Annotated in this window: 220 protein-coding genes and 1 tRNA gene (2 of these 221 only partly in view); 115 read left to right on the top strand and 106 right to left on the bottom strand. The window is 67.4% G+C overall.

The window, feature by feature from the left end:
• Positions 1–455 carry the 5' portion of an ABC transporter substrate-binding protein gene (locus ACZ0AA_RS10465; RefSeq protein WP_463499085.1) on the bottom strand. Its footprint begins 643 nt before the window's first position, so 455 of the gene's 1,098 nt are visible here — the first part of the coding sequence; it begins with the start codon at positions 453–455; the stop codon falls past the left edge of the window.
• 225 nt (positions 456–680) lie between these two features.
• On the opposite strand from ACZ0AA_RS10465, the gene ACZ0AA_RS10460 reads away from it, so the two are divergent.
• From ACZ0AA_RS10460 to ACZ0AA_RS10430, 7 genes are all read left to right on the top strand, one after another.
• Positions 681–2,162 carry a DHA2 family efflux MFS transporter permease subunit gene (locus ACZ0AA_RS10460; protein WP_463499087.1) on the top strand — a complete coding sequence of 494 codons (1,482 nt, stop codon included), beginning with the start codon at positions 681–683 and terminating at the stop codon, positions 2,160–2,162.
• A gap of 80 nt (positions 2,163–2,242) precedes the next feature.
• The gene (locus ACZ0AA_RS10455) at positions 2,243–3,226 is read left to right on the top strand and encodes a FecCD family ABC transporter permease (RefSeq protein WP_463499090.1); all 984 of its coding nucleotides are present in this window, start codon (positions 2,243–2,245) and stop codon (positions 3,224–3,226) included.
• A complete protein-coding gene (locus ACZ0AA_RS10450; RefSeq protein ID WP_463499093.1) occupies positions 3,223–3,990 on the top strand; it encodes an ABC transporter ATP-binding protein in 768 nt (255 codons plus the stop codon). Before ACZ0AA_RS10455 ends, ACZ0AA_RS10450 begins: the two co-directional genes overlap by 4 nt.
• A gap of 572 nt (positions 3,991–4,562) precedes the next feature.
• On the top strand, positions 4,563–5,591 hold the full coding sequence (locus ACZ0AA_RS10445; protein WP_463499096.1) for an ABC transporter substrate-binding protein: 1,029 nt from the start codon (positions 4,563–4,565) through the stop codon (positions 5,589–5,591).
• Entirely contained in the window at positions 5,588–6,655 is a 1,068-nt protein-coding gene (locus ACZ0AA_RS10440; protein WP_463499099.1) for a FecCD family ABC transporter permease, read from the top strand. The genes ACZ0AA_RS10445 and ACZ0AA_RS10440 overlap by 4 nt, the downstream gene beginning before the upstream one ends.
• Entirely contained in the window at positions 6,652–7,449 is a 798-nt protein-coding gene (locus ACZ0AA_RS10435; RefSeq protein ID WP_463499102.1) for an ABC transporter ATP-binding protein, read from the top strand. The genes ACZ0AA_RS10440 and ACZ0AA_RS10435 overlap by 4 nt, the downstream gene beginning before the upstream one ends.
• Before the next feature lie 65 nt (positions 7,450–7,514).
• Entirely contained in the window at positions 7,515–8,360 is an 846-nt protein-coding gene (locus tag ACZ0AA_RS10430; protein WP_463499105.1) for a DJ-1/PfpI family protein, read from the top strand.
• A gap of 162 nt (positions 8,361–8,522) precedes the next feature.
• Here the strand turns inward: ACZ0AA_RS10430 and ACZ0AA_RS10425 are convergent, their stop codons facing one another.
• Together ACZ0AA_RS10425 and ACZ0AA_RS10420 are read right to left on the bottom strand one after the other, a co-directional pair.
• Positions 8,523–9,863, bottom strand: coding sequence for an aspartate aminotransferase family protein (locus ACZ0AA_RS10425; protein WP_463499107.1), 1,341 nt, complete (start codon positions 9,861–9,863; stop codon positions 8,523–8,525).
• A gap of 225 nt (positions 9,864–10,088) precedes the next feature.
• Positions 10,089–11,000: a LysR family transcriptional regulator gene (locus ACZ0AA_RS10420; protein WP_463499110.1), complete on the bottom strand. Its 912-nt coding sequence runs from the start codon at positions 10,998–11,000 to the stop codon at positions 10,089–10,091.
• A 231-nt stretch (positions 11,001–11,231) separates the two neighbouring features.
• Here ACZ0AA_RS10420 and ACZ0AA_RS10415 point away from each other — a divergent pair, with 231 nt between their 5' ends.
• From ACZ0AA_RS10415 to ACZ0AA_RS10405, 3 genes are all read left to right on the top strand, one after another.
• A complete protein-coding gene (locus tag ACZ0AA_RS10415) occupies positions 11,232–12,512 on the top strand; it encodes an MFS transporter (protein ID WP_463507502.1) in 1,281 nt (426 codons plus the stop codon).
• Positions 12,513–12,516: 4 nt separating this feature from the next.
• Positions 12,517–14,949, top strand: a complete 2,433-nt coding sequence (locus tag ACZ0AA_RS10410; protein WP_463512866.1) for a glycoside hydrolase family 3 protein — start codon at positions 12,517–12,519, stop codon at positions 14,947–14,949.
• A gap of 100 nt (positions 14,950–15,049) precedes the next feature.
• Positions 15,050–15,649, top strand: a complete 600-nt coding sequence (locus ACZ0AA_RS10405; protein WP_463499118.1) for a TetR/AcrR family transcriptional regulator — start codon at positions 15,050–15,052, stop codon at positions 15,647–15,649.
• Between the two features lie 25 nt (positions 15,650–15,674).
• Here ACZ0AA_RS10405 and ACZ0AA_RS10400 read toward each other — a convergent pair whose 3' ends face one another.
• Positions 15,675–16,421, bottom strand: a complete 747-nt coding sequence (locus ACZ0AA_RS10400; RefSeq protein ID WP_463499121.1) for a sulfite exporter TauE/SafE family protein — start codon at positions 16,419–16,421, stop codon at positions 15,675–15,677.
• A gap of 312 nt (positions 16,422–16,733) precedes the next feature.
• Between ACZ0AA_RS10400 and ACZ0AA_RS10395 the strand changes: the two genes are divergently transcribed.
• Positions 16,734–17,762 carry a PDR/VanB family oxidoreductase gene (locus ACZ0AA_RS10395; RefSeq protein ID WP_463507504.1) on the top strand — a complete coding sequence of 343 codons (1,029 nt, stop codon included), beginning with the start codon at positions 16,734–16,736 and terminating at the stop codon, positions 17,760–17,762.
• A 71-nt stretch (positions 17,763–17,833) separates the two neighbouring features.
• Entirely contained in the window at positions 17,834–18,676 is an 843-nt protein-coding gene (locus tag ACZ0AA_RS10390; RefSeq protein ID WP_311258510.1) for an SDR family oxidoreductase, read from the top strand.
• 55 nt (positions 18,677–18,731) lie between these two features.
• Here ACZ0AA_RS10390 and ACZ0AA_RS10385 read toward each other — a convergent pair whose 3' ends face one another.
• Positions 18,732–20,156, bottom strand: a complete 1,425-nt coding sequence (locus tag ACZ0AA_RS10385; protein WP_463499127.1) for a PepSY-associated TM helix domain-containing protein — start codon at positions 20,154–20,156, stop codon at positions 18,732–18,734.
• Between the two features lie 60 nt (positions 20,157–20,216).
• On the opposite strand from ACZ0AA_RS10385, the gene ACZ0AA_RS10380 reads away from it, so the two are divergent.
• Positions 20,217–20,819 (top strand): DUF5134 domain-containing protein, encoded by a 603-nt coding sequence (locus ACZ0AA_RS10380; RefSeq protein WP_463507505.1) that lies wholly within the window; start codon positions 20,217–20,219, stop codon positions 20,817–20,819.
• A gap of 67 nt (positions 20,820–20,886) precedes the next feature.
• On the opposite strand, the gene ACZ0AA_RS10375 is transcribed toward ACZ0AA_RS10380, so the two are convergent.
• Complete coding sequence (locus tag ACZ0AA_RS10375; RefSeq protein WP_463499133.1) at positions 20,887–21,288, bottom strand: nuclear transport factor 2 family protein; 402 nt, start codon at positions 21,286–21,288, stop codon at positions 20,887–20,889.
• 87 nt (positions 21,289–21,375) lie between these two features.
• On the opposite strand from ACZ0AA_RS10375, the gene ACZ0AA_RS10370 reads away from it, so the two are divergent.
• On the top strand, positions 21,376–21,738 hold the full coding sequence (locus tag ACZ0AA_RS10370) for a winged helix-turn-helix transcriptional regulator (RefSeq protein ID WP_311258514.1): 363 nt from the start codon (positions 21,376–21,378) through the stop codon (positions 21,736–21,738).
• 9 nt (positions 21,739–21,747) lie between these two features.
• Here the strand turns inward: ACZ0AA_RS10370 and ACZ0AA_RS10365 are convergent, their stop codons facing one another.
• The 3 genes from ACZ0AA_RS10365 to ACZ0AA_RS10355 are packed head-to-tail and all read right to left on the bottom strand — an operon-like array spanning position 21,748 to position 26,271.
• Positions 21,748–23,997, bottom strand: coding sequence for a heavy metal translocating P-type ATPase (locus ACZ0AA_RS10365; RefSeq protein ID WP_463499136.1), 2,250 nt, complete (start codon positions 23,995–23,997; stop codon positions 21,748–21,750).
• A complete protein-coding gene (locus ACZ0AA_RS10360) occupies positions 23,994–26,051 on the bottom strand; it encodes a cytochrome c oxidase assembly protein (protein WP_463499138.1) in 2,058 nt (685 codons plus the stop codon). The genes ACZ0AA_RS10365 and ACZ0AA_RS10360 overlap by 4 nt, the downstream gene beginning before the upstream one ends.
• Positions 26,044–26,271, bottom strand: coding sequence for a heavy-metal-associated domain-containing protein (locus ACZ0AA_RS10355; protein WP_463499141.1), 228 nt, complete (start codon positions 26,269–26,271; stop codon positions 26,044–26,046). Before ACZ0AA_RS10355 ends, ACZ0AA_RS10360 begins: the two co-directional genes overlap by 8 nt.
• Before the next feature lie 189 nt (positions 26,272–26,460).
• Here ACZ0AA_RS10355 and ACZ0AA_RS10350 point away from each other — a divergent pair, with 189 nt between their 5' ends.
• Entirely contained in the window at positions 26,461–26,670 is a 210-nt protein-coding gene (locus ACZ0AA_RS10350) for a hypothetical protein (RefSeq protein WP_463512865.1), read from the top strand.
• 39 nt (positions 26,671–26,709) lie between these two features.
• Here the strand turns inward: ACZ0AA_RS10350 and ACZ0AA_RS10345 are convergent, their stop codons facing one another.
• The 3 genes from ACZ0AA_RS10345 to ACZ0AA_RS10335 form a co-directional block, all read right to left on the bottom strand.
• A complete protein-coding gene (locus tag ACZ0AA_RS10345; RefSeq protein ID WP_463499147.1) occupies positions 26,710–27,534 on the bottom strand; it encodes a M56 family metallopeptidase in 825 nt (274 codons plus the stop codon).
• Between the two features lie 3 nt (positions 27,535–27,537).
• Positions 27,538–27,915: a BlaI/MecI/CopY family transcriptional regulator gene (locus ACZ0AA_RS10340; RefSeq protein ID WP_463499150.1), complete on the bottom strand. Its 378-nt coding sequence runs from the start codon at positions 27,913–27,915 to the stop codon at positions 27,538–27,540.
• 67 nt (positions 27,916–27,982) lie between these two features.
• Entirely contained in the window at positions 27,983–29,209 is a 1,227-nt protein-coding gene (locus ACZ0AA_RS10335; RefSeq protein WP_463499153.1) for a TetR/AcrR family transcriptional regulator, read from the bottom strand.
• Positions 29,210–29,329: 120 nt separating this feature from the next.
• Between ACZ0AA_RS10335 and ACZ0AA_RS10330 the strand changes: the two genes are divergently transcribed.
• On the top strand, positions 29,330–30,607 hold the full coding sequence (locus ACZ0AA_RS10330) for an MFS transporter (RefSeq protein ID WP_463499156.1): 1,278 nt from the start codon (positions 29,330–29,332) through the stop codon (positions 30,605–30,607).
• Between the two features lie 9 nt (positions 30,608–30,616).
• Entirely contained in the window at positions 30,617–32,407 is a 1,791-nt protein-coding gene (locus ACZ0AA_RS10325; protein ID WP_311258519.1) for a glycoside hydrolase family 3 protein, read from the top strand.
• 40 nt (positions 32,408–32,447) lie between these two features.
• Here ACZ0AA_RS10325 and ACZ0AA_RS10320 read toward each other — a convergent pair whose 3' ends face one another.
• Positions 32,448–33,377, bottom strand: a complete 930-nt coding sequence (locus ACZ0AA_RS10320) for an AEC family transporter (protein WP_463507507.1) — start codon at positions 33,375–33,377, stop codon at positions 32,448–32,450.
• Between the two features lie 46 nt (positions 33,378–33,423).
• Here ACZ0AA_RS10320 and ACZ0AA_RS10315 point away from each other — a divergent pair, with 46 nt between their 5' ends.
• Positions 33,424–33,930 (top strand): CGNR zinc finger domain-containing protein, encoded by a 507-nt coding sequence (locus ACZ0AA_RS10315; RefSeq protein ID WP_463512864.1) that lies wholly within the window; start codon positions 33,424–33,426, stop codon positions 33,928–33,930.
• On the opposite strand, the gene ACZ0AA_RS10310 is transcribed toward ACZ0AA_RS10315, so the two are convergent.
• The 4 genes from ACZ0AA_RS10310 to ACZ0AA_RS10295 form a co-directional block, all read right to left on the bottom strand.
• Positions 33,917–34,285, bottom strand: a complete 369-nt coding sequence (locus ACZ0AA_RS10310) for a winged helix-turn-helix transcriptional regulator (protein WP_285362845.1) — start codon at positions 34,283–34,285, stop codon at positions 33,917–33,919. The two genes, ACZ0AA_RS10315 and ACZ0AA_RS10310, sit on opposite strands and share 14 nt — an antisense overlap.
• 63 nt (positions 34,286–34,348) lie before the next feature.
• Positions 34,349–36,901 carry an excinuclease ABC subunit UvrA gene (locus ACZ0AA_RS10305; protein ID WP_311258520.1) on the bottom strand — a complete coding sequence of 851 codons (2,553 nt, stop codon included), beginning with the start codon at positions 36,899–36,901 and terminating at the stop codon, positions 34,349–34,351.
• Positions 36,902–36,918: 17 nt separating this feature from the next.
• On the bottom strand, positions 36,919–38,748 hold the full coding sequence (locus ACZ0AA_RS10300; RefSeq protein WP_311258521.1) for a glycoside hydrolase family 3 protein: 1,830 nt from the start codon (positions 38,746–38,748) through the stop codon (positions 36,919–36,921).
• Positions 38,748–40,064 carry an MFS transporter gene (locus ACZ0AA_RS10295; protein ID WP_311258522.1) on the bottom strand — a complete coding sequence of 439 codons (1,317 nt, stop codon included), beginning with the start codon at positions 40,062–40,064 and terminating at the stop codon, positions 38,748–38,750. The genes ACZ0AA_RS10300 and ACZ0AA_RS10295 overlap by 1 nt, the downstream gene beginning before the upstream one ends.
• Positions 40,065–40,194: 130 nt before the next feature.
• On the opposite strand from ACZ0AA_RS10295, the gene ACZ0AA_RS10290 reads away from it, so the two are divergent.
• The 7 genes from ACZ0AA_RS10290 to ACZ0AA_RS10260 all read left to right on the top strand — a co-directional run bounded on the left by ACZ0AA_RS10290 (position 40,195) and on the right by ACZ0AA_RS10260 (position 44,515).
• The gene (locus tag ACZ0AA_RS10290) at positions 40,195–40,815 is read left to right on the top strand and encodes a TetR/AcrR family transcriptional regulator (protein ID WP_311258523.1); all 621 of its coding nucleotides are present in this window, start codon (positions 40,195–40,197) and stop codon (positions 40,813–40,815) included.
• A 74-nt stretch (positions 40,816–40,889) separates the two neighbouring features.
• Positions 40,890–41,315 (top strand): MarR family winged helix-turn-helix transcriptional regulator, encoded by a 426-nt coding sequence (locus tag ACZ0AA_RS10285; RefSeq protein ID WP_311258524.1) that lies wholly within the window; start codon positions 40,890–40,892, stop codon positions 41,313–41,315.
• A gap of 13 nt (positions 41,316–41,328) precedes the next feature.
• Positions 41,329–41,781, top strand: coding sequence for a hypothetical protein (locus tag ACZ0AA_RS10280; RefSeq protein WP_311258525.1), 453 nt, complete (start codon positions 41,329–41,331; stop codon positions 41,779–41,781).
• Entirely contained in the window at positions 41,778–42,041 is a 264-nt protein-coding gene (locus tag ACZ0AA_RS10275) for a hypothetical protein (RefSeq protein WP_311258526.1), read from the top strand. The genes ACZ0AA_RS10280 and ACZ0AA_RS10275 overlap by 4 nt, the downstream gene beginning before the upstream one ends.
• Positions 42,038–42,376 carry a rhodanese-like domain-containing protein gene (locus ACZ0AA_RS10270; RefSeq protein WP_311258527.1) on the top strand — a complete coding sequence of 113 codons (339 nt, stop codon included), beginning with the start codon at positions 42,038–42,040 and terminating at the stop codon, positions 42,374–42,376. Before ACZ0AA_RS10275 ends, ACZ0AA_RS10270 begins: the two co-directional genes overlap by 4 nt.
• A 367-nt stretch (positions 42,377–42,743) precedes the next feature.
• A complete protein-coding gene (locus ACZ0AA_RS10265) occupies positions 42,744–43,868 on the top strand; it encodes a hypothetical protein (RefSeq protein ID WP_311258528.1) in 1,125 nt (374 codons plus the stop codon).
• A gap of 23 nt (positions 43,869–43,891) precedes the next feature.
• The gene (locus tag ACZ0AA_RS10260; RefSeq protein WP_311258529.1) at positions 43,892–44,515 is read left to right on the top strand and encodes a uracil-DNA glycosylase; all 624 of its coding nucleotides are present in this window, start codon (positions 43,892–43,894) and stop codon (positions 44,513–44,515) included.
• A gap of 14 nt (positions 44,516–44,529) precedes the next feature.
• Here ACZ0AA_RS10260 and ACZ0AA_RS10255 read toward each other — a convergent pair whose 3' ends face one another.
• The 6 genes from ACZ0AA_RS10255 to ACZ0AA_RS10230 all read right to left on the bottom strand — a co-directional run bounded on the left by ACZ0AA_RS10255 (position 44,530) and on the right by ACZ0AA_RS10230 (position 49,193).
• The gene (locus tag ACZ0AA_RS10255) at positions 44,530–45,078 is read right to left on the bottom strand and encodes an HNH endonuclease (RefSeq protein WP_311258530.1); all 549 of its coding nucleotides are present in this window, start codon (positions 45,076–45,078) and stop codon (positions 44,530–44,532) included.
• A gap of 138 nt (positions 45,079–45,216) precedes the next feature.
• Positions 45,217–46,320: a hypothetical protein gene (locus ACZ0AA_RS10250; RefSeq protein WP_311258531.1), complete on the bottom strand. Its 1,104-nt coding sequence runs from the start codon at positions 46,318–46,320 to the stop codon at positions 45,217–45,219.
• Positions 46,320–47,129, bottom strand: a complete 810-nt coding sequence (locus ACZ0AA_RS10245; RefSeq protein WP_311258532.1) for a hypothetical protein — start codon at positions 47,127–47,129, stop codon at positions 46,320–46,322. Before ACZ0AA_RS10245 ends, ACZ0AA_RS10250 begins: the two co-directional genes overlap by 1 nt.
• Positions 47,110–47,505 (bottom strand): hypothetical protein, encoded by a 396-nt coding sequence (locus tag ACZ0AA_RS10240; protein ID WP_311258533.1) that lies wholly within the window; start codon positions 47,503–47,505, stop codon positions 47,110–47,112. The genes ACZ0AA_RS10245 and ACZ0AA_RS10240 overlap by 20 nt, the downstream gene beginning before the upstream one ends.
• A 118-nt stretch (positions 47,506–47,623) precedes the next feature.
• Positions 47,624–48,004, bottom strand: coding sequence for a hypothetical protein (locus tag ACZ0AA_RS10235; protein ID WP_311258534.1), 381 nt, complete (start codon positions 48,002–48,004; stop codon positions 47,624–47,626).
• A gap of 982 nt (positions 48,005–48,986) precedes the next feature.
• Positions 48,987–49,193 (bottom strand): hypothetical protein, encoded by a 207-nt coding sequence (locus ACZ0AA_RS10230; protein WP_150115111.1) that lies wholly within the window; start codon positions 49,191–49,193, stop codon positions 48,987–48,989.
• 474 nt (positions 49,194–49,667) lie between these two features.
• On the opposite strand from ACZ0AA_RS10230, the gene ACZ0AA_RS10225 reads away from it, so the two are divergent.
• The 4 genes from ACZ0AA_RS10225 (at position 49,668) to ACZ0AA_RS10210 (ending at position 55,812) form a co-directional block, all read left to right on the top strand.
• Positions 49,668–50,168 carry a hypothetical protein gene (locus ACZ0AA_RS10225; protein ID WP_311258535.1) on the top strand — a complete coding sequence of 167 codons (501 nt, stop codon included), beginning with the start codon at positions 49,668–49,670 and terminating at the stop codon, positions 50,166–50,168.
• A gap of 1,746 nt (positions 50,169–51,914) precedes the next feature.
• Complete coding sequence (locus ACZ0AA_RS10220; protein WP_267415933.1) at positions 51,915–52,142, top strand: helix-turn-helix transcriptional regulator; 228 nt, start codon at positions 51,915–51,917, stop codon at positions 52,140–52,142.
• Positions 52,142–53,305 carry a tyrosine-type recombinase/integrase gene (locus ACZ0AA_RS10215; protein WP_396653579.1) on the top strand — a complete coding sequence of 388 codons (1,164 nt, stop codon included), beginning with the start codon at positions 52,142–52,144 and terminating at the stop codon, positions 53,303–53,305. The genes ACZ0AA_RS10220 and ACZ0AA_RS10215 overlap by 1 nt, the downstream gene beginning before the upstream one ends.
• A 218-nt stretch (positions 53,306–53,523) precedes the next feature.
• Positions 53,524–55,812 (top strand): AAA family ATPase, encoded by a 2,289-nt coding sequence (locus ACZ0AA_RS10210; protein ID WP_267415931.1) that lies wholly within the window; start codon positions 53,524–53,526, stop codon positions 55,810–55,812.
• 367 nt (positions 55,813–56,179) lie between these two features.
• Here ACZ0AA_RS10210 and ACZ0AA_RS10205 read toward each other — a convergent pair whose 3' ends face one another.
• The 4 genes from ACZ0AA_RS10205 to ACZ0AA_RS10190 form a co-directional block, all read right to left on the bottom strand.
• Positions 56,180–59,704 (bottom strand): PIN domain-containing protein, encoded by a 3,525-nt coding sequence (locus tag ACZ0AA_RS10205; protein ID WP_311258537.1) that lies wholly within the window; start codon positions 59,702–59,704, stop codon positions 56,180–56,182.
• A gap of 403 nt (positions 59,705–60,107) precedes the next feature.
• The gene (locus ACZ0AA_RS10200) at positions 60,108–60,278 is read right to left on the bottom strand and encodes a hypothetical protein (protein ID WP_400866692.1); all 171 of its coding nucleotides are present in this window, start codon (positions 60,276–60,278) and stop codon (positions 60,108–60,110) included.
• Between the two features lie 95 nt (positions 60,279–60,373).
• Positions 60,374–61,027 carry a hypothetical protein gene (locus ACZ0AA_RS10195; protein WP_463512863.1) on the bottom strand — a complete coding sequence of 218 codons (654 nt, stop codon included), beginning with the start codon at positions 61,025–61,027 and terminating at the stop codon, positions 60,374–60,376.
• A gap of 119 nt (positions 61,028–61,146) precedes the next feature.
• Positions 61,147–62,514 carry a D-alanyl-D-alanine carboxypeptidase family protein gene (locus ACZ0AA_RS10190; RefSeq protein WP_463512862.1) on the bottom strand — a complete coding sequence of 456 codons (1,368 nt, stop codon included), beginning with the start codon at positions 62,512–62,514 and terminating at the stop codon, positions 61,147–61,149.
• 449 nt (positions 62,515–62,963) lie between these two features.
• Between ACZ0AA_RS10190 and ACZ0AA_RS10185 the strand changes: the two genes are divergently transcribed.
• Complete coding sequence (locus tag ACZ0AA_RS10185) at positions 62,964–63,959, top strand: NADP-dependent oxidoreductase (protein WP_463512861.1); 996 nt, start codon at positions 62,964–62,966, stop codon at positions 63,957–63,959.
• Between the two features lie 106 nt (positions 63,960–64,065).
• Here ACZ0AA_RS10185 and ACZ0AA_RS10180 read toward each other — a convergent pair whose 3' ends face one another.
• The gene (locus tag ACZ0AA_RS10180) at positions 64,066–64,782 is read right to left on the bottom strand and encodes an SDR family oxidoreductase (RefSeq protein WP_463512860.1); all 717 of its coding nucleotides are present in this window, start codon (positions 64,780–64,782) and stop codon (positions 64,066–64,068) included.
• A 120-nt stretch (positions 64,783–64,902) separates the two neighbouring features.
• On the opposite strand from ACZ0AA_RS10180, the gene ACZ0AA_RS10175 reads away from it, so the two are divergent.
• The 4 genes from ACZ0AA_RS10175 to ACZ0AA_RS10160 all read left to right on the top strand — a co-directional run bounded on the left by ACZ0AA_RS10175 (position 64,903) and on the right by ACZ0AA_RS10160 (position 68,219).
• On the top strand, positions 64,903–65,505 hold the full coding sequence (locus tag ACZ0AA_RS10175; protein WP_463512859.1) for a TetR/AcrR family transcriptional regulator: 603 nt from the start codon (positions 64,903–64,905) through the stop codon (positions 65,503–65,505).
• A gap of 90 nt (positions 65,506–65,595) precedes the next feature.
• On the top strand, positions 65,596–66,852 hold the full coding sequence (locus tag ACZ0AA_RS10170) for a multidrug effflux MFS transporter (RefSeq protein WP_463512858.1): 1,257 nt from the start codon (positions 65,596–65,598) through the stop codon (positions 66,850–66,852).
• An 18-nt stretch (positions 66,853–66,870) separates the two neighbouring features.
• Entirely contained in the window at positions 66,871–67,416 is a 546-nt protein-coding gene (locus ACZ0AA_RS10165; protein WP_463512857.1) for a cyclophilin-like fold protein, read from the top strand.
• 71 nt (positions 67,417–67,487) lie between these two features.
• Positions 67,488–68,219, top strand: coding sequence for an SDR family NAD(P)-dependent oxidoreductase (locus ACZ0AA_RS10160; protein WP_463512856.1), 732 nt, complete (start codon positions 67,488–67,490; stop codon positions 68,217–68,219).
• A 23-nt stretch (positions 68,220–68,242) separates the two neighbouring features.
• Here the strand turns inward: ACZ0AA_RS10160 and ACZ0AA_RS10155 are convergent, their stop codons facing one another.
• Entirely contained in the window at positions 68,243–68,560 is a 318-nt protein-coding gene (locus tag ACZ0AA_RS10155) for an NIPSNAP family protein (protein WP_463512855.1), read from the bottom strand.
• Positions 68,561–68,691: 131 nt separating this feature from the next.
• Between ACZ0AA_RS10155 and ACZ0AA_RS10150 the strand changes: the two genes are divergently transcribed.
• The 5 genes from ACZ0AA_RS10150 (at position 68,692) to ACZ0AA_RS10130 (ending at position 75,941) form a co-directional block, all read left to right on the top strand.
• Positions 68,692–71,043 (top strand): arylsulfatase, encoded by a 2,352-nt coding sequence (locus tag ACZ0AA_RS10150; protein WP_463512854.1) that lies wholly within the window; start codon positions 68,692–68,694, stop codon positions 71,041–71,043.
• Between the two features lie 71 nt (positions 71,044–71,114).
• On the top strand, positions 71,115–71,372 hold the full coding sequence (locus ACZ0AA_RS10145) for a hypothetical protein (RefSeq protein WP_463512853.1): 258 nt from the start codon (positions 71,115–71,117) through the stop codon (positions 71,370–71,372).
• Positions 71,369–71,809, top strand: coding sequence for a BLUF domain-containing protein (locus ACZ0AA_RS10140; RefSeq protein ID WP_463512852.1), 441 nt, complete (start codon positions 71,369–71,371; stop codon positions 71,807–71,809). The genes ACZ0AA_RS10145 and ACZ0AA_RS10140 overlap by 4 nt, the downstream gene beginning before the upstream one ends.
• Positions 71,810–72,046: 237 nt before the next feature.
• Complete coding sequence (locus tag ACZ0AA_RS10135) at positions 72,047–73,450, top strand: DUF1254 domain-containing protein (RefSeq protein WP_400866653.1); 1,404 nt, start codon at positions 72,047–72,049, stop codon at positions 73,448–73,450.
• Positions 73,451–73,577: 127 nt separating this feature from the next.
• On the top strand, positions 73,578–75,941 hold the full coding sequence (locus ACZ0AA_RS10130) for an arylsulfatase (protein WP_463512851.1): 2,364 nt from the start codon (positions 73,578–73,580) through the stop codon (positions 75,939–75,941).
• Positions 75,942–76,001: 60 nt separating this feature from the next.
• Here ACZ0AA_RS10130 and ACZ0AA_RS10125 read toward each other — a convergent pair whose 3' ends face one another.
• A complete protein-coding gene (locus ACZ0AA_RS10125) occupies positions 76,002–76,367 on the bottom strand; it encodes a cupin domain-containing protein (RefSeq protein WP_400866647.1) in 366 nt (121 codons plus the stop codon).
• Between the two features lie 157 nt (positions 76,368–76,524).
• On the opposite strand from ACZ0AA_RS10125, the gene ACZ0AA_RS10120 reads away from it, so the two are divergent.
• The 5 genes from ACZ0AA_RS10120 to ACZ0AA_RS10100 all read left to right on the top strand — a co-directional run bounded on the left by ACZ0AA_RS10120 (position 76,525) and on the right by ACZ0AA_RS10100 (position 90,347).
• Positions 76,525–85,500 carry a DUF5979 domain-containing protein gene (locus tag ACZ0AA_RS10120; RefSeq protein ID WP_463512850.1) on the top strand — a complete coding sequence of 2,992 codons (8,976 nt, stop codon included), beginning with the start codon at positions 76,525–76,527 and terminating at the stop codon, positions 85,498–85,500.
• A gap of 60 nt (positions 85,501–85,560) precedes the next feature.
• A complete protein-coding gene (locus tag ACZ0AA_RS10115) occupies positions 85,561–86,544 on the top strand; it encodes a DUF389 domain-containing protein (RefSeq protein ID WP_463512849.1) in 984 nt (327 codons plus the stop codon).
• A 282-nt stretch (positions 86,545–86,826) separates the two neighbouring features.
• Positions 86,827–88,701: an alkyl/aryl-sulfatase gene (locus ACZ0AA_RS10110; protein WP_400866638.1), complete on the top strand. Its 1,875-nt coding sequence runs from the start codon at positions 86,827–86,829 to the stop codon at positions 88,699–88,701.
• A gap of 96 nt (positions 88,702–88,797) precedes the next feature.
• Positions 88,798–89,409 (top strand): dihydrofolate reductase family protein, encoded by a 612-nt coding sequence (locus ACZ0AA_RS10105; RefSeq protein WP_400866635.1) that lies wholly within the window; start codon positions 88,798–88,800, stop codon positions 89,407–89,409.
• Positions 89,406–90,347, top strand: a complete 942-nt coding sequence (locus ACZ0AA_RS10100) for a GNAT family N-acetyltransferase (RefSeq protein WP_400866632.1) — start codon at positions 89,406–89,408, stop codon at positions 90,345–90,347. Before ACZ0AA_RS10105 ends, ACZ0AA_RS10100 begins: the two co-directional genes overlap by 4 nt.
• A 94-nt stretch (positions 90,348–90,441) precedes the next feature.
• On the opposite strand, the gene ACZ0AA_RS10095 is transcribed toward ACZ0AA_RS10100, so the two are convergent.
• Positions 90,442–90,933: a DUF1269 domain-containing protein gene (locus ACZ0AA_RS10095; RefSeq protein ID WP_400866629.1), complete on the bottom strand. Its 492-nt coding sequence runs from the start codon at positions 90,931–90,933 to the stop codon at positions 90,442–90,444.
• A 210-nt stretch (positions 90,934–91,143) separates the two neighbouring features.
• Here ACZ0AA_RS10095 and ACZ0AA_RS10090 point away from each other — a divergent pair, with 210 nt between their 5' ends.
• Positions 91,144–92,109 (top strand): TIGR03885 family FMN-dependent LLM class oxidoreductase, encoded by a 966-nt coding sequence (locus tag ACZ0AA_RS10090; RefSeq protein WP_400866626.1) that lies wholly within the window; start codon positions 91,144–91,146, stop codon positions 92,107–92,109.
• A complete protein-coding gene (locus ACZ0AA_RS10085) occupies positions 92,106–93,770 on the top strand; it encodes an alpha-amylase family protein (protein WP_400866623.1) in 1,665 nt (554 codons plus the stop codon). The genes ACZ0AA_RS10090 and ACZ0AA_RS10085 overlap by 4 nt, the downstream gene beginning before the upstream one ends.
• 42 nt (positions 93,771–93,812) lie before the next feature.
• Here ACZ0AA_RS10085 and ACZ0AA_RS10080 read toward each other — a convergent pair whose 3' ends face one another.
• The 3 genes from ACZ0AA_RS10080 to ACZ0AA_RS10070 are packed head-to-tail and all read right to left on the bottom strand — an operon-like array spanning position 93,813 to position 95,629.
• Positions 93,813–94,673, bottom strand: coding sequence for an ADP-dependent NAD(P)H-hydrate dehydratase (locus ACZ0AA_RS10080; RefSeq protein WP_400866620.1), 861 nt, complete (start codon positions 94,671–94,673; stop codon positions 93,813–93,815).
• Positions 94,657–95,376 carry a histidine phosphatase family protein gene (locus ACZ0AA_RS10075; protein ID WP_400866617.1) on the bottom strand — a complete coding sequence of 240 codons (720 nt, stop codon included), beginning with the start codon at positions 95,374–95,376 and terminating at the stop codon, positions 94,657–94,659. The genes ACZ0AA_RS10080 and ACZ0AA_RS10075 overlap by 17 nt, the downstream gene beginning before the upstream one ends.
• Before the next feature lies 1 nt (position 95,377).
• Positions 95,378–95,629 (bottom strand): hypothetical protein, encoded by a 252-nt coding sequence (locus tag ACZ0AA_RS10070; RefSeq protein WP_400866614.1) that lies wholly within the window; start codon positions 95,627–95,629, stop codon positions 95,378–95,380.
• 113 nt (positions 95,630–95,742) lie between these two features.
• Between ACZ0AA_RS10070 and ACZ0AA_RS10065 the strand changes: the two genes are divergently transcribed.
• Together ACZ0AA_RS10065 and ACZ0AA_RS10060 are read left to right on the top strand one after the other, a co-directional pair.
• Positions 95,743–96,135: a hypothetical protein gene (locus tag ACZ0AA_RS10065; RefSeq protein ID WP_400866611.1), complete on the top strand. Its 393-nt coding sequence runs from the start codon at positions 95,743–95,745 to the stop codon at positions 96,133–96,135.
• Positions 96,136–96,153: 18 nt separating this feature from the next.
• Entirely contained in the window at positions 96,154–96,774 is a 621-nt protein-coding gene (locus ACZ0AA_RS10060) for a cyclodeaminase/cyclohydrolase family protein (protein ID WP_463512848.1), read from the top strand.
• Between the two features lie 36 nt (positions 96,775–96,810).
• Here ACZ0AA_RS10060 and ACZ0AA_RS10055 read toward each other — a convergent pair whose 3' ends face one another.
• Positions 96,811–97,446: an isochorismatase family protein gene (locus ACZ0AA_RS10055; RefSeq protein WP_463512847.1), complete on the bottom strand. Its 636-nt coding sequence runs from the start codon at positions 97,444–97,446 to the stop codon at positions 96,811–96,813.
• A 116-nt stretch (positions 97,447–97,562) separates the two neighbouring features.
• Between ACZ0AA_RS10055 and ACZ0AA_RS10050 the strand changes: the two genes are divergently transcribed.
• A complete protein-coding gene (locus ACZ0AA_RS10050; protein WP_400866602.1) occupies positions 97,563–98,510 on the top strand; it encodes a GlxA family transcriptional regulator in 948 nt (315 codons plus the stop codon).
• Between the two features lie 6 nt (positions 98,511–98,516).
• Here ACZ0AA_RS10050 and ACZ0AA_RS10045 read toward each other — a convergent pair whose 3' ends face one another.
• A complete protein-coding gene (locus tag ACZ0AA_RS10045; RefSeq protein ID WP_463512846.1) occupies positions 98,517–98,921 on the bottom strand; it encodes a nuclear transport factor 2 family protein in 405 nt (134 codons plus the stop codon).
• Between the two features lie 83 nt (positions 98,922–99,004).
• On the opposite strand from ACZ0AA_RS10045, the gene ACZ0AA_RS10040 reads away from it, so the two are divergent.
• Positions 99,005–99,367, top strand: a complete 363-nt coding sequence (locus ACZ0AA_RS10040) for a winged helix-turn-helix transcriptional regulator (RefSeq protein ID WP_463512845.1) — start codon at positions 99,005–99,007, stop codon at positions 99,365–99,367.
• Here ACZ0AA_RS10040 and ACZ0AA_RS10035 read toward each other — a convergent pair.
• The 4 genes from ACZ0AA_RS10035 to ACZ0AA_RS10020 are packed head-to-tail and all read right to left on the bottom strand — an operon-like array spanning position 99,319 to position 103,422.
• Positions 99,319–100,170, bottom strand: a complete 852-nt coding sequence (locus ACZ0AA_RS10035) for a galactosyltransferase-related protein (RefSeq protein WP_463512844.1) — start codon at positions 100,168–100,170, stop codon at positions 99,319–99,321. The two genes, ACZ0AA_RS10040 and ACZ0AA_RS10035, sit on opposite strands and share 49 nt — an antisense overlap.
• On the bottom strand, positions 100,167–101,177 hold the full coding sequence (locus ACZ0AA_RS10030) for a glycosyltransferase (protein ID WP_463512843.1): 1,011 nt from the start codon (positions 101,175–101,177) through the stop codon (positions 100,167–100,169). The genes ACZ0AA_RS10035 and ACZ0AA_RS10030 overlap by 4 nt, the downstream gene beginning before the upstream one ends.
• Positions 101,174–102,343, bottom strand: a complete 1,170-nt coding sequence (locus ACZ0AA_RS10025) for a glycosyltransferase (protein WP_463512842.1) — start codon at positions 102,341–102,343, stop codon at positions 101,174–101,176. The genes ACZ0AA_RS10030 and ACZ0AA_RS10025 overlap by 4 nt, the downstream gene beginning before the upstream one ends.
• On the bottom strand, positions 102,310–103,422 hold the full coding sequence (locus ACZ0AA_RS10020) for a glycosyltransferase family 4 protein (protein ID WP_463512841.1): 1,113 nt from the start codon (positions 103,420–103,422) through the stop codon (positions 102,310–102,312). The genes ACZ0AA_RS10025 and ACZ0AA_RS10020 overlap by 34 nt, the downstream gene beginning before the upstream one ends.
• Positions 103,423–103,506: 84 nt before the next feature.
• On the opposite strand from ACZ0AA_RS10020, the gene ACZ0AA_RS10015 reads away from it, so the two are divergent.
• From ACZ0AA_RS10015 to ACZ0AA_RS10000, 4 genes are read left to right on the top strand one after another with little or no spacing between them, the layout of a single operon-like run.
• Positions 103,507–104,436, top strand: coding sequence for a WcbI family polysaccharide biosynthesis putative acetyltransferase (locus ACZ0AA_RS10015; protein WP_463512840.1), 930 nt, complete (start codon positions 103,507–103,509; stop codon positions 104,434–104,436).
• Positions 104,433–105,407: a hypothetical protein gene (locus ACZ0AA_RS10010; protein ID WP_463512839.1), complete on the top strand. Its 975-nt coding sequence runs from the start codon at positions 104,433–104,435 to the stop codon at positions 105,405–105,407. The genes ACZ0AA_RS10015 and ACZ0AA_RS10010 overlap by 4 nt, the downstream gene beginning before the upstream one ends.
• The gene (locus tag ACZ0AA_RS10005; protein WP_463512838.1) at positions 105,404–106,705 is read left to right on the top strand and encodes a glycosyltransferase family 2 protein; all 1,302 of its coding nucleotides are present in this window, start codon (positions 105,404–105,406) and stop codon (positions 106,703–106,705) included. The genes ACZ0AA_RS10010 and ACZ0AA_RS10005 overlap by 4 nt, the downstream gene beginning before the upstream one ends.
• Before the next feature lie 15 nt (positions 106,706–106,720).
• Positions 106,721–107,014 carry a DUF7882 family protein gene (locus ACZ0AA_RS10000; protein ID WP_400866573.1) on the top strand — a complete coding sequence of 98 codons (294 nt, stop codon included), beginning with the start codon at positions 106,721–106,723 and terminating at the stop codon, positions 107,012–107,014.
• A gap of 26 nt (positions 107,015–107,040) precedes the next feature.
• Here ACZ0AA_RS10000 and ACZ0AA_RS09995 read toward each other — a convergent pair whose 3' ends face one another.
• Entirely contained in the window at positions 107,041–107,322 is a 282-nt protein-coding gene (locus ACZ0AA_RS09995; RefSeq protein ID WP_463512837.1) for a hypothetical protein, read from the bottom strand.
• Positions 107,323–107,430: 108 nt separating this feature from the next.
• Between ACZ0AA_RS09995 and ACZ0AA_RS09990 the strand changes: the two genes are divergently transcribed.
• Positions 107,431–107,757, top strand: a complete 327-nt coding sequence (locus tag ACZ0AA_RS09990) for a hypothetical protein (RefSeq protein ID WP_463512836.1) — start codon at positions 107,431–107,433, stop codon at positions 107,755–107,757.
• Positions 107,758–107,801: 44 nt separating this feature from the next.
• On the opposite strand, the gene dinB is transcribed toward ACZ0AA_RS09990, so the two are convergent.
• Together dinB and ACZ0AA_RS09980 are read right to left on the bottom strand one after the other, a co-directional pair.
• Complete coding sequence (gene dinB / locus ACZ0AA_RS09985; protein WP_463512835.1) at positions 107,802–108,998, bottom strand: DNA polymerase IV; 1,197 nt, start codon at positions 108,996–108,998, stop codon at positions 107,802–107,804.
• 80 nt (positions 108,999–109,078) lie between these two features.
• Complete coding sequence (locus ACZ0AA_RS09980; protein WP_463512834.1) at positions 109,079–109,783, bottom strand: hypothetical protein; 705 nt, start codon at positions 109,781–109,783, stop codon at positions 109,079–109,081.
• Positions 109,784–109,986: 203 nt separating this feature from the next.
• On the opposite strand from ACZ0AA_RS09980, the gene ACZ0AA_RS09975 reads away from it, so the two are divergent.
• The 4 genes from ACZ0AA_RS09975 to ACZ0AA_RS09960 all read left to right on the top strand — a co-directional run bounded on the left by ACZ0AA_RS09975 (position 109,987) and on the right by ACZ0AA_RS09960 (position 112,771).
• Positions 109,987–110,706 (top strand): hypothetical protein, encoded by a 720-nt coding sequence (locus ACZ0AA_RS09975; RefSeq protein ID WP_463512833.1) that lies wholly within the window; start codon positions 109,987–109,989, stop codon positions 110,704–110,706.
• A complete protein-coding gene (locus ACZ0AA_RS09970) occupies positions 110,684–111,097 on the top strand; it encodes a phage holin family protein (RefSeq protein ID WP_463512832.1) in 414 nt (137 codons plus the stop codon). The genes ACZ0AA_RS09975 and ACZ0AA_RS09970 overlap by 23 nt, the downstream gene beginning before the upstream one ends.
• Positions 111,094–111,657, top strand: a complete 564-nt coding sequence (locus ACZ0AA_RS09965) for a DUF3618 domain-containing protein (protein WP_400866552.1) — start codon at positions 111,094–111,096, stop codon at positions 111,655–111,657. Before ACZ0AA_RS09970 ends, ACZ0AA_RS09965 begins: the two co-directional genes overlap by 4 nt.
• Positions 111,658–111,718: 61 nt before the next feature.
• The gene (locus ACZ0AA_RS09960) at positions 111,719–112,771 is read left to right on the top strand and encodes a YihY/virulence factor BrkB family protein (protein WP_463512831.1); all 1,053 of its coding nucleotides are present in this window, start codon (positions 111,719–111,721) and stop codon (positions 112,769–112,771) included.
• Between the two features lie 10 nt (positions 112,772–112,781).
• On the opposite strand, the gene ACZ0AA_RS09955 is transcribed toward ACZ0AA_RS09960, so the two are convergent.
• Both ACZ0AA_RS09955 and ACZ0AA_RS09950 read right to left on the bottom strand, forming a co-directional pair.
• The gene (locus tag ACZ0AA_RS09955) at positions 112,782–113,498 is read right to left on the bottom strand and encodes a TetR/AcrR family transcriptional regulator (protein ID WP_400866546.1); all 717 of its coding nucleotides are present in this window, start codon (positions 113,496–113,498) and stop codon (positions 112,782–112,784) included.
• 18 nt (positions 113,499–113,516) lie between these two features.
• Positions 113,517–114,179 (bottom strand): arsenate reductase/protein-tyrosine-phosphatase family protein, encoded by a 663-nt coding sequence (locus ACZ0AA_RS09950; protein WP_463512830.1) that lies wholly within the window; start codon positions 114,177–114,179, stop codon positions 113,517–113,519.
• A gap of 116 nt (positions 114,180–114,295) precedes the next feature.
• Between ACZ0AA_RS09950 and ACZ0AA_RS09945 the strand changes: the two genes are divergently transcribed.
• Genes ACZ0AA_RS09945 through ACZ0AA_RS09935 form a run of 3 tightly spaced genes read left to right on the top strand, consistent with a single transcriptional unit; the run spans position 114,296 to position 116,047 of the window.
• Positions 114,296–114,556: a DUF6458 family protein gene (locus ACZ0AA_RS09945; RefSeq protein WP_042540012.1), complete on the top strand. Its 261-nt coding sequence runs from the start codon at positions 114,296–114,298 to the stop codon at positions 114,554–114,556.
• Between the two features lie 7 nt (positions 114,557–114,563).
• Positions 114,564–115,238 carry a phosphatase PAP2 family protein gene (locus tag ACZ0AA_RS09940; protein ID WP_463512829.1) on the top strand — a complete coding sequence of 225 codons (675 nt, stop codon included), beginning with the start codon at positions 114,564–114,566 and terminating at the stop codon, positions 115,236–115,238.
• Positions 115,235–116,047 (top strand): DUF1206 domain-containing protein, encoded by an 813-nt coding sequence (locus ACZ0AA_RS09935; RefSeq protein ID WP_463512828.1) that lies wholly within the window; start codon positions 115,235–115,237, stop codon positions 116,045–116,047. The genes ACZ0AA_RS09940 and ACZ0AA_RS09935 overlap by 4 nt, the downstream gene beginning before the upstream one ends.
• Here the strand turns inward: ACZ0AA_RS09935 and ACZ0AA_RS09930 are convergent.
• Both ACZ0AA_RS09930 and ACZ0AA_RS09925 read right to left on the bottom strand, forming a co-directional pair.
• A complete protein-coding gene (locus ACZ0AA_RS09930) occupies positions 116,032–116,454 on the bottom strand; it encodes a (R)-mandelonitrile lyase (RefSeq protein ID WP_400866533.1) in 423 nt (140 codons plus the stop codon). The genes ACZ0AA_RS09935 and ACZ0AA_RS09930 overlap by 16 nt on opposite strands.
• 81 nt (positions 116,455–116,535) lie before the next feature.
• Positions 116,536–117,561: a zinc-dependent alcohol dehydrogenase family protein gene (locus tag ACZ0AA_RS09925; RefSeq protein WP_463513836.1), complete on the bottom strand. Its 1,026-nt coding sequence runs from the start codon at positions 117,559–117,561 to the stop codon at positions 116,536–116,538.
• Positions 117,562–117,678: 117 nt separating this feature from the next.
• Between ACZ0AA_RS09925 and ACZ0AA_RS09920 the strand changes: the two genes are divergently transcribed.
• The 8 genes from ACZ0AA_RS09920 (at position 117,679) to ACZ0AA_RS09885 (ending at position 124,362) form a co-directional block, all read left to right on the top strand.
• The gene (locus ACZ0AA_RS09920) at positions 117,679–118,569 is read left to right on the top strand and encodes a helix-turn-helix transcriptional regulator (protein ID WP_463512827.1); all 891 of its coding nucleotides are present in this window, start codon (positions 117,679–117,681) and stop codon (positions 118,567–118,569) included.
• Between the two features lie 106 nt (positions 118,570–118,675).
• Positions 118,676–120,394 carry an MFS transporter gene (locus ACZ0AA_RS09915; RefSeq protein ID WP_400866527.1) on the top strand — a complete coding sequence of 573 codons (1,719 nt, stop codon included), beginning with the start codon at positions 118,676–118,678 and terminating at the stop codon, positions 120,392–120,394.
• A 1-nt stretch (position 120,395) separates the two neighbouring features.
• Positions 120,396–120,851 carry a MarR family winged helix-turn-helix transcriptional regulator gene (locus ACZ0AA_RS09910; protein ID WP_400866524.1) on the top strand — a complete coding sequence of 152 codons (456 nt, stop codon included), beginning with the start codon at positions 120,396–120,398 and terminating at the stop codon, positions 120,849–120,851.
• 76 nt (positions 120,852–120,927) lie between these two features.
• Positions 120,928–121,431, top strand: a complete 504-nt coding sequence (locus ACZ0AA_RS09905) for a MarR family winged helix-turn-helix transcriptional regulator (protein ID WP_463512826.1) — start codon at positions 120,928–120,930, stop codon at positions 121,429–121,431.
• Positions 121,432–121,525: 94 nt separating this feature from the next.
• Positions 121,526–122,101, top strand: a complete 576-nt coding sequence (locus tag ACZ0AA_RS09900; RefSeq protein ID WP_400866518.1) for an NADPH-dependent FMN reductase — start codon at positions 121,526–121,528, stop codon at positions 122,099–122,101.
• 61 nt (positions 122,102–122,162) lie between these two features.
• The gene (locus ACZ0AA_RS09895) at positions 122,163–122,798 is read left to right on the top strand and encodes a DUF1684 domain-containing protein (RefSeq protein WP_463512825.1); all 636 of its coding nucleotides are present in this window, start codon (positions 122,163–122,165) and stop codon (positions 122,796–122,798) included.
• Between the two features lie 62 nt (positions 122,799–122,860).
• The gene (locus ACZ0AA_RS09890) at positions 122,861–123,949 is read left to right on the top strand and encodes an alkene reductase (protein ID WP_463512824.1); all 1,089 of its coding nucleotides are present in this window, start codon (positions 122,861–122,863) and stop codon (positions 123,947–123,949) included.
• Between the two features lie 68 nt (positions 123,950–124,017).
• Entirely contained in the window at positions 124,018–124,362 is a 345-nt protein-coding gene (locus tag ACZ0AA_RS09885) for a cupin domain-containing protein (RefSeq protein WP_463512823.1), read from the top strand.
• A 24-nt stretch (positions 124,363–124,386) separates the two neighbouring features.
• On the opposite strand, the gene ACZ0AA_RS09880 is transcribed toward ACZ0AA_RS09885, so the two are convergent.
• The 3 genes from ACZ0AA_RS09880 to ACZ0AA_RS09870 form a co-directional block, all read right to left on the bottom strand.
• Positions 124,387–125,790 (bottom strand): threonine/serine exporter family protein, encoded by a 1,404-nt coding sequence (locus ACZ0AA_RS09880; RefSeq protein WP_400866506.1) that lies wholly within the window; start codon positions 125,788–125,790, stop codon positions 124,387–124,389.
• A gap of 19 nt (positions 125,791–125,809) precedes the next feature.
• A complete protein-coding gene (locus ACZ0AA_RS09875) occupies positions 125,810–126,154 on the bottom strand; it encodes a DUF7882 family protein (protein WP_400866503.1) in 345 nt (114 codons plus the stop codon).
• A 134-nt stretch (positions 126,155–126,288) separates the two neighbouring features.
• Positions 126,289–127,239, bottom strand: coding sequence for a manganese catalase family protein (locus ACZ0AA_RS09870; protein ID WP_042540031.1), 951 nt, complete (start codon positions 127,237–127,239; stop codon positions 126,289–126,291).
• Between the two features lie 246 nt (positions 127,240–127,485).
• Here ACZ0AA_RS09870 and ACZ0AA_RS09865 point away from each other — a divergent pair, with 246 nt between their 5' ends.
• Positions 127,486–128,670: a zinc-dependent alcohol dehydrogenase gene (locus ACZ0AA_RS09865; RefSeq protein WP_463512822.1), complete on the top strand. Its 1,185-nt coding sequence runs from the start codon at positions 127,486–127,488 to the stop codon at positions 128,668–128,670.
• Between the two features lie 19 nt (positions 128,671–128,689).
• On the opposite strand, the gene ACZ0AA_RS09860 is transcribed toward ACZ0AA_RS09865, so the two are convergent.
• Together ACZ0AA_RS09860 and ACZ0AA_RS09855 are read right to left on the bottom strand one after the other, a co-directional pair.
• Entirely contained in the window at positions 128,690–129,511 is an 822-nt protein-coding gene (locus ACZ0AA_RS09860; RefSeq protein WP_463512821.1) for a lysostaphin resistance A-like protein, read from the bottom strand.
• A 61-nt stretch (positions 129,512–129,572) separates the two neighbouring features.
• Positions 129,573–130,010, bottom strand: coding sequence for an SRPBCC family protein (locus ACZ0AA_RS09855; RefSeq protein ID WP_463512820.1), 438 nt, complete (start codon positions 130,008–130,010; stop codon positions 129,573–129,575).
• 151 nt (positions 130,011–130,161) lie between these two features.
• Here ACZ0AA_RS09855 and ACZ0AA_RS09850 point away from each other — a divergent pair, with 151 nt between their 5' ends.
• Positions 130,162–131,502, top strand: a complete 1,341-nt coding sequence (locus ACZ0AA_RS09850) for a cytochrome P450 (protein WP_463512819.1) — start codon at positions 130,162–130,164, stop codon at positions 131,500–131,502.
• A gap of 6 nt (positions 131,503–131,508) precedes the next feature.
• Here the strand turns inward: ACZ0AA_RS09850 and ACZ0AA_RS09845 are convergent, their stop codons facing one another.
• Together ACZ0AA_RS09845 and ACZ0AA_RS09840 are read right to left on the bottom strand one after the other, a co-directional pair.
• Complete coding sequence (locus tag ACZ0AA_RS09845; RefSeq protein WP_463512818.1) at positions 131,509–132,492, bottom strand: cation efflux transmembrane domain-containing protein; 984 nt, start codon at positions 132,490–132,492, stop codon at positions 131,509–131,511.
• Entirely contained in the window at positions 132,489–132,977 is a 489-nt protein-coding gene (locus ACZ0AA_RS09840; protein WP_463512817.1) for a hypothetical protein, read from the bottom strand. The genes ACZ0AA_RS09845 and ACZ0AA_RS09840 overlap by 4 nt, the downstream gene beginning before the upstream one ends.
• A gap of 116 nt (positions 132,978–133,093) precedes the next feature.
• Between ACZ0AA_RS09840 and ACZ0AA_RS09835 the strand changes: the two genes are divergently transcribed.
• Entirely contained in the window at positions 133,094–134,377 is a 1,284-nt protein-coding gene (locus ACZ0AA_RS09835; protein WP_463512816.1) for a hypothetical protein, read from the top strand.
• Between the two features lie 350 nt (positions 134,378–134,727).
• On the opposite strand, the gene ACZ0AA_RS09830 is transcribed toward ACZ0AA_RS09835, so the two are convergent.
• From ACZ0AA_RS09830 to ACZ0AA_RS09800, 7 genes are all read right to left on the bottom strand, one after another.
• The gene (locus tag ACZ0AA_RS09830; RefSeq protein WP_463512815.1) at positions 134,728–135,291 is read right to left on the bottom strand and encodes a hypothetical protein; all 564 of its coding nucleotides are present in this window, start codon (positions 135,289–135,291) and stop codon (positions 134,728–134,730) included.
• Complete coding sequence (locus tag ACZ0AA_RS09825; protein ID WP_463512814.1) at positions 135,288–135,998, bottom strand: hypothetical protein; 711 nt, start codon at positions 135,996–135,998, stop codon at positions 135,288–135,290. The genes ACZ0AA_RS09830 and ACZ0AA_RS09825 overlap by 4 nt, the downstream gene beginning before the upstream one ends.
• 35 nt (positions 135,999–136,033) lie before the next feature.
• Positions 136,034–136,753, bottom strand: coding sequence for an endo alpha-1,4 polygalactosaminidase (locus tag ACZ0AA_RS09820; protein ID WP_463512813.1), 720 nt, complete (start codon positions 136,751–136,753; stop codon positions 136,034–136,036).
• Positions 136,754–136,845: 92 nt separating this feature from the next.
• A complete protein-coding gene (locus tag ACZ0AA_RS09815; protein ID WP_463512812.1) occupies positions 136,846–137,541 on the bottom strand; it encodes a DUF899 family protein in 696 nt (231 codons plus the stop codon).
• A 61-nt stretch (positions 137,542–137,602) separates the two neighbouring features.
• Positions 137,603–139,009: an MFS transporter gene (locus ACZ0AA_RS09810; RefSeq protein WP_463512811.1), complete on the bottom strand. Its 1,407-nt coding sequence runs from the start codon at positions 139,007–139,009 to the stop codon at positions 137,603–137,605.
• A 37-nt stretch (positions 139,010–139,046) separates the two neighbouring features.
• A complete protein-coding gene (locus ACZ0AA_RS09805) occupies positions 139,047–140,117 on the bottom strand; it encodes a carboxylate-amine ligase (protein ID WP_463512810.1) in 1,071 nt (356 codons plus the stop codon).
• A 12-nt stretch (positions 140,118–140,129) separates the two neighbouring features.
• Positions 140,130–140,396, bottom strand: coding sequence for a DUF7218 family protein (locus ACZ0AA_RS09800; protein ID WP_463512809.1), 267 nt, complete (start codon positions 140,394–140,396; stop codon positions 140,130–140,132).
• Positions 140,397–140,519: 123 nt separating this feature from the next.
• On the opposite strand from ACZ0AA_RS09800, the gene ACZ0AA_RS09795 reads away from it, so the two are divergent.
• Entirely contained in the window at positions 140,520–140,684 is a 165-nt protein-coding gene (locus tag ACZ0AA_RS09795) for a hypothetical protein (RefSeq protein ID WP_164481676.1), read from the top strand.
• A 45-nt stretch (positions 140,685–140,729) separates the two neighbouring features.
• Here the strand turns inward: ACZ0AA_RS09795 and ACZ0AA_RS09790 are convergent, their stop codons facing one another.
• The gene (locus ACZ0AA_RS09790) at positions 140,730–140,936 is read right to left on the bottom strand and encodes a CsbD family protein (RefSeq protein WP_079113471.1); all 207 of its coding nucleotides are present in this window, start codon (positions 140,934–140,936) and stop codon (positions 140,730–140,732) included.
• A 213-nt stretch (positions 140,937–141,149) separates the two neighbouring features.
• Here ACZ0AA_RS09790 and ACZ0AA_RS09785 point away from each other — a divergent pair, with 213 nt between their 5' ends.
• Positions 141,150–141,542: a hypothetical protein gene (locus ACZ0AA_RS09785; RefSeq protein ID WP_400866456.1), complete on the top strand. Its 393-nt coding sequence runs from the start codon at positions 141,150–141,152 to the stop codon at positions 141,540–141,542.
• A gap of 20 nt (positions 141,543–141,562) precedes the next feature.
• Here the strand turns inward: ACZ0AA_RS09785 and ACZ0AA_RS09780 are convergent, their stop codons facing one another.
• On the bottom strand, positions 141,563–141,910 hold the full coding sequence (locus ACZ0AA_RS09780; RefSeq protein ID WP_463512808.1) for a hypothetical protein: 348 nt from the start codon (positions 141,908–141,910) through the stop codon (positions 141,563–141,565).
• Between the two features lie 311 nt (positions 141,911–142,221).
• On the opposite strand from ACZ0AA_RS09780, the gene ACZ0AA_RS09775 reads away from it, so the two are divergent.
• Both ACZ0AA_RS09775 and ACZ0AA_RS09770 read left to right on the top strand, forming a co-directional pair.
• Positions 142,222–142,707: an FBP domain-containing protein gene (locus ACZ0AA_RS09775; RefSeq protein ID WP_463512807.1), complete on the top strand. Its 486-nt coding sequence runs from the start codon at positions 142,222–142,224 to the stop codon at positions 142,705–142,707.
• Positions 142,708–142,797: 90 nt separating this feature from the next.
• Positions 142,798–143,448, top strand: coding sequence for a Type 1 glutamine amidotransferase-like domain-containing protein (locus ACZ0AA_RS09770; protein WP_463512806.1), 651 nt, complete (start codon positions 142,798–142,800; stop codon positions 143,446–143,448).
• A 4-nt stretch (positions 143,449–143,452) separates the two neighbouring features.
• Here ACZ0AA_RS09770 and ACZ0AA_RS09765 read toward each other — a convergent pair whose 3' ends face one another.
• Genes ACZ0AA_RS09765 through ACZ0AA_RS09750 form a run of 4 tightly spaced genes read right to left on the bottom strand, consistent with a single transcriptional unit; the run spans position 143,453 to position 148,991 of the window.
• Positions 143,453–145,756 carry a beta-xylosidase/alpha-l-arabinosidase gene (locus ACZ0AA_RS09765; protein ID WP_463512805.1) on the bottom strand — a complete coding sequence of 768 codons (2,304 nt, stop codon included), beginning with the start codon at positions 145,754–145,756 and terminating at the stop codon, positions 143,453–143,455.
• 49 nt (positions 145,757–145,805) lie between these two features.
• Complete coding sequence (locus tag ACZ0AA_RS09760) at positions 145,806–146,696, bottom strand: carbohydrate ABC transporter permease (RefSeq protein ID WP_295103432.1); 891 nt, start codon at positions 146,694–146,696, stop codon at positions 145,806–145,808.
• Complete coding sequence (locus ACZ0AA_RS09755) at positions 146,693–147,715, bottom strand: carbohydrate ABC transporter permease (protein WP_463512804.1); 1,023 nt, start codon at positions 147,713–147,715, stop codon at positions 146,693–146,695. Before ACZ0AA_RS09755 ends, ACZ0AA_RS09760 begins: the two co-directional genes overlap by 4 nt.
• Positions 147,696–148,991, bottom strand: coding sequence for an ABC transporter substrate-binding protein (locus ACZ0AA_RS09750; protein WP_463512803.1), 1,296 nt, complete (start codon positions 148,989–148,991; stop codon positions 147,696–147,698). Before ACZ0AA_RS09750 ends, ACZ0AA_RS09755 begins: the two co-directional genes overlap by 20 nt.
• A gap of 163 nt (positions 148,992–149,154) precedes the next feature.
• Between ACZ0AA_RS09750 and ACZ0AA_RS09745 the strand changes: the two genes are divergently transcribed.
• Positions 149,155–150,153, top strand: a complete 999-nt coding sequence (locus tag ACZ0AA_RS09745; RefSeq protein WP_400866437.1) for a LacI family DNA-binding transcriptional regulator — start codon at positions 149,155–149,157, stop codon at positions 150,151–150,153.
• On the opposite strand, the gene ACZ0AA_RS09740 is transcribed toward ACZ0AA_RS09745, so the two are convergent.
• From ACZ0AA_RS09740 to ACZ0AA_RS09715, 6 genes are all read right to left on the bottom strand, one after another.
• Positions 150,131–151,006 carry a PaaX family transcriptional regulator gene (locus tag ACZ0AA_RS09740; protein ID WP_463512802.1) on the bottom strand — a complete coding sequence of 292 codons (876 nt, stop codon included), beginning with the start codon at positions 151,004–151,006 and terminating at the stop codon, positions 150,131–150,133. The genes ACZ0AA_RS09745 and ACZ0AA_RS09740 overlap by 23 nt on opposite strands.
• Positions 150,996–152,249: a kynureninase gene (locus ACZ0AA_RS09735; protein ID WP_463512801.1), complete on the bottom strand. Its 1,254-nt coding sequence runs from the start codon at positions 152,247–152,249 to the stop codon at positions 150,996–150,998. Before ACZ0AA_RS09735 ends, ACZ0AA_RS09740 begins: the two co-directional genes overlap by 11 nt.
• A gap of 1 nt (position 152,250) precedes the next feature.
• Entirely contained in the window at positions 152,251–153,435 is a 1,185-nt protein-coding gene (locus tag ACZ0AA_RS09730) for an amidohydrolase family protein (protein ID WP_463512800.1), read from the bottom strand.
• Positions 153,435–154,289, bottom strand: coding sequence for a tryptophan 2,3-dioxygenase (locus tag ACZ0AA_RS09725; RefSeq protein ID WP_400866425.1), 855 nt, complete (start codon positions 154,287–154,289; stop codon positions 153,435–153,437). Before ACZ0AA_RS09725 ends, ACZ0AA_RS09730 begins: the two co-directional genes overlap by 1 nt.
• Before the next feature lie 92 nt (positions 154,290–154,381).
• Positions 154,382–156,097, bottom strand: coding sequence for an amidase (locus ACZ0AA_RS09720; protein WP_463512799.1), 1,716 nt, complete (start codon positions 156,095–156,097; stop codon positions 154,382–154,384).
• On the bottom strand, positions 156,094–157,134 hold the full coding sequence (locus ACZ0AA_RS09715) for an agmatine deiminase family protein (RefSeq protein ID WP_463512798.1): 1,041 nt from the start codon (positions 157,132–157,134) through the stop codon (positions 156,094–156,096). Before ACZ0AA_RS09715 ends, ACZ0AA_RS09720 begins: the two co-directional genes overlap by 4 nt.
• A 92-nt stretch (positions 157,135–157,226) precedes the next feature.
• Between ACZ0AA_RS09715 and ACZ0AA_RS09710 the strand changes: the two genes are divergently transcribed.
• Positions 157,227–157,973 (top strand): TetR/AcrR family transcriptional regulator, encoded by a 747-nt coding sequence (locus ACZ0AA_RS09710; protein ID WP_463512797.1) that lies wholly within the window; start codon positions 157,227–157,229, stop codon positions 157,971–157,973.
• A 9-nt stretch (positions 157,974–157,982) separates the two neighbouring features.
• Complete coding sequence (locus ACZ0AA_RS09705; RefSeq protein ID WP_463512796.1) at positions 157,983–159,356, top strand: pyridoxal phosphate-dependent decarboxylase family protein; 1,374 nt, start codon at positions 157,983–157,985, stop codon at positions 159,354–159,356.
• A gap of 99 nt (positions 159,357–159,455) precedes the next feature.
• On the opposite strand, the gene ACZ0AA_RS09700 is transcribed toward ACZ0AA_RS09705, so the two are convergent.
• Positions 159,456–160,511 (bottom strand): alpha/beta hydrolase, encoded by a 1,056-nt coding sequence (locus ACZ0AA_RS09700; RefSeq protein WP_463512795.1) that lies wholly within the window; start codon positions 160,509–160,511, stop codon positions 159,456–159,458.
• A gap of 130 nt (positions 160,512–160,641) precedes the next feature.
• Positions 160,642–161,169: a TetR/AcrR family transcriptional regulator gene (locus ACZ0AA_RS09695; RefSeq protein ID WP_463512794.1), complete on the bottom strand. Its 528-nt coding sequence runs from the start codon at positions 161,167–161,169 to the stop codon at positions 160,642–160,644.
• An 81-nt stretch (positions 161,170–161,250) separates the two neighbouring features.
• On the opposite strand from ACZ0AA_RS09695, the gene ACZ0AA_RS09690 reads away from it, so the two are divergent.
• The gene (locus ACZ0AA_RS09690) at positions 161,251–161,961 is read left to right on the top strand and encodes an MBL fold metallo-hydrolase (protein WP_463512793.1); all 711 of its coding nucleotides are present in this window, start codon (positions 161,251–161,253) and stop codon (positions 161,959–161,961) included.
• Here the strand turns inward: ACZ0AA_RS09690 and ACZ0AA_RS09685 are convergent.
• Genes ACZ0AA_RS09685 through ACZ0AA_RS09675 form a run of 3 tightly spaced genes read right to left on the bottom strand, consistent with a single transcriptional unit; the run spans position 161,958 to position 165,281 of the window.
• Positions 161,958–162,509 (bottom strand): cysteine hydrolase family protein, encoded by a 552-nt coding sequence (locus tag ACZ0AA_RS09685; RefSeq protein ID WP_400866401.1) that lies wholly within the window; start codon positions 162,507–162,509, stop codon positions 161,958–161,960. The genes ACZ0AA_RS09690 and ACZ0AA_RS09685 overlap by 4 nt on opposite strands.
• Positions 162,506–163,951: a purine-cytosine permease family protein gene (locus ACZ0AA_RS09680; protein ID WP_463512792.1), complete on the bottom strand. Its 1,446-nt coding sequence runs from the start codon at positions 163,949–163,951 to the stop codon at positions 162,506–162,508. Before ACZ0AA_RS09680 ends, ACZ0AA_RS09685 begins: the two co-directional genes overlap by 4 nt.
• Positions 163,952–163,997: 46 nt before the next feature.
• On the bottom strand, positions 163,998–165,281 hold the full coding sequence (locus tag ACZ0AA_RS09675) for a M18 family aminopeptidase (protein ID WP_463512791.1): 1,284 nt from the start codon (positions 165,279–165,281) through the stop codon (positions 163,998–164,000).
• A gap of 264 nt (positions 165,282–165,545) precedes the next feature.
• On the opposite strand from ACZ0AA_RS09675, the gene ACZ0AA_RS09670 reads away from it, so the two are divergent.
• From ACZ0AA_RS09670 to ACZ0AA_RS09655, 4 genes are all read left to right on the top strand, one after another.
• The gene (locus ACZ0AA_RS09670) at positions 165,546–166,409 is read left to right on the top strand and encodes an EamA family transporter (protein ID WP_463512790.1); all 864 of its coding nucleotides are present in this window, start codon (positions 165,546–165,548) and stop codon (positions 166,407–166,409) included.
• Positions 166,410–166,576: 167 nt separating this feature from the next.
• Entirely contained in the window at positions 166,577–166,972 is a 396-nt protein-coding gene (locus tag ACZ0AA_RS09665) for a GNAT family N-acetyltransferase (protein ID WP_463512789.1), read from the top strand.
• Positions 166,973–167,184: 212 nt separating this feature from the next.
• Entirely contained in the window at positions 167,185–168,285 is a 1,101-nt protein-coding gene (locus tag ACZ0AA_RS09660) for a DUF222 domain-containing protein (RefSeq protein ID WP_463512788.1), read from the top strand.
• Positions 168,234–168,806, top strand: a complete 573-nt coding sequence (locus tag ACZ0AA_RS09655) for an HNH endonuclease signature motif containing protein (RefSeq protein ID WP_463512787.1) — start codon at positions 168,234–168,236, stop codon at positions 168,804–168,806. The genes ACZ0AA_RS09660 and ACZ0AA_RS09655 overlap by 52 nt, the downstream gene beginning before the upstream one ends.
• Positions 168,807–168,930: 124 nt before the next feature.
• Here the strand turns inward: ACZ0AA_RS09655 and ACZ0AA_RS09650 are convergent, their stop codons facing one another.
• Entirely contained in the window at positions 168,931–169,584 is a 654-nt protein-coding gene (locus ACZ0AA_RS09650; RefSeq protein ID WP_235558852.1) for a response regulator, read from the bottom strand.
• A 226-nt stretch (positions 169,585–169,810) separates the two neighbouring features.
• Between ACZ0AA_RS09650 and ACZ0AA_RS09645 the strand changes: the two genes are divergently transcribed.
• On the top strand, positions 169,811–170,953 hold the full coding sequence (locus tag ACZ0AA_RS09645; RefSeq protein ID WP_400866383.1) for a sensor histidine kinase: 1,143 nt from the start codon (positions 169,811–169,813) through the stop codon (positions 170,951–170,953).
• A 303-nt stretch (positions 170,954–171,256) separates the two neighbouring features.
• Here the strand turns inward: ACZ0AA_RS09645 and ACZ0AA_RS09640 are convergent, their stop codons facing one another.
• Positions 171,257–172,000 carry a GntR family transcriptional regulator gene (locus ACZ0AA_RS09640; RefSeq protein ID WP_400866380.1) on the bottom strand — a complete coding sequence of 248 codons (744 nt, stop codon included), beginning with the start codon at positions 171,998–172,000 and terminating at the stop codon, positions 171,257–171,259.
• A gap of 169 nt (positions 172,001–172,169) precedes the next feature.
• On the opposite strand from ACZ0AA_RS09640, the gene ACZ0AA_RS09635 reads away from it, so the two are divergent.
• The 6 genes from ACZ0AA_RS09635 (at position 172,170) to ACZ0AA_RS09610 (ending at position 178,840) form a co-directional block, all read left to right on the top strand.
• Positions 172,170–173,099: a phosphate/phosphite/phosphonate ABC transporter substrate-binding protein gene (locus tag ACZ0AA_RS09635; protein ID WP_463512786.1), complete on the top strand. Its 930-nt coding sequence runs from the start codon at positions 172,170–172,172 to the stop codon at positions 173,097–173,099.
• A 191-nt stretch (positions 173,100–173,290) separates the two neighbouring features.
• A complete protein-coding gene (gene phnC, locus ACZ0AA_RS09630) occupies positions 173,291–174,136 on the top strand; it encodes a phosphonate ABC transporter ATP-binding protein (RefSeq protein WP_463512785.1) in 846 nt (281 codons plus the stop codon).
• Positions 174,133–175,860, top strand: a complete 1,728-nt coding sequence (phnE, locus tag ACZ0AA_RS09625; protein WP_463512784.1) for a phosphonate ABC transporter, permease protein PhnE — start codon at positions 174,133–174,135, stop codon at positions 175,858–175,860. The genes phnC and phnE overlap by 4 nt, the downstream gene beginning before the upstream one ends.
• Positions 175,857–177,011, top strand: a complete 1,155-nt coding sequence (locus tag ACZ0AA_RS09620) for a TIGR03364 family FAD-dependent oxidoreductase (protein ID WP_463512783.1) — start codon at positions 175,857–175,859, stop codon at positions 177,009–177,011. The genes phnE and ACZ0AA_RS09620 overlap by 4 nt, the downstream gene beginning before the upstream one ends.
• Positions 177,008–177,742: an HAD family hydrolase gene (locus ACZ0AA_RS09615; protein ID WP_400866367.1), complete on the top strand. Its 735-nt coding sequence runs from the start codon at positions 177,008–177,010 to the stop codon at positions 177,740–177,742. Before ACZ0AA_RS09620 ends, ACZ0AA_RS09615 begins: the two co-directional genes overlap by 4 nt.
• Positions 177,743–177,751: 9 nt before the next feature.
• Complete coding sequence (locus ACZ0AA_RS09610; protein WP_463512782.1) at positions 177,752–178,840, top strand: alcohol dehydrogenase catalytic domain-containing protein; 1,089 nt, start codon at positions 177,752–177,754, stop codon at positions 178,838–178,840.
• An 82-nt stretch (positions 178,841–178,922) separates the two neighbouring features.
• On the opposite strand, the gene ACZ0AA_RS09605 is transcribed toward ACZ0AA_RS09610, so the two are convergent.
• Together ACZ0AA_RS09605 and ACZ0AA_RS09600 are read right to left on the bottom strand one after the other, a co-directional pair.
• Complete coding sequence (locus ACZ0AA_RS09605; protein WP_463512781.1) at positions 178,923–179,453, bottom strand: CinA family protein; 531 nt, start codon at positions 179,451–179,453, stop codon at positions 178,923–178,925.
• Complete coding sequence (locus tag ACZ0AA_RS09600) at positions 179,450–179,971, bottom strand: FHA domain-containing protein (RefSeq protein ID WP_400866359.1); 522 nt, start codon at positions 179,969–179,971, stop codon at positions 179,450–179,452. Before ACZ0AA_RS09600 ends, ACZ0AA_RS09605 begins: the two co-directional genes overlap by 4 nt.
• Positions 179,972–180,188: 217 nt before the next feature.
• On the opposite strand from ACZ0AA_RS09600, the gene ACZ0AA_RS09595 reads away from it, so the two are divergent.
• The 3 genes from ACZ0AA_RS09595 (at position 180,189) to ACZ0AA_RS09585 (ending at position 182,590) form a co-directional block, all read left to right on the top strand.
• Positions 180,189–180,533, top strand: a complete 345-nt coding sequence (locus ACZ0AA_RS09595; protein WP_463512780.1) for a DUF7882 family protein — start codon at positions 180,189–180,191, stop codon at positions 180,531–180,533.
• 159 nt (positions 180,534–180,692) lie between these two features.
• Complete coding sequence (locus tag ACZ0AA_RS09590) at positions 180,693–181,577, top strand: SDR family oxidoreductase (protein WP_463512779.1); 885 nt, start codon at positions 180,693–180,695, stop codon at positions 181,575–181,577.
• A gap of 44 nt (positions 181,578–181,621) precedes the next feature.
• A complete protein-coding gene (locus ACZ0AA_RS09585) occupies positions 181,622–182,590 on the top strand; it encodes an EamA family transporter (protein ID WP_463512778.1) in 969 nt (322 codons plus the stop codon).
• Positions 182,591–182,600: 10 nt separating this feature from the next.
• On the opposite strand, the gene ACZ0AA_RS09580 is transcribed toward ACZ0AA_RS09585, so the two are convergent.
• Positions 182,601–183,362 carry a YidC/Oxa1 family membrane protein insertase gene (locus ACZ0AA_RS09580; protein ID WP_463512777.1) on the bottom strand — a complete coding sequence of 254 codons (762 nt, stop codon included), beginning with the start codon at positions 183,360–183,362 and terminating at the stop codon, positions 182,601–182,603.
• 62 nt (positions 183,363–183,424) lie between these two features.
• Positions 183,425–183,697 carry a DUF6412 domain-containing protein gene (locus ACZ0AA_RS09575; protein WP_463512776.1) on the bottom strand — a complete coding sequence of 91 codons (273 nt, stop codon included), beginning with the start codon at positions 183,695–183,697 and terminating at the stop codon, positions 183,425–183,427.
• 103 nt (positions 183,698–183,800) lie between these two features.
• On the opposite strand from ACZ0AA_RS09575, the gene ACZ0AA_RS09570 reads away from it, so the two are divergent.
• Positions 183,801–184,847, top strand: coding sequence for an NAD(P)H-dependent flavin oxidoreductase (locus ACZ0AA_RS09570; protein ID WP_463512775.1), 1,047 nt, complete (start codon positions 183,801–183,803; stop codon positions 184,845–184,847).
• Between the two features lies 1 nt (position 184,848).
• On the opposite strand, the gene purU is transcribed toward ACZ0AA_RS09570, so the two are convergent.
• The gene (gene purU / locus ACZ0AA_RS09565) at positions 184,849–185,700 is read right to left on the bottom strand and encodes a formyltetrahydrofolate deformylase (RefSeq protein WP_463512774.1); all 852 of its coding nucleotides are present in this window, start codon (positions 185,698–185,700) and stop codon (positions 184,849–184,851) included.
• A gap of 85 nt (positions 185,701–185,785) precedes the next feature.
• Here purU and ACZ0AA_RS09560 point away from each other — a divergent pair, with 85 nt between their 5' ends.
• Positions 185,786–187,000 carry a cation:proton antiporter gene (locus ACZ0AA_RS09560; protein WP_463512773.1) on the top strand — a complete coding sequence of 405 codons (1,215 nt, stop codon included), beginning with the start codon at positions 185,786–185,788 and terminating at the stop codon, positions 186,998–187,000.
• Positions 186,997–187,455 (top strand): glutaminase, encoded by a 459-nt coding sequence (locus ACZ0AA_RS09555; RefSeq protein WP_400866339.1) that lies wholly within the window; start codon positions 186,997–186,999, stop codon positions 187,453–187,455. The genes ACZ0AA_RS09560 and ACZ0AA_RS09555 overlap by 4 nt, the downstream gene beginning before the upstream one ends.
• Positions 187,456–187,505: 50 nt before the next feature.
• On the opposite strand, the gene ACZ0AA_RS09550 is transcribed toward ACZ0AA_RS09555, so the two are convergent.
• The 6 genes from ACZ0AA_RS09550 to ACZ0AA_RS09525 form a co-directional block, all read right to left on the bottom strand.
• Entirely contained in the window at positions 187,506–188,228 is a 723-nt protein-coding gene (locus ACZ0AA_RS09550) for a glutamine amidotransferase-related protein (protein WP_463512772.1), read from the bottom strand.
• A 66-nt stretch (positions 188,229–188,294) separates the two neighbouring features.
• The gene (locus ACZ0AA_RS09545; RefSeq protein WP_463512771.1) at positions 188,295–189,035 is read right to left on the bottom strand and encodes a LysR substrate-binding domain-containing protein; all 741 of its coding nucleotides are present in this window, start codon (positions 189,033–189,035) and stop codon (positions 188,295–188,297) included.
• 54 nt (positions 189,036–189,089) lie between these two features.
• On the bottom strand, positions 189,090–189,497 hold the full coding sequence (locus ACZ0AA_RS09540) for a DapH/DapD/GlmU-related protein (RefSeq protein ID WP_053097570.1): 408 nt from the start codon (positions 189,495–189,497) through the stop codon (positions 189,090–189,092).
• Positions 189,498–189,579: 82 nt separating this feature from the next.
• Complete coding sequence (locus tag ACZ0AA_RS09535; RefSeq protein ID WP_463512770.1) at positions 189,580–190,353, bottom strand: DNA-formamidopyrimidine glycosylase family protein; 774 nt, start codon at positions 190,351–190,353, stop codon at positions 189,580–189,582.
• Positions 190,353–191,201 (bottom strand): EI24 domain-containing protein, encoded by an 849-nt coding sequence (locus ACZ0AA_RS09530; RefSeq protein ID WP_463512769.1) that lies wholly within the window; start codon positions 191,199–191,201, stop codon positions 190,353–190,355. Before ACZ0AA_RS09530 ends, ACZ0AA_RS09535 begins: the two co-directional genes overlap by 1 nt.
• A gap of 34 nt (positions 191,202–191,235) precedes the next feature.
• Positions 191,236–195,828, bottom strand: a complete 4,593-nt coding sequence (locus tag ACZ0AA_RS09525) for an ATP-dependent helicase (protein ID WP_463512768.1) — start codon at positions 195,826–195,828, stop codon at positions 191,236–191,238.
• 69 nt (positions 195,829–195,897) lie between these two features.
• Here ACZ0AA_RS09525 and ACZ0AA_RS09520 point away from each other — a divergent pair, with 69 nt between their 5' ends.
• Positions 195,898–196,308 (top strand): DUF6157 family protein, encoded by a 411-nt coding sequence (locus ACZ0AA_RS09520; RefSeq protein WP_463512767.1) that lies wholly within the window; start codon positions 195,898–195,900, stop codon positions 196,306–196,308.
• A gap of 29 nt (positions 196,309–196,337) precedes the next feature.
• Here the strand turns inward: ACZ0AA_RS09520 and ACZ0AA_RS09515 are convergent, their stop codons facing one another.
• Entirely contained in the window at positions 196,338–198,023 is a 1,686-nt protein-coding gene (locus ACZ0AA_RS09515; protein ID WP_463512766.1) for an ABC-F family ATP-binding cassette domain-containing protein, read from the bottom strand.
• Positions 198,024–198,280: 257 nt separating this feature from the next.
• Entirely contained in the window at positions 198,281–198,937 is a 657-nt protein-coding gene (locus ACZ0AA_RS09510; RefSeq protein ID WP_400866316.1) for an alpha/beta hydrolase, read from the bottom strand.
• A 113-nt stretch (positions 198,938–199,050) separates the two neighbouring features.
• Between ACZ0AA_RS09510 and ACZ0AA_RS09505 the strand changes: the two genes are divergently transcribed.
• A complete protein-coding gene (locus ACZ0AA_RS09505) occupies positions 199,051–199,650 on the top strand; it encodes an NUDIX hydrolase family protein (RefSeq protein WP_400866314.1) in 600 nt (199 codons plus the stop codon).
• Between the two features lie 90 nt (positions 199,651–199,740).
• Here the strand turns inward: ACZ0AA_RS09505 and ACZ0AA_RS09500 are convergent, their stop codons facing one another.
• Entirely contained in the window at positions 199,741–200,808 is a 1,068-nt protein-coding gene (locus ACZ0AA_RS09500; protein ID WP_463512765.1) for a threonine aldolase family protein, read from the bottom strand.
• A gap of 90 nt (positions 200,809–200,898) precedes the next feature.
• Here ACZ0AA_RS09500 and ACZ0AA_RS09495 point away from each other — a divergent pair, with 90 nt between their 5' ends.
• A complete protein-coding gene (locus tag ACZ0AA_RS09495; protein WP_463512764.1) occupies positions 200,899–202,311 on the top strand; it encodes an MFS transporter in 1,413 nt (470 codons plus the stop codon).
• A 19-nt stretch (positions 202,312–202,330) separates the two neighbouring features.
• On the opposite strand, the gene ACZ0AA_RS09490 is transcribed toward ACZ0AA_RS09495, so the two are convergent.
• On the bottom strand, positions 202,331–202,972 hold the full coding sequence (locus ACZ0AA_RS09490) for an SDR family NAD(P)-dependent oxidoreductase (RefSeq protein ID WP_463512763.1): 642 nt from the start codon (positions 202,970–202,972) through the stop codon (positions 202,331–202,333).
• A 111-nt stretch (positions 202,973–203,083) separates the two neighbouring features.
• Complete coding sequence (locus ACZ0AA_RS09485) at positions 203,084–204,523, bottom strand: DUF6421 family protein (RefSeq protein WP_463512762.1); 1,440 nt, start codon at positions 204,521–204,523, stop codon at positions 203,084–203,086.
• 72 nt (positions 204,524–204,595) lie between these two features.
• Here ACZ0AA_RS09485 and ACZ0AA_RS09480 point away from each other — a divergent pair, with 72 nt between their 5' ends.
• The gene (locus ACZ0AA_RS09480; protein ID WP_400866297.1) at positions 204,596–205,057 is read left to right on the top strand and encodes an Lrp/AsnC family transcriptional regulator; all 462 of its coding nucleotides are present in this window, start codon (positions 204,596–204,598) and stop codon (positions 205,055–205,057) included.
• A 15-nt stretch (positions 205,058–205,072) separates the two neighbouring features.
• Here ACZ0AA_RS09480 and ACZ0AA_RS09475 read toward each other — a convergent pair whose 3' ends face one another.
• Positions 205,073–206,116 (bottom strand): ArsR/SmtB family transcription factor, encoded by a 1,044-nt coding sequence (locus ACZ0AA_RS09475; RefSeq protein WP_463512761.1) that lies wholly within the window; start codon positions 206,114–206,116, stop codon positions 205,073–205,075.
• Between the two features lie 45 nt (positions 206,117–206,161).
• Here ACZ0AA_RS09475 and ACZ0AA_RS09470 point away from each other — a divergent pair, with 45 nt between their 5' ends.
• From ACZ0AA_RS09470 to ACZ0AA_RS09455, 4 genes are read left to right on the top strand one after another with little or no spacing between them, the layout of a single operon-like run.
• Positions 206,162–206,524 (top strand): cupin domain-containing protein, encoded by a 363-nt coding sequence (locus ACZ0AA_RS09470; protein ID WP_463512760.1) that lies wholly within the window; start codon positions 206,162–206,164, stop codon positions 206,522–206,524.
• 22 nt (positions 206,525–206,546) lie between these two features.
• A complete protein-coding gene (locus tag ACZ0AA_RS09465) occupies positions 206,547–206,837 on the top strand; it encodes a DUF4287 domain-containing protein (RefSeq protein WP_463512759.1) in 291 nt (96 codons plus the stop codon).
• A gap of 32 nt (positions 206,838–206,869) precedes the next feature.
• A complete protein-coding gene (locus ACZ0AA_RS09460) occupies positions 206,870–207,517 on the top strand; it encodes a dihydrofolate reductase family protein (RefSeq protein ID WP_400867007.1) in 648 nt (215 codons plus the stop codon).
• A 48-nt stretch (positions 207,518–207,565) separates the two neighbouring features.
• A complete protein-coding gene (locus tag ACZ0AA_RS09455; protein WP_463512758.1) occupies positions 207,566–208,543 on the top strand; it encodes a 1,4-dihydroxy-2-naphthoate polyprenyltransferase in 978 nt (325 codons plus the stop codon).
• A 36-nt stretch (positions 208,544–208,579) separates the two neighbouring features.
• Here ACZ0AA_RS09455 and ACZ0AA_RS09450 read toward each other — a convergent pair whose 3' ends face one another.
• Both ACZ0AA_RS09450 and ACZ0AA_RS09445 read right to left on the bottom strand, forming a co-directional pair.
• The gene (locus ACZ0AA_RS09450; protein WP_400866286.1) at positions 208,580–208,885 is read right to left on the bottom strand and encodes a DUF4229 domain-containing protein; all 306 of its coding nucleotides are present in this window, start codon (positions 208,883–208,885) and stop codon (positions 208,580–208,582) included.
• A 37-nt stretch (positions 208,886–208,922) separates the two neighbouring features.
• Complete coding sequence (locus tag ACZ0AA_RS09445) at positions 208,923–209,816, bottom strand: hypothetical protein (protein WP_463512757.1); 894 nt, start codon at positions 209,814–209,816, stop codon at positions 208,923–208,925.
• 153 nt (positions 209,817–209,969) lie between these two features.
• Between ACZ0AA_RS09445 and ACZ0AA_RS09440 the strand changes: the two genes are divergently transcribed.
• The 5 genes from ACZ0AA_RS09440 (at position 209,970) to ACZ0AA_RS09420 (ending at position 215,897) form a co-directional block, all read left to right on the top strand.
• Positions 209,970–210,950 carry a glycosyltransferase gene (locus ACZ0AA_RS09440; protein WP_463512756.1) on the top strand — a complete coding sequence of 327 codons (981 nt, stop codon included), beginning with the start codon at positions 209,970–209,972 and terminating at the stop codon, positions 210,948–210,950.
• A complete protein-coding gene (locus ACZ0AA_RS09435) occupies positions 210,947–212,305 on the top strand; it encodes a polysialyltransferase family glycosyltransferase (protein ID WP_463512755.1) in 1,359 nt (452 codons plus the stop codon). Before ACZ0AA_RS09440 ends, ACZ0AA_RS09435 begins: the two co-directional genes overlap by 4 nt.
• A 37-nt stretch (positions 212,306–212,342) precedes the next feature.
• Entirely contained in the window at positions 212,343–213,551 is a 1,209-nt protein-coding gene (locus ACZ0AA_RS09430; protein ID WP_463512754.1) for a cytidylyltransferase domain-containing protein, read from the top strand.
• 85 nt (positions 213,552–213,636) lie between these two features.
• A complete protein-coding gene (locus ACZ0AA_RS09425; protein ID WP_400866275.1) occupies positions 213,637–214,509 on the top strand; it encodes an N-acetylneuraminate synthase family protein in 873 nt (290 codons plus the stop codon).
• Positions 214,506–215,897: a DUF6716 putative glycosyltransferase gene (locus tag ACZ0AA_RS09420; RefSeq protein WP_463512753.1), complete on the top strand. Its 1,392-nt coding sequence runs from the start codon at positions 214,506–214,508 to the stop codon at positions 215,895–215,897. The genes ACZ0AA_RS09425 and ACZ0AA_RS09420 overlap by 4 nt, the downstream gene beginning before the upstream one ends.
• 26 nt (positions 215,898–215,923) lie before the next feature.
• Here ACZ0AA_RS09420 and ACZ0AA_RS09415 read toward each other — a convergent pair whose 3' ends face one another.
• Both ACZ0AA_RS09415 and ACZ0AA_RS09410 read right to left on the bottom strand, forming a co-directional pair.
• Entirely contained in the window at positions 215,924–216,706 is a 783-nt protein-coding gene (locus ACZ0AA_RS09415) for an ABC transporter permease (protein WP_400866269.1), read from the bottom strand.
• Positions 216,703–217,740: an ABC transporter ATP-binding protein gene (locus ACZ0AA_RS09410; protein ID WP_463512752.1), complete on the bottom strand. Its 1,038-nt coding sequence runs from the start codon at positions 217,738–217,740 to the stop codon at positions 216,703–216,705. Before ACZ0AA_RS09410 ends, ACZ0AA_RS09415 begins: the two co-directional genes overlap by 4 nt.
• Before the next feature lie 61 nt (positions 217,741–217,801).
• Here ACZ0AA_RS09410 and ACZ0AA_RS09405 point away from each other — a divergent pair, with 61 nt between their 5' ends.
• Positions 217,802–218,788, top strand: a complete 987-nt coding sequence (locus ACZ0AA_RS09405) for a helix-turn-helix transcriptional regulator (protein ID WP_463512751.1) — start codon at positions 217,802–217,804, stop codon at positions 218,786–218,788.
• Here ACZ0AA_RS09405 and ACZ0AA_RS09400 read toward each other — a convergent pair.
• Positions 218,785–219,711, bottom strand: a complete 927-nt coding sequence (locus ACZ0AA_RS09400; protein WP_463512750.1) for a hypothetical protein — start codon at positions 219,709–219,711, stop codon at positions 218,785–218,787. The genes ACZ0AA_RS09405 and ACZ0AA_RS09400 overlap by 4 nt on opposite strands.
• A 136-nt stretch (positions 219,712–219,847) precedes the next feature.
• Between ACZ0AA_RS09400 and ACZ0AA_RS09395 the strand changes: the two genes are divergently transcribed.
• Together ACZ0AA_RS09395 and ACZ0AA_RS09390 are read left to right on the top strand one after the other, a co-directional pair.
• A tRNA-Met gene (locus ACZ0AA_RS09395) sits at positions 219,848–219,923 on the top strand.
• 222 nt (positions 219,924–220,145) lie between these two features.
• The gene (locus tag ACZ0AA_RS09390) at positions 220,146–220,286 is read left to right on the top strand and encodes a hypothetical protein (RefSeq protein ID WP_463512749.1); all 141 of its coding nucleotides are present in this window, start codon (positions 220,146–220,148) and stop codon (positions 220,284–220,286) included.
• Between the two features lie 311 nt (positions 220,287–220,597).
• Here ACZ0AA_RS09390 and ACZ0AA_RS09385 read toward each other — a convergent pair whose 3' ends face one another.
• On the bottom strand, positions 220,598–220,765 hold the full coding sequence (locus ACZ0AA_RS09385; protein ID WP_463512748.1) for a hypothetical protein: 168 nt from the start codon (positions 220,763–220,765) through the stop codon (positions 220,598–220,600).
• Between the two features lie 237 nt (positions 220,766–221,002).
• On the opposite strand from ACZ0AA_RS09385, the gene ACZ0AA_RS09380 reads away from it, so the two are divergent.
• On the top strand, positions 221,003–221,869 hold the full coding sequence (locus ACZ0AA_RS09380; protein ID WP_463512747.1) for an Abi family protein: 867 nt from the start codon (positions 221,003–221,005) through the stop codon (positions 221,867–221,869).
• A 26-nt stretch (positions 221,870–221,895) separates the two neighbouring features.
• On the opposite strand, the gene ACZ0AA_RS09375 is transcribed toward ACZ0AA_RS09380, so the two are convergent.
• From ACZ0AA_RS09375 to ACZ0AA_RS09365, 3 genes are all read right to left on the bottom strand, one after another.
• Positions 221,896–222,099 carry a WhiB family transcriptional regulator gene (locus tag ACZ0AA_RS09375; protein WP_463512746.1) on the bottom strand — a complete coding sequence of 68 codons (204 nt, stop codon included), beginning with the start codon at positions 222,097–222,099 and terminating at the stop codon, positions 221,896–221,898.
• 264 nt (positions 222,100–222,363) lie between these two features.
• On the bottom strand, positions 222,364–222,672 hold the full coding sequence (locus tag ACZ0AA_RS09370; protein ID WP_463512745.1) for a helix-turn-helix domain-containing protein: 309 nt from the start codon (positions 222,670–222,672) through the stop codon (positions 222,364–222,366).
• Between the two features lie 57 nt (positions 222,673–222,729).
• A protein-coding gene (locus tag ACZ0AA_RS09365) for an ABC transporter ATP-binding protein (RefSeq protein ID WP_463512744.1) crosses the window boundary here: on the bottom strand, positions 222,730–224,065 show its 3' portion. Its footprint extends 440 nt past the window's final position; the window shows 1,336 of its 1,776 coding nt (coding positions 441–1,776); its start codon lies off the right edge, out of view; its stop codon occupies positions 222,730–222,732.

The raw sequence follows: 224,065 nt of genomic DNA, 5'->3' as shown, positions 1-224,065 counted from the left end.
GAGTCGAAACCGCCTGACGTTGTCGCGATCACCAGGTCGGGCTTGAGGGCGAGCAACTGCTCGGCCGGGATCTCGAAGCTCCCGGCCATGTCCAGGTCGCCCGTGGGCAGCGCGTCGATCTGCGCGACCAGTTCCGGCTGATCGGACATCCCGTAGTTCTGCATGTTCGCGAGGATGGTGTCGTCGAGCCCGAGCAGAAGGAGGGATTCGACCTCGGCGACGGAGGCGCCGTTCATGAGCACCACGCGCTCGGGCTTTTCCGTGAACGTCTGCTCGAAGCCGCAGTTGCCGATCGTGAGGGGGTATTCCGTGCTCCCGCCCGTCAGGGTGGTTCCATCGACGGTCGGCGCTTCGGTCTTGGTTGCATCGGACGGGCTGACGGAGCACCCAGCCAGGACGCTGAGAACGACGAGAGACGTGAGCGCGGTCGCAGCTCGGGATTTCGTGATGTGCATCGGACGAACCTTCCTAGGGGTCAAGTGGCTTAACTCTACAATAGGTAGTGTTAAAGATCCGCCCTGCAGGCGCGAATGCCGCAGTTAACTCTACGTACCGTAGAATAAGACCGAGCCGTGCATCCCGATCCCGTCCTCCGGTCGGCAGGCGTGGGCCGCTCGTCCTTGCCCTGACGGTCCGGTCTCCCGTTCGCCGCCTCATTCTCTCCAGGCCCAGGAGGCCGTATGTCTGCCGTCGATACTGGTCCGATCAAGATTCCGGCTGCCACGTCAGGGATGATCCCGCGCTCTGACATGCGTGTGATTTGGCTGCTGCTGGTGGCAGCGTTCGTCTCGATCCTCAACGAGACCACGATGGGGATCGCGATCCCGGACCTCAACACCGACCTCGGCATCCCACCCGAGCTCGGCCAGTGGCTCACCAGCGCTTTCATGCTGACCATGGCCGTTGTCATCCCGACGACCGGATTCATCCTGCAGCGGTTCACGACTCGCCAGGTCTTCATCGCCGCGATGATCGCCTTCTCGCTGGGCACCCTGGTGGCACTCGTCGCTCCCGGCTTCACGATGCTTCTCGTCGGACGCGTGATCCAGGCGGCCGGCACCGGCGTCATGATCCCGTTGCTGATGACGACCATCATGAACGTCGTGCCGCCGCAGTCGCGCGGACGAATGATGGGCCGTGTCGGCCTGGTGATCTCTCTCGCTCCCGCGATCGGCCCGACGCTCGCCGGCGCGGTACTCGAGCTGGCCAACTGGCGTGCGCTGTTCGCGATCATCCTGCCGATCGCGCTGATCGCCCTGATCATGGGGGCGAAGTGGATGACGAACCTCGGCGAGACCCGCAAGGTCCCGCTCGACGTGCTCTCGATCCCGCTCGCCGCGCTTGGCTTCGGCGGCATCGTGTTCGGTCTCAGCCAGTTCGGCGGCGAGGGCGGATCCGGCGAGACGGCCGGCATCCTCTCGCTCGTCGTCGGTGGCGTGTCGCTCGGCCTGTTCGTCTGGCGTCAGCTCCTGCTGCAGCGCAAGGACGACGCGCTGCTCGACCTGCGCGTGTTCCGCTCGGGGAACTTCACCGTCTCGGTGATCATCATGACGATCCTCGCGCTGTCGATGTTCGGCACGCTGACCCTGCTACCGCAGTATCTGCAGAACGTGGCCGGCCTCAATCCGCTCCAGTCCGGTCTGATCCTCTTGCCCGGTTCCCTGTTGATGGGCCTGCTCGGACCGCTGACTGGACGCATCTATGATGCACGCGGCACCCGCATACTGCTGATCCCCGGCACGATCCTCGTGACGGCCGCGCTGTTCTATTACTCGACCGTCGGTGAGCACACGGTGTGGTGGGTGCTCATCATCGTGCAGGCGGTGATGTCGGTAGGACTCGCGATGTCGTTCACCCCACTGTTCTCCGCCTCGCTGGGGTCTCTCCCCCGCCCGCTGTATTCGCACGGCACTGCGGTGCTGAACACGCTGCAGCAGGTCGGCGGTGCGGCCGGAGTCGCAGTGATGCTGGTGACATACTCGTCGATCCTGCACGCAGGTGAGAGCGACGGTCTCACGGCCGCCACGGCAGGAGCGCCGGGAGCACGCGCGGCGTTCCTGATCGCCGCGCTCATCGCCCTCGCTACCGTCGCGCTCAGCCCCTTCGTGCGCAGACCCGCGGACGACGCCGGCGGAGATTTCGTCCTGCCTTCGCACTCGTGACGCTCTCGGAGACGGCACCCGTTCGCGGCCGCCGACCTCGCATCGCCGCAGTGGTGCCCTTGTCGCTGTGGGTGATCGTGATGGCCACAATGATCCTGGTCAGTGCAGTGGTCGCCGTCTGCTTCGGGAGCGTCAACGTCAGTATCGATCGCGTGATCGGGGTGGTGTGGGCGAACGTGACCGGCGACTCCGGCGCTGTCGATTCGATCGATCAGAAGATCGTCTGGGAGCTGCGCGTCCCGCGGGTGCTGATGGCGGGCGTCGTCGGGGCGGCGCTTGCATTGGCCGGCGCAGCCCTGCAGGGTCTGCTTCGGAATCCGCTGGCGGATCCGTACATCGTCGGTGTCTCGTCAGGAGCGTCGCTCGGTGCGGTGCTGGTGATGACCTTCGGTTCGAGTGTGCTCTTCGGACTCACCACTCCGGCGGCGGCGTTCGTCGGCGCACTGGTCATCCTCGTGCTCGTCTTCGCGTTCGCCCAGCGATCGGGCTCCTTCACCGATATGCGACTCGTGCTCTCGGGTGTCGCGCTGGGATACGTCGCCATGGCGGGAACCAGCTTCGCTCAGCTGCAGGCCGAGCCAGGGCAGGTGCGCGGGATCCTCTTCTGGATGATGGGGAGCGTCGCGGGAGCAAGATGGGATGGCCTCCTGCTGCCCACTGTCGTCATGGTCATCGCCGGCGCCTGGCTGCTGAGCCAGGCGCGAGGGTTGAACGCGCTGGCGCTGGGCGACGACGACGCGGTGGCGGTCGGCGTGAATCTGCGCCGCTTCCGACTCGGACTCCTCATCGTCGCCGCACTCCTCACGGCCGTGACCGTCGCGGTCGCGGGCGGCGTCGGCTTCGTCGGTCTGATCATTCCGCATGCCGTGCGCATGATCGTCGGGGCGGACTATCGGCGATTGCTCCCGGTCGCCGCGCTCGCGGGGGCGATCTTCCTGATCGCCGTCGACCTGGTGGCCCGTACCGTGGGAAGCCCGAACGAGTATCCGCTGACGATCTTCACCGCGCTCGTGGGAGGACCCTTCTTCCTCTGGCTGATGAGATCACCGGAGGGCCGCACATGAAGATCGCGATCACGGACCTCGACCTCAGTGTCGGCGGCGCGCGCCTCATCGAGGAACTCTCGCTCGAGGTCGCTTCGGGTGAATTCGTCGCGATCGTCGGTCCGAATGGTTCAGGAAAGTCCACGCTCCTGCGTGCGATGTATCGAGCGCTCAAGCCGGATGCCGGCTGCATCCTCATCGGGAGCGTGGATGTCTGGGACGTCGCACCACGGCGAGCGGCGCAGTTGCGCGCCGTGGTGACGCAGCATCAGACCAGCAACGACAGCATGCTGGTTCGCGACATCGTCGCGACCGGGCGTCATGCCCACCAGCCGTGGTACCGAGGCGAGACCAAGGCTGATCGCGATCATGCTGACGCCGCACTGGTGAGATGCGGGGCCGCGCACATGGCCGACCGCAAGTACGCCACGCTCTCCGGGGGTGAGCGGCAGAGGGTGCTCCTCGCGCGTGCGCTCACTCAGGATGCCCCGGTTCTCATGCTCGATGAGCCGACGAACCACCTCGACATCACGGCGCAGCACGACCTCTTGAATCTTCTGGAGTCCGTCGATCTCACGCGTGTGGTCGTTCTGCATGACCTCAATCACGCGGTCGCCCATGCCGATCAGATCGTCGTGATGAATGAAGGCAGGATTCGGGCTGTCGGCATCCCTGTCGAGACGCTCACATCAGAACTGACGCGAGAGGTCTTCGCCGTCGATTCGCGACTCATCGAGCATCCGATCACGGGCCGACCGCATCTGCTCACGGCGCCGATGCGTTGATGGGCGACATGTCACTTCCAAAGCTACTCCGGACTACTGACCTGTTCTTGCCCTGCTTCCCGGACTGAAGGTTCCGTCGATCTCCGAGAGTCCGCCGGACGTGCATTTCACAGCTGCTCCAGACAAGCTGTGAGTACCAAAGTCCTGATCAAGGAAACTTTTACAGCCCCGATGGCGCCTCGATCGCCGCCGTCCACCCGCCCAAGCAGGATCGTGGACGTATCCGGCACGGTGGTTTCGCTGTCGATAGAGAAGGAAGAGCGGCGTCAGGCCGTCTCAACCAGATCCTTCCGCGAGTGCCGCGCTGTAGGTGCTCGCAGTGGGGTGGCCGAGCGGCGTGGGGCTGACATGTGTCCTCCTGAAGACGGAAGTGGTGTGAGCTTCCAGCATCCTCGAGGAGGAAGCCAATGACCATTGGCGTGAATGCGTTTTAACGATGAGTTCGGGCCATCCGAATGGTCTCCTCGGCGCTCGTTCCGCAGGAATGCGCCAAGAGGCTCTCGTGGTGCCGTGATTCCGAACCGGTATGCTTCTACAAGAAGTAGAGCTGTCCCGTTCCCCGAAGGAGTTCCATGCGACCCACCGTCCGACGATCCGTATTCAGCACCGCAGCGGTGGCAGCTCTTCTGCTCCTGACCACCGCGTGTGCGGGAAGCGACACCCCGGCATCGACGGCACCCACGCCGGGCGAAGCAGGGGCGGGCTACCCGGTGACGCTGGAGAACTGTGGCCGGGAGATCACTGTCGACTCCGAGCCTGAGCGTGTGGTGAGCCTGTGGCAGTCGAACACCGAGGCGCTCCTCGCGCTCGGCCTCCGAGACAAGATCGTCGCTGTCCAGGAGAACTACTCGCCATACCCGGAATCCGTGGCGGAGGCGGCGGAAGGGCTCAAGACCATCGGCAGCATGATGGGGTTCCCCTCGAAAGAGGTCTTGCTGAGCGAAGCACCCGACCTCGTGACCGGCCAGGTGCTGGAGGGGTACGCGTTCGATACTTCGCAGGGGTACGCATCGGTCGAGCAGCTGGAGGAGGCGGGGGTGACCGTCTACGGTGCCAGCCTCTGCGGGGCGACGGACTATCTCAGCTCGGACATCTGGAACGTCGACTCCGTCTCGAAGGTACTGCGCGATTACGGGACGATCTTCGGTGTCTCGGAGAAAGCTGACGAGGTCATCGCGGAGCTGGAGAGCGCGAAGGAGAAGGTAGTCACGGCAGTGAAAGATGAACCGACCGTGAAGACCGCATACTTCAACGGTGGAACCGGTCCGGTGATCGTCCTGGCCGGCGGCATCTACGACGATCTGATCGAGACCGCGGGTGGCGAGAACGTCTTCCCCTCGGACTCCGTCTACATCAGCAAAGAAGAGTTCGCCGCGTCGGACCCCGACGTGATCCTGGTGGGCACGTTCGTTGGTCAGGACTTCGCGTCGCAGAAGGCGTTCCTCGAGGAGAACTTCCCCGACCTCCCCGCGGTGAAGAACGGCCGGATCAGTGAGGTCCCGACGCAGGAGACCGATTCGTCGATCTCCGTCATGGTGGGGCTGACCAAGATCGCGAACGCGCTTCACGCCGACCTCGATCTCGCGGTTCCCACCTCGTGACGAAGGCGGCCGTGCGGGCTCGGTCGGCTGCGCGCACGGGGCGGCGTACGCAATCGGTGATCGGTGTCCTCGTGGTCGCGTGCATCGTCGCAGTCGTGCTCTCTGTGGCCGTCGGGAGCGTGAACATCGCACCGAGCCGTGTCATCGAGGTCATCGGTGCACACCTGCTGCCCTGGGGCGCTGGCGGCGTCGACGGGCTCGACGACCAGATCGTGTGGGAATTCCGTTTGCCGCGCGCGCTGCTCGGCTTCGTCGTGGGGGCAGCGCTCGCGGTCGCCGGCGCGGTGCTGCAGGCCGTCGTGCGAAATCCGCTGGCGGACCCGTTCGTGTTCGGCGTCTCCTCCGGCGCATCCGTGGCCGCGGTCGCCGCGCTCACGCTCACGAGCGGGCTGTTCGCCTCGGTGTCGACGCCGATCGCTGCTTTCATCGGAGCTTTCCTCGCGACGGTGCTCGTCTTCGCGCTCGCCCAGCAGGGCGGGCGGGTCGCACCGAACCGGTTGGTGTTGGCCGGGGTCGCGATGTCGTACCTGCTCAGTTCGATCACGAGCTACCTCGTCCTGCGATCCAGCAGCGCCAACCAGGGCATCGGACAGGTGTTGTCGTGGCTCGCCGGCAGCCTGGCGGCGGCGACGTGGCAGGACCTCGGTGTGCCCATGCTCGTCCTGGTCGCGGCGACGATTGTCTTGGTGCTCCTCGCTCCCGTCTTGAACGCCTTCCTCACCGGCGACGAGACGGCAGCGAGCCTCGGCGTCGACGTCGGACGGATGCGGCTGATGCTGTTCATCATCACCTCGCTGCTCGTCGGTGTCGCAGTCGCGGTGAGCGGGTCCATCGGATTCGTCGGGCTGGTGGTCCCGCATGCAGTTCGCATGATGATCGGTTCCGATCACCGATGGGTGCTCCCCGCGTCCGCACTCGCCGGCGGGTTTCTCCTGGTGGTCGTGGACATAGGGGCACGGCTGCTCCTCGCGCCGACAGAAGTGCCGGTCGGTCTCCTCACCGCGGTCGTCGGGGCCCCGTTCTTCCTATGGTTGCTACGACGCTCCGGTCGGAGCGAGAGATGAGTGAAGGGCAGGGGGCGCCGCTCGAAGTTCAGGGCGTCGATGTCGACATCGCCGGTCGACGGATCATCGACGATGTGGTGTTGCGCGCGCAGGGGAACATCGTCGGGCTCGTCGGGCCCAACGGCAGCGGCAAGTCAACGCTCCTGCGAACGGTTTATCGGATGCTGCGTCCCGCCGCAGGACAGGTGCTCACCGATGGTCGCGATGTCTGGTCGATGCGGGCCCGGGATGCCGCCCGCATCACTGCCGCTGTCGTGCAGGACAGTCCCGCGGACCTCGAACTCACCGTCGCCGAATGCGTCGCAACCGGACGTCTCCCGCACGGCCGACTCATTGGAGCGGACCGCGGGGAAGATCGGCGAGCCGTGGATCGGGCTATGGCGACCGCGGGCGTCGCGGAGTTCGCCGACCGCGATGTCAGCACGCTCTCAGGAGGTGAACGTCAACGGGTGCAGCTCGCACGCGCCCTCGCTCAGGAGCCGCAGATCCTCGTGCTCGATGAGCCGACCAACCACCTCGACATTCGCCATCAACTCCAGTTACTCACGCTGATCCGGGACCTCGAGATCACCACTCTGATCACCCTGCATGATCTGAGCCTGGCGGCGTCCTACTGCGACGAGATCGTCATGCTCGAGCAAGGTCGCGTCGTCGCATCGGGTGGCCCTGACGAGGTCTTCACCCCAGAGCTATTGCTGCGCGTGTTCGGCGTGCGCGCCGGCACCCTCATCAACCCGCTCACCGGACGACTGCAGCTCGTCTTCGCAGACAGTGGTCCCGCAAACGTGACGTGAGCGCCCACATGACCGAACCCCGCGCCGACATTTCGTCGGTCCTGAGAAATGAGGAGTAACCCCGCATGCACGAAGACCGTGATGTCGTCCCTGAGGTGATGGATCTGCCAGGGCACCCGACCGGGTTCGACACGTCAGTCAGCACGCTGTTCTCGGTGATCGGAGACGACCCCGCCAAGCAGCAGGCCGTCGATCGGTCCATCGCCGCACACCACACCTTGGCCGCACTGCCCGGAGTGCGGTTCGCGACGGACAAGACGATTCTGATCGTCCTGCACCCCGGATTCGAGCTCCTCGACGTGGTGGGGCCGTTCCACTTCCTCGCAGGGACGGGTGCGACGGTGCAGTTCGTGACCACCGGCCCCGCGGGCGAGCCTGTCGTCAGCGGGGCCGGTGTGGCACTCGAGCCTGCGCTGACACTCGACGAGGTGACGACTTCGCCGTCCGTGATCCTCGTGCCCGGCGGCGACACCGGGATCCTCCTGCGGGATGCCCGTGCCATGGAGCACCTGCGTCGGATCGGTCAGGATGCCGAGTACGTGACCAGTGTGTGCTCCGGCTCCATCGCTCTCGCTCATGCAGGGTTGCTCGACGGTCGACGGGCCACCTCGCACTGGGCCGTACGGCACCTGCTCGGCGACTATGGCGCGATCGAGGTCGACGAACGCCTGGTCGAAGACGGCAACCGTCTGACGGCGGCCGGTGTGACCGCAGGAATGGACCTCGGCATCCGGCTCCTCGCGTACCTCTCCGGTGAGGAGATGGCGCGGTTCGCAGTCTTGGGTGCCGAGTACGCTCCCGAGCCGCCGTTCCACACCGGAACCCCCGAGCTGGCGGGCGCAGCGCTGACGGAGTTGTCTCGGGACTTCCTCGCTCCGTTGGAGGAGGAGCTTCGAGCGCCCACGAACTGAAGAACCGGTATATCTACATCACGTAGAGTAAACGCATGCATTCGACATTTCTTCTCCAGCGGTGGGCGTGGGCATTCATGTCCTCGCCCACCGCTGACGTCCCTCGGCAGGGTCATCGCTCTCGCGACGTGACCGCGCCGGAGACGGAAGGCTCCGGTGCGGTCAGCTCTCCATCTCGATGACGATCTCCTTGACGGCCTCGATGAACGAGGTGATGTCGTCATCGGTCATCGCCAGGGAGAGGGAGATCTCGCCGCGCGCGACAGGGAAGAAGCCGCGGTTCGCGAGCTCGAGTGAGAAGGTCTGGGTCTTGTCCGCATCGACGTTGCGCCACAGGTCGCGCTGGGTCTCCACTGTCAGACCCGGCTCGGTGCGGTAGGCGTACGCGAGCGAGGAGTATCCACCGCCGTAGATCGTGAACGGGCTCTTGCGCGCCGCTGTCCATTCGCCGACCTCCGACAGAATGCGCGCCGCCATCGTGTTCAGTCGGTTGTAGGCATCCTCGTCCAGCGCGCGCATGCACGCGATTCCCGCGACCAGTGCCAGACGGTGGCCGTGGTGCGTGCCGGAGATCGGTACGGTGCCGTCGGCCATGACCTGCATGATCTCGGCCTTCCCGCCCACGGCTCCGAGGGGGAGTCCGCCACCGATGATCTTGCCCATGACGGTGAGATCGCCAGCGACTTCGTAGAGGCTCTGCATGCCGTTGTATGCGCCGCGAAGGTTCATGGTCTCGTCGAGCACGAACAGGATGCCCAGTTCCGCTGTCACCCGGCGGATCATCTGCACGAACTCCTTGCGCAGGACCACGTGGCCGCCGGCGCCGCTCTCCAACTCGAGGATGACGCATGCGAGGTCGGACCCGTGCTCCCGCAGGATCCGCTCGGTACCGACCATGTCGTTCTGAGTGAGGATGACGACCTGCTCGACGACTGCTGCCGGGATGCCCGCGCTGTCGGCCACCGGAAGCGGGCTGTCATCGGACCCGTACTCCGCCGCGTCGTGCGGGTGACCGGAGATGCTCACCGGGTCGGTGAAGCCGTGGTACCCGCCCTCGAACTTCGCGATCTTGGTGCGGCCGGTGTATGCCCGGGCGACGCGCACCGCGCTCAGGATCGACTCCGATGCCGAGCAGGAGAACTGCACCATGTCGATCGACGCGATGCGGTCGATCAGGATCTGGGCGAGCTCTGCTTCCTCGGTGACGGGGTTGCCGAATGAGGCGCCGGACGGAATCGCGGCGATCAGCGCATCACTGATCACGGAGTCACCGTGGCCGAGGATGTTGACCGTGAAGTTGTTGTTCAGGTCGAGGAGGCGGTGTCCGTCCACAGTGTCGATGTAGGCGCCGTCGCCGCCGGTGACGAAGACGGCATGCGGGCCGAAGTTGAACGACGTACGGCTGTAGCCGCCGGGAATCACACCCCGTCCGGCGACGGTGAGTTGTGCGGACTCCGAGAACTTCTCGGTGAATCGACGGGTGGCGGTTTCGAGGGTGAGCATCATCTTCTCCTGGGTGGGCCGGCAAGGTTGGCGGCCATGGGACAGCGGGATCGGGGTGTCACGACCCGAGAGGGCTGCGTGGTCCTTCCAGGGTGCGGGCCGCTTTGCCGCCGATCAATGGCCGGAATGCGAACAATCGTTCCGTGGAAGCGAATGATTGCGAGGGCTTCCGAATCGCTGGATGGCGCGACCAGCGGGTGCCGACACGGGGCGGAGCGTGTTGTGTCAGCCGACGAGTGAGACGGCCCCGGGGACGGCGTCGAGCTCGCTGCTGACCACATCGGCCACGACTTCGCGGAAAGCCTGTACCAGTGGCTCCCGCGAGTTCGCTGCGGAGATCAGGGCGAGGCTCGTGGGGCGGGCGTCGGGGAGTGGCAGGAAACGGACGCCGGGATGACTCCACAGTGCGGCCGAGTTCGTGGACATGGTGTCCACGGTTCCGCTGTAGGCCACCGCGGCGAGGGACTCGCGTGCCGAACTCACTTCGATCGAGCGGAGCGGTGGACCGCCGCGGTAGGCGTCGAGCGACCAATGGGCCCGCCATTCGGGCGGGGTCCCTGCGGCGGCGAGGGCGAACGAGTCGCCGAGCAGGTCGTCGACGTGCACCCGCGCCTCATTCGCGAGGCGATGGGTGGAGGAGAGAGCCGCGACCGGCATCTCGGAGTAGAGCGTATCGACCGTGACGCGCGGGTCGTCGACCGGGAGCCAGACGAAGGCGAGGTCGACGTCGCCCTCGATCACGCTGGAGACCTGGTGCGAGATGGAGAGTTCGACATAGCTCAGCGGCACCCGGGGATAGCGGCTGCGGAAAGTGGAGAGGAACCGATGCGTCAGGGGGTCATCAGCGAAGGATCCCACCCGCAGGCGCTGCATCTCCACGATGTTTCTGCGTGCGGCCGCAGTTCCGGCGTCGAGGGATGCGAGCGCATTCTCGGCATGCTCGCGAAAGCTGTCGCCGGCGAGGGTGAGGGTCACGCGCCGACTCGTTCGTCGGAACAGGTCCACGCCGAGCTCGCGCTCGAGTCGAGATATCTGTGTGCTCACCACGGAGGCGGCGATGTTCTCTTGCTCGGCGGCTCGTCCGAAATGAAGGGTCTCCGCAACGCGGAGGAAGTAGCGGAGTTGGCGAAGTTCCATCCGCCCCACCTCCGTTCGTCGGACCCGGCACGGGAATCATGCCGGGTGAGCCACACCGTACGCGCGGAGCGTTTCCCGGCCGATTCCTCCGCATGACGGATGTGTTACATATTGTTCGGTTTTCTCTTCCTCGCTGGTGTGATCACCCGGGCGTTGCGCCTTGCCCGGCAGTGCGCTACAGTCATACCGACCGAGTGCTCGGTCTGTACATAGAACTCAATGAGGAGCGCCATGATCGACGACACCGCTGTCGGTGACTCACCCCAGCCCCCTACTTTCGCCGCACCCACGGTGCGCGCCCGGCCCGCCGTGGTCACCACCATGGTGCTCGCACGCCTGGGCCTCATGCTTCCCCTGTCGACAGTCATCTCCGCCGCACTCGTGCTGAAGCTGCAATCTCTGATGCCGCAGGAAGAGGTGATCGGCACTCTCGGACTGATCACGTCCATCGGCGCGCTCTCCGCACTGTTCTTCGACCCGGTGTTCGGACGCATCAGCGACCGGACGATGAGCCGGTTCGGCCGACGTCGGCCCTGGATGATCGTCGGCATGGCGGGTCTCCTGGTCGCATTGCTGATCATGGCCATCGCGCCTACGGCTCTGGTCGTCGGCGCGGGGTGGATCCTCGCGCAGATCACGGCGAATGCGGCAATCGCCGCGCACACCGCATCCATCGCCGATCAGCTCCCCTCTTCGCAGCGCGGCAAGGTCGCCGGAGCCATCGGCATCGCCCAGCAGGCCGCGACCCTCGGCGCCGCATACGCCGCACAGTTCTTCGCCACGCAACTGCTGCTGCTCTTCCTGATCCCCGGAGTGGTCGGGTTCATCCTGGTGCTCATCTACGCGATCATGCTGCCCGACAAGCCGCGCCCCTTCCCCGCCCGTTCCGGCGGAGGCATCCGCACCGTGCTGAAGACGTTCTGGGTGAACCCGATCAAGAACCCCGACTTCGGACTCGCCTGGTGGTCGCGCTTCCTGGTCGTGCTGGCGAACTTCATGTTCATCACCTTCCGACTGCTCTGGATCCAGCACGAGATGAACCTCGAGCCTGCCGAAGCAGTGCGCATCATGGCGACGGGCGTCCTGGTCTTCACGATCGCCCTGATCGTCAGCGGCCAGATCGCCGGATGGCTCTCGGACAAGCTCGGACGACGCAAGGTCTTCATCGTCGTCGCAGCGCTCATCTTCGCCGCCGGCACGATCCTTCTCACGCAGACGACGGAGCCCACGATGTTCTTCGTGGCCGAGGCCATCATCGGGGTCGGGTTCGGGGCCTACGTGGCCGTCGACCTCGCGCTCGTGCTGGATGTGCTGCCCGACCCCGAAGAGACGGCGAAAGACCTCGGTGTCTTCAACATCGCGATGGCCGGCCCCCAGGTGGTGGCGCCTGCGCTCGCCGCCTGGATCGTCGGCTTGAGCAGCGGAACCAACTACGACATCATGCTCATCATCGCCGGCGTGATAGCCGTTGTCGGTGCCGTGCTGATCATTCCCGTCCGAAGCGTGAGGTGACCCGATGACGATCCATGAGGAGGACGCCGCAGGAGTCGCCGCACTGGAGCCGGTCATCGACGATCTCGTTCGACGGCTGACGCTGGAAGCGAAGGTGCGGCTGCTCTCCGGAGCCGACAACTTCTCGCTGCACGCCGATGCGTCGATCGGCCTCGAAGGTCTCGTGCTGTCCGATGGGCCCACAGGCGTCCGCGGTGAGATCGTCGTCGGCGGTCGTGAGAGCTGTCTGCTGCCGAATGCGAGCCTGCTCGCGCAGACGTGGAATCCCGAAGCGCTCGCCGAAGCCGGGGGGATCCTGGCTGAGGAAGCAGAGGCGCAACGGACGCACGTCGTGCTGGGACCCACCATCAACCTCCATAGGTCGCCCCTGGGTGGCAGGCTCTTCGAGGCGTTCAGCGAGGACCCGCTGCTCACCGGCCGCCTTGCGAGCGCGTACATCAACGCACTTCAGGAGAGGGGCGTCGGTGCCAGCGCCAAGCACTTCCTCGGCAATGAGTCCGAGACCGAGCGGACGACGGTGGACGTGCGGATGACGGCGAAGACGCTCAGGGAGGTGTACCTGACACCCTTCGAGATCGCGATCGACGATGCGAATCCTTGGACCGTGATGGCGGCGTACAACAGCGTCAACGGGGTTCCCTCCACGGAGCACCACGAGCTCATCGCCCAGGTACTGAAAGAGGAGTGGGGCTACGACGGACTCGTCCTGTCGGACTGGTACGCCACCAAGACGGCCGCCGAGAGCGCTGCCGCGGGGCTCGACCTCGTGATGCCCGGTCCCGCGACACCCTGGACTGAATCGCTGGAGGAGGAGGTGCGTGCGGGCGCCGTCTCTGAAGACGCCATCGACGACCACGTGCGACGCCTGCTCCGGCTCGCCCATCGTGTGGGCGGCCTCACCGACCCTCGCGGATGGCCCGACTCCGTCGAGGCGCCAGCCGGCGAACTGCGGCGCGCGCAACTCCGGCGGCTCGCAGCGGGCGGCATGGTCGTCATCAAGAACGTCAACGACACGCTTCCCCTCCGTGAGGATGCCACGTACGCCCTCATCGGTCGCCATGCCACGGACACGATCGGACAGGGGGGCGGATCCGCTCAGGTTCGCGCTCCGCACGTCATCTCAATCGTCGAAGGGATGACGGCGCGCCTCGGCGCCGACCACGTCATCTTCACAGACGGCGTGGAGACGCGTAAGACACTGCCCACCGTGAAGCCCACGCGCGTGCGTGATCCCGAAACGGGGGAGCACGGCATCCGTGTGCGGGTCTTCGACGACGCCGGCGATCTCGTGCACAGCCGCCATCTCGAAGTGGCGGAGCTCGAGGACAGCCAGATCGGATGGCTCGAGGGTGCCGCTCGCATCGAGCTGAGCGCGACTCTGGACATCCGGGAGGGCCGGATGGTGCAGCTCGGAACCCGGGGCCCCGGGAACTGGCATCTGGTCACGGAGGGGCATGAGAGCAGCTACCGGATCGACTATCACCCCGGTCCTGGCGGTGGCTTCTTCCGCCCCAAGAGCCATGCCGCAGCCGTGCGGGTGGAGCCGGGGCAGCTCGTCACCGCGACCGTGGAGAAGGATACCCTGCCGCGCATCCTCGGCCTGGTCGTCAGCGAGGCGGTGCGATCGTCGGCCTCCGCGATCGCCGCCGCCTCTGCAGCGGCTCGAACCGCCGATGTGGCTGTCGTCGTCGTGGGCTTCACTCCCGACCAGGAGACGGAAGGCGAGGACAAGAACACGCTGTCGCTGCCCGGCGATCAGGATGCTCTCGTCGCGGCGGTCGCGAACGTCGCGGCGCGCACCGTGGTCGTCATCAACGCCGCCACACCTGTGCTCATGCCCTGGATTGCTGATGTCGATGCTGTGCTGTTCACCGGTCTCCCCGGTCAGGAAGCGGGGGATGCGGTCGCGGCTGCGCTCCTGGGTGACGTGCTTCCGGAGGGTCGTCTGGTCACCACATTCCCCGTGGGCAATCACCGCGGACCGGCGTGGAGCACCACGCCTCGACGGGGTGTCCTGGAGTATGCCGAGGGAACGTCGATCGGCCATCGCGGCTGGTTCGGGAGTGGGGACGTGCCGGCCTTCTGGTTCGGGCACGGGCTGGGGCTCACCACGTGGGAGTACTCGGAGGCGCAGATCGTGCGGTCGTCCGATGGGCGGATCGATGCTGTCGACGTCACGGTGCGCAACTCCGGTCGACTCGAGGGTCGTGAGACCGTGCAGATCTACTTCGACCCGGAGAGCGATGACGAGCCGATCCGCCTGATCGGCTGGGGGCAGTCTGAGGTGCATCCCGCTCAGGAAGTCAGGATTCGAGCCACATGCGACCTCCGGCTCCAGCGTCGCTGGGACCAGGACGCGCAGCGGTGGGTACCGCTTCGAGTGGGATCTGTGCTCATAGGTCGAGGCTTGGGAGACGTCCGCGTTACGATTCCTTGAGGCCGGCTGACAGCGCATCGTCAGTCGGTTTCGATCCCCGTCGAGAGAGGCATCCTTGTCCTTCCCCCCGAGATACGCGCCTGACACCCGCAAGCGTCGTGTGAGACGATCTGCCGCGGAGACGCAGCAGCAGATCGTCGGCACCGCTGTGGAACAGATCGCCGAGGTCGGTTTTCATAAGATGTCGATCGCGGATGTCGCGGCCGCCAGCGGAATCTCCCAGTCGGGTCTGCTGCATCACTTCCCCTCGAAGGTCGCATTGCTGGCAGCGATTCTGGAGCAGCGGGAGCGGGACGACAATGCATTCCTGTTCGGCGACGGCACGGTTCCGCTCGGGTGGGACGCGTTCGAGGCTCTCGTGCCTCTGACGGCCCGCAACTCGACCCGCCCGGAGTGGGTGGGGGTGTTCGTCCGCGTTTCGGCGGAGGCCACCGAGCCCGACCATCCGGCAAATGAATGGCTGCGAGATCACTACGCCAGTGCACGAGCGTGGTTGGGTGACGCCGTGGAACAGGGGAAGGAATCGGGTGTGATCCGCGCGGATGCCCCGACGGAGCTGCTGGTCGGAAACACGATCGCGGTGCTCGACGGCATCCAACAGCAATGGTTGGTCGACCGGCGCATCGACATGGTGAGTCAGGTATCCGCTCACATCGCCGGTCTCCGAGTGTGCTGGGAGACCGGTCCTTCGCCTTCTTGACGGCGCTGAACTGCGCATTCGCCGGTTAGGGCAGAAGCACCTGCGCCACCGTGATGGCGGCGACTGTCAGGACCATGATCGCGAAGGCCTTCTGCAGGAACACGTTGCTCATGCGCTTCGCGAGCAGCGCTGTCCCGAACGATGCCACCATCGAGGGTACGACGAAGGCGATGATCAGCCCCCAGTCAAGGTTCGACACCCCCGCGTGCGCCGCGATGCCGGCCAATGAGTTGATCATGGCGACGACCAGTGAGGTGCCGATCGCCAGCCTCATGGACATTCCGAGCAGGAAGACCAGAGCGGGGACGGTGATGAAGCCGCCGCCGATGCCGAGCAGTCCGGTCAGGAACCCCACGAGCAGCCCGACAGCGATTCCCCGCAGGGCCCAGAGCTTCGGTCGGCGGTCGTTGCCTGTGGCGCGAGGCCGCCCGCGGAGCATCTGTACGCCGGAGGCTACCATCAGAAGGGCGAAGATCAGCAGGAGCATCTCCTCCGAGATGAGCCGGCCGACGAGCGTGCCGCCGAATGCCGCCACCACGCCCGCGCCGGCGACAGGTAGCACCATCTTCCAGTCCACGCCGCCGCGCAGGCGCGGGACCAATGCGGCCAGAGGGCCGATCGCTCCCACGACGAGAGAGGTCGATATCGCTGAGGAGACGGGCAGCCCCACGAGGTAGACCAGGGCGGGGACGGTCAGAATTCCGCCACCAGCCCCCAGCAATCCGGTGAGTGCCCCGATGACCACTCCGAGAGCGATGATCACGATGAGCACTGGGGTCTCCTTCTGTCAGGCGTCTCGACAGCCGAGGTGACAGCGTCGCGGCGTCGCGTGGAAGCCACTGTAACATACAGACCGTGCGCACGGTCTGTATCGGGGTCACTTATCGCCGCCGATACATGGCGCGGAGTCGCGCCGATCGCGTGTGCGAATGTAAAGCTACATGTTGTAGAGTTAAGATGCACGAAAACTGAACAGACTACGGCGGGCCATGGTCGTCACCAGGGCTCGCCGTCGTCGTCTGTTCGTGCAGAGCGCGGACCGCGGGCACCCCGCACGTGGCCGCTCACATGAGAGGAGCGGAAGATGGGGCTTCTGGGCGCGGTGCGCAGGCGGAATCGGCAGGATGCGGTGGCGGGGAGCCGATCGCGGTCCTCGCGCCTCGAAGTGGTCGTGTCCCAGCGGACGGTCGTCTCCGACCGTGCAGTGCTGCTTCACCTTCGGTTCATGCGGACCGATGCCATGATCACGATCGAGCCGGGCTCTCATGTCGACCTCCACCTGACGGGAACGCTGATCCGTCAATACTCTCTCGTCGACGCGTCGCCTGAAGAGGGAGTCATCTCGGTGTGCGTGCAGAAGGAGGATCTAGGGCGCGGCGCATCACGTCACGTGCATGACAATGTGGGCGTCGGCGATCGGCTGCACATCTCTCCGCCGCGCAACACCTTCGCATTGAAGTCCGGAGCGTCGAGATCACTTCTGCTCGCGGGCGGAGTCGGAATCACTCCGCTTGTGTCGATGGCCGAGTCGCTGCATCGCAGCGCGAGTGCCTTCGAGCTGCACGCGTACGCCCCACGTGCTGCTTCCCTCCCGCTGCTCGAGCAGCTGCGGTCGGGCTCGTTCGCAGCATCGGTTTTCCCGCACTTCAGTGATGAGGGTGACTCCTTCCGTGAGAGTGGGCCGCGCGGCCTCCTCGAGCCGACGGCCGACGGCATGATCTACGCGTGCGGGCCGGAGGGGTTCATCGCGCTCGCGCGAGAGCGGGCACTGGAGTATGGGTGGCGCGACGACCAGTTCGTCACGGAGCGCTTCTCCTCGGCAGCGCCGCCTCGCTCTTCTGCGGATGGGGCGTTCACCGTGGTCGCCGCATCGACCGGACAAGCAATGAGGGTGGAGGCCACCGAGTCGATCGCTTCCGTGCTCGAGCGCCACGGGTATGAGACGTACCGCAGCTGTGGGCAGGGGGTCTGCGGATCATGCATCGTGCCGGTGCTGGCGGGTGTGCCCGATCACCGGGACCACGTGCAGAGCGAGCGGGAACACGCCACGCACTCTCAGATCAACGTGTGCTGTTCGCGTTCACTCACCGCCGAGCTGACGCTCGACATCTAAGTGATCAGGGTCGGTCCAAACTCCATTAATGCAGTTGACATAACCGATGCATCGTATGCACTAATGGGAACATGACAATCATCGTTCACGGCGCCACCGGCGCTCAAGGTTCCCCTGTTCTTGCTGCTCTGCTCGCGGCGGGACACACCCCGACGGCTGCAGTGCGCGACAGTGCCAAGGCGACCGCACCTGCAATCTCCATTGACAACACCTCTGTGGAGTCGCTGGTGCAGGCCTACACCGGTGCGGACGCGGTCTTCGTTCACCTGCCGCTCGCCAGCCCCGACCAGCAACTCGCTTACGCCCAGGCGATCGGTGAGGCTGTCTCTCAGGCGCGTCCTGGTCGAGTGGTGTTCTCGACCAGCGGCTATCCCACCGAGCTTCCCGACGGAACGCTGACGGCGCACGGCGTGCTCGCGGCGGCCCTGGCGGAGTCGGGTGTCTCGTACGCGGTCATCGCTCCCCGTATCTTCCTGGAGAACCTCCTGCTGCCGGTCACGCTGGGCCCGGCTCGGGAAGACGGAGCGCTGCACTACCCGATTCGCGATGACTACCCCGTCTCTTGGGTGTCGCACCTCGATATGGCCGACATCGCCGTCGCACTGCTGACGGACGACTCGGTCACGGGTGTTGTCACTGCCGGCGCGCTTCCTCCTCAGCTCGGAGCAGATCTCGCCGAGGGCTTTGCTCGGTACTTCGACAAGCCCGTCGTGTTCGAGGCACAGGAGCCCGAGGCTTACGGCGAACTGATCATCCCGATGTTCGGGGCGGATGCTGCGCGCCCCGTGGTCGACTCGTACCACTTCCGGTGGACCCAGCCCGGAGAGGTGATCGACGAAGAGCGCTCCGCGCAGAAGCTTCTCGGCATCACTCCGCGGACCGTCGAGGCCTGGTTGCGAGACCTCGCCGTCTGATCGCTGTGACTGCACGGATGGTCTCGGTCGCTGTGGCAACCGAGACCATCCCCGTTCACACGGCGTTGAAGAACTTCCGCCAGGCGGGGATACGCCGGATCAGCAGCTGATCTACGGCCAGGATCACCAGCACGGACAGCCCGAACATGGGCAGGAAGACCCCCAGGGCGACCACGCTGACGAGCAGTGCGATGTTCCCGAACAGGGGCAGACGCGCGCGCGGCGCTGCCATGCCGCTCGCGGTGCCGCGGCGACGCCACCACATGATGGGTGCGGAGATGCACATGAAGATCACGGCAAGGCAGAAGAGCGTCGTCAGGATCGTGTTGATGGGGCCGAAATGCCGCCCTTCGTGGATCGCGATTCCGTGCGAGACGACCTGGGCGAGCGGGCTGTAGTCGTCGTAGCCGTATTGCGCGACGACCTCGCCGGAGTACTGATCGACGTGCACCGTCTGCTCGAGGGTGACATCGGACTCCGCGGGGTTGCCCTGCTGGTACCACTGGCTGCTCATCACGCTGAACACCCCAGTCTCGTCCACGGGGTAGATCACGTAGTAGGGGCTCGGCGCGCCCTCGGCCTCGGCGGCAGCGATGGCGGCGTCGATCGAGACGCCTGCACCCTCTCCGTCGCTTTGCCCGGTCGGCCCCATGCCCACCGCCCAGCCGGCGGGGGCGTTGGATCCGTCGGTCTGTTCGATCAGGTCCTTCATCGTCGACTCAGCCCCGGGGTCGGCGCCCCACAGCGAGGACCCGCCGGTTGCTGCGACCTTTTCGGACACGCTGCCCCACAGGCCGGTCCAGGGGAGTCCGGAGATGACGAGCATCAGGATTCCGAGGCCGACCGGAAGGCCGACGAGCGCATGCGCACTGCGCAGCCTCGCACCCTTCAGCTTCTTCTGCGCGGCCAGCTTTCGCGGCTTGCGCCCCAGGAAGAAGATCAGGAATCCGGTGATCGTCAGCACGATGGCCCAGCTGGCACCGAGCTCCATCAGCCGATCGCCGAAGTCTCCTGCAAGGAGATTCCCGTGGATTCGGATGAAGACGTCCGAGATGAGTTGATCGTCAGTCAGCGACCCGGTGACCACGGCCCGGTACGGGTCGACGTAGACATTCTGGGTGGTACCGTCGGGGAGCTCGGTGACGAAGACCGTCGAGCGGTCACCGAGACTGTCGAACAGTGAGACGACCGATCGGTCGGGGAACTCCTGCGCAACCGCCTCCTGCTGGGCGGACAGAGGCAGTCGTTCCGCGCCGTCCGGAACGGCGACCGTGATGACGCCCGGGTGCATCGCCGCGTCGATCTGCGCGCGGAACAGGTACGTCATGCCCGTCACGGCGAGCACGAAGAGGACGGGGATGACCAGGAGTGCTCCGTAGAAGTGCCAGCGCCAGAATGCGCCGAACCAGTTGATCCTTCTGGGGCGAGCACGCCCTGTCTTCTCTGGTGCACCGGTCGACTCGAAGTCGATCGTGGTCATCGTCGGGCCTTTCACTGGGCGGAATCAGATATCTACATAATGTAGTACTAAACTGAAGCCGTGATCGCCGCACCCTGGAACATCCTCCTCACTCTGCTCTTCGTGATGACCGCCATCATCTGTTTCTGGGGACTCGCCGCACGCTCGCGCACGCGGTCGGAGGGTTCCGCACTGACGGACACGGACCTGATCGACATCACGCACGGCATCATGAGCGTCGCGATGATCGTCATGACCTGGTGGACAGTATGGGATGCAGTAACCTGGGCGCAGGTGGCCATCTTCGCCATCCTGGCGTTGGCCCTGGTGCCCTCTTTCCGTGGGGCGAACGGAGCGCAGGCGGTCGACCTCGTCGGCCACATCGTGCTCGACGCTGCGATGATCTGGATGCTCGCCGCGATGCCCCTGCTCATGGCCGGGATGGACATGTCTGACGATGCCGGTGGGGCTCATGCGGAGCACCACGGCGGTGGCGGATTCGCCCTTGAGTCGACGCCTGTGTGGGCGGACGCTGTCAATGGGATGTTCATCGCCTTGTGCGTCGCCGCCACGGTGTGGTGGGTCTGGCGCCTGTTTCGGTCGTCGCATCATCGCATTCACTCTGTCTGTCACATCGCGATGGCGGCGGGCATGGGGTGGATGCTGGTGCTGATGAACGGCTGACTGCGCGGCGAAGTCACGCGTGCGGGTGAGGCGGGAGTCCGGCCTCACCCGCACGCGTGACTGTCGATCAGCTCTGGCCCCAGAAGGCGTCTTCGCTGGTGCCGTCTTCGGAGAACAGGTGGACTGCGACGATCTTGCCGTCGCGAACCGTGAGCAGGTCGACGCCGGCCATGTCCATCGAGGTGCCCGTGCGGGTGCCCGAGAATCGCACGGGAAGCGCGACCATCTCGCCGTTGACCATCGCCGGACCGGTGACGACGAGGGCGAAGCTTCCTTCGCTCGCCTCCATCATGCCGCCGAGGAGGGCGCCGACGCCGTCGATGCCCGTGTGCTGGCCGGAGAACTGGTGGCCGCCGGGCTGGTACCAGACGACGTCGGGGCTGAACTGCGCCATCACGGTGGGAATGTCACCCTTGGCGAGCGCGTCGAAGTACGTGGTGGCGATGCCGGCGGGGGTGGTGTCAGTCATGATTCTCTCCTTGGATGAGTGGTACGTCACCATGGTTACATATGGTAACCTGTTACCTCAACGTAACTAAGGGAGTGGGTTTCCGAAATGGCTGATCCTGTCTGGAACGTGATGCTGGCGACGTGTCCATCGCGCACATCGTTGGCACGGGTGGCCAACAAGTGGACAGCCATGATCGTGATCGCTCTGAGTGACGGGCCGGCGCGGTTCGGAACGATCCGAGATCGCGTCGGCGGCATCAGCGCGAAGGTGCTCGCGGAGACGCTTCGCGATCTGGAGCGCGATGGTCTTCTGACGCGCACGGCCTACGACGAGATGCCGCCCCGTGTCGAGTACGCGCTGACGCCGCTCGGGCTCACGCTGCGCGAGCCGTTGACCGCGCTGGGATTGTGGGCGGAGAGTCACATCGAAGAGGTGCTCGTGGCGCGAGAGGCGTACGACCTGCGTTAGTCAGGGGAGTCAGCGCGAGCCGCGCACCTTCTGGATACGGAGGCTGTTGTAGACGACGAACACCGAGGACAGCGACATCGCGGCGGCGGCGATCAGAGGGTTGAGCAGGCCCGCGGCGGCGATAGGAATCGCCGCGACGTTGTAACCGAACGCCCAGACGAGGTTCATCTTGATCGTCCGCAGCGTTTTGCGCGAGATCGCGATCGCGTCGGGAATGACGAGCAGGTCATCCCGGACCAGGATGATGTCGGCCGCTTTGAGGGCGATGTCCGTGCCGGTGACGATCGCGAGGCCGAGGTCGGCGGTGGCCAGTGCGACCGCGTCGTTGACGCCGTCGCCGACCATCGCGACGCGCTTGCCCTGAGCCTGCAGTGTCGAGATCACGTCCGCCTTCTGCGCCGGAAGCACCCCGGCGTGGACCCCATCAACGCCGAGCTCGGCAGCGATGCGCGCCGCAGCCGCCGGAGAGTCGCCGGTGAGCAGCAGGATCTCCAGCCCCTGCTCGCGGAGAGCCTTGACAGCGTCAGCCGCGCGAGGCTTGAGGGAATCCGACAGCGCGAGCACGCCGATCACGACATCGTCAGCGGCGACGAGCACGGTCGTGTGGCCATCGTTCTCGAAACGTTCGACGGCCGCGCGGGCCTCGGCCGGGAAGCGCACCGCCTCGCTTTCGATCAGTGAGACGTTGCCGATGACGACACGGGTGCCGTCGATCGTGGCGACAGCGCCGAGTCCTGGCTTCGCCGTGAATTCGCTGAGCGGGCGCAGATCGGTCGAGAACGGTGCGGCCGCACGCTCGATGGCGCGTGCGATCGCGTGCTCCGAGCCGCGTTCGGCGGAGGCGGCGAGCCTCCACATCTCGTGCGGCTCCACGTCGAACACCGCCGTGTCCTGCACCGTCATCGTGCCGGTGGTGAGTGTGCCCGTCTTGTCGAGAACCACGGTCGTGACCGCGCCTGATGCCTCCAGAGCGTCGTGCCCCTTGATCAGGATGCCGAGCGTCGCAGCGCGCCCGATGCCGACCATCAGCGCGGTGGGGGTAGCGAGTCCGAGCGCACAGGGGCAGGCGATGATCAGCACGCTGATCCCGACGCCGATTGCCTTGTCGTCGGGGGCGCCGCTCAGTGCCCACGCGATCCCGACGACGATGGCGAGTCCGATCACTACGGGAACGAACCAGGTCACCACGCGGTCGACCAGCTTCTGCACATCGGCCTTGCGGGCCTGCGCCTGCTCGGTGAGCGCAGCCATCTGGGCGAGCTGGGTGTGCGCGCCGACTGAGGTCGCCTGCACCTCGAGCCGGCCGTCGGTGCTGATGGTGCCGCCGGTGATGGTGTCTCCGCTGGTGACCGAGATCGGCATCGGCTCGCCCGTCATCATGCTCGCGTCGACGGCTGCGCTGCCGCTCAGGACGACACCATCAGCGGGGACGGTCTCGCCAGGCAGGAGCACGAACACGTCACCGGAGCGCAGCTGGCCGGCCGGCTCCACCGTCTCGACCCCGTCGCGCAGCACTCGCACATGCGTGGCAGCGAGTGCGCTCAGTGCGCCGAGCACGTCTCCGGCCTTCCGGCGGGAGCGTGTCTCGAAGTATCTGCCTGCGAGCTGGAAGGTGGTCATGCCCGCGGCCACATCGAGGTAGATCGAGTCGGCGCCCTCGGGGGTCGAGCCGAAGCCGAGCCAATAGCCCTCCGACCCGGCACCCACGCCGAAGAGCAGTGTCGCCACCGCCCAGCCGAACGACGCCGCGATGCCCAGAGACACCAGGGTGTCCATGCTGACCATGCCGTGACGCAGATTGCGGAAGGTCGCGCGGTGGAACGGCCACGCGGCCCAGGTGACGATCGGCAGTGCGAGCAGCACGCAGACCCACTCCCAGCCGGGGAACCGCCATCCGGGGACGAGGGCCAGGACCAGGGTGATGTCCATCAGCGGGACGGTCAGGAGTGCGGCCACCGCCAGTCGTCGCCGGAGCGAGGAGATCCGGAACTCAGTGGCACGCTGCGACCAGGCATCATCTGATCCGTCTCGCAGATGGGCGCCATAGCCCGCGCTCTCGATCTGCGCGATCGCGCGTGCCGACTCCTCGGTCGAGATGCCGGTCAGCACGGCCCGCTCCGTCGCGTAGTTGACGGTTGCGGTGACGCCGTCGAGCTTGTTCAGAGCGCGTTCGACACGACCGGCGCACGCCGCGCAGGTCATGCCGGAGACGTCGAGCTCGAAGGGGGTTTCGAGTTCTCGCGTAGTCGGGGGGGTCATCTCTGTGGCTCCTTCTCGGGCTGCGGGCCCGGGCGTAGTTCATCGCTCGCTGCGGAGCGGGCGGAGAGCTGGCGCAGCATCTCGTTGTAGGCGTCGAACTCCACATCCCTCCCCGTGTCGAGGTGCCGGTCCTTGCGCCGTGCTTCCTTCGAGTCCTGGCGACCCCATTGGATCAGAAGCACGATGATGACGATCAGGAGCGGGATCTCTCCTCCCGCCCAGGCGACACCGCCCGCGAGATACTGCTGCGCGGGAAGGTCAGCCCACGGGAGCCTGAGGTAGAGGTAGAAATTCTCGGCGATCAGGGTCGTGCTCGTCATCAGGATGATGCCGAAGAACGCGTGGAAGGGCATCGCGGCCAGCGCGTACCCCAGCTTTCCCACATGGGGGAGCGGGCGGGGCGGGCGATCGACCCCGATGATGAGGCTGTAGTACAGATAGCCGACGATCAGGAAGTGGAGATTCATCAACTGATGCGCCCAGTGGAAGCGCATGTAGTCGCCGAAGATCCCCGTGAGGTACAGCCCGTAGTACGAGCCGATGAACACCACAAACACGATCAGGGGGTTGTAGAGGAACTGGAGCACTCGCCAGTGCAGCACCCAAGTGATCCAGTCGTGCGGCCCCACGGGTGATTCGGGCACCGAGCGCGTTGCACGCAGGAGCAGCGTGACGATCCCGCCGAGCACGAGCATGCCGGGTGCCAGCATGTTGAGGCTCATATGGACGATCATGTGGATGCCGAAGTCCGGCGCCGAGTACTTGCCGAAGCCTGAGCTGGTCGCGAAGATGATGATCGCCCAGCCAAGCAGCCACGCGACGGTTCGCCCGGGCGGCCAGTGGTCGCCACGGCGGTGCAGCGCACGTACGGCGAGCAGGTACACGACGATCCCGACCGTCGCGATCGCCAGGAACAGCACGTTCGGTCGCCAATGCCCGAACAGCACCTCGATACTCGGCGCATCTGCGACCTCGAAACCCATGAAGGTCTGCGAGATGGTCGTCGGCACGAAGTACTGCGGCGGGGGTTGCCGGGTCATTGCGGCTGTGGTGCCTACCCAGGCGATGACGCCGAAGGACGCGACGGAGAGGCATGCGACGATATGTTCCGCGCGGACGCGTGCGCGGCGCCAGAGAGCGCGAAGCGCGATCAGAGGGATCGCGACGATGAGAAATGCGGCCCATCGCCCGACGATCAGCCAGCCGGTCAGAGCCCCGAGGAGGGGTGTCCCGGCGAGCTTGAACAAGGTGATGACGACGTCGGACGCGGCGATGACCGGCAGCAGGATCGCCGCCAGGAGAAAGAGGCGCCGAAGGGACTCGGGGTCGATGAACCGACCGGAGCACACCCGAAGCCAGTAGACCGCGACGACGCCGAAGAGCAGATTGACCGCGAGCGATTGGAAGACGGCAGCATCGCCGCCGAAATCGTGATCGGGGCCGACGAGGACCTGCCCCGACACGACCGGAGCGAGCGTGGCGAGGAAAGATGCCCACAGCGGGATCAGCATTCCCGTCCAGCGATCGACGAAGAACGACGCGAACAGGACGATGAGTGCCCCTCCGAGGCTGATCGTCCACGCGATGGGGGCAGTGCTCGCCTCGAACAGGAACGCGAGTGCTCCCGGCTCGAGGATGCGCTCGAGCTGCGCACCACTAGCATCGAAGGACTCGAACACGGCCAGGCCCGCGGCGCTCGCCGCCCAGATCGATGCAGTGACTCGGAGAGCGCGGAGTTCGAAGCCGTACTCGAAGCGCATCGCGCGTTTCGCGGGCGTGGCGCGCAAGAACAGCAGGTAGGCGAGGATGCCCATGCTCAGCAGAATCCCGGCGTCCGCCGCCACTAAGAGCGCGGTGGTCACTACCCCGACATCAAGGCCGGGGAACGACTGGAAGAGCTTCTTGTAGGGCGCCTCCCCGAGTGCGACAGTGATGCCGACGGGCAGACCTATCCCGAAGATGGCAGCGACGATGCCGCCCCCGATCAGGAGGCGACGGGACGGGCGCAGTAGAGCGGGATCGCTGGGGGCCTTCGAGGCAGAATCTTCACGCATCGTGGCGTACAGGCCACGAACCCACTTTGTACCCGGCCTCACCGACCGCGGCTTCCCAGGAACTCCGGTCCACCGGGAGATCGTGGGTGACACTCACGCGTCCGGTCGTCGCATCCGCGACGACGTTCTGGACACCGGGAAGTTGGGACAGTTCTGATCCCACCGCGTGCTCGCAGTGCTCGCACGTCATTCCGGTGACCTCGAATGTGAACTCCGACATTTCCACTCCACTCTTTACTGCATTCAAGTCTACATCCTGTAGTTTTATCAGCGCGCCGCGATGGCGGGGATAACTACCGGATGTAGCGTTAACACTACCTGCTTCGGATCTCGATGAGGCCCGTATCGCCGATCTCCTGAGAGGCGGAATCGAAGAGGTGAGTCAGATGACGGAGTCGCGAAAGTGAGCATGATCTCCGCCGTCATGCTGCTGGTGGCGCTCCTGGTGCTGATCCTGGTCATCGGACTCACTGCGCCCCCGAGGGATGAGGATGACCGCCCGTCCACTCTCGCTGAGGAATGGGATGCGACGAGATTTCTCTTCCATCGGATCCGTCGACGGGCGCGCGCGGCGTGGTCATGGGTGATCCGTGCGTGCGGCTGGAAGCCTCGGGCCTGAACAGCCACGATGCGAGAGCAGGTGCGATCCAGAGCCGCCTCACGCCGAGGAATCGCTGGCGAAGGCAGCGGGGGGCCGTCGACGCTTGACGGCGCCCGGCCATCGTTTGTCCACGAGCCTCTCGGCGCGAAGCTCCAGACCGACATCGTTCGATGCTGCAGCGAGCGTTGAGAGAGCGTTCGCCAGATGCGCGGGTCCGGCGAGGCGCGCTGCCTGGTCGTCCGCAGCCAGTTCGACGAGAAGCGTGGTGGCTCTTCGCAGCGCGCGCGCGGAGTGTGTTCGCGGGAGGCAGAGAGCGTTGATCCGAGCGATTCGCGTGGCCCACGCATGGTGTTGCCTCAGGTGCGCGTACTCATGAGCGAGGACGGCTTGCAACTGAGCGGAGGGGAGCAGCGACTCCATGCCCGTCGACAGCAGGATCTCGGACGGTCTGCCTGATGCGGCGAAGGCGATCGGCTGATCCGATTCGAACCGGACCAGGGTGAACCCGCGTCGCTGTTCGCGGCTGATGGCGATCGGTGCCAGCGAATGCAGCGCCCCTGTCTCGGAGGAGAGGACCGGCTCGGCGGACACGGCGACGAAAGCGGCGATCGCGCCGAAGGCGCCCAAGCCGGCCCAGCCGAGGATCGTCATCAACAGCGTTTCTGAACCGGTCGGGGTATGCGAGGCGACGACGGCGCCGGCGACGCCGATGATCAGCCCGGCGAGGGCCAGTGCGATGCCGGTGAAGAACGCCCCGAACCACACCGAGAGCGCGGTACGCGGGTGTAGAAGTTGCCAGCGTCCCACGGTGAGCAGAAGGGGTGCGAGGAGGGCGACCGTGATCGATGCGATGCCGCAGGCCAGCACAACCCAGAAGAGCATCTGCTAGCGCTTCGAGGACTTCCGACCGAACGCGGATTTCAGCAGCGCGACGTCGTCGTCGTCAAGCGTTCCGGCGAAGGCGAGCAGTGCCGCGTGGCGGTCTCCTGCCCGATCCAAGGCGGAGAGCATCGAATCGCTCGTGAACTCTTCTCCCGAGCGCGCGGCCTGAAAGCGCACCTTCCGGGGGGAGTCTCCCGAGCGGACGACCTGCCCCTTCTTCTCCAAGCGGGTGAGCGCCGTGAGAAGGGTCGTGTACGCGGGCACCTGTCCGGTGAAAAGCTCCTGCAGGTCGCGCGCGCTCATGGGATCCACGTGCTGCCAGAGCAGCCGCATGACCTCGCCCTCGAGCTCGCCTCGCTCTCGAGTTCTCTCTCCGGCCATGGCTCCTCCGTGCGACTGGGGTATGAGGTCCGAATCGGATTACTCTACAAACCTGGTAGCTACTGTATTACACCTTGGAGGATGTGCGCTCATCCGGCGCGTGAGGTTCGTCAGGGGTTGAGCTCTTCGTGGCCGGAGCGATTCCCAGGGATGTCTGGATGTGATGATCCAGCTGTGTGGGGAGATCCATATCGTCAGGACTCAGGATCAGTTGATACTGCAGTCCGTCCCACAGCGCGACGAGCCACACGGCATCGAGCCGTGGATCCGGAGACCCGGAGTCGCTGTTCGCGATGAGGCCCTCGAAGTAGTCGATCGTGCGGGAGTAGCGATCGGTGAAGTAGGCGTGCGCTGGATGGTCGGGGTGAATGGCCTCGGTGGAGAGCACGGCGTACATGTCTACGAGCCCTCGCTCCACGTCCAGATCCCGGCGCGCCTCATCGCCGAGCTCTGCGAGCTCCGTGCGCGCATCCATGTCCCGCTGACCGCGCCGATGAACGAGCTGCTCGTCTCGGTGGCGAAGCACCTCCGCAAGCAGGCCCGCCTTGTGTCCGAAGTGGTGGAGAAGTGTGGACGCGGAGATGCCCACCTCGGATGCGAGCTGCCGGATGGTGGTTCCGTGGTATCCGTTGCGGGCGAAGAGCATGGTGGCGTCTTCGACGATTTCCCGCCGACGGGAGCGACCACGCGCATAGCCGAACTGGTCGGGGATCAGCGATTCCGGGGATGCGGGGGCCGTGCGGGAGGAGGGTGTTGACGGCCGGGCGTGCGATGGATCGAGGCGCGCCTGGACGATTCGAGCGGGATCGAGCGACGGGAAGTATGCCTGCAGTACGAGCAGCCCCTCCCACGCGGCGACGAGCCCTTGAGGGGTCAGCGAGGTCGAGGCGGAACGCTGGATGAGGAGGCTCTCGGTTGACTCGAGGAGCTGCCTGTGGTGGCAGGCCGCGGACGGTGATGGTGAATCGGTCGTCAATGCGAGGCTCAAGAACTGTACGGACATCGAGCGATAGTCCGGGATCTCCAACAGGTTTGCCCAGGAATGGACACCAGTCGACATCTGCAGTCCGGTTTCCGCGCAGAACTCGGCTTCCACCGCTGTCATCAGCGCATCCATCGAGCGGAAGTGGCCGAGGAGCCCGGGGCGCGTGATCTCAGATGCAGCCGCGATGTCCTCGAGTGAGACCTGTGCGCCGCCTCGCGAGCCGATCAGCGCTCTGGCTGAAGCGAGAATCCGCTGTCGCGTCAGCGCGGTCGATGCGGTGCGGGACGAAGCGTGCTCGGAAGATCTCACCGTCTCATGATCGCACGCGCGTTTCATCTACGAATAGATCGGCATTGACTTACAATTTGTTCGAATTTGCGTTACTCTGGTCCGAGCCCACCCCCTTCGGGCGCGACCAAGGAGTCGACGATGACTGAACCCTCCACCACCACGCCTCTCACCCGGTCCCTGCCGGCCGGCCCCGTCTCTCCGGCGTATCTGCCGACGCTGGGTCTCGCCAACTTCGGCGTGTACCTGGCGCTGCTCACACCCGTGTTCGTCTCACTGGCCTTCAAGCTCGAGCACATCACCGCGAACCGCGGCGAGTCGGTCGCCGCGCTCAGCCTCGTCATGGGCGTCGGCACGCTCTTCGCGATCATCTTCAATCCGCTCGTCGGGCGCCTGTCGGACCGCACCATGTCGCGCTTCGGTATGCGACGGCCTTGGCTGATCCTCGGTGCCGTGGTCGGATTCGCGGCTCTCGTGACGATCGGTCTGGCGAGCGAGGTGTGGATGGTGCTCGTGGGATGGTGCGTCGCGCAGGCCGCCCTCAATGGCACGCTGGCAGCGTTGAACGCCACCATCGCGGATCGCATGCCGGTATGGAAGCGCGGCCTCGCGTCAGGAATCATCGGGATCACCACGTCGCTCGGCATCCTGGGCGGAACGTTCGCGGTCAACTTCCTCGACTCGGATCTCTCGCGATTCGCGGTACCCGCGCTCATCGGTCTGGTGTTGACGGTGCTGTTCGCGATGCTGCTGAAGGATGGGGTGCGTCTCACGCCGCCGTCGACGAGCTACGGCTGGAAGGACTTCGCCGGATCCTTCGTCTTCAACCCTCGCAAGAACCCCGACTTCGGTTGGACCTGGCTCACGACATTCCTGGTGATGTTCGGTTACGCCGGTATCGCCACCTATCTGCCGCTCTATCTGACCGACAAGTTCCTCCTGACGGAAGCAGAGGCCATCACGGCCGTCCTGATCTGCAACCTCGCGGCAGTCGGCGCGCAGGCGATCTCCGGGCCGCTCGCGGGTTACCTCTCCGACAAGCTCGGGCGCCGGAAGCCGTTCGTCCTCGCCGCCGGCATCATCATGGTGGCCGGGCTCGTCGTGCTCGCCTTCGCGCCGACCGTCGAGATGGTGATCGTCGGTCAGGGACTGATCGGACTCGGCATCGGGTCCTTCCTCTCGGTCTCGCTCGCCCTGGCGACGCAGGTGCTCCCCGATGTCGAAGACACGGCCAAGGACCTCGGCGTCATCAACATCGCCAATGCGCTGCCGCAGTCCATCGCTCCGGCCATCGCACCGGGAGTCATCGCGCTGGGCGCGGCGACCGCGATCGGCGGCTACTCGTTGTTCTACCTGGTCGGCGCGGCTGCCGCATTGGCGGGCGCAGTTCTCATCTTCCGAGTCAAGGGCACGAAGTAAGGCGCACTCATGGATTCCGACAATCAGAGCATCGACGTACGCTTCCGCGACAGCAGTCTTCCGGTCGAGGAGCGGGTGGAGATCCTCCTCGCCCAGATGACGCTGGAGGAGAAGGCCGGCCTGTTCTTCCACGCCATGATCTCGATGGGGGAGGACGGTGCACTCTCCGATGGTGATGAAGAGTTCGACCTCCCATCGAACGCGGAGTATGTGTCACATCGGCACATGAGTCACTTCAACCTCCTCACCGGAGGGTCGCCGGAGGCGATGGCGCGCTGGAACAATCACATACAAGACCTAGCGCTCACCACGCGGCTCGGGATTCCGGTGACGGTGTCGACCGACCCTCGGAATTCCTACAGCGACAATCCGCTCGCCGGACTTCTCGCCGGGGCGTTCTCCGTGTGGCCGGAAGCCCTGGGGCTCGCCGCGATCCGAGACGAGGGCGTCGTTCGGCAGTTCGCTGACATCGCTCGCCAGGAGTATCTCGCCGTCGGCATCCGTGTTGCTCTGCACCCGCAGATCGATCTCGCCACCGAGCCGCGCTGGGCGCGCCAGCTCGATACTTTCGGTGAAGACGTCGAACTGACGAGTCGGCTCGGTGTCGCGTACATCCAGGGCTTCCAGGGCGAGGCGCTCGGACGGGACTCGGTCGCGACGATGGCCAAGCACTTCCCGGGCGGCGGGCCGCAGAAGGATGGCGAGGACCCGCACTTCGCCTACGGACGCGAGCAGGTGTATCCCGGCGGTCGGTTCGATCTGCACTTGGAGCCGTTCCGTGCGGCGATCGCCGCAGGTGCGTCGCAGATGATGCCGTACTACGGCATGCCGGTCGGCACGGAGTACGAAGAAGTGGGCTTCGGGTTCAACCGCTCGATCATCACGGAACTTCTTCGCGAACAGCTGGGCTTCGACGGAATCGTCTGCACAGATTGGGGTCTGATCAACGACGCGACGGTCGAGGGAGAACCATTCCCCGCGCGGGCCTGGGGTGTGGAAGACCTCACCCCGCGGCAGCGGATGCGCAAGGCCGTCGATGCGGGCGTGGATCAGTTCGGCGGAGAAGCATGTCCCGAGATGCTCGTCGAGTTGGTTGAGGCGGGTGAAATCTCGGAATCTCGGCTCGATGTCTCGGCGCGCAGGCTCCTCGCCGAGAAATTCGTGCTCGGTCTCTTCGACGACCCGTACGTCGATCCGGTGGAGGCGTCTCGTGTGGTCGGTGCGCCCGCGTTCATCGCCGCGGGCCTCGCGGCTCAGCGTGCGTCGTTGACGCTGCTCACGAACCGTTCCGAGGGTGGGCGCTCCGCTTTGCCCGCCGCGGAGGGACGGCGCCTGTACGTCGAGGGCATCCCCGAGGATGTCGCTGCGGAGTACGGCACTGTCGTCACCGATCCGCTCGAGGCGGACCTCGCCATCGTGCGCATCCATGCACCGTATGAGAAGCGCTCCACGGCCTTCGAGAACTACTTCCATGCGGGCTCGCTCGCGATGGATGACGAGACCGTGTCGCACATCGCTCAGCTGAGCGCGTCGACAACCACGGTCGTCGATGTCTTCCTCGATCGTCCGGCGATCCTCACCCCGATCCTGGAATCGGCGCATGCGGTCGTCGCCAACTACGGTGCCCACCCGCGCGCGGTGCTCGACGTGCTGTTCGGTCACGATGCGCCGAGGGGTCGCCTCCCCTTCGATCTGCCGTCCAGCATGGCGGCGGTCGAAGCATCGCGCTCAGATGTTCCGTTCGACACTGCTGACCCGCTGCTGCGCTTCGGACACGGATTGGGGTACGGGGTGCGCTGACCCGCCCGCCCGCACGAACGACCCTGTCCGCGTGATCTCCTCACGCGGACAGGGTGCCAGCAAGAATGAGCAGCATGGGGATCGTGGCGACGGCGAGCACGGTCTGAATGCCGGTGATGGCCGCCACGAGCCGAGTGTCGCCCCCCATCCGCGATGCAAGGACGGTGGCGCTGGGCGCAGTCGGGACCGCCGTGATGAGAATGATGCTCGTGAGGGTCGCGCCGGTGATTCCGAACGCCAGCGCGATGGACATCGCCGCGAGCGGCAGCGCGAGTAGTTTGAGGAGAACAGCGGTACCGACATCGACCAGGTCTCGCGGGCGGAACGTGAATCGCAGTGCGGCGCCGGCGACCATGGTGCCGACGACGAGGGCGGGGGCCGCGATCATCTCGATCGTCGTCTGCAGGACCGCAGGCATCTCGATGTCGCCCAGATTGAGCGCGACTCCGGCCAGGCAGGAGAGGATGAGGGGATTCGATGCGAGATCTCTCCACAGCGCGAGGCGCCGCCGTCCTGTGTCCCTTTTGCCGAAGAGCGAGAGCGTCGTGACGCAGATCACGTTCACCAGCGGTACGACGATGGCGCTGGCGAGTGCGAACGTCGCCACTCCTTCTTGCCCATGCAGCGCTGATGCGAAGACCAGCCCGACGTAGGTGTTGATGCGGATGGAGCCCTGCATCAGGGAGGTGAGCTGGGGGCCATTCGCTCGGGTGAGGAGCGCCACACCGACCGACAGTGCGGCTACCAGCAGCGTGGGAATGCCGACGCTGAGCGCAAGCGGCCCCGCGGGCACGGCCGCGAGATCTGCGCCGCTGATGGAGGTGAGAAAGAGCGCGGGAGTGAAGACCCAGTAGCTCACCCACGACAGTCCCGTCCAGAACCCGGCGTCTGTCAGCACGCGCCACCGAAGGATCAGACCGCCCCCGAGGAGCAGGATGATCGGGGCGATCCCCGTGGTGATGACGTCCATCTCCTCACTGTGATGCAATGGGTCAATGCAGTTCAACCATGACAACATGACCGGCCCGCTGCTCGCCGCGGATCTCGTGACCCTCGCACGGCGGGGCTGGGACGTCGGCGCTGCGGCCACCGTTCTTGCGGACCATGAGATCCGGCGGGCAGAGCTGGACAAGCGCGACGGCGAGCAGCTACGGGAATGGGCGGATCAGATCGTCCCGGTGTTCCTCGCTGCAACAGCAGACGAGCGTTGCGACACCATCAATCGCCTCCTCCTGGCCGGCGCAACGAGTCCGTATCTCACGACCCACGACGGGCTCCGTCCGCACCTGCACTTCGCCCCTGATGCCCAGGATGTCGTCGCACGTGTGCGTGCTGTCACCGCCGGTGGGCTCGCGCTCTTCGTCGTCGAGTCGGAGGGGTCTCGTCTGGGCGTCTGCCTGCGGGATCGCTGCCCTGTCGTGTACGTGGACACCAGTCGTAATGGACGGCGCTCTTACTGTTCGGCGAAGTGCGGCAACTACGATGCCGTTCGCCGCCACCGGGCCCCGGTCAGTCAGCGGTGAGCGTAGGCGTCGGTTCCTCATCGAGGCCGAAGAGGTGGGGCGGGACGGTCATCGCCCAGGCATTCATCGCGTCGAGCACCGGGCGCAGCTGCATCCCCACCGGCGTCAGCTCGTAGACGACGCGAGGAGGGATCTCGGCGTAGGCGGTGCGGGTCACCAGCTCGTGCGCTTCGAACTTGCGCAGTCGGCTCGAGAGCGTGTGGGCACTGATTCCCGGCAGTGCCGAGAGGAGCTCGTTGAACCGGTGCGGCTTCTTCAGAAGCTCGCGCACGATGAGCGTCGCCCAGGGGCCGTCGAGCAGGCTGAGGAACCGCGCGACGCCGCACTCCTGCAGTGCGCAATGATCGAATCTCATGGGCTCAGGATACGGCCTTCAGCGCATGAGATGTACTCGTTGCGTTCGGTGCAGCAATGGCCTCTACGCTTCTGAGCTGCCGGTGGGATGACGCGTGAACGCGGCCGCGAGATAGCGACCGGTCGCGCTTTCCGTCGCAGCGGCGATCTGCTCGGGAGTGCCAGTCGCAACGATTCGTCCCCCGGCGACTCCGCCGCCAGGCCCCATGTCGATGACGTAATCGGCGTTCGCAATCACGTCGAGGTCGTGCTCGATCACGATCACCGTTGCTCCGCGTTCGAGCAGTCGATCGAGCACCCGCAGGAGCACGCGCGTGTCCGACGGATGAAGACCGACACTGGGTTCATCCAGAACGAAGAGCGAATCGGACTGATCGCGCCCGAGTTCTGTGGAGAGTTTCAGCCGCTGCGCCTCTCCACCGGACAGCGCGGGGGTGTCTTCGCCGAGCGTGAGATATCCGAGCCCGAGATCCATCAACGTCTGCAGCTTCTTCCGCACCTTCGCAAGGTCCGTCACGTGCGGCAATGCCTGTGCGACGGTGAGCCCGAGAAGTGCGGGAAGCGAGATCGGCGGAGCATCGGATCCGGCTCGCCGGATCGCGTGGCCCTCAGCGCCGTACCTGCTACCGGCGCAGTCGGGGCACGAGATGTCGACATCAGGAAGGAACTGCACATCCAGGACGACTTGGCCGGTGCCCTCGCAACGTGGACAGCGCAGAGACCCGGTGTTGTAGGAGAAGTCGGCGGCCTTGAGTCCGTGCGCCCGAGCATCGGGTGACGCCGCATAGGCCTTGCGGAGATCGTCCAGGGCTCCGCTGTACGTGGCGATGGTGGAGCGCACGTTCGTGCCGATCGGCGCGGCATCCACGATGTGTACGTGCGCGATGCCAGGCGCGGTGAGATCGAGGACATGTGCAGGGCGGCTCGTATCGCCGATGAGCGATTGCAGCGCCGGGACCAGGCTCTCCAAAACCAGGGTGGTCTTCCCCGAGCCTGACATCCCCGTCACTGCGGTCAGGCGACCGCGAGGTATCGCGCTGTCGAGGGGGTGCACGGTGTGCAAAGCCCGCGTGCGCAGTTCCATGCGGCCATGAGCGAAGACATCTCCCTCTTCGGCGCGGTCGCGCACCAGCAGCGGCTCACGATCGGCGAGGAATCCGCCGATCAGCGATTCGGGCAGTGTGCCGAGGTCTGCCACAGTGCCGGCGGCGAGGATAGTGCCGCCGGCAGCCCCTGACCCCGGGCCGATCTCGATCATCCAATCCGCCTCGCGGAGCACCTGCACGTCGTGGTCGACGAGTACCACCGAGTTGCCGTTCGACAGCAGATCGCGCATCACTCCGATCAGGCCGTCGACGTTCGCCGGATGGAGTCCCACGGACGGCTCGTCGAGGACGTAGAGGACCCCCGTGGTCTCATTGCGCACGGCTCTGGCCAGTTGCACTCGCTGCCGTTCCCCTGTCGAGAGGCTCGAGCTGGAGCGATTGAGGCTCAGGTAACCCAGACCGAGTTCGATCAGTCGCGTCGCCATCTGCGCGAACTGGCCGATGATCGACATGGTCATCGTCTGCATCTCCTGCGGGAGAGTCGCGGGGATGCTCTGCAGCCACGGCGTGACGTCGTCGAGAGACATCGCGGTCACCTCGGCCAGATTCCTGCCGGCGACGCGGGGGAGTCTCGCCGCGTCGCTCAGGCGCGTGCCCTGGCAGGCCGTGCACGTCTGCGACGTGATGAACCTGTTGACTCGGGCCAGCCCCTTCTCGCTCTCCGCATTGTTGAGCGCCTCCTGAACCGCGAGTCGCGCGTTGCGGTAGGTGAAGTCCAGCTCGAAGAGCTTGCCGTTCTTGGAGCGCACGGCGATGTGCTTCTTTTCTTCCGGACCGTGCAGAACGATCTCCCGCTCAGCGTCGGAGAGCTCTGCATAGGGAACATCGGTGCGCACGCCGAACTCGGCGACGACCTGCGGCATCACGGTGAGGCCGAACATTCCCCACGGGGCCACGGCGCCCGCGGCGATGGTCAACGACGGGTCGGGTACGAGGGAGCGATCGTCGACGGCCCGGACGATGCCCGTCCCGGTGCACATCGGACACGCACCTTCGGAGTTGAACGCGAGCGTCTCTGCACCGGGCGGGGTGAAAACCGCCCCGCATTCGGGGCACACCAGGTCGAGGTTGGCGGCGACGTCGATCGTCGGCTCGAGTCGGTGCCCCTTCGGGCACACATGCGAGCCGAGCCGGGAGAACAGCACCCGGATGACGTTCAGCAGTTCAGTCGACGTGCCGAAGGTCGACCGCACACCCGGAACTCCCGGACGCTGTCGGAGTGCCAGAGCGGCCGGGACGTGGCGCACGGAGTCGACATCCGCCCGCGTCGCCTGCGACATCCGTCGCCGCGTGTAGGTGGAGAGCGCTTCGATGTAGCGCCGGGAGCCCTCCGCGTAGAGCACTCCCATCGCGAGCGACGATTTGCCGGAACCGGATACCCCGGCGATCGCCACCAGGCCGCGCAACGGGACATCGACGTCGATGTTCTTGAGGTTGTGGACGCGTGCCCCGCGGACCTCGACGACATTGGGGGACCCTGGCTGATGTGTTCCGTCATCGGCGAATCGCATCCGTGGCCTCCTCGGGATCAGTGCCGGGTCGACGCGGCTTCCTCGTGAACTTTACCGTCGGCGACGTGGGTGGCGGATTCGGCGTAGTCAAGACCATGCCCGCACCGGAAGAGCGGCTCCTCGGTATCGAAGGGCACATCCTCCCGGCTCTGCTCGACCGCTTCCATGGAGGAAGGGAGATCGAACGGCAGGCGCCCCTTCGGGGTGACTACTCCCGTCAGAACATCGATCACGGCCGCATCCGACGCCCCGTAGTTGACGACGATGGCAGCTGCGTGATCCGCCAGCGGTCCGAGCACGGTCGCGCGATCGAGGGTGATCGCGACGATGGTCGGTGCTGCCTCGCACACAGCGACGAGCCTGTCCATCTCCGCCGTGGGGAACTCGAGAGAGCCCGCGTGGAAGAAAGCCTCGAATCCCACCCCTCGCGATTCGAACGGTGAGCTCAGGCGGAGGATGCACAGATCGGCGGCAGCAGGATCATCGACGATGTCCCAATCGAGTCCCGGCGGAACAGTGAGGTTCTCCGCGTAGACGCGGCGCCGTCCTTCGGTGACGGGCAAGGTGGGTGTGCCGCCGGGATCGCGTCGATTGGTGAGAACTGTCATGGCTTCGCGTTGAGCCTTCTCGCCCTCCTGCCGGAAGTCTGCGGAGCCGGCGATCTGAATCGCTTGCTTCGGGTCGGCGTAGGGGGATTCGAAGAGCCCCAGACGCAGCTTGAGAGTCATGAGGCGCACAACGGATTCGTCCACACGAGTTTCGGAGACCAGCCCCTTGCGCACGGCCGCGACCAATTCTTCCGTGCACATCTCTCCACCGAACTGGTCGACGCCGGCATCGATCAGGCGGGCGATCCGTTCCTGGCGGGTGGTGCTTTCGAGCCCCCACGCCCGAGCGGGCATGTCGCTGCCGAGGATCTCGACATCGGTGAGCAGCCCGAAGTCTGTGCACACAGTCCCGGTGAAGCCGAGTTCCTGTCGGAGGAGACCCGTGACGATCGCCTTCTCGAACGCGAACCCCACTTCGTCGAACTTCGTGCCTACCGGCATGCCGTAGTAAGGCATGATCTCCGCGACGCCTTCATCGATCGCTGCTCGGAACGGCTTCAGATGGTACTCGAACCGACCACCCGGATACACCTGTTCCTTGCCGTAGACGAAGTGTGGATCCTCGCCGTCTTTCTGAGGGCCGCCACCGGGGAAGTGCTTGGCCATGGCAGCGACGGAGTGCGACCCGAGCTCGCCTCCCCGGAGCCCGCGGATGTACGCGGCGCCGAGTGCCGACGTGAGCTCGGCATCTTCACCGAACGTGGCTCCCGCGCGAGCCCACCGCGGCTCGGTGGCGACGTCGATCTGTGGGTGCAGTGCGCCGCGGAGTCCCACCGCCACATACTCCTGTCGAACGATGTCGGCGAAGCGTTCGACGAGTTCCGGTGAACGCAATGCCGCGAGACCCAAGCTCTCGGGCCACTGGGAGAACATGCTCGAGAGCGCAGCGGTGCCGGGATTCTCGATGAACCCGTGTCGGGGATCGCTGGAGAATGTGATCGGAATCGGCAGGGTCGATCCCAACGCGAGCTCCTGAGCCTCGTTGACCCATTTCACGAATCCCGCGGCATCGTCTGCGTCGCCGACGACATAGAGATCGGTGATGCGGTGATTGATGACGAGCGAGGTCAGCGAGGGGAAACTGAATGCCGACGAGGGACGGCCCACGGGACCGACCGCGACGATCGCTCGGAACATGGCTCCGGCCTTGTCCTCGAGGGTCATCCGCGAGACCAGATCCCTTGCGCGTTGCTCGGGGCTGAGGGTCGGATCCTGGTAAGGATGGCGAAGGGTGGGCATCAACGAACTCCTCTGACTCGGAAGACCAGTACGCCGCCGGCGATGGCGACAAGCCCCGCGACGACGAACCACAGTGTGTAGCCGGCGCCGAACAGCGTCTGTCCCAGGGGGATGAAGATGACGCCGGCGATGAGCGGTGCGACCATCGCGGGCAACGTGTTGGCGATGTTCAGGATGCCGAGGTACTTCGCGGTGTTCCCATCGTCCGGAAGCACGTCGATGCACAGGGCGGCATCCACCGCGAAGAACAGACCCATGCCGGCGCCGATAAGGGCTTCGGCGACAAGGATCACCGTGAGACCGCCTGTACCGAAATTCGGAGAGACGGCGAGAAGCAGGATGCCGGCGCCTGCGAGGACGCCGCCGATCGAGACGAACACGCGACGCCGTCCCGCGACATCCGACAGCTTCCCGCCGATGATGCTCACCGCGATCATGAACGCGACCGAGACGAAGGTGGCTGAGAGGTTGAACTGCAGCTGCTCAGGGATGTCCATGTCGTAGCTGGTCGCGAGGAAGAGAGTCAGGTAGGTGCCGACCGCCCCGTACCCGAGCATGATCATCGCCTTGGTCAACCACGCCCATCCCAGATCCGGCATGCGTCGAGGGTTGAAGAGGAACGTGCTGATGAAGTTGAAGAACGTCATCGGTGCGTTGGGGCGCTTGGAGCGCACCTTGTCCTTGAGGGTGAGTGCGAACAACAGCCCGAAGATGAGCCCCACCGCTCCCGGGGCCGCGGCTCGCCAGAAGTCGTTTGGGAGGAAGTTCAGGCTGGTCGCTCCGGCGAGGATCGCGATCGGAACCGCTGCTCCAGCGAGTCCCGAGACGTATCCGCGTCGTCGCACGGGAACCTGATCGGCGAGCGACGCCGCCTCGGCGGCCTGAGCGAAGTTGGTGAAGGTCTGAGCGGCGCACCAGGCGACCGTGAGCACCACGACATTCGGAGCGAGTCCGACGCCGACGAGGCTCAGGAAGGTACCGACCACGCCGATCACGATCCACGGTCGGCGCATGCCCCAGCGCGAGATCGTCGCATCGGAGAGTCGCCCGGCGATCGGCTGCGCCACAAGCGCGAACAGAGCGCCGATTCCCGTGACGAGGCCGAGCTGGAGAGGAGCGTCCTCGAGGCCGACCAGCGACTGCAGCTTCACCGAGAGGCCGCCCAGGATCGGCGTGAGTATCGCGAAGAAAAGGCCGGTGTACGCCAGGGAGAAGGTGATGGCATAGCCGCGGGGTTCCCGTGGGCCACGGGGCCCTGAGGTGGAGTGGGCCTCGGGGGCCGAGGGGGCCGGAGGCGCAGCGGATTCGGTGGACACGGAGACTCCTTCGTCAAAGTGAACTGCGGGCGCCGGACGGGTCATCGGCGAGAACGCCACGCTAGCACAAAACCTACACTAGTGTTGGTTTTATGATCCCGATTAATGTTTACCCTGCAGAAGGAGAGTGGTGACACTGAGTACGGGCACGTATCCGAAGGGTGTGGCGCGGCGCGCAGAGATCGTGGAGGCCGCAACCCGCAGCTTTTCGCGCGCAGGCTTCGACGGCACCTCCATCCTCGAGATCGCCGGGGACGTCGGAATCTCGCGCGCGGGCCTGTTGCATCACTTTCGATCGAAGGAGGATCTGCTTCTTGCCGTTCTGGCTGAACGCGAGCGGATCGACAGGGCCGTGTTCGTCGAGAGCGGATCGCAAGAGCCTGGAGGTCTGGGTGTTCTTCGGGGGATGGTCAGGTTGGCTCGGCTGAATGAGGGCAGGCCGGCGATGGTTAGACTCTTCGTCGTGCTCAGTGCTGAGGCCACCGAGATGTCCCACCCTTCACACGAATACTTCCGCGAACACTTCTCCCGGATCATCGCCGGCACCTCGCGCGCGCTCACTCAGGTGCGAGGCGTCGGACTGCTTCGCCCTGGCATCGATCCCGAGAGCTTCGCTCGGGACCTCATCGCGTTGCAGGAGGGTCTGCAGTTGCAATGGCTCATGCATCCCGAGCGTGTGTCGATCGCGCGGCCGCTGGAAGAGTGGATCCAATCGGTCTTGCTCTGTCCGTTGTGGGGTGATGGGGGCTGAACCACCGTCACGCGGGTGTGACTGCGCCCTCGCGCCCGAGACTCGACGACCGTCGCGGCAGGTAGCCTGAGCGGGTGTCAGAGACTCCGCCTTTCAGTCCCACGATCGCGCTGCTCACCGTAGCTGCGGGTTGGCAGGAATCTTTCGCTGATGTCCTGAAGCCACTCGGGCTCACATCGCGCAAATACGCGTTGCTCGGACACATCCGTGCCACCCCGGGTATCTCGTTCAGCGAGCTGGCGCGCCGGTCGCGAATCACGGCGCCGAGCGCCCATATCGCGGTCGCCGCGTTGAAGGATGCCGGATTGGTCGACGATGCCACGGCACGTGCCGGTGCAGCGTCTCACCTGGAGGTCACCGGTCGAGGTGGGCGGCTCCTGTCGGATGCTGCTGCGAGGATCGCCGTGCTCGACGAGGAATTCGCCGCGAAGTATCCGCAACTCTCCGATGCCTTGCACGCCCATCTGATCGCGACGTTTGCGGGAGACCAGAACCTTTAGGTAATCTAAAGGTGTGGAAAACGTACTCCTGTCCGTGCACGTCGTCGCCGGCATCCTCTTCATCGGCCCCGTCGCCGTCACCACGAGTCTCTTCCCGCGATTCGCTCCCTCCGCGTCGAGCACTGCATCGGCCGCTGACGCTCCGGTCGGTGGAGTCGAACCGGCCAAGCTGCTGCATCGAATCACTCGTACCTACGGCATAATGGCGCTGACTGTTCCTCTCGTCGGCCTTGTTCTCGCCGCCGTGCAGGGGAGGCTCGGCGAGATCTGGATCACCATCGCCATGGTGCTCACCGCCGTCGCCGGAGCCCTGCTCGTGTTGAGGATCGTGCCCGCGCAGCGTGATGCGCTGGGCTCCGCGTCTGATCCCCGGCGACTCGCGAACCTGCGTGCACTGACGGGAGTCTTCAACTTGATGTGGGTCGCTGTCGTCGTGATCATGATCGTTCGGCCGGGTGCGGAATGAGACCCTTGCTGCGTACCCTCGAGGTGCTTTCCGGGCTCGAACTGCTGAGCATCGTTGTTCTGCTCGTCAATCTGTTCCTCGTACATGCTGACGGGGTGGCGCCTGCGATCGGCCCGGTTCACGGCGCACTCTACGTCGCCGTGGCGGTGACGGCGCTGTTCGGGCGCGATCTGATGCTGCGGACGCGCCTAATGGCTCTCGTTCCCGTGCTCGGCGGCATCCTTACGCTCATCAACGTGCGCGCGGAGAATCGCCGGTGACGTCGGCCCGACACTTCTTCCGCCGACCGTGCGCGGTGAGCGCCGCAGAGGCGCGGGTGCTCGTGACGGCCGGCGCCCTCATCGTCGACGTCCGGCGAATACAGGAGTGGCGGCGGCATCACATCCCGGGGGCGGTGCTGATCCCGCTGGCGCAGCTCGAGGAACGCGCGGGTGAGCTGCCAGAGGACCGGTTACTCATCACGTTCTGCACAGGCGGTTTGCTGTCGAGCGGAGCGGCGAACCTGCTTGGGGAGTTCGGGTACGACGCGGTGAACATGGCGCGTGGCCTGGTCGACTGGCGCGCCACGGGAGGCGAACTCGTTGCTGGGGATTGACCGTGATCCTCCTGCTGGCATCGGGGTGTGTGGCTAAGAAAGTGCGACTCAGGGAGATAACCGGGTTCTGAGCCACGTAGGTATGCGCCGAATAGTTGCGATAAGTGGTCTTATCGTCGGGAAAGGGCCAGACAGGGGAGTGGGATGGGACTGCGCCGATAGTCGGGATAACTGGTCTTATCGTGGCCAATGGGCCAGACGTTGAAGTGAGATGGGGCTGAGTAGGTATCTGGCGTCTGAGCAGTGCTCGAGCGGGATCGCGGGGGTGCGAGCGTCTGCAAAGAGGATCAGAGGTCCTGACGCCGCGATTAGGCTCACGACATGGGACAGGCTCAGCACTCAGGTGGCCCGCGACCGGTTGACGCGAATGAGTGACAGCTGGCTGCCGGAGCATCAAGAGCATGCGCTGTACACCGCTGCGCACGTAGATGCGCAGATTCTGCGGCTCGGGCAGATTCTGCATCCATACTTGGCTGCCGACCCCCTCAAACTGGCTCAGAGGCTGACGCCGACCACCGAGGAGGTCGTGCTCGCTTCGATCGCACCGCTGCCGCAAGCAGTGCCCCGGCTGTTCGCGGACGCTCTCAATCAGACCCGCAACCTCATGGAACACTGCCTGTTCGCGGAGGTCGAGTCGCAACTGGGGCGCGATCTGGATCGCAAAGAGGCTGCCCTGATCGAGGTACCGGCGAAGCTCTCAGCGGAAGCGTTCGATGCCTGGGCCTCCGATAAGCGACGCAGACCGTTAGGCGTCTTCGTCCGCGGGAGCGAGCTGTACGAACGCCTTCACCGGCTCCAGCCTTTTCACCGCCGAGACGTGGACATGCACCCCCTGAGACGTCTCGCAGAGCACACGAACTTCGCGAAGCACCGAGAGCCGAGCGTCACGCTGACCCGAGTCGGTCGGGTCGACCTCGAGGATGGGTCACACACCGCCTTGCTCGCCGGCGAGCAACAGGTCGCTGAGGTTGGCAGCGTTCTTGCTTCCGTTCCTCGAGGTACGAAGATGGGCGTCTCCATCTGGCCGGAGGTGGTTGTCCGGAGACCTCACACCGGTACGGTGTACACCCTCATGCACGAGGTGGGGCAGTTGGAAGAATGGGTCCGAGAGCAGGCCGTTCCAATCCTGGTGAGAGGACGCACAGACCTGCCGAAGATCCCGCCGAACCTCGACCTTTCACGCGGGTACGCGTCGTTCTCCGACGCGTGGAACGCCGCCAGCCGGGACGTAGCCCACACGCGCCTCACCCGACGTATGGCTGGTGAAGGCGTTAGACGCGATCTCCTCGAAATGCTCGCCGAATCCTACGGCGATGACAAGCGAACCGCCTTCGCGGGCTGGCTCAGCACCCTCGACGAATCGGAGGTGCTGGTTCTTTTCTCACCCGGCAGCGAAGCCGCGCTTCGGGGAGATCATGCAACCATCGAGCATCACCTGCAGCTCTGGCGTGAGCGAGCTGGCGTCGCGATTGACGCTGACTCCGCCCGGTAGCAGCGCACTGCTACCGTCAAGCCATGCCGAAGCAGATGGCCATCGAGGCGTTCCGTGAGCAGCAGTGGGCTGATCGCTACGCGGCTCACGTCGCGCCTGTGAACGAGTACGTCGACGAACTACGCGAGGTGGGTCGAGGCTGGGCGCCGTACGTCGCTCCCCTCCATGGTGGAGTCGAGGCCCGGGTGCTGAGCATCCTGCGCGACCCAGGCCCGGCCACGCAGGACGAGGTCGGCAGTGGGTTCATCTGCGTCGAGAACAACGACGGCAGCGCCGAGCTGCAGGCGGTCTTGCTCGAGGAGGCCGGGGTCTCGCCCTTCGAGTTGCTCCCGTGGAACGCCTACCCCTGGTACATCAACCGCGCTCCGAAGGCGTCAGAGCTGGATGCCGGAGTCGAGACGATCCTGCATCTGCTGGAGCTCGCGCCGAAGGTGAAGATCGTCCTGCTTCAGGGCGGTGACGCAGACCACGCCTGGCGGCGACTCTTGCACATCGCCCCGACTATCGAGCGGGATCGTGGGCTCACGGTCGTGCGCACGTTCCATCCGTCGCCGCAGGCGTTGTTCGTGCGCGATCTCGAGGAGCGGGCAGCCCGCGTGGCGCGGCGACGCGAGGCATTCCACGAGGTGGCGGCGCTGCTCGCCTGATCATCGCGAGGGCGTCAGCGCGAAATCGAGGCCTCACGTACTCTCGCGGCGTCCGCCTGGCGGTCGAAGCGCTGCAGCCACTGGAGGTGGTAGCCGGAGGCTGAGTGACGGCGACCGCGGTGGTTGCCCGCGATGACGAGGTCGGCGTATCGCGAGAGGAGCCCGTCCCAAGAGGTCGCGATGGCCGGCGGGACGAGCTGCACCTGGGGGAGTGACTCGGCAGCGAAGCTGGACTTCCGGGTGTTGCACATCGCGTGCAGGGTGGTGAGGTTGTCGACGTCGCTTGAGCCGCCGCTGGCGTGGGCGAGCTTGTGGTCGGCTTCGGGGGCGAGGGCCCAGTATGCCGGGTGCACAGTTCCTCGGCGGTAGTGGGCGTAGTAGGGGAGCGCTTCGGGGAAGACGTCGCTGATCGCGACGAGGACGCAGCGGGGGATCGTCTGGCCGCCGCAGTAGGTGCAGAGGAATCCGTCTCGGAGGAACACCCGCGCTCTTGTGCGGTCGGAGACGCGGCGCGACGAGCGATCGGTGATTCCGGCGGCGGTCGTGCCGTGGAGGGTCAGCATACCCGTCCACACTTCGCCGGCGATGGGGGGCAAGGCGCTGCTCAGCCAATTCGAGCGACGGCAGAGCCTCGGCGACGCCGGCGAGAGTCTCGCTGTACAGGGCGACGGCGTCGTCAGGCAGAGCATCAACCGCGACCGTCACGCGGGATCCAGCTCTGTCGTCGAGGGGTCATCCGTCGCGAACTCCCGAGATCGCATGACGGCACCGACTCCGAGGAAGCCCGCAAGGCGGACGGCGTCGTTGCCGCCTCGGAGCCTGTTCAGGGTGAACTTCGCGGGGAACTGCTCGAGCAGATCGTTCTCGTCAGCGAACGAGCTCTCGGTTTTGAGGGCGAAGATGCGGGTGGTGTCGAGCGCGCGGAAGCTGTCGATCGAGATGATCGACTTGTCGACGTCGCCGAAGATGAGGCGATCGAACTGCTTCTGGGTGGTCCAGTGCTGACGGACGCGCTTGGCGATGCCGGTCCAGCTGTTCGTTGCGCCGACATAGACCTGTGCGTACTCGTCGAGCACCATCACGTAGAGCCCGGCGACGCCGTCCCACTTCGTCAAGTCCTTCACCTCGACCATGCCGCGCTGGCTGGCGACGGCCGATCGCAGAGCTCGCTCAAACTCGTCGCGGTCGAAGGATGCGAAGTGGGCCATGTTCAGGTCGAAGTTCTGAAGGGCGCGCTCTCGGTGCTCCTCGCACCACTCGTCAGTGAGGATGCGGTGCTCGGCGTCTTCATAGACGCTGTCGAGGGCGTCCCAGAGTTCCGGGTTGTCGTCGCGGTGCCAGCGAGGTGACGACGAGCGCTTGTTGATCGTCGCGTAGACATCGCGGGAGATGCGCAGACCGAGGCCGCGGGTGCTGCGCACCGTGGTGCCGAAGTGCGTCGCGGTCTCGGTGCCGCCGGCGCGCGGTCGGCCTCGGCGGGGGATCGCCACCGGGACTCCCCAGACCTTCCGAGAGAGCCGCGTCTGCCAGCGATGCCAGATCAGCGTGTGTCCGGAGTCGACCAGCGCATGCAGGGTCGCGTTCGCGTCAGCGCCGATGCCGACGTCGAAGATGCGCGCGGGGTCGAACTCTAGGTGCTCGCCGTCAGGGATGAGACCTGCGGTGTCCAGACCCCACGGGTCAGCGTCACGGACGAGGTAGCCGGCGTCGGTGAGTTCCCGGCGCAGCTCTTGAGCCGCTTGGGTTCGCGGCGCCCACACGTGGGTCTCGCGCGGGGTGACGGTGACCTCGAGTTCTATCACCATCACCGCGATTTGATCTTGCAGAGCACCTGAGCGGCCTTGAAAGCCGCGTCGTCCTCGAGGATCGGCTCGGTGCGGATCACCTTCGCCGGCTCGTCCAGTCCGCTGTCGACCTGACGCATCCAGTACGCCCAGCACAGACCAGAACCGTCGGCCGGGCGGCCGTGCTTGGAGAGGAACTGGATGCCGAGCGGCAGCGTGCCATCGTCGAGCTGGACGTGCTCTCGAATCGCGGCGGCGATCGCGGTGGTGAGCACACGGTCATCACCGGTGAGGTCGGACAGCGTGAGAGGCCTCTCTGACTCGCCGTCCTTCGTGGGCCAGGGGCCGGCGAAGAGGTCATGGATGGCAGCGATCGTCTCCGTTGCCGAGGCGTCGATCCACCAACCATCCGGATACTCGATCGTGTACAGCGCACGTCCGTCGCGGAAGGCGCGGGGGAGCCATGAGGCCTTCATGTGATCAGACTCGTCCCACTCGGTGACGATCTCGTTCCAGTAGTCGTCGAGGCTCTTCCCCATCGCATCTGCGGCCGGCTGCAGCGCGCGGCGTTCGGCGTTGATGTCGGTGCGATAGGTCGCCAGCAGCTCCATGAACGCGGTGACGCGGTCGGCGCTGCTGTAGATGGTTCGTCCGATGGTGTCGTAGCGACTCCAGTTGCCGGGGTCATCGCTGGCTTCTCGCGGCTTCGGCGCCAGGGCCCCGTACGACTCTCGGGCGATCCGGAACGAGGACACCGGACCCGCAACGAGTGCGAGTCCGGTGTCCTGGCAGATCCGCCGTGTGCCCGGTTCAGCCACTGAAGCTGTCATCGATCAGGGCCTGAGCGGCGTTGCCCACGTCCTTGAAGCGGCCCTCGCGGATCGCCATGATCGGGGTTTCGTACTCGATCCAGGGGTTCGCGCCGATGAACCAGACTCGAGCGACGTGCTCGCCCTCAGCCTCAGCGACCTTCTGCCACTGCTCGTACGCGAACACGAGGCGCTTCACGACCTCGGGACCAGGCTGGGAGCCGGTCTCTTTCGCCCACTTGTAGGAGGCCTTCGTGTCCTTGGAGCCGGCGAGGGTCGAGACGAGCGTGCCACCCAGCGCCGCGTTCAGGCGACGGGTGACCTCGCGAACGTCGAGCTTGATCACTCTCTTGTGCGCGCCGTGCTTCGTGGCCGTTGCGATCGTCTTGCCGCTCATCAGCGTGCCTCCTGTCCCTTGACTCGTAGTCACACTCTACTCCCGTGACACTGGGAAAGCTATGAACGTGCCACTAAAAAACCACTACATCGACACGAGGCTACGCGGCGCGCACACGTCACGCGTCAGCGGTCCCGGCGATGAATGACTCGACGGCGTCGGCGACCTCACCATGACGGCCCTCGCGGATCGCCGTGATCGGGGTGTCCTCGCGCAGGTGCGGGTTCCCGCCGATGAACCACTGCCGGGCAACGTGATCGCCGTCTGATGCAGACAGGAGAGTCCACTGACGGTGAGCGAACGTCAGACGGTTCGAGGCGTCCGAGCGCGGCTCGGGGCCGTCGGCCCTTGCCCAGCGGATCGGGAGCTTGCGGTCCTTGGATCCAGCGAGGCCTGCCACAAGCGTCGGGCCGAGGGCTGCGTTGAGCTCGCGCACGATGTCGTGGATGTCCATACGCATGGTGCGGCCGTGTGCTGTCGTCGGGGTCAGGGTTTCCATATCGCCAGTTTACCGCCGTACTACCCTATAAGCCACCCTAGTTACACCCATGTGGTGGGGTCGACGGCGGAGCCGTTCATGCGACCGGCTCCGGCGGCGTTGGGTCATTGGGCTCGGCGGTGCGGGAGTTGCAGTTGCTCAGTAGGAAGAGTGAAAGTCCTTCCCTTTGCGGCTGTACTCGTTCTGTTTCTCCGAACACATTCTGGGCGATGTACCGTCGTTGAAAATCCATCGGCGGTACACGCCACCTACGGATAATTACCAGTTCAGAGATTAAATACGAGTTCGAACGTGGGAGAAGTGTGTACCGGCGATTGAAGGCGAGAGTCCATCGGCGGTACACGCAGGGGGCGTGTTTTGGCCTGATCTTTCAAGGGTTTGAGAGGAAGAGAGGAAGGTATGTGACCGATGTACCGCGAGATCCGAGAAAGTCCACACATGCGCGCATGCGCACACGTACGCATATAGTTCCGCCGAAACTGCGGTACATACGGTGCATAGCGCATTTTTCGCAGGTCAGCGTTCAGATCGGCCACAGTGGCGCTGGTACAGAAGTGGTTACACGGCGGCGCTGCACACCCCCGGCGAGCAAATCGTTAGTATCGCTGAACAGGGGTTCTTGTGGCCTCAAGAGGTTGCTCTCCGCGTACCAAATCGGCGGTACACGCCCCGAGACAGAGAAGAAACCCGCGAGGAGCAGATGTTCCCCGGGGCTTCATGGGCCGTCCTGGCGCTGCGCGTTCAGCTCGGAGTGAGCGCGTGAAGATCCGACTGCCTCGGAATCTCCATCTACCGCCGGTAGACGAGATATGGGATGGTCTAGCGATCCCGTAACGGCACGCCACCGCGCCTCATATGCGGCGCGGTGGCGTGCGGTCTCCTCCTCGGCGGTTGCCTCATCTCTGCCGCCGCGGCCAGACGTGCGGCGTCGATCTCAGCAATGATGTGAGCGGCTTCCATGGCCTGGCGGCGAACCCATCGGCTAGCTCGATTCGTCTATCTCGTGCTTGACGATCTCCTGGAGTGCTTCGTTCATCTCCACTCGCGCGTCCTCAGGGCTAAGCTCGCCGGTCAACACGCGTCGGGCGAGTTCCATCGCGCTCGGTTCGGGATAATTCCCTCCGAGCTGCGCGCCCTTTTCGATCAGAGCAAGCGCTCGTTTGACTTCATCAGGGGTCAGTGGAGGCACCGCTCTATTCTCGCTCCAGACACCGCTGCGAGGGAAGCGGGATCACGGGTGATCTCTTTGCATGCGCGTTCTGGACGCCGCGCACTTTCACGACGGCCAGTCGGCGGAAGCACCTCATAACGAGCCTTTTGTGCGACACCGCGACACGGACGAGCTATTGACTGCGATCGTTCGCCGAAGAGGCGAGCGGATGCCTTTGCTTCCCCGAAAGACTTTTCGGGAAGGAAAGACTTTCGGGAAGGAAAGGCTTTCGGGAAGGAAAGGCTTTCGGGAAGGAAAGGCTTTCGGGAAGGAAAGGCTTTCGGGAAGGAAAGACTTTCGGGAAGGAAAGACTTTCGGGAAGGAAAGGCTTTCGGGAAGGAAAGACTTTCGGGAAAGAAAGGGTTCCCGGGATGGAAAGGTTTTCAGGCGTCGCGTCCGCGAAGCCCCGCTGACCGATTCATTTTCTCCCCGGCGAACCGCTATACAGAGAGGATGCTTCGCACTCGTCTTCTCGCCGCATCGGGCGCTCTCATTCTCGCGGTCGCCGTCGCCGGCTGCTCCGCCCCCGACGCTGACTCGGCGGCTGATTCCTCGCCCTCGGCCTCGGCGAGCACCGTACGCGAAGTCACGCCTTCGCCCTCGGACACCACGGTCGAGCCCGTGCCGTCCGAGTTCCCTCCGGCGCTGCAGCTCGTGAATTATTTCCAAACCCAAGGCCTCGTCGTCGAGGATCCTCGCGACAACACCGCCAAGGGGTGGTGTGACGCCGACGTCTGGGACTGCTCGGAGTTCTTGACCTCCGAGCAGGTGTCGATCGTCATCCTGCCGAGCGCGGATGGCGCCGAGCGGCTGATGGCCACCGGCAGCGCCTACGTCTCCAGCGACGGTCGAGTCGGACTCTCCTTCGCCGCGCAGCGCACACCCGTCGAGCAGCAGGACCAGTTCACCCGCGCGCTCGAGGACTACCTCCTCACGGTGCCCGCTCAGGACTGAGCTTCACTCACCTCACACTTCTACTAACCGCCCGTTGCCCTCCGGTATCGGGGGTTCTTCTTTCGCCGGTGTCCGGCGCTCGTCGCGCGCCTGAGTGGCCGCCGGCAGTGGGGACCGCTCCTGGCCTCGTGGTGGCCTTGACGTGGACTCGCGGCGGTCACTTCGCGCCCACGGAGGGGCGCTCGATGGGGTCACGAGACATGGTTCGGTGCAGATGACCAGCGGGAGGCCACCTGGCGACCAGGGGGAGGCCCGCAGATGGTCACTGCGTGGCCACCCTTGCGTCTCGGGGTCAAGTGTCCTCAAACGGCGCCTCGACTGCGCTCCCGACGGTCGCGCGGTGGACTCGGATTGGTCACTAGACGGTCACAAGGGGGCGTCTAGTGGGCGGGAAGTGACCATCAGTTCCCGACGCTGCCGCGCCGGATTCAGTCAAGAGTCCGACCGATACGCCCCCATCGATGGTGTGACAGCCGTCAGCAGAGAGGCCGCAGCAAGCTGCAGCCTGCGCTGCGCGAGTGGCTAAGGCACCCGCCTCCGGGCGGCCGCGTCGAGGTTGAGTCAGGCTCGCTACGCTCCCCTGGCGTCGCTTCGCTTGAGCTTGTCAACACGGTGCCACTTCGTTCTAAACCGTGTTAACAAGCAAGCCCCGGCTTTCCGGGGACAGAGGATGACCCTGTTGACAGGCTGCCTCCGTCGTTCCTCCTGAGTCAACCTGCCAACAATGAGTTTGAGTCATTCTCTTTACCCCGATCACGCAGCAAATTTGACTCCGATTCCTCGCTGAAGCTCGGCCTCGGGGCCAAAAGAGGAAAAGAGCATAAGAGGAGGTGGCACCGGGCTGCGTTTCTCACCTCGCTTCGCTCGGCGGAAACTTGACCGGTGGTCGGCGTAGCCGACACCTCCCAGGGCGCTTGGCTGTCGCTTCGCTCGGCCCGCTGACGCTGTAGATCTCTCGACCCGGTCTTCTTCTGACTTGTCGAAGGCTCACAGACAGAAGCCCCGCAAGCTGCGTCCAACGTCATCTCGCTGCGGGGAGTGGTTCGTCGTGACTTCCGTGCCGATCGCTGCAGGTTCTGGTGGCAGGTGACTTTGCAAGAACCGCGGGATTCGATATGCGGGTCCTCGGCAGACAGGTTGACCGCTGGTGAGCGCGTGTACCTGCACATGTTCCTGCAACGCCAGGTACGTGGCCGAGGGGCAGAAATCCCAGTTCGTGGGAGGTTTTCGGGCCGTCGGGACGAGGTGATGCAGGCTTTGCACTATTTGCGTCTGATCTGCGATTTTCACAAATGTACCTGGTGTACCTGCCCTCGAACGCAAACCTCTATATAGGAGGCCTACTGGCTCAGGCGAGATGGAGATGTGGACAACGACAATGTCTTTCTCCTTTTCTAGTTAGACCAGGTACACCAGGTACACACCGGGGGAGAGGAGCTTTGAGGTGCAGAATGACGCCGATCTTGATGTAACTGGTGGTGTAACTGGAAGCTCTGATTCCGCAGGTACGTACCAGGTACACACCGCGTGCCGCGCTAGCGGAGGGGCGACGCGAGTGGCAACGCATCGACGGTTGGCATCGGTGTACACGTCGAAGTGTCTGCGGTGCTGTGTACAGTCGTGAGCAAGCCTGAATGACAGTAAAAGGGCAGGGCCAAAGCAGGTCCGACCGGTGGATACGCCAAGCAACCGCTAACGGGTTCGGCTACGAGGTCCTCTTGGAAGTTTGACTTCTAAGGGAGATCCATGTCTTTTTCCACCCCTGTGAGCACGAGCCTGCTGGACTCGTTGATCACGCCGGCAACACTAGCCGAACGACTCGGCACGACCGAGCGCAGCCTGAGCGAATGGCGTATCACTGGCCGCGGACCGAAGTTCATCCGAATCGGTCGCAGCCCCCGCTATCGTCCCGAGGCTGTCGACGAATGGTTGCTCGCGCAAGAGTATGCAAGTACGTCGGAGGAAGCCGCCTGATGGGCAGCGCATACTCGTACGACACAAAGAACGGTAAACGCTGGGAAGCGCGATATCGCAAGCCAGACGGAAAGACCGCTCGCAAAGGCGGATTCACGCGTAAGCGGGACGCTGAGGCGTACATCACCTCGGTGGAGTCCGCAAAGCTGCAAGGCGCGTATATCGCCCCGGGGGAGTCTCGAGTCACGGTCGGTGAACTCGGTGCTGCCTGGCTGACCGCGCATGCCGTCGCGGTGAAGCCGTCCACGTTCCACAGTGACGAGAGTGCGTGGCGCGTGCACGTCGAGCCAGCGTGGGGAACCCGCCGTGTCGGAACGATTCGGCACACCGAGGTTGCTGCTTGGATCGCCGAGCTGAGCGTTGACCGTTCAGCCACGACCGTGAAGCGGTGCCATGGGGTCCTCGCATCGATCCTTGATGGAGCGGTTCGCGACCGCCGGCTCCAGTCCAATCCGGCGCGGGAGGTGAAGACCCCGCGGAAGGTTCGGAAGCAGAGGGCATACCTTACGCATCAGCAGGTCGAACGGCTCGCAACGGCGTCGCTCTATCCCGACGTGGTGCGCTTCCTCGCCTACACAGGTCTCCGTTGGGGTGAAGCGACGGGACTCACGGTTACAGATGTCGATGTGGCGCGACGCCGATTGAACATCTCGTCGAACGCAGTCATCGTCAACGGACATGTGGTCGTCGGGACGCCGAAGACGCACGAACGTCGTACTGTTGTCTATCCGGCCTTCCTGGATGCGGCGATGGCTCAAGCGGTCACGCTCAAGCGACCGGACGAACTGATCTTCCCTGCGGAGACCGGTGGCTACCTTCGGCCGGGCAACTCGAAGTCCGGGTGGTTCGCAGGGGCATGCAAGCGCGCTCGGCTGGAGGACGCGTCTGCTGCTAGGGCGAGCGAGCGCGGAGGGGCGCTTCGTGCGGTCATGCCGCGCGTGACACCCCACGATCTTCGGCACACCGCGGCGTCGCTCGCGATCAGCGCCGGCGCCAACGTCAAAGCGGTCCAGCGCATGCTCGGGCATGCGAGCGCAGCGATGACCCTCGACACGTACGCCGATCTGTTTGACGACGACCTCGACGACGTCGCATCAGCACTCGACAGCGCGCGGGCAGAAGCGTTCGGAGGGGGGCTTCACTACTCGTCTGACGCTAACTGATTCGCGCAGCCTGCATATCGTGGTCGTGCTACTCGCCCAATGTCCCCGCGTCATGCAGGGCTCCGAGAGTGACGAACGGCGGCTGCGCGCCAAGCAGAGGCGTTGACTTGGAGCTCGTGTGAGAGTGACCGCGTGAGAAGTCGCCGCACGCACGGCGCATCTGAATACTCGGGCTGTACTGCGCGTGGACGAGCGATTGTGACCAGTACGGTGAGAGCATGCTCCGCAGACTCGAGATGAAAGAACAATGGCGATTGTTCGAGAAGGGCATGTGGCCCGAAGATCGCCCGCTGGGTCACGCGACCGTCGTGTACGGCCATAACGGCAGCGGCAAGTCCACGCTCGCCGAGCTGCTCTTGAGCCTGGGCGCAGGAAAGGCCGCCACCGGAGTTGTATGGGAGACGAGCGATCAGGTGAAGGTCGCAGTCCCCGCTGGCGGCAGTAGTCCCTCGCCGGCGATGGCTGTCTTCACCCGGGCGTGGGTTCAAGCAAATCTCTCAGAGTTCCTGGCTGGCGAGAATGCCGAGGCCATCGTCACCCTGGGGCAGGAAGCCATCGACTCGAAGGAGACGCAGAAGAGTCTCGAAGAGGAGATCGCCGGCTTGCGCGACAGCGCAGTCGAAGCTGAAGATCTCCGAACCAAGCTCGAGAAGCGCGCAGCCAAGCTTGTGCGCGACGCGCAAGACCGCATTGTCAGCGAGCTTCAGCGATTCGACTACAGCCACTACAGCCGAAACCGCTACTCGGTGGTCAGGGTCGGAGAGATGTTACGAGCTCCGAGGACTGACTTCCCAGACGACGGCGCCCACGCGGACGCTCTCGTGCAACTTGGCGAGGAACCGCCCGTTGCCATTAGTCCAGTACTGGTTGCGCCCCTCGCGCTGAGGGGCGAGCTGAGTGAGCTGGGGTTCATATTGAATCGTACGCCGACACGGGTTGCGCTCGGCGCTCTTGAAGCAGCGCCACACGCACAGACATGGGTTGAGCGGGGCCTAGCGCTCCATGAAGAGCGGGACAACTGCCTTTTCTGCGACGGAGAGATAACGAGTGCGCGGCGACAGCAACTCGCTCAGCACTTCGATAAGAGCTGGCTGGAGATCCGAAGCGCGGCGCAGCAGTTGCTTCGAGTTGTGACCGGACGCAAGCAAGACCTGGAGGCTTGGCTCGACTCGTTGCCGGCTCCGTCGGAACTTGTGAGGGACTTGCAGGTTGTCTATGAACAAGCGGTCGAGCGAGCGCGCGGCGACGTCGACGCACGAGTTAGGAGTCTCGAGCTTGTTGAGGCCGCTCTCGCAGCCAAGGTCGCTGATCCAAGTGCGGTCCCTGACGAACCCGACTGGTCTGTTCTCGGCGACGCAGTCTCCGCAACCGTTCTGTCAGAGGCCGTACACGACCACAACGAACAAGCGAAAGGCCACCGAGAGCTTACCGAACAGCGCAAGTCGGTTGTTCTGGACCACATCGTCGGATCCCACGGCCAGGCCTTTCGCGATTTGGAGAAGCAAGTAGCAGATGCGAAGAGCGCCAGCGATACTGCTGCCAAGTCGGTCGAACTAGCCAGCCGCAATCTGGATCGCGTGCGGCAGGAGCAGTTCACGACGAAGGATATGGCCGACAAGCTCACGCGCGATCTGGCACGTGTCTATGGGAAGGCACATCTCAGCATCGCCGTGACCGATGATGGCAAGTCCTACACCTGTCGACGGGGTGAAAAGGCGGGCACCAATTTGAGCGAGGGAGAACGCACCACGTTGTCGCTGCTCTACTTTCTCCGGAACCTTGAAGATCAGCAGACACACGGTATCGACCCGCGGGAACGCATCGTTGTGATTGACGACCCTTCCAGTTCGCTTGACCGCGAAGCATTGTTTGCCACCCATCAGTGGCTTTTTAGCACTCTTCAGAACTTCGGTCAGTACGTCGTTCTGACTCATGACTTCAATTTGCTACGCCTCTTCATCACATCGCATAGGAGCAGGTGGAGCGCATCTGCCAAGGCTCTGCGCGACGGCGATACCAATGAGGCGAGATTCCCGAGGGTCGCGTTCCTGGAAATGTTCGCAGCCACGAAGGAAGGGAAGCGGGCGACGAAGGTCGGCCCGTTGCCGGATCTCCTGCGGAACAGCACATCCGAGTATGCGTATCTCTTCTCGATGGTGATGAAGGGGGTCCACGACGGCGAGGATCATGAGCGCCTGTTCTTGCTCCCCAATGCCGCCAGGCGGGTACTCGAGTCATTCGCTAGCTATAAGGCACCGCATCTGCCGAACTTCCTCCAGCAGCTGGAAGCACTAGTGCTGGCTGACCCCGATGAGCCATATCGTGACGTGTACGACTTCTGCAATCGCTTTTCCCATGGCGAGGGTAACGAAACAGTCGAAGTGCTCGATGCGAGGGTTGTGCATGGCCAAGTCCGCCGTTGTATGGAGTTCCTGCGGGCGGTTGACAGAGAGCACTTCGACAACATGTGTAAGGCCGTGAAGGTGGACCCCGAAGCGCTCTCGTAGTCGCTTCGATATGTAAGGTGCTCGGCCCGGCGAACAGCTCCAGACCTTGGCGACGCTCGTCCATGTCAGCCCCGCGACCCCAGCGGCCGATGGACGTCGTGACCTGCAACGAGACTGGCCACAGGGGTGCAGCTCTACGTCACGGGCAGATTCACGAGGTGCATACTCAGGCCCCCGTCACCGCTCCCGAGCAGCATTTACGTTTGATGATGGGTGGGGCGACCAAGGTCGCCCCACCCATCATGTTGGCTGCAGGCTTATGGGCCTATCCGACAACGTCGCCGTCCACGTTCTCCTGTGTTTTCAGCAGTAGCGAAGCTCGCACGAGAGTGCTTCTCAGCCCTCGGGCCGCGACCGCGAGCTCTCCCTAGTCGTCGTCGCGGAAGATGACTTCCAGCACGAGTTGCCGATCAGGATCCGGTAGAAGCTTTACCTTCCCGAGGAGCAGGGTCGCTGCAAGATCGGTAGGGAGGATTGATCGCAAACTTCCCCAGTGTGCGGTCACTGCTTGGCGAAACGCAGGGTACCAACGATCCGTCGCTGCCTCCCGCAACCCCTTGAAGATGAACTGAAGAACGTGCGCCGCAGTCCACGACATCGTTAGGGCCGCTCGGATGAAGAGCGCGAGGTTGTCGACTGCTTCTTCTTCTGTGCCCGCGATCCCCGTGACATATCTGGCGCCTACGGCTGCCCAATCCTGCATCGCATCCGGTTCGGCTACGCATCTTTCCATGCCACGAACGATGATCTCGATTTTGCTGGCCGCGGACGTCGGACCGCCGTGCAAGATTGCCTGCCCCAGCCCGGCGGGTGCGAGGCCAATAGCAGCCGCCAGTTCCCAAGGGTTTTTCCTGTAGCGAATCCCAACGAGATGTTCACGAATAAGAGCCGCGTCGATGACGTCAGCTTGCTCTTCGGTGAGCTGCCCGGCGGCACGCATGTACTCCACAACTGTCGGCGTCCCGAAGGATGATATTCCGAAGGCACCAGCTATCTGTCTAGTCGCAGCATCATCGCACCAGAGGGGAACGTCCGCTTCGGCAGCCCGGAGGATCGCCTCGGACCACGCTCCTAAGAGGTCTTCGAATTGTTCGGTCGGAGGCGCCAGCTGTGGCGGATCCGATCGTTCGGCGAGCCGGAGGAGAACGATCAGCTTTTCTGTTAGGCGACGGCGCTCCGCGACCTCCTCCTCGGGAATGAACATGACGGTCGGACCCTGATCGACGGTGCTCGGGACGAAGACATCGCCGGCCCGCTCAAAATCGATCCCCGCATCATTCGCGTCGCGAAGTTGACCATATGTGCCGAACAGTCGTTTGGGAACACGGCTGAGCACTTCCGCGAGGTCGTCATCAAGAGTTGCGAGGGTTAGGGCTGCCGTTGTGTCCAGGGCGGCGCCCCGCAAGCTGGCTACTTCGACGGCCGTGTAGTCCACGGGTCTCTCATCCGAACCACCCGCGAAGCGAGGCGAATGGCGGCTCTTGACGAGTATCTCGGCAAGGCCCCGCCGCGAGAAGTGGGCGATCAACCCGACGGGCAACGACCCATCGCGCAGGTGGGCATCAAGGTCATTGGTAGGGCGGGGACCACCGGCAGCTCGATCGATCGCAGCAAGCAGCTCCTTCGGATCATCTCCCTCCATCGTCACGGCCCAAACCAGACGGGGGCGATCGGGGAAGTCCGTGTGATATTCGTCAGCTAGGGCGAGTAGCTGCACTTCGGTGTCTCGATACTCGATGGGGGCGATTAACAATGCGCCCACTGCTAGCCGTCGAACCTGCTCGTGAGAAGAGAATCTATGGCTCAGACTGAGAACTTCGCTCACCTGCGCCATCTCTGTGCCGAAGCGCTGGAAAAGATGCAGCCACATAGACGCCTGACCGGCGTCATGAGGGACACGGCACACCGGGTGTGCTTTCCATTCCTTGAACGCCTGGAGGTCGTCGGCAGCGTGATTGTAGGCAAAGACCAATGACCAGGCTGCGTCGGCTGCATCGGGTTCGATGCGCAGCAGAGCTCGCGCTGGCAGGATGAGCTCTTCCCACTGCCTGTCCTGATACATCGCCTGGATTTGTAGTCGAAGGGCACGCGCACGTGCCCCCCAGGCTTGTCCGCCCGCAACGATAGCCCGTTGTGCCCGATCGACGGCCTTCTCATGGTCGCCGCGATCGAGGTGATACCGCGCTGCCCGGAACCATTCGTCAGGATCGCCCCACCGACGCGCTGATTGTTCGGCGAGGCGGAGAGCGTCATCGGGTCGTTCGTGTTCGGCGTAATACTGGCCCAGGGCGCGGGCGAGCCTCGGGTTATCTAGCGCCGCGGATGCCGCGCGCGACTCAGCGCCGGGCTGCTCTCGAAACAGGGCCGCAATACTGTCAATCTCGTCGCACAACTGGGCGTTGAGCGGGCGCATGATCTCGACGAAGGGATGCACGATGCCGCGATGAGCAAGAACAGAGCAGATCGCTGCTTTCTCGTTCCAGTCCTCGGTGGCATCTACCGCTTCGGACCATAGTCGGACGGCCTTGTCACCCTCCACTTCGAGTTCAGCCTCACGTGCTGCGAGTTGCAGTCGCATCGAGGCTGATGCGGTTTCGCCCATTAGTGTGTGCGCGCCTGACAGCTGTCCCGTGTGGAGAAGCGCGAGCGCCGCGGCGTTGCGAACACTAGCGTGAGCGGCTTCGGCAGCGGTCGCCTCTCCTTCTGGGGTAGCAGTGAAAAGCGCCTTCGCGCGGTCATAGTCTTGAAGCAGCATGGAGGCTTCGATGGCAAGCACGACTGCCTCAGAGTTGGGAACTCCGGTCCGTCGCTGGCTGTTTCTGATATCGATCGCGAGGCGCCGCGCCGCCGACAGATCTTCGGTTTGAGTGTGAAACTCACCCACCAGGGACCGCGCGATGAGAGCACGAACGCCGATTACGCCTGCGGCTCCAAACCCGTCGGCTTCGAACGCATCTACCGAGAACTCGATAGCCTCGTCGAGTCGTCGCGCCTCGATTAGCTGCTGCGCGCGAATGGAGGCCGCGAGAGCTCGTTGCATCGCTGTCTGCGGAGTCCAGTCCAGCAGGTGCTGCTCTCGCTCGGAGAGCTCGTTGTCCGTTAAGATCGCCTCGATCAACGGGTGCCCGCGATCGTGGGCGAGGAGGTCAAGTGCGTCCGACTCCGAACGATTGATCCCCACGATCTGCACAAGCCAGTACGCGCGTGGAGTGGCTCCGCCTTCGAGCGCACGCTCGATCCAGGCGCGCGCGTTAGTGTGGTTCCCGCAGGTGATCGCTAGGAGACCGAGCCACCCGTCCACAGCTTCGCTCTCTTCGAGCCACGACGGCCGGGCACGAAGCCAATCCTTGAGAGTCTCGCCACGCTCCTGCGGCTTGGCAAGCGTTCGAAGCATCCGGAGCAAGGCCCGCTCGCCGATCGCACCCTCCAGCGCTCGCGCATCCTCCGCGAGCGCCGCGGGAAAGTGGGCAAGAGCGGACTCCATCGTGTCCTTGCCAAGCTCCGCCATCTCTGTGATCGGAACGATAACTTGCTCGTACACCAGCGCTTGGGAGTCACCAGCGCTTAGTTGTCGTGCGGTCGCAGTCCGCAGAAGAGGGAGCAGAAACCCGCTTGGAGGCCCCTCGAGGCCGTCGCATCTAATCGTGTCGAGGAGTTCTCTGGCAGCCGTACCAGCAGGACCATTTGTTTTGCAGGCGGTCATCAAATCAGAGTTCATGAGCGCAGCGCGGAGGGGCTTTAGTGGCACTTTCACGCCTAGCTCTTGCGCCGCGGATGCAGCGCTCCTCGCGATGCGCCATTCAAGCGTCAGCTTCTTCCCGAGACCGACGGCAGCAGAAGTAGCCACCTTGCCGCCGGCAGAGATCGCCGCCCCAGTTATCGGATCAATCACGTTGGCCTCCTTGAGGCGAGCATACGATGGGCAACCGACATGAATAGCGAAAGGCCGAACTGAGCGATCGGGTGCTCCGGTACCACGCCGAGTCGGTCGCTGAGGGTACGGGTCGCGACGTGCGCGACTCACGTCACTCTCGTAACCCGGCGTGTTGAGTCGTCTTCACGCTCACGTTCGTAACCGACTTCTGCCCTGAGCGTTAGCGGTAACGCAGCAGTAACGGAACTCGTGCGGGACTAGGTGAGCTGGTGTGAGCAGATGTGGGTCGCTTCCTTGTTTTTCCGCTGTTCCGCAAGAGCTGGACCCAGGGTCTGGACTGCAGAATGGGTTCAAATCCCACCGTCACCGCCATGGAAACCCCCGAGAAATCGGGGGTTTTTCCGTATCCGGGGCGAGGGTGCTACTTCACCTGTCGCCTGGTCATCCACGCGATCGTCGCCATGAGGATGCCGAGGAACAGCCCGCCGCTGATGCCGAAGCCGACCCCGATGGGTGCGACGAACATCGCGACCACCGCCCCGACGAGCATTCCGACCACATCGATCGTCGGTGTAACACGCCATGCCCGCATTCGTCGCCCCTGGCTAGCTCATGCCCCCAAGTGCGCGCGGCCATTCCTCAGCGCACCAGGGTGCGGGAGGGGCCGCGGACGATGAAGTCCCGCGCTCAGCCGCAGGATTCGTACGGCGGTTCGTCGAGGGTCGTCGCCGTCACTGCCCAGATGATGTCGGTTCCGGCCGTGTAGGTCAGGAAGACGGATCCGGTGCCGGGTTCGGATTCGACCGCGAGATACCGGCGATCGCCGACGCTCTCGATCTCGGCCGCGTCCGGGTATGCGGCCAGCGCCTCGTCCACGCGGGAACCGAGACCGATCCCCTCGGCTGTCACCGGGCCGACAGCCGGCCTGCCTTCGAGGTCGACGGGCGAGGCGGACACCTGCACGAGATCGACCACCGCGGGGTCCTGCTCCGACACGTCGGGGCGCTGGACGGTGAGCATGTGTCCGTCGGCCTCAGCGGAGGCGAGCCATGGGCAGGCTTCCACCGGAGTCGCACCCGCAGCCGCCACGGCTTCGTCGAAGGGCGCGCCCAGTTCGACGTCTCCGATGCCCGTCGGGCTGGCGTCCGCCGCCGGGGCGGACGCGCTGGGCGATGGGCTCGGCGCGGGATCGGCGGGTGCTGTCACCGTCTGCGTGACCGTGGGGGTCGGGGAGGCGGGGGCGGCGCACCCGGCCAGAAAAGCGCCTGTGACGGCGATCCCGACCAGGGGAGAGAGGATGCGTGCACGGCGAGCCCGGGGTCGTCTGGTGTCGATATCCATGCTTCGACGCTAACGGCGCGGCCGAGCGGTGCCCGTCGATTCTCACGCGATTCCCAGATGCCCCGGGAGTGCAGCGTGGAGCGACGAGAACTCGCAATCGAGACAGCTCGAGAGCAGCCTCAGCGCCCGGCATCCCATAAGGGGCCGAGCTCGGACGGATGGGTGAGCCGCCACCACTCCGTGGGCTGAGCGATGCTTCCCGAGATCATCACGGGAACGGTGACCGCGTTCGGGCCGGCCGTCCAGGTGACGCTTCCCACGACCGTGCCGTCGCGGTACGTGGGCGGGCTGTCGATGTCCATCGTCTGCTCGATCGGCGTGTCCGACCAGGTGAAGATCGACGCGCTCTCGGCGATGACCAGCGTGGCGGTGGATCCCCAGGGCGTCGAGATCGATCCGACTTCCTGGCCATCGGTCGCGACGGGCACCTCGTGGAAACCGGCGCGGATGCTTTCGAGCGCGGCGATCACCGTGGCGTTCACCGCCGCGTGCGAGGACCCCCCGAGGACGACGCCGGTGACCGCGAGCGGATCGGCCGCGCCCACGTCGAGTGTGGCCGTGTACAGCAGATTGTGCGTGCCCTCGCCCAGGTTCCCGGTCTTCAGCCCCGTGATCCCCGCGGTGCCGAGGAGGTCATTCGTGTTGTGGAGCGGGCCGGCGCCGGGGATCGAGATCGACGAGGTCGCGACGATGCGAGCGATCGCCGGGTGCGCGGCGGCGAGCTTGGCGATGGCGAGCAGGTCGGCGGGCGTGCTCGTGTTCCGTGGACTGAGGCCGGTGGGCTCCGCGATCGTCGTTCCAGTGAGCCCATGGGATGCGAGCCAGTCGCGTGTCGCGCCGAGGAACGCGCTCTGCGATCCGAAGATCCGCGATGACAGCGCCTCGGCGTAGTTGCTCGCGGAGGGGATGAGCATGACGGCCAGGGCATCGTGCAGCGACATCGAGGTGCCGGTGGGCATCGGAGCGATGGTCGCGCCCTGCACGTAGTACACGTCGTAGAGATCGTGGTCGGCCTTGCCGAACGTGATGGTCGGCCCGGGGTCATCTGCAGACGCGAGCGGCGACGCGTCGAGGATGACGAGGGCGGTGATGAGCTTGGTGATGCTCGCGATCGGGAGCGGTTCGGCCGTCCCTGTCGCCGACCATGTCCCGCTCGCCGCCTCCCCGAGATAGGCATCGGCGCCGGCGACGCTGATCGCTGATGCCGCAGCCGTCGGGGTGACAGCGGCGAAGACATCGCCGACCGGGACCGGCGGTGTCCGAGTGGTCACCGCGGGCGGATTCACCGGCGCGGTGAGAGCCCACCCGACGTAACCTCCGCTCACGGCCAGCAGCAGGACGATGCAGACGGCCGTGATGAGGAGCCCTCGTCGCCTGCGTCTTCTGCGCACCGCGGGATCGATCAGATCACCGCTGAACTCCTGCTCGTGCGCCATGAGCTCCGCGAAATCAGACAGCCCATCCACCGGCTGATTGGGCACCGTCATCGATAGCCCCTCATCGCGCGCCACCTGTCGTCAGAAATCCTCAGAAAAGGCCATCCTCGCGTATGTCCGCAGCGTTGGGTATCGGCCGTTCGGGGGACAAGCGCGCGGCACGGGGATCGCGAGGCGACCGGGGCGTCGTCGCGCGCTGGCCGCAATGCTGCCGGAATTGGCGATGCCCAGCCGAAGGACGGAAGTCGCAACGCCGGGCATCTGCTCTCAGCTCTTTCACGATCGACGCGCACACCGTTGTGCACGCCGTACTTGAGAGGTGACCCCCACGATACGGCGGGCAGGGCTCCTCGTGAACCGGGGTGACTTTCGTCTCGCGGGCCCGTATGCTCCGCCCGTTGCACGAGAGACGCGCATCTGCCCACTCTTGACAATAAAACTGAGGCCACTCATAATAGAGTGCACTCGTTATGAGTGCGACGACCGAAGGAGCAAGATCGATGAGAGCGTTCGTCCTCTCGAAGTACAAGACCGTCGTGCATGAAGCGGAGGTCCCCGAGCCGACCGTGGGAGAGCACGACGTGCTCGTGCGAGTGCAGGCGGCCGGGCTCAACCAGCTCGACGAGAAGATCCGGGCGGGCGAGTTCGCACTCATCCTCCCGTACACGCTGCCGGTCATCCTCGGTCACGACGTCGCGGGCACCGTGATCCGTGTCGGAGCCGGAGTGCGGGACTTCGTGCCTGGCGATGAGGTGTTCGCACGGCCGCGGGATCATCGCATCGGCACGTTCGCCGAGCGGATCGCGATCCATGAGAGCGACGTCGCCCGCAGGCCGTCGTCGATCACGATGGAGGAGGCGGGGGCGCTTCCGCTCGTGGCATTGACGGCGTGGCAGGCGCTGGTCGAGCTCGGAAACGTGGGCCCCGGGCAGAAGGTGCTCATTCACGCAGGTGCGGGCGGTGTCGGTTCGGTCGCCATACAACTCGCGAAGCATCTCGGCGCCGAGGTCGCGACGACGGCCAGCGCGGGCAACGCCGAGTTCGTGCGGATGCTCGGCGCCGATCACGTCATCGACTACCGGACCCAGGACTTCGAACAGCTTCTCAGCGGATACGACCTCGTGCTCGACAGCCTCGGCGGCGAGAACCTCGAGAAGTCGTTGCGTGTTCTGCGACCCGGCGGCACCGCGATCGGCATCTCCGGTCCTCCGACTCCCGAGTTCGCCCGCGAAGCGGGCCTCAACCCGATCGTTCGACTGGCCGTCACGGCGTTGAGTCGCAAGATCCGCTCGCAGGTGAAGCGGCTCGGAGTCGACTACCGGTTCCTGTTCATGCGCGCCAGCGGCGAGCAGCTCCGCGAGATCGCACAGCTGGTGGATGCCGGCGCGCTGCGTCCCATCGTCGGTCGGGTCTTCCCGTTCGACGAGACCGCAGCGGGCATCGAGGCGCTCGCGAAGGGCGGGATCCGAGGGAAGTCCGTGGTCAGCAACCCCTGACGCCTGCTGTGCGCGCGGCTGCTCTGTGCGCAGATCGCGGTGCGTGCAGAGAAAGGCCCCGTCGACCGATCGCAGAGATCGATCCACGGGGCCTTTCTCTTCTCGCTCAGTCCTCGGTGGTGCGAGCGAGCTGAGGGTAGAGCGCCTCGAGGGGTGCACTGAGTGCCGATTTGAGCTGCACCGAGATGTCGTCTGCCAGCACCTCGTACTCGCCGGCCTCGGTCGCATCGAGAGCCTGGGTCACCAGGTCGGCCGGGTCGAGCTTGGGGTCGGTGACGTTCGCTGCCATCGCGGTGTCGACGTAGCCGACGTGCACACCGACGACGTGCACGCCCGCCGGGGCGAGCTCGATTCGCAGCGAGTTCGTCGCCGACCAGAGGGCCGCCTTCGTCGCGCTGTAGATGCCGGCGACGGCGTACCAGCTGAGCGCGGAGTGGATGTCGATGATCGCGGATCCGGGGGTCGCCGAGAGGATCGGAGCGAAGGCTCGCGCGAGGAACAGCGGGCCGAGGAAGTTCGTCTCGACGTTCGCGCGGATCTCGTCATCACTGTGCGAGAGGATGCCCGGCGTCGGCACCGAGGCGCCCGCGTTGTTGATGAGCACCGTCACATCGGGTGCCGCCGCAACGGCAGCGGCGATCGAGGCGGAATCGGTCACGTCGAGCGCGAGCGGCACGATCCGCTCGTCATCCCACGTGCGGGGAGTGCGCGCGGTCGCATAGACCTTGGCGGCGCCGCGCGCGAGCGCTTCGTGCACGAAATGCGTGCCGATGCCGCCGTTCGCGCCGGTGATGAGGACGACTGCTCCAGTGAGGGAGGGCATATTCGAGGACTTTCTGTTGTGGAGGGGGTCACGTGGGAGGATGAGGGCACCTTTCAGAGCCCGCAAACTAGTGACTATGATCACAACTGAGCACAATCACTATTTGTTCCCGGAGGCACCATGACCGTCGACACCCGGCCCCTCGGTCGTCGCGAACGCAACAAGCTCGACAAGCTCGCGCGCATCACATCCGCCGCCGGTGAGCTCTTCGCCGAGCGGGGAGTCGACGACGTCACCACGCAGGAGATCGCCGATCGCGCCGATATCGGCACGGGCACCCTCTTCCTGTACGCCAAGACGAAGGGCGAGCTGCTTCTGCTCGTGCAGAACTCGATGTACGCGGAGGCGCTCGAGCGCAGCCGTGCGGCCGCCGCCGAGGCCGAAGCGGCGCACGACGGGGTGCTGGCCGTCATCCGGCCCGTCGTGGAGTGCAACCGCAAACAGATCGACAACGGCCGCACCTATCTGCGAGAGATCGTGTTCGGAGACCCTGAGGAGCCGCACCACCGCGAGGCGCTCGGTCTCACCGGACAGACCGAGCAGCTCGTCGCCGAGGTGCTCGCTCGAGTCGATGGCCTTTCGACCGATCGTGCGGCGGCGCTCGCTCGAGTCGTCTCGGCGGTGATGTTCCTCACGATGTCCGCCACCGTGAACGCAGAGAAGTCGATCGACGAGATCGTCGACGAGATCGCGACGCAGCTCCGGGCGATCCTGCCTGCCTGAGCGAGGCGCCGGTGTGTCTGACAGGCACCCTGTCAGTACACCCCTCGTCAGGGACTCCCACGTGCACCTGCCGAAGCGCACGATGGAACCATGCCCCCGATCTCGTCGACCTCCCCGAGTATCACCCGCCGGCTGCTGCCGTCAGTGCTCCTGCTGCTGACGGTGTTCGGCCCGATCTCGATGGACCTCTACCTGCCCGCACTGCCTGCGCTGACCGCAGAACTCGGAGCGGTCACCTCGGTCGCGCAGCTGACGGTGACCGCCTGCCTGATCGGACTCGCTGCGGGCCAGCTGATCGCGGGCCCGCTGTCTGACAGGTTCGGGCGCCGGGGAATCCTCCTGGTCGGGATCGTGGCGTACATCCTCACCTCGGTGCTGTGCGCGCTCAGTCCGTCGATCGAGCTGCTGATCCTCGCACGCCTCGTGCAGGGCCTCGCCGGCGGCGCCGGGATCGTGATCGCCACCGCGGCCGGCCGTGACGTCTTCGAGGGCAAGGCCCTCATCCGCTTCTACGGGCGCCTCACCGTCATCGGCGGGTTCGCGGCCATCGTCGGACCGCTCCTCGGCGGTCTGCTGAACACCGTCACCGACTGGCGTGGCCTCTTCGTATTCCTCGCCGTCATCGGAGTGGTGATCCTCGTGATCACCCTCCTGGTGTTCGGAGAGACGCTTCCGGCCGAGCAGCGAACGCGCGGCGGGTTCGGGGAAACCCTGCACGCCTACCGCACCCTTCTGGGCGACCGGGTGTTCCTCGGCGCGGTGCTGAACCAGGGCTTCCTCTACGCGGCGCTGTTCGCCTACCTCGCGGGCTCGACCTTCGTGCTGCAGGACATCTACGGGCTCACGCCACAGTGGTACGCGGCCGCCTTCGGACTCAACTCCGCAGGCCACATGGTCTGCGGCTACATCGCCGGGCGCACCGCAGAGCGCTGGAGCATCTCCGGCACGCTCGCGGTCGGCGTCGTCGTCACCGGGCTGGGAGCAATCGGGCTCCTCATCGCCGGGTTGACTCCGCTGCCGCTGTGGATCGTCATCGTCTCGCTGTTCGCGCTGTCGAGCGGTGTCGCGATCACCGCACCACCGGCCACCACGCTCGCTCTCTCCGACTACCCGCAGATGGCCGGAACCGCGTCGTCCCTGCTGGGCATGGTCCGATTCGGGTTCGGTGGGGTCGCGGCCCCGCTCGTCGGGGTCGCCGGTGCGCTCAGCATCCTCCCTCTCGGGATCGTCACCGTAGTGAGTGTGCTGCTCGCCGCGGCCGCCTGCCTCCTCCTGGTGCGCAGGCACCGCCTCCCTGCGTCGGCGGCGCATGTGCATGCGACGCCGGAATCCACCCCCGTCGCCTGAGCGGAACGGAAGAGACTCATGGCATACAGACTCCCTGCGCTCGCCGCAGTCGTGCTGCTGGTATCGATGACCACCGCCTGTGCACCGGCATCAGACGCCTCGCCGGACGGCATACGCGCTTCCGCCGCCGCGAGCCCGACACCGCTCGCCACGACGCCCTCTCCGAGTGAGGCGTCGGAGGATGCCGAGACGGAGCAGGTCGTCGGCACGATCGTCCGGTTCACCTCTGACCGCACCGACGTCGACGTCACCATCGGTGAAGACAGCCCGGGGGTGCGCGATTTCCTCTCCCTGCTGCCGATGGAGCTGGTCGTCGAAGAGTTCGCCGGTGCGGAGAAGATCGCCTACCTGCCCCGCGAGCTGAACTACTCGGGCTCGCCGGGCTCGGACCCGGAAGACGGCGACCTCATCTACTTCACGCCATGGGGCAACCTCGGCTTCTACTACGACGCGACCGGCATCGGCTACTCCGATGCCACCCTGCACATCGGCACCTACACTGCGACCGAAGAGCAGTTGTCTCTTCTCGAAGGCGGCCCGGTGACGATCACGATCGTCAACTGACCCCCCCGCGAGGGAGACGATCGCCTCCTTCGCATGCCCCTCACGAACGGAAACCGACAAGGAGAACACGCATGAGCCGCATCCTCATCACCGGATCCGCCGACGGACTCGGACGTCTCACCGCAGAGACTCTGCAGAGCCAAGGGCATGACGTCATCGTCCACGCGCGCAATGCCGAGCGCGCGGCGCACCTGCGGCCGTTGACCGACCACGGCGCGGGGCTGATCGTCGGAGACTTCGCCGACCGCGACGCCGTGCGACGCATCGCCTCCGAGCTGCTCGAGCAGGCGCCGCTGGATGCCGTCGTGCACAACGCCGGGGTCTGGAGCGGCAAGCACGTCATGCCCGTCAACATCATCGCGCCGTACCTGCTGACAGCACTTCTGCCGCTGCCGTCGCGACTGATCTATCTCAGCAGCGGGTCCCACTTCGGCGGCGAGCCCCGCCTCGACGGCGTCGACTGGCTCGGGCGGAACGCGGGGTCGTACAGCGAAAGCAAGCTGTACGTCAGCACCCTCGCCGCGGCGATCGCGCGTCTGCACCCCCGCGTCCTGTCGAACTCCGTCGACCCGGGCTGGGTCCCCACTCGGATGGGCGGTGCCGGAGCCCCCGACAGCCTCGAGCTGGGCCACCGGACGCAGGAGTGGCTCGCGGTCAGCGATGACTCTGAAGCCCGAACCAGCGGGTCGTACTGGCACCATCAGCAGAGACAGGAGCCTCACGCCTCGGTGAACGACACGGCGTTCCAAGATGCGCTCCTGGCTGCGCTCGCCGAGGAGACGGGCGTGCGCATCGCCCGGTGACCCACTCGTCGCGCGTCGGCCACTCAGTCGGCGTCGGCGGAGAAGACCGGGCTGAGGAATCGTCGTTCGTAGCGGCGGATGCACTGCGTTCTGCGCGCCAGCTCGAACGCCGCGATGCACTCGGGGTCGGTCTTCGAGGCCGTCCGGTAGATCTCGTACTCAGCCAGGGAGGGGAAGGTGAACAGCGCGAACGCTTCATCGCTGTCGCCCTCGCTCGGCATGAAGTAGCCGTGGTGGGTTCCTCCGTGCTTCGCCACCAGCCGGATCCACGCGCGGCCGTACTCCGTGAAGTCGTCGAGCTTGTCCGGATCGATCTCGTAGCGCAGGTGAACGGTGATCATGTCGTTCATCCTCGCAGAGCCCGGGCGTGGGGTCGCCCGCTGGGGGTGAGCTCCAGGCTCCGCGACATCGGGTCCCACCTACGCTCGACCGCACAGGGCGAGAACGGCTCGCCGTACCGCAGGGAGTGGCGATGTCCGACGTACAGCGTTCTGTTCTTCCGATCCCCGATCTGGCATACACGGGAACGGTCACCTACGACGCGACCGACCCTGACACGTCCTTTCCGCCGATCACCCCGGTACGCCCGCCAGAGGGGGCTCCGAATGTTCTCGTGGTGCTCATCGATGACACCGGGTTCGGTGCATCCAGCGCATTCGGCGGGCCGGTGCAGACGCCGAACTTCGAGCGCGTCGCGGCAGCCGGCTTGAAGTACACCCGGTTTCACACGACGGCGCTGTGCTCGCCGACCAGGGCGGCACTGCTGAGCGGCCGCAACCACCACACGGTCGGCATGGGCGGAATCACCGAGATCGCCACCTCCGCCCCGGGTTACAGTTCGCTGCGGCCCAACAGCTGTGCCCCGTTGGCTGAGACGTTGAAACTCAACGGCTACAACACGTCGCAGTTCGGCAAATGCCACGAGGTGCCGGTGTGGCAGGCGAGCGCGATCGGTCCGTTCAGCGGGTGGCCGACCCCCGGCAACGGCTTCGAGTACTTCTACGGCTTCATCGGCGGTGAGACCAACCAGTGGTACCCCGCCCTCTACGAGAACACCACGCCGGTCGAGCCCTGGGGCACGCCCGAAGACGGCTACCACTTCATGGGCGACATGACCGACAAGGCGATCGCCTGGGTGCGCGAGCAGAAGTCGCTCGTCCCCGATGTGCCGTTCTTCACGTATTTCGCTCCGGGTGCGACGCACGCGCCGCATCACGTCCCTGCCGAATGGGCGGATCGGTACAAGGGGAAGTTCGACCAGGGCTGGGACGAGGTGCGCAAGGAGACCTTCGCGCGTCAGCGCGAGCTGGGCGTCATCCCTGCGGATGCGGTTCTCACCGAGCGAAGCCCCGGGATTCCCGCGTGGGACGAGATGAGCGAACTGATCAAGCCGGCTCTTGCGCGCCAGATGGAGGTGTATGCAGGATTTCTCGCCTATGCCGACCACCACGTCGGCCGTCTGCTCGACGCCTACGAAGAGCTCGGCATCCTCGACGACACCCTCGTCTACGTGATCATCGGCGACAACGGCGCGAGCGCCGAGGGATCGATGCACGGCACCACGAACGAAGGCTTCACGATCAATCACATGAACGAGATCGAGACCGAGCAGTACGTCGCCGATCACATCGATGACATCGGCACCCCGAGCTCGTACAACCACTACGCCGTCGGCTGGGCGCATGCGATGGACACCCCGTACCAGTGGACCAAGCAGGTGGCGAGCCACTGGGGCGGCACCCGCAACGGCACGATCGTCAGCTGGCCGAACGGCGGGGTGCAGATGGGCGGGATCCGCAACCAGTTCAGTCATGTGATCGATGTCGCGCCCACCGTGCTCGCCGCCGCCGGCATCCCTGAGCCGAGCGTCGTGAACGGAGTGACTCAGCGCCCGTATGAGGGGACGGCCATGAACTACACCTTCACGGATGCCGATGCCCCCGAGCAGCACGAGACGCAGTACTTCGAGATGCTCGGCAACCGCGCGATCTATCACAAGGGCTGGACGGCCGTCGCGAAGCACAAGGACCCCTGGGCCGGGTCGTCGCACGGCCTCGACGATGACGTCTGGGAGCTGTACAACGTCGACGAGGATTGGACGCAGTCGAACGACCTCGCGGCAGCCGAGCCCGAACGCCTGGCGCATCTGCAGCGGCTGTTCCTCATCCAGGCCGCGCGGTTCAACGTGCTGCCCCTCGACATCCGCTCCGCCGAGCGGATGAATCCCGACATCGCCGGACGCCCGCAGCTCATCACCAGCGACTCGCAGAAGTTCTATCCCGGCATGAAGCGGCTGAGTGAGAACTCGACGATCAACATCAAGAACAAGTCGTGGACCGTCACCGCTCAGGTCTCGGTGCCGGATACCGGCGCCGACGGCGTGCTCATCGCGCAGGGCGGTGCGTACGGCGGCTGGTCGTTCTATGCCAAGAGCGGAGTGCTCTCGTTCGCCTACAACCTGCTCGGCATCGACGTCGACATCGTCCGCTCAGACGGGCCCGTCGCGGCCGGTGATCAGGAGTTGCGAGCGCACTTCGCCTACGACGGGGGAGGAGTCGCCAAGGGTGGCACTGTGACCCTCTACGCCGGTGAGGAGAAGGTCGGTGAGGGGCGCGTCGAGAAGACGCTGCCCTTCCAGTTCACCTTCGACGAGACCGTTGACGTGGGCTGCGATCTGGCGTCGCCGGTGTCACACGAGTACGGCTCGGTCGGCAACGCGTTCTCGGGGAGGATCGACTGGGTGCGCATCGACCTCGGAGACGACGACCACTCGCATCTGATCGACGACGAGCACAAGCTCGCCGTCGCCATGCTCAAGCAGTGATCGAGCAGGGACTGCCTTTTCGACGATCACGGTGCCGCGCTCGGCCGTAACCGCGAAGGTACGCTGAGGCCATGGGTGATCAATCGCCGTTTTCCTCCCGCCCGCTCTGGGCGAGCGTGGCCGACGGCTTCTACGTGGGCAGCCGGGACGGCTCCTTCCTCGGCTACGTCGACCGTCAAGCCGACGGCGCCTGGCGGGCATTCGACGCTGCCTCACGCGCCATCGGCGACTTCGCCGACCACCATCGGGCGATGGCGGCTGTCACGACCACGGTGACCGTCGGGGCGCACTCCGACGAGATCGAGAGTCGGGGAGGGGATGCCGGATGACTGTGATCGACCCGCTCGTCTCGCTCGTCTACTGCAGCAGCGCCACGCATCCGTTCAGCGAAGAGGAGCTCGCCGAGCTGCTCGCAGTGAGCCGCGCGCGGAACAGCACCCACGACATCACCGGCATGCTGCTCTACCGCGGCGGCGAGTTCGTGCAGATCCTGGAGGGCTCAAGGTCCGACGTCGAAGCGCTGATGGAGAAGATCGGCCGAGACCCACGACACAGGGACGTCCGGGTGCTGCTCGAAGAGCCGCTGCATGAGCGGAGGTTCGACGAGTGGACGATGGGATATCAGTCCCTCGTCGCTGCGGAGCAGGGGATGCAGTCGGGCTATCGCGATTCTTTCGACGACCTCCGTATGGGTGACCACGACATGATCGGCCGCGCGATCATGGAGCTCACCCTGTGGTTCCGCGTTCGGGAGTCCGCCGTCTGAGAGCCGGTCGGACAGCGGGAACGCGACAGCGGGTCGAGACCGAGGGAAGTAGCCGATTCCCCCGACACCGGTTCGACCCCCCGACCCCGACTCGCGTTCGACCTCCCCCCGATCGGGTGAGGCGGTCGTTGTCGGGGCGGGTGCACCGTGAGTAGCGTCAGACTGCTCGCGCCCGTGCTGGTGTTCAGAGCGTCCGGGCGGTCCGCTCGGACTTCGGCTGCAGCGGAGGGATGGACCGTGGGGATCGATGTGACGAAGCTGACCGGGCGCCTGGCAGCGGTCGAGATGGACGGGGAGCTGCCGACACGGTCTTCGATTCCGACGATCTTCGACGAGCTCGACTACCAGATGGCATGTCAGGCGTACCTCTGGGCGCTGCCGTTGGTCTCGTTCGCAGAGTGGCAGAGTCAGAGCCGCGAGGTCTTCGGCGCGACGCCCAACGACCTGGTCCGGTACCTCTCATACCGGGACCGGCTGGGCATCATCACGGCCAACGCGACGACCCCGTACATCCTGAGCTTCATCGATCTCAGCGAGACAGGTCCGCTGGTGATCGACTATCCGGCGGGACCCACGGCGGGCGGCATCGGCGACTTCTGGCAGCGCGAGATCGCAGCGTTCGGCGAGATGGGGCCTGACGAAGGAGCCGGTGGTACGTACCTCGTGCTCCCGCCCGGCTCGTCGGTCCCCGAGGACGTGCCGGAGGACTGGCGCACGGTGCAGTCCACCGGAGTCAACATCATGCTGGGCTTCCGCACGCTCGACCCTGACCCCGAGCGCGCCGCAGCGCTGGTGGCGGAAGTGCGGGTGCATCCGTTCAGCGAGCACGCCGCACCCCCGTCGACCCGAGTCATCTCGCCCGGTGGGAAGGCGTGGTCAGGCGATCAGCCTCGGGGCCTCGCGTACTGGAAGCGGCTGCACGCGATCTATCAGTCCGAACTCGTCGAGGAACGGGATCGCTTCTACCTGGCGATGCTGAAGCAGCTCGGCATCGAGAGGGGCAAGCCGTTCGAGCCGGATGCGCGACTGGTCGAGATCCTCGAGCAGGGTGCGGCCGCCGGAGAGTTGATGGCCCAGGCCAACACGTTCGCCAAGCGGTTCGACCAGGCCGGCTACTGGCCGGATCGCAAGTGGGAGATCGCCATCGTCCTGGACAATCCCACGCAGCGCGGCGACGATTACGACGAATTGCTGGAGCGCGCATCCTGGTTCTATGAGGCCGTCACCTTCTCTCTCGCCATGAAGAGCCAGACCCCGGGTGTGGGGCAGGCGTACCTCGGCTCCTACGTCGGCAGCGACGGGCAGTGGCTCGACGGGAGCCGGCACTACACCCTCCACGTTCCCGCTGACGTTCCCGCGAAGCTGTTCTGGTCTGCGACCGTGTACGACGTCGACACGCGCTGCCTGATCGACAACGATCAACAGCGCGGTGACCGCGGGTCTCGCGACTCCGAGCTGAGGGTGAACGACGACGGTTCCGTCGATCTGCATTTCGGGCCGACCGCTCCTGACATGGGCGAATCGAACTGGGTGCAGACCATCCCCGGGCGACACTGGTTCTCGTACTTCCGCTTCTACGGCCCGCTCGAGCGGTACTTCGACCGCAGCTGGAAGCTCGGCGACATCACGCCGGTCGACTGAAGGGGACAGTCCGCGGCGTGCGTTCGAGGGGGGTTCACCCGATCGGGGTGATGGTGCGGTGCGCCTCGTTCGGTGCGCGCTCACACTGACTGGAGATCATCTCCGACCTCAGAGCGCGAAGGGTGACATGAGCACGTCCATCCAGCGGCAGGTGCTGCCGATTCCCCACCGAAGCAGCGACTATCCGGCCACGTACGACGCGAAGGACCCCGACACGGCGTTTCCGCCGATCGAACCGCTGCTCCCTCCCGAGGGCGCGCCGAACGTGCTGATCGTGCTGATCGACGATTGCGGGTTCGGAGCGTCGAGCGCGTTCGGTGGCCCGGCGAACACACCGACGTTCGAGAAGCTCGCGGCACATGGCCTCAGGTACACGCGCTTCCACAACACCTCGTTGTGTTCCCCGTCGCGGGCGGCCCTGCTGTCAGGACGAAATCACCACACGGTCGGCATGGGCGGCATCACAGAGATCGCCACATCCGCGCCGGGATACAGCTCGGTTCGGCCCAACGACTGCGCTCCTCTAGCAGAGACTCTGAAGCTCAACGGGTATTCGACAGCACAGTTCGGCAAGTGCCATGAGGTGCCGGTGTGGCAGACGAGTCCGATGGGCCCCTTCGAAAGTTGGCCGTCGGGTGGCGGCGGGTTCGAGCACTTCTTCGGATTCATCGGCGGGGAGACCAATCAGTACGCGCCGGCGCTCTATCACAACACCACGCCTGTCGAGCCGTGGGGAACACCGGAGCAGGGGTACCACCTCACCGAGGACATCACGGATCGAGCGATCGACTGGGTGCGACAGCAGAAGGCGCTGATGCCCGAGAAGCCCTTCTTCACGTACTTCGCGCCAGGTGCCACTCACGCACCTCACCATGTGCCGACGGAGTGGTCGGACAAGTACAAAGGCGCGTTCGACGACGGATGGGATGTCGTGCGCGAGCAGACGTTCGCGCGGCAGAAGCAGCTCGGCGTGATCCCGGAGTCCGCTGAACTCACCGCCCGACACGAGCAGATCCCGGCGTGGGACGACATGCCTGAGGATCTCAAGCCGGTCCTCCGGCGGCAGATGGAGGTCTACGCCGGATTCCTCGAGCACACCGACCACCATGTCGGCCGTCTCCTCGATGCGCTGGACGATCTCGGGATACTCGACGACACACTCGTGTACGTCATCATCGGCGACAACGGTGCCTCAGCTGAGGGCGACGTGAACGGCTGTTTCAACGAGCTCATCAACCTCAACGGCGCCGGTGCGATGCAGACCCCGGAGTTCATGGCTGAGCGGATCGACGACTTCGGGACTCCGGCGGCATACAACCACTACGCCGTCGGCTGGGCGCACGCGATGAACACCCCGTATCAGTGGACGAAGCAGGTCGCCTCCCACTGGGGCGGCACGCGCACCGGGACGATCGTGCACTGGCCGAGCGGCATCCGCTCTGCGGGTGAGACCCGCGACCAGTTCCACCATGTGATCGACGTCGCCCCGACGGTGCTCGACGTGGCCGGCATCCCCGAACCCACGTTCGTGCACGGCGTGCAGCAGCATCCGTATGAGGGCGTGAGCATGACGTACACGTTCGACGACGAGCAGGCCGCGGACCGACGGCGGACGCAGTACTTCGAGATGTTCGTCAACAGGGGCATCTATCACCAGGGCTGGACGGCGGTCACCAGGCATTCGCTCCCCTGGGATCAGGGGAAGCCGTTGCCGCCGATCGACACGGATGTATGGGAGCTCTATGGTCCCGACGACTGGACGCAGGCCCACGACGTCGCGGCAGAGGACCCCGAGAAGCTGGCTCACCTGCAGCAGAAGTTCCTGCTCGAGGCGTCGAAATACAACGTCTTCCCGCTCGACGACCGGCGCATCGAGCGATTCAACTCCGACCTGGCTGGGCGTCCGACGTTGATTCGCGGCGATCAACAGGTGCTGTTCGGCGGCATGGGTCGGCTCACGGAGAACGTCGTCCTCAACGTCAAGAACAAGTCCCACGCGGTCACCGCCGATCTCACCGTGAGCGGCGAGGCGGCGTCCGGTGTGGTGATCGCCCAGGGCGGCGCTTTCGGAGGGTGGGCGCTGTACCTCCACGAGGGGCGTCCGACATACTGCTACAACCTGTTCGGGATGCGGCGCACCTATGTCCGCGCGGAAGACCCTCTGTCGAGTGGAGATCACCAGGTGCGGCTCGAGTTCGAGTACGACGGCGGCGGCCTGGGCAAGGGAGCCACCGCAGACCTCTATGTCGACGGCGAGCAGGTGGCGACCGGACGCATCGACGCGACCGTGCCGCTGGCTTTCTCCGGCGACGAGACCATGGACGTCGGCTCCGACACCGGCACACCCGTCAGTGACGACTACGACACCCGCAGCAGTACCTTCGGCGGCCGGGTGCACCGGGTGCAGATCGACCTCGGCGAGGATGCAGGGGCGCACGACCACCTCATCCGCCCGGAGGACCGCATGCGCATCATCACCACGCGACAGTGAGACGAGGGCTCGCTCACGCCGGCCGGCACGTTGCGGGAGCGCCTCTCACCCGGCATCGCGTCAGTCGAGCTCCTGCAGTTCGGCGGTCATGTCGCCCCCGGTGTCGCCGGTGTTCACGGTGCCTTTCGGCTCGAACAGAATCGCCTGGACCTCGTCCGTCGCCTTCGGGCAGTGCTCGACGCCCCGCGGAACGACGAACACGTCGTTCGGGTTCAGGATGACGTCGCGATCGCGGAGCTGGATCGTCAGCTGACCGCTCACGACCATGAACAGCTCGTCGGTGTCGGGGTGGGTGTGCCACACGAACTCGCCCTGCAGCTTGACCACTTTGACGTCGTAGTCATTGACGCTGGTCAGTCGATGGGGCTGCCAATGCTCGTCGATCGCCGAGAGAGCTTCGAGCACGTTGCGAACGTCGTCTGCCATACGAACGAGGGTAGTGGGGTCGGGCGGAGAAGCGCGCTTGCGGCGGGCCTTCGCGCCACCACCCGGTGTCACCCCGTCAGGGTGAGGGCGTCCTGTCGGTCTCTTCGGGACCTTCCTACGCTGGCCTGATCCACGCAGGCTCAGGGGGGTCATCGACATGGAACGGCGACGACGGTTTCTCGCAGGACTCACCGTGCTCGCGCTCGCCGCGGCATCCTTGGTCTTCGGAGCGGCGCCGGCCTTCGCGGTCGCTGCGTTCTCGATTCAGAAGACCGCGGTCGAGGCGGGCCCGTTCGGGCCCGGCGACACGGTGACCTATCAGATCACCGTCAACTGCTCGTCGGTGAACGACCCCGGCTGCCTCAACACCGTCATCAGCGACGAGCTCCCGGATCCGCTCCTGTTCAACCCGGCGATCGCGAATCCGGTCACGGTGCAGATCAACCCGCCAGCCGGACAGCCGACCGGCGATTACGACCTCGACGTGGACACCGCGGGGAACAGCTTCGCCATCACCCCTGGGCTGGATCTCACCGCAGACCCGGTCATCTGGCCCGCGGGATACAGCATGACCGTGACCGTCAACGCGATCGTGGATCCGGCGACCGACGGCACCTGGGACGGCGCGACCGTGACGAACACGGCCACGGCGGTCGCCGACAACGCTCCTGCCACGCCGGCGACCGCGGACGTCGTGCTCGCCGTGGACACGACGCTCGAGTCGAGCATCGACAAGACGGTCGCGCCGACGAGCACCCTTCCGGCGGTCCCCGGTGAGGTGGTCGACTGGACGGTCACTCCCGGGAACGCCTCGAACCAGAACGTCGACACGATCGTCGTTCAAGACCCGATCGTTCCTCCCGGGGACTTCGGTGGGTACCTCGATGTGACGGGCTACGACGTCACACCGCCGGAGGGAACGGAGTCGACGACGACGGAGTACTTCGTCGGCGGAGCCTGGACGACGACAGCTCCCGACCCCATCAGCGATTCCGCCGGTATCCGGGTGACCTTCACAGGCACGTTCGCGCCGGGGGCGACCGGAGAGGTCGTCGTCCACACGGTCACGAACGATGCCGTCACGGCGATTCCGGATGACACCGACGTGACCGTCTCGAACGACGCGTCGTCGACCGTCGCGCGCGGCGGAGAGACCAGCGACCCCACGACGGACTCTGCAGCCGTCGTGATCGCACAGCGTCTGCCCGATGTGACGATCGAGAAGTCGTTCAGCGACAGCACCCTCGTCAGCGGTCAGAGCGCGACGGCCAGCATCACCGCCACCGTCGGATCGCAGAACGTCCAGACGCTCACCGTCACCGAGCCGACCGAGGGCACCGCGACCTTCTCCGAGCAGGGACTGCAGTTCGACGGTTTCGGCGATGTGGAATGGCCCGTCGCCGCGACCGCTGCCGAGATCACCTATCAGTACAGCGACTGCGCTGCCAGCACGGAGTCGACGACCACGCCCGATACGCTGCCCGAGCCCACCGACGGCTGCACGGTCGAGGGATTCACGATCGTGTACTCGGCCGAGGGCGATGAGATCGTCGCCGGATCGTATGCGGCGATTCCCATCGACATCACGGCGCTGTCGACCGACGAACAGGTCGCGAGCACGAACGCGGTCGACACCGCTGCCGAGAACAGCGCCGGCCAGATCGGCATCGATGACGCGTCGGCCCCGTTCACGATCGACCCTCTCACGCTCGACACCTCCGTGACCAAGTCCATCGCTCCGGACACGATCTGGGGAGTGCCGGGAACCGACGCGGATGTCACTCTGACGGGCAACGTCACACCCGACTCCACGACGGGGTCCGAGCGGCTCGTCATCTCGGACCCGGCGTTGCCGCAGGTCGACACGGCGTTCTGGGATGCCTTCACCGCCACCGAGATCACGAACACCGACATCCCGGCGTGCACGACCCTCACCGTCCGCTACTGGCAGGAACCGGACGGGCCGTGGACCGACTTCCCGGACGCGACGGAGGTGCCGGGGCCGGAGTCGCTGTGGTCGTACGAGATCCCCGCCGAGCTCCAGGACGACATCGGCGGCATCCAGCTCGAGTACCTGCCGATGGACATGGAGGGCTGCCCTGAACTGCTCCCGCCCGGGTTCACGGTGGCCACCCACATCGGTGTCGAGGTGACCGATGCGCAAGACGACGAGGCGACATTCAACAACACCGCGCAGTCGCTCGTCGACAACCCGGATGCCGGTGGAGAGAAGACCGCGGACGCATCCGACCAGGTCGACGTGCTGCCCATCGACGGCGGGGTCGGCCCGGACTTCCTCGACAAGCAGTGGCTGGAGGACGACGTCCCCGCACTGTCGGGCGAACGCCGCACCGCCCGGCTCCTCTGGTCGACCGAGGGGCTGAACGTCAGCAGCATGACCCTCACCGACATCTCCGAGACGGCGGACCCGGCCGCTACGGCGGGATCGGTCTACGACGCGTGGAACCTCGTCGCCATCGATCCGATCACGGCGACGACGGACCCGCTGATCGCGGGCGACGTCATCACCGAGGTCTCCCTGTACCTGGAGGGTGCGGGATGGACCGACATCACGGCGGAGGCATGCGCGGAGGGGTGCGACGGAGAGTTCGGCGGCTACACGCTGAGTGAGACCGAGAGCGCCGCTGCTCTCGCGGTCAGGATCGTGATCTCCGAGGGGAGCGACGGCGAAGGCGTCGGGTCATCGTATGAACGACGTCCCGTGGATCTGCAGTTCCAGGTGCGCGACACCCTGCGCAGCGTCCCCTCTCAATCGGTGCTGGGCAACTTCCACGAGTACACCTACAACACGGACGACGCCGGGCTCGTCGACAACACCGCCAGCGCCCGCGGTGTCAACGAGGCGACCGGGGTCGACAGCGTCGACGAGGCGAACGACACGATCCTGATCGTCGATCAGCCGATCAACGCCACCCTGACCAAGACCTTCGATCAAGACCAGCTGGGCCTCCCCGCCGTGGACCCGCCCGCGGACCCCTCCGACTACCCGCTGATCAGCGCGACGCTCGTGGCGACGAACATCTCTGCTGCTCGCGTGTCCGGCATGGTCATCGACGACCCGACCGCGGGGGATGCGCTGCCTGACACCGCGTTCGACACCCTCGATCTTCACGACATCGATGCGATCGAGGTTCCCGCGGGCATCACCGAAGCCCAGACCACGGTCACTCTCACGCGTGGCGCGATCGCCACGGAGTACTCCTATGCCGACGCCCTCGAGCTCGACGCCACCGACCTCGCCGACGTGACGGGACTGTCCGTCGCGTTCCGCTCGGACGACGGGACCCCGGCGATTCCGACCGGCGCGTCAGGCCGAGTCCTGCTGACCTGGCAGCTGCGCGACGTGCTGAGGTCGAATCCTGCCCAGCAGGTCGCCGTGACCCCGGCCGGCGAATCGATCGTCAACGACGCCCACGTGCAGCTCGAAAGCCCTGTGCTCGACGGCTGCGCCGACAACCAGTGCGGCACGGGCATCGCGGATGCCGCCGACGAGTTCGCGATCGTCGCAGCGAGCTATGCGATCGAGACCACCAAGACGATCAGTCCCGAATCCGTCTATGAAGACGAATCGACCACGTACGTCACCGAGCTCGGCGGACGCCCGAACGGAACCGCACGCACCACCTCGTTCGAGCTGACGGACACCACGCCGACCTTCTGGAACACGATGGACTTCGCGGGTGCGCAGATCGCCGTCCCCGCCCCGGTGAACGAGGTGGCCATGGACGTGCTCGTCGACGACGACGCGGCACGTGACGTCGAGTACGCCGAGGTCGCGGGCACTCTGATCGCGACCTGCAACGGTGCACCGGTGACGGACGCCTCGCCGTGCTGGGTGAGCGGAGACTGGGTCGCATCGCCGACCCCCTCGACGGTTCAGCTCGACCCGCCGACGGGTGTCGACGCGGACACGATCGTGGGCGTGCGCTTCAGCGCCCGTCAGGTCGACGCCGACGGCGACGTCCTGCAGTGGGAGCGTCCCTTCAACCCGCAGCTCACGTTCTCGCTCACCACCGAGCGACGCGAGTTCCTGCGCAGCGATCCCGACGTCTTCGTCTCGACCACGCGACCCGATCTGCAGCCCAACCCGGGCGAGGCCGAGCGGGGCGTCATCAGCGACGATGTGCAGTCGTACAGCACGGCGCAGTTCGGTCCGGATCAGGTCTTCGAGCAGGAGGGAGAGGCATCCGATTCCACCGTGGTGCTGCATCGACCGAACACGGTCGAGGTCACGAAGACCCGCGGCTCGTCTGCACTCGTCAGCGCCTCCGGCACGATTCCCTACGTCATCACCGTCGCCAACACCGGGCAGTGGGACATGACCGGTTTCGAGGTGGTCGATCAGATCGAGACGGATGCCGAGGGCTCACTGCTCGTCGAACCCACCCCGCCGGCGTACACCTTCGCGCTCAGCGGCTCCGGTGCCCCGACCGGGGACCCCGGCTTCAGCGCCGAGCTGGATGAGAGCACCGGTCTGCTCACCATCTCTGCTCCCGACGACTTCGTGTTCGAGGCCGGTTGGACGCTGACGGTGACCGCGCCGTTGCGGTTCCGCGACGACCTCACCCCGGACACGACCGTCGGCAACACGGTCACCGTGACCTCCGACCGCCTCTTCGAGACCTGCCAGGGCACGACGGTGATCGACGGCGCCGATCTCGCGCCGAAGACCCCCGAGTCGGGGGTCGCGACCTGCTCGGCCGACACCGAGGTCACTCCGCTGGCGAGTGCGGCGATCTCGGCGAAGAAGTACGTCAAGGGAACGGCGGCCGGCGACCCGGCCACAGTCGACGACGATCTCGGGGTGCTCAACGTCGAAGGCGACGCAGCGGCATGCGATCCGACGCTGCCTGGCGTAGTGGACGACGGCTATTACTCCTTCCCCTGCGCCCCTGTCACCCGCCCCGGAGGTGAGGAGTCCTGGCGCATCGACTTCACCAACAACGGCAACACCAGTGCGCGGGTGGTGGCGGCGGTCGACACCCTGCCCACCGTCGGCGATCAGGGGGTCATCGTCGCCGCGGATCGAGGATCCCAGTTCCCGGTGACGCTGTCGGGAACTCTCGCCGCCAACTTCGCATCCCTCCAGGACAGCGCGTATGCCACCTACGGCATCTACCTCTCGCCGGCTCAGCTCAGTCAGTCCTGCAACGACAACGCGATCAAGGTGTTCACGGAAGACGCCGCAGCAGACCCCGCCTGCGGCTTCGACTGGACCCTGGCGGATGACACGACACCGGCCGAGACGCTTGCTGCCGCTCGCAGCGTGCTTCTCGTGCTGGAGTACGACAACCCGGACGCCGTCTCGCCGGCTCCCGGCCTTCGTCCGGGAGAGACACTGCGCCTCACCTACGAGACCCAGACGCCCCTCGTGCTGCCCGCAGCGTCGGCCGTGCCCTCGGGTCTTCCCGTCGCCTACAACTCGTTCGCCACCGCGTCCCGCTCGAATGCCACGGTCTCGCAGCCCGAGCGGCCGTCGCTCGTCGTCGAACCGCAGAAGGTGGGCGTCGCCGCGGCCACCGGCCAGCTGCTCCTGGCCAAGGATGTCCAGGCGCCCGAGTTCGCCACCGATATCGACCTGCCCGCGAGCTATCCGCTTCTCGTCACCTGCACCTCGGGTGGCGAGGACGTCACCCTGCTGCGAGCCGACGGCAGCGATGCGAGCCGGCCGTCGGTCGATGCCGACGGCACCGTGCTCCAGTACAACAGCGAGACCGGGCCCGTGAATCTGCCCCTCTTCTCGACCTGCACCGTCGCCGAGGACCCCCTGATCCCGGGTGTGACCGTGACAGTGGATCCGGCAGACGGAGTGACCGCCGATCGCGACTGGAGCGAGGAGCCGTCGATCTGGGATCCCTACAGCGGCGACCCCGAGCAGTCGGCGATCACCGTCGTCAACGAGTACGCGGCCGGAGGTTTCTCGGTCGTGAAGGACGTCGACAACGGCGGCGCGTCCGACGAGAACGGCGATCCCGTCACCTACACGCGCTCGTACTCGTTCGAGGCGAGCTGCATCTACCTCGGGCAGGAGACGATCCCCGAAGCCGATCGCGAGTTCACCCTTCAAGACGGAGACACCCGGACCTTCTCCGATCTCCCCGCAGGGTCCGAATGCTCGGTCTCCGAGACCGACGCGGGTGGTGCGCCGCAGACCACCATCGTCATCACGGAAGACGGTGAAGCGGGCGACGAGGTCGTCGCCGACGAGACGTCGTTCACGGTTCTTCCCTATGACGAAGGGTCTTCAGCGGCGCTGACGGTCATCGCGGTCGAGAACGCGTTCACGACCGGCGCGGTCGAGGTCACGAAATTCATCGCAGGAGCCGGAGGAGACGAGTGGGGCGGCGCGACCTTCACCGTCGAGATGGTGTGCACCCTCGAGGGGGCGAGCCCGGATCCTGTGTACGCGGGTTCTGCGACCCTCAGTCGGGACGACCCCACGTGGCTGGTAGAGGATCTTCCGACCGGGGCCGAGTGCACGGTGACCGAGACCGGCAACGGCGGCGCCAACTCGAACACGGGTCCGGTGGTGGTGGTCGTCGGGGACGACCCGTCGACCCCCGTCGACGCCGATGTCACGAACACGTTCACCGTCGGCGCGCTCGAAGTGCAGAAGGAACTGACCGGGATGCCGGCTGCGGAACTGGATCCCGCGACCCAGGACGACTACCAGGTCAGCCTCGCCTGCACGCGCGAGATCAACGGCGTGACGACCGATGTCGAGATCCCCGGCGGGCCGACTCGGACGATCGTCGGTGCCGGAAGCGCCCTCTACCAGGGGCTTCCGACGGGAGCCGCGTGCACGGTCTCGGAGCCAGACGCGGGTCACGCGACAGACACCACGATCAGCCCCGCACAGCCCGTGATCATCGGCGAAGGGATCACGCCCATCGAGGTGTCTGTCACGAACGAGTTCGACAACGGCTCGGTGTCGATCGAGAAGACCGTGGACGCCCCCGACGGGTTCCCTGTGCCGGCCGAGTACACGGCGACGGTGTCGTGCGACTGGTTCGGCGCCGAGGTGCCTCTGGCCGACGACGGGGTCGTCACGCTCGTTCCGGGAGCTGCCCCGGTCGTCATCCCCGACGTCCCGGTCGGCTCGGTGTGCACCGTCGTGGAAGACGACGCGGGCCAGACATCGACTGCGGTGACGCCCGACTCGATCACGGTGTCGCAGGCAGACGAGGTGTTCGCGCTCGCCGTCGAGAACTCGTACGAGTGGGCGGCGCTCGAGGTGGGCAAGATCGTCGAGTCGGACAGCCCGTTCGTGCCCACAGGTTTCGAGTTCGAGGTCGTGTGCACGTTCCGAGGAGAGACCGTCGTGGACGACACGTTCACGCTCGACGCCGGGCAGAGCGAAGTGATCTCGCCCATCCCCGCGCGATCGGAGTGCACGGTCACCGAGACCGACGACAGGGGAGCCGACGACACGATCACCTCGGCCGAGGTCACCGGCGCAGAGGGCGAGCTGGCGCCGCAGATCGATCAGGAGAGCCGGACGGTGGTGATCCCCGAGCTGCAGCCGGGCGCCGACACCACGGTCAACACCGTCACGTACACCAACCTCTACGACGCCACGGCGCTGCTTCTCGTGAAGGAGTTCGAGGGCGGCGGAGCCGAGCAGTTCGGCCTCGATCAGACCTTCGCATTCGACGTCGTCTGTCTGCTCGCCGGCGAGACGGTGCTGTCGACCTCGGTCGAGCTGAATGCGGCGAACGGATGGTCGACGCCGCTCACGGATGTGGTCCCCGGGTCCGAGTGCACCGTCACGGAGGACGATCTCAACGGGGCGGATGCCGTGGTGATCGAGCCCAACGACGGCGCGGACACCTCGGTCGGCATCGGTGTCGTCCCCGTGACCGGCGGCCTCGTCACGGTCACCGCGACGAATTGGTACCTCACCGGTTCGCTCGAGGTCACGAAGACCTTCGCGGGCGACGGGGCGAGCAAGTTCGGCACGGGGGAGTACGAGCTGCGACTCACGTGCGTCCGCGACGGCGAGAGCGTCGACATTCCCGGCGGTGACGTGCGCACGGTCAGCGCCGACTCGCCGACGGCGCTGTGGGAGGCGCTCCCGACCGCATCCGAATGCCGTCTGACCGAGGTCGACGACGGAGGGGCCAGCTCGACGGAGATCCTGAACGACGCAGGAGAAGTGGTCGCAGGCGATGGCGAGAGCTACGTCTTCACCGTGCAGACGGATCCGGCGATCCTGAGCGTCGATGATCAACCGCAACCCGGACTCGATGTGAGGAACACCTTCGACCTCGCGCAGGTCTCGGTCTCGAAGACGGTCGACGACGGCGGCGCGGTCGACGCAGACGGCGAACCGGTCGCCTACGGACCCTTCGAGGTCGCGCTCGAATGCGTGTGGGAGGAGCAGCAGGTGCAGGCACTGGAGCCCATGACCCGGACGATAGCCGACGGCGAGACGCTCATCTGGACCGAGCTCCCGCAGGGCGCCGAGTGCGCGGTCACGGAGACGGAGTCGGCCGACGCCGAGTACACGACCCTCGTCGTCACGGAGGGCGGGCAGGCGGGGGAGCCCACCACGGGCACGACCGCGGAGCTCGGACCGCTCCCGGCCACGGATTCGCCGGACCAGACGTCGGTGGCGATCACCAACGTGTTCACCACCGGGGTTCTCAGCATCGCGAAGATCGTCGACGGGTCGGGCGCAGACGGGGTCTCCCGGCTCTTCCCGGTGCGGGTGACCTGCGTGCTCGTCGACTCCTCGCATCCGGAACCGGGAGTCGTCGTCGTCGATGCGACGTACGAGATCGGCGGACCGAACCGATCGACGGCGCGGATCGAGGGCCTGCCGTCGGGCAGCGAATGCGTGGTCACCGAGACGGACACCGGCGGCGCGACGGCGACCACGGTGACGGTCGACGGCCAGGAGGCGCCCGGAGCCTCCGCCACGGTCGCGATCGCGGATCAGACGACCGGCATCGTCTTCACGAACACGTTCATCGCCCCTCTTCCCTCGACCGGAATCGACGCCCGCGGGGCGTGGCTCGCGGTCGGCGTCGGCATCGTCGTGCTCGGAGGAGGACTTCTGCTGCTCATTTGGGCCAGACGGCGCCGGCGCGGACTCCAGCTGGCCGGGTAGCAGTATCGGGACGCCGTACTCCCTAGTCCTGTCCACTGTCACTGACGATCGGGGCCCCACATGGTGGCTGAACTGCCGTCGACGCGCACTGATGAAGCGGCGATGCGGTACGCTGTGCTCTTCGACGGACCCGATCGAAGGCAGAGACTGAATCGCTTCTGGATTCTGCTCGTGTTGTCGGCACTGATCGCATCAGCAGGCGTGGCCGCAGATTCGACGGCCACGGTGATCGGAGCGATGATCGTCGCCCCGATGATGCTTCCGATCCAGGGCGCCATGCTCTCGACCGTCCTCGGCGATCGCACCAATCTTCTTCGCTCGGTGGCGCTGATCGTGTCGGGCGCCGCGGCCGCGATCGCGATCGGCTTCCTCGTAGGTTTCTGCATCCCGCTCGATGTGGTGGCGGCGAGCAACACGCAGGTGGCAAGCCGTGTGTCCCCGGGACTGCTCGACCTGCTGGCGGCGCTTGCGACAGGGGTGGTCGGGTCGATCGCGCTCGCACGGCGTGATATCTCCGACACTCTCCCCGGGGTCGCGATAGCGATCTCGCTGGTTCCGCCCCTGGCAGTGGCGGGACTCACGCTGGAGGCAGGAGCTTATGGGCAGGCGGTCGGCGCATTGTTGCTGTTCACCACCAATGTCGCTGCGATCTTGGCCACGGGGGTCGTGGTCATGGGCGTCTATCGGGTTACCAAGCCGGCCGTCGGGCCGGATGGGGCACCCGTACGGCGAGGGCGCGCAGTGGTCGTGATCGTTGTGATGCTCGTCATAGTGGGCATACCGCTCACGGCGTCCTCATGGACGTCGACGATGGCGGCAGTCGAAGAGAACACGATCTCGACCGTGGTCACCCAGTGGGCGAACGGACAGGGTTGGGAGTCGCTGGGGGTTACGTCGACGGGAGGCGAGTATGTCATCCGTCTATCGGGGCCCATGCCGGTTCCAGAGACCTCCGAGCTTGAGGCGGAGCTGCGCGCGGCGGGTGTCGATACATCGACGGTGACGGTGGAGTTCGTCCCCTCGTACTCGGTGCAGCTCGACTGAGGAAACCAGGCATGCCAGCCGAGGAGTGACGGGATGCCTCGCCCGAGGTGAATGACGCCGAAGCGAGGCATCCCGGGGGCTCCGGTGCCCGCCGGTGCCTCCGATCGCCAGACGACGCCCCCCGGCGTCGTGTGGCTCACCCAGGATCCACCCGAAGCCCGCACTGCGCCGGAAGAACTCACCTCCGAAGGGTGAGCCGCTGCTTGCCGTCATGACAATCGAGCCTGAGGCTGAGACACACGACCCCGCGCCATGACGCGGATGAGATATCAGGAGGCGACGATGGTGCAGAACGATGCGACGGCGGCGATCACGAAGCAGCAGGAGGCGCTGAAGGCGGCACTGCCGTTCGACGACACCCGTGACTTCGATGCGGCGGACCGCGGCTTCCTGGGCACCATCAGCCCTGCCGTGGTGCACGATGACGAGGGCAACGTGGTGTGGGATGCCGACAGCTACGACTTCATCACCGGCGACGCCCCCGACACCGTCAACCCGAGCCTGTGGCGTCAGTCGCGGCTCGTCTCGAAGCATGGCCTGTTCGAGGTCGTGGAGGGCCTCTATCAGGTGCGGGGGTTCGACCTGTCGAACGTGAGCTTCATCGAATCCGACACCGGGGTGATCGTGGTCGACCCATTGATCTCGAAGGAGACCGCGCAGGCGGCTCTGGCGTTGTACCGCGAGCATCGCGGTGAGCGGCCGGTCGTCGCGGTCATCTTCACGCACAGCCACATCGACCACTTCGGCGGGATCTTCGGCATCGTGTCGAATGACGACGTCGAGTCCGGCCGCGTGCAGATCATCGCGCCCGAGGGCACTGTCGCCGAAGCAGTCGCCGAGAACGTCTACGCGGGCACGGCGATGGGCCGACGGGCCGGGTACATGTACGGCGCTGCGCTCGAACGGAGTGCCAAGGGCGCGCTCGGCGCGGGCCTCGGGCAGACGACCTCCACCGGCCACGCCGGCATCATCCCGCCCACGATCGAGATCTCCCAGACCGGCGAGACGCACACGGTCGACGGCTTGGTCATCGAGTTCCAGATGGCGCCCGGCACCGAAGCTCCCGCGGAGATGCACTTCCTGTTCCCGAAGTACCGGGCGCTGTGCATGGCGGAGAACGCGACGCACACCCTCCACAACCTGCTGACCCTTCGAGGGGCGCTCGTTCGCGATCCTCACGTCTGGTCGCGCTATCTGACCGAGGCGATCGAACGCTACGGAGATCAGGCCGACGTCGTCTTCACCTCGCACCACTGGCCGACCTGGGGCAACGACGAGATCCTGGAGTTCCTCGGTCTGCAGCGCGACCTCTACTCCTACCTGCACGACCAGACCCTGCGCATGACGAATCAGGGCATGACGGGCACCGAGATCGCGGAAGAGATCCAGCTGCCTCCGATCCTGGAGAACTCCTGGCATGCCCGTGGTTACTACGGCAGCGTCAGCCACAACGTGAAGGCGATCTACCAGCGCTACATGGGCTGGTTCGACGGCAATCCCGCGCGCCTCTGGCCGCACCCGCCGAAGGCGCTCGGAGAGCGGTACGTCGCTCTGGCCGGCGGCATCGACCGCATCGTCGATGCGGCGCAGGCAGCGTACGACGAGGGCGATTTCCGGTGGGCGGCTACGCTGCTCGATCACGCGATCTTCACCGAACCGGAGAACCCCTCGGTCAGAGAGCTCTATGCGGCCACCCTCGAGCAGCTCGCCTACGGGGCCGAGAACGGCACCTGGCGGAACTTCTACATGTCGGGGGCGACGGAGCTGCGCACCGGCAACTTCGGCACTCCGACGACCACGAACGCCCCCGAGATCGTCGCCCAGCTCACCGCCGAGCAGCTGTTCGACTCGGTCGCCATCTCGGTCGACGGACCGCGTGCGTGGGACCTCGACGTCGTGCTCGACTTCACCCTCACCGACGAAGGGCGCAACTTCAGAGTCACGCTCCGCAACGGTGTGCTGGTCTACGTCGAGAAGGCCGCAGATGCCGCGACCGCACAGGCGACGCTGGCCCTGACGAAACCGCGGCTGCTGGCGCTCGTGGGTGGAGACACCGAGAACCCCGGCGTGGAGATCACCGGTGATCGCTCGGCTCTCGAGACCCTCACGTCCGTCCTCACCGCGGGCGACCCCTCGTTCAACATCGTCACTCCATGAGTCGAGTCCGCGCTCGCCGCGTCGCAGCGGGTGGGTGATGCCGGCGGGATGAACCACTATGGGTATAGTGGTTTGCACCATCTACCCGAAGGACCCATGCGAAACCTCACGTACTACATCTCGCTCTCGATCGACGGCTTCATCGCCGGCCCCGACGACGAAGTCGACTTCTTTCCCGGCTCTGACGATTACATGGCCTGGATGGTCGGCGACTACGGTGACGCCCTGCCCACTCACGCGCGAGCGCACCTCGGCATCGCGGACGCCCCGCTCACGCGCTTCGACACCATCGTGATGGGGCGCCGCACCTACGAACCGGGGTTGCAGCTCGGCATCCCCTCGCCGTACGCGCACCTGCGCCAGTTCGTGGTCTCGGCGACGCTGGAACAGCTCGACCCCGCCGTCACCATGATCGCCGGAGATCCCGTCGCCGCGGTGCGTGCGCTGAAGCAGGAGGACTCACCGCTCGACATCTACCTCGCCGGCGGCGGCGTCTTGGCGGGTCAGCTGCTCGATGAGATCGACCGGCTCGTCATCAAGCGCTACCCGGTGGTCGCTGGTGCTGGGAGAACCGCCTTCGGTCCCGAGTTCAGCCCGTCGGTGTTCGCGCTCGACGAGGTGCGGTCGTTCGAGGGCGGGAACGTCGTCGAGTGGTACTCCCGAAGCCGGACGGACGCCGCACCGGCTGCGGCAGAGACCGACGCATGAGCATCGCCGTCGAGATCCGCCACCTCGTCGGCCCGCACGAGGTCGAGCTGTTCAACAGCCTCCCGTATGCGCTGAACGACGAGATCGCCGATGATCTCGCCCAGGGGCGCCGACGTGTCGAGTGGACCTGGCTCGCTCTCGACGAGAGGCGGGTGCTCGGTCGACTCGCGCTCTGGAGCCCCGCCGGGGCGACGGATGCCACTCAGCTCGATGTGTTCGACCTCGACGACGCGCTCTCCGACGACGAACAGCAGGCGATCGGAGCGGCTCTCCTCGACGCCGCGCAGCGCCAGGTGATCGCAGATCAGGCGACCCCGCCCGAGTTCGCCCGCTACCTGCCGGCTGACTGGCGCGAGCGGCCGGCCGAGCGTCGCGCGACCGAGACGGTCATGGCGGTGCTCGACGCGTCGGGTGCCCGATTCGTGGTCGAGCGGCTGCGCCTCGAGTGGCAGCCCGAGGCGGGAGTCCCCACGCAGGACCCACGCCTGACCTTCCGCGCCTTCGAGGGCGATGAGGAGGTGCTCGAACTGACGACACGTGCTCTCGGCGGGACGCTCGATGCGCACAGCCGTGGCGAACTCGCGCACGCGTCACCGAGCGAGGTCGCTCGCGCCCAGTTCGCCGAGGAGTTCGCGCAATACACGACGCCGCAGGAGTGGTGGCGGGTGGCCGTCAACGAGGAAGATGAGGCCGTCGGCTTCGTCTTCCCCGCTCGCAACTCGTACCACCACATCGTCGCGTACCTCGGCGTGGTGCCCGAGCATCGAGGGAACGGCTACATCGACGGCATCCTCGCTGAGGGCACACGCGTTCTCGCGGCCGCGGGAGCACCGCGCATCCGTGCCTCGACCGACGTCGGAAACGTCCCCATGGCGAATGCGTTCGAACGTAAGGGATACCGGACGTTCCAGCGGCTCATCAATATGGCCTGGGACTGACCGCGACACCGGATCGCTGAGCGAGCGGGCCCGCCGTCGGCATGCCGACCGGACGGACCCGCTCGCCTCGCGATCCCGGCGGGGGAGCTTCAGATCAGTGCGTGCCCAGGTCGTGGATGAGCTCCTTCTCGTCCTCCTCCGACAGGGACGTCTGGACGACAGTGCCGTTGTACGGTGCGAGTGCTGCGGCGAACTTGTCTTCTGTGAGCTTGGTCGCGTAGATGACGACCGCGGACTTGCCTGCCGTGACGGTGGACTTGACGCGGTCGCGGAACTCGGCATCGAGCCCGGTCTTGTCCAAGCCTGCGAACAGTGCGCCGAACAGCCCGCCGAAGACCAGGCCGGCGAAGGGCACGAAGAAGAGGATCCCGATCAGAGCGCCGAACAGAGCGCCCCCTGCTGCCCCTGCACCGATCTTGCCGGTGGTCCCGGGGTACTCGACCTTGGTCTTGCCGTCTCCGTCGACCTTGACGAGAGCGAGTCCTGAGAGCTCGACGACGAGGTCGCTCTGAAGCTCCTGCACTCGGTTGTAGGCGGCTTCGGCATCCGCTTCGGAGTCGTACGCGATGACGATGAGATCAGCCATGGGAATCCTTCTTTCGGTCAGCCGTCGACGAGGTGCGAACCTCGACGCGGCACGGAAGTGAGTGATTCCAGTGTCATCGGCACGCGAGTCGGGGCCGACGACCTGTCACCCCGAACGGGTGACCCGGTGGCGAGGGTCGCCCATCTTCCCAGACTCGTTCCGGGGTGTCCACCACTGCCGCCGCGCGCTGTTCGTTGCAAGACTCGGCGCATGGTGTTCATCGGTTTTCATGCGTCGCACGAGCAGATCGCACCGAGCGCACTGCTCGACGCGGTGATCGCAGCGGAGCGCGCGGGGTTCGACGGGGCGATGTGCTCCGATCATCTCGCGCCGTGGACCAGGGCCCAGGGCGAGTCGGGTTTCGCGCTGAGCTGGATCGCGGCCGCGCTCGCCCGAACGCGCTTCTCGATCGGCATGGTCAACGCCCCCGGCCAGCGCTATCACCCGGTGATGATCGCCCAGGCTTTCGCGACTCTCGAGGAGATGTTCCCCGGCCGCTTCTGGGCCGCGATGGGCAGCGGCGAAGCGGTCAACGAGCATGTAACGGGCGAAGGATGGCCCGACAAGAGCATCCGCAACGAGCGACTGCGCGAGAGCGTCGACGTGATCCGTCGACTGATCGAGGGCGAAGAGGTCGACCACGATGGCCTGGTGCGCGTCCACCGAGCGCGCGTGTGGAGCAGGCCGGCCGAACCGCCGCCGCTGTTCGCGACCGCGGTGAGCGCCGAGACTGCGGAGTGGGCAGCCTCATGGGCGCAGGGTCTGGCGACGGTAGCCCAGGAGCCGGCCGCGCTGCGGCGGGTCGTCGACGCCTACCGCGGTGCAGGAGGCACGGGCCCCTGCATCCTGCAGGTGCATCTCAGCCTCGCGGAGAGCGACGACGCGGCATTCGCGATCGCCCGCGAGCAGTGGACCAACGGTCTGCTCTCGCCTCCGGTCACGTGGGATCTCGAGCAGCCGGAGGATTTCGAGGCGGCGGTGGCAGAGCTCGACGAGAACGAGCTGCGGAAGGCCGTGCTGGTGGACCACGACGCCACGGCGCTGGCCGGCCGCATCGCCGAACTCGTGGACATCGGATTCGATCGCGTCTACCTGCACCATGTCGGCACCGAGCAATCGCGATACCTCGACGCCGCAGCATCCGAACTGATCCCCGCACTGAAGGAGCGACTGTGAAGATCACCGATACGAGCGACCTGTGGTGGAAGACCGCGGTGATCTACTGCCTCGATGTCGAGACGTTCCTCGACTCGAACGGCGACGGGGTCGGTGACCTGCAGGGTCTCGCCCAGCGGATCGACTACCTGTCGCAGCTCGGGGTCACCTGCCTGTGGCTGATGCCCTTCTATCCCACGCCCGACCGAGACGACGGCTACGACGTCAGCGACTTCTACGGCATCGACTCGAGACTCGGCACTCATGGCGACTTCGTCGAAGTGATCCGCACGGCGCGGGACCGGGGGATGCGGGTGATCGTCGACCTGGTCATCAACCACACGTCCGATCGGCATCCGTGGTTCCTCGCCGCCAAGCGCAGCATCGACTCGCCCTACCGGGACTACTACGTCTGGCGCGACGACGCGCCTCCGAAGGGGCAGAAGAACGCCGTCTTCCCCGGTCAGGCGAACGGCATCTGGGGCAAGGACGAGAAATCGGGGCAGTGGTACCAGCACAGCTTCTACGAGCACCAGCCCGACCTGAACATCGCCAATCCTCGCGTGCGCGACGAGATCGCGAAGGTCATCGGATTCTGGCTGCAGCTCGGCATCTCGGGTTTCCGTGTCGACGCGGTGCCGTTCCTTCTCGAGATCCCCGAGGGCGCCGGCATCCCCGAGCCGCACGATCTGCTGCGCGACATCCGTCGATTCCTGCAACGGCGTTCGAACGAGGCGATCCTGCTCGGCGAGGTCAACCTGCCCTACGAAGAGCAGGTGCAGTATTTCGGGGGCGAGAACGGCGACGAGCTCACGATGCAGTTCGATTTCGTCGGGATGCAGTCGCTCTACCTGTCGTTCGCGCGCAAAGATCCTGCTCCGCTGATCGAGGCGCTGCAGGCGCGCCCGGTGCTGGGCAGCGAGGTGCAGTGGGCGAACTTCCTGCGCAACCACGACGAGCTGACCCTCGACAAGCTCAGCGACAGCGAACGGAACGAGGTGTTCGAGGCGTTCGCCCCCGACGAGCGCCAGCGCGTGTTCGGGCGAGGCATCACCCGTCGCCTCCCGACGATGCTCGAGGGCGACCCGCGCCGCATCCGCATGGCCTACAGCCTGCTCTTCACGCTGCCCGGCACTCCGGTGCTGTTCTACGGCGAGGAGATCGGCATGGGGGAGAATATCGAGATTCCCGGAAGGGAAGCCGTGCGGACGCCGATGCAGTGGTCTGCCGATCGCAACGGAGGATTCTCGGACGCCATGCCCAGCAGGCTCGTCGCTCGTCCGCCGTCCGACGGCTACGCGCCCGACCACGTGAACGTCGCCGCCCAGCTCGGCGACCGCGACTCCCTGCTGTACTTCATCCGTGCTCTGACCTCGTGCTACCGCATCTCCCCGGAACTCGGATGGGGAACGTTCGAGGTGATCGACCAGCCCGCCGAATCGCTTCTCGTGCACTCGCTCACCGCGGACGTCGGCCGCATGATCGCCCTCCACAACTTCGCCGAGGTGCCGGTGACCACCTCTTTCCGGCTGGCTGAAGAGCCGGAGGGGACCACGCTGGTCGACCTGCTCGAAGCGTCGCGCCTGGAACTCGACCCGAAGGGCGGGGTCGAGTTGGAGGTGCCGGCCTACGGCTACCGCTGGCTCAGGGTCTCGCGACCCGGCGACGGCCGAGTGACCTGAGTCTCGATCGCCCGCGGGCGGGTGGCGCGGTAGATCGCCGCGTCAACCCCCGGCGGCCCGATCGCGTTGCGCGTCGAGTACCGCGGCGGGAAGCTCGGCGGCGAGTTCCCGAGCGAGAAAACCGAGACCCATGCGCTCGGACAGACGGTCTCCCGCTCGGGCGTGAACCCAGGCTCCCCAGACGGCGGCGCGCTCCGGCGCGAGTCCTCGGGCTGCGAGGCCGGTGATCGCGCCGGCGGCCACGTCACCAGAACCCGCGGTTCCGAGTCCGGCTCCGCCGACATCGAGCGTCCACACCGCACCCGAGGGCGAGGCGACGACGGAGTAGCAGTGGATCACGGCGTCGAGTTCCCGTGCGAGCCCCGGCAGGTCGGCGCTGAGATCATCCACGGGCCTGCCGAGCAGCAGCGCAGCCTCATCGAGGTTGGCGTTGACGATCAGGGAGCCGGGCAGCTCGTCGCGCGGTAAGTCTCGGAGCACTCCCACGGCGAAGGCGTCGACCACGAGGCAGGCGACGTCGAGGCCCGCCAAGCGGCGGAGCCACTCGCGCGCATTCTCGGGGTCGTCGAGGCCGGGTCCGACGAGCACGGCATCCGAACTCTCGCAGGAGGCGGTCCAGGCGTCGGTCGCGGCTTCGCCGGCGCGCGGCGATTCATACAACCCGGCTTCGGGAAGGGCGATGCGCACGACATCGGCGACACCCGCATCAGTGGTCACCCCGACCTTCCCCGCGCCGACGCGCAGCGCCGCCTCGCCTGCCAGTACGACGGCCCCGGGTGACAGGCCGGAGCCGCCGATGATCATCGCCGTGCCCCGGGAGTTCTTGGAATCACCCGGCTCGGGGAGTCCCCACTCTCGCAGCAGCTGAGGGGTGACGGTCGTCGGCTCACTCGGGGCGGACATCGGGACTCCCGGGGTGCACGGTGATCTCGGCACCCAGCTGCTCGAGGTGGCGCACGTCCGAGAAGTCGAGGAGGTGCCACTGCTGACCGTCGAACCGCAGCCGCGTGACGGACGCGTTGAGGACCGTGTTCGTGGACGCGAACTGCATGAGACGCCTCTCATCCATCCCGGTCAGCACCGCCATCAGCAGCATGACGACGGCATCGTGCGCGACCACCAATCCCACACGAGCATCCGCATCGAGGGCATCGTGCAGGAACGATCGCAGACGCAGGGCCACATCCGCCCACGACTCACCACCGGGTGGCCGGTGGTAGTACTTGCCCAGGCGTGCCCGCCGGTCGGCCTCTTCGGGATGCCGCGCCGCGACGCCCCATCGTGTCAGCAGGTCGAGGATGCCGAGTTCCCGGTCGCGCAGTCGCTCGTCGGTGAGCACCCGCTCGATGACCGGGGAGTTCTCCATGCTGAGCGCGAATGTCTGCTGGGCGCGCACATACGGCGAGACCCAGGCGACCTGCGGTGCGACGGCACCTCCATGCAGCACGGCTGACAGCGCTCTCGCCTGTTCTGCGCCAGTCTCGGACAGCGGCACATCGGCGTCCCGTGTCGCGAGCGTGATCATCTCGGCGCCTTCTGCCTCCGCCGCGGTCGCGGCGACGTTGCCCACGCTCTCCCCGTGCCTGACGAGCCACAGCTCCTGCACGTCACAGCTCCCATTCGTCGAACGGGAGCTCCCACGGTCTCTGGTCCGGCTCCACGTGCTCGGCCTTCTCGACCGAGATCACCACCCGAGTGGTCGAGCGGATCAGCACGTTGACGCTCTGCCCCACCGCCGACAGGGTGACGAAAGTAGGCGACGAGGATGCGGCCGCTTCGATCTCGGACATGATCTGGTCCACCGGCTGATCGTCCTGCAGCGCGAACCCTCTGCCGTCGATCTCAATGTGAGTCCCCACGGTTCTCCCCTTCCGGTCGTGGGCGACGTTAGGCGAGACGGCCGAGTGCGCAGAGGGCCTTGCGCCGGAGGCCCGCAATGGTTAGCGGTCGCCGCACTCTCTACGATGGGGTGATGCAGGTTGTGGACACTCTCGCTCTGGTCGGTGAGGTGCTTTCCTGGGTGGGGCTCGGCGTCGGTCTTCCTCTGCTCCTGCTGGGTCTCCTCATCCGCACGGTCGAGGGGGCGTGGCTGCCCATCGAGATCGCGGTCATCGAGCGCGACGGTTCGCTGATCGGACGCTGGTTCGCGGGTGGCGACTTCCACGAGAGACCGCTGAAAGGCCACGAGACAGCCACTGCCGAGGACGGCTGGGCCGACGGAGTGGTCAGCGCGAACAACCCCGCCCATGCACGGGTGGGCGAACCGCCTCACACGCGGCGCGTCATCATGACTCTCGGGATCGTGTTCGCCGGCGTCGGGTTCGTGGGCCTCGTGGTGTCGCTGCTTCCGCTGCTGCTGTCTTAGCTCGATAGTGTGACGCTCATGCAGGACTCCGCCGAGATCCCCGCATCCACACCGATGGACGACTGGTTCGACGCATTGAGTCGTCCGACGGGCTCTCCCGGAGGAGGTGCCGCGTCTGGTGTGATGCTGGCGATCGCCGCCTCGCTGATGAGCATGGTCGGCGGGTACTCCGATGGCGACGCGCGAGCGTCGGAGTGCGTCGACCGGCTCGCGCGCACGCGGGCGGAGGCGCTCCAGGCCGTCGAGGCGGATGGCATCGTGTCAGCGAGTTTCGGTGCGGCCCTGGCGCTGGCGACCGACGACCCCTCCCGCGATGAGCGCGTGCGTGACGCCGCCGTCGAGGCGGCCCGGTCGGCGGCGCGGGTCGGGCTGATCGGTGTGGGGATGCTGCAGGAGGTGCGCGTGCTCGTCGAGGCGGGCAACCCCCACATCGTGGTCGATCTCGCGGTGGCGACGGAGGCGCTGCTCGCCGGACTGTCAGGGGCGTCTCTGAACGTGCGCGCGAACCTGCAGATCGCACGTCGTCACGGATCGCCGACAGCGGAGGTCGCTGACCTCGAAGCCGTGATCGACCGCGTGACGGTCGCCAGGCGAGAGGTCGGTCAGATCATCGACGAGCTCTCCTCGCGGATCGACTGACGTCGCGTCAGTCAATCCGGGAGAGCTTCTCCAGCCCTACGCCCGAAACCGGGCGGCTCCGGCCTGTGCGGAGGCAGGCAGATTGTCCTTCGCAAGAGATCGGGCGTCGGTGAGGGCGCTCATCCAGGTCTGGGTCGACGCCACAGCGGCGAAGTTCGAGTGCAGCACGGCCATCAAGGTCTCATGCACGGTTCGTGCGTCGACCTCGCCCGCGCCGTTCGAGATGCTGATGGCGCCGGTGGCGTCCGAGAGGACCTCGACGGCGATGCCGTGCGTCTCAGCCTCAGCTGCAGACGCGATGACGCAGTTGTTGGTCATGTAGCCGACGAGCGTGACGGTGTCGACGCCACGAGTGTGCAGGTGCTCTGCCAGGCCGGTGTCGGCGAAGACCGATCCGAAGCGCTTCGTCACCGAAGTCCAATCGCTCGAGCGGCGGGACTCGATATCCGGATGCAACGCGAATCCGCGGGTGGTGGGATTGAAGATGGGCGCCTGATCTCCCGCCGTGTGCTGCACGACGATGACGGGAATCCCTGCTGAAGTCGCCGCATCGACCGCCGCGGTGATCTGCCCCAACGACGTGCGGACCGGCGGATGCTGGACCTTCAACGGTCCGTCGAAGTACTCCTGCTGGACGTCGATGAGTACCAGGGCGCGATTCGGAGAGGTCAAGGGTGCTCCTTCTGTGGGGGGTGAGGGTCGTGTCCTCAGTCTCGGGGTCTCCCGCCACTCTCACCATTGGCACGAGTGCATCTATACGATGGATTCAGGCCAACGAGGGGAGCGTCGTGAAGATAGCGATCTATGCGTTCGATGGCGTAACCCTGTTCCACCTGTCCGTGCCGCAGATGGTCTTCGATGAGGTGGCTCGACAGAATCTGGGCGACTGGAAGGCAGTTCTCTTCTCCGACCGTGCCGGCGCGGTGCAGACCGCCGAGGGCTACGAGATCGGTGGCGTGAGCGGACTCTCTGCCAGTGCGGATGCCGATCTCATCGTCCTGCCGTCTTGGACAGAGGGCGGCAGGGAGCTCGGTCCCGGTCTGCGCCAGGCGCTCGGGCGTGCCCACGCCCGAGGTGCGGTCATCGCCGGTCTCTGTCTGGGGGCCATCGCGGTGGCAGATCTCGGGTTGCTCCGGGGCCGAAGCGCCGCGACGCACTGGAACGCGGTCGAGGCGCTGGAGCGCAGGCATCCCGATGTCGTTGTCGATTCGACGGTGCTCTACATCGATCATGGCGATGTGCTGACCTCCGCGGGCACGGCGTCCGGACTCGACGCGTGCCTTCATGTCGTGCGATCGCGGCTGGGCGCGGAGGCCGCCAACCAGGTCGCGCGCAGCCTGGTCGTCGCACCGCACCGCGAGGGTGGACAAGCGCAGTACATTCAGCGCCCTGTTCCCCGCCAAGCCGCGCATGACGGGGTGGGAGCGGCAGCGGACTGGGCGCTGCAGAACCTGGGGGAGGACCTCGGTGTCGATCGGCTCGCGCGGGCAGCGCACATGAGTCGTCGTTCCTTCGTGCGTTCGTTTCGCGATTCGATGGGATCGACCCCCGCAGCATGGGTCAGATCCCGCCGCCTCGACGAGGCTCGTCGTCTGCTCGAGACGACGAGCCTTTCAGTCGATCAGGTCGCTGCGGCATGCGGCTTCGGCACTCCCGTCACGCTCCGCCAGAATTTCCGCGCTGCGTTCGGAAGCACTCCCTCGAGTTATCGACGGAGATTCGATGCCCGACCCTGAGCACGCTCAGGCGGGCTGGCCCCAGAATGCGTCCTCGCTCGCGGCATCCTCCGAGAAGAGGTGCACCTCGACGATCTTCCCGTCACGAACCGTGAGGAGGTCGACGCCGTCCATGTCCATCGAGCGGTCGGAGCGGCGGCCGGAGAACCGGACGGGGAGGGCGACCATGTCGCCGTTCGACATGGCGGGCCCTGTGACGGCGAGCACGAAGGTGCCCTCGGACCTCTCCATCATTCCGCCGAGCAGCGCGCCGACGCTGTCGATTCCGGAATGGAGTCCTGAGAACCGGTGCGACCCCGGCTGGTGCCAGACCACGTCGGGATCGAACTGCGCCATGACGGCGGGGATGTCGCCGCGCTCCAGCGCGTCGAAGTACGTTGCGGCAACGGTGGCGGGGCTGAGTTCGGTCATGATCTCTCCTGTGATTCGATGATGTGCCCCCATGGTTACATTCGGTAACCTGTTACCTCAACGTAACCAAAGAAGAGGTTTTGATGAGCGACCCGGTGTGGAACGTCATGCTTCCCACGTGTCCGTCCCGCACCTCGCTGGCGCGGGTGGCGAACAAATGGACTGCGATGATCGTGATCACCCTCAGCGACGGACCGGCGCGTTTCGGAGCGATCAGGGAGCGGGTCGGGGGTATCAGCGGAAAGGTGCTCTCGGAGACGCTTCGCGACCTGGAGCGCGACGGGCTGGTCACGCGCACCGCCTATGACGAGATGCCCCCCAGGGTCGAGTACGACCTCACACCGCTGGGGCGCACGCTTCGAGAGCCGTTAACCGCCCTCGGCCGCTGGGCGGAGGGTCATATCGAAGAGGTCCTCGTGGCGCGCGAGGAATACGACCGTCGATAGCCGTCGCCGTGGGGTTCGACCGCCCCGCCTTCGATGAAGCTGTCTATCCAGCCTCGCATCGGCCACTCGCCCCAGCGCTCGGCGAACAGGGCGCCGTTGCGCAGGATGTCGTCGAGGTGGCGCCACGGCGGAGAACCGGCCGGATGCCACTGGTGGTAGGCATGCGCGCCGCCGACCCATTGCACTCGCATGCCGAGCGACCGAGCCCGTCGGCTGAGGTCCGTGTCTTCGGCGCCGTACCCCTCGTACGCCTCGTCGAAGCCGCCGAGGCGCGTCCACGTCTCCGCGGTCACCGCGAACGACAGCGACCAGAACAGGTCGAACTCGTCGTCCGTCGCCGCCACGATGCTCCCTTCGGCGGGCAGGGGGCGAGCCGGATGCGGTCGGGTCAGGGCGCTGAGTTCGAGCATCGTCGAGGGGCGCTGCACGCTGTGCAGGTAGGTCACCGGTCCGCAGAGCAGGTCGTGCGGGTGCGCCCGCGCGGCGCTGACGTATCTCTCGAGCAGGTCCGGCCCTGGCAGGCAGTCCACATCGAGGAACACCAGCAGGTCGGCACCGTGAGCGAGCGCGAGAGCGGCCGCGGCGTTGCGCGCCGCACCCACGCGCATGCCGTCGCGGCCGGGCGGCACATGGACGAAGAGGGGTGACGACCCTGCGGGGGGTGCGTCGATGTCGAGGCACGCCTCGACGCGCACGACGTCGATCCCCGGCGTGCGCACCTCGTCGAGGAATCGGCGCTGGCGCTGCAGATGGTCGAGACGGTTCACCGATGCCGGAGTGATGACGGCGACGCGGATGGTCATCGGGCCAGCTCCTCGATCGCGGCCGCTGCGCGGGCGGCGGCGCCAGACACCTGCCACACATCCCAGCGAGGTTCGGCGTCGGCCGCGCGTCGGATGCCGTCGAACACGTCGGCAGGCGACGTGTCGGCCGAGACGATCTGGGCCAGGCCGCGCGCGCTGAGCGTCCGGGCCATGTCCTCCTGTTCGCCGAAGGGTCGCTCCTGGGCGATGACGACCGCTCGGGCATCTGCTGCCGCGAGGTCGGCGATGCTGTTCTGACCCGCGGCGCTCACGACGACGGTGGCGCGGCACAGCTGCGGCCACACGTCGTCGACGCGATCGTCTTCGCTCGTTCCCGCCTTCTCGACTGCCCAGCCGGCTTCGGTGAGCAGCTCGATCGTCTGCGCGAGTGTCAGCGGGTCGAGAGCGTGGCCGAGGAACAGCACGCGACGCACGTCGTCGTCCGCGGTGGGGTGGGCTCTGTCGTCATAGCGCGAGATCGCGCCCACCGCTCGCACGCGATCCTCGCGACCGACGAGGGCCTTCGCGGGGATCGTGTCCGGAGCCCAGGGAGCCAGGATGCGGTCCGCGAGGTCGTATCCGAGACGGTGCGGCGCGTCGGTGCGATCGCCGGGCTGTGCGACGGCGATCGTCGGCAGCCCCAGCAGACGAACGAGGGTGGTGACCTCGACGCTGACGTCGACGACGAACACGGAGGTCGGGTGGATGGCCACCCAGTCGGCGATGGCGGCGAGACGAGCCTGGTGCCCGGGGTGCCCCAGCGGCGCCCAGTGCAGGGTGCCCCGGGCGGTGACATCGCCGAGCTCCCGCGCCTCGCGGCGCACTCCGTCGGCACCGGTGACCGCGTCGGAGTCGGAGGGCAGCTGCACCCAGGTCGTCCTCGGGGCCAACGACTCGGGTTCGGGAAGGCTCGAGAACACGGTCACGTCGTCTGCGAGGTGCGGGCGGATCGCCTGCATCCGGGTCACGTGGCCCCACCCATGATGGTGCACGTACCAGCCGATCATGCCCCGACCGCCTCTACGAGATCGTGGGCCGGCACCGCACTCTGAGCGGCGACCGAGAGAACCCGCTCGATCTCGCGATGCTTGTGGTCGAGCGAGTGGCGCGCGGAGGCGGCGTCGCGCACGACCTGGCGAGACAATCCGAGCCGTGACTGCTCGACGAGCGCCGTCGCGGCGTGGGCGAGGGCGTCGGTGTCGGCGGAGGGCACGATGGCGGTGCCGGGGATGCCGGCCAGCACCTCGCTGGTCCCACCGGAGTCGAATGCGGCGACGGGCGTGCCGGTCATGAGCGCTTCGGCCATCACCAGCCCGAAGGGCTCTGACCACACCGGGGTCACGAGAGCGACCGATGCAGCCCCGACGAGGGCCGAGAGCTCGGGCTGTCGCAGTGCTCCGACATAGTCGATGCCGCCCCCGAGGAGCGGTCGGACCTCCCGGTCGAAGTACGCGGCGTCACCCACGCGCCCTGCGAGCTTCAGGCGCGCGCCCGCGCGTCGGGCGGCGATGATGGCGAGGTGCGGTGCCTTCTCGGGAACGATCCGTCCGAACCACACCCAGTCGCCTCGGCCCATCCCCAGGCTCCACTGAGCCGCATCGACGCCGTTGGTGAAGACGAACGCCTCCACGCCCTCAGCCGACCACGCGCGCGCGGTGTACTGGCTGACCGCGAGGAACCTGTGCGGCGACGAGCCGGTGAGCGCGTTCGAGGCGATCACCATGTCGGCGAGGGGCGGTGTGTGCAGCGTCGTGACGACCGGCACGCCGATGTCACGGCTCCAGAGGATCGGATCCCCGTGGAGGCTGTGGTTGTCGATGACGTCGACGCTCGTCGCGGGGGAGTCGAGCCGATCCCGCACCCGCGCGAAGGCGTCGGTCATGAGACGGCGGTGCCCCTCGGGGAAGTCGGTGTCGGACGCATCCCGTGTCTGATGCCACCGAGGGCTCGGCAGATGCAGGTCGGTGTCGTCACCGAGGAAGTCCGACCCCTCCGCCGCGCAGAGCTGCACGTCGTGACCGCGGCTGCGCAGCCAGCGCACGCGGTTCCACACCACGGCCTCGAGGCCGCCGGCGTGCGGCTGGCGAAGGGCGTGACGCTCGGGGGCGACGACCAGCACCCGCAACCGCTCGCGGACGATCACGCGCGTGCCCCCGTCGAGATCTCGGCGCATGCGGTGGCGTAGAGCGCGGCGTGCGCGTCGCGCACAGCCTCCCGTTCGACCACTCTCTCGGATCGTCGTCGATCGACCACCGCCGCTCGGGGCGATGAGGCGCGTGCGTCGGAGGCTCGCGCCACCGCCTCGACCAGCGTCTGCGGGTCGTCGAGATCGATGAGGAAGAAATCGTCCGGATGCTGCGACCCGATGTGCCCGATGTTCGTCCCGGCCACGGGGACCCCCAGGTCGTAGCAGAGTTCGACCCACCCCGAGTGCGTGCCGTGCAGGTAGGGCAGCACGAAGAGGTCGAGTCCGCCGATCCAGGCATCGATGCCCGCGTCGCTCAGCCGCGGAGTGCGGCGCACGCGCACCGCAGAGTGCTCGTCAGCGGCCGCGGTCACGAGGCCGGCGGCCGCGTCGTCCCGGACGCGCTCGTGCATCAGCACCTCGAACTCGACGGTCCGTCCGGTCTGCGCGAGCAGCGCGGCAGCGTCGACGGCCGCGCGGACCACGCGCTCTGCCGCGATGTTGGGACGCAGGTCTCGCAGGTGGATTCCGATCCTCAACGTCTCGTCGACCGTGCGCTCTGCCGCCGCGGCGCCGTCGAGCAGCGTGGGGTGAGCCAGCACCCGACTGCTGCGGTGCCAGCGCCGTTCGATCTCCTTCGCGGCCGTGGAGGTGAGCGTGATGAGGTGATCGGCCGACGGGATGATCACGTCGAGCAGGTCGCGATACGGCCGCTGATCGACCAGCTGCGGGTTCTCCAGGTCGTGCACGGTGTAGACGACCGGGCGGCCGAGCCGATGCGCGGTCTCGAGAGCCCCGCGCAGTTCGTCTGGCGAGAACGACTCGAGGCCGAAGTGCACGTGCAGCACGTCGAAGTCCGCGCCGTGTGATTCCAGCCACTGCGAGGTGAGCGCGACCGGCGGCCACCACACGTCGGCGGGCGCGCCCGGAACAGCGGGGTCGGGCAGCACACGCACACGGTTGGTGTCGGTGATGGCACGCACATAGGGGTGGGCGGCCGGAATCGAGGCGACGCGAATGAGGGCGGGTTCGGTGACGATGTGGTTCTCCGTTGGCGGGCTGAGCACCCGACGTGCGTGTATCGCGATGACGGACGACCGCGGAGCAATGGGGACGCAAGACTGATGAGATCGAGGGGGTACGTTCGAATCATGAGCCATGATCCCGAACTACGCACGGCCGTTGCGCCGGCTGGCTCCCTGGTGCTAGCGCGTCGCCAACACTACTCGGAGTTCTACGGGCTGGCCCCGCTTCCCGAGAGATTCGGCGTCGTGCTCGGCAATTGCCAGGCCGAATCGCTGCGCATGGTGATCGATGCTGCTGAGCATCGCTTCGTGCGCGTTCCCGCCGTGCACGAGATGACCGCCGCCGATGCCGCGCGGCTGCATGAGATCGTGCGCACGGCCGACACCGTCGTGAGCCAGCCCATCCGCGACGACTATCGCGATCTGCCGTTGGGTACGCGCCAGATCGCCGCGGCGACGGACGCCCGGGTGCTGACCGTGCCCCCGGTGCGCTTCGCAGGCCTGCACCCCTTCCAGGCCGCGATCCGCGTGCCCGGAGTCGAGGGCGACCCGCCTGTCGTGGCCTATCACGACATCCGCACGCTCGCGGCCGCCGCCGGCATCCCGGTCGTCGCCGCGCTGACACCCGACCAGGTGCGCGGCGTGGGGCGGTCCTCGATCGACACGCTGCGCGCACGCGAGCAGACAGCGGATGTGCCCGTCTCCGACCTGTTCGACTCGGTCACGGCCGATCACGCGCGCACCGTCAATCACCCGGGTGACGCGGTGTGGATGCCGCTGGGGGCTCGGCTGCTCGAGTCGCTCGGCCACTCGGGCGGGCCGACCGACCCCGGCCGGCCGCTCCTGAATTCAGTGCGGGCGCCGCTGCACCCCGAGGTCATCGAGGCCTGGGCGCTGCCCGACGAACCGCGCGCGCACTGGATCGTCGACGGCGCACCGATCGACGACGCCGAGGTGCGGGCCGCCCACCTCGAGTGGTACGCCGCCCATCCCGAGTTCGTCGACGCCGCCCTGACTCGTCTCTCTGCACTGCTCGACGTGTGGCGGGCTCGGTGAACGCCGCCCCGCTGCTGCTCGTGCACCCGGGCAGCCACGGCGTCGCGATGTACGGGCGGGAGATGGCCTCGGCCGTGCGGGCGCTGGACCCGTCGATCCTGACGATCGACGCAGCGGATCTGGATGCGGCATCGACCGATGACGCGCTGCACGTGCACTTCACCGATCGGCTGTGGGGTGATTCTCCCGAGCAGGCGTCGCTGGCGTTCGGCGCGCTCGCCGCTCGTCGCGCGGTCAGCGTCACGCTGCACGATGTGCCGCAGGCGTCGGACGGCGAGAGGAATCTGCCCCGCCGGCGAGCGGCGTACGCGGCGGTGGCCGCGGCGGCGCGAGGGGTGGCGGTCAACAGCGAGCACGAGCACGAGCTGCTGCGCGAGGAGCGAGTATGGACCGGCCCCGCGGTGAGCATCCCGCTTCCGGTCGCGCTCGATGCCGACGTGCAGCGGATGCCGTCTGACGGGTCCGTCGGTGTGCTCGGCTACTTCTACCCGGGAAAGGGGCATGATGAGGCGGCCCGCGCGGCGGCGCGTGCGGGCATCGGCAGGATGACGGTCCTCGGACGCGCCTCGGAGGGCCACGCGGCCGAACTCGACGACTTCGTCCGCCGAGCCGGTGCCCTCGGGGTCGAGGTCGAGGTGACGGGCTGGCTCGACGACGCGGAGATCGCGAGACGGGGCCGCGCCGTGGCGGTGCCGGTCATCGCACATCGACATGTGTCGGCATCCGGCTCCCTCGCGTCCTGGATCGGCTGGGGACGGCGGCCCGTCGCGGTGCGCAACCGCTACATGGACGAGATGGCGACGCTGCGCCCGGGAACGCTGCAGACGGTCGACGAACCCGATCTCGCGGTCGCGGTGCGGCGGGCCTTCGAGCACCGGGAATCGACCTGGCACGGCCTGACGACGCTGCCGATGTCGTGGCCGGAGGCCGCAGAGGCATACGTGCGCTGGTGGCGAGGGCTGGCGCGGTGACTCGGCGGCCGTGGGTCGTCGGAAACAGGTGGGACACGCTCGACGGTGTGAACCCCGAGACCCTGCCGACGGTGTCGGTGATCGTCGCCCACTACGAGCAGCCGGCTGAGCTCGCCAGGACGCTGTTCGCCCTGTCGATGCAGGACTATCCCCCCGAGCTTCTCGAGATCGTCGTCACCGACGACGGCTCCGTCGGCGACGTCCGTGTGCCGGACGGGGTGATCCTCGTGCGGCAGGAGGACCGGGGCTTCCGCCTGGCGGCCGCACGCAATCTCGGTGTGCGGGCGAGCAGCGGCGAGGTGCTCTGCTTCCTCGATGCCGACACGGTCCCTGAGCCCGGGTACGTGCGTGCTCTCACCCGTCTGCCGGCTCTGCTTCCCGAGGCTGTCACCGTAGGGCGTCGTCGGCACGCGGATTTCTCGGGCATCGCCGCCCAGGTGCCCGTGCTCGAGGCGGTGACCGGTCGTGACCTCCCCGAGCCGGCGTGGCTCGCGCAGGAGTACGCCCGAAGCCGTGATCTGCTCGACGCCGACGATCGGTCGTACCGGTTCGTCATCGGCGCGGTGATCGCCTGCTCGCGGCGCATGTTCGACGAGACCGGCGGTTTCGACGAGTCCTTCTCGACATACGGCGGGGAGGACTGGGAGTGGGCGCACCGGATGTGGCAGGCGGGCGCGGTGCTGGCTCACGTGTCGGCAGCCGTCGCATGGCACGACGGACCGGAATGGGCTGAGCGCAGCGGTTCGGGGCTCGAGCGTGCGAACGCGCAGTCCATGAGACTCGTCTCGTCGATCCCGGTGAGCGGTTCCGCCCCGCGAGGTCTGCTGTCGGACGTGCCCGACCTCGTGGTCAGGCTGCGCGGAACGCACACCGCGGAAGCGCTGTTCATCGCGGTGGATTCGATGCTCGCCGCGTTCCCCCTGGCGCGGGTCGTGATCGATTCGGCGATCACTCCGTTCGAGGGAGATCCGCGCGTCGTGGTCGGCGGCGACGGGTTCGACGCCCGGGCGGTCTGGGAACTCGATCGACCCGTCGTGATCCTCGACCCCTCCTGGATCGCGGAGCGCGTCGCGGGCCTCGGCGTCGGCGACGTCGGCACCGTCGATCTCCTCGATGCCGAGGGTTCGCCGCTGGGAGCGCTGCGCTCGCGGCGAGCGATGCGCCGAGCCGTGCGGTGGGGCACGACAGAGACCTTCGAGTCCCACCGGGCCGCCGCGGACGGCGTCTTCCTGCTGCGCTCGGACCCGCGAGTGGAGGCGTGGGTCGGCGGATGGGGCGCGCGCGATCAGTTCTGCTGAGCGTACAGTTCTCGTATGGGGAAACTTGAGTACAACAGCTCCCGGCCCGCGATCGAGATCGAGGACGCGACCTTGGCGCACGTCAAGATCGTGATCGGCACGAAGCTGCGCCGCAACGAGAGCTTCATGATGACCTGGCTGTCGAAGCCCGAGGGCGCGGCGGGTCGTCTGACCATCTGGGTGCACCCTGCCATTCCGCTCGTGTTCGAGTTCGATCTTCCGACCGTGCAGGCGATCGACCCCGCGCGGGTCGCTCACATGATGGATCAGCTGAACTCGCGGGGCGAACTCGTGCTCGACCAGCTCTGAGCCGTCACGGCCCGTCAGCGTTCGGGTCAGAGCAGGTCGTAGTGCCCGCCAAAGGGGAAGTCGACGTCTCCTGTGTCGCGGGCGTCGAAGAGCACCGTCGACACGTTGACGGACACCTGTGAGCGGGGAGTGATCAGAAGACTCACCTCGCGGTTGCCGACGACGACGAACTCGACGAACGTGCCGGCCGTGGTGACCGCCTCTTCGATGCGCCGTTTGAGTTCGCCGGGGTCCTGGTCCTGAGCGAGTCGGTAGGTGATCCCGTCGGCCAGGATCTCCGTCTGCACCATCGTCTGCTGTTCTGCCATGCACTCCACATTACGAGGCATGCGGCCTGTTTCGGCAAATCGCTATCAGGCGTACCAGGTCGGGGCAAGGGGCGCGGTGAACCGCGGGAACTGCTCTAGAACAGAACCATGCAGACGATCATCTACGGCGGCGACGCCTATCTGACGGGGAATGAGATCGCGGATGCGCTGCTGGCATACGGACGTGCGCTGGGCCAAGAGGAACGCGCCGAGCTCGTCGAGATCCCGGTGCGCGAGCCCGACGGCGGAGTGGTCACGGCGAAGTTTCTGATCGGTCCTGCCAGCCAGATCGTGGCTAAGGAAGTGCCCGGGAAGGGGCCCGAACTCGAAGACCCCGAGCTGGTCGAACGCCTGCGCACACTCACCCGCGGAGTCGAATCGCCCACGGCCGCTCCGGTGGACATGTCCGACGACGACGCCTACGACCTCGGCTAGAGCCACGGCCGTCGCGGCGGGAGCGCTGCTCGGAACCCGAGCGGTCACTGATGTTCGGGGAGGATCGGGCTGGACCACCCGGGGTCGCGGCCCATCTGCGCCGCACGCGAGACCGACGTCGTGCCGAAACGGTCGCGCAGCGTGTCGAGCACCGCGTCGAGCCGCTCTTCGTCGCCCCAGTCGATCGGCAGCTCGGGCTGCACCCGGTCGGCCTGATCGAGGTGAGACAGCGACAGCCCGATCAGGGTGATGCCGCGCTCGGCGATCTCGGGACGCGCTGCGGCGAGGAGCGTTCGGGCGACAGTGAGCAGAATCGCCGTGCGGTCGGTGGCCGAGCCGAGCGTGCGCGATCGGGTCGCCTTCGCGAAATCACCGAAGCGCAGCCGCAGCACCACCGCCCGGCAGACGCGGTCCCCGTCGCGCAGCCGCCGCGCGAGCCGGTCGACGATCTGCGTCAGGATCAGGTCGAGTTCCTCGGCCGAGCGCGGGTGGCTGCCCAGTGCGCGCTGCGATCCGATCGATCCGCGGCGCTGGGTCGTGTCGACCGGGCGCGGATCCCGCAGCCGGGCAAGGGCGTGCAGATGCGCGCCGACTGCCCTGCCCAGCATCCGCTCGGCGGTGGCGGCCTCGAGTTCAGCCAGCTGACCGACGGTGCGGATGCCGTAGCGCTGCAGCTTCTCGGCGGTGACCGCGCCCACACCCCACAGCCGCTCGACCGGCAGCGGACGCAGGAACTCCTCTTCGCGTTCGGGCTCGATCACGAGCAGTCCGTCGGGCTTGCTGACGGCGCTCGCGACCTTGGCGAGGAACTTCGTGCGCGCGACCCCGACGGAGATCGCCAGTCCGACCTCGGTGCGCACTCGCTCGCGCAGCCGCATCGCGACCTCTTCGGGGGTGCCGACGATGCGGCGCAGTCCGCCGACCTCGAGGAACGCCTCGTCGATCGAGAGTCCTTCGACGAGCGGCGTCGTGTCGCGGAAGATCGCGAAGACGTCTCTGCTGGCCGCTGAGTAGGCGTCCATGCGCGGCGGCACGACCACGGCATCCGGGCAGAGTCGCAGTGCCTGTCGTCCGCCCATCGCGGTGCGCACCCCTCGGGCCTTGGCCTCGTAGCTCGCAGCCAGAACGACGCCGCCGCCCACGATGACCGGCCTGCCGCGCAGCGCCGGCGCGTCACGCTGTTCGACCGAGGCGTAGAACGCGTCGAGGTCGGCGTGCAGCACGGTGGCTTCGCCCCGCATCCCGTCCTCCCGTCGACGTGCAGATCGTCGCACGGGCCGGGGACATCGGCGCGGGTCGGGGCGCGACCTCTCGGCAGGGCCTAGGTCCCGAGGCCCACGCGATCGACCTTGCGGTGGTACCGCATACCGGTGATGCCGCCGAGCACAGCACCCACGAGGGTCACGACGGCGGCGCCGACTGCCGTGAGGATGCCGGTGATGGTCGCCGTCTCGGCGGTGACCGGAATGCGGGGGAAGCCCTGCAGGTTGCCGAGGATGTCCCACTGCGAGCCGGCGATCGCGGCGAAGACGGCAATGACGATCGCGATCGCGATCGCCCAGATCCAGACCGCGACGCCCTGTTTGGCTCCACTGAAACGAGCCATGCGGCCGGCGACGTATCCGCCGGCGAAGTAGGCGACGAGCAGCACCGCGCCGATGACGATCGCGGCGATGATGGCACCGCCGCCTACCGCGGCCTCCGCCGCCTCATCGGCAGTGACATCGCCGCCGAGGCCGAGGGCTGCGCCGATCGCCGAGACGAGAGCGGTCAGCAGCACCGTGGCTCCCATCGCGGTCAGCCAGCCGAAGAACGCCGATCCGAACTTGAAGCCGCCGAACTCGGCCTTCTCGCGATCATGGACCTCGTTGCGGTTGATGACATCGCGATCGGCGGGTGCGACGCGATCGACGGGCACGACGTCGCGATCCGCGGGCACGACGACGTGCTCGGAGCCCGGGGCGGTGACCGGGGTGCCGGCCTCGCGGGGCGGACGGGAATCTGGCGTGCTGTCGGATGCGCTCATGCTGCGACAGTAGGGATCCGTCGCCCGTCGAAGAAGGCGCTTGTTCGCAGGGCGACATGCGCGTATAAGGGCGCGACTTACGGCGTAAGCCCACGCGGTTTACACCGTAAGTCTGATGTGCGCAAGGGACGTGGTGAGATGCGATGAGGAGGTTTAGAAAGGGCCGACCGATCGCATCCGATCGGACCGCGAAAGGAGCCACCATGTCGGACAACCCTGAGACGACGAGCCCCCGAGGCTCGGGCATGCAACCCACGAATCCGTCAGGAAAGGTCGATGCTGCCAAGCACGAGGCCGCTGACCTGAAGGACACCGCTTCGACCCAGGCGCAGGACGTCCTCGGCACGGCCAAGGACGGAGCAGCCAGCGTCATCGGCGAGGCGAAGACCCAAGCCAAAGACCTCTACGCGCAGACCCAGCGCGAGCTGACGGAACAGGCGAACACCCAGCAGCAGCGTCTGGCCGGCGGTCTCCGCTCGGTCAGTGACGAGCTCGGGTCGATGGCCTCGAACTCGACCGGCGGCGGAATCGCCGGCGATCTGGTGCAGCAGGTCTCGGGTCGCCTGTCGGCCTTCTCGACGTGGCTCGGCGACCGCGACCCGAGCTCGGTCCTCACCGAGGTCAAGGGCTACGCCCGCCGCAAGCCGGGAACCTTCATCCTGGCTGCAGCGATCGTCGGCGTCGTCGCGGGTCGGTTGACTCGAGCACTCGCCGCGAACGTCTCGGACGACAAGGGCGCCTCCCCGACATCCACGTCGGTGCCTGCGCCCGCACCGGTGCAGGTGCACCCGGATCCGTCCGTCCCTGTCCCGGTCGCGACGACCGCTGAAGCGCCTGGCGCGACCCCGCTCTACGCGCAGACCGCGTCAGAACGACCGGACATCCTCGGGGAGGCCGGTCATGACCGAACCCACGCCCTCTGAAGCCAAAGCCGCGTCGACCTCGCTCGGGGATCTGCTCGGCGAGGTGACCCGTGACATCTCGACGCTCATGCGCCAGGAGGTCACGCTCGCCAAGGCCGAGCTGAAGGACTCCGCTGCCAAGTCCGCCAAGGGAGCAGGGCTCATGGGTGCTGCTGGCTACGGCGCGCTGATGGCCGTGTTCTTCCTGTCCGTCGCCCTGTGGTGGGCGCTGGGCACGCTCATCGGCGGTGGTTGGTCAGGCGTCGTGGTCGCAGTGGTCTGGGCGATCATCGCCGCGATCCTGTTCTTCGTTGGCCGCGGCCAGTTCTCGCAGGTCGAGGGCGCCCCCCAGACGGTGGACACCCTGAAAGAGATACCCGAAACGTTGAGAAGGAATGAGGAGAACCGATGAGTGATTCACCCGATGCTATCCGCGCCGACATCGAGCGCACCCGTGAAGACCTTGGCCTGGACGTCGACGCCCTCGCCGACAAGGTCTCGCCGTCGAAGATGGTCGACCGCCAGATGGACCGTGTTCGCGGCGTCTTCGGATCCGTCCGCGAGCGCGTGATGGGTGCCGCAGACGACGCCGGCTCTTCGCTCACCGGTGCGGGGTCGCACATGGGAGATGTGAAGGACCGCGCGGTCGCCAAGGCCGAGGGCAACCCGATGGCGGTCGGCCTGATCGCCTTCGGGGCCGGCCTGCTGCTCGCCTCACTGTTCCCCGCGTCGTCGAAGGAGAAGGACCTCGCCGCCGACGTCAAGGATCGGACGCAGCCCCTGGTCGACGAAGTCACGGATGCCGCGAAGGAGGTCGGCGAGCACCTCAAGGAGCCCGTCAAGACGTCGGTCGCCTCGGTGCAGGAGTCGGCGCAGGATTCGGTCGCCGCCGTCAAAGATGAGGCTCAGACCGCCGCACACGAAGTGAAGGACCAGGCGCAGCACTCCCGCGAGAACCTCGCGAACAGCTGACCCGCACGGACCAGGCGGACCCGCCTCGCGGCGGGTCCGCCGTCACGATGGAGGATCCTCGATGAACAGCACCACGCGCCGTCACGACCGCACTGCCCCGGACCCTGAGGTGGCGGACAAGCCCGACTCTCCCGACGATCTGCACAAGCGCTCATGGAAGTACGTCCTGCAGAAGACGATCCGCGAGTTCTCCTCCGATCAGTGCACCGACATCGCCGCGGCACTGACGTACTTCGCGGTGCTCTCGATCTTCCCCGGCCTCATCGCGGTCTTCTCGCTGCTCGGGGTGTTCGGGCAGGGACAGGCCGCCAGCGACGCAGTGCTCGAGATCGTCGAACAGGTCGCTCCGGGTGACACGGCAGACGCGATCCGCGGACCCATCGAGCAGATCGCGGGTTCCGCGGCCGCCGGATTCGCTCTGGTGACCGGCATCCTGTTGGCGATCTGGTCTGCCTCCGGGTATATCGGGGCGTTCAGCCGGGCCATGAACCGCATCTATGAGATCGAAGAGGGTCGGCCCTTCTGGAAGCTCAAGCCGACCCAGCTGCTCGTCACGATCATCACGATCGTGCTTCTCGTGGTCGCTGCGGTGATTCTCGTCGTCTCAGGCCCCGTCACCGATGCGGTGGGAGACGCGCTGGGCCTCGGCGACGTGCCGAAGACGATCTGGTCCATCGTCAAGTGGCCGGTGCTCGCCCTTCTCGTCGTGCTGATCGTCGCGATCCTCTACTACGCCACCCCGAACGCCAAGCAGCCGAAGTTCCGCTGGATCAGCATCGGTGCTCTCCTGGCGATCATCGTCCTGGGCCTGGCCACCCTCGGCTTCGGGTTCTATGTGGCGAACTTCTCCAACTACGACCGCACCTACGGCTCTCTCGCCGGGATCATCGTCTTCCTGCTCTGGCTGTGGATCGCCAACCTCGCTCTGCTGTTCGGTGCGGAGTTCGACGCCGAGCTCGAGCGCGGGCGCCAACTGCAGGCCGGGATCGCGGCCGAAGAGGACATCCAGCTCCCTCCCCGCGATACGCGCAAAAGCGACAAAGCAGCCGAGAAGGAGCAGAAGGACATCGACGAGGGGCGGAGGATCCGCACGGAAGCCGGCGCGGACGACTGATCCGAGCGCGCTACTGCGTGAGCCGGAGATTCAGGCGATCGAGGAGGGCTTCGAGCGAGATGTCGAATTCCTCGTCGCTCCGCTCCTCACTCAGCAGCGGACGGAGACGCACGACCTCGGGCGCATTGGCCAGATCCTTCTGCCCGTCGTGCTCGGGGATGTCCGCTCCGCCCTCGTCCAGCGGCTCGGATGCGGGCCCGGTGTCTGCTCCGCGCACGGCGGACTCCAGAAGCAGGTGGCCCAGGAGCAGACTGGTGAACGAGCGATACGCGTCGACGGCCTGCTCGTCCGTGAACCCGTAGCCGATCAGCGCGCTCAGGAAGGTGTCGACCACCTCGACGCTCCGCAGGGGTGGTCGCAGCCACGGTGCCGCGGGGTGGCGCGTGGCTACGAGCGGGAACGCTCTCGGGTGGGCGATCGCGATGCTGCGGACCTCATGCGCGACGGCCTGAAGAAAACCCTGCCAGTGCTCGGTGAGGGTCGGATCGAGGTTCGCGTTCAGGTTGCCCATGAGCCGGGCGACGACGCCCTCGAGCAGATCTTCGCGCCCGTTGACGTACCGGTAGAGCGACATCGCCTCGACACCGAGCTGCTGCGCCAGCGATCGCATCGACAGGGCCTGTGGGCCGATGGTGTCGATCTGCGCCAGAGCGGTGCCGATGATCAGCTCTCGGCTCAGACCCGGAGGTGCGGGGCGAGCCGGCTTCGGCTGCGAACGTTTCGGCATGCCCCCACGGTACTCGGCTCAGGCGGCGACGAGGCGAGAAGAGAAGGTGCGGATGCGGTGGACGAGCGCGTCGAACGTGGCGTCGAAGGCGGCGGCTGTGCCGATCCTGGCGGGGTCGCGGACCGACCAGTGCAGGTCGTCGCTGTCGCGAAGTCGTTCGTGGGCGTCGTCGCACACTGTGATCACCAGGTCGCCGTCGGTGCGCACGTCGTCGAGGTGGCGGGGATGATGATCGCTGTCTATGGCGAGCCCGTGGCGGGCGGCCGCCGCGGTAGCCTCGGGGTTCACCGCCTCGGCTGGTCTGGTGCCTGCCGAGGCGACGGCCACCGGGCTCACGCCGCGCCAGATGACCTCGGCGAGCTGCGATCGCGCGGAGTTCGCCGTGCAGACGAACAGCACCCGCCGCGGGGGAGTGAAGCTGGGCGGCGCGAGCGTGTCGAAGACCTCGGGGCGCAGGCCGATGTAGCTGCGTCTGCGGTCGAACTCGGAGCGGGCGCGGGTGATGATCTGCGCCGACTCGAGCACGCCGAGATGGTGGGCGATCAGGTTCGAGCGCAGATCGAGCGTCGTCCCGATCTCGGAGGAGGAGAGGTCGCCCAGGGTGAGCAGGTCGACGATGCGCAGGCGCGTCTGATCGGCGAGTGCGGCGAAGATGCCGGCGCGGCGTTCGAGATCGGTCATCGTCTCCATCCATATCACGCGGCGGAGGGTGTGTCCATGGCCATTGACTCAATCTGCATTGACCCTATTCTGGTCGTCGCGAGTCCGCGAACGCGGGCCCGGAGAGGAATGGACATATGGGTATCGGAAGCGGAATCGCGCTCTTCGTCATCGGAGCGATCCTCGTCTTCGCACTCAACATCGACACCGGCGGTTACGTCGATCTCGACCTGATCGGCTACATCCTCATGGGCGCAGGAGTCGTCGTGTTCCTGATCAGCCTCATCCTCGTGATGCGCAGTCGGCGCACCGAGACCGTCGACCGCACCGCCGTCGACCCCGCGACCGGCGAGCGTGTCACCCGCCGCAGCATCCGCGACAACGAGCCCCTCGCCTGATCCCGGCATGACCGAGGCGCAGCGCGGCACCGGCGCGATCGTCGTCGGTGCCGCAGCGACTCTCGCGTTCGTCGTGCTTCGGGCCGCAGTGGCCCTCGGCGGTCATCAGCCGCTCGCCATCGACATCTGGTGGCACGACCTCATGGTGGCGTTGAGCAGCGACGCCTGGCTCGTCGTCGCCTGGGTGCCTGCCGTCATCGGCGGCACGATCGGCATGATCGTGGTCGGCGCGCTGCTGATCGCCGCCTTCCTCTGGCGCGGTCGGCGGTGGGATGCGGCGACGCTGGCGATCGCGATGGTCACCGTGGTCGCGATCGGCGCGACCATGGCTGCGGTGATCGGCCGCACGCGTCCGATCGACTCGCTGGCAGAGAGCGTGGCGACCTCGTTCCCGTCCGGGCACACCGCTGTCGCCACGACGGTCGTGGTGATCCTCGGACTCGTGCTGCGTCGCGGATGGGTCTGGGGCGTCGGTGTCGCGTGGGTCGCGCTCATGATGTGGAGCCGCACCTACCTCCACGCCCATTGGCTCAGCGATGTGGTCGCGGGAATGCTCGAGGGCGTCGCCGTCGCCACGTTCGTCTGGGCCTGTGTCTCGGCGATGCGCGCGCGCCGCCTCGCTCGGGACCGCAGCATGTCAGACATCTCCGAAGAACCGATCGAAAGCACAGTGAACCCATGAACACTCGCGACTCGGCCGCCTCCACCGCGAGGGCCGCTCAGGACTCGACCGCCTTCCGCGTCCTCGCCCGCGTCGGCTATGTCGTGCTCGGCATCCTGCACATCCTCATCGGCGGGATCGCGATCTCGATCGCCACGGGCGGCGGCGGCGAGAACGCCGACCAGGGCGGCGCCATGCAGCAGATCCAGGAGTCGCCCGCTGGCGTGTTCCTGCTCTGGCTGATCGTGCTCGGACTGCTCGCACTCGCGATCTGGCAGATCGCCGAGGCCGTCGTCGAGCGTGACCCCGATGCGAAGAAGATGTGGGCGCACCGGGCGAAGTTCGTGGGCACTGCCGTCGCCTACCTGGCGATCGGTGCGACGGCTCTGGTCTATGCGCTCGGCGGCCAGTCGCAGTCGTCCGAGTCGTCGCAGTCGTTCAGCGCGAAGCTGCTGGCGGTGCCCGCGGGCGTCGTGCTGCTCGTGCTGGTGGGACTCGGAGTGGCCGCCGTCGGGATTGCCTTCATCGTGCGGGGATTCACCCGCGCCTTCATGAAGCACCTCACCGTGCCCTCAGGGAAGGCGCGATCGGGCATCACCGCCTTCGGCATCGCCGGCTACGTCGCCAAGGGCATCGCGGTCGCCGTGGCCGGCGTGCTCTTCGTGATCGCGGCGCTCACCCACGACCCGGAGACCGCGGGCGGCCTGGACTCGGCGCTGCGCACCCTCGCCGGACTGCCGTTCGGTGCCGTCATCCTGTGGGTCGTCGGCGCCGGTCTCGCCCTCTACGGCCTGTTCTGCTTCGCCCGCGCGCGCTACGCCCGGATGTGAGTCGAGGGCCGCCCGTCGTACTCCGCGTCGGTGATGTGCTCTTTCCAGATGGTCGTCGTCGCGGGGTCGTCGCCGCTCTCGAGCATCGCGATGTGCTCCATGAACGTGCCCTCCGCCGACGCGTGCCAGTGATCCTGGCCCGGTGGGGTGTAGAGCGTCTGCCCCGGGTGCACTTCGATGATCTCGCCGTCGCGGGTGCCGAAGCGGGCGATTCCCTGGGTCACACGCAGGTACTGTCCTCGCGCATGCGAGTGCCAGGCCGTGCGGGCACCCGGTGCGAACTTCACGATCGCGACCGACATGCGCTGGTCGCTCTCATGCGGCACGGCGATCATGTCGACCCAGACGTCACCGGCGAACTGCTCCGGCGGGTTCTTGGCGGTCGGCTGGACGGGTTCGAGGTTCATTGCTCCACTCCTTCTCTGTGCGGCGGGCGGTGTCTGCGACGGGAGGGCCGTGGTCGACGACCCTCCCGTCGCAGGACGGGTTCAGTCGGTGGTGAGCAGCACCTTGGTGGCGCGACGCTCGTCCATGGCCTCGTATCCCTCGGCCGCCTGCTCGATGGGCAGCGTCAGGTCGAAGACGATGCCCGGATCGATCTGGTCGGTCATGATGAGGTCGATCAACTCGGGGAGGAAGCGGCGCACGGGCGCAGGGCCGCCCAGCAGGCTGACGGTCGAGAAGAACAGGTCGAGTCCGTCGAGCTCGACGCCGTGGCTGACGCCGACGTAGCCGACGTGACCGCCCGGACGCGTGGCGTGGATCGCCTGCATCATCGACTCCTGCGTGCCGACGGCCTCGACCGTGGAGTGCGCGCCGTAGCCGCCGGTGAGCTCCTTGATCTTCGCGACGCCGGCATCGCCGCGCTCCTCGACGATGTCGGTTGCCCCGAACTTCGTCGCGAGAGCCTGGCGATCGGCGTGACGTGACATCGCGATGATGCGCTCGGCACCGAGCTGCTTGGCGGCGAGGATGGCGAGCAGTCCGACGGCCCCGTCTCCGACGACCGCCACGGTCTTGCCCGGCCCCGCCTCGGCGGCGACGGCGGCGAACCAGCCCGTGCCGAGAACATCGGATGCCGCCAGCAGGCTGCGGGTCTGCGCCGGGGTCGGATCGCCCTCGACCGCGACGAGCGTGCCGTCGGCGAGGGGGATGCGCGCGTAGTCGGACTGCGTGCCGACGCCGCCCATCATGACCTGGTGGATGCACCGCGACTGGAAGCCGGCCTGGCAGATCTCGCACGTGTTGTCGGAGGCGACGAACGACCCCACGACGAAGTCGCCGACCTTGATGTCGTGGACCTCGTCGCCGATCTGCTCGACGACCCCGATGTACTCGTGGCCCATGGGCGTGGGGCTGTTCACCGGCTCGATGCCGCGGTACGGCCAGAGGTCCGATCCGCAGATGCAGGCGGCACTGACCCGGATGATCGCATCCGTGGGCTCGACGATGGTGGGCCTGGCGATCCGGTCGACGCGGACGTCTCCGGGGGCGTGCATGATGACGGCGCGCATGGTGTCTGTGCTCATGGTGTCCAGCCTGCACCTCCCGCGGCGCGAGAGGGAGTCCCTGTCGAGGGGTGTACTGCGAGTGCCTCCCTCAACGCGTCGGTGCGGGGTAGCGTCCTGAGCATGGACAACAGATCCGAGGTCCGCGAGTTCCTCATGACCCGCCGCGCGCGCGTCACGCCGGAGTCGGTCGGCATCGCGCCCGGCACGAACCGACGAGTCGAGGGATTGCGACGCAGCGAGGCGGCGGCTCTCGCCGGCGTCAGCGTGGAGTACTACGCCAAGCTCGAGCGGGGCGCGATCGCGGGAGCCTCGGCGGCCGTGCTCGACTCCCTAGCGTCGGCTCTTCAGCTCGATGAGGCCGAACGGGCGCACCTTCTCGATCTCGCCCGTGCGGCCGACGGCATCCCTTCGAGTGGCCGCTCTCGGCGGCGCACGTCGAAGCCCGGTGCCACCCGCCCCAGCCTGGAGTGGGCGCTGGCGTCGATCACCGACGCGATCGCGTTCGTCCGCGACCCCCGTCAGAACCTGGTCGCCACGAACGACCTCGCCCGCGCGTTCTACTCGCCGGTGATCGGCGACGGCGGGCGCACCCCGAATCTCGCCCGCTTCCAGTTCCTCGACCCGGCGGCGCGGGAGTTCTATCCGGATTGGGATCTCTTCGCCGAGATGTGCGTCGCGATCATGCGCGCCGAAGCCGGGCGCGATCCCCACGACAAGGGCCTGCAGGATCTCGTGGGCGAGCTGTCGACCCGCAGCGCGACGTTCCGGCGGCTGTGGGCGGCGCACGATGTGCGTATCCACGGCGCCGGCACGAAGCGGTTCCACCATCCGCTCGTCGGAGAGCTGACGCTCGCGTACGAAGAGCTCGCCATCACGGCCGAACCGGGCAACGTGCTGCTGGTCTATTCGGCCGAACCGGGCTCGCCCTCGGCCGAGCGCCTCGCGCTGCTCGCCTCATGGTCGACGCGGCAGCGCAGCGCCGAGCCCGCGAGCGACGCGACCCGAGGCTGACGTCCCCTCCCGTCCCAGATGGTTGCTTCCGGTCTACAGTTGCACTTTCGCAACCAATAGGCGTATAGTTGACTCTTATCAACTTTCTACACAGGAGCTCTCCACTGTGACCAACATCTCTCACACCTCTTCAGCCGAGGCGCCACGCTCGCCTCGCGAGGTCTTCACCGCGATCTCCGGCCTCGTCGTCGGCATGTTCGTCGCCGTGCTCTCGGGCACCGTGGTGTCGACCTCGATGCCCGTCATCATCGCCGACCTCGGCGGCACCCAGTCGCAGTACACCTGGGTCATCACGGCCAGCCTTCTGGCGACCGCCGTCTCGACGCCCATCTGGGGCAAGCTCGCCGACCTCGTTGATCGCAAGATCCTCGTGCAGCTGTCTCTCATCATCTTCACCGTCGGCACCGTGATCGCCGGCTTCTCGACCGACACGAACATGCTCATCGCCGTGCGCGTGATCCAGGGCATCGGCGTGGGCGGACTGATGTCGCTCGTCATGATCGCGGTCGCCCTCATCATCTCGCCGCGCGAGCGCGGCAAGTACATGGGTGTCGTCGGCGGCATCATGGCCCTCGGCACGATCGGCGGCCCGCTGCTCGGCGGGCTCCTCACCGACGTGTGGGGCTGGCGCTCCAACTTCTTCGTCGGCGTGCCCTTCGCGATCCTGGCCCTCGTGCTCCTGCAGTTCACGCTGCACCTGCCCAAGCCTCAGCGCGACCGCAAGGTCTCGATCGACTACTTCGGCATCGTCCTGCTCGCCGTCGGCGTCTCGACCCTGCTCATCTGGGTCTCGATGGGGGGCAGCGAGTTCGATTGGGACTCGTCGACCAGCATCATCCTCGCCGTCATCGCCGGTGTCGCGATCGCCGGCTTCATCGCCGTCGAGTTCTTCGTCAAGGAACCGATCGTGCCGATGTCGCTGTTCCGCAACCGCACCTTCACGCTGTCGGTCATCGCCTCCATCGCCATCGGCGTCTCGATGTTCGCGACCTCGGTGTTCCTCGCCCAGTACTTCCAGCTCGCGCGCGGTGCCACACCCACCGAGTCGGGACTCATGACGATCCCGATGATCATCGGCCAGATGGGTGCGTCGATCATCATCGGCCAGCTCGTCAGCCGGTTCGGCAAGTGGAAGGGCTGGATGCTCACGGGCTCCGTGCTGACCACGGTCGGCGTCAGCCTGATGTCGACGCTGCGCTACGACACGCCGTTCCCGCTGGTCGCGGTCTACATGTTCGTGCTCGGCGCAGGCCTCGGCATGGTCATGCAGAACCTCACCCTCATCGTGCAGAACGACACCGCTCCGCAGCAGCTGGGTGCGGCCTCGTCGAACGTCAACTTCTTCCGCACGATCGCGGGCACCATCGGCGTGACCGTCATGGGCGCGACCCTCTCGACGAGCGTCGCGAACTACATCACCGATGCGCTCGACGGCTTCGCGCCGACGACGCCCGAAGAGGTCGACGCGCTGAAGCACCTCGCCTCGGGTGACGTGCCGAAGGTCACGCAGCTCCCCGACACGATCCGCACGATCGTCGAGGGCGCCTACGGCCACGGCATCGCCGACGCGTTCATCATCGCCATCCCGCTCGCGGTGATCGCCATCCTCGCGATCGCGTTCATCAAGAACAAGCCGCTGTCGACGAAGAACGCCGCCGAGCAGCTGCGCGAGCAGGCGGAGGAGTCCGTTCTCGAGGTCTCCGAAGCCGAGGTCGGCGCCACGATGTCGACCGGAGCGATCCGACTCTCGGGCGTCGACTCCGCGTCGCCGTCCACCGGATCGGTGACCGTGCTCGAGCGAGACGACCAGGAGCCGAGGCGCTGACATGGCCACCCCCGTGGCGGTCGAGTCCGCCGACGTCGACACCGCGCTCGGCGACCTTCAGACGCATCTGAACCTCATCTTCGCGAGGACCAGGACGCTCTGGAAGGAGTCGGCGGCGCGCATCGACCCCGAGCTGCAGGTGGGCGGGTACAAGCTGCTGACCTTCATCGAACGGGCCGAGTCGGCGAACGCGCACGAGCTGGCCGAACGCTTCGAGATGGACAAGTCGGTCATCAGCCGCCAGGTGCGGATGCTCGAGGAGCTCGGACTGATCGAGTCCCGGCCCGACCAGCGAGACGGCCGTCTGCGCGTGCTGACGCCGACACCGGCCGCCTGCGCCGCGCTGGTCGAGCTGCGGCGAGACCACGCCTCGCGGCTGCGGACCGTCGTGGCCGAGCTCACACCGGACGAGATCCAGGCGGCATCCAAGGTCTTCCGTCTGCTGGCCGAGGTCTGATCCGGGCCCGAGAGTGCGCATCGATCGAAGCCCCGCCGTCTCTGAGACGGCGGGGCTTCGCCGTAAGCTGGCGACCATGAGTGCCTCGCCCGACGAACCCGCCCGAGAGGGCGCGCCCGCCGCTGATCCCGCAGGTGCCGAGCCCCTCGATCCGGTCGAGCTCGACCACGCGATCTCGAGGGTCGAGCACGAGCTGGGGAGGCTCTTCGCCCGCATCCGAGTGAGCTGGCGCGAGGCGGCGACGACCGTGCACCCCGACCTTCAACCCCTCGGATACCAGGTGCTGACCTCGATCGCGACGGGCAAGGCGACTTCTGCCGGTGCCATCATCGAGCGCCTGCAGACCGACAAGTCGGCCGTGAGCCGGCACGTGCGGCAGCTCGAGCAGCTCGGTCTGGTCGAGAGCGTCCCGGATCCTGACGATCGCCGGGCGCGGGTGCTCGTCGCGACCGAGCTCGCGCAGGAACGGGTCGCCCTGGCTCGCTCGCGCTATGAGGAACGGCTCGGGGAGCGGCTGCGCCGCTGGTCGGCCGAGGACCTCGATCACTTCGCCGAGCTGCTCGCCGCGTTCGGCGACTGACCGACGTCGAGGGCGCTCTCCCCGCGGAAGGGCTGGACTCGGCGACCACACCCGGACGAGACTGATTCCACCACTACGGGAATGAGGAACAGTCATGGCATACAGGGTCGGATACTTCGTCGGAAGCCTCTCGTCCACCTCGATCAACCGCATCCTCGCGACGGCGCTGATCAAGCTCGCTCCGTCTGATCTCGAGTTCTTCGAGATCCCGATCCGAGACCTCCCTCTCTACAGTCAGGACTACGACTCCGACTACCCCGCGGTGGCGGTGGATCTCAAGGAGTCGATCGCCTCGGCGGATGCCGTGCTCTTCGTCACCCCGGAGTACAACCGCTCGATCCCCGGCGGCCTCAAGAACGCGATCGACTGGGCCTCTCGGCCATGGGGGCAGAACTCTTTCGACCACATCCCCGCCGCGGTGATCGGAGCATCGGTCGGTGCGATCGGCACGGCGGTCGCGCAGCAGAGCCTGCGTGGCGTCCTCAGCTTCTGCAACGCCCGCCAGATGACCGCCCCCGAGGCCTACATCCAGTTCTCGCCCGACACCTTCTCGGATGACGGCACGGTCACGAACGAGGGCACGGCGAAGTTCCTTCGCGACTACCTGGTCGAGTTCCGCGACCACATAGAGCGCGTGCTCACCGTGCTGCCGCGCGACACGGATTCGTGAATCGGCCGCGTCGCAGGTCGTCGCGGCCGCTGCGCCACCGTATCCGCGTAGCCTGAAGGACATGACGCTCACGAAAGCCCGCACCGCCGTCGAGGTCGTCGACTGGAGGCGCCGGGTCTTCGCCCTCTACGACGCGGTGCGACGCGCGGACTCCGCCGAAGAGGCGCACGAGCTGTGGCGCATCGAGCGCGACGACCTGATGCTGCATCACGCGGCGACCCCGCTGCTGGCTGACGACCGCCCGCTCTTCGAGGGGCTGCCGATCGCCTCCTACGACCCGCAGTGGCGCTTCGAGCTGCCCATCCTGCCCGCGGAGCCCGGCGGCTTCGACTTCGCGACCGGCACCGACGGCGTGGTGCCGTTCGAGCGCATCGGAAGGGTCGAGATCCCCGACACCGGATCGCTCGACGTCTGGCGGCTGACGACCTACGGCGGTGGGATCTTCGTCCCGGTGCGCGACGCGCTCGCAGGCCGTCCGGGCGGCACGTACGGGGGAGGCCGCTACCTGATCGACACGATCAAGGGTGCGGACCTCGGATCGGATGCCGAGCGCGGCACGATCGTGCTCGACTTCAACTTCGCCTACAACCCGTCCTGCGCGTACGACCCCGCGTGGGCGTGCCCCCTCGCGCAGCCGGGCAACGTGCTGCCGGTGGCGGTTCCGGTGGGCGAGATGTACGGCGGCGCAGCAGGCTGAGCATCCGGCCTGCATATCGCGGCGGGGGAATACCGCACCCCTCGCGCGCCTTACCCCTGAGCGTGACTCTCTTCGAACCGGCCGTCTTCGGCGCCCTCCAGTTGTCCAACCGCGTCGTCATGGCGCCTCTCACCCGCACGCGTGCAGATGATGACGGCGTGCCGACCGAGACGATGGTCGAGTACTACCGCCAGCGGGCGGGTCAGGGCCTCATCATCTCGGAGGGGACGTGGCCGGCGGCCGAGGGCAGGTCGTACTCCGGACAGCCCGGCATCGTCACGACCGAGCAGATCGCCGGCTGGCGGCCCGTCGCCGACGCCGTGCACGAAGCGGGCGGCACCATCGTCATGCAGCTGATGCACGGCGGGCGCGTCTCGCATCCTGCGATCTCGGGTGAGCCGCGCGTCGTGGCCCCGAGCGCACTCGCCGCTCCCGGCCAGACCCACACTCCTGAGGGCAAGGTCGACATGCCAGTCGCCCACGCTCTGACCCTCGACGAGATCCCCGAGGTCGTCGAGCAGTTCGCTCAGGCGGCGCGCAACGCGATCGCCGCGGGCTTCGACGGCGTCGAGGTGCACGGAGCCAACGGCTACCTCGTGCAGGAGTTCCTCTCGCCGGTGTCGAACATCCGCGACGACCAGTACGGCGGATCACCCGAGAACCGCGCCCGCTTCGCGATCGAGGTCACCACTGCGGTCGTCGAGGCCGTCGGCGCCGACCGCACCGGCATCCGTCTGTCGCCGCAGCACAACATCCAGGGCGTCCTCGAAGAGGACGACGACGATGCACTCGCCACCTACCTCGCCGTCGCCGAAGGGCTCGCGCCCCTCGGTCTCGCCTTCGTCGACATCCTCAACGCCGCTCCGACGAGCGAACTCGTGCAGCGCATCCGCCGCACCCTCGGCGCGCCCCTCATCATCAACTCCGGTTTCGCTTCGGTGACGACCCGTGACGAGGCCGAGACCCTCGTCGCAGAAGAGTGGGCGGATGCCGTGGCGGTCGGCCGCCCCGCCATCGCCAACCCCGACCTGGTCGAGCGGTGGCGTCAGGATGTCGAGCTCAACGAGCCGCGCCCCGCGCTGTTCTACGGCCGCACCGCCGAGGGATACACCGACTATCCGTCGCTGGAGTCCGTGCGCACCGACGCCTGAGTTCGGGTGCTTCTCGGGCGCATGATGTGCCCCTGTCGGGGTGGGATCACGGAGCGTACAGTGACCGCATGATCACCGACGATCCCACCCTGACCAATCCCGACCATTACCGGACGCTCTGGGAGAACGAGTTCGTCCGCGTGCTCGAGTACACCGACGAGCCGGGCGACCGGACCACGCCCCATGATCACCCCAACAGCGTCATGGTCACTCTGAGCGACTTCTCGCGTCGGCTCTCAGCCGGAGACCGTGTGTTCGACACATCGCTGTCCGCGGGGCAGGCCGTGTGGCTCCCGGCGCAGAGGCATTTCGGGGAGAACATCGGAAGCACGCCGACTCACACGATCCTCGTCGAGTTGAAGGGCGATGCCGCCGGGGAGATGAATCCGGCCGCGCTCGGACCGCGCACCTGAGGGGCCGACCCGTCGGTCAGCGACTCAGCGCCGAACGACCCGCGCCCGCGTCTTCGCGACGCTGCTGAGGGTCGCGCGCACCGGCGTGCCCAGATACAGACCCAGCGATGCTCCCGAGGCCAGCGCGATGCCGATGACGACGGCGTCGACGAGGGACCCTCCGATGCCCACCACGCCTGATGCCGACCCGGCCGAGTGGATCATCTCGAGGAGCCCCTGGAACACCGCGACACCGGGCACGAGCGGCACGATGGCAGCCGTCGTGACCGCGACGGACGGCACGTGCAGCTTCACCGCGATCAGCATCCCGATGAAGCTCGCGAGCAGTGCGCCGATCGCGCTCGCCGCGGCCGGATGCAGGTTCAGCCCGACCATGGTGGAGTATCCGGCGATGGTCACGGCGCTGAGCAGCGCGCTCACGAGGATGATGCGGACGCCGGCGCCGTTGAAGACGGCGACGGCGATGGCGATGATGATCGCCCCGAGGAACTGGTTCAGCAGCGGACCGAACGGGGCGGGGTCGTCGGGCAGGCCCATCGTGAATCCGAGCACGCTGCCGACCTCGAGGCCGACGAGGATGCCGATCACGACGCCCAGCGTCTGCATCGTCAGGTCGAGGATGCGCCCGCCCGCGGTGAGCGCGAAGCCGTCGATCGCGTCCTGCGCGGCGCCGACGACGGTGAGCCCGGCGAGCATCAGCACGATGCCCGAGGCCACGATGATCGACGGGCGGATGCCGACGAACGGCTCGATCCCCGCGGAGCCCAGCGCCGAGACGGCGACAGCGACCACCGTGGTGACGAAGCCTCCGGCGATCTGGCTGAAGAACAGCGGGACCCTGGCGCGGGCGAGACCCGCTTGGGTCAGCGCCGCGCACAGCGCCGCGACGAAGGTGAGTCCGACGATGAGAGCCGAGGCTCCGAGCATGATGCTGACGCCGACCGCCAGCAGTGCCCGTGCCACGATGACGACCGGCTGCTGGTAGCGGAACGGCACGCGGCGCAGCACGCGGAAGGCGGTGCGGGCCGATTCGAGGTCGAGGCCGTCGTCGATGTCGGCGACCAGGGCCTGCACGCGCTGCAGCTTGGCGTGGTCGGGCGCCGCCACCCGCACGACCCGCACGAGCGTCTCCGGCCAGACCTCACCGCTCAGGTGGAATGAGACGGTGATCGAGTTGTAGGTCACATCGACCTGCACATCTCGCATGCCGTACGCAGCGCAGACCCGGGTGATGGCCAGCGTCACCTCGTGAGCGGAGGCACCGACACCGAACATCGATTCGCCGATGCGGGTCGCGAGATCGAGGACCCTCGGCACGGTGCGTTCGTCGATGACGGGCATCGCCTCGGTGTGGGCGACGGTGGAGGGATCGGTGTGCAGGATGCGCTGCACGGAGGCGAGCAGTCGCCGCGGGGGGTTCGGGGACACCTCCCCATTCTCCCCTTCGTCAGGCGTGCGCGGGAACGTCGAGACGCTCAGCCGGCGGTGCGGCGCCCTCTGCGGGCTCGGGCACGAGGTAGAGGCCGCTCGGCGCACTGGCCGTGAACGCGAGCGCTTCGATCCAGGCGCGGTTGATCGAGGGCTGACGGCTGCCGCTGTATTTGAAGACGAGCGAGCTTCCGGCATGCACCCAGACGGTCGTGCGGCCGCCGCCGACGCTCATGTCCTCGCGCCAGGTGAAGCTGAAGGGCTCCCCTCGACGCAGCTTGGCCGTGATGACGAGCTGCAGGTGGGTGAGCGCGCGGTCTTCGATATCGGCCTTGACGCTGCCCTCATAGATGAGCTTTCCCACGAAGACCTCCTCAGTTGGCCACGAACCCGTGTGATCGGGCGCGATCGGATGATCGACGGTGGTGCCACAAGCATCCCATATATCGTGGGCCGGCGGCCGCGCATCCGCGCATCCGCCGGCCCACAGGCGGTCTCTCAGGACATACGCCCGAAGGTGGCGTCGATGTCGGCCATCTCCATCGCGGCGGTCGCCTCGATCAGTGCGCGCAGCTCCTTGTCGGCACCCGGAGAGAACTCCTCGAGCCGCTCGGGAGAGATCGTCATCGGCACGCCGACGGGCGCCTGCTCGCTGGCGTCCAGGGTGGTGCCGTCATTCGACGGCGAGGCGCCCTGGAAGATCTTGCCCGCTTCGGACTGCGCGGTCAGATCGAACGAGTAGTTCTTGCTCTGCAGACCGAGGTCGAGCAGCTTCTTGACCTCGGGGAACTGCTCGGCGTTGGTCTTGGGGATCGGCAGCGACGTGCGCCAGTTGACGCCGAGGGTCTCGAGCGCCTTCGCATAGGCGTTCTCATGCGCCTGATCGCGGACGATCAGGTACGAGATCGTGCTGCGGGCGGTCTTGTTGTCGGTCATCTCGTACAGTCGGCACTTCTGCAGGCGGCCCGTCGACTCGAGCATGAGGTTGTAGAGCAGGTCGAGCACGAGATTGCCCGAGTTGTAGACGTAGCTTCCCGACCACGGGTTGCCGACGGCATCGACAGGGAGAGCGCCCTGAGCCCCGACCAGGTAGTGGTGGATGTTGCTCGTGTCGAGCGCGATGTTCAGGGGCGTCGCGCCGCCCGCCCCGGGCTTGTCGACGGGATCGGTCGGCTTTCCCTGATACTGCGGCGATCCGTCGAGCAGGCGCGAGATCGTCGTGCCGATGAGCTCGACGTGGCTGATCTCCTCGGTGCCGATCCCCTGGATGAGGTCCTTGTACGGCTTGCCGTCGGGTCCCCTGAAGTTGATGCTCTGGAACAGGTACTGCATCATTGTGCGCATCTCGCCGAACTGTCCGCCGAGGCCTTCCTGCAGCGCGTTCGCCGCCGCGGGATCCGGCTCGTCCTGAGCGATCTCGTTGATGAACTCCTGAACGTGGAAATACATGTCGGCCTCCGTCGGTCGGTGCTGGGGTGTGGGGCCACTGTGCGCCTCCGCAGCGGATCGACCCCCTCCCTCGACGTGGCGGCCCGATGGACGTACCATGCGTCGCCGCGGAGGTGGACGGGATCCATGCCGCCTGGGTTCCCGCTCGGCGTGCCGTCCGCCTGACGCGCCCGTCTGTCAACCCTCTGTCGGATCGCCTCTCACGGGTGGAGGGTGGCCGTTCGACACGCAACGAGGAGGATGACGATGAAGGCACTCACCTGGCAGGGCACGCGCAACGTGACGGTCGAGGAGGTGCCCGACCCGGTCATCGAACACGCGACGGATGCGATCGTCCGGATCACCTCCTCGGCGATCTGCGGCTCCGACCTGCACCTGTACGAACTGCTCGGCCCCTTCCTCGACAAGGGCGACATCCTCGGCCACGAACCGATGGGCGTCGTCGTCGAGGTGGGCGATGCGGTGCGAGATCTGGCGGTCGGCGATCGGGTCGTCGTGCCGTTCAACATCTCGTGCGGCCATTGCTTCTTCTGTCTGCGGGGCCTGCAGTCCCAGTGCGAGACGACGCAGGTGAAGGAGTACGGCAGCGGCGCCTCGCTGTTCGGCTACACGAAGCTCTACGGGCAGGTCCCCGGCGGTCAGGCCGAGTACCTCCGGGTTCCGCTGGCGGACTACAACCACATCAAGGTCGCCTCCGATCTCCCCGACGAGCGCTATCTCTTCTTGAGCGACATCCTGCCGACCGCCTGGCAGGGCGTCGAGTATGCGAACGTGCCAGACGGCGGAACGCTCGCCGTGATGGGACTGGGGCCGGTCGGCCAGTTCGTCGCCCGCGTGGGCGCCCACCGCGGTTACCGGGTGCTCGCGGTGGACCCTGTCGCCGAGCGACGCGAGATGGCAGCCCGACACGGTGCGGAGGTCTTCGACCTGACCGACGACGTCGTCGCGGAGCTGCGCGACCTCACGGACGGACGAGGGGCGGATGCCGTCGTCGACGCGGTCGGCATGGAGGCGCACGGCAACCCCGGGATCAAGCTGGTGCAGCGCGCTGTCGGCCTGCTGCCCGACCCCGCCGCCAGACAGGTCTTCGACAAGGCGGGCATCGACCGCCTCGCCGCGCTGTACGCCTCGATCGACGTCGTGCGCCGTGGCGGCACGGTGTCGCTCAGCGGCGTCTATGCGGGCGACGCCGACATCCTGCCCATGAAGACGCTGTTCGACAAGCAGGTCAGCATCCGCATGGGCCAGTGCAACGTCAAGCGCTGGATCGACGACCTGATGCCTCTGGTCGAGGACCTCAGCGACCCGCTGGGCGTGATGGATCTCACGACCCATACCGCACCGCTCGAAGACGCCCCGGGGCTCTACGAGACCTTCCAGCGCAAGGAGGACGGCTGCATCAAGGTCGTGCTGCAACCTTCCGCGGTGTGAGGGGAAAGGCGTGTGAGCGTCAGCGCGTCGCGTCGAACTGTGCGGTGGGCGCGCTCGGCTGAACTCGACCGCGGATGAAGAACAGCAGGACGATGCCCACGATGATCACGGCGGGGTTGCCGAGACCCGCAAGAGCGCCGAGTCCGCCGTCGACCGGGTACGCGGTGTACAGGAAGATGCTCGGGTCGGTGCTGGCGTGCAGCAGGATCGGGGCGATGATCGTGCCGGTCACCCGCATCGCGAGGTACATGCAGACGCCGAACCCGAACGTGTAGACCAGCTGGATGGCCGTGGCGAACAGCGACTGCCCGGTGAGCAGGTTGCCCGCATGCAGGAGGGCGAACAGCGCGGAGGAGATCGCGGCGACGGCGATCTCGCGCTGCCCCGCCTTGCGGAGCAGGTTGACCACGAGACCTCGGGTCAGCACCTCCTCGGCGAATCCGATGAACACGCCGGCCAGCAGCCATGTCGCCACGACCTCGAACCCGGCAGCGCCGTAGTCGACCGAGAGGAAGTGGAGCACGTTGAACAGAAGCACGACGACGATGGCGATCCACATCCAGCCACGACCACGGATCGGCTGCGGGGCGAAGACCTCTTTCAGCCAGCCGACGGATGCCGCGAACGCGACCAGCAGCAGGCTTCCGACCAGGATCGGGATGACGTAGAACACGAGGAGGCCCTCGGCGCTCTGCGGGTCTTCGATCTGCGAGGCGATCGGGGCCAACAGCAGCGACAGGCCGTTGTACAGGACGAAGTACACGACGACGAGGACGAGTGCACGCCACCAGCCGCCCTGCTCCCAGAACCGTCGCCAGCCGGACTGCGTCACATCGGTCATCGCGCTTCCCTCCGCACCCGCGAGGGTCGCGGCTCATGACCAATATATGAGTGGGTCTACGTCAACGAGCGCGCCCCTCCGCGAGGTACGCCAGTCGGTGCAGCGTCTCGGAGTTGCGCCAGCGCAGCAGGGGAGTGGTCAGCACGCTGGGCACGAGGGTGGCCGGCCCGCGGACCGGTTCTTCGTCGATGCGCACCATCGTGCCCCCGTCATACGAGCGGACCCGCAGGGTGACGCGGGCTTCGCCGATCGGCCAGCCCTTCGCACGCATGACCATGCGATGCGGCGGATCCCATTCCTCGACTACGGTCGTGTCGTCGAGCAGTGCGGGCCAGACGCCCACCGAGTGGTGCAGTTCGGCCCCGGGCTGCGGCCAGGACTCGTCGACGTCGCGCATGCGCGAGGCGCCGACGACCCATGCCGGGTAGAGCCAGCCGTCGGCCAGCACCCGGAACACGTCGTCGGGGTGGCAGTTCATCGTGCGGACATTCTTCGCCATGGCGGCTCCTTCTTCTCGCGTCTCTGCATGATCGTTCCATCGTCGCCGTCTCCCCAGGGGGTTGACGGGGCGGGAAGCCGAGGTGCTAGCACACGCCTGGCATCCGCGCCTCCCCCTGGAACGGAACGCTCGTCTCTGCGAACGTCGAGTCATGGCACTCATCGACCTCCCCGTTCGCGCCGCCCGCCGACTCGGCGCTCTGGCGCACGACGACGCACCCGCCCTGCTCACCCGCGGCTACGGCTTCGGCCCCCGGATCTGGCGCAGAGTGCGACCTGGCGCGCGGTCGGCCCCGATGCGTCTGCTGGGCGATGACACCGTGTTCGTGCGCGGAGTCGAGGGTGTCGAGCTCTTCTACGACGAGACCCGCATCGCGCGCTCCGGGGCCATGCCGGCCATCGTGCAGGAGAGCCTGTTCGGCCACGGCTCCGTGCACAGCCTCGACGGCGCGGCGCACAGGCATCGCAAGGCCACCTTCGTGGAGGTCGCGTATGAAGACGAGCAGGTCGAGCGACTGACGCCCTGGCTCGAGCGCGAGTGGCAGAGCGAGCGTCAGGCGTGGCTCGACGGTGGCACCCGCAGCGCCTACGACGCGGCGGTCGGCGCGCTGGGGCGGGCGATCATGGGCTGGGCCGGTGTGCCAGGCACGCCCGCGGCCAAGACGCGGTGGGCGGCGAGACTGGCACAGATCGTCGATGGATTCGGGTCGCCTTACTCGCCGGAGTACCTCACCGCCCTGGCGAATCGGTGGTGGTCCGACCGCCATTCGGCCCGCCTCATCGAGGCCGTGCGCCACGGCGCGCTCAGCGCCGAACCGGGCACGGCGCTCGAGCAGTGGGCGCATCACCGGGACCAGGACGGCGAGCTGCTGCCCGCCCGCGTCGCGGGGGTCGAGCTGCAGAACAGCATCCGCCCGATGATCGCTGTGGCGCGCTTCGTCGCGTTCGCCGCAAAAGAGCTGCAGGAGCGCCCGGACTGGCGCGAGCGCATCGCCGCCGAGGCTGCCGAGCGGGGTTCTCTCGTCGGCGGCCCGCTGTCGATCATGTTCGCGCAGGAGATCAGGCGCACGTCCCCGTTCGTGCCGATGCTCCCCGGCTGGGCCATCGCAGACATCGAGATCGACGGACAGCGGGTGGATGCCGGAGGACGCGTCGTGCTCGACATCCTCGGCACCGACAACGACGACCGCTTCTGGGCCCGGCCGCAGAAGTTCGACCCGGAGCGCTTCCGCGACGTCGACGACTACGAGGCGCTCGCCGCATTCATCCCGCACGGAGGGGCGGACGTCGCGACCGGTCATCGATGCCCCGGCGAGAAGCTCGCCATCGCCGGCCTCGCCGCAGCCATCGCGGTGCTCAGCGATCCCGGTCTGCGAATCCTCGACGACGGCCTGGATGTCAACCGGCGTCGGCTGCCCACCAAGCCCCGCTCGGGCGGCAAGGTGCGGTCGGCGACAGCACCGGAGTCGAGTGGGTGCCCCTTCCACCGATAGAGGTCGTCATTCCCGTCCGGAGGTGTCGGCCCCGTCCGGGATGCGGTCGCAGGGGACGATCACGATCTCCTGCACCTTCCAGTCGAGGTCGGTGATGCGCTCCGACAGATCGGTCGTCTGCCGCAGCGACACCTTCCCCTTGTGGGGCACGACGAAGGCCTCGATGTGGAAGACCTGGCCCTGATCCCGCATCCGGACCCCCGCCTCCTTCACCCACGGACGCGAGCGCATGGTCGAGAGCACATCCCCGGCGAGCGGATGCGGGTGCTTGCTGTCATAGGTCCTGGCACGCTGGTCCATCAGGTCGATCACCGCGGTCTTGGTGTTGCGCCATCCGTCCCAGATGATGCCGAGCGAGATCACCAGAGCGGCTGCACCGTCGAGCCACCACACGCCCAGGCCGACGCCGAGCACTCCGACGATCGAGGCGACCGTCGTCTGCCAGTCGGCTTTCGCCATGTCGGCGTCGGCGTAGAGCAGCTTGTTGTGCAGGACGGGCGCCAGCTTCGACTTGGCAGGTCCGTAGAAGAACACCGGCCCGACGATGACGACGGCCATGACGGCGACCATGAGCCAGCCGAGCCAGATCGTCTGCCCGAAGAGCTGCACGGTGCCGATGGTCGGATGCTCACCGGCGATCAGCCCGGTGACGGCTTCGATCGCCAGGTTGAGCCCGACGGCCAGGAGCGCGACCCCTGCCACGAGGTGTCCGATGCCCATCACCCGATGCAGCCCGTAGGGGTGCTTCACGGTCGGACGCCGACGCACGAACAACAGGGCGAGGAGGAACGCGAACTGAGGGATCAGCGACAGCATGTCCTCGATCCACGCCGTGCGCATCGCCTGCGAGTTGCCGACGACGAGCGCGATCACGGCGATCGTGACCGACGTGTAGGCGATCGTGAACCACTCCCACCGGATGGCTCGACGAAGAGCATCACGCTGCTCGTCGGGGAGTTCCGTCCGTCCGATCCTCGTCGGTGTCGTCACGACCCCACCTCCTCGTCGAGGTACCGCTCGAGTTCGCTCAGGAACTCGTTCTCGCCCAGGGGAACGAGCATCACGATCTCGCGGCCGTCCGCCCCGTCGATCCCGGGGTAGCCGCGGGTGACTCCCGCCTTGTCGACCCACGGGGTGTCTGCCGTGAAACCTCCGATCACGAGGTCGAGGTCACCGCGCTCGAGCATCCCGACCAGTGTCTCCTCCGAGCCCTGGGTCCAGTCGATGCTCGCGTCGGTGCTGTCGGCGAAGCCGCTCGCGAGATCGGGGAGACTGCCGGTCGGGGTCTCGCGGTCGGTGTCTGCGAGGCCGGGGTCGGCCGACACACCGACCCGCAGCTCGGATCCGGTCACGGATTCCAGAGTGCCGTCGGGGTCGGCGGGGATCGTCAGGCCGCAGCCCGACAGGCCGATCGCGAGCAGGAGCGCGGCCGCCGATGCGATGGCCCGACGAAGTGCCGGTGTCGATGCGTTCACGACGACATGATGCACTTCGCGCCGACGGCGCAGAATGCGGTTGACGCTCGCGTCAGCGGAGAGTATGCGGCTGTCAGGCGGTTCGTCGCCCGCCGCCGACCGGTACGGTAGGGCACATGTCACAGGCCCTCCGGACCTTCGGGCGCATCCTCGCGCGGCACTGGCCCGCGCTCATGGCCTGGTATCTCGGGGGTGAGGCTCTGCATCGCGTGCTCATCGAGTTCGCAGGTTTCGTCGGCGGTCACACCACGCTCGGCGGCCTGCTGCTGCTGCCGCTGGCGGTCGCCGCTCGTCTCGTCTCGTACGTCGCGATGTATCTCACGGTGCGGTCATCGCTGCCGCACAGCCGGAGGGAGGATGCGGGTGGCATCCGCGAATTCGGCTCAGCCACGCTCGCGGCGATCCTGCCGTTCTTCGCCTTCTACACCGCATGGGGTCTGCTCGACGCCGACCAGATCGAGTTCTTCCAGATCGCATTCGCCGTCGCGCTGTCCGAATCCGGGAACGATGCCACGCAGATCGGCGACCGCGGTGGAGTGATCTCGATCGGCGTGCTCCCCGTGACGGTGCTCGTGATCGCCCTCGCCGCTCGTGTGCTCCTCACCCGCTTCGCCGCCCGATTGCCGCGCTGGACCATCATCCTCGCCACCTATGCCGAGGTGCTGTGGACCTTCATGCTCTTCACGCTCGTCGCGCGCTGGTGGACGAGCGTGCTCGACTGGTTCGCCGATCGCCAGGCGGTCAGCTGGCTGCGGGGCTTCGGCGACTGGTTCGCCGTGAACCTCGAGCCCATCGCCGCGGTCTGGGAGGGAACGACCTGGCTCGTCGGCATCCTCGTCGCCGCGCTCATCGTCCCCGCCGCCTGGATCACGGTCGCCGGCGTGATCTACGGCACGACCTTCGACTCGACGCCGGCGTTCTCGCGCTTGGGTGGGGGAGCGGCCCGCGGCGCCGTGATGAGTGTCGCGCGCACGCTCGTGATGCGACTCGAGGGTCTCTGGGCGGCCGTCACGGTGATCTGGCGGGGCGGGCCGCTGCTCTTCGGCGCATACGCCCTGGCCTACGCGGCATGGGCCTTCGCCGAGCAGGCGGGAACCCGCGGGGTGCTGCTGCTCGTCGGCGGCCATGAACGGTGGTTCTGGGCAGGGGTCTTCCCGCTCATCACCGTCGCGATCGCGGCAGTGGCCGAGCCGCTGAGGGTGGCGATCGTCGCGACGGCGTATGACGGCGTCATCGGTCGCCCCCGCTCAGGTCTCGACACCCGGCCCTCAGGGGTCGAGGCGGAACCGGGCGAGGTCGTTGTCGCTCCCCTCGATGTCGAGGAGGAAGGGGCCGTCGGCGTCATCGGGAAGCAGGAAGGTCAGCAGGATGCGGTACGACGACGGCTCGGCCACGCATGAGCTCTCGCCCTCGTCGTAGGACACGTCGAGGTCGTCGCGAGAGCTGACCCAGGTCCGAGCCGAATCGATCTCGGTGAGCGTGGTCTGCCCGCACCGGTCGGCGGTGGACCCACCGGTCGACGCCAGCCGGACGCTGAGCGTCTGGGAGCCCTCCGGTGTCTCGAACTCATCCCACTCGGTGGAGCCGAGCGTGAGCGTCTGCCCCGCGAGGTCGACCGTCTCCTCGGCCTCTATCACGCGATCGGTGGGCCGGATGCTGGGCAGGATGTCGAGCCACACGGTGGCACCGAGCATGGCCACGGCGGCGATCGCCAAAGCGATCAGCGCCCGCCGCTGCCTCCTCCACCACTTCACGGCGCGCTCAGTTCAGGGTCGTCGAGCTCGACGCTCGGCGTGCGGGGAAGATCATGGAGGTCGATCTTGATCGCGATCCGATCGTCGAGCTCGGGAGTGAGATAAGAGGAGGTGAGCCGCAGCTCCGCCTGACCGGACGTGACATCGGGGGGCAGCTCGAAGGCCAGCGTGCCGACCGTGTCGATTCCAGCCCGCAGCGACTGCGTCCGCAACGACCCGCCCGGTCGTTCGCTCGCCTGGAACACGCGGTCGCCGACGGCCAGCGTCGCCAGATTTATGGCGGCGTCGACCTCGGTGCGTGCGGCCGAGGCGGTGACCGTCACGACGAGCCAATTGCCGTCCGCGCTCCAGTCGGAGTCCGCACCCGGCACGACGACCTCATCAGCGAAGGTCGCATCGGTCGCCGCGGCGATCAGAGTGCGTGACTCGACGGAATCGCCGAAGGATCCGCTCATCTCGATCGGTCCGATCACGTCTTCGTCGGTGGGGGTGATGGCGGTCACGGCACCGGCGGCTAGCACCAGCACGGCACCGAGCAGCCAGGGCGTCGCGCGTCTCATGGTGCCTCCTGCGCGGTGACGGTGATGCGTGCGCTGAGCGAGGCAGGGTTCCAGGTGATGACGCGCGATGAGATGAAGACCCTTCCGCGCGTCACCTCCACCTCGTGGACGTCGAGCGACACCGCACCGTCGGGGAACGCATCCTCGGGAACCGTCCAGGCGAAGGTGACCTGGCTGGGGACTCCCGGTTGCAAGATCACGACACCAGACGAGCCGTCGGCGCGCCACACGTCGACCGAGTCGGTCGCGGTGACGCCCTTCAGCTCGAGGAGGGGAGTGTCGGTGTTGACGAGTCCGGCGCTGACCCGGTCCGCGCCGGTGGTGCCCACCGGGATCGGCACATCCGAGAGGTTCTCCATCCGGGTGCTCATCACGAGGAACTTCTCGCCGGGCTCCGCCTCGAGCCCCTCCGACTCGACCTCGGTGGTGAACTCGGCGTCGAGCACGGTGATCGCATACATCGAGGTGCGCGCCTCGTCGTCGGGGCCGAGCTCGGTCGGCGACGCCTCAGCGCGCGAGAGCCCGCCCACCGCGGCGGCGACGATGACCATGGCGACCAGCGCTGCAGCCGCAAGCCAGATCCAGCGGGGGAGCTCGGCGACGGCGTGCGCCCAGCGCGAGAGGGCTGCGCGAACGACGGTTCGGGCACGCACTGCGGCAGGCACGGCGGATGGCGCCGCGCCGTCGTGATCCCCCGTCTCGCTCACGAGGTCAGCCTACCCAGGGGGTCGCCCGGAGGGGATCAGGAGCATGTCTCGAACACGTACTCCTGGTGCCCCGGCGTGACCAGGTCGCGATCCCGCAGCACCATCGATGCGGGCGCCTCGTCGTCGGCGCACATCTCGGCGAACGGCCGGGGCAGCTCGTCGGCATACTCGATGTCGATCACGGCGTCGCCATAGACGTCGGCGAAGGCTCCGCACTCCTCGTAGACGGAGCACTCCTCGACGACGGCGAAATCGAACCCGGCGCGCTCGCGCAGCAGGGGTGCATCCTCGGCGGCGTTCTTCTGCCCGGCGGCGAGCCCGGAGTCGTGCGCGACATCGACGAGCAACGTCGCAAGGGCGAGATTGTCGTCGAGTGCGAGCGCACCGTCGGAGCGGGTGTACGAGTCGAGGTTGTCGAACTCCACCGCATCGAATCCCGATTCGGCGCACCCCTCGATCCACGGACCGACGATCTCGGTGATGCGCTCGCGGCGGCCGTCGGTCGAGGTGTCGAGCAGCGCCTCATCCGGCCAGTCGGGGTCGAACACAGGCTCGCCGTCGCTCTGCAGCACGAGATCGTCGGGCCAGGTGCCGAGCTCGCCCGGCTGGGTCTGGAATCCGTTCACGTAGCAGATCGAGTACAGCCCCTCGGCGGGGTCGTCGGAGCGGTCGCGACCGACGACGCCGACACCGTCGGCGGGGTCGTACGCCCCGCCGAGCTGGTAATCGGGCGTTGCCCCCGCTGGTGGAGGCATGAAGGGCGCAGGCGGGTCGGAGATGGTCGTGACGCAGCCCGAGAGGGCGAGGACCAGCGCGGCGATGGCGGTGACCGCGACCGTCGCGCGCCTCAGTTGCCGGCTCCGTACAGTGCGGCGATCTCTTTCGAACCCATCCCTTGATCGTAAGTGCCGTGCTGGGGCCAGCCGGACGGGGAGTCCTCCCACTCCTCCTGCCGACCGTAGGGGAGGAGATCGACGAGACCCTGCAGCTGGCTCATGCGCTCGGTGCCGCGTCCGTTCGTGTGCCAGGTGCGGTACACGGTGTCGCCGTCGCGGAGGAACACGTTCACGCCGAAGCCCTCGTTCGGACCGGCGTCCATGTCGGTGCCGAACGTGCTGTCGGAGCTCGAGAACCAGGTCATGCGATTGCCCACCCGCTCGCGGTAGGCCAGCGCCTCGTCGATCGGGCCGTTCGTGACGATCACGAAGCGCGCGCCGTAGTACCGCTCGAGAAAGTCGAGCCGCGTGAACTGCGAGGTGAAGCCCGTGCACCCTGGGCACTGCCAGTCGTTGCCGTCGGTCCACATGTGGTTGTAGACGATGAGCTGGGGGTGCTCGCCGAAGATCTCGGCAAGCCGCACCGGTCCGTCGGCGCCGCCGAGCGTGTACTCGGGCAGTTCGACCATCGGCAGTCGCCTTCGCTGCGCCGCGATCGCATCGAGCTCTCGCGTCGCCGCCTTCTCCCGCACGAGCAGCGCATCGAGCTCGTCGCGCCACGTGTCGGCGTCGACGACGGGCGGAAGGGGCCTCTGGGTCGTGCTCACGGTGGACCTCCGGATGCTCGGGACGACGGTGCACCCAGTGTGCGCCCGCCCACCGACATCGTCAACCGATCGGCGAAGGGGTGCCGTCGACCGCCGGCGTCTCGACCTCATCGGCGGGATTGCGCCGGATGCCGATCCACGACACGACCCCACCGAGCACGAGCAGCACGGCCGTGAACCAGGCCGCGTTGTGGAAGCCGGCGAGATCGAGCGTGCCGCCGATGATGGTCGACAGCATCGCGACGACGAGCAGTCCGGCGACGCGCGAGACGGCGTTGTTGACGGCCGAGGCGATGCCCGAGCGCGACTCGTCGATGGCGCCGAGGATCGCCGAGGTGAGCGGCGCCACGGTGAGCGAGAGGCCGAGGCCGAGCACGATCATCGCCGGCAGCACCTGCCACCAGTAGTCGAAGTCCTCGCCGACGAGCAGCAGCATGAGGGCGCCGACGGCCATGATGAGCGGGCCCACGGTCATGAAGATGCGGGGACCGAACCGTCCGGCCCATGAGCCTGCCCGCGAGCTGACCAGGATCATCAGGATCGTCATCGGCAGGCTCGCGAGACCGGCCGCCGTGGCGGTGAGACCGGCGCCCTGCTGCAGGTAGACGCCCACGACGAAGCCGTTCAGCGACAGGGCGGCGTAGACGAAGAGGGTGGCGAGGTTGCCCCACGCGAAGTCGCGCACGCGGAAGAGCGAGAGCGGCATGAGCGGCGATGCCGAGCGCTGCTGGCGCACGAGGAACCAGGCGAAGAGCCCCGCCCCGATGATGCCGGGCATCCAGATGGCGGGGGACTGCCAGCCGAGGTTCGGCTGCTCGATCAGCGCGAACACGACTGCGCCGAGACCGATCGCGCACAGAGCGCCGCTGAGCCAGTCGACGCGCACTCCGCTCGGATGCTCCTGCAGCTTCAGGCGCGAGAGCAGCACGAGGGTGACGGCGATGGGCACGACGTTGATGAGGAAGACGAATCGCCACGAGAGGAAGTCGACGAAGAGTCCGCCGAGCAGCGGGCCGACGAGCTGTGCCGCGGTGGTGAACGCGGTCCAGACGCCGATCGCCCGCGACTGCACATCGGCGCGCATGGTGGCCGTGATCAGCGCGAGCGAGCTCGGCACGAGGAGAGCACCGGCCGCGCCCTGCGCCGCTCGCGCGATGATCAGGATGAGGGGATCGGGCGCGGCGGCGACCGCGACCGATGCCACGCCGAAGGCGATGAGCCCGATGCGCATCACGAGCACCCGCCCGTAGGCGTCCGACAGCGACCCCGCGAGCAGGATGAGCGCGCTGAGGGTGATGAGGTACGCGTCGACCACCCACTGCTGAGTGGTGATGCCGCCGCCGAGTTCCTCACTGATCGCAGGAAGGGCGACGGTCACCACGGTGCCGTCGAGGAAGGTCACGAACGACGCGAGGACGGCGACGGAGATCACGAGCCGCTGCAGCGGCGCGAAGCGAGAGGATGCCACAGGCCGACACTACTGCCGCCCGGGGACGTGCGGGCGATCAGGTGATCGTCGTGCTCGCGCGATACAGCTCGCGCAGACCCGCCGTGCAGCGCTCGGCATACGCCCTGCGCTGTCGCTCGGCCCCTGTGCCGTCGGCGCGGAGGCGGGCGATTCCCTCCGTGACGAAGTCCTCGTCGCCGAGCTGGCCGAGTGTCGGACGCAGCCGTTCGAGGAGTCCCTCGGCGATCGTCCATGCCGACTCGACCGCTCCGGTCACCGGGTCGACCAGCCGTGCATCCGTCCCATACCTCGCGGCGGTCCAGAGGGACGCATCGATCGCATCGGCACCGACGCCGTGGCAGTCGTCGAGGGCGTCGCTCACGAGCAGGGCACGGGTGAGGGCCACCGCGAGCAGCGTGTCGTCGACGGTCAGCTGCGCGTCGAAGACGCGAACCTCGACGGTGGGGAACCTCTCAGAGAGACGAACGGTCCACGACAGCGAGCTGGCCTCGGCGATCGCGCCCATCGAGACGAGCTGCTCGACGTGCGAGCGATAGTCGGTGAGATCGCGGAAGAGCGGGGGGCTCCATGAGGCGGGCAGGCGACGGATCAGGATGCTGCGCCAGCTCGCGAACCCCGAGTCCCGCCCATGGGCGAACGGGGCGTTGCCGGTGATGGCGAGCAGCGGAGGCAACCACGCGCGCACCCGGTTGACGACGCGGACGCGCTCTTCCTCCTCCGGCACCTCGACGTGGATGTGCAGTCCGTTGACCTCGTGCTCGCGGGTGATCTCGACCAGTTGGGCCGACACCGCGTCGTAGTGCGCCGAAGATGAGACCACGAGGCGGTTGGGTGAGATGAACGGGGTCCCCGTCGCGGCGACGATCGAACCCTGATCCGCGGCGACGTCGCCCAGCAGCCCTCTCGTATGACGCAGCTGCGACTCGGCATCCGCTCGCGTGAGGCACGGCTCGGTGGCCGACTCGAGCTGGCAGGTCAGATACTCCGGGGTGACCCCGGCGCCGGCCTCGCTCAGGATCCGCTCTCGCGTCTCGGTGCTCATGGCCGAGGGGACGAGTGTCTGCTCGTCGAGGAGGACGAACTCCTCCTCGACGCCGAACCGGGCCATCTACGCGGAGCCCTAATGCTCGCGCAGTGCCGAGATGAGCTCGGCCTTGCGCTTGCGGCTGTAACCGGTGAGGCCGATCTCCTTCGCGCGCGTGCGCAGCTCTTCGACGGTCCAGTCCTCGTAGTCGCCGTGTTCGCCGCCCCGTCGCCCGACCGTGCTGCGTCCGTCGCGCGCGGCGGCATTCGAGATGCGGGCGGCCTTCTCCTTCGAGGCACCGTCGTCGCGGAGCTCTTCGTAGAGATCCGGATCCTTCAGTGAGTTGTTCCTGCGTCCTGGCATGTCGTCTGCTCCTCTCGCACGGCGGGAAGGCCCGAGTCAAGGCCCTCGGGGCATGAGAATTAGCGGTCTAGGTTGGGTGACCGTAGATGGGCGCCTCCCCCGCGCCCCGAGAAGGGAAGACCGATGAACATCCTGCTGATCATCATCATCGTCGTCGCCATCATTCTGGCGATCACCGGCGGGCTCGTGCAGTCCCTGCAGTTCCTCCTGTGGGTCGGCCTGGTGCTGCTGGCCATCGCGGTCATCGCCTGGTTGATCCGAGCGATCTCCGGCAACCGCACCCGCTGATCCGCGCAGTGAGGCCCGCCCAGGCGGGCCTCACTCCGTCCGCGATCAGTCCCTGGAGCTGTCGCGCAGGTTGTCGCCGACGTTCTTGGCGGCGTCCTTCACGTTCTCGCCGGCCTGCTTGGCGGAGGCCTTCGCCTGGTCGCCGCGGCCCTCGGCTTCGAGCTTCTCGTTGTCGGTCGCCTTTCCGACGCCCTCCTTGATCTTTCCGCCAGCCTTCTCCGCTGCGTTCTTGATGTCGTCTGCTCCACTCATGGGGCTCTTCCTTTCATCAGTCGATCAATGTCCCTCCACCGTCGCACGGGCGGAGAATCCTGCACACGGGATTGACAACGACGAACACTCGTGACAGCGTCCGCGAGGCATCGACGTGGATGCCGCACACGACTAACCTGGCCCCAGGCGGGTGGTCCTGCCCGCTCTCACCTCGGCTGCGGTCGACGAAGGAAGCGGTAGAACATGGACTCGATGATGATGGGCGCCATGCGCTCGAACATGATGTCGATGCCCGACATGGCGATGATGGACATGTCCGTCATGCAGGCCTGTATGGATGCGTGTTCGGCCTGCGAGCAGGCGTGCACGGTGTGCTCGACGCAGATGATGGACTGCTCGCCCGCCTGCATGAACTGCGCCGACATGTGCAACACCATGATGCGGTCGATGATGCGGATGCAGGGCATGACCCCCGCGTCGATGATGGCGATGCTCGACGCCTGCATCGCGATGTGCCAGACCTGCATGGACGAGTGCATGCAGCATGCCGACAGCAGCGAGGTCTGCAAGATGTGCGCTCAGGCCTGCAAGGACTGCATGGACGCGTGCATGGCCGTCAAGGACATGATGATGGCGACCGCCTGAGCGCTCACCATCAGGGGCGCTCAGGCGAGCGCGACGTTGAACTGCGTGCGGCCGACGGCCAGCACGCCGTAACGCACGTGCAGGGCGACCGGCGTGCCCTCCGGGGCCTCGAGTGCGGCACCCGAGGCGTTCCACAGCGTGTGCGCGGTGCCGTCGAGGGCGCGCACGGTGAGTTCGCCCGTGGTCTCGTCGGCGTGCTCGACGATCGCGTCGGCCCATTCGCTCGGCGTGGCCGAGGCGATGCGCGCCTGGATCAGGTGCAGCGCGTGGCCGGCTGCGAACGAGGAGCAGGCGAAGCCGTGCCGGCACATGCACGCAGAACGCTCACGCACCGAGAGGGGCGAAAGGTGGTTCAGCGGCGTGGACACGGTGGTCTCCTTCATGAGCGGTCGTTCCGGCAAGAGTAGGTCGGCCTCGCGAGAGACGGAACCCGCGCCGACACGGTGTGAAACAAACGGGCGTAGACTCGCCGGGTGCTGTTGTCGAAAAGTGCTCTCCGGATCCCGGATAGAGCGCAGATGGGAGCCGTGGGCGCGCTCAGCGCCACGGACAGAGGCTGACGATCGGCCGGAGGCGGAACATCCCGTCCCCGGAACCGCGTCGTACCCGGCATCCGTCGTGATGCCGCCCTTCATTCCTCTTCCGCCGCCCTCTGCGGCCCACACGAAAGCACCGACCCATGCGTCCCATCGACGAGCGCACCCTGCGCGCCTCCTTCATCAACGCCTCCCGCAAGGAGGTCTCTGACATCTCTCTGCCGGCGGGCTTCGCCGACCTCGATTTCGAGAAGCTCGACTACTTCGGCTGGGTCGACCCCAAGCTCCCTCGGCGCTCGTACGTCGTCGCGTGGGTCGATGACGTGATCACCGGGGTGATCCTGCAGCGCGCCGAGCAGCGCGTGATCTCGCGGGCCCAGTGCTCGTGGTGCGAGGACGTCACCCTGCGCAACGACGTGCAGCTGTATGTCGCCCGCAAGGCGGGCGCTGCCGGTCGCAAGGGTGACACCATCGGCACCCTCGTGTGCACGGAGTTCGGCTGCTCGACGAACGTCCGGGTGCTGCCGCCCCTGGCCTACGACGGGTACGACCGCGAGCTCGCGCGCGAGCTGCGCATCCTCAAGCTGCAGGATCACGTCGCCGCGTTCATCACCTCCGTGAAGGGCTGACGCCCAGGGGCGGGTGACTGCAGGGCGCTCCGTGCAGGCACCCGCCCATGAGCATCGCCTGATGTCGCATGCCGTCCATACGATGAGCGGGTGAAGCTCCTTCTCCTCTCGCTCAATCCCGGCGCGCTGCGCTCGTTCCTCGACCCAGCGTCGTCGGCTGCGGCGCTCCGGATCGCCTATATCCGCGATGCCCAGGTCGCATATGCGGACGCGCCCTTCGTTCAAGCCGAACGCCGCGCCATCGAGGTCCTCGGTCACGAGCTCGTCGACATCACGGCCCGGCACACGACGCCATCCGACTTCGAATCGATGCTCGACGGCGTCGACGCGGTCTACGTGGCAGGCGGAAGCACCTTCGCCCTGCTCGAATCGCTCAGAGTCACGGGCAACGACGAGGTGCTCGTCAGACGCGTGCGCGACGGGCTGCCGTACATCGGCCTGAGCGCAGGCGCGATCATCGCAGGCCCCGACATCGCGCCGGCCTCTCTCATGGATGATCCTGCAGACGGTCCGTCCCTGACCGAGTTCACGGGCCTGGGCCTGATGGGCCGCACGGTGATCCCGCACGCTGACGGGATGCTGGCGCCCTACCCGCCCGCGCTCATCACCGAGACGGTCGCCAAGTACGGCTCGACCCACCAGCTGCTGCTGCTCCGGGACGATCAGGCGCTGCTGATCGAGGGTGATCGCGAAATGATGATCGACTCAGCGCCGGCGGCGGACGAGTCGGCAGAGGGCTGACGCTTCACACGATCTCGAGCCGTGCCACCGTCTCCTCGTCGTCGCAGGAGCCTCCGACCCACAGGCGGATGACGCCGGGCTCGACGCGCTTCACACCGTCGAGACCCGTGAAGGCGAGCCGGTCGATCGGCACGTCGAATTCGACGAGAGCCTCGGCACCGGGCGCGAGGGCGACCCGTCGGAAGTCCAGGAGCTGCGCGAGCGGGCGGGTCACACTCGCGACCTCGTCGTGCGCATACAGCTGCACGACATCCGTCGCAGCGACTTCGCCGGTGTTGCGCACGCGCACCGCCGCCCGGAAGGACTCGCCGGGTGCGACCGACGCGGGGGCGACGAGCTCGTCATGGGCGAAGGTCGTGTAGCTCAGGCCGAAGCCGAAGGGCCGCACCGGGGTGGAGTCGGCGCTGGTGACATCGGTGCGTCCGCCGAGCACAGGGTGCAGGTACGAATACGGCTGCGCCCCGGCCGACCGCGGCAGCGACACCGGCAGTCGCCCGGACGGTGCGACGCGACCGCTGAGCAGCCGGGCGAGTGCGGGGCCGCCCTCCTCGCCGGGGAAGAACGTCTGCAGCACCGCCGCGGGGATCCCCGCGGACGCCGCGTTCGTGGAAGCCGAGGCATCGACCGCTCCGAGCCCGGTCATGGTCCCGGCGGCGCCCGCGCGAGCCGGCAGAGCCCAGTCGAGCACGTAGGGCCGGCCGGTCATCGCGATCAGGATCACCGGAGTGCCGGTGGCGACGACGGCCTCGACCAGCTCACGTTGCACGCCGGGGAGTTCGAGATCGTCGACGTCGTTGCCCTCGCCGACCGTGCCTCGTCCGAAGAGTCCGGCGCGGTCACCCACGACGACGATCGCGACATCGGCGGCTGAGGCGGCCTCGACGGCGGCGGGGATGCCGGAGCGGTCGGAGCCCTCGACCTCGCATCCGATGGTCGAGGTGATCTCGGCTGCCGGGAACTCGTCGCGCAGCGATCCGGTGACTGTCGGCAGGTCGATGCCCGCCGGAGTCCCGGGGTGATGAGCGAGCACGTGGTTGACGAACGAGTAGCAGCCCATCAGTGCTTCGGCGCTGTCGGCATTGGGGCCGATCACCGCGATCCGCGAAGTCGTCGTCGGCGTGAGGGGGAGCGCACCGTCATTGCTGAGCAGCACGATCGACTCCTCGGCGAGGCGCCGAGCGAGCGTTCGATGCGCGGCCGGGTCGAGGTCGATCGCGGTCGGAGGGGTGTCGAAGTCGGCATCCAGAAGTCCGAGTTCCTCCTTCTGCGCGAGCACGCGGCCCACGGCCCTGTCGAGGATCTCCGAAGAGAGTCGGCCGTCGCGCACCTGCTCGGCGAGCGTGACGAAGGCGTCGGGCGACGGCAGCTCCACGTCGATTCCCGCGGTGAGCGCGACCCTGGCCGCATCGGCAGAATCGGCAGCCGCCCGGTGCATGCTGTGCAGGAAGTCGACCGCGAAGTAGTCAGACACGACCACTCCGTCGAAGCCCCAGCGATCGCGCAGGATGCCGGTGAGATAGCGCGCGTCTGCGGTGACGGGCACGCCGTCGATGTCGACGTAGGAGTTCATCACACTGCGGGCGCCACCCTCGTGGATCGCCATCTCGAACGGCGGGAGCAGCACGTCCTCGATCTCGCGCAGACCGGCGCTCACGGGAGCGTGATTGCGTCCGGCCTTCGAGGCGGAGTATCCGATGAAGTGCTTCAGCGTCGCGTGCACTCCCTCGGACTGCAGGCCGCGGACATACGCCGTGCCCACCCGGCCGACGACGAGCGGATCCTCGGCGATGCACTCGTCGACCCGGCCCCAGCGGGGGTCGCGGATGACGTCGAGCACCGGAGCGAGGCCCTGATGGATCCCGAGCGAACGCATCGATGAGCCGACCGCCCGGCCGACCTCTTCGACGAGCTCGGGGTCGAAGGACGCGCCCCACGCGAGCGGTGTCGGGAAGGTCGCCGCCTTCCACGCGGCGAGCCCCGTCAGGCACTCCTCGTGAACGATGGCCGGGATGCCGAGTCTGGTCTCCTTCTGCAGTCGGCGCTGCTCGGCCCACAGCCACCCAGCCCGTTCGACCGGGTCGACGGGGCGGGTTCCGTACACGCGGGTGAGGTGGCCGATCCCGTGTGCGGAGGCATCCTCGTAGCGCGTCGAGCTCTTCTTCTCGCCCGACATCGGGGCGACCACTTCGACGCCCTGGTCGACCCAGAAGCCGACGAGCTGCGCCTGCTTCTCGTCGAGCGTCATGCGAGCCAGGAGGGCCTCGACGCGGGGCGAATGAGCGGCTGAGCCGGGGGACTGCGACATCATGTTCTCTTTCTCGTTCTCGTCGGCGTGGGGTGTCGCGACGGCGACCGCATCAGCCCTTGACAGCACCGGTCAGCCCTCCCACGATGCGCCGCTCGAACAGGCTGAAGAAGATCAGCGCCGGGATCATCGACAGCGAGGTGAAGGCCAGCACTTTCGCGGTGTCGACCGAGTACTGCGAGGCGAAGGACTGCACCCCGAGTGGCAGCGTGAACGCGGAGGCATCGTTGAGGATGAACAGCGGCAGCAGGTATCCGTTCCAGCTGCCGATGAACGCCAGGATGCCGGTCGTGATCACTCCCGGCAGGGAGAGCGGCAGCACCATCCGCCAGAAGAATCCGATGCGACTGCATCCGTCGATGAATGCGGCCTCTTCGATCTCGTCGGGAATCGCCCGGAGGAACGGCACGAGGATGATGATGGTCGTCGGCAGCGCGAAGGCGATCTGCGGCAGGATCACTCCGCCGAGGGAGTTCATCAGACCGAGACTGCGCACCACGATGTACAGCGGGGTGATCGCGACGGTCAGCGGGAACATCAGGCCCGCGGCGAAGAAGGCGTACAGCACGCCGCGGCCTGCGAAGCGGTATCGAGCGAGGACGTATGCCGCCATCAGCGCGAGAGCGACGGTGCCCACGGTGGTCGCGAGGGCGACGATCGTCGAGTTGCCCACGAGCCGCCAGAACACGTCTCCGGTGAGGACATCGAGGTAGTTCGACACCACCCAGGGAGAAGGGAACCCCGACGGGTCCGTCGTGATCTGCGCGTTCGTCCGGAACCCGCCGGTGATGATGTATGCGATGGGCGCGAGCATCAGTCCGACGGCGATCAGCGCGACGAAGTACACGGTCGGATGCGCCCACGGGAGCTTCGGCTTGGCGGTTCGACCCGGGCGTCCGAGACGTGCGGGTCGCTGGGTGACGAGCACCGAGGTGGCGGTCATCGGACGTACTCCTTCTGTGTGGCGTCTGCACCGGAGCCGGCGTCTGCGCCGGGATCCTGCGGGACGGCCTCCTGCGACGCGCGCGACCGGGAGCCGCGCTTGCGACCCGAGGCGCCGGTGAGGGCGCCGTCGGTGTCCTTGCGCAGCACCGCACGCTGATAGATGAGGGCGACGACGAGCGAGATGAGGAACAGGACGACCGCGACCGCGTTGCCGTAGCCGTAGTTGCCGGCGTTGCGGCCCTCGGAGACCATGTAGGTCGCCATGGTCGACGTGCCCGCGGTGGACGCGATGTACTGGCCCCAGATGATGTAGACGAGGTCGAACAGCTGCAGTGAGCCGATGATCGACAGGAACGCCCAGATGCGCAGGGTCGGCGCCAGGAGCGGCAGAGTGATGCGCCACTGGATCTGCCAGTAGGACGCGCCATCGATCGCCGCCGCCTCGTGCAGCTCCTCCGGGATTCCCTGGAGGCCCGCGAGGAACAGGATGACCGCGAAGCCGATGTACTTCCACGTGATGATGGCCATCAGCGTCCAGATCGCGATGCCGGGATCCGACAGCCAGTCGGTGGCGAGGAACCCGAGGCCCATGTTCGTCAGCATCGCGTTGATCGCGCCGTTGGTCTGCAGCATCAGGCTCCACCCCGTGCCCACGACGACCTCGGAGATCACGTACGGGACGAAGATCAGCACGCGGATCAGCGACTGGCCGCGCATCTTGCGGTTGAGCAGCAGCGCCAGCACGATGGCGATCGGGCCCTGGAGCACGAGAGAGAACACCAGGATGAAGCCGTTGTGCGCGAGCGCATCATGGAACAGCGGATCCTGGAGGATCGTGAGGTAGTTCTTCAGCCCGACGAAGTCGGTGGGAGGACCGTAGCCCTGCCAGCTGAAGAACCCGTAGTACGCCGCCATCAGCACCGGGAAGATGACGAAGGCGAGGAACACGAGCAGGGCGGGCCCGGCCAGAAGGATCACTTCCAGCCGGGCACGCATGTCACGCTTTCGCTGCGGCATCCTGCACAGCCTTGACGAGGTCTTCCGCGCTGCTGTTGCCGGCGAGCAGGTCGACCACGGCGACGTTCAGCGCGTTGCCCACGTTCTGGCCGTAGACCGTGTCGAGCCACTGCGTCGCATACGGAGCGGCGTTGTACGCCTCGAGGATCGTCTGCAGGTAGGGCTCGGTGACGGCCTCCTGTGCGACGGTGTTGACCGGCGGCGCGTTGAAGGCCTTGTAGTACGCGGTCTGCACATCCGAGGTCCCGATGTAGTTCAGGAAGTCGACGCAGGCGTCCGGTGCATCCACCGAGCACGAGTAGCCGTCGACGCCGCCCATCATCGAGCCGGGTTCTCCGTCTCCGCCCTCGACTTCGGGGAACGGGAACCAGCTCAGGTCGGCCAGCGGCTTCTGGTCAGGGGTGAGCGAGCCGATGACTCCGGGGTTCCATGCGCCCATGAGCTCCATGGCGGCCTGGTGGTTCGCGATGAGCCCGGCGGAGCTGCCCGCGCCCTGCTGTGCGGGAGTCGTGAGGAAGCCCGAGTTGAAGGGCTCGGTCTCGGCGAACGACTTCAGGTCCTCGCCGGCGCGCACCCAGCACTCGTCGCTGAAGTCCATCTCGTCCGCGGCCTTGGCGAGCGTGTCCGAGCTGCACTCGCGCAGAGCCAGCCAGTAGTACCAGTGCGCTGCAGGCCAGGCGTCCTTGGCGCCGAGGGCGATCGGATCGATCCCTTCCGCCTTCAGCGCCTCGGTGGCGACTTCGAGCTCCTCGAGGGTCGTCGGGTTCTCGGTGATGCCGGCCTGGTCGAAGAGGTCCTGGCTGTAGAAGAGGCCGCCGGGGAGCACGGCGACGGGCATGGCGTAGATCTTGCCGTCGAGGCTGTTCGCCTTGTACGAGGCATCGGGGATCTCTTCTGCGGCGGGGCCCGAGACCGCGTCGGTGAGGTCCTTCAGCTGGCCGGCCTTGACCATGGCGGCCATCTTGCCGCCACCGCGCTGCAGGAAGATGTCGGGGGCGTCTCCTGAGTTGAGGGCGGTCTGCAGCTTGCCGTCGAGATCCTCGTTCTGGATCGATTGGATGTCGATCGTGACGCCCGGATTGTCCTTCTCGAAATCTGCGACCGTCTGTTCCCAGAAATCCACTCCCGGGCCGGTGGTGGAGTTGTGCCAGAGGGTCATGCTGGTGTCGCCGCCATCGCCGGTGCCGGACGAGTCTGCCGTGCAGCCCGAGAGCGCGAGCGCTCCGACGGCCATCGCTGCGACCGCGGAGGCGAGGGGGAGCCTTCTGCTGTTCATGTGATCGTTCTCCTCATCGAGTTGCGCGCCGCGTCACTGCGGGGCGCCTGCGGACGCTCAGGTGAGACCGCAGTGGCATGAGTCTCCGGCGGGCGGGCCCAATCGTCAAACGTTTTCGAAAACAGTTTCCATCGCATTCCTCGGGCGGCTACGCTGGCGTCTCATGGGGGCACGCACGACGATCCATGACGTCGCGAAAGCGGCGGGGGTATCTGTGTCGACCGTCTCGAAGGCGGTGAACGGCCGGTACGGGATCGCGGATGCCACGGTGCAGCGGGTGCTCGACGCGGTGAAGGAGCTCGGCTACGAGTCGAGCCTCGTGGCGAGCAGCATGCGCGCGCGGCGCACCGGTGTGATCGGCGTGCTGCTGGCGGACTTCGAGCCCTTCAGCGCCGAGATCCTGAAAGGCGTCGGCTCTGCCGTGCACGACACGGCGTTCGATCTGCTCGCGTACAGCGGCTCCAACCTCGGCGCGGGCGACGGATGGGAGCGCCGATCCCTGAGCAGGCTCTCCGGCACGTTGATCGATGCGGCGATCATGGTCACCCCCACGGTCGTCAGCGCCGGCACCGAGATCCCCGTCGTCGCGATCGATCCCCACACGGGTCGGGCTGATCTGCCCACAGTCGAATCCGACAGCTTCGGGGGCGCGCTCGCCGCGACCAGGCATCTGATCGAACTCGGCCACCGCCGCATCGGGTTCCTCGCGGGCCGCCCCGACCTCAGATCCGCCGGGCTCCGAGATGCCGGCTACCGCAGGGCCCTGTGCGACGCGGGCATCCCGGTCGATCCCTCACTCGTCGGCGTAGGCCGTTACGAGCTCGACGCGACGAGGGAGTCCGCCCGGATCATGTTGAGCGGTGAATCCCGGCCGACGGCGATCTTCGCCGCGAACGACCTCTCGGCGATCGCGGTGATCGACGTCGCGCACGAGCTCGGTCTGCGCGTGCCCGACGATCTCTCGGTGATCGGGTTCGACGACGTGCCGGAGGCCACGAGAAGGGCGCTCCCGCTCACGACGATCCAGCAGCCGATGCGCAGGCTCGGGGCTGTCGCGGCCGACATGGTGTTCACCCTGCTCTCGGGGCAGGAGATCGACGAGATGCACGTGATCCTGCCGACGCGGCTCGTGGTGCGGGCTACGACCGCGCCGCCGCGGTGACCTGGGTCGAGGCGGTGTGCGTCGAGGTGACGTCGCGCACGCGCTGCCACGCGGCATCCGATACCTCTGTCGACAGCCTCAGGAACTCCGCGACGCTGCGCCTGCCCGGCCAGTCCGCCGGCAGCATCGAGGGCGGCAGACCCGGATCGATGTAGGGCAGCACGCGCCAGCGGTCGATCAGCTGCACGTAGGCGGCGAACGGCGCGGAGGGAAGCGTCGCGAGCGAGGACTGGAACTCGAGGTGTTCGGTGCGCAAGGTGTCGAGGTCCCACCAGTCGGCGGCCGCCTGCGGCAGTGTGCGCGCGGTCGTCGGGGCGCCGGCCTGGAACAGCGTGACCCACTCGCTGGCGTCGAGGTCGTCGACGATCTCGAGAACCTCGTCCTGCAGATGCCCGGGGCAGATCCACAGCGCGGGAGACACGACGCCCGCCCCGATCCACTGCAGGCGGCGGCGAAGCTGGTGCCTCGTGGCGCGGGCGGTCTCGGGCATCGAGAACGAGATGAGGCACCAGCTGTCGGCATCCGTCATCTCGCGCATCTCGAAGATGCGCCGATCGCCCCGCTCCAGCATCGTGACGGCATCGGGATTCAGTCGATAGCCGACCGCGTGCCTGCGTTCGGCGAGCAGCAGGCCCTTCTGCTTGAGGCGGGTGACGCCGGTGCGTGCCTGCGCCGGAGGAATTTCGAGATCGCCCGCGAGCGCGACCAGGTCGGCCGCCGAGATCCAGCCGCCGAGCGGTCGCAGATACAACCCCACCAGAGTGCGCAGCATCGATGCCGTGCTGCCCGGTCGCGCATCGATGTCGTCGAGCACGGGGCCTGCGGGCGCCTGCTCAGCGGGGTCAGCGGTCATGCGACTCCAGGGCGTCGCGCACGGCGAGGACGCCGGTGAGCGTCTCGACGTACGAGGTGCTCAGCGGTGAGAGCCCCAGGCGGATGCCATCGGGAAAGCGGAAGTCGGGGATGATGCCGTCGGCCCACAGGCGCTGCGTCACGGCCCGGAAGTCAGGGTGGCCGATCGTCACGTGGCTGCCGCGCAGTGCAGCATCTCGCGTGCTCAGCAGCCGCACGCCGAGGGGCGCCAGCACCTCGTCATACGCACGCACGGCGAAGTCGGTGAGTGCCAGTGACTTCTCGCGGACGGCCTCGATCGACGCCTGCTCGATGAGGTCGAGCATCCCCTGCATCGCGAGCATCGAGGTCACGGGCGGGGTTCCGCTCAGCAGCTGCCGGATGTCGCCGGCCGGCACGTACTGCGGTCCCATCGCGAAGATGTCCGCGGCGCTCCACCAGCCCTGGATCGGCTGGCGCAGCACGCCCTGGTGCTCGCGCCGCAGGTAGGCGAACGCGGGGGAGCCGGGGCCGCCGTTGAGGTACTTGTAGGTGCACCCGACCGCCATGTCGACGCCCCAGGCGTCGAGCTGCATCGGGATCACTCCGGCCGAGTGGCAGAGGTCCCACATCATCAGCGCGCTGACCTCGTGCACGGCGTCGGTGATGCCGGGCATGTCTGCGAGGGCACCGGAGCGGTAGTCGACGTGGCTGAGCGAGACGAGGGCCGTGCGTTCGGAGATGGCGGCGACGACATCGGCGATCTGCACCCCGAGCACCGGGTCGGGCTCGATCCAGTGCACCGTCATGCCGGTCTCGGCGGCGACGCCCTCGGCCATGAACCGGTCGGTGGGGAAGTTGCCCGCCTCGATCACGAGCTCGGTGCGCGAGGCGTCGGCGGTCGCGGCGGCGCGCATCAGCTTGTAGATCAGCACGCTCGTCGAGTCGGCCACGACCGTCTGTCCAGGCTCGGCGCCGAGAGTGAGGCTGCCGATGCGGTCGCCGAGCTCCATGGGCAGCGCCATCCACTGCTCGTCCCACGAGCGGATCAGTCGGGTGCCCCAGTCGTCGCGCACGAATGCGGCGAGCTTCTCGGGCGTCTCCTTCAGCGGGCGTCCGAGCGAGTTGCCGTCGAGGTAGGCGCCGACCCCCGGAGCCTCGGCGAACGCGTCGAGGTGGGCGTGCAGCGGATCGGCGGCGTCGAGGGCGCCGGCGAGGTCGAGGAGCGAGCGTTCGATGGTCGCGGCGTCGCGGATGTCGGTCATGTCAAGCCTTCAGATCGGCGCTGGTCAGCGGTCGGGCGAGTGTCGGGTCGGCGTCGATGCCGGGTAGTGCGAGGAGCAGTGCAGCGGTATCGAGGGGGTTCTGCGGGGCGAGCGTGCGGAGCAGGTCGATGCCTTCGAGGCCGGCGTCGCGCAGCGAGGTGAGCTCGGCGGGGTTCAGACCGACGGGCGTCGGGCCGTTGCCCATGTCGGTGCCGTAGAGCACGGTGCCGCCGGCGGCGTGGAAGCGACGGACGTTGTCGACTGCGGTGACTCGCTCCGCGCTGTCGGCGTCGTGGATCGCGAGAGTCGAGACCCAGGCGACGGATGCGGCCTGTGCGACGACCTCGTCATCGTCGAGCCGCTCGGTGAACGGGGCGTGTGCGAGGCGGGTGGCGCCGAGCCGAGCGGCGCGCTGCGCTTCTCCGGTGCCTTCGGCATGCGCGACGACCGGGAGCCCGCGTGCGGCGGCGGCCCCGACGATCGCGCGGAACAGCTGGTCGCTGAAAACAGGGCCGGCGGTGGCGTTGCTCGCGACCTTGATGCAGGATGCGCCGGCATCCGCCAGCTCGGCCACAGCGCGTTCGGCGGCTGCGGTGTCTGCGATCTCGCGGAAGGACCCCTCCGGCGCCCAGTCCCGGTCGCTCGGGTAGCCGCCAACCGGAGTGAGGAATGCGCCGGCGAACTCGACCGAGACGGGGTGCGTGGTCGGGTGCGGGGCCGTCCCGTGCGGGGTAGTTGACCCGTGCGGGGCCGTCGACCCGTGCGGGGTCGTCGACCGGTGCGGGGCCGTTATCTCGTACGGGGTCAATAATGCACCGGAGAACGTCGATTCGGATGCGTTTTTGGCCCCGCTGGGATCAGCAGATGCGTTTCTGGCCCCGCCCGAGTTCGCGCACGGGTTCTCGGCCACGCGCATCGTCGCCGAGAGGGCGGCGAGGACGGCCGGGTTCGCGCCCAGATCTGTGACGCGACTCAGCGCCGACGCGTGCAGCAGCGTGTGGTCCACGAGCTGCAGGTGCACGTGGTGGTCGGTGAAGCCGCCGACGATCACGCCGTCGAGCCTCGGCAGACCGGAAGAGCGCAGATCGGATGCCGGCGACTCGTCGCGCAGCAGCATCCGTCCGTCGATGATCTCGATGATGCCGTCGCGCCATTCCTCGCCATCGAAGAAGGTCGCTGCGTTCATCAGCTGCCGATCTCGGTGCGCACGGTGTAGAGCTCGGGGAAGAACGTCAGGTCGAGGGCGCGCTGCAGGAAGCCGACTCCGCTCGAGCCGCCGGTGCCGACCTTCATGCCGATCGTGCGCGCGACGGTCTTCAGGTGGCGGAAGCGCCAGAACTGGAAGTTGTCTTCGAGGTCGACCAGGTCTTCGCACGCTTCGTAGAGGTCCCAGTGCTGCTGGTGGTTCTGGTAGATCTCACGGATCGCAGGCACCAGTTCGGGGGTCTCGCGGTAGGGGAGGCGCACGTCCCGGTCGAGGATCTCGGCAGGGATCGGCAGGCCACGCCGCGAGGCGTAGCGGAGGAACTCGTCGTAGAGCGTGGGCTTGTGCCACTCGGCGGTGAGCAGCGCGAGGTTGGCGGGGTGGTCGCTGAAGACGCTGAGCATCTTCTCGTTCTTGTTGCCGAGGGCGAACTCAACCGCGCGGTACTGCACCGACTGGAAGCCCGAGGAGTTGCCGAGCGCTCCGCGGAACTGCGCATACTCGGTGGGGGTGAGGGTCGCGAGGATCGCCCACTGCTGCGTCATCACGTCTTGGATGCGCTTGACCCGGGCCACCCGCTTCAGTGCCTCGCGCAGGTCATCGCTCGCGAGCAGTTCGCGGGCGGATGACAGCTCATGCAGCAGCTGCTTCAGCCAGAGCTCGGTGGTCTGGTGCTGGATGATGAACAGCAGCTCATCGTGGTGCTCTGGAACGCTGACCGGATTCTGCGCGGTGAGCAGCTGGTCGAGCGAGAGGTAGGACCCGTAGGTCATCCGCCCGGACAGATCGGTGACGATGCCGGCCTCGAGCTCGCGCTCGTTGTTCTCGGAGGTCATGGGTCGCTTCCTGTCGTGACGGACAGGGCAAACATATAACAATCGTGTCGAGCGTCACAATAGTGAAATGTCTTGCGTGCGGCGATGCGCAGTCAGAGCCTCGGCGTCCTCGGTGGTGGCGTGCGGCGATCACCCGGTGCGCCGATCGCCTCGAACGCGGCGGCGAGACGCAGCAGGGCCGCGTCGTCATAAGCGCGTCCGGCGAACGTCAGGCCGATCGGCATGTCGATGTCGGCCATGAGTCCCATCGGCACTGTCACGGTCGGGATGCCGAGGTGGCGCACGGTCAGGTTGCCGTTGGCGATCCAGGTGCCGTTGCGCCATCCGAGGTCGGCGGAGGCCTCATTCACGTCCATGTCGGCGGGGCCCACATCGGCGACGGCCGGGAAGACGACGGCATCGAGTTCCTGCTCGTCCATCCATTCCTCGAGGTCGATGCGACGCGTATCCTCCAGGCCGCGCAGGCCGTCTGCGAGCTCGGGCATGTCCTCGAACCCGATGCCCTGGTTTGCGCGCACCCAGTCGGGGTACTCGGCGATGTCGTCGTCGAAGCCCGTGTAGCGGTCGGGGAGTGCGCCCTTCGGGTGCGGGAAGATCGTCGCGCCGTCGACCTCCGCGAGCGAATGCAGCCGCGGATCCCCGTTCGCCTGCAGGAAGTCCTCCCACCCCCACGCCGACAGGTCGATGATCTCGCGGCGCAGATACTCGGGCGTCACCAGACCGCGCGACAAGATGGTCGGTGCGCCCGGCCGGTCGCCCTCATAGTTCGACACCACGGGGAAGTCGACCTCGACGACGGTCGCGCCGGCACCCTCGAGATCGCGTCGTGCGGATTCCCAGCGCGCGATCACCGAGGCGCGCGTCTCGATGCGCTGCCCCGTGGGGCCGCCGATGCCGGGGTCAGCGGCGGTGCCGGCAGCCGGGTCCGCGTTGATGTACATGCGGGGGGTACCGATGCGGATACCGCGCAGAGCCGTCGCCGCCTCGGCGGCCAAGGCGCCATACGACTCCGGTCGCACCTCGGAAGACAGCGGCAGCGTCACCCAGGGCTGCGCGCGCCAGAAGTCGCCGCGCGTCTCCGCATCGTCGGCGACGATCACGTCGAGCACCTCCAGCAGGTCGGCCATCGAGCGAGCGTGCGGCACGACGACGTCCATGGTCGGCACGAGCGGCCAGTTGCCGCGCGTCGAGATCACGCCGCGCGAGGGCGTGTAGGCGCAGAGCGCGTTGTTCGTGGCCGGCCCGCGGCCGCTCGACCACGTCTCCTCACCCAGGCCGAAGGCTCCGAAGCTCGCCGCCGTCGCGGTGCCGGAGCCGTTGGAAGACCCTGAGGCGAAGGGTGCGGTGAGGAAGTCGGCGTTGTACGGACTCTCAGCCCGGCCGTAGACGCCTCGCTGCATGCCGCCGTTCGCCATCGGCGGCATGTTCGTGAGTCCGAGGCAGATAGCGCCACCCGCGCGCAGACGTTCGATCGTGAACGCATCGCGCTGCGCGACCAGATCGGCGAAGGCGGGGCTGCCGGCGGCGGCGGTCAGCCCGCGCACCAGGTAGCTGTCCTTCGCCGTGTACGGGATGCCGTCGAGCGGGCCGAGCGCCTCGCCGCGTGCCCGTCGAGCATCGGATGCGGCTGCCTCTGCACGGGCATCGGGGTTGCGGACCACGACCGCGTTCAGGGCCGTGTCGGTCTCGGGGCCGTCGTAGGCATCGATGCGGGCGAGATAGGCGTCGACCAGCTCGACGGCGGTAGCCTCGCCGGCCTCGAGCGCTCGCCGCAGTCGGGCGATGGAGGCCTCGACCACGTCGATCATGCGGGCACCCCCACCCTCGGCTGCTGCTGGGTGATGCAGTGGATGCCGCCGCCGCGGTCGAACAGCGGGCGCGCATCGACGGTGACGACCCGGCGCCCGGGGTAGACGTCGGCGAGGATCGCCCGTGCCGCGGCATCCGCCTGGTCATCGCCGAAACCGCACGCCACCACCCCGTCGTTCGTGACCAGGTGGTTGACGTAGCTCCAGTCGACGAACCCCTCGTGGTCGCGCAGGGTCGCAGGCGCCGGCAGGTCGACGATCTCGAACCGGCGACCGGCGGCATCCGTCTGCTGAGCGAGGTGCGCGCGCAGCTCGCGGGTCACCTCGTGGTCGGGATGCCCGGGGTTCTGCTGCTCGTGCAGCAGCAGTCGGCCGGGGGAGACGATCGTCGCGACGATGTCGACGTGCCCGTTCGTGCCGAAGTCGTCGTAGTCGCGGGTGAGGCCGCGAGGCAACCACACGGCCTTCGTGGCGCCGAGTGTGCGTGCCATCTCGGCCTCGACGCGTGCCTTGTCTGCGTACGGGTTGCGCCGGGGGTCGAGCTGCACGGTGTCGGTGAGCAGCACCGTGCCCTCGCCGTCGACGTGGATTCCACCGCCCTCGTTCACGAGGGTCGAGCTCACGAGCTCGGCGCCGACGGCCCCCGCGATGATGCGCGCGTGCTGCGCAGCCTTCTGCCACTGCGCCCATGCCGGCGCGCCCCAGCCGTTGAAGATCCAGTCGACCGCGCCGAGCACGCCCGGCCGCTCGGGGTCGATCACGAAGGTCGGGCCGGAGTCGCGCATCCAGAACTCGTCGACCGGCGCCTCGACGATGTCGATGCCCCCGCTGAGCATCCGTCGTGCTCGAGCGACTTCAGCAGGGTCGACGATCATCGTGACCGGCTCGAACTCGGCGACCGCGTGGGCGACGGCGGTCCATGTCGCGTAGCCCTCGTCACGCTCGGCAGAGGTCTCGCCCAGCGTGGGTCCCTCGGCGGGGAACGCCATCCAGGTGCGGTCGTGCGGTGCGGTCTCGGCGGGCATGTGCCAGGCCATGATTGTCTCCCTCGCTGCTGATCGCGACCTCGGGCATGAGGAGCCGTGACGCCTATTGAACACGTGATCAACGAGTGATACGGTATCCCGTGATGAAGACCACGTCAAGAGCCGACGCGCCTCGCCGTCTGCCGCCTGAGGAGCGCGAACGCTCGATCGTCGACGGTGCCGTGGCCTTGGCGGCGGAGAGCGGACTCGAGGCCCTCACCGTGCGTGCCGTCGCCGCCAGGGTGGGCGTCACACCGGCCCTCGTCGCGCACTACCGGCCGGTGATGGAGTCGTTCGTAGCCGAGGTGTTCACCACGATCGTCGCGGCCGAACGGGACGAGGTCATCGCCTCGTACGACCCGAGCGTCGACCTGCGCACCAACCTGCTGCGGCTCATCGAGACGCTGCTCGACGACTCGCGCGACGACGTCGCGATGGTGTGGGTGCAGTCGTGGGCACTCGGTGCCCGCAACGAGGCGCTCGGCACCAGGGTGCGCGCTGAGATGGACCTCTGGCACAGCGCCCTCGAAGACCTCATCGCCCGCGCGATCGTCGAAGACCCGGTGCTGAGAGAAGACCCGGTGCTGAGAGAAAACCCGGTGCTGAGAGATAACCCGGTGCTGAGAGAAAAGCCGGGGCAAGTCGACCCCGCCTCGTCTGCATGGATGCTGCTCGCCATGGTCGACGGCATGAGCGCCCACTCGCTCGTGCATTGGGCGCCCCGCGATCGAGCCGATCTCGCTCGCCGCACCCTCTCCGCGGTGCTCGATGTTCCGGCGGCCGATCTACCGGTACGCATCCGCGAACACCCCGCAGCACACCCCGCACAGCCCGCAGAAACCCTCAGGTAAGGACAGCTCATGGGAGCAGAACGCATGCACGCGGCCTCGGCCGAATCGACGGCGATCGTCGACGCGGTGCTCGACTACTCGCGCCGGCGGATGCTCGCGGCCGATGTGCCTCTCGACAAGCCCCAGTCGCCGGCCGAGCTCGATCGTCTGGTCGGCACGACGATCACCGATGCCGGGCTCGGCTCGCAGCGAGCGCTCAGCGTGTTCGAGCACATCCTCGCTCCGGCCTGTCTGACGACGAGCCACCCGTCGTATCTGTCGTTCATCCCGACCGCGCCCACGATCGCATCGATCGCCTTCGACCTCGTGGTCTCGGCATCCGGCCTCTACGGAGGCAGCTGGCTCGAAGGCGCGGGAGCCGTGCACGCCGAGAACGAGGTGCTGTCGTTCCTGGCCTCCGAGTTCGGCCTCCCCGACACCGCCGGTGGCGTGTTCGTGCAGGGCGGCACGATCGGCAACCTGTCGGCTCTCGTCGCCGCACGCGAGGCGGCGAAGGCGACGCTGCTCGAGGCGGGCAAGGAGCTCCCTCGTCGCTGGAAGATCGTGTGCAGCGTCGAGGCGCACTCCTCGAACAAGTCGGCTGCGAAGGTCATGGATGCCGACGTGCTGCTCGTGCCCGCGGGCGACGACGGCAAGCTGAGAGCGGATGCCGTGCGTGAGGCGCTCGCGGAACACGGGGACGAGATCTGCGCGGTGGTCGCCACCGGCGGCTCGACCAACTTCGGCATCGTCGACGACATCGCCGGCATCGCTGCGCTGAAGGACGAGTTCGACTTCTGGCTGCACATCGACGGCGCCTACGGGCTCACCGCGATGCTGGCTCCCGAGGCTCGTGGCGTCTTCGCGGGAGTGGAGCGCGCCGACTCGGTGATCGTCGATCCGCACAAGTGGCTGTTCGCTCCGTTCGACTGCTGCGCGCTGCTCTACCGCGACCCCGACGCGGGACGCCGAGCGCACACGCAGCACGCCGAGTACCTCGACACCCTCACCGACGCCGGCGACTTCAGCCCGTCGGACTACTCGATCCAGCTCACTCGCCGCCCTCGGGGGCTGCCACTGTGGTTCTCGCTCGCGACCTACGGCGTGACCGCCTATCGCGAGGCTGTGAGCGCGACGCTCGCTCTGACACAGAGGGTCGCCGCCGAGATCGCCGCCCGCCCCGAGCTCAGACTCGTGCGCGACCCGCAGCTCTCGGTCGTCGTGTTCGAACGCGAGGGCTGGGAGCGTGCGGACTACGACCGCTGGTCGGACGAGCTCCTCGACTCGCAGCGCGCGTTCGTGGTGCCCAGCTCGCACGCGGGGCGCCCGAACACCCGGTTCGCGATCCTCAACCCGCTCACGACGTTCGACGACCTCGTCGGCATCCTCGACACGATGAAGTAGTGCGGCGCCCGATCTGCACACGATGTCCCGATTCGCGGACCCATCTCGGGATATCTGTTGCGGAACGGGGCACCCTGTGCGGAACGGGGCAAGGCTTCCTCACCGCGTGGTGTGGGCGTCGAGGAAATCGATCGTCTGCTGCAGCGCCGTGCGCGCGTCGGGCATGTCGAGGTGGAACTGATACTCGTGCGGCAGTGCAGGCTCGTGTGACGCCGGCCAGAACAGGGTCGTCACGTCGACGCCGAGCGCTTCCAGCCGCTTCGCCATCGGGATCGACTGCAGCCAGGTGAGCCCGTCGCCGTTCCCGCCCGAGATGTAGGTCGTCGGGAAGTCCTCGGTCACCCAGTCGATCGTCGACATCGTGGAGCCGGTCGGGCCCTCTGCCCAGGTCTTGGTTCCGGCATACGCCCACATCGACGTCTTGAGGCCCCAGCCGACGACGCCGTCGAGGGCCGCGAGTGCCGCGAGGTCGTACACGCCGCAGTTCAGCACGGTCGCCACGACCTGCTCGGCCTTCAGCGCCGGGGTGATGTCCATGATCTCGGCGTATTCGGGGCTCGTGATCAGCGTCGCCATCTGACTGGCCAGCTGACCTCCGGCGGAGTCGCCGGCGAGCACGATCTGGTTCGGATCGACGTTCAGCTCTTCGGCGTGCTCGTCGATGTAGGCGAGCGCGTCGTTGAGCTGGTGCACCGCGAGCGGATACTCGCCTTCGGGTCCGATCGTGTAGTTCACCGCGATGGTGGTGTAACCCTCGGCCGCGAGGATGCGCATATACGGATCCACGTTCTCCTTCGACCCCGAGATCCAAGCACCGCCGTGGATCCAGACGACCGCAGGCAGCGGCGCGGTGGCGGATTCCGGCGTGAAGACGTCCATCGTGGTGTCCGCACCGCCGTCGGCGTACGCGACGTCGAGCTGCTCGGTGAGCTTCGTGTCGGGCACGTACTTGTCCATCTCGGCGGCGGTCTCATCGCCGCCCTTCGTGAACACCGAGCGGATGAGCATGGCGGAGGGCCAGGGCGTGAGTGCGCCGATGATCGCCACCACAGCGGCGACGAGGAGGACCAGTCCCACCGCCACCTTCGTGCGGTGCCACGGGCGTCGAGCCCTCTTCGGGCGGACGGATTCGTCTTCGTGCGCGCTCGTGGTCATGGAAACCCCTCTCCGCGCATCATCTTGGCAGTATTCCGGTCGATCTCGGCGCACCCGCACCCGCAGCGGCAGCGGCACCGGCAACGCCACCAGTGTCGGCGTATCGGCTTCCGCTCACCGGCGCGCGTGCTCAGTCGGCGGTCAGCCCGGCGATGATCCGCCCCATCGCATAGTCGAATGCCGCGTCGACGTCGCCTCCCAGACGAAACATGCCGGCGAGTTCCATCTGCAGGAACCCGGTCGCCCAGGCGGTGAAGAGCCGGGCGGCGTCGAGTGCATGTTCCGTCCCCACGAGGTCGGCGCACGAGCGCAGCACCGGAGCGGACGTCCGGTGGAGGGCGTCTTCGGGCGCGGACGCGGTGAACAGCAGGCGGAACGCCTCGGGGTGCTCGTGCGCGAAGGCGCGGTAGGCGGCGGCGAGGAGGGGGAGTTCGTCGCCCGCGGTGTCGAGGCGGTTCGTCAGCGCATCGGCGGAGGCCTCCGCCACCGCGGACATCAGCGCGTCACGATCTCGGATCCGCTTGTAGAGCGATGGTGCCCGCACACCCACGCGCTCGGCGACCGCCTGCATCGTGAGGCCGGCGGGTCCGGCGGATTCGAGGATGTCGCGGCCGGCGTCGACGATGGCCGCCAACGAGGTGCGTTCGGGGGTCGGCATCCGGGCTCCTTCATGGCTATTGACAATAGCTATGATAGCTACGTACTGTAGCCATCATAGACCACCGCGAAAGGGACGACCATGAAGCTCGCACCGCACCTGCATCGACTCGGCAATGACGTCGTCGCCTCATATCTGGTCGACCTGCCCGAGGGGATCACGCTCGTCGACGCGGGGCTGCCCGGTCACTGGAACGACCTGCAGCGAGAGCTGAACGAGATCGGCCGCCCGCTCTCCGACATCCGCGGTCTCGTCCTCACTCACGGTGATGGCGACCACATCGGCTTCGCCGAGCGACTGCGCAGTGAAGAGGGCGTGCCGGTCTTCGTGCACAGCGCCGATGCGCATCGAGTGCGCACGGGGGAGAAGCCGAAAACCCCGATGGGGCCCGCGCGTATCGGTCCTACCCTCGGCTTCTTCGCTTACAGCGTGCGCAAGAACGCACTGCGTACGCGGCATGTGTCCGAGCTCGTGACCGTCGCCGACGGCCAGGTGCTCGATCTTCCGGGAGCGCCGGTGGTCATCGGGTTGCCGGGTCACTCGCCCGGCAGCATCGCGGTGCATATTCCCGGTGCGGACGCGGTCTTCGTGGGCGATGCGCTGACCACGCGCCACGTGCTGACGGGGCGCGTGGGTCCGCAGCCCGCCCCGTTCACCGACGAGCCCGAAGAGGCCGCCGCGTCTCTCGACCGACTGGCCGCCGTGTCCGCGTCCTGGGTGCTTCCCGGGCACGGGGCACCATGGCGGGGGTCGCCCGCCGAGATCGCCGCGGCCGTGCGCGCTGCGGGCTAGCGCTCCGCCAGCACTGCCGCCGTGTCGCTGACCGTGATCTGCGGCGGATACAGACCCATGATCCGGATCGCGGCGGCGTGGTTCTCGGCCGTCGATCCGGCGCAGGCGTCGGCGGCGATCGTGACGTGCGCCCCGGCATCCGCTGCGGCCAGCGCCGTCGAGATGACGCAGCAGTCTGTCGAGACTCCCGCCAGCACCACGTGCGCGCCACGGCCGACGATCTCCTCGATCACAGAGCCCCACTTGCCGAACGTCGGCAGATCGAGGGTCGGATGCGGCGACAGGCCGACCGCATCGGGAACCAGGTCGAACAGCGGATCGCCGGACGGCTGATCTGCGAACGGCCACGCGGCGAAGTAGGCGCCCCACGACGTCGAGCGGTCGGCGGTCGGCATCCAGCGCGTCACGATCACACGGTCGCCGAACGACTCGGCGAGTTCGCGGATGCGGGGCATCACGTCGCCGAAGAACGGTGACGCCCAGGCCGAGTCGGGCGAGGCGAAGATCGCCTGCGGGTCGATCACGACCAGCCAGGAATCCCTGCTCACGCAGCTGCTTCCTGGGCGCGGATCCGTCCGGCGCGAGCGAACCAGGTGAAGACGAACGACAGCACGAGGGCGAAGAACACCCCGAGGTTCGCGTAGGCCCAGTCGCCGTCGACTCCGCCGACCAGGCCCAGCAGATAGCCCTGCCAGTTGTTCCACGGCGCGGCATCGGCGAAGCCGTTGAGCACGAAGCCCCAGCCGATGACGCTGGCGACGACCATGGTGCCGATCGAGATCCAGTCCCAGGCGCCGTATCGGCCGCGGCTGTCGAACAACGCCTCGTCGTCGTAATCCTTCTTGCGCCGGAGGATGTCGGCGATCAGGATGCCGGCCCAGGAGGCGAGCGGCACGCCGAGCGTGATGAGGAAGCTCTGGAACGGGCCGAGGAAATCGGTGGCGAAGAACACCACATAGATGGTGCCGAGGGTGAGGATCACGCCGTCGATCGCCGCGGCCGACGGGCGGGGGATGCGGATGCCGAGGCTCAGCAGAGTCAGCCCGGAGGAGTAGATGCCCAGCACGGCGCCCGAGACGAGCGCGAGCACGGCGGTGAGCAGGAACGGCACGAGCACCCAGAGCGGCAGGAGCGTGGCGAGGGCGCCCATCGGGTCGGCGGCGATCGCGGCGCTGAGGTCGTCGTCGGATCCCGCGAGCAGCAGCCCGAAGACGACGAGGATCACGGGCGCGACCGAGCCGCCGATCGTGTTCCAGGCGACGATCGCCCCATCGGATGCCGTGCGCTTCTGATACCGCGACCAGTCGGCTGCGATGTTGATCCAGCCGAGACCGAAGCCGGTCATCACCATCACGAGCGCGCCGATGACCTGGCCGAGTCCGCCGTCCGGGCGGGCCAGCACGGCGGCGAGGTCGATGCTGGGCGCGGCGAGGACGACGTAGAGGATCGTCACGGCGCCGGTGACCCAGGTGAGCACCGACTGCAGCTTCATGATCGTGTGATATCCGAGCACGGAGGCCACGACGATCAGAGCGGCGACGATGACGGTGGCGGTGATCTTCAGCGCGACGCTGTCGCCGTCACCGCCGAGCTGCGTGATGACGGTGGCCGTGGCGAGCACGGCCATGATCGCGAGGAAGGTCTCCCAGCCGATGGAGGTCAGCCACGAGACGATCCCGGGCACCTTCTGTCCCTGCACGCCGAAGGCGGCGCGCGAGAGCACCATGGTCGGCGCCGAACCGCGTTTGCCGGCGATCGCGATGAGTCCGCACAGCAGGAACGACACCACGATGCCGATGACCGACACGAGAGTCGCCTGCCAGAACGAGATCCCGAAGCCCAGCACGAACGATCCGTACGACATGCCGAACACCGACACGTTGGCCGCGAACCACGGCCAGAACAGGTCGCGAGGCTTGGCTGTGCGCTCGGATTCGGGGATGATCTCGATGCCCGCGCGCTCGATGAGAGCAGGCTTGATGTCCGTCATGCCATCATCCTGGCACTGCGCAGGCCCCGCGAGGGCGCTGCACGGCTCAGCCGGTGAAGAACGCTCCCGCGACGCGCGTGAGGTCGTGTAGATCCGAGACCCCGGCGAGCTCGCGAGCCGAGTGCATCGACAGGATCGGGATGCCGACGTCGACCGTGCGGATGCCGAGGCGGGTCGCCGTGATCGGGCCGATCGTCGACCCGCAGCGCACGTTGTTGTTCGACACGAACTCCTGCGTGATCACGTCGGCGGTGTCGCACCAGTCGCGCCAGGCGGCGGAGCCGATGGCATCCGTCGCGTACCGCTGGTTGGCATTGATCTTGAGGATCGGACCGGAGCCGAGCACCGGCTGCACCACCGGGTCGTGCTTGTGCACGTAGTTGGGGTGCACCGAGTGGCCCACGTCGCTCGACAGGCACCACGACGAGGAGAAGGCGCGGCGGCGCTCGGAGGCGTCGGCGCCGAGCGCGTCGTACACGCGTCCGAGGATGTCCTCGAGGAAGGGGCCAGCCGCGCCGGAGCGCGAGTTCGAGCCGAGCTCCTCATGGTCGAACGCCGCCAGGATCGCGATCGGTCCGGACGCCGCGGTGTCGATCGACTCGAGTGCGACCACGCCGGCATGCACCGAGGCGAGGTCGTCGAGACGACCTGACGCGAAGAACGCGCGATCCTTGCCGAACACCGCTCCGCGTGCCGTGTCGGCGATCACGACGTCGTAGCCCCGGATGTCGGATGCCGAGACTCCGGCGGACTCGGCGAGCTCGGCCAGGATGTCCTCCTGCGTCGGGTCGCCGAGACCCCACACGGGCTGCGTCTGGAACTGCTTGTCGAGTGCGAGGCTCGAGTTCGCCTCGCGGTCGAGGTGGATCGCGAGCTGGGGGAGGCGCAGCAGCGCGCCTGTGTCGGCGAGCACGACGCGTCCGTCGGCGAGGGCGAGTCGGCCTGCGAGACGCAGTTCGCGGTCGAGCCAGGAGGTCAGCAGCGGTCCGCCGTAGACCTCGACGGCGACCTGCAGCCAGCCCTTCGAACCGGTGGTCGGCTGCGGCTTGAGCTTGAAGCCGGGGGAGTCGGTGTGGGCGCCGAGAACATGCGCAGGTGTGGTCGTGGTGGCATCCGCCGGCACCGTCCATGCGATGGCGGCGCCGTCCCGGACGACGACGTAGCGACCGCCGGGGGTCACCTCCCAGGCCTGGTCCTCTTCGAGGCGCGCGAACCCGGCATCCTCGAGTCGCCTCGCCACCTCGGCGGCGGCGTGATAGCTCGAGGGCGAGGCGGCGACGAAGTCGGCGAGATCCTCGGCGTGGGCGAGAGCGTCCGGGGTGACGGGCATGGGAGACCTTCCTGCAGGGGCGGTCCTTCGATCGTAATCGCCGGGCGCACCGCGACGATTCCGTCCGCTGGAAGGACGAGGTCGTTCACCCGCCGGACACCTGCGTCTCTTATCGTCGCTCTCGATAGCGCCTAGGGTTCCGGGGTTCGTCCCGTCTGGTCCGAGCGGCGCCACGGTGCTCCTCCGCAGGGGTGCCGTCATCTGACAGGACAAAAGCCCGGAGGACCCTGTTCGTCGCGCCCGCGATGAACGGAAGGGTCTCTGTTGTCCGCTCTCGCCTTCGCTCTCGTCATCGCCGCAGCCATCACGCACGCCGCGTGGAACATCGTCGCCCATGGCGTGAGTCGGGCGGGGATGCCGTTCCTGTGGTGGGGCGCCGTCGGAGGCACCGTCGTCTGGATCGGCGTCATCCCCTTCACCGGCGGGCTCGGCACTGACGATGTGCTCGCGTTCCTGTGGGGCGTCGGAGTCTCCGGGGTGCTTCACGTCGTCTACATGGCCGTGCTGCAGCGCGGATACCGCGAGGGCAATCTCTCCACCGTCTACGCGACGGCGAGGGGCACCGGGCCGTTCCTCTCGGTGATCATCGCGGTGCTGGTTCTCGGAGAGCGGCCGTCGGCCCTGGCTCTCGTGGGCGTCGCGGCGATCATCATCGGAGTCGTCGCGATCGGTCTCGTCGACCGCGGAGGCGCCGATCGATCACGACGTCTCGACCCGGGGCTCGTGTTCGGTCTGCTCACCGGTGTCGCGATCGCCGTCTACACGATCTGGGATGCCAACGCGGTGCGCACCTGGAACCTCTCGCCCGTCGCCTTCATGGTCGGAACGATGCTGCTCGAGATCCCGTTCTACTCCCTCGGCGTGCGCGGCAGATGGGCGGCGGTCCGCATGCTCGGACGCACGCAATGGCGACGTATCGTGGCGTTCAGCATCCTGTCGCCGCTGTCGTACATCCTGGTGCTCACAGCCATCCAGATCGCTCCGGTCGCCCTGGTCGCACCACTGCGGGAAGTCAGCGTCGTGCTGGTGAGTCTCTTCGGAGTCTTCGCACTCAAGGAGAGCAGGCCGGGATGGCGCCTGGGTGCGGCAGCGGTCGTCGCGGGGGGAATCGTGCTGCTCGCTCTGTAGCTGTGCGGTCTGTGGCTGCGGAGGGGGCATGGATGCTGCGCGGTGCTCGTGGTGCGGATGCTGTGCGCGGTGGGTGCCGGTCTGCGAGTGCTGCTCCTGATGGTTGTATGGATGCTGTGTCAGCGGGATGGAGTCTTCGAGCGAGCAGCCCTTCGGATGCCGTCTGGATGGCGGAGCTGAGAGCGGTCGTGATGCGACCTGATCTCGAGCGACTCGGGCGATATGACCCGGTGCGCGTGCGGCAGCGCTTCCTCGACGCGTTCGTTCCCGAGAACACGTGCGTGATCGTCGTCGACGGCGAAGACGTCGGCCTCGTGGCGGTAAGGCGTGAACCGGATGCCCGCTGGATCGAGCATTTCTATCTCGCGCCGCGATCGCAGGGCCGCGGGATCGGGGCAGCCGTGCTGGCCCATCTGCTCGCAGACACCGATGGAGAGCGGCCTTTCCGGCTCAACGTGCTGCAGGCCAGCGCGGCACGTCGGCTTTACGAGCGCCACGGCTTCGTTCTCGAGAGTGAGGACGCTGTCGATGTGTTCATGAAGGCAGAGCCCTCCCTCGGGTGATGCCTCCCGCGGGCGATGCTCCCGCGTTCTCGTCGTCTCGTTCTCTCGTTGTCCTTCTCCGTGCCCCGTCCTCTTGCTCTCTCGTCGTTTTCGCGACCGTGGTTCATCCGCAGTGATGCGCTGTATCGGGAGATTGGAATACGGCTTTGAACTGGGGTAAATGCGGGTGATTTCGGGCGTCGAATGTCGGTGGTGGCGGGTTGACTGGGGGTATGAACAGCACCGCAGAGCTTCTGGATCGGGTCATCGCCGACCTCGATTCGGTGCTGTCCGATGACGCGCTGGCGGGGTTGTGTGACACGGAACGTGTCACTGTTCTGGTGGCCGCGGGGGCGGCGTTTCGGCGGGTGGAGGCAGTGGTCGTCGAGACCGTCGCGACGGGCGAGATGGGTGGCTTCTCCCATGCCGCAGGCTGTCGCGGTGAGAACGAGCTGCTGCAGCGGACGGTGCTCGTCGATGCGCGAGGTGCAGCGCGGGTGGGGAAGGTCATCGACCGTGTCCGGCGCGATGTGAGTCTCGTGTCGGGGGAGCGGCTTCCTGCCCGGTGGCCGGAGTTGCGGACGGCTTTGCTGGACGGGGTTGTCGGGGTGGATGGGTTTCTTGCCGCGACCGGTCCGATCGAGCGGGTGTGGGAGCGCCTCACGGTCGATCAGCGGTTGGCAGCGGATGTCGCGTTGGCCGGGTGCGCACGCGGGCACGGCCTCGAGATCGATCTCGACCCGGACACGGACCCGGCCCTTGACCCGGACGTGCCTGGTCCGTCGCCGACGACGGAGGATCTGCGAGCTCTCGCTGAGGATCTCGCGTCGATGTTCGACCCCGACGGGGAAGAACCCAAAGACGACGACGCGAAACGGCGTCGGGGCATCACTATCGGCCGGCTCAAGGACGGTGTGCATGCGATCCGCGGGTATCTGACCCCGGATGTCGCGGCGCAGTTCCAGCTCATCATGGACGCGCTCCTCAACCCCAAAGGCGACGGTCCACCCGTGCCCGGGAGGTTCTTCACCCCCAGCGGTGGCACGGACTCTGGTGCTGACGCGGGCGCGCACGGCTTCGCTGAGGCTTTCGGCGCGGATGCCGAGTCGGATGATGGCGCGGACGCGGGCGCGGACGCTGACACGGATGCTCGTACAGGCGGGGATGCGGGAGAGGATCCGTTCAACTCGGATGAGCGGAGCGTGCTCGATGACCGCACCGCGGCGCAGAAGGTCATGATGCTCTCGCGGCGGCGCTGGCGAGCGCGGCCCGACATAAGGACATGCCCACGTTGGGTGGCGCCTCACCGGTCCTCGTCGTCACCGTCGACGTGAAGGATCTCGCGCACGGGACAGTCTTCCGCGTCGGCGTCGGCGCAGGTGGCGCCGCCGGCAACGGCGGGTGGGCGACGATCGCCGGTTCCGGTGCACACGTCCCCGTCTCGGTCGCGGCGCAGGCCGCGTGCAGTGGGGTGATCCAACGGGTTCTGTTCGACGAGGGCAGGATCATCGGGATCACGACCACCGACAGGGTGTTCACCGTGCACCAGCGACGGGCGATCATCGCCCGCGACAAGGAATGCCTGATCCCCGGATGCCATGTGCCGGCGTCCTGGTGTGAGATCCACCACGTCACCGAACACGCACAGGGCGGGCCGACCCACACGGACAACGGTGTGCCGTTGTGCTGGTGGCATCACCGATCCCTCGGCATGTCCGGGTGGGAGATCCGCATGAACGAGGGCCTCCCGCAGGTGCGCGGACCGGAGTGGTGGGACCCCGCCCAACACTGGCGCACCCCAAAACTCAGCCTCCCCGCCGACCTGCGCCCTACATCCTTCGCCCGAACGGGTTGAAGCGCTGTCTGGTCGTCGGCCGTCGCGTGCCCTCGCGTCCGGTCGGACTTCAGTGACGCCCGATCTCAGCGCAGCCCGACCAGCGAAGCTCGACCAGTGACGCCGATCTCAGCGAAACCTGATCTCAGCGGAAGTCGACGAGGCCGGCGTGCGCTGCCGTCACCAGGATCTGCACGCGATCGCGCACGTGCCACTTCGACATGATGCGGCCGAGGTGCGCTTTCACGGTTCCCTCCGACACGATCAGCGTGCGAGCGATTTCAGCATTCGACATCCCCTGGGCGAGACGCTGCAGCACCTCCTGCTCGCGATCGGTGAGCGCCTCGAGCGAATCGTCCCCGCCCACCGGCTCCGTGTCGCGCACGTGCTTGATCAGCAGCGAGGCGATGCGCGGTGACAGTGAGCTGGCTCCGCTGTACACCTCTCGCACGCCCTCGAGAATGCTCGCCGCGCTGGAGTCCTTCAGCAGATATCCCGAAGCGCCGGCACTCAGCATCGGAAGCACGGTGTCGCTGCCGTCGAGTGTCGTGACCGCCAAGATCTTGACCTCGGGCCACCGTTCGCTGATGACGGCGGTCGCTTCGATGCCATTCATCTCGGGCATCTGCACGTCCATCATCACGACATCAGGATGCTCGCGTTCGACTGCTTCGATGCCCTCCAACCCCGTCTCTGCCTCGGCGACGACGTTGATTTCGGGGTCGCGCGAGACGAAGTGCGACAGTGCTGAGCGCACCAGTGGGTCGTCATCGACGATGAGAACGCGGATTTCCGGCATGTGGGAAGCCTAACGGGGGTGGATGTACGGTGTGCGGGCCTAGACCTTTGGCTAGAGAGGTCTAGCCCTGAGACAGATGTGCGAGCTGCAGATCACCGAGAAGATGTAGTCATCACTAAACAAAAGACCAACTCAGGAGGTGAATTGATATGACTTTTTGGCAGGGTGTCAGCAAGTTCTTTGGCTTTACTCGCTAATCTACCTGGCGAATAGGAGATACTGAAGCATGGCTTTAGGTCTGAGAAGCGATCTCGAATCCCACGTGACGCGTCTCGGCAAAGGCGAACGACTGGTCGCGATCGAGCGGATCTTCGTTCTCGTGATCATCGGAACGATCCTGGTGGTCGACGTCGTCGGTCTCTTCTTCCCCTCAGATGTGAGTCTGTTCGCCGCCGTGATCGGTATCGCATCCACGGCCGTGATCGCCCTCTATCTCTGGTCGCCGCTCTACGCGACATGCGCCCTCGCGCTCGTGTTCGCACTTTCATTCCTCGCAGGTACCGAGGCTTACGTCCTGACCGCCGCCGCTTTCGCGGCCGGTCTGATCGTGCGGTTGGGGTGGAATGCCCTGATCCTCTCGTATGCCGGTGGGTTCCTCCTCGCGACTGCTCTCGTCGCATGGCTGGACACGCAGGCACCGATCAACATCGCCATCTATCTCGTCACAGCCGCGGTCTCCGGGGCGGTCGGCTTCGCACTGCGCTTGGCCTTCGCCCGAGGGAGCAGGCTCGAGAAGCAGCTGGCCGAGAAGGCCGAGCAGGAACGCCAGGCCGTACTCGCTGAGCGACGTTGGATCGCCGGCGAGTTGCACGACAGCATCGCGCACCACCTCACCGTGGTGGCGCTGCACGTGCAGATGCTCGACGACGATCGCACCAGCAGTGAATCGCAGGAGGCGATCCGCATCGCCGCACGCAAGGCGATGACCGACCTCCGCTTCGTGATCGATCTCGCAGACGACGGGCCCCGATCCGCGGGCATGCCCTCGGGCGATCTGGCGGCCTCCGTCGACGAAGCCCAGCAGGAGTTCGAATCCGCAGGCCATGCCGTGATCGTCGACGGCGACCCCGCCGACGAGCGCATCCCCCGCGCAGCCGAGATCATCCTGGCGCGCATCCTGCGCGAGTCTGCCACCAACGTCCTCAAATACGCGGGCAAGGGCGAGGTCGCGATCCGATTCGACATCGACGACGACGCCGCGAAGCTGACGGTGAGCAGCCCCCTGTCGACGACGCCGCGTCGCGAGCTCTCGTCGAGCCGCACCGGAGTCGGGCGCATGGCGGAGCGCGTCCTCGGTGCCAGTGGCGAGTTCAGCGCCGGGGAAGTGGACGGACGCTGGGTCGTGTCCGCGCTTCTGCCGATCGTCTGATCGAACCAATATTCCAGCATCTCGGCGACGAGATCCGGCCCAAATCGTCAACCGGCATTCCGGTACTTTAGAAGCAAAACCGCGGAATTCCGCGGGTTTTGGCCCAAGGAGTAGACGAAAGTCCAGGGTATGTCTCGACTATAGACCGTGTTCCATGGTGTAGCCGGGAGCATACATTGGGCATACCCCAGAAATAGCGCATCCCCAGCGCTGTGATCGCGAGCGCGGTCTTTGGAATCTGATCCCCAACGCGCTCGCGATCGGCTTCTTCTCAAGGATCGACCGGCGTCGACCGGCAGGCTCCTAGCCGCCCACTGCACGCATGTAGTGTCCGTCCGTCGATATCCCGGACGCCGCGACCGTGAATCGCACAACCTCGCTGAGGTAGCGGTCCTCGGATGCCTCGAAGATCCGCCCGCTCGCATCGCGGGAGATGCGGCTGAGTCGAAGGATCGGCGTTCCCATCGGCACGCGCAGCAGAGCAGCATCCTGTTCATCTGCCGCGACCGCGTCGATCTGGTGTTCGAGCCCGACGATGGGGTGTCCGACCGAACCCAGGTACTCGGTGATCGAGATCGCATCGGTGTCGACGTCGAGCAGTCGTCGTCCGACAGCCTCGGTATAGAAGAGGCGCTCGAGCATCGTCGGCCGGCCGTCGAGCAGCCGGAGTCGCACGACGCTGACGATCGTGTCATCGGGGGAGACTCCGAGGAGCTCGGCGCGATCGCCGGCCCTTCGGAGGCTCAGCTCCTGCGTCTGCGCACCGGGAGTCACACCGAGATCTCGGGCCCAGCGCGTGAAAGGCACCGACACATCGACGGCCTGGCTCGCCTTGCGGGAGACGACCCGTGCGGGACGGCCCCGGCCCGTCTCGATCAGGCCCTCGCTGCGCAGAGCGGCCAGGGCATTTCGGATCGGGCCGCGAGACGTGTGCCAGCGCTCGGCGAGCTCAGACTCGGTGGGCACATCATCGCCGGGGCGCAGGGTGCCTGTCGCGATCTGCGCGCGCAGGTCGTCCGCGATCTGGGTGTATACAGCTTCAGCCACATAGGCATACTACTTGGCGGCACGCGGAAAGGGGTCGGCGTTCTGTCGACGTTGATCCGGGGAAAATCGGGGTGAACGAACCTTGAACTCTTCCGAGTTAGGTATATATCTCGACCGCAGCCCTGTCACAGTTGCTCATGGATCACCCCTCCCACTCTGAAAGGTCCTCATGAAGCTCCGCGCTCTCCCCGTACTCGCCGGTGCCGCGATCCTCGCGCTCGGCCTCGCCGCCTGCTCCGGCTCCGCAGAGGCCACCGGCGCGTCCGGTGCCGACGCATCGTCGGCCGCCGGCGGCTTCGCGGTCGACGAGAACACGCTCGTCTTCGGCGTCGTGCCCGACTCGGTCGACACCGAGACGAACTACCAGCCGCTCATGGACTACATCGCCGAGATCACCGGCAAGTCGGTCGAGTATCACGAGTCCACCGACTACGCCGCCCTCATCGAGGCCGCGGTCGCGGGCAAGGTCGACGTCGCCTCGTTCTCGGGCTTCACCTACGTCACCGCGACCAACAACGGCGCCAAGCTCACCCCGATCTCATCGATCGTCACGGAAGAGGGCCAGGAGCCTGGCTACTTCTCGCAGGCGATCGTGCCGGTCGACAGCGACATCTCGAGCATCGAGGACTTCAAGGGCAAGAAGGTCTGCTTCGTCGACCCGTCCTCCACATCCGGATACCTGTTCCCCTCGTACAACCTGATCGAGGCGGGCATCGACCCCAAGACCGACATCACCCCCGTCTTCGCGGGCAAGCATGACGTGAGCGTGCAGAAGACCGGTGAAGGCGTCGAGTGCGAGGTCGGCTTCGCCGAGGACTCCGAGGTGGAGAAGTCGGATGCCGTGAAGGTCATCGACGAGACCATGGTGCCCGGTGCCCCGCTCGTCTACTCGTCGACCCTGCCCGACGACGTCGCCCAGAAGCTCATCGACGGCCTCTCGGAGATCACGATCGACGACATCATCGCCGCCGGCATCGACAGCGCCGACACCGACTCGTTCCGCAGCGTCTTCTTCGCCACGAAGCCGGTCGACGACGCGTACTACGACCTGATCCGCGACATCTGCAAGGAGACCGAAGCGGAGCAGTGCCAGGGCTGACACCCCGTCTCTGACCCCGGTCAGCCGAGCGCCCTTCGTCTCGTCGCCTCGCTCCAGGCGAGAACCGAGACGAGGGGCGCTCACCCGCAGACAGCGCACCGGACAAACACCGAGCACGACACATCCCCGAGCACGACCAGCCCCGAGCACGACCAGCCCCGAGCACGACGCGAAGACACTGGAGAACTGACATGAACACGGCATCCGATGCCCTCATCCGCCTGAACGGTGTGACGAAGACCTTCGGCTCGACGACGGCGCTGAAGAACGCGTCGCTGCAGGTGTCTCGCGGCGAGATCGTCGTGCTGCTGGGGCTCTCGGGCTCGGGCAAGTCGACGCTTCTGCGCCACCTCGACGGACTCGAAGTGCCGACGTCCGGCGACATCGAAGTGCTCGGATCCCCGGTGCCGACCCTCAAGGGCAAGGCGCTGCGCAGGCTCCGCAGTCGCGTGGGGTTCATCTTCCAGCAGTTCGAGCTCGTGCCCTCGCTCACGGTGCTCGAGAACGTGCTCACCGGATCGCTGTCGGAGGTCCGCGGACCCAGACTCGGCCTCTGGGGGTATTCGAAGGCCGCGAAGCTGCGCGCCCTCGAGCACCTCGACCGGGTCGGACTCCTCGACCACGCCTACCAGCGCAGCGACACCCTCTCCGGCGGCCAGCAGCAGCGCGTCGCCATCGCCCGCGCTCTGATGCAGAAGCCCGACATCCTGCTCGCCGATGAGCCAGTCGCCTCGCTCGATCCCGAGTCGAGCGACCAGGTCATGGCGCTGATCCGTGAGATCGCCGCCGACGAGGGACTCACCGTCGTCTGCAGCCTGCACCAGGTCGACCTCGCGATCTCATGGGCCGACCGCATCGTCGGTCTGCGCCACGGCGAGATCGTGCTCGACACCCCGACCGGCGACCTCACCAAGGCCGAGGTCATGGAGATCTACGGGCGCGTCGCCACGACCACTGCAGAGATCCGCGCCGTCCGTGATGAGCTCGTCGAGATCACGGTCGATGTCGCCGACATCGAGAAGGCCCGGGTCTCATGACCGTGCTCTCGGACGCGCCCGCTGCACCCGGACGCTCCACCGTCTCCGATCGCGCACCCCGGCGCCCGATCTCGGCCGAGCGCATCGCTGCCGGGCTCACCCTGGTCTCGCTCCTGGTGCTCGGAGCCCTCGCGGTCGACGAGGTCGGCATCTCGATCCCGGCGATGGTGCAGAGCTGGGGAAACGCCGAGAACTTCATGGCCCGCGTCGGCGGACTCTCGTTCCCCGAGCCCGCCGACCTCGCCTGGTTGATCGCCCTCACCGTGGGGCTCGTGCTCGTCGGCACGCTCCTCGCCGCCGTGCTCTCGGTGCCGATCGCCTACCTCGCCGCCTCCAACACGACTCCGGGCAACGGGTGGCGGGCCGCGGCCCGATTCTTGGGTGTCCTGACGCGCGCGCTGCCCGATGTCGTGCTCGCCATGGCGTTCGTGCTGATGTTCTCGCTCGGCACCCTGCCCGGAATTCTCGCGATCGGCATCCATTCGATCGGCATGATCTCGAAGATGTTCGCCGACGCGATCGAGCAGATCGACGAAGGCCCCAGGCTCGCGATCCGCGCCGCCGGCGGATCGAAGATGCAGGAGTTCGCCTCCGGCATCCTTCCCCAGGTGCTGCCGAGCTGGGTCGCGACGGTGCTGCACCGCAACGACATCAACCTGCGGGGCAGCGTCGTGCTCGGCTACGTCGGCGTGGCGGGCCTCGGACTCGAGATGTCGTATGCCTTCAAGTCGTTGAACTACGGCAAGGGTCTCGGCATCGCGCTGGTCATCTTCATCCTGTGCGTCGTGATGGAGATCGTGTCGAGTCTGGTGCGCGGGGCGATGCTCGGCCAGCAGAGGCAGACCCGCTCGTGGATCGACCGCATCATCCACCCGCGGCTGCGTGACGCGACGACAACGGCGGTCGCGGGTCCGCCCGCGTGGGCGGCCAGCCCTCAGACCGCGGTGCGTCGCCCGTGGACGGCAGAACGTGTGCGCAACACGAGCGGCATCATCGTCGCCGTGCTCGTGGTGATCGGCAGCGTCGTGGTCAGTCAGATCAACTGGCTCGACTTCTTCACCTTCTGGGCCAAGCTCCCCGAGGTCGCGGCCAGGTTCTGGCCGCCGTCGTTCGGCAGCTACGAGGCCTCCGCGATGATCGCCGCCATGCGCGACACGGTCGCGATCGCACTCGCCGCGACCGTGCTCACCCTGCTGCCGTCGCTCATCCTCGGCTCACTCGCGGCGAGCAACGTCGCACCCGGGGCGGGCGCGCGCGGCGTAGCCCGGTTCCTGCTCGTCGGCATCCGCGGCATCCCCGAGCTGATCCTCGCGATCGTGCTCGTCGTGATCACCGGCCTCGGCGCGCAGGCCGGAGTCATCGCGCTCGCCATCGGCGGCATCGGGCTGCTCGGCAAGCTGATCGCCGACTCTCTCGAGGAGGTCGACCGCGGCCCCGAGCGTGCGCTCCGCGCGGTCGGCGCCACGCGTCTGCAGACCTACGCGTCAGCGACCGTGCCGCAGGGGATGCAGGCGCTCATCGGGCACAGCTTCTACATGCTCGACACGAACATCCGCGCGGCGACCATCCTCGGCATCGTCGGCGGTGGCGGGGTCGGCTACTACCTGCTCAATGCCAGCCAGGGCTCGCGCTACGAGACCGTCACTGCGATCGTGCTGATGATCCTCGTCACGGTGCTCGTCGTCGAAGGACTCGCGATGTGGATGCGGAAGGTGTTCCGATGAGCGGCACGCAGTGCGGCGGAGACCGTGAACACGCAGATGTCGTCGTCGTGGGCTCCGGCATCATCGGCCTCGGTGCCGCCTACGCGGCAGTCAGACGCGGTCTGACGGTGATCGTGATCGACAGAGCGGATGCGCCGGTCGGGGCGACCATCCGCAACTTCGGCCATCTCTGCATCGGTGCGCAGACCGGCGAGGCGCGCCGGTACGCCGATGTCTCCCGGGACCTCTGGCTGCGTCTCGCGCACGATGCGGGCTTCTGGATCCGCGAGTCAGGCACGCTGGTCGCCGCGCGCCACGCAGATGAGATCGCCGTGCTCGAGCAGGCAGCGGCAGACGGCGGCATCCGGATGCTGGAGACTGACGAGCTGCTGCGGCTCGCGCCTCTCCGTGCGGAGGCGCTCGTCGGCGGAGCGCACATCGAGACCGACCTGCAGACCGATCCACGCACCGCCGCGGCGGCGATCGTCCGGCACCTCGCCGTGCACGGGGTCGACTTCCGCTTCCGCACAGCGGTGACCTCGGTCGCCGGACGACGCGTCGAGACGACGAGGGGTGCCATCACGGCCGGCGCCGTGGTCGTCGCGGCCAATCATGACATCGACCAGCTGCTTCCGGAGGTGGCCGAGCGCGCCGGTGTCGAGCGGTGCGCGCTCGACATGATGCGAGCGGCGGTCACGGTGCAGCATCCGCTCGCGGCTCCGCTGCTCACCGGCTGGTCGCTCGTGCGCTACGGACGCTTCGCCGGCGGTGCGGCCGCCGCCGCTCTCCGCGAACGCCTGCACGCCGAGCGCCCCGACCTCGCGGCACTCGATCTCAACCAGATGTACACGCAGCTGCCCGACGGCACGCTGATCATCGGCGACTCGCACGCCACCTCGACGGCGCCCGCGCCGTTCCAGCCGGAGGCGGCCTTCGCCGCATTCCTCGCCGAGGCGGAGGCGCTGTTCGACATGCCGGCGCCGCGAGTGCTGGAGCGCTGGCAGGGCGTCTACGCCAAGGCGCGGCACGACTTCCTCATCGACCGAGTCGAGGAGGGGGTGCTGGTGCTCGCCGCGACCACCGGCATCGGAATGACCACGGGTCTGGGGCTCGCAGAAGAGAATCTCACCGCCGCCTTCGGGTGGGCACCCGCAATGGAAGGAACCTCATGACCACTCAACTCCCCACAGGTCCGGCGAGTCCCGCACTCGAGCTCGTCGTGCTCGACATGGCCGGCACCACGGTGCTCGATGACGGGGTCGTCGAGACGGCATTCCAGCGCGCCGCGGAGCGCACCGGAGTCGCAGATCGGATGCCGTGGGACGACGCGCTCGCCCACGTGCGCGCGACCATGGGGCAGTCCAAGATCGACGTCTTCACTCATCTCGCCGGTGGCGACCGGGCTGCGGCCGAGCGGGCGACGGCGGCGTTCGAGGGCGCCTACGCCGAGATCGTGGCCGAGCAGGGGGTCACGGAGATCCCCGGGGCCGCGGATGCGATCCAGGGCCTGAAGGATGCCGGTCTGACGGTCGTGCTCACGACCGGGTTCGCGCCGGTCACCCGCGAGGCGCTGATCGACGGCCTCGGGTGGCACGGCCTCGTCGACCTGGCGCTCTCGCCGGTCGACGCGGGGCGGGGCCGCCCGGCACCCGACCTCGTGCTCACGGCGCTGATCCGCACGCACGCATCGTCGGTCGCGGCGGTCGCCGTCGCGGGAGACACCGTCAGCGACGTCGAGTCGGGTCGCCGCGCCGGCGCCGGCTTCGTGGCCGGTGTGCTCACGGGCGCACACGACTCGAGCGCCCTCGAGCTCGCCGGCGCCGACGTCGTGCTCTCGGACGTCACACGTCTTCGCGGTGCGTTCGCCGAGCGCGGGCTGCTCCCGCTCGTCCGCAGCGCCTGAGGGGCTGACATGGGAACTCTGCTGATCCGACCTCCCGGCCATCGCCGCGACGTCGCCCTGCGTCCCGCTGCCACAGCCATGGTCTGGATCGGCGAGGGCCACCCGCACGAGACGATCGCGGTGCCGGGTGTCGCTCTCGGCGACAACGACGTGCTGGTCGCGGTCGAGATGTCGACCGTCTGCGGGTCCGACGTGCACACCGTGCAGGGGCGACGATCGGCTCCGGTGCCCCTGGTGCTCGGCCACGAGAGCGTCGGACGCGTGATCGCCATGGGCGACGCCGGAGCGGTCGCGGTCGACGGCACCCCGGTGCGCATCGGCGACCGGGTGGTCTGGTCGGTCACCATCTCATGCGGCACCTGCGACCGGTGCACTCGGGGCGTGCCGCAGAAGTGCCGCACGCTGGGCAAGTACGGCCACGACCGGATAGGCGTGCACGGCGATCTCTCCGGCGCCTTCGGCACGCACGTCCAGGTGCGATCCGGCACCGCGATCGTGCGGGTGCCCGAGTCGCTGCAGGCGTCCGTGCTCGCGCCGGCATCGTGCGCGACCGCGACCGCCTGGGCCGCTGTCGCCAGAGCAGCACGCGACCACGACCTCGAGGGCGCGGCCGTGCGCATCCACGGAGCGGGACTCGTCGGGCTCTCGGCAGCCGCGATCGCCGCGGAGCAGGGGGCGACGGTCGAGGTGCTCGACCCCGTACCGGGACGAGTCGCGCTGGCCGCGCGTTTCGGCGCCGGTCGGCTCGATCGCGATCCGGACATCGTGATCGAGGCGTCGGGTCATGCCGTGTCCGAAGCGATCGCCGGCGTCGGCATCGGCGGGACGGTCGTGCTCGTCGGAAGCGTCTTCCCCGCCGACCCGGTGCCGCTCGATGCCGAGAGCATCGTGCGTCGGCTGGTGACCGTGACCGGAGTGCACAACTACACCGGGGCCGAACTGGACGAAGCAGTCGGATTCCTCGCCGGACGAGGACGCGCCTACCCGTTCGCGGAGGCGGTGGGAGAGGTGCGGCAGCTCTCGGCCATCGATGAGGCGATCGCCGCGGCATCCGCTCCGGGTGCGCCCCTGCGCATCGGACTCGTGCCGGGGCGCTGAACTCGGAGGGACCCAGCGGAGCCGGGATCCAGCGGGGAGAGGTCTTGGCTGAGAGAGGTGGAAGGCTGGGAGCGGAGTGCTCTCAGCCCGCTGGCTCGTCCGGCGCGGTCGACGCGGATCCCGAGCGCCTGGGGCCGACAGGCCGGATCCCCTCGGCGTGGAAGGCGAGCAGTCGCAGCGCGGTGTCGACCGTCTCGTCGAGGACCTCCTGCGGATCGCCGGTGAGCGCCAGCATCCGATGACCGACTCCGTCGCCGGTGGCCCATCCGACGAAGACGGTGCCCGGGTCATGTCCGCCCTCGGGCTCAGGGCCTCCGACGCCCGTGGTCGAGATGCAGACGTCGGCGTCGAAGAGCTGACGGGCGCTCTCCGCGAGATGCTCGGCGCACTCGGCTGAGCACGGATCGGTTCCCGGCGTAAGACCGAGCAGGGTCTCCTTGACGTCGGTGAGGTACGCCACGATGCAGCCGGCGAACCAGTCGCCCGCGCTCTCGCCTGCGCCAATCGTGCTCGCCAGACGGCCCGACGTCAGGGACTCGACGACGCAGATTCGCAACCCGCGCTCAGTCGCGACCTCGCTCAACCGATCCAACGACAGCTGCTCTGCTGTCACTTCTCCTCAGCGGAGTCGGCGTGGGTCGGAGCATCCGATTCGATGCTCGCCTCGTCGGAGTAGTCGGGGCGCTCCGGCTGCAGCGGCTGATCGGAGTACTCGCCACCGAGACGCCCGCCATAGGGGCGACCGTGGTCGGCGAACTCGTCGCGGGCGTAGACCAGCTCCCACTCTCCGACGGTGAATCGCGCACCCGTCCGCAGCGTCTGCGACCTGTCGCCGGGGTGGGTCGCGGTGGCCTCGGGGTTGCTGTTCATCTCGCCCGCGCCGTGCAGCTCCAGCACGTACTCGTCGCGGTCGTCGTGCGTGATCGTCGCATGCACGGGGTCGGCGCCGTCGAGCCGCAGCTCGTTGTCGGCGGCCGAGCCGATGCGAACCACGTCGACCTCGAGGGCGAACTCCGCTCGCTCGCCGTCGCGGGTGACCCGCAGGCGGGGGTTGCCCTCGCCGAACTCGGCGTGAGTGGTCGTGGGGGTGTAGCCCTCGTCGGAACGGTCGTCGATGTGTCGTGCGTTCATGGTGGGTCTCCTCGCAGTCCCTGACAGGATATGCGGCGAAGGAATCCGAGCGCAGGGGGTTGACTTCGGTCAGGTGCGCACCCGTCAGGGCGGCGGGTCCATCGCGGACCGCAGGGCACCGCACATCGGCGGTTTCGCGCCGCTTCGGTCGACGTGGCGACGGCTCGGAGTCCCATAAACTTCAAGGCGAAGACCCGTACACCTGAGGAGACGCCGCATGGGCAAGTTCATCTACGAGGGCAGCGTGAAGACCGAGATCGAGGATCGCGCCCTCACCCACCTGCAGCTCGTGATGACCGCCAAGCTGCGCCGCGCCGAGCCGTTCCCGTTCAGCTGGCGCGAGGACACGAGCGTCGGCGGCGGCCGCACGACGGTGTGGGTGCAGCCGGGCAGCTCCCTCGTCTTCAAGTACTTCGGCAGTCGACAGCCGTCGATCAACCGCGCCTGGGTCGAAGCCCTCGCATTCACGGCCAACGCTCCGAGCGGTCTGTATCTGGTGCCCGAGCCGCAGGAGGCTTCCGGTCCCGTCGGCGACGACGGGCCGGCCGCGCCCACGTCCTGAGTCGGGTCCAGACCCTCGCTTCGCGCTCGGCGCCCCGCTCCTCGACCGGGGTGCCGATTGTCAACCCCCTGCCGAGGGCGTCGAGAGGCCGCGAGTCTCGATTGACGCCCGACCTGCGCCACGAACGGTGGTCGCGAGTCGCGAGGAAGAGGAGACACCATGGCAGACAGCACGCCCGACCCCCGCAGCCAGCACCGCCAGGAGGAGTTCCCCGGTCAGCAGCAGGACCAGCCGGGGCTGACCGACCAGATGCGTCCGGTTCCCGATCACGGCGAGAAGTCGTATGTCGGGCACGCGCGTCTCGAGGGTCGTCGAGCCCTGATCACCGGCGGCGACTCCGGAATCGGCCGGGCCGTCGCGATCGCCTTCGCCCGTGAGGGAGCCGACGTGGCGATCGTGCACATGCCGGAGGAGCAGTCGGATGCCGACGAGACGATCGAGCTCATCCGTGCAGAGGGGAGGCAGGGGCTCAGTCTCGCCGGAGATCTGCGAGATGAGGCCTTCGCGACCGAGGTCGTCTCCGAGACGAGGAGCGCGCTCGGCGGCCTGGACATCCTGGTGCTGAACGCCGCCTACCAGCATGACATCGACGGCTTCGAGACCCTCGAGACAGACCGTCTTCGCCGCGTGTTCGAGACCAATCTCTACGGACTGCTCTACTCGGCCAGGGCCGCCTACCCGCATCTCGAGCCGGGGTCGAGCATCATCGTGACCTCGTCGGTGCAGGCCTTCGAGCCGTCGCCGAACCTCATCGACTACGCGATGACCAAGGCGGCGCAGGTCGCATTCGTCAAGGCGCTCGCCGAAGAGGCGGGAGAGCGAGGCATCCGCGTGAACGCGGTCGCCCCCGGACCCATCTGGACGCCACTCATCCCGGCCACCGGATGGAGCGACGAGCGGGTGAAGACCTTCGGCTCCGACACGCCTCTCGGCAGGGCAGGACAGCCGGCCGAACTCGCCGGCGCATACGTGTACCTCGCCTCCGCCGAGTCGTCGTACACCTCGGGCGCCGTGCTCGCGGTCACCGGAGGCAAGCACCTCTGACCGCCCGAGTTCGTCGGCGCCTCCCTGCGCCGTAGGCTTGCGGGGTGAAGCAGTCCGCGTCGTCCCGTCCGCTCGTGGGAGTCGCACTCGTCGTCTGCTCCTGCCTGTCGCTGCCGTTCGGGGCCGCGGTCGCGGCGCAGCTGTTCCCGGTGCTCGGCCCCTGGGGCGTGACCTCGCTGCGGGTGGCGATCGCCGCGCTGCTGCTGGTCGTCATCGTGCGCCCACAGCCACTGCGTTGGACGAGGGCGCAGTGGCTCGCGGCCGTGCTGTTCGGAGTGTCGCTCGCGGCGATGAACGGCTTCTTCTACGCGGCGATCGACCTCATCCCGCTCGGTCCCGCTGTCGCCATCGAGTTCCTCGGGCCGCTCGTGCTGGCGGCCGTGCTGACCCGGCGCCTCGCCGACGCCGCCTGGGTGGGAGTCGCGCTGGTCGGCATGGTGCTGCTCGGCGTCGACGGCCTGATCGGTGCCGAGCCGCTCGATCCGCTGGGCGTCGTGTTCATCCTGATCGCAGCGGCTTTCTGGGCGATGTACATCCGGATGAGCGCTCGAGTCGGCGCGATCATCCCCGGCACCAGCGGGCTCGCGGTCGGACTCGTCGTGGCTGCGGTGCTGCTGATTCCGGTGGGAGTACCCGCGGCGATCACCGTCGCCGGTGACATGCAGCTGTTGCTGCTCGCCGCAGTCACCGCCGTGCTCTCGTCGGTGATCCCCTACAGCTTCGAGCTCGCGGCGCTCCGTCGGCTGCCGCAACGGGTTTTCGGCGTGCTGCTGAGTCTCGAACCCGCCTTCGCGACCCTTGCGGGGTGGCTGATCCTCGGTCAGTCCGCGACTCCGCTCAGGATGCTCGCGATCGCGCTGGTCGTCGCCGCGAGCGTCGGCACCACGCTCGGCGTGCGGCGTCAGCGCCGCCGCGCCGATGCCGCTGCGCGAGACGACGACGCCGGCGCGGACGACGCAGACCGCGGCGACGAGACCGGGCCGTTCACGGCGCCGATCCCGCTTCCCGAGTGACCGCCGAGACTCAGGCGCTGACCCCGGAAGGCACGGGCAGGGGGTAGCGACGACGCAGCAGCATGCGCTGCACCAGCGTCCAGACGACGGTCACGGTGAGATAGAGCGCGGCCGCGAGCGGCACGAACACCGCGAACACGGCCGTCAGATAGTGCAGCGCGCTCGTCACCCTCAGCATCGTCGGCGAATTCAGAGGCGAATCGCCCTCGACCGGCGTCGGCCGGAAGACCCGCCGCGTGATCTCGGCCACCACGATCATCACCACGATCAGCGCGCCGAACACGAGCAGCGTCGCAGGCGTCGCGGTGCCGCCGAAGACCGCCGAGACGAGGCTCGTTCCCAGCGGAGCGCCGAACAGGTCGTGCGTGAGCAGGTCATTCGGGTGCCCGGCGATCTCGGGGCGGATGAACAGCGTGTACAGGATGCCGACGACCGGCGCCTGGGCGAGGACCGGCAGCATGCCGGCGAACGGGGACGTGTTCTCGGAGCGGTAGAGCTCGAGCATCTCCTTCTGGAGGCGTTCCGGGTTCTTCTTGTGTCGGCGCTGCAGCTCGCGCAGCCGGGGCGCGAGGCGCGCCCTGGTCTGCTCGGCTTTCGCCTGCGAGATGCCGACGGGAATCAGCAGGGCTCGCACGAGAAGCGTGACGAGCACCACGGCGAGGGCTGCCGCAGATGCTCCGGCGAGGGGCTCGAGCAGAGCGGAGAGCCCGGCGAGTGCGCCGTACGCCGCATCGAGCAGGAAGGTCAGGGGTGGGAAGGCGAAGATGTCCATGGAAGTCCGTTCGTGTGTCGGGAAGGGTCGGCGAAAGCCGCGCAGTCCCGTACGAGGACGGACTACGCGGGAACGGCGACTCCCGGCGCACGAGGGCGCGGGTGACCGGCGGCGTCAGGATCGCTCTGGGCGAGCAGAGTCGAGACGTCGATCGCCCGGATCGGGTGCACAGCGGTGCTCGGCGAGGGCGGTGCGAGGCTCAGCGCGACGACGATCGTGAGCGTCGTGAGGGCGATCACGGCGATCGCGAGACCGAGCGCTGCGGCATCAGGCACCGCGATGATCCCGAGCGCGGACGCGATGAAGCCGAGTATCTGCCCGAACCACTCGCTCATGCGCGCCTCCTGATCCCTCCCGCCGAGGTTATCACCGGCATCCGAGCGCGGGATCGGTCGCGCGGCTCGCCGCGAGGCGGGGGAGCGGAGATAGCCTCGAGACATGACTGATCTGCGTGCGCTGCTCGGCATCGAACACCCCATCCTCCTAGGTCCGTTCGGCGGACTCTCGTCGGTCGCGCTCACCGCGGCCGTCAGCGACGCGGGGGGACTGGGCGGCTACGGGCTGTACGGCTACGACGGGGACCGCATCCGTGCGACGGTCGCGTCGCTGCGGGAGGCGACCTCGCGACCGTTCGCCGTGAACATCTGGCTGCCGACCGGCGACGAGGTCGAGCCGAACCCGCAGCACACCGTGTTCGCGCAGGCGCTGCAGCCGTTCTACGACGCCGTCGGCCTCGAGGTGCCTGCGCGCCCCGAGCGGTACCTGCCACCGCTCGACGAGCAGCTCGACGCGATCTGGGAGGCCGCGCCACCCGTGCTCAGCACGGTCTTCGGGGTTCCGTCCGGGGCCGTCCTCGACGAGGCGCACCGCCGCGGCATCCGTGTCGTGGGAACCGCGACGACCGTGGCCGAAGCCGTCGCGCTCGCGGACGCAGGGGCCGATGCCGTCGTCGCGACCGGCTTCGAGGCCGGCGGCCACCGGGTGTCGTTCCTCCGTCCGGCCGAGGACTCGCTCGTCGGGACCTTCTCCCTCGTGCCGCAGGTCGTCGATGCCGTGGATGTCCCGGTCATCGCGGCCGGCGGCATCGCCGACAGACGCGGGGTCGCCGCCGCGTTCGCGCTCGGGGCGTCAGCCGTGCAGGTCGGCACGGCCTTCCTCGCGACAGCCGAGTCCGCCGCCAACCAGGCGCATCGAGACGCCATCCGCGCCACTCCTGCCGACGGCACCGTTCTCACGAAGGCGATGAGCGGGCGCCTCGCCAGGGGTGCCCGAAACCGGGTCGTCCGTGCGATCGAGGCCGGCGGCATGATCGCCCCGTTCCCGATGCAGAACTGGCTCACCGGCCGATTCCGCGCGGCAGCGGGCGAGCAGAACCTCGGCGAGCTGCAGTCGCTGTGGATGGGCCAGGGGGCACCGCTCGCCGACTATCCGACGGCGGCCGAGGCCTTCGCCGAGATGCTCGCCGGGGCGCCGCAGAAGCTCTGACTCAGAGGATGACGGTCGAGCGGCCGTGCACGATCACGCGGTCCTCGGCATGCCACTGCACGGCCCGCGCGAGCACCAGGCGCTCGACGTCGGCGCCGCGGCTCTGCAGATCGGCCGCCGACTCGGAGTGCGTGACGCGGGTCACGTCCTGCTCGATGATCGGACCCTCGTCGAGGTCGGCCGTCGCATAGTGCGCGGTCGCGCCGATCAGCTTCACGCCGCGGTCCTTCGCGCGGGCATACGGGTTGGCCCCGATGAACGCCGGCAGGAAGGAGTGGTGGATGTTGATCACCGGAGCGTCGAGGCCGGTGATGAAGTCATCGGTCAGGATCTGCATGTAACGGGCGAGCACGACGAGATCGACGTTCCCGCGGAGGAGCTCGAGCTGACGCTGCTCCATCGCCTGCTTGTCCCCCGAGGGGATGTGCACGAACGGCACGCCGAACGAGCGCACCGACTCCGCCAGATCCGGATGATTCGAGACGACCATCGTGATGTCGATGTCGAGCTGGCCGCGCTGGGTGCGCCACAGCAGCTCCATCAGGCAGTGGTCGTACTTCGACACGAAGATCGCGACACGCTTGCGTCGTGCGGTGTCGTGCAGCGACCACTCCATGCCGAACCGGTCGCCGACCTGCGCGAGATCGGCTTCGAGAGCGATGCGGGCGGCCGACAGGCCGGGCAGGTGGATCACGGTGCGCTGGAAGAACCGACCGCCCTCGGAGTCGGTCGAATGCTGGTCGAGCGAGATGATGTTCGCGCCGTGCGCTGCGAGCACTCCGGCGACCGCGGCGACGATGCCGGGCTGGTCGTCGCAGGCGATGAGCAGGCGGGCGGTGTCGGGCTGAGACATGGGGGCTCCTCGGGGGTGTGCATCGATTCTGCCGTGGATGCGACCACCGGGCGAATCGCGGGCGCACTCTCGCTACTCTGAGACTGTGAACGCGGGCGATCTCGGACTGGTGCTCATCCCGCTGCTCGCCGTGGCAGCGCCGCTGCTGGCGCGCGGCATCCGCCCCGTCATCCGCGTGCCGATCATCGTGTTCGAGCTCGTGCTCGGGATTCTCGCAGGGCCGGCCGTGCTCGGCTGGGTCGAGCCGACGCCCATTCTCGAGAAGCTCAGCGACTTCGGTCTCGCGATGCTCTTCTTCATCGCGGGGTCCGAGATCGACTTCCGGGCCGTCTCGGGGCGACCGCTCGTGCGGGCCTCGATCGGCTGGGGCATCAGCGTCGTGCTCGGGATCGCGATCGGGTTCTTCCTCGCACCGGGTGAGGGGATGGTCGTGATCGCCATCGCACTCAGCTCCACCGCGCTCGGCACGCTGATGCCGATCCTCAGGGATGCGAAAGAGACGGACACCCCGTTCGGCCGCGCTGTCACCGTGATCGGAGCCGTCGGCGAGTTCCTCCCGCTGATCGCGATCTCGCTCTTCCTCAGCACGCGCACGACGCCGATCGCCGCGGCGGTGCTGCTCACGTTCGTGGTGCTCGCCGGCCTCGCCGTGCTGATGGCTCATCGGATGCCGCACGGGCGGCTGCACTCGTTCGTACGCGCGACGCTGCACACCTCTGACCAGTTCGGCGTGCGCTTCGTGCTGCTGCTCATCGCGGCGCTGGTCGGTCTCAGCGTGATGCTCGATCTCGACATGCTCCTCGGCGCATTCGTCGCGGGAGCCGTGTGGCGGATCATCATGGCCCGTGCGCCGAAGAAGGACGCCGAGGCGATGGAGACCAAGCTCGAGGCCATCGCGTTCGGCCTGCTCGTGCCGATCTTCTTCCTCTACACGGGCGTGAACTTCGACCTGCAGGCGCTCACCGGCTCGTCGTCGGCGATGCTGATGCTGCCCCTGTTCCTCGTCGCGCTGCTGGTGCTCCGCGGCACCACCGCGCAGCTCTCGGCTCCTGCCGGTGCGAGCGTCAGGGACCGCACGGCGCTGGGGCTGCTGGCCGCCACGGGCCTGCCGATCATCGTCGCCGTGACGGCGATCGGTGTGGACCAGAAGATGATCGACACCGGCACGGCCGCTGCGCTCGTCGGCGCCGGGATGCTGTCGGTGCTGCTCTTCCCGCTGATCGGCATGCTGATCCGCGGAGATGCGGCGCGTCTGGTCGATCCCCGGCTGGTTCGCGCGACACCCCAGGGAGAGCTGTGACGACGGCAACCGCGCTCGTCGCCGACACCGTGCGCGCGCTCTCAGGCCAGCCCCGGGAGGGACTCGGCGAAGAGCGGGACTCACGGTGGCGCGGGCGCCGCATCGTGCGGGTGGGCGAGGCATGGCACCTCGGAGTGCTGCTGCTCACCGAGACGCATGCTCTGGCGACTGCCGAGGTGCTGCGCGCTGCCGACCCCGGCCGCCGCGGCTACACGGCCGAGTCCGCGCGCGAGCGCGCCGAGCGACGGGCGCTGGCGCTGCGGGGCGGATTCGACGAGGGCGACGTCGTGCACGTCGGGTGGTCGGTGATCGACCTCGCCGCCGTGGATTCGGGTGGCGCATCAGGCCCGCTCGCGACGATCGACTCCGTGCCGTCGGTCCGGTGGAGCAGCGCCGGCGGATGGATGCCGCTCGAGGCATACCTTCGTGAACGCGTGGACCTGCTGCGCGGCTGATGCCCGACGGCACGCCGGCGCGCGTGAGGCCGCGGTGTCAGGCCGCGGTGTCAGGCTGCGGCGAACGTCTGCGCGAAGCGGCGCAGCAGGGCCGCGCCCTCCGTCACCGATGCCGACAGCACCTGCCCCTGCACGACGTCGAACTCGTCGGGGTCGAAGTATCCCGTCGTGCGGTAGAACGTCATCCGGTCGGCGAAGTCCCTGGGCGTGGGCTCGGGGTGGAACTGCGCCGTGTAGAGATGCGTGCCGACCCGGTAGGCCTGCACCGGGCAGGTGTCGTTCGTGGCGAGCAGCACCGCACCCTGCGGCAGAGCTGCGGCGCTCTCCTTGTGGGCGGTGAACACCGTGAGGGCGGGGGAGCTCGGACCGAACACCGGATCCGCCGCGCCGGCCTCGGTCGTCTCGATCACGGTGGCGCTGGCCGACTCCGGGGTGTCCGACGTGACCTCGCCGCCCAGCATCCGCGTCACCACGCCGATGCTGAAGCAGGTGAAGAACGCCGCGATCCTGCGTTCGATCGCCAGTCGAGCGAGGTGCTCGAGATCGGCTTCGACCCGGAGCTGCACCGAAGACTTCTCGGCGTCGCTCACGTTGAAGGGCGAGCCCCCCACGACGACGCCGCTGTATCGCGCGAGGCGGGCGGGGTCGAGGGGTTCGGTGAGCAGGTCGAGGCGGTCGACGACGTCGACGCCGAGCGCCCGTCGGAATGAGGCGTGCTCGGCGTCGGCCGCCCCGAGCTCGGGGCGCACACAGACATAGAGAAGCGAGACCACCACGAGAGTCTAACGACGACAGGAGGGGGTCGCCGTCACCGCCGTCATCGAGAGGTCACGCTCGAGTCATCGTGACGAGTTGGATGTGCGACCGCGCACGATTCCGATGAACGTCTCGACATCGGGGGTCGTGTGGTCGCGGCGCCAGGCCAGGGCCACCGTCGACGTCGGTCCGTCGACCAGACGGCGGTGGTCGACGTCCTTGCGGTGGTGCAGACGCGCGAGAGACATGGGGACGACCATGATCCCGGTTCCGGCGGCAGCAGTCGCGATCGCCTCCGAGACCGGCATCGGTGCGAAGGCGGGGACGAGGGCACCGGGGATGTCGATCGGACCCAGAGGATCGTCGGTGGGGGTCATCACGATCTCGCCGGCGAGGTCTGCGATGCTCAGCTCGTCCGCGACGAGCAGGTGCGAGTCGATGGAGGCGACCACGACGGGCACTTCGTCATAGAGCGTGATGACGTGCAGGTTCTCGTCGGTCAGCGGCAGGCGCACCAGCGCGGCGTCGAGATCATCGAGCGCCGCGTTCTGATCGGCGACCTGCACCGGCACGAGTTCGACGGGCACGTGCGGCATCCGCTGCTTCCAGGCGTCGATCCACCTGCCGGGCGTGGCTCCGGGCACGACGCCCAGCCGGAACGTGCGCGGTTCCTCGGACTCGGCCTCCGGCGCATCGAACACGACCTTGGCGGTCTTCTTCGGGGGCTTCGGTGCAGGGAAACGCTGCGCCGGTGCCGCCCTGTTGCGTCGCACGGGCGAGCCTTTGCCGGCACGCCCTGCCGGTCGTCGTCCCTGAGTCGCCATGTGCTCCAGGGTACCCGGAGGATGCGGTGAGGCGGCCGGAGGCCGCGTCGCTGATCAGGCCGCGAGCCACAGCCCCTTGGGGTCGGTGGCGACCGTCAGCCCGGCGGCGACCGTCTCGTCGTCGCCGATGCGAGCACCGCGCACGATGCGAGCACCTGCCCCGACTTCGGTGCGGACCCCGATGTGCGCGCCGTCGCCGACGGCCGCGCCCTGGCCGATGTGCGCGTGCGCGTCGACGTGCGCTCCCTCGCCGATCACGGCATCCGGTTCGATCCATGCGCCGCGGGCGATGGTCGCGCCGGCGCCGATGCGCGCACCGGGTTCGATGTAGGCGCCCGCTTCGATGTGCGCCTTCGGATGGACCTTCGCGCCGTGCGCGACGAGACCGCGACCGTTGGCGTGCTTGCGGTATCGCAGCGTGGCGCCCTGGTCGTTCTCGATGTCGACGTAGTTCTTACCCACGATTCCTCCCCGTGCTCCGGAGTTCTCCGGATATATCAATAACCACGGGGGTGCGTGATTCATTCCCGAGCATGGATGCGGGTCATCGCTGACACGCCGGGCACCAGAAGGTGATGCGCTCGCGGGTCGGATCCGCGCCCAGCTCGCCGCGTTCTATGAGCGTTCCACAGCGGCGGCAGGGCTTGCCGGAGCGGCCGTAGACCCAGGTTCCCTGACCGGGCCGATCGACTCCGGTGAAGGTGCGGTGGCGGCGATCGCGGTTGGTTCGGATCGTGCGCACACCGAGGTCCAGCAGCGCAGGCACGTCGACCTCCGGCGCGGGGGTGGTCGGCAGGATCCCGCGCAGGAACAGGAGTTCGGCGGCGTACTCGTTGCCGAACCCCGCGACGTTGCGCTGATCGAGCAGGGCGACGTGGATGCTGCGGACGTCGGCGCCGACGCGTCTGGCGGCCTCTGCGGCGTCCCAATCGGGGCCGAGGGGATCCGGCCCGAGGTATCCGACGAGCTCGTCTTCATCGCGGGTCGGCACCACCTCGATCTCGGCCAGGTCGATGCCCACCGCCTCGCGGTGTGCGGTGCCGACGATCGCGCGCACCTTGAACGCCGGATGCCGCCATCTCTCACCTGCCCGATAGACCAGCCAGGCGCCGTCCATGCGCAGATGGGAATGCAGTGTGCTGTCGCCGATGCGCAGCAGCAGGTGCTTGCCTCGGGCGATCGAGGCGATGATCGGCTGACCCGTGAGATCAAGGGTCGCGAAGCGCGGCACACGGAGGTCGAAGCGCGTCACCTCGGCGCCGACCAGCGCCTCGTCGAGACGTCTGGCCGTGCGGAAGACGGTGTCGCCCTCGGGCATCAGACGCGCCCGGATCCGGCGGGTGGTGGCAGGGGCGCGGAGACGCTGCCGGGAGCGGGCGGCGCGGGATGTGCGGGAGGCAGCAGAGCCGGCTGCACGGGCGTGTGCTGCGGCAGCGGCGTGCGCTCCAGCATGGTGCGGGCGAGAGTCGTGGCGCCGGCGACGGCGGCGGGCATCACGGCGACGGCACCACCGGGGATCAGGAAGCACAGCTGCGTCGCCACGCCGAATCCGAGCACTCGTGCCCGACTGCCGCGGAACAGAACGGCACGGTCTGCGGGGGTGAGATCGCGGGCGTCGAAGGCCCGCGCCGTGAGCTCGCGTGCGAGCATCCGCCCCGACAGCACGACGCCGCCGACGGCCGCGAGGACTCCGCCTATGAGGGGGATGAGGCCGAGCAGCAGCACGAGGATCGCGATCAGGATGCCGAGGAGAACCAGCCGCAGGCCCTCCCCGACCGCCATCCAAAATCCACCGCCGTCGGATGGCGGTGCATCGCCGAGGTCGGCCTCGACGGCCCGCCAGATGCGCTGGTAGAACGGGTCGCCGATCGCCAGGGCGAGTGCGCTGAACACCGCGCTCGCGAGAGCGAGGGCGGCGACGAAGATCACGATGCCGACAGCAGCTCTGAAGGCGGATCGCCAGGCGGGGATCCAACCGTCGGCGAAGGGCGTCACGGCGTCGGAGATCGGCGCGAGCGACAGTGCGAGCGGAACGAGACCGGCGAGCAGCACGAGCGCCGCGATGACGCCGGGCAGGAGTCCGAGGGCCATCAGGCCGGGGCGGCGTCGCCAGGTGCCGAAGCCGCGCAGCAGAGTGCGGATGCCGTAGACGAATTCCCCGATCATGGATCCAGCCTAGGAGGAGAGATCATGGCGTCGCTCAGATCGCCTTGCGCAGGGTGTAGCCGCGGGGCGTCGCGACGAACCCGGCGTCTTGCAGGGCCAGGGCGAGCTCGGTGCCGTAGACGCCTTCGCCGTTGACCTTCTCGACCGTGAGGGTGTCGAGTCGGCGCGCACGGGCCGTCGCGGCGAGGTCGGATGCCGCGGCTCGCAGCACCTCGGAGTCGTCGGTGAAACACAGCACCGTGCGTCCACCCCGTTCGAGGTAGAGCACGAGCGAACCGTCGACGATCACCACCAGGCCGCCGGCCTTGCGTCCAGGGCGATGCGAGACCTCATCGCGCTTGGGCCAGCCGAGAGCCGCGCCATAGGGGTTGGCGGGGTCGGTCGCGGCGAGCGTGACGGCCTTGCGCGGAGGCGGATCGGCGAGGCCGGCGAACGTGCGCAGGCGATCGACGGTGGCGGATGCCGCGAACTGCGCCGCTCCGAGTCGTTCGATCACGTAGCCGCGGCGGCAGTGCCCCGCCTCTTCGAATCCGGCGAGCACCCGGTAGGTCTGGGCGAAGCCGCCTGGCACGCCCTCGGCCTGCACCGCGCCTCGTGTGACGACGCCGTAGCGGTCGAGGAGCAGCCCAGCGGTGACGGTCGCGCGTCGAGCGGCATCCGTGTCGACCGAGGGGAGCAGCGACCAGCGTCCGCCGATCGACGACGGGCGAGGCGCCGTGCGGGCGAGCGACATGCCCCGGTAGGTGCGCGTGCGCGGGGCGCGTCGGGTCACGCGGTGGGCCTGCGATCCTCCGGCCAGCAGCGATCGGATCGGCGCGAATGTGTCGTTCGTCACTCGCCCTGCCCAGGTCAGCGACCACAGCACCTCGAGCACCGACTGCTCGTTGTCGGCACCGGCCATGTCTTTCAGCTGGCCCGCGAAATAGGCTCCGCCTGCGTCGAGCGCCGCCAGAACACGTGCCTCGAGAGAGTCGGCGGCGATCTCGTCGTCGGGCTCGGGGAGGGTGAAGGGCGCGAGATCCGCGGGGTGCAGCGACACCCAGCCGTCACGACCGGGCAGCGTCCCGTGACCGGACCAGATGACCTCTCCCGCGGCCGTCAGCTCGTCGAGCAGGGCGGGGGAGTAGTCGCGCACGCGGGAGGGAAGCACCAGCGACTCCCAGGCGCTGGCGGGAATCGGCACGCCGGCGAACTGCTCGATCACGGCCAGCACGCCGTCGAGCCCTTCGAGGGGACGGCCGAGGTGCTGCCAGTCGGGGAGGAACCGCGCGTACGCCTCGGGCGACACCGGCTCGACGCTGCCTCGGATCGCGGCGAGCGACCGCATCCGCAGGCGACGCAGCACCTCGGTGTCGCACCATTCGGTCTCGTTGCCGGAGCCGGAGGCCTCCGGCAGGAAGTAGCCGCTGGTCAGCCTGCCCGAGTGCTCCAGCCGCTGCAGCGTGTGTCGGGCGACGGCTGCGCCCAGACCGAAGCGCGTCGCGATGGCATCCGTCGTGAAGGGCCCGTGCGTGCGGGCATATCGCGCGACGAGGTCACCGAGGGGATCAGCCAGCGGTTCGAGGAACGCGACGGGGATGCCGGTGGGCAGCGCAGCGCCGAGCGCATCGCGCAGACGGCCGGCGTCCTCGATCGCCGCGATGCGCCTGGTGCCGGCGACGGTGACGGGGATCGCTCGGCGGGCGGCGATCAGCGCATCGAGGTGGTCGGACGCCGATCCCGTCTCGGGATCGAGTCGCGCGTCGATCTCGGCGGCATCCATCGGACCGAGCATGCGCAGCAGGTCGGCGACGCCCTCGAGGCCCCGCGCGTGTCGTTCGGGGTCGAGTCGCTGCGCCTCGCGCTCGAACTGGGTGATGACGTCGGGATCGAGGAGCTCGCGGAGCTCGACCGTGCCGAGCAGCTCGCCGAGCAGCGCGGGGTCGACGGAGAGGGCGGCCGCCCGGCGCTCGGCAAGGGGCGAATCGCCCTCGTACATGAACGCGCCCACGTAGCCGAAGAGCAGATCACGTGCGAACGGCGAGGGCTGGGACGGCTGCGTCTCGACGAGTCGGATGCGTCGGTCTGCGATCGACACGGCCAGCTTGCGCAGCGACGGCAGGTCGTACACGTCCTGCAGAACCTCGCGCAGGGTCTCCAGGATCACCGGGAACGTCGGATGCCGACGCGCGACTTCGAGCAGCTGCGCAGAGCGCTGGCGCTGCTGCCACAGCGGGGTGCGCTTGTTCGGGTTCATCCGCGGCATCAGCAGCGCGCGGGCAGCGCACTCGCGGAAGCGGGAGGCGAACAGCGCCGATCCGCCGACCTCCTGCGTGACGAGCTGCTCGAGCTCGTCGGGGTCGAACACGAAGAGCTCGGCGCCGGGAGGCTCGGCCTCGGCATCCGGGATGCGCACGATGATGCCGTCGTCGCTCGCGACCGCCGAGCCCTCGACGCCGAGGCGCTCGCGGATGCGGGCGTTGATGGCCAGGGCCCACGGTGCGTGCACCTTCATGCCGTAAGGGGAATGAAGGATGACCCGCCAGTCGCCGACCTCGTCGCGCCCGCGCTCGACCGTGAGGGTGCGGTCGGTGGGCAGGGTGCCCGTCGCCTCCCGCTGCTCGGTGAGATGCGCCATCAGATTCATCCGGGCCTGCTCGTCGAGTCCCGCCTCGATGAGTCTCTGAGCAGCCTTCTCGGGCGTCGCCGCCGATACCTCTCGCGAGAACTTGCCGAGCGCTTCGCCGAGTTCGAACGGGCGGCCGATTCCGTCGCCGTGCCAGAACGGCACCTTGCCCGGCTGGCCGTACGCGGGGATGACGTTGACCCGGTCATGCGTGATCTCGGCGATGCGCCAGCTCGTCGTGCCGAGCGTGAACACGTCGCCGACGCGCGACTCGTAGACCATCTCCTCGTCGAGCTCGCCGACGCGGGCGCCGGTCGACTCCCCGGCGACGAAGACTCCGAAGAGTCCACGGTCGGGGATCGTGCCGCCGCTGGTGACGGCGATGCGCTGGGCGCCGGGGCGACCGGTCAGCGTGCCGGCGTCTCTGTCCCACACCAGACGAGGGCGCAGTTCGGCGAACTCGTCGGAGGGATAGCGTCCGGCGAGCAGGTCCAGGGTCGCCTCGTAGGCCGACCGGGGGAGCGACTGGAACGGCGCGGACCGGCGCACGGTCTCGAACCACTCCTCGACGCTGATCTCACCGAGGGCACTGGCGGCGACTGTCTGCTGAGCGAGGATGTCGAGCGGATTGCGAGGGACCTGGATCGCCTCGATCTTGCCCGCCAGCATCCGCTCGGTGACGATCGCGGTGTGCAGCACGTCGCCGCGGTGCTTGGGGAACAGCGCCGCGCGGCTGATCTCGCCGACCTGGTGGCCTGCTCGACCCACGCGCTGCAGACCCGAGGCCGCCGAGGGCGGCGCCTCGACCTGGATCACCAGGTCGACCGCTCCCATGTCGATGCCGAGTTCGAGGCTGCTCGTCGCGACGACGCACCGCAGGACCCCGGACTTGAGCTCTTCCTCGACCTGGGCGCGCTGCTCCTTCGAGACCGACCCGTGGTGCGCCTTGGCGAGCACGGGGTCTGCTCCGGCGGTGGCACCCGCCTGCGCCATCATGGCTGCCGGTACGGACGCCTCGGGCAGCGCGACCCCGATGCGCTCGGAGTAGATCTCGTTGAGTCTCCCGGTGAGGCGCTCGGCGAGGCGACGCGAGTTGGAGAACACGATGGTCGACTTGTTCTGCAGGATGCGATCGACGATCGCCTCCTCGACGTGGGGCCACACGGAGCCGGTGACCTCGGTGTACTCCGCATCCGAGGCATCGCCGGCGTCTTTCGGGGCGCCGGGCGGCGGAGGCGGATTGGTCATGTCATCCATCGGGACGACGACGCCGAGCTCGAATGTCTTCGATGCGGGCGGCGCGACGATCTCGACCGGAGCCGCGCCGCCGAGGAACCGCGCGACCTCGTCGATCGGACGCACGGTCGCCGACAGGCCGATGCGCTGCGCCGGCTCGTCGTGGCCGTGCGTGCGTCGCAGGGCGTCGAGACGCTCGAGGCTCACCGCAAGATGGGCGCCGCGTTTGGTCGCGGCGACCGCGTGCACCTCGTCGATGATGACGGTGTGCACATCGCGCAGGGTCTCACCGGCGCGACTGGTGAGCATCAGATAGAGCGATTCGGGGGTCGTGATGAGGATGTCGGGCGGATCGGAGACCAGCTTGCGGCGGTCGCTCGAGGTGGTGTCTCCCGAGCGCACGCCGACCGTCACGGAGGGGGCCTCGACGCCGAGGCGCCTGGCCGACTGTCCGATGCCGATGAGAGGGGAGCGCAGGTTGCGCTCGACGTCGACGCCCAGTGCCTTCAACGGCGAGATGTAGAGGATGCGCGTGCGCGAGGAGTCCGCGGCCTTCGTGCGCTTCGCGGGCGGGGTGGGCTGCGCGGAGCGCTCGCGGAACACGCTGTCGATCGCCCAGAGGAAGGCGGACAGGGTCTTGCCCGACCCTGTCGGCGCGACGACGAGGGCGTGTTTGCCGGCTGAGATCGCATTCCACGCGCCGGCCTGCGCGGGTGTGGGTTCGGGAAAGGCACCCCGGAACCAGTCTTGCGTGGCAGGGGTGAAGCGGTCGAGCACGTCGCTCATCCCTCCATCATCACCCGAGCCACCGACATCGGGGTCGGCATTGTCCGACGGTGAGGGCATGCTGTAGGCATGGCGACGCACACCACGAACTACCTGAGCACCTTCATCGAGGTCGCCGAGGACTGCCCTGTCGACCATGCCGAAGAGCCGCCGACGGGTGAGAAGCCCACGATCGCGGCTCTGCACTACCGGCTGATCGCCGAAGATCCGTATGCGCGCACCTCGGACGACGTGATCTTCGAGACCTACGCGCTGCGCAGCGGGATCGCCCCTCACGACACCGCCGCACGCGAGTCGTTCTTCTCGAAAGGGCAGCCGTGCCTGCGCTCATCGCCTCTGGGCAAGCGCTACGGGTGGGGCATCGTGCACGACGGCGAGGGGCGGGTCGCGCTCGTGCCTCGCGAGTCGGAGGACTACGCGCTGCTCGCCGCCGACCCCGCGATCACTCACACTCGGGCGATGCGGAGCCGGCGGGCCTGAGCGCGGGTGCCCGAAGACACCCGCGCCCCTCACATCGCTGCGAGCGAGCCATCCGGCTGGATCTCGAGAGTGAGATCCAGATCGAGTCGCGCGAGGAACGCGTCGTCGTGGCTCACGATGAGCACCGCCCCGCGGTAGGCGCGCAACGCCTCGACGAGCTGGTCGACGGTGTCGATATCGAGGTTGTTGGTGGGCTCGTCGAGCACCACGAGGTGCGGCGCGGGGTCGGAGAGCAGCAGTTTCGCCAGCGCCACCCGGAAGCGCTCGCCGCCTGACAGAGCCGCGACCGGACGCTCGGCGGTCGCTCCTCGGATCAGGAACCTCGCCAGGCGATTCCGCAGCTCCTTCTCGGGCACCTGCGGCGCGGCATCCGCGATGTTCTCGTATACCGACCGCTTCTCGTCGAGCCCGTCGACCCGCTGCGGCAGGTAGCCGATGCGGTCGGTGAGCGCCGTCGCCGCGAGTTGCGCTCCATAACTCCGGAGATCCTCCCCGACGGCGCGTGCAGTGGGACGTTCGGCTCCGCCCGATGCCGAATCTCCGGAGTTGTGGAGCGATCCGCCGGCGGCATCCGCCACGAGCCGTTCGAGCAGGGTCGTCTTGCCGGCGCCGTTGCGCCCGATCAGCGCGACGCGATCCGGGCCCTGGATGATCCACGAGCTCTCACCGTCGCCGATCATCGCTATGCGCCGGGAGCGTGACACCTGCGGATCCGGAAGCTCGATCTTCATCGACGCCTCCGAGCGCAGCCGCCTGCCGGCCTCGTCGAGCGCAGTGCGAGCGGCATCCTCCTTCGCGCCGACCTCCGTGCGCAGCCTGCCCGCCGACACCTCGGCCGCCATCTTGCGCCCGTGCGCCACGATCTTCGGCACGCGCTTCTCGATCTCGGCCTTCTTCGCCGTGCGAGCTCGGTGCGCGAGCTTCACCTCGGCCTCGATGCGCTGACGCTTCTCCTTCCTGAACTCCTGCTTCGCGGTGACCTCGGCCTGCCGGGCGGCCTCCTGCTCGGCGTCGAGCCACGCTCGCCATTCGGAATACGGGCCGCCGAACACACTCAGCGTCTGCGCGTACAGCTCGGCGGTGTCGTCCATCAGCTCGAGCAGAGAGAGGTCGTGGCTGACCACGATGAGCGTGTCCTTCCACGCCTCGACCATCGCCGCCAGCTTCGCGCGGGCGTCACGGTCGAGGTTGTTGGTCGGCTCGTCGAGCAGCGTGATCGGCGCGCGCCGCAGACGGATGCCGGCGATCGCGACGAGCACCGCCTCGCCGCCCGACAGCTCGCCGACCGTGCGGTCGAGGAACTCGGGGGCGAGGCCGGCCTCGGCCAAGGACATCTCGGCGCGTGCCTCGATGTCCCAGTCGTCGCCGACCGCATCGAAGTGCGCCTGATCGACGTCGCCGGCACCGATCGCTCTGACCGCGTCCAGGGGAACGGCGACTCCGAGGAGATCCGCGACCCTGCGATCGACGTCGAGAGTGAGCTGCTGCGGCAGATAGGCGACCTCGCCGGTCACCGTGACGAACCCCGAGGTCGGGGTCAGCTCGCCCGCCATCAGCCGCAGCAGCGTGGACTTGCCGGCGCCGTTGCGGCCGACCAGCCCGGTGCGACCGGAGCCGAAGGATCCTGAGACCGAGTCGAGCGCGGTCGTGCCGTCCGGCCAGGTGAAAGTGAGTCGGTCGAGGGTGACCGACGCGTGAAGGGTGGGTACTGACATGGTGTCTCCTGTCGAGTGCGAGGGAGCACTGACACCGGTCGCCCGAGGGCCCCGTCTGAGCGGGGCGCTGTCGGAGGACAGCGGGCGTGGTCTGCCGTGGAGTCGGCGATCGTCGGGTCAGCGCGCGGAAAGATGAGCGCGGAGGCGACGGATCAGATCAAAGGACTTCCAGACACGGCGAACAGGACTCCACGACGATACCCGGGCGTGTCGGAGTTTCGCAACCCCGGGCGTGTCGCGGTGGCGGATCGGCTCGGTCAGGCCTTGGCGGCCCGCTCCAGCCACTTCGTGAGGAAGACGTGCACGTCGCGGAGCTCTTCCTCCGAGATGCTGTGCGTGAGACCGGTGTAGACGCGCCCGGACAGCTCGGAATGCGCGGGCAGCCACTCTGCGGTGTGCGCGACCAGTGCCTCGGGGATCACCTCGTCGTTCGTGCCTCTGCCCCAGAACACGTGCGGTCGCGCCACGGTCAGCGCCTCATCACCCGGCAGGTCGCCTGCGGCGGCATAGCCGCTGAGCGCCACCACGGTGTCGATGCTCTGCGGGGCGAGACGCATGGCCTGCAGGGCGACGGCGGCCCCCTGCGAGAAGCCGAGCAGAGCCACCGCAGGAGCATCCGCACGTGCGTCGTCGAGCCAGCGCAGGAATGCCTCTGCCGCCAGCGTCACCGATGCGGCACTGCGGCCGTCGAGGCCCTCGATCGCATACCAGGACCGCCCGGGCATCGGCCACGGGGGTGCGAGCGGGGCGGCGACGGATGCCACGGCGATGCCGTCGGGCAGATACGGGACGAGCCCGAACAGGTCGTGCTCGTCGGCGCCGTATCCGTGCAGCAGCACCAGCAGCGGCATCCCCGCGCGGTCTTCGGTCGACCAGCGCGTGAGGAGTCCGTCGATCATCAGTTCTTCGCTCACCCGTCCATCCTGCCAGCGCCCTCCGACACACGCGTGCGTCGATCGTCGGATCGTATCCCGGTCGTGGCCGCAAGTCGGTGTTCGGGCGAGGACGCGGCTGGTAGAAAGGAGACATGTCCGTCCGCACACCTGATCCCGATCCCGAGCCCGACGACGGCCTCGAGGGCTTCGGCTCCGCACAGCCCTCGCGCGACTCCAATCCGGGGTGGTTGAGCGAATTCGAGCTCGCAGAGGCGAGACGCCACCTGCCGATGCTCTACGTCGAAGCGATCCCGGTGCGCACCGACGGGTCAGGGCAGGTGACCGAGATCGGCATCCTGCTGCGGTCCACGCCCATGGGCGAGATGACGCGCACCATCGTCTCGGGCCGAGTCCGGTTCGGCGAGACGATCCGCGATGCGCTGTTCCGCCACGTCGAGAACGACCTCGGCCCGATGGCGTTCCCGCTGCTCCCGCCCCAGCCGCTGCCCTTCACTGTCGCCGAGTACTTCCCGATGCCCGGGGTCAGCGCCTACCACGACGACCGTCAGCACGCCGTCTCGCTCGCGTTCGTGGTGCCGGTCACCGGCACGTGCGAGCCCCGACAGGACGCGCTAGAGGTCACCTGGTTCTCGCCGGAGGCTGCGGCGTCAGACACCGTCGCCGCCGAGATGGAGGGCGGGCGCGGCACGCTCATCCGTCTGGCGCTCGCCAACCTCGGTCTGCTCCGCTAGCGGCGCAGTCACCGCATACGCGAGAGACCCACCGTCACGACTTCTGATGGTGGGTCTCTCTCGTCGGTCGCGGGCGCCGCGACCGGATTCTCAGCGCGTGGTGAGGCGCGCGAGCTCTGCGACGAACTCGTCGACGTCGGACTCCTCGGTGTCGAAGCCGCACATCCAGCGGACCTCGTTACGCGCGGCATCCCAGTCGTAGAAGCGGAACTTCTCACGGAGCTGGTCGGCGATGCCGTCCGGCAACTGCGCGAAGACGCCGTTCGCCTGGGTCGGCTGTGTGAACGAGACTCCGGCGATCTCGCCGGCAGCGATGCCGGCCTCGATCGCACCGCGCAGCCGCTGGGCCATCGCGTTCGCATGCTGGGCGTTGCGCAGCCACAGGTCGCCCTCGAGCAGAGCGATGAGCTGCGCAGAGACGAAGCGCATCTTCGATGAGAGCTGCATGTTGAACTTGCGGGAGTACTGCAGGCCTGTCGACGCCTCAGGGTTCAGCACCACGATGGCCTCTCCGAGCATGGCGCCGTTCTTCGTGCCGCCGAAGCTGAGCACGTCGACACCGGCGTCGCGGGTGAAAGCGCGCAACGGCACGTCGAGGGCCGCGGCGGCGTTCGAGATGCGTGCTCCGTCGAGGTGCAGCATCATGCCGCGTTCGTGCGCGTGGTCGGCGAGCGCGCGGATCTCATCGACGGAATACAGAGTGCCGAGCTCGGTCGACTGCGTGATCGAGACCACGAGCGGCTGCGCGCGGTGCTCGTCGCCCCAGCCCCAGGCCTCGCGGTCGACGAGGTCGGGGGTGAGCTTGCCGTCGTCCGTCGGCACGGCGAGGATCTTGAACCCGCCGATCCGCTCGGGGGCACCGCCCTCGTCGACGTTGATGTGGGCGCTCGACGCCGCGATCACGGCACCCCAGCGCGGCAGCATGGACTGCAGGCCGGTGACGTTCGCGCCGGTGCCGTTGAACACCGGGAAGGCCTCGACGCCCTCTCCGAAGTGCGAGCGGACCACCTCCTGCAGACGCGCCGTGTAGGCGTCCTCGCCGTAGGCGACCTGGTGGCCGCCGTTCGCCGCTGCGATGGCCGCGAGGACCTCGGGGTGGACGCCGGAATAGTTGTCGCTGGCGAAGCCCCGGACCGCGGGGTCATGCTGAATACTCACCGCACAAGCCTATTGCCGGATGCCGACCCCAGATGCCGCGCTGAGGAACCCGCTCTACCGAATGTCCGAGGCCGCGCCTACCCTCTAAGCATGGAGCGCACCGCAGCGAAGACGGCCTTCGCGAACGTCCTCGTCAACACGCTCATCGCGAACGTGACGACGAGCTTCCTGTGGTTCGCGCTGACGTTCTGGGTGTACATCGAGACGCAGTCGGTGCTCGCGACCGGCATCATCGGCGGCGCCTACATGCTGTTCGTCGCCTTCTTCGCGATGATCTTCGGCACGATCGTCGATCGCAACCGCAAGCACACGGTCATGCTGCTCTCGAGCGTCATCTCGGCGGTGGCGTTCCTGATCGCGGGGGCGCTGTACGTCTGGCAGCCCGAATCGGCGCTGCTCGACCTCGGCGGTCCGTGGTTCTGGCTGTTCTCGGCGATCATCCTGTTCGGCGGGGTCATCGAGCAGCTGCGCAACATCGCGCTCTCGACGACGGTCACGCTGCTGGTGCCCGAAGACCGGCGGGCCAACGCCAACGGTCTGGTCGGCACGGTTCAGGGGCTGGCCTTCCTCGTGACGAGCGTGTTCTCGGGGCTCTCGATCGGCTTCCTCGGCATGGGGTGGACTCTGGCGATCGCGATCGGCGCGATGGCGCTGACCTTCGTGCAACTGCTCTTCATCCGCATCCCCGAGGGGACGCCGCAGCCCGACCCCGATGCCAAGAGCGCGCTCGACTTCCGCGGCAGCGTGGCGGCCATCAGGCTGGCGCCCGGACTGTTCGCGCTGATCATCTTCTCGACCTTCAACAACCTCATCGGCGGCGTCTACATGGCGCTGATGGACCCCTACGGTCTCACCCTCTTCGATGCGCAGACGTGGGGGTTCGCTCTCGCGTTCGCGTCGACCGGCTTCCTGATCGGCGGCGGGCTGGTGGCGAAGTTCGGCCTCGGCCCGGAGCCGATGCGCACGCTGCTGCTCGTCGTGATCGCGATGGGCATCCTCGGCTCGGTCTTCATGCTGCGCGAGTGGTGGCCGCTCTACGTGATCGGCATGTGGATCTACATGGCTCTCGTGCCTCCCGTCGAGGCGGCAGAGCAGACGATCATCCAGAAGGTGGTGCGCTACGACAGGCAGGGGCGGGTGTTCGGTGTCGCCGCCGCGATGGAAGCTGCCGCCGCTCCGATCACGGCATTCCTGATCGCTCCGATCGCGGAGTTCCTGATCATCCCCTACATGAAGACCGCCGAGGGGCAGCAGCAGTGGGACTGGTTGCTCGGCGAGGGCGAGGCTCGGGGCATCGCGCTGATCTGCCTGTTCGCGGGCATCATCATGGTGATCGCTGCGACCCTGGCGTTCTTCACGAAGTCGTATCGCAAGCTCACCGAGCTCTACGCCAACGCGCCGGAGCAGGATCCGAGCGCTGAGGAAGCGGTGGGCGGATCCGCGACGGATGCACCGGCGCCTGTGCGCGGCCTGCCACCAGAGGTCCCGGAAGCGCGGCGCTGAATCGGCCGCAGCGGCCAGGTCAGTCGAGCGTGATGATCTGGTCGTTGAGGTCTACGGCGTCGGCGTCCCACAGTGCCAGGACTCGCGGCACGAGGGACGCCGGATCGAGAGCCTTCGCGCGGAAGACGACGGATGCCGCGCGCAGCGGCTCATCGGCATCCCGCGCGGCCTTCGCGAAGCCCTGCGCGACCGCGCGCGTCCACGCCTCGCTCGCCCCCTTCACCGCCGCATAGTTCGCCCCGCCCGCGAGAGGGCGACCGACCGCAGTCGACGAGACGATCGCGAATCGGCCGGCATGCGAGGCGCGCAGCGCGCTGTCGAACGCGCGGCTCGTCGCGCGCACCGCGTCGAGGGCGGGAAGCAGCGCGGCGAAGTCGGCATCCGATTGGCCTGCGAGTCCGCCGCCGCCGCGCCATCCGCCGACCAGCGGGATCACGGCGTCGACGGCGCCCAGCCGTGCGGCCAGATCCGTCATCGACTCGAGGGAGGTGGCATCCGCCACCTCGACCTCGGCGCCGAGTGCTCGCAGCGGTTTCAGGCGTTCGGCCGTGCGGCCCGTCGCGATGACCCGCGCACCTGCCTCGACGAGTGCGCGTGAGAGGGCGAGGCCCGAGCCACTGGTGGCTCCGGCGAGGACGATCGTTCGATCTGTGACGCTCATGTGCTCAACTCTCGTGAAGAAACAGTTCTGCGGCCACCCCGGGCAGGAATGGCCGCAGACGCTGCGTCCGGTCGCACCACACGACCGAACCCCAGAAATGCGCGATTCGAGTCAGTCGTCGGTGCCCCGAATGCCGACGGTCGACTCGATGACCGTCTTCATCTTCTTGTCGAGGGTCTCGAAGAACATCGACAGCGGGAACTCGTCGTCCATCACGGCATCCGTGTACGCCTTCGGCGCCCCGGCGAGGATCTCGTCGGACAGACCGCGGGCCCACTGCGACGCCGGGTGCGGCGTGAGCGTTCCGCGCACGAGCTCGTACGCGGCGAGCCAGTGAGCGACCTTGGGGCGGTCGATCGAGTGCCAGTACAGGTCGTCGATCGCATCGCCCAGAGCCACGACGGCATCCGGCACGTTGTCCCAGTCGAATGCGAGAGCGGTGTCTGTCCAGTGCAGCACCCCGCGCTGGTGCAGCCAGGCGAACAGCAGCTGTCCGCCGACGGCGTCGTAGTTGCGCGTGCGGGTGCCGGTGATCGAGAAGCGGAAGATCCGGTCGAAGATCACCGCGTACTGCACGAGGTGCGCGTAGTCGTGCATCTCCTGCTCGGTCTCGGTGAGCTCCTCACCCGCGGCGATGCGGGCCGCTAGCGCGCGCTCGATGTTCACCGACTCGCGGAACGCCGTCATGTCGCAGCGCATCTCCTCGAGCGAGTAGAGGAAGAACGGCATCCGCTGCTTGATCATGAACGGGTCGAAGGGCAGGTCGCCGCGCATGTGGGTGCGGTCGTGGATGATGTCCCACATGACGAAGGTCTTCTCGGCCACCTGCTGGTCGTCGAGCATCGAGCTCGCCCGCTCCGGCAGGTCGAGGTTGGTGATCGCGGCGGCGGCGCGGGTGACCCGGCGGTACCTGGCGGCCTCGCGATCCTGGAAGATCGCGCCCCACGTGAAGGTCGGGATCTCGCGCATCGCGACCGTCTCGGGGAACAGCACGGCCGAGTTCGTGTCGTAGCCGGGCGTGAAGTCGACCAGACGCAGCGAGACGAACAGCTTGTTGCCGTAGTCGCCGGCCTCGAGGGCGGCGATGAACTCCGGCCAGATCGTCTCGACGATGAGCGCCTCCACGAGGCGGTCGCTCGACCCGTTCTGCGTGTACATCGGGAAGACGACGAGGTGGCGGATGCCGTCGATCCGGTGCTGCTGCGGCTGGAACGCCATCAGCGAATCGAGGAAGTCCGGCACGCCGAAGCCTTCGGCTACCCAGCGGTCGAAGTCGACGATCGACGCGGCGAGGTACTCGGCGTCATGCGGGAAGGCAGGGGCGAGAGCGCGGATGCCGGCGGTGATCGCGGCGACGAGCTCACGTGCGGCGGCGTGGTGCGCGGCATCCGGGATCGATCCGTCCTTGATCTGCATCTCGCGGATCGCGATCGCGGCGTCCTTGAGCTGGGCCCACGCTGAGGAGGATTCGGCGGTCGCTGCGTCTTCGACGACCTCGGGTTCGCCGACGATGGCCTGTACAGCGGAGCTGTGGGCGGAAATGATGGACATCGGGACCTCCGATCGGAGAGTTTCACGGAAAGATTCCTGCATATACGGAATCCTGACGATAATCTTACATCCATGGATGATTCTGTCGACCGCGCGATCCTGGCTGCCATCTCTCGAGACGGACGGGCGACGCTGTCCCAGCTCTCGGATGCCGTGGGGCTGTCGGTGTCGGCCGTGCAGTCGCGACTGCGTCGCCTCGAGACGCGCGGGATCATCACCGGCTACCGCGCGATCCTCGACCCCGAACTCGTCGGCACGCCGCTCTCGGCGTTCATCGAGATCACCCCTCTCGATCCGGCCCAGCCCGACAACGCCCCCGAGCTGCTCGAGCACCTCGACGCGATCGAGGCGTGCCACTCGATCGCCGGTGACGCGAGCTACATGCTCTTCGTGCGGGTCGCCTCGCCCCGCGCTCTGGAAGAGCTCGTGCGGGACATCCGCCTGGCGGCGAACGTCAGCACCCGCACCACGGTCGTGCTGCAGACCTATTACGAGCACCGGCCGATCATCTCGGTCGCCCCCGAAGACGAATAGAGAACGGCGCGGGGATCACAGCACCGCGCCGATCATCGCCTCTCCGAGGGGCGTGCGCAGGTGCAGCATCCTCGCGCCGTCGCGTTCGCTCGAGACCAGACCGGCGTCGCGCAGCACGGTGAGGTGATGGGATGCCGTCGACACGGCGATCCCCGCATCCTGAGCCACCTCGGAGGTCGTGCGAGCGACGCCCGCTTCGAGCAGGATCGTCGCGCGAGCCGGGCCGAGGAGCGCGCCGAGCGACGTCGCGATCTCGCTCGCGTCGCGGGACCAGCCGGCCGTCACGCCACGCGCGGGATAGAAGAGAGTCGGCTGGGCCGGTGGTTCGGTGAGCACCATGCATCCCCACGACGACATCACCGACGGCACGAGCACCAGTCCGCTGCCGTGGCAGTCGACGACCTCGCTGTGACGGCGCAGCGAGACGCGCACGGCCCCGTCGCCCCAGGTCACCTTCGGATGGAGACCCCCGGCCATCTCTCTGATCCCCGAGGTGGCGATCACCCGTGATCGGACCGCGACGTCTGATCGCAGCAGGCGTTCGAGCTGCGGCCAGACGGGAGTGAGTGCGGCATCCCATACGTCCGACCACGCGTCCGCGATCATCGCCCGCGCGCGCTCCGGATGCTGTTGCATCTCGTGCAGTGCTCGTCGGCGTGCCCCCGTCGAACGCAGCACCATCTTGCCGAAATCGACCCGCATCGGCTCCAGCGGTGTGATGCGCAGGGCCGCGAGCTCCGCCTCCGGCGTCATGTCCCACCCCGGCGCTGCCGTGAGGAAGTCGGGCATGTAGCCGTCGTCGCCGATCACCGCGGCGAGCAGGCGGAAGCTCTCGCGAGGCAGCCGATCGCGTACGGCGCGCAGCCATCCCCACTGCAGCGGATGCTGTGCGGGGCGCAACAGCACCCGCACGGCGTGGGCGAGCTCATGCCCGGGGGAGATGCCGAACCGCACCGCCTGGATGTCGCCGGGGCTCAGATGGAAATCCACGCGGTGGTCGGGATGCTCGACGCCCTCGCGTGGCGAGCCGGCACCTGCACCAACGGAGTTTCGATCCACATCGAAACTCTAGGACGAGGGTCCGGGTCTGTCGAGACTGGGCTCATGAACACCACGTCATCCGCTCTCGAAGCCGTCGCCGCCGCGGAGATCCGCATCGGCACCGGGCGCAGTCGCAGGTTCGTCGGTGCAGATCACGGTGCGGGGATCTCGTACTTCTACGTCGAGAACCAGCCCGGCGACGGCCCAGGTCTGCACTGGCATCCCTACCCCGAGACCTGGGTGGTGCTCGAGGGCACGGCGCGGATCACGGTCGGCGATGCCACGATCGTCGCCTCGGCAGGCGACACCGCCACAGGCCCGGCCTTCGTGCCACACTGCTTCACGAACGTCGGCGAGGGGATGCTGCGCATCATCGGCATCCATGCGTCGGCGACGATCATCCAGACTTTCCTCTCCGACGACTGAACCACCACACACAGGAGCATCCATGTCCTTCCAGGCATACCTCGACAAGGTCGAGACCCAGACAGGCCTCACCCCGCGGCAGTTCATCGCACTCGCCAAGGAGCAGGGGTTCGACGAGACGACGAAGTCCACCGTCGTCCTCAACTGGCTCAAGCAGGACTACAGCCTCGGGCACGGCCATGCCCAGGCGATGGTCCACGTGATCCTCAAAGGGCCGAAGATCAGCGACAAGCACGTCGGCAAGGGCGGCGCGCATGGCGATGCGTCCGACACGCTCTGGCTCGACGGCAAAGACACCAACCCGAACCCCTGATCCGCATCACCCGGTACGGCAGAAGAGAGAGCATCATGGCAGTCCGCGTCGATCTCAACGTCTCCCTCGACGGATTCGCGACCACCACCGATCAGACACCCGAGAAGCCGTTCGGTGACGACTGGCCGCGTCTGGTCGCGGCGTATGCGGCCACGCGCACATTCCGCACCCGCGTGCTGGGCGACGACTCCGGCGCGGGCACGACGGGCGTCGATGAGAAGTACGCCCACGCCTACTTCGAAGGCATCGGCGCCGAGATCATGGGGGCAGGCATGTTCGGTCTGCACCAGAATCCGGATGACCCGGAGTGGCGCGGATGGTGGGGCGACGAGCCTCCCTTCCATGTGCCGGTCTTCGTGCTCACGCACACCCGCCGTGACCCGATCGAGTTCGCGAACGGCACGGTCTTCCACTTCGTCGATGCGGCGCCGGAAGAGATCCTGCCGCGCGCGATCGACGCGGCCGGCAGCGACGACGTGCGCATCGGCGGCGGCATCGACGTCGTGAGGCAGTTCCTCCGCGCGGGGCTGGTCGACCGGGTGCACCTGGCCGTCGCTCCGCTCGTGCTGGGCAGCGGCGAGCGCATCTGGGACGGCCTCCGCGGCATCGAGAACGGCTACGACGTCGAGTCGGAGGTCGCCGAGTCGGGTGTCACGCACCTGACCTTCCGCCGCGACTGACGTGGCGGCCCGCAGGCGTCCATCGGCGCCCCCAGTAGGATTCCCTGCGTGGCAGCATCCTCGAAGCGCAAGAAGAATCAGACCCGTGTCAGCGGCAACCCCGCGAAGCGGGCGAGCGGCAATCCGGCCAGTCAGGCCGTCATCGACCCCGGGCCCGTGACGCTCGGCGACTGGATCGGCGCCGCTCGTCTGCGCACGCTCCCACTCGCCGTCGCCCCGGTCGTGATCGGCACCGGCGCCGCACGCAGCACCGGCCCGGAGTTCCACTGGGTGATCGCGCTGGCATGCCTCGCGGTCGCCGTGCTGCTGCAGATCGGCGTCAACTTCGCGAACGACTACAGCGACGGCATCCGCGGCACCGACGCCGTGCGTGTCGGACCGGCCCGCCTGACGGCATCCGGTCGTGTGAAGCCGCGCACCGTGCTCGTCGCCGCGCTGGTGTTCTTCGCGCTCGCAGCGGCGGTCGGGCTCGCGATCGTGATCCGCACCGAGCAGTGGTGGATGCTGGCGATCGGCGCGGCCTGCATCGTCGCCGCCTGGTTCTACACCGGCGGCAAGCGGCCCTATGGCTACAACGCACTCGGCGAGGTCTTCGTCTTCATCTTCTTCGGACTCGTCGCGACGCTCGGAACCACGTGGGTGCAGGTCTTCGAGCTGCCGCAGCAGGCCTGGCTCGGTGCCATCGCCGCCGGCCTCTTCGCCTGTGCGGTGCTGCTCGCCAACAACCTGCGCGACATCGACCAGGATCGCCTGGTCGGCAAGCGCACCCTGACGGTGCTGATCGGCAAGCGCGCGACACAGGTGCTGTTCACCCTGTTCGTGATCGTGCCCTTCGGCATCCTCGCGTTCATCGCGCTGCTGTACCCGATCGCGTGGATCGGCCTGCTCGCGCTGCTCGCCGGGCTCCCGGCCATCCTGATCGTCTGGACCTACCGCCAGGCGAAGGAGCTGGTCACCGCTCTCGCTCTGACGTCGCTGACCGCGCTGCTCTACGCCGGTGCGTTCTTCTGGGCGCTCGCCGGCTGAACCGGCACCCGACCTGACAGCGGGGCCGGGATCCGGTCAGTCTCGCGGCGCCGGCTTCGGGGCGCCGGTCTCGCCGGCGATCGCCTCGTCCTCGGCATCCGCATCGGCCTGTTCGGCCGAGCTGCGACCCCCGCGACGCTCGACGATCCGCGCCGAAGCGTCGGTGAGAGGTCGGCGCAGGAACAGCATCGAGATGCTCATGCCGATGAGGGCGGCGAAGATCGCGGCGAGCCACCAGTACTCGCGGAAGATCGGGAAGAAGAACCACATGATCGCGAGCGGCACGAGGAAAGCCAGCAGGCGCAGCACGGTGTAGACGAGGAAAGGTGCACGGTTCTTCACCCGGACAGTCTACGTTCGCGAGCTGAGGCGTCTGCTGTCAGTCGTCGAGGCCGAGAACCTGGAACGGGATGCCGCGCACGACGCGCTTCCAGGGGTGCTCGCCGAGCGACCACAGCAGCTTCGCGTCGAGGTCGAGGGCGAGATCCTCGCAGCCGACGGGAAGCGGCACCCGATCGCGCACCAGGGCATCGCGGCCGCCGGTCCACAGGGCGCCCGGGCGCATCCCGTCGGACTGCGAGACGAAGTGCCGGTCGCCCCACCGCGCCGCCCCCTGCATCTGCGTGATGCCGGGGGTGAAGCGGCTCTCTTCGCGGAAGCCGTCGTCCTCGGAGTCTGGCACCGTGAACTCCGCGATCCGCCCCTTGTCGTCCTTCGTGTACTCGCCGATCAGCACTCGACGCAGGGGCGTGCCGTCGTCATCGAACACGCGGCCGAGATACGAGCAGCGCAGCTCGATCGGATGCACGCGGGTGCGCACCGCGACGAGAGCGGTGGCGCGCAGTCCCCGCCCGCGTGCACCGGCGACGCGTCGCGCCTCGGCGCCCCGCACGCGGCGGATGTCGGCGAGGTCGAACTCCCAGATGCCTCGACCCGTCGCCGCGACGAACAGCCGATCGTCGAACCACGCGAGGCCGCCGGCGTGGATGGGGGCGGGCTGCAGCTCGCCGTGCTCTTCGAACGCGAGAAGAACGTCGAGATGGCGAGAGCGTTCGAGGTCGACGAACGCGACCCGAGACGCCAGGTGATGACCGTCGAGCTGTTGACGGAACCAGCTCACGGCGAGTGTCCGGCGACCGTGCCACAGACCGAGGTCGATGCCCTGCGGATACCAGCGGCGGGTCCAGGTGCGGGCGCTCAGCCACCGCAGGTCGACCGTGGTGCGGCGCTTCTGGCGCACCGGGCGCCAGGTGGTTCCGAACGGCCAGAGCATGCACCCATCGTCGCCGATCGCAGGGCGAGGTGCGAATCGGCCACGGGCGCCGGTGCGGCGGCGGATATCGCGTCACCCCGTGTTCACCCGCCGGCCCCCGATCGGCAACGAGCGCCTGAGAGCATTCCGAGACCGTCGACCCGGGGGAGTTCTGTGCGCACACCGCTCGTCACCGTCATCCTGCCCGCCAAGGACGCAGGCGCCTACATCGGCACGACGCTCGAGACGCTGACACGGCAGTTCGACGACCCCGCCTCGCTCAAGCTCGTGGCGATCGACGACGGGTCGCGCGACGACACCGGCACGCTGATGCGGCGATACGCCGAGCGGTTCCCGCACGCCGAGGTCATCGTCAACCCCCGGCCGAAAGGGCTCGCGAGTGCCCGCAACCAGGGGCTCGAGCATGTCGAGGGCGACGCGTTCTGCTTCCTCGACGGAGACGACTGGATGCAGCCGCAACGGCTCTCGGTGCTGGCCCGGCGGCTGAGCGAGCTCCGCTGCGATCTCCTGCGCACCGACCACGTGACCGTGAAGGCAGGCGTGCGCACCCTCGTGCCTGCGCCGTACCCCTGGCGTGAAGCGGTCGGCTCACCCCGGGACGCGATCCTGCCCGACAACGAGCCCACCATGGTCGACTACCCGTTCGCGTGGGCCGGGATCCTGCACCGCCGCCTGATCGACGACGGCCTCGCGCAGTTCACACCCGGCCTCTTCACCGCCGAGGATCGTCCGTGGATCTGGCGCCTGCACCTGCAGGCCCGATCGTTCGCGGTGGTCGACGCCCCTGCGCTGCTCTACCGCCGGGGGGTGTCGACATCGCTCACGCAGGTGCGCGACCGGCGACAGCTCGACTTCGTGCGTGCGATGGACGAGGTCCTCGACATCGTGGGCGCGGATGCCGAGTCCGACAGGTTCCTGCCGAAGGCGGTGTGGAGTGTGATGGCGCTCACCTCCCGGCATCTCGTGCGGTCGAGGAGGATGACCCCGTCGCTGCGCCGGGAGATGCGCACAGGCCTGCGCGGATTGCTCGCCCGTCTGCCTGAGGGGGAGGCCTCGGCCGTGCTGTCGCGTCTCGACGGACCCCGCCGCCGTGTGCTGGCTCCGCTGCTGCGCACTGTCGGGGTCGCGGCATGACGCAGCTCTTCGCGGTGCACAGCGCCTACGGGCTGGCCACCGCGGCCGGTGCGCTCGACGGCGGGCTGCTCGGCGAACACGGCGAGCGCATCCTCGTCCCGTTCGTGTCATCGCGACTGCCCGAGACATCGGTGAGCATCGCCGCAGACCCCGCACTGGCGAGCCTCCGCGACAGGTTCGACCGCATCGAAGATCTCGACGCGCTGCTCGGCCCCCTGCATCCGAGCTCATGGAAACCCCACGCCGCCGATCTGCCGCTGCTGCGCCGGCTGCTGATCCGAGCGTGGGGGATCGATCCGGGCGACCTCGAACTGCTCGTGCAGAGCCCCCAGGTCGCCCCGGCGCGCACCCTGATGCAGCTCTTCCCTCACGCGCGGCTCACGATCATCGGCGACGGGCTGATGACGTATTCGCCGATGCGGGTGCGGATGCCGCACACGGTGACCGCTCGGATCGGCCGCGTCGTGCACGCCGACGTGGTGCCGGGACTGACGCCGTTGGTGGGTTCGCCCACCGCGACGCCCGTGCCGGTCTCACCCGACCTGTTCCACGCCGTGCTCGCCGAGACCGCGGCTGCGGTGGATGACACCGCAGACCTCGAGAGCGCTCTCGACGGCGAGTCGACGGTGCTCGTGCTCGGGCAGTACCTGTCGGCGCTCGGACTGGTCAGCGAGGGCGAGGAGATCGCCCTGCAGAAGGAGATGATCGACCGCGCGGCGACCCGGCGACCGCAGCACATCGTCTTCAAGCCGCACCCCGCCGCACCGCCTCGGCTGAGCGACGCGCTGCGCGACAGGGCACAGATGCACGGCATCGACTTCCGCGAGTACCGCGGCGCGCTCGCCGCGGAGGTGCTCGCCGAACGACTCGATGCGACAGCCGTCATCGCGGGGTTCTCCACCGCCCTGCCGACCGTGCAGGCGCTCTACGGCCGTGAGATCGACGCCGTCGGCGCCGACACCGTGCTCGCGCGGCTGACTCCGTATGAGAACAGCAATCGAGTGCCGGCGACGATCGTCGATGCGCTCACGCGCGCAGACTCCCCGTATCGCGAGCCCGAGCGCCTGCAGCTGCTGATCGACGCGGTCGGGTATGCCATGCAGCCCGTGGTCGCCGGGCACCTGCGCGGTCGAGCCGAGCAGCTGCTGACCGGCATCCGTCCCGCTGATCGAGACCGGTACTTCGCACCCGAGAGGCTGGCGGAGCTGCGGCTCCCAGGGGCACCGCGCGAGACGGTCGTGCGTCGCGCGCTGCGCCCGGTGGGCGGGATCGGCCGGGTGGAGCAGGCCAGGCTCACGGTGCTCGCGGCGCGACGCAGACTCGCACGAGCGTGGCGCGTGCTCAGGGGACGATGACGACGATGACGACGATGACGGCGATGGGACGAGCGACATGACCGCAGAACAGCACTCGACGGATGTCGGCAGGGTCGTCGCGATCATCCCGGCCCGGGGTGGATCGAAGGGCGTGCCGCGCAAGAACCTGCGCCGTGTCGGCGGTGTGCCTCTCGTCGAACGCGCGGTGCGCACCGCGCGCGAGACCGATGGCATCGACCTCGTGGTCGTCTCGACCGATGACGACGAGATCGCTGCGCTGAGCGAGGCGGCCGGTGCGAGAGTCGTGCGGCGACCGGCAGAGATCTCCGGCGACACGGCCTCGTCGGAGTCTGCGATCCTGCACGCGTTGGACGTGCTCGATGCCGAAGGAGAGCCCGCCGACGTGGTGGCGTTCCTGCAGGCGACATCGCCGTTCATCCCGCGGGACGCCCTGTCCGGTGCTGTCCGCGAGGTGCGCGAGGGCACCGCTGACAGCATGTTCGCCGCCCACGAGACCTACGGATTCCTGTGGTCACGCGGCGGCGCAGGACAGCTGGGCCGAGCAGGACAGACGGATGCCGGCGCTGCCGTCGCACTCAACCACGATGCCGCGCATCGCCCCCGGCGTCAGGATCGCGAGCCGCACTTCCTCGAGACGGGCGCGTTCTACGTGTTCCGAGCAGACGGCTTCCGCGAGGCGGAGCACCGCTTCTTCGGCCGCATCCGCATCGCCGAGGTGCCGGAATGGACCGCGATCGAGATCGACGACGAGCAGCAGCTCCGCATCGCCCGCGCGCTCGCAGCCCTTCATGAGAGCCCCGAGCGGGTGCCGGTGCGAGCGATCGTCACCGACTTCGACGGCGTGCACACCGACGACACCGCGACGGTCGACGCCGACGGCATGGAACGGGTGCGGGTGAGCCGCGAGGACGGCATGGGGGTGTCGCTGCTGCGGCGTGCCGGCATCCCGATGCTCATCCTCTCGACCGAGGTCAACGCCGTCGTGCGGGCTCGGGCCGACAAGCTCCGCGTGCCCGTTCTGCACGGCATCGAAGACAAGGAGTCGGCTCTGCGCGGCTGGGCGGAGGAGGTCGGCATCCCGCTCGCCGACATCGCCTACCTGGGCAACGACGTCAACGATCTGCCTGCCCTGCGAATCGTCGGCTGGCCCGTCGCGGTGGCCGATGCGCATCCGCTCGTGCTCGAAGCGGCCCGCGTCGTGCTCAGCCGCAGCGGCGGTCACGGTGCCGTCCGAGAGCTGATCGAACGGGTGTTGCCCGCCTGACTGGTGCCGGTAACCCTCCTGACGTGTGGCGTTCACCATCGGCGCGTACTCAGGAGAGAAGGCCATTTCGACGACCGGAGGAACCATGACTGTCAGCATCGGCTCACGCGTGATCGGCGGCGGCCACCCCGCCTATGTCATCGCGGAGATCGGCCTCAACCACAACGGCGACGTCGACATCGCCAAGCGCCTGATCGACGTGGCGGCGAAGGCGGGGGCCGACGCCGTGAAGTTCCAGAAGCGCACCCCCGAGATCTCCACCCCCGAGCACATGCGCGATGTTCCGCGGGAGACGCCGTGGGGCACCATGAGCTACCTCGACTACCGCCGCCGTGTGGAATTCGGCCGCGACGAGTACATCGCCATCGGCGACCACGCCACGATGCTCGGACTCGACTGGTTCGCGTCGCCGTGGGACGTGCCCAGCGTCGGCTTCCTCGAAGACCTCAACGTCGTGGCGCACAAGGTCGCCTCGGCGAGCCTGACCGACACCGAGCTGCTCGTCGCCCTGCGCGAGACGGGCAAGCCGATCATCCTCTCGACGGGCATGTCGACGATCGAGCAGATCGACCGGGCCCTCGCCACACTCGGCACCGACCGCGTCGTGCTCATGCACGCCACGTCGACCTACCCGCTCGAGCCCGAAGAGGCCAACCTCCGGGCGATCGCCACGCTCCGCGACCGTTACCCCGGCATCCCCGTCGGCTACTCGGGTCACGAGCGCGGTCTGCAGATCTCTCTCGCCGCCGTCGCGATCGGCGCCGTCGCGGTCGAGCGCCACATCACGCTCGATCGCACGATGTGGGGGTCCGACCACGCGGCGTCCCTCGAACCCACCGGCCTCGAGCACCTCGTGCGCGACATCCGGGTGATCGAGACGGCCCTGGGCGATGGCGTCAAGCGCGTCTTCGACAGCGAGCGTGCGCCCATGGCGAAGCTGCGTCGCGTCTCGGCATGACCGCATCGGGCGCACTGCGGGTCGTCGCGATCGCCGACGCGGACTCGTTCGTGAAATGGTCGGCATCGCTGCTCGGCAGTGTGCCCGGCATCCGTTCGCATCTGCTGCTGGTGCAGACGCCGCTGACCGCGAGCGTCGATCAGCAGCGCACGGCGCTGGCGGGCACCGGGATGCTGTCCGACGACGTCACCCGCATCGGTTTCGGGCAGGCCGCCGCGTGGCTCGAGGGGCAGCGACCCGATGTGGTCCTGCTCGCCGGACGTGGGCCGTTCGTTCGACTGATGGGGCGCCTGATCGACTCGCTCTCGCACCGCCCGGTGGTCGTCGCCGGCCTGCCGGGGATGGCGATCCCTGCGCAGCGCGGCGCCCTGGACTACCGCCGTCACGCCGACCTGCTCGTCGTGCACTCGCATCGGGAGGAACGTGCGTTCGCCGAGCTGGGCCGGCGGATCGGCGTGCAGGTGCCGACGGCGCTGGCCACGCTGCCGTTCGCCCGCTCTCGATCGCGGATGCTCGCCGCCGACCGCGCCCGCGTGCTCGCCGCCGACGCGGGGCACCCTGCAGGCACCCTCATCGCTGACCGACCGCCTGCTCCGAGCGCCGTGCGGATGCCGGCCACCGACGTCGTGTTCGCGGCGCAGGCCCTGGTGCCGGTCGGACGGGAAGAACGGGCGGAGATCGCTGCGACCCTCGTGCGCGCCGCGGAGGCCGACCCGAGCCGCCGAGTCGTCATCAAGCTGCGCTCGCGTCCGGGGGAGTCCGAGACCCACCTCGAGCGCGACCCCTATCTCGAGCTGCTGCCGGCCCGGAGACCGGACAACCTCGTCGTCTCGTACTCTTCGATGGCTGCCGCGCTGTCGACGGCCGCCGGGCTCGTCACCGTCAGCTCGACCGCGGCCGTGGAAGCAGTCGCGCTCGGTGTGCCCGTCATCGCGCTCGATTCGTTCGGAGTCAGCAAGAGCCTGCTCAACACCGTCTTCGTCGGCAGCGGCCTTCTCGGCGGGCGCAACGAGGTCGTGGCCGGTCGATTCCGGCATCCGCACCCTGCCTGGCTGCGCGACAACTACTTCCACCCGGCGGCCGAGTCGACCTGGTGGAACCATGTCGAGCAGCTCGTCGCTCTGCGCCGGGCCGGTGCTCTGCCGGCGAAGCTCGTCCCCGCCGCCCGTGGAGGGAAGCTGCACGAGGCATGGCACCGCGCGAGCGTGCTCGGCTCGAAGGACCGCACGCTCGGCGGCACCGCTGCGCTCGCCCTCGGAGTGCCCGCGACGACCCTGCTCGCTGCGGTGCGCCGCGGACGCTCATCCGGCGACGGAGCGACCTGGGCCGACGCGAGCACCGACTTCACGCTGGAGCCGAACCCGTTCCACGACTCGATCCGGCGCTGATCACGCCGGATCGAGTCGCTGCCGCGTCAGCTGCTGCGACGGATCGCCCGCACTCCCACCACGAGTCCGACGGCGGCGACGGCGAGAGCCGAGACCCAGCCCCAGAGCACTGTCGGGTCGCCGAGGTCGCCGCCGAACAGCGCCCGTTCGGCCTGCACCACCCAGTTGACCGGGTTGACCGATGCGACCGCCCGCATCCAGGCGGGGCCGTCGTCGAGCGGCAGCAGCATGCCAGAGAGGATCAGCAGCGGGAAGATCAGCGATTGCTGGACTCCCCAGAACAGCCACTCGCGGTCCTTCGTGGCCAGCGCCAGCGAGTACGACAGCGATCCGAGTCCGACGCCGAAGACCGCGAGAAGCGCGAGCCCGATGAGCAGGCCCGGCACGTTGATCGCGAATCCGAACGGCCACGCGATCAGCACGATGATCAGTGCCTGCACCACGATGGGCGCGATCTCCTTGAGTGCGCGACCCACGAGCAGCGATGATCGGGCGAGCGGGGCGACCAGAGTGCGCTCGTGCGAGCCGGTCATCATCTCGTATTGCAGGTTCGAACCCGTCGCCCCGGTGCCGAACAGCACGATCATCACGAGCACGCCGGGCACGAACCAGGCGAGGGTCTCTCCGGCCGGTCGACCGGAACCGCCTATCAGGAGCGGCGCGAACAGGCCGAGGAACACGAGCGGCTGCAGCAGGCTGAAGATCAGAGTGAACGGGTCGCGCAGCACCGGCTTGAGCTCGCGGGTCAGCACGTTCCTGGTGTCGCGCACGAGGTTCGCGCGCACGAGGGTGTCGGTCGTGGTGGTCATGAGAGGACTCCTGTCTTGTCGTTCTCGGCCCCTGTCGCGGCGTCGGATTCGGGTGCATCGGCGCTGCCTTCGCCTGCTTCGCGCAGCGTGCGCCCGGTCAGGGCGAGGAAGACGTCGTCGAGGGTGGGCGGGACGCCGGTCGCTCGGCGCACGAGGATGCCGGCGGCATCCAGTTCGCGAACGATCACCGGCAGCAGCCGGTCGCCGTCCGGCACGGCCAGCGACAGCGAGTCGCCGTCGAGCGACACCGCCGCTGCGCTGAGACGAGCGACGACGGCGCGGGCATCAGCGGCATCGGCGTCGTTCGCGAACCCGAAGGTGAGCACGTCTCCGGCAAGCGTCGCCTTGAGCGCTGTCGCGTCGTCGTCGGCGATGATGCGGCCCTTGTCCATGACCATCACCCGCTCGGCATACCGGTCGGCCTCTTCGAGATAGTGCGTGGTCAGGAAGACGGTCGTGCCGTGCTGGGTGCGCAGGTCGAGGATGTGCTCCCACAGGTTGGCTCTGCTCTGCGGGTCGAGGCCGGTCGACGGCTCGTCCAAGAAGATCAGCGGCGGCGCGTGCATGAGGCCGAGCGCGATGTCGAGCCGGCGCTTCTGCCCTCCGCTGAGCTGCTGAACCGTGCGGGTCGCGAACGAGGAGAGATCGAGCGACTCGATCAGCTCATCGGCGCGACGGATGCTGTCGCGTCGGCTCATCCCGTAGAACGCGCCCTGGCTGAGCAGCTCATCGCGCACCCGCTGCGAGAAGCTGCCGCTTGTGAGCTGCCCGACGTAGCCGATGCGGGCGCGCACTCCTGCAGCATCCGTGCGGATGTCGTGGCCGACGACGCGGGCGGTCCCCGAGGTCGGCGGGATGAGGGTCGTCAGCATCCGCAGGCTCGTGGACTTGCCCGCGCCGTTCGGACCGAGGAACGCGACGAGCTCGCCGCGCACCGCAGTGAAGGAGAGGTCGGTGACCGCTTCGACCGACGTCTTCTTGACGGTGAAGACCTTGGTGAGGCCTTCGGTTTCGATGATGGATTCGTTCGACATGCTCAGAGAGTACGAACCAACCAGGACACATCCTGTCCGCAATCTCTGAGATTCTGGAGACATGTCCGACACCACCACCCGAGCCCTCTCTCTGCTCAACCTGCTGCAGACGCACCGGCACTGGCCCGGCACGGAACTCGCGAGCAGGCTCGGAGTCACCGAGCGCACGGTGCGCCGCGATGTCGATCGGCTGCGGGAGCTGGGGTACCGGGTGGAGTCGACGCCCGGCGCTGCGGGCGGATACCGTCTCGAGGCCGGAAGCGCCGTGCCCCCGCTGCTGCTCACGGATGACGAGGCGGTGACCATGGCGATCGGGCTTCGCGTCGCGGCGACGCAGCAGCTCGTCGGCGGAGCGGAGGTGACCCTGACGGCGCTCGCGAAGCTCGAGCAGGTGCTGCCGTCAGCGCTGCGTCAGCGGGTCAACGCGCTCGCCGCCGCCGTGCAGCCGCCGCGCATCGGTGATGCGCCGGTCGTCTCGCCTGTCGTGCTGGGGGAGATCGCTCTCGCGACCCGCGACCATGAACGTCTGCGGATGCGTTACGTAGACGGGGCCGGCGCCGAGAGCGTCCGTCGGGTCGAGCCGCACGCGCTCGCTCCCTCCGGCCGCAAGTGGTTCCTGCTGTGCTGGGACCTCGATCGTGATGACTGGCGCACGTTTCGCGTCGACCGGATCGTCTCGGTCGAGCACACCAGAGTGCTGTTCACCCGACGCGAGATCACCACTGAAGAGGTCGACGAGCGTGTGCTCATCGCCGCGTCGTGGTCGCCGCAGAAGATCGAGGCGGATGCCGTGATGCAGCTGCCGTTCCCCGAGATGCAGGACCTGTTCGGACCGTGGTCGGAGGGGGCGACGCCCGAGGGCGACGACCGCACGCGTTGGCCGTTCGGCGGCTCGGACTGGCGTGAGGCGATGTACGCGCTTCTGTGGATCCCCGAGGGGGTCGACTACACGACGAGCTTCCCCGAGCCGCATCGGGCGGAACTCAGGGAGTCGGTGGAGCGGCTGCTGCGGGCCCTCGATGCGCCTGCGCCCGAGCCGAGCGCCTAGGAGCGGGGGGCGGCGATCGACGGCGGGTCCGGGTCGTTCCACCGCTGGAACGTCTGCACCCACCAGAACGCCGCGAACAGGATCAGGGCGACAGCCTCGCCGATGAGAACGACCGGTGTCTCGCCGAAGACCTGGCGGAAGACGACTGCGGCGACCAGCAGCACGAGGTCGGCGATCAGCAGCCCCGTGATCCATCGATAGATCGACCGCTGGCGAGGAGAGGGCGGGGTCTCTCCGGGGTCGAGCGGGCCGCGCGAATAGAGGATCGGAACTGCCGCGAACACACCGAAGAAGATCAGGGTGACGACGAAGTGGATGCTGTTCACGGGCCAGAAGTTGAAGGGGAAGTGCTCGTTGAGCGTCGGCGCGAACGCGAGGGCCGTGACCACTGCGGCCGTGACGAGCGCGATCGCCGACACCAGCACGGCTGCCCGGTTGGGGGTGCGCGTGCGGCGGCGGATCACCGCCGTCGTGATCACCACGGCCACCACCACCACGGCGTAGACCGCGATCCCGGCCTTGGCGCTGCCGACGTATCCCGCGGGGATGCAGTCCGTGGCGACCGGGCAGGGAATGTGACCGACCGCACGAGTGTCGGCCAGCCCGGTCGGAACGATCGCGATGAGCGGCGCGAAGACGGCGCACACGTCGAGCAGAGTCGTCGCGCGACTGCGCCCGGAGAGCGCGAGCAGGACGACGGATACCGCGAGCAGCGCGCCGACGAAGACGTCGCGGGCCGGAGTGTAGATCGCGTGGCTGATCGAGTGCAGCGGATTCCACCCGAACATCAGTGGCTCCCACATCACGACGACGCTCTGCAGTGCGACCCCGACGAGCAGCGCGAACACGATCAGCACCAGCGAGAGGCGGAGGTGGCGATGGGTCTTCTGCGGGGTCGTCGCGGGGCTGTCAACGGCTGCCATGTTCGCGACGCTACACCGCTCGTCGGACGCCGGCGTGTGACGCGGCGTGACGGTTCATGTCATGCGCGGACTCACTCTGTCAATCCCCGCAACGATCCTCGCCTTCCCGGTCACGGCCGGGTAGCGTCATTCCCATCGCGGCGATCCGGGCGGTCCCGGGCCTCAGCTCATACCTGAAGGCGTTGCGGGTTCGACTCCCGCCGTCGCGTCCACTCTGTCTGGGTGCTGACTGCCCAGTCAGCGCCCTGGGCGGCGACCGCGACGCAGACGCTCGACAGTGTCCCGTGACAACACGGCGGCAGCATTCGATGCCGCACGAGCCTGATCGAGGGCATCTGAGACGGCGGTCGGATCGTCGTCGAAACACGAACGCCCGCCCGCTCACCACACCGCTGCTCGGCGATCGCCGAGGCCGGTTCCTCTGGGATGTCCCCGTGGTCGTGTCACCGCAGATCGAGACTGAAGTCACATCGATCACAGTGGCGTTCAGCAACGGCGTCAGCGCGACCATCTTCCCTGTAACGATCGAAGCGTTCGCAGAGGAACTGCAGGCCGACAGCCCCACCATCGTTTGACAGTTCTCCTGCAGATGATTCCTTCAGTCCCCTAGCAGGAACGCGGAGGACTGTGGTGAGCGTCCGCACCGAGGCCCCGTGCATTGTGAGAGGTGCACGCGGCCTCGACCATGCCCCAAGGGTAGGGACGCTTCGATCTCAGAAGGATCGAACCCGGTCTACCTCCCGCGTAGCGGGCTTCTTCTCTCCCCGCGTTGGGAGCGCATTTCTACCAGGGGTGTAGCACCGTCAGGTAACACCTGCGGGGTTGTGAAAGGGGTATCCTGGCGCGGATGTCAGCGGTATCGCAGAGGTATCGGTGTCACCTCTCGTCAGCCGTAGTACTCCCTGAGGTTCGCGGAGCGTGCGTGCCGCTTCCAGCCGTTCTGCGCGGCATGGGGGCTGGCCCCGGCGCCTGTCCGACCACGGGTGCACCTCCAGGCGGCACGGTGGCGTCCGTGGCGGTCCTCGCTGGCGTCGATCTCGATGAGCTGATGCATGAGCACATCATCCGGGTAGCCTCCGACACGCTCGTTAGAAGGGACTGCGGGGGCTGATGTGTGGTGTTCCTACAACAGAAGCTCTGACTAAGTATGGGAATTCATGAGTATCCCAAACCGGCTTTGCTGGGCGCCTGGATCCGGGTAACGTAACCTGCGACAGCGCCCCTCCAAGGCTAGAACTCGATTGAGTTTCCTGAAATCGGAGGGGCCTTCTCTTTGTGCCAGAGTTCCTCTATGAAGGATCACAGGTCAACGGTCGATCTTGTTGCTTTGCTCGCAGACGAGCGAGGGCTTCTGATCGAGGATCGCGCGCTCGCGGTCAACACTCTGGAGACGCTGAACTACTACCGCTTCACCGGCTACTCGAGACACTTCCAGGATCTTCCTGCGGCCGGGAAGAACGACTATCACGCAGGTGCAAGCTTCAACCGGATTGTCAGCCTCGTCGAGCGAGATGACGAACTGCGTCTGCGTCTGATGATTCCGCTCTCGTCGGTGGAACAGGCAGTTCGTACTAGGTTCGCTCACCTCGCTGGGGGCGAGTTCGGATGTGAGGCGTTCTACCTCGAGCCTGCGAAGCACATCGCGGATTCACCGGATGCGCTCAACCGAATTCGTCGGGTGAAGGACGATCTGCAACAATCCCAGCACCCGACGATTGCGCACTACCGACACGGCGATGATGTCTCGGGTGTTCCGATCTGGGTCGCCGTAGAGGTGCTGAGCTTCGGGAAGATCGCGTGGCTTGTGGAGTCCTTGGACTCTCAGACGATGCGGAGCGAGCTCGCGGACTTCTTCAGTTTCACGAGAAGCACGTTCCCTCGCACCCTGCAGTCGCTGTCCGCGCTGCGAAACGTGTGCGCTCATCACGGGCAAGTGTGGAATCGAATGCTCACTGCGCAGTGCCCGCTCCCACTCAACAAGCGGGAGCGTCCGCGAGACCTCAGATATCACCCACAGGGGATCTATCCCGCGATCATGGCGCTCTCCAAGCTGACCAAGAGTCCGCACGCGCAAACTCATTTGGGGGCCGTGGACCGGATCCTGCGCCGAGGCGACGACTACGCGCGAGGCGTTCTCAACCCAGCAGGCGTGAGGTAGTCCCGTCTGGAATTCGGCCGGAGTGGTCAGGCGATTGACGAAATCGGATCTGAGATCGCACCCTGCTGGAACTCGGCCGGGGTCTTTCCCGCCCAGAACCCAGCTGTCGGGCGTGCCGCTATCGCGAACGCTTGGCACCTCGCAAGCATCGGGCAGTGTGCGCAGATGTCGCCCATGATCGCGACCGTCTCGGCATCGACAAAAGTGTCCGTGTTCTCCGAATTCTTCAACGAAGAGTCACGGCTTCGGGGGTATCGGAACCGTTCGGGTAGCTCGGGAGCATCTTCGCCCCGTTCGATCGCTTTCCTGCGTAGTTCGTAGAAGCGAACAGGTGAGGCTCGCAGTTTCTCCCGCCACCACGCGAGCAGCCCGTGCGGTTCGACGACGTGGAACGATCATCGTCGCTTAGGGCTGTGTCCGTGGAGTCGATGCGCGAAGCCATGACTCCCACCGAGAAGCCGTCCGCGCCATGAGCCGCCGCGAGGCGGGGAAGTTCAGCGACGATCGCCGCGCACTCGGACTCGTTGGGGGAGCTTCTCGTCGGCCAGCAGGCGTCCGCGCTCCGTGGCGAATGGATCCGTCGCCGTGACGACAGCATCCATCAGGCCAAGCACGCGCATGACGCGCAGCGTTATCTCCAGTGTCGTGCCCTCGCCGTTCTCGAGCTTGCTGATCGTCGGCGGAGTCGTCCCGGCGCGTTCGGCAACCATCTTCGCTGTGAGGCCGAGCAGCTTGCGTTGATTCGCAAGGTTCTGCCCGATCACGCGCATCGATCGCTTGACGGGGGTGGGCGTCAGAGACATGGTTGCGATATTAGAGCAAGCTTGCTTTATCTAAAAGGCTTTTGGATAACTCAGTGTTTATCGTATATCGCCGACCGGTCTCGGTTGCTCCGTCACGCTCTCGGCCTGGGCGACCCAGAAGCTCCGGTAGAGACCCTCCGTCGCGAGCAGTTCATCGTGTGTACCGCGCTGTGCCGCACGCCCGTCTTCGAAGACGACGATCTGTTCGGCGGTCGAGACGGGTTCAAGGCGATGCGCGATCAACACGGTCGTGCGGCCCTGACGCAGCACTCGGATCGCCGCTTCGACCGCATCGCGGTGGTGCAGTCCGACATCCGCTGTCGCCTCGTCGAGGATCACGACGGCGGGGGCGGCAAGCAACGCACGGGCGATGGCGAGCTGCTGGATCCGACCCTCATCGAGAGCGGTGGATCGCTCTGTATATGCCGTCGCAGTCACCGCCCACTCCGCTCCGACCGAGACGAGCGCAGCGGCGATCTCGTCGTCGCTCGCGTCGGGCGCGACGAGACGCAGGTTGTCGGCGATCGTTCCGCGGAACTGATGCAGCTCCTGCGACACGTAGTAGGGAGTCACGGCCGCGGGGCCGAAGCGCACGCTGCCGGATGCCGGCGGGTGGTGTCCGGCGATGACCCGGGCGAGTGTGCTCTTGCCCGAACCCGACGCTCCGACGAGTGCCGTCGTCGTGCCCGGTTCGACCTTCAGCGTGATGTCGTCGATGCCTCGTCCGGTCGTCGGATACCGGTAGCCGACGTCCTGCAGCTCGATTCCGATCGGCGCATGGCCGCCGACAGGGCGAGTGACGCCCGCCGCCGCGGTGTCCTTCTCGAGCGCGGCCTTCGTCGGAGCGAGGTCGATCACGCCCACGAGCCGCGCGAGTCCGATCGCCGCACGCTGGATGTCGTCGAGACCGAAGATCAGCTGACCGACGGGATCGAAGAGCCGGTGGAAGACGAGCGCGGCCGTCGTCACCATCCCGACCGTGATCGCACCGTTCGCGTGCAGCAGGAACCCGGCAGCGAGGATCGCACCCAGGCCCACGAGCTCGCCCCCGTTGATCCAGCGGAAGAGTCTGTTGCGCACCCGGACGCCCTCGATCTGCATCCTGATCGAGTCCTCCGCCCGCGCCTCGACACGGGCGAGAGCATGAGGCTGTTCGTTGAGCGCGGTGAGCGTCTCGATGCCCTCGACGGCCTCGAGCACGGCCTGGCTTCGGGCGGCCTCACGCACTCGGACCTCGCGGAACACCACACGCGAGCGCCGCAGGAACGCGCGCGTGCCCAGCAGGTAGAACGGCACGCTCGCGACCCCTGCGAGTGCGAGCCAGGGGTCGAGCGCCGTCAGCGCCACCAGCGACACCCCGATCGCGAAGCCCGCCGAGAGCAGCATCGGCACG

It is taken from the genome of Microbacterium sp. AC035, from assembly GCF_979258485.1.
The sequence above is the reverse complement of the archived record's forward strand: the minus strand, read 5'-3'. Positions and strand labels throughout refer to the sequence as shown.

Bases quoted from the DNA above. Each gene is read 5' to 3' on its own strand.
- ACZ0AA_RS10145 (WP_463512853.1), top strand. From the start codon at position 71,115: ATGGGTGATCAATCGCCGTTTTCCTCCCGCCCGCTCTGGGCGAGCGTG.
- ACZ0AA_RS10310 (WP_285362845.1), bottom strand. From the start codon at position 34,285: ATGAGATTCGATCATTGCGCACTGCAGGAGTGCGGCGTCGCGCGGTTC.
- ACZ0AA_RS09885 (WP_463512823.1), top strand. From the start codon at position 124,018: ATGATCACCGACGATCCCACCCTGACCAATCCCGACCATTACCGGACG.
- ACZ0AA_RS09955 (WP_400866546.1), bottom strand. From the start codon at position 113,498: ATGCCGAAACGTTCGCAGCCGAAGCCGGCTCGCCCCGCACCTCCGGGT.
- ACZ0AA_RS09740 (WP_463512802.1), bottom strand. From the start codon at position 151,006: ATGACCGCTGACCCCGCTGAGCAGGCGCCCGCAGGCCCCGTGCTCGAC.
- ACZ0AA_RS10360 (WP_463499138.1), bottom strand. From the start codon at position 26,051: ATGCGTGAAGATTCTGCCTCGAAGGCCCCCAGCGATCCCGCTCTACTG.
- ACZ0AA_RS09690 (WP_463512793.1), top strand. From the start codon at position 161,251: ATGAAGCTCGCACCGCACCTGCATCGACTCGGCAATGACGTCGTCGCC.
- ACZ0AA_RS10255 (WP_311258530.1), bottom strand. From the start codon at position 45,078: ATGCTGACCCTCCACGGCACGACCGCCGCCGGAATCACCGATCGCTCG.
- ACZ0AA_RS09990 (WP_463512836.1), top strand. From the start codon at position 107,431: ATGCAGACGATCATCTACGGCGGCGACGCCTATCTGACGGGGAATGAG.
- ACZ0AA_RS10345 (WP_463499147.1), bottom strand. From the start codon at position 27,534: ATGCTCTTCTGGGTTGTGCTGGCCTGCGGCATCGCATCGATCACGGTC.
- ACZ0AA_RS10065 (WP_400866611.1), top strand. From the start codon at position 95,743: ATGCAGGTTGTGGACACTCTCGCTCTGGTCGGTGAGGTGCTTTCCTGG.
- ACZ0AA_RS10390 (WP_311258510.1), top strand. From the start codon at position 17,834: ATGACAATCATCGTTCACGGCGCCACCGGCGCTCAAGGTTCCCCTGTT.
- ACZ0AA_RS10015 (WP_463512840.1), top strand. From the start codon at position 103,507: ATGAGCCATGATCCCGAACTACGCACGGCCGTTGCGCCGGCTGGCTCC.
- ACZ0AA_RS10185 (WP_463512861.1), top strand. From the start codon at position 62,964: ATGAGAGCGTTCGTCCTCTCGAAGTACAAGACCGTCGTGCATGAAGCG.
- ACZ0AA_RS10435 (WP_463499102.1), top strand. From the start codon at position 6,652: ATGAGTGAAGGGCAGGGGGCGCCGCTCGAAGTTCAGGGCGTCGATGTC.
- ACZ0AA_RS09835 (WP_463512816.1), top strand. From the start codon at position 133,094: ATGTCACAGGCCCTCCGGACCTTCGGGCGCATCCTCGCGCGGCACTGG.
- ACZ0AA_RS09385 (WP_463512748.1), bottom strand. From the start codon at position 220,765: ATGCATCAGCTCATCGAGATCGACGCCAGCGAGGACCGCCACGGACGC.
- ACZ0AA_RS09820 (WP_463512813.1), bottom strand. From the start codon at position 136,753: ATGCCTCCACCAGCGGGGGCAACGCCCGATTACCAGCTCGGCGGGGCG.
- ACZ0AA_RS10080 (WP_400866620.1), bottom strand. From the start codon at position 94,673: ATGTCCGCCCCGAGTGAGCCGACGACCGTCACCCCTCAGCTGCTGCGA.
- ACZ0AA_RS09570 (WP_463512775.1), top strand. From the start codon at position 183,801: ATGACTGATCTGCGTGCGCTGCTCGGCATCGAACACCCCATCCTCCTA.
- ACZ0AA_RS09695 (WP_463512794.1), bottom strand. From the start codon at position 161,169: ATGCCGACCCCCGAACGCACCTCGTTGGCGGCCATCGTCGACGCCGGC.
- ACZ0AA_RS09710 (WP_463512797.1), top strand. From the start codon at position 157,227: ATGAAGACCACGTCAAGAGCCGACGCGCCTCGCCGTCTGCCGCCTGAG.
- ACZ0AA_RS10330 (WP_463499156.1), top strand. From the start codon at position 29,330: ATGACTGAACCCTCCACCACCACGCCTCTCACCCGGTCCCTGCCGGCC.
- ACZ0AA_RS10325 (WP_311258519.1), top strand. From the start codon at position 30,617: ATGGATTCCGACAATCAGAGCATCGACGTACGCTTCCGCGACAGCAGT.
- ACZ0AA_RS10375 (WP_463499133.1), bottom strand. From the start codon at position 21,288: ATGACTGACACCACCCCCGCCGGCATCGCCACCACGTACTTCGACGCG.
- ACZ0AA_RS10140 (WP_463512852.1), top strand. From the start codon at position 71,369: ATGACTGTGATCGACCCGCTCGTCTCGCTCGTCTACTGCAGCAGCGCC.
- ACZ0AA_RS09580 (WP_463512777.1), bottom strand. From the start codon at position 183,362: ATGGACATCTTCGCCTTCCCACCCCTGACCTTCCTGCTCGATGCGGCG.
- ACZ0AA_RS09645 (WP_400866383.1), top strand. From the start codon at position 169,811: ATGGCTTTAGGTCTGAGAAGCGATCTCGAATCCCACGTGACGCGTCTC.
- ACZ0AA_RS09795 (WP_164481676.1), top strand. From the start codon at position 140,520: ATGAACATCCTGCTGATCATCATCATCGTCGTCGCCATCATTCTGGCG.
- ACZ0AA_RS09905 (WP_463512826.1), top strand. From the start codon at position 120,928: ATGAGTGCCTCGCCCGACGAACCCGCCCGAGAGGGCGCGCCCGCCGCT.
- ACZ0AA_RS09775 (WP_463512807.1), top strand. From the start codon at position 142,222: ATGCGTCCCATCGACGAGCGCACCCTGCGCGCCTCCTTCATCAACGCC.
- ACZ0AA_RS09400 (WP_463512750.1), bottom strand. From the start codon at position 219,711: ATGGCAGCCGTTGACAGCCCCGCGACGACCCCGCAGAAGACCCATCGC.
- ACZ0AA_RS09800 (WP_463512809.1), bottom strand. From the start codon at position 140,396: ATGCCAGGACGCAGGAACAACTCACTGAAGGATCCGGATCTCTACGAA.
- ACZ0AA_RS10350 (WP_463512865.1), top strand. From the start codon at position 26,461: ATGATCTCCGCCGTCATGCTGCTGGTGGCGCTCCTGGTGCTGATCCTG.
- ACZ0AA_RS09485 (WP_463512762.1), bottom strand. From the start codon at position 204,523: ATGTCCATCATTTCCGCCCACAGCTCCGCTGTACAGGCCATCGTCGGC.
- ACZ0AA_RS09975 (WP_463512833.1), top strand. From the start codon at position 109,987: ATGTCGGACAACCCTGAGACGACGAGCCCCCGAGGCTCGGGCATGCAA.
- ACZ0AA_RS10395 (WP_463507504.1), top strand. From the start codon at position 16,734: ATGGGGCTTCTGGGCGCGGTGCGCAGGCGGAATCGGCAGGATGCGGTG.
- ACZ0AA_RS09610 (WP_463512782.1), top strand. From the start codon at position 177,752: ATGGGAACTCTGCTGATCCGACCTCCCGGCCATCGCCGCGACGTCGCC.
- ACZ0AA_RS09615 (WP_400866367.1), top strand. From the start codon at position 177,008: ATGACCACTCAACTCCCCACAGGTCCGGCGAGTCCCGCACTCGAGCTC.
- ACZ0AA_RS09380 (WP_463512747.1), top strand. From the start codon at position 221,003: ATGAAGGATCACAGGTCAACGGTCGATCTTGTTGCTTTGCTCGCAGAC.
- ACZ0AA_RS09960 (WP_463512831.1), top strand. From the start codon at position 111,719: ATGAACAGCACCACGCGCCGTCACGACCGCACTGCCCCGGACCCTGAG.
- ACZ0AA_RS10095 (WP_400866629.1), bottom strand. From the start codon at position 90,933: ATGGCTGATCTCATCGTCATCGCGTACGACTCCGAAGCGGATGCCGAA.
- ACZ0AA_RS09855 (WP_463512820.1), bottom strand. From the start codon at position 130,010: ATGGCGAAGAATGTCCGCACGATGAACTGCCACCCCGACGACGTGTTC.
- ACZ0AA_RS10370 (WP_311258514.1), top strand. From the start codon at position 21,376: ATGGCTGATCCTGTCTGGAACGTGATGCTGGCGACGTGTCCATCGCGC.
- ACZ0AA_RS09425 (WP_400866275.1), top strand. From the start codon at position 213,637: ATGACTGTCAGCATCGGCTCACGCGTGATCGGCGGCGGCCACCCCGCC.
- ACZ0AA_RS09505 (WP_400866314.1), top strand. From the start codon at position 199,051: ATGTCCGTCCGCACACCTGATCCCGATCCCGAGCCCGACGACGGCCTC.
- ACZ0AA_RS09750 (WP_463512803.1), bottom strand. From the start codon at position 148,991: ATGAACAGCAGAAGGCTCCCCCTCGCCTCCGCGGTCGCAGCGATGGCC.
- ACZ0AA_RS10250 (WP_311258531.1), bottom strand. From the start codon at position 46,320: ATGGTGATAGAACTCGAGGTCACCGTCACCCCGCGCGAGACCCACGTG.
- ACZ0AA_RS10035 (WP_463512844.1), bottom strand. From the start codon at position 100,170: ATGACCATCCGCGTCGCCGTCATCACTCCGGCATCGGTGAACCGTCTC.
- ACZ0AA_RS09760 (WP_295103432.1), bottom strand. From the start codon at position 146,696: ATGACCGCCACCTCGGTGCTCGTCACCCAGCGACCCGCACGTCTCGGA.
- ACZ0AA_RS09470 (WP_463512760.1), top strand. From the start codon at position 206,162: ATGAACACCACGTCATCCGCTCTCGAAGCCGTCGCCGCCGCGGAGATC.
- ACZ0AA_RS09675 (WP_463512791.1), bottom strand. From the start codon at position 165,281: ATGCCCGTCACCCCGGACGCTCTCGCCCACGCCGAGGATCTCGCCGAC.
- ACZ0AA_RS10455 (WP_463499090.1), top strand. From the start codon at position 2,243: ATGGCCACAATGATCCTGGTCAGTGCAGTGGTCGCCGTCTGCTTCGGG.
- ACZ0AA_RS09430 (WP_463512754.1), top strand. From the start codon at position 212,343: ATGACCGCAGAACAGCACTCGACGGATGTCGGCAGGGTCGTCGCGATC.
- ACZ0AA_RS10125 (WP_400866647.1), bottom strand. From the start codon at position 76,367: ATGGCAGACGACGTTCGCAACGTGCTCGAAGCTCTCTCGGCGATCGAC.
- ACZ0AA_RS09720 (WP_463512799.1), bottom strand. From the start codon at position 156,097: ATGATCGACGTGGTCGAGGCCTCCATCGCCCGACTGCGGCGAGCGCTC.
- ACZ0AA_RS09735 (WP_463512801.1), bottom strand. From the start codon at position 152,249: ATGACCGACATCCGCGACGCCGCGACCATCGAACGCTCGCTCCTCGAC.
- ACZ0AA_RS10110 (WP_400866638.1), top strand. From the start codon at position 86,827: ATGGTGCAGAACGATGCGACGGCGGCGATCACGAAGCAGCAGGAGGCG.
- ACZ0AA_RS09870 (WP_042540031.1), bottom strand. From the start codon at position 127,239: ATGTATTTCCACGTTCAGGAGTTCATCAACGAGATCGCTCAGGACGAG.
- ACZ0AA_RS10305 (WP_311258520.1), bottom strand. From the start codon at position 36,901: ATGCGATTCGCCGATGACGGAACACATCAGCCAGGGTCCCCCAATGTC.
- ACZ0AA_RS10425 (WP_463499107.1), bottom strand. From the start codon at position 9,863: ATGCTCACCCTCGAAACCGCCACCCGTCGATTCACCGAGAAGTTCTCG.
- ACZ0AA_RS10340 (WP_463499150.1), bottom strand. From the start codon at position 27,915: ATGGCCGGAGAGAGAACTCGAGAGCGAGGCGAGCTCGAGGGCGAGGTC.
- ACZ0AA_RS09980 (WP_463512834.1), bottom strand. From the start codon at position 109,783: ATGAGCGCATCCGACAGCACGCCAGATTCCCGTCCGCCCCGCGAGGCC.
- ACZ0AA_RS09715 (WP_463512798.1), bottom strand. From the start codon at position 157,134: ATGGCCTGGCACATGCCCGCCGAGACCGCACCGCACGACCGCACCTGG.
- ACZ0AA_RS09705 (WP_463512796.1), top strand. From the start codon at position 157,983: ATGGGAGCAGAACGCATGCACGCGGCCTCGGCCGAATCGACGGCGATC.
- ACZ0AA_RS09665 (WP_463512789.1), top strand. From the start codon at position 166,577: ATGGCGGAGCTGAGAGCGGTCGTGATGCGACCTGATCTCGAGCGACTC.
- ACZ0AA_RS09700 (WP_463512795.1), bottom strand. From the start codon at position 160,511: ATGACCACGAGCGCGCACGAAGACGAATCCGTCCGCCCGAAGAGGGCT.
- ACZ0AA_RS10000 (WP_400866573.1), top strand. From the start codon at position 106,721: ATGGGGAAACTTGAGTACAACAGCTCCCGGCCCGCGATCGAGATCGAG.
- ACZ0AA_RS09445 (WP_463512757.1), bottom strand. From the start codon at position 209,816: ATGCTCTGGCCGTTCGGAACCACCTGGCGCCCGGTGCGCCAGAAGCGC.
- ACZ0AA_RS10260 (WP_311258529.1), top strand. From the start codon at position 43,892: ATGCCGAAGCAGATGGCCATCGAGGCGTTCCGTGAGCAGCAGTGGGCT.
- ACZ0AA_RS09850 (WP_463512819.1), top strand. From the start codon at position 130,162: ATGGCACTCATCGACCTCCCCGTTCGCGCCGCCCGCCGACTCGGCGCT.
- ACZ0AA_RS09785 (WP_400866456.1), top strand. From the start codon at position 141,150: ATGATGATGGGCGCCATGCGCTCGAACATGATGTCGATGCCCGACATG.
- ACZ0AA_RS09405 (WP_463512751.1), top strand. From the start codon at position 217,802: ATGTCCGACACCACCACCCGAGCCCTCTCTCTGCTCAACCTGCTGCAG.
- ACZ0AA_RS09595 (WP_463512780.1), top strand. From the start codon at position 180,189: ATGGGCAAGTTCATCTACGAGGGCAGCGTGAAGACCGAGATCGAGGAT.
- ACZ0AA_RS10275 (WP_311258526.1), top strand. From the start codon at position 41,778: ATGAGACCCTTGCTGCGTACCCTCGAGGTGCTTTCCGGGCTCGAACTG.
- ACZ0AA_RS10300 (WP_311258521.1), bottom strand. From the start codon at position 38,748: ATGCCCACCCTTCGCCATCCTTACCAGGATCCGACCCTCAGCCCCGAG.
- ACZ0AA_RS10210 (WP_267415931.1), top strand. From the start codon at position 53,524: ATGCTCCGCAGACTCGAGATGAAAGAACAATGGCGATTGTTCGAGAAG.
- ACZ0AA_RS09575 (WP_463512776.1), bottom strand. From the start codon at position 183,697: ATGAGCGAGTGGTTCGGGCAGATACTCGGCTTCATCGCGTCCGCGCTC.
- ACZ0AA_RS09415 (WP_400866269.1), bottom strand. From the start codon at position 216,706: ATGACCACCACGACCGACACCCTCGTGCGCGCGAACCTCGTGCGCGAC.
- ACZ0AA_RS09945 (WP_042540012.1), top strand. From the start codon at position 114,296: ATGGGTATCGGAAGCGGAATCGCGCTCTTCGTCATCGGAGCGATCCTC.
- ACZ0AA_RS10460 (WP_463499087.1), top strand. From the start codon at position 681: ATGTCTGCCGTCGATACTGGTCCGATCAAGATTCCGGCTGCCACGTCA.
- ACZ0AA_RS10090 (WP_400866626.1), top strand. From the start codon at position 91,144: ATGGTGTTCATCGGTTTTCATGCGTCGCACGAGCAGATCGCACCGAGC.
- ACZ0AA_RS10215 (WP_396653579.1), top strand. From the start codon at position 52,142: ATGGGCAGCGCATACTCGTACGACACAAAGAACGGTAAACGCTGGGAA.
- ACZ0AA_RS09655 (WP_463512787.1), top strand. From the start codon at position 168,234: ATGCCCACGTTGGGTGGCGCCTCACCGGTCCTCGTCGTCACCGTCGAC.
- ACZ0AA_RS09620 (WP_463512783.1), top strand. From the start codon at position 175,857: ATGAGCGGCACGCAGTGCGGCGGAGACCGTGAACACGCAGATGTCGTC.
- ACZ0AA_RS09635 (WP_463512786.1), top strand. From the start codon at position 172,170: ATGAAGCTCCGCGCTCTCCCCGTACTCGCCGGTGCCGCGATCCTCGCG.
- ACZ0AA_RS10365 (WP_463499136.1), bottom strand. From the start codon at position 23,997: ATGACCCCCCCGACTACGCGAGAACTCGAAACCCCCTTCGAGCTCGAC.
- ACZ0AA_RS10165 (WP_463512857.1), top strand. From the start codon at position 66,871: ATGGCATACAGACTCCCTGCGCTCGCCGCAGTCGTGCTGCTGGTATCG.
- ACZ0AA_RS09865 (WP_463512822.1), top strand. From the start codon at position 127,486: ATGAAGGCACTCACCTGGCAGGGCACGCGCAACGTGACGGTCGAGGAG.
- ACZ0AA_RS09860 (WP_463512821.1), bottom strand. From the start codon at position 129,511: ATGACCGATGTGACGCAGTCCGGCTGGCGACGGTTCTGGGAGCAGGGC.
- ACZ0AA_RS10195 (WP_463512863.1), bottom strand. From the start codon at position 61,027: ATGGATATCGACACCAGACGACCCCGGGCTCGCCGTGCACGCATCCTC.
- ACZ0AA_RS10150 (WP_463512854.1), top strand. From the start codon at position 68,692: ATGTCCGACGTACAGCGTTCTGTTCTTCCGATCCCCGATCTGGCATAC.
- ACZ0AA_RS10170 (WP_463512858.1), top strand. From the start codon at position 65,596: ATGCCCCCGATCTCGTCGACCTCCCCGAGTATCACCCGCCGGCTGCTG.
- ACZ0AA_RS09650 (WP_235558852.1), bottom strand. From the start codon at position 169,584: ATGCCGGAAATCCGCGTTCTCATCGTCGATGACGACCCACTGGTGCGC.
- ACZ0AA_RS09530 (WP_463512769.1), bottom strand. From the start codon at position 191,201: ATGATCGGGGAATTCGTCTACGGCATCCGCACTCTGCTGCGCGGCTTC.
- ACZ0AA_RS09370 (WP_463512745.1), bottom strand. From the start codon at position 222,672: ATGTCTCTGACGCCCACCCCCGTCAAGCGATCGATGCGCGTGATCGGG.
- ACZ0AA_RS10410 (WP_463512866.1), top strand. From the start codon at position 12,517: ATGACGATCCATGAGGAGGACGCCGCAGGAGTCGCCGCACTGGAGCCG.
- ACZ0AA_RS09925 (WP_463513836.1), bottom strand. From the start codon at position 117,561: ATGCGCGCCGTCATCATGCACGCCCCCGGAGACGTCCGCGTCGACCGG.
- ACZ0AA_RS09805 (WP_463512810.1), bottom strand. From the start codon at position 140,117: ATGGCCCGGTTCGGCGTCGAGGAGGAGTTCGTCCTCCTCGACGAGCAG.
- ACZ0AA_RS09600 (WP_400866359.1), bottom strand. From the start codon at position 179,971: ATGAACGCACGACACATCGACGACCGTTCCGACGAGGGCTACACCCCC.
- ACZ0AA_RS10265 (WP_311258528.1), top strand. From the start codon at position 42,744: ATGAGTGACAGCTGGCTGCCGGAGCATCAAGAGCATGCGCTGTACACC.
- ACZ0AA_RS10385 (WP_463499127.1), bottom strand. From the start codon at position 20,156: ATGACCACGATCGACTTCGAGTCGACCGGTGCACCAGAGAAGACAGGG.
- ACZ0AA_RS09730 (WP_463512800.1), bottom strand. From the start codon at position 153,435: ATGAACGCAGCGACCTTCTTCGATGGCGAGGAATGGCGCGACGGCATC.
- ACZ0AA_RS10430 (WP_463499105.1), top strand. From the start codon at position 7,515: ATGCACGAAGACCGTGATGTCGTCCCTGAGGTGATGGATCTGCCAGGG.
- ACZ0AA_RS09830 (WP_463512815.1), bottom strand. From the start codon at position 135,291: ATGAGACGCGCGACGCCCTGGCTGCTCGGTGCCGTGCTGGTGCTAGCC.
- ACZ0AA_RS09435 (WP_463512755.1), top strand. From the start codon at position 210,947: ATGACGCAGCTCTTCGCGGTGCACAGCGCCTACGGGCTGGCCACCGCG.
- ACZ0AA_RS10180 (WP_463512860.1), bottom strand. From the start codon at position 64,782: ATGCCCTCCCTCACTGGAGCAGTCGTCCTCATCACCGGCGCGAACGGC.
- ACZ0AA_RS09495 (WP_463512764.1), top strand. From the start codon at position 200,899: ATGGAGCGCACCGCAGCGAAGACGGCCTTCGCGAACGTCCTCGTCAAC.
- ACZ0AA_RS09910 (WP_400866524.1), top strand. From the start codon at position 120,396: ATGGCCACCCCCGTGGCGGTCGAGTCCGCCGACGTCGACACCGCGCTC.
- ACZ0AA_RS10450 (WP_463499093.1), top strand. From the start codon at position 3,223: ATGAAGATCGCGATCACGGACCTCGACCTCAGTGTCGGCGGCGCGCGC.
- ACZ0AA_RS09940 (WP_463512829.1), top strand. From the start codon at position 114,564: ATGACCGAGGCGCAGCGCGGCACCGGCGCGATCGTCGTCGGTGCCGCA.
- ACZ0AA_RS09545 (WP_463512771.1), bottom strand. From the start codon at position 189,035: ATGGCGACTCAGGGACGACGACCGGCAGGGCGTGCCGGCAAAGGCTCG.
- ACZ0AA_RS10045 (WP_463512846.1), bottom strand. From the start codon at position 98,921: ATGACCGAACTCAGCCCCGCCACCGTTGCCGCAACGTACTTCGACGCG.
- phnE (WP_463512784.1), top strand. From the start codon at position 174,133: ATGACCGTGCTCTCGGACGCGCCCGCTGCACCCGGACGCTCCACCGTC.
- ACZ0AA_RS10415 (WP_463507502.1), top strand. From the start codon at position 11,232: ATGATCGACGACACCGCTGTCGGTGACTCACCCCAGCCCCCTACTTTC.
- ACZ0AA_RS09480 (WP_400866297.1), top strand. From the start codon at position 204,596: ATGGATGATTCTGTCGACCGCGCGATCCTGGCTGCCATCTCTCGAGAC.
- phnC (WP_463512785.1), top strand. From the start codon at position 173,291: ATGAACACGGCATCCGATGCCCTCATCCGCCTGAACGGTGTGACGAAG.
- ACZ0AA_RS09525 (WP_463512768.1), bottom strand. From the start codon at position 195,828: ATGAGCGACGTGCTCGACCGCTTCACCCCTGCCACGCAAGACTGGTTC.
- ACZ0AA_RS10160 (WP_463512856.1), top strand. From the start codon at position 67,488: ATGAGCCGCATCCTCATCACCGGATCCGCCGACGGACTCGGACGTCTC.
- ACZ0AA_RS10220 (WP_267415933.1), top strand. From the start codon at position 51,915: ATGTCTTTTTCCACCCCTGTGAGCACGAGCCTGCTGGACTCGTTGATC.
- ACZ0AA_RS09520 (WP_463512767.1), top strand. From the start codon at position 195,898: ATGGCGACGCACACCACGAACTACCTGAGCACCTTCATCGAGGTCGCC.
- ACZ0AA_RS10100 (WP_400866632.1), top strand. From the start codon at position 89,406: ATGAGCATCGCCGTCGAGATCCGCCACCTCGTCGGCCCGCACGAGGTC.
- purU (WP_463512774.1), bottom strand. From the start codon at position 185,700: ATGTCTCAGCCCGACACCGCCCGCCTGCTCATCGCCTGCGACGACCAG.
- ACZ0AA_RS09590 (WP_463512779.1), top strand. From the start codon at position 180,693: ATGGCAGACAGCACGCCCGACCCCCGCAGCCAGCACCGCCAGGAGGAG.
- ACZ0AA_RS10445 (WP_463499096.1), top strand. From the start codon at position 4,563: ATGCGACCCACCGTCCGACGATCCGTATTCAGCACCGCAGCGGTGGCA.
- ACZ0AA_RS09535 (WP_463512770.1), bottom strand. From the start codon at position 190,353: ATGCCCGAGGGCGACACCGTCTTCCGCACGGCCAGACGTCTCGACGAG.
- ACZ0AA_RS10315 (WP_463512864.1), top strand. From the start codon at position 33,424: ATGACCGGCCCGCTGCTCGCCGCGGATCTCGTGACCCTCGCACGGCGG.
- ACZ0AA_RS09765 (WP_463512805.1), bottom strand. From the start codon at position 145,756: ATGATGTCGCAGTCCCCCGGCTCAGCCGCTCATTCGCCCCGCGTCGAG.
- ACZ0AA_RS10025 (WP_463512842.1), bottom strand. From the start codon at position 102,343: ATGCGCCGAGATCTCGACGGGGGCACGCGCGTGATCGTCCGCGAGCGG.
- ACZ0AA_RS10130 (WP_463512851.1), top strand. From the start codon at position 73,578: ATGAGCACGTCCATCCAGCGGCAGGTGCTGCCGATTCCCCACCGAAGC.
- ACZ0AA_RS09680 (WP_463512792.1), bottom strand. From the start codon at position 163,951: ATGACGGACATCAAGCCTGCTCTCATCGAGCGCGCGGGCATCGAGATC.
- ACZ0AA_RS09900 (WP_400866518.1), top strand. From the start codon at position 121,526: ATGGCATACAGGGTCGGATACTTCGTCGGAAGCCTCTCGTCCACCTCG.
- ACZ0AA_RS10155 (WP_463512855.1), bottom strand. From the start codon at position 68,560: ATGATCACCGTTCACCTGCGCTACGAGATCGATCCGGACAAGCTCGAC.
- ACZ0AA_RS09745 (WP_400866437.1), top strand. From the start codon at position 149,155: ATGGGGGCACGCACGACGATCCATGACGTCGCGAAAGCGGCGGGGGTA.
- ACZ0AA_RS10355 (WP_463499141.1), bottom strand. From the start codon at position 26,271: ATGTCGGAGTTCACATTCGAGGTCACCGGAATGACGTGCGAGCACTGC.
- ACZ0AA_RS09755 (WP_463512804.1), bottom strand. From the start codon at position 147,715: ATGCCGCAGCGAAAGCGTGACATGCGTGCCCGGCTGGAAGTGATCCTT.
- ACZ0AA_RS09950 (WP_463512830.1), bottom strand. From the start codon at position 114,179: ATGACCGATCTCGAACGCCGCGCCGGCATCTTCGCCGCACTCGCCGAT.
- ACZ0AA_RS10105 (WP_400866635.1), top strand. From the start codon at position 88,798: ATGCGAAACCTCACGTACTACATCTCGCTCTCGATCGACGGCTTCATC.
- ACZ0AA_RS10240 (WP_311258533.1), bottom strand. From the start codon at position 47,505: ATGAGCGGCAAGACGATCGCAACGGCCACGAAGCACGGCGCGCACAAG.
- ACZ0AA_RS10040 (WP_463512845.1), top strand. From the start codon at position 99,005: ATGAGCGACCCGGTGTGGAACGTCATGCTTCCCACGTGTCCGTCCCGC.
- ACZ0AA_RS09410 (WP_463512752.1), bottom strand. From the start codon at position 217,740: ATGTCGAACGAATCCATCATCGAAACCGAAGGCCTCACCAAGGTCTTC.
- ACZ0AA_RS10320 (WP_463507507.1), bottom strand. From the start codon at position 33,377: ATGGACGTCATCACCACGGGGATCGCCCCGATCATCCTGCTCCTCGGG.
- ACZ0AA_RS10120 (WP_463512850.1), top strand. From the start codon at position 76,525: ATGGAACGGCGACGACGGTTTCTCGCAGGACTCACCGTGCTCGCGCTC.
- ACZ0AA_RS10115 (WP_463512849.1), top strand. From the start codon at position 85,561: ATGGTGGCTGAACTGCCGTCGACGCGCACTGATGAAGCGGCGATGCGG.
- ACZ0AA_RS09970 (WP_463512832.1), top strand. From the start codon at position 110,684: ATGACCGAACCCACGCCCTCTGAAGCCAAAGCCGCGTCGACCTCGCTC.
- ACZ0AA_RS09790 (WP_079113471.1), bottom strand. From the start codon at position 140,936: ATGAGTGGAGCAGACGACATCAAGAACGCAGCGGAGAAGGCTGGCGGA.
- ACZ0AA_RS09725 (WP_400866425.1), bottom strand. From the start codon at position 154,289: ATGACCTCCGAGAACAACGAGCGCGAGCTCGAGGCCGGCATCGTCACC.
- ACZ0AA_RS10060 (WP_463512848.1), top strand. From the start codon at position 96,154: ATGCAGGACTCCGCCGAGATCCCCGCATCCACACCGATGGACGACTGG.
- ACZ0AA_RS09660 (WP_463512788.1), top strand. From the start codon at position 167,185: ATGAACAGCACCGCAGAGCTTCTGGATCGGGTCATCGCCGACCTCGAT.
- ACZ0AA_RS10030 (WP_463512843.1), bottom strand. From the start codon at position 101,177: ATGATCGGCTGGTACGTGCACCATCATGGGTGGGGCCACGTGACCCGG.
- dinB (WP_463512835.1), bottom strand. From the start codon at position 108,998: ATGCGGGGCGAAGCCACCGTGCTGCACGCCGACCTCGACGCGTTCTAC.
- ACZ0AA_RS10235 (WP_311258534.1), bottom strand. From the start codon at position 48,004: ATGGAAACCCTGACCCCGACGACAGCACACGGCCGCACCATGCGTATG.
- ACZ0AA_RS09935 (WP_463512828.1), top strand. From the start codon at position 115,235: ATGAACACTCGCGACTCGGCCGCCTCCACCGCGAGGGCCGCTCAGGAC.
- ACZ0AA_RS10225 (WP_311258535.1), top strand. From the start codon at position 49,668: ATGCTTCGCACTCGTCTTCTCGCCGCATCGGGCGCTCTCATTCTCGCG.
- ACZ0AA_RS09465 (WP_463512759.1), top strand. From the start codon at position 206,547: ATGTCCTTCCAGGCATACCTCGACAAGGTCGAGACCCAGACAGGCCTC.
- ACZ0AA_RS10190 (WP_463512862.1), bottom strand. From the start codon at position 62,514: ATGACGGTGCCCAATCAGCCGGTGGATGGGCTGTCTGATTTCGCGGAG.
- ACZ0AA_RS09920 (WP_463512827.1), top strand. From the start codon at position 117,679: ATGGACAACAGATCCGAGGTCCGCGAGTTCCTCATGACCCGCCGCGCG.
- ACZ0AA_RS09420 (WP_463512753.1), top strand. From the start codon at position 214,506: ATGACCGCATCGGGCGCACTGCGGGTCGTCGCGATCGCCGACGCGGAC.
- ACZ0AA_RS09895 (WP_463512825.1), top strand. From the start codon at position 122,163: ATGACGCTCACGAAAGCCCGCACCGCCGTCGAGGTCGTCGACTGGAGG.
- ACZ0AA_RS10200 (WP_400866692.1), bottom strand. From the start codon at position 60,278: ATGCGGGCATGGCGTGTTACACCGACGATCGATGTGGTCGGAATGCTC.
- ACZ0AA_RS09965 (WP_400866552.1), top strand. From the start codon at position 111,094: ATGAGTGATTCACCCGATGCTATCCGCGCCGACATCGAGCGCACCCGT.
- ACZ0AA_RS09995 (WP_463512837.1), bottom strand. From the start codon at position 107,322: ATGGCAGAACAGCAGACGATGGTGCAGACGGAGATCCTGGCCGACGGG.
- ACZ0AA_RS10175 (WP_463512859.1), top strand. From the start codon at position 64,903: ATGACCGTCGACACCCGGCCCCTCGGTCGTCGCGAACGCAACAAGCTC.
- ACZ0AA_RS09490 (WP_463512763.1), bottom strand. From the start codon at position 202,972: ATGAGCGTCACAGATCGAACGATCGTCCTCGCCGGAGCCACCAGTGGC.
- ACZ0AA_RS10420 (WP_463499110.1), bottom strand. From the start codon at position 11,000: ATGGAACTTCGCCAACTCCGCTACTTCCTCCGCGTTGCGGAGACCCTT.
- ACZ0AA_RS09515 (WP_463512766.1), bottom strand. From the start codon at position 198,023: ATGTCAGTACCCACCCTTCACGCGTCGGTCACCCTCGACCGACTCACT.
- ACZ0AA_RS10245 (WP_311258532.1), bottom strand. From the start codon at position 47,129: ATGACAGCTTCAGTGGCTGAACCGGGCACACGGCGGATCTGCCAGGAC.
- ACZ0AA_RS09930 (WP_400866533.1), bottom strand. From the start codon at position 116,454: ATGAACCTCGAACCCGTCCAGCCGACCGCCAAGAACCCGCCGGAGCAG.